Origin of the sequence: Sphingopyxis sp. PET50, assembly GCF_025244705.1 — a bacterium.
Lineage (GTDB): Bacteria > Pseudomonadota > Alphaproteobacteria > Sphingomonadales > Sphingomonadaceae > Sphingopyxis.
In genome coordinates this window covers 1805351-2026904 of sequence record NZ_CP104207.1, presented here as the reverse complement: position 1 = coordinate 2026904, position 221554 = coordinate 1805351, and the positions used below count along the sequence as shown (strand labels likewise).

211 protein-coding genes, 4 tRNA genes, 1 other RNA gene and 40 pseudogenes (2 of these 256 cut by a window edge) are annotated in these 221554 nt (G+C 66.8%); 132 read left to right on the top strand and 124 right to left on the bottom strand.

Translation table 11 applies throughout. The features are described 5' to 3' along the window. The 9 genes and pseudogenes from N0A20_RS10700 to N0A20_RS10665 all read left to right on the top strand — a co-directional run. On the top strand, positions 1-110 hold the 3' end of the coding sequence (locus N0A20_RS10700) for a flagellar basal body L-ring protein FlgH (protein ID WP_260580411.1). The gene continues 436 nt to the left of window position 1, outside the view; 110 of the gene's 546 nt are visible here — the last part of the coding sequence; its start codon lies beyond the left edge, outside the window; the stop codon is at positions 108-110. 28 nt (positions 111-138) lie between these two features. Then, on the top strand, positions 139-1242 hold the full coding sequence (locus tag N0A20_RS10695) for a flagellar basal body P-ring protein FlgI (protein WP_260580410.1): 1104 nt from the start codon (positions 139-141) through the stop codon (positions 1240-1242). A gap of 96 nt (positions 1243-1338) precedes the next feature. Next, complete coding sequence (locus tag N0A20_RS10690) at positions 1339-1557, top strand: rod-binding protein (RefSeq protein ID WP_260580409.1); 219 nt, start codon at positions 1339-1341, stop codon at positions 1555-1557. Next, a complete protein-coding gene (flgK, locus tag N0A20_RS10685) occupies positions 1554-2879 on the top strand; it encodes a flagellar hook-associated protein FlgK (protein ID WP_260580408.1) in 1326 nt (441 codons plus the stop codon). Before N0A20_RS10690 ends, flgK begins: the two co-directional genes overlap by 4 nt. 13 nt (positions 2880-2892) lie before the next feature. After that, positions 2893-3720, top strand: a complete 828-nt coding sequence (locus N0A20_RS10680; RefSeq protein ID WP_260580407.1) for a flagellin — start codon at positions 2893-2895, stop codon at positions 3718-3720. Between the two features lie 303 nt (positions 3721-4023). After that, positions 4024-4889 (top strand): annotated as a pseudogene (gene motA, locus N0A20_RS10675) (flagellar motor stator protein MotA). Further along, positions 4889-5398, top strand: a complete 510-nt coding sequence (locus N0A20_RS20140) for a flagellar motor protein MotB (protein ID WP_312846522.1) — start codon at positions 4889-4891, stop codon at positions 5396-5398. Before motA ends, N0A20_RS20140 begins: the two are co-directional and overlap by 1 nt. Next, positions 5331-5747 (top strand): flagellar motor protein MotB, encoded by a 417-nt coding sequence (locus tag N0A20_RS20135; protein ID WP_312846521.1) that lies wholly within the window; start codon positions 5331-5333, stop codon positions 5745-5747. Before N0A20_RS20140 ends, N0A20_RS20135 begins: the two co-directional genes overlap by 68 nt. Positions 5748-5942: 195 nt before the next feature. Further along, the gene (locus N0A20_RS10665; protein ID WP_260580406.1) at positions 5943-7007 is read left to right on the top strand and encodes a sigma-54 interaction domain-containing protein; all 1065 of its coding nucleotides are present in this window, start codon (positions 5943-5945) and stop codon (positions 7005-7007) included. 237 nt (positions 7008-7244) lie between these two features. Here N0A20_RS10665 and N0A20_RS10660 read toward each other — a convergent pair whose 3' ends face one another. The 20 genes and pseudogenes from N0A20_RS10660 to fliE form a co-directional block, all read right to left on the bottom strand. Beyond that, complete coding sequence (locus N0A20_RS10660; protein ID WP_260583897.1) at positions 7245-7427, bottom strand: flagellar protein FliS; 183 nt, start codon at positions 7425-7427, stop codon at positions 7245-7247. Between the two features lie 220 nt (positions 7428-7647). Continuing rightward, on the bottom strand, positions 7648-8169 hold the full coding sequence (fliD, locus tag N0A20_RS10655; protein ID WP_260583896.1) for a flagellar filament capping protein FliD: 522 nt from the start codon (positions 8167-8169) through the stop codon (positions 7648-7650). Further along, complete coding sequence (fliD, locus tag N0A20_RS10650) at positions 8078-9016, bottom strand: flagellar filament capping protein FliD (protein ID WP_260580405.1); 939 nt, start codon at positions 9014-9016, stop codon at positions 8078-8080. The genes fliD (N0A20_RS10655) and fliD (N0A20_RS10650) overlap by 92 nt, the downstream gene beginning before the upstream one ends. Positions 9017-9144: 128 nt before the next feature. Further along, positions 9145-10392 (bottom strand): flagellar type III secretion system protein FlhB, encoded by a 1248-nt coding sequence (locus tag N0A20_RS10645; RefSeq protein ID WP_312846520.1) that lies wholly within the window; start codon positions 10390-10392, stop codon positions 9145-9147. Positions 10393-10395: 3 nt separating this feature from the next. Further along, entirely contained in the window at positions 10396-11175 is a 780-nt protein-coding gene (fliR, locus tag N0A20_RS10640; RefSeq protein ID WP_260580404.1) for a flagellar biosynthetic protein FliR, read from the bottom strand. Positions 11176-11181: 6 nt separating this feature from the next. After that, the gene (locus N0A20_RS10635) at positions 11182-11451 is read right to left on the bottom strand and encodes a flagellar biosynthetic protein FliQ (protein WP_260580403.1); all 270 of its coding nucleotides are present in this window, start codon (positions 11449-11451) and stop codon (positions 11182-11184) included. 10 nt (positions 11452-11461) lie between these two features. Beyond that, positions 11462-12208 (bottom strand): flagellar type III secretion system pore protein FliP, encoded by a 747-nt coding sequence (gene fliP / locus N0A20_RS10630; RefSeq protein ID WP_409574790.1) that lies wholly within the window; start codon positions 12206-12208, stop codon positions 11462-11464. A gap of 172 nt (positions 12209-12380) precedes the next feature. Further along, on the bottom strand, positions 12381-12665 hold the full coding sequence (locus N0A20_RS10625; RefSeq protein ID WP_260580402.1) for a flagellar biosynthetic protein FliO: 285 nt from the start codon (positions 12663-12665) through the stop codon (positions 12381-12383). Continuing rightward, entirely contained in the window at positions 12665-12997 is a 333-nt protein-coding gene (gene fliN, locus N0A20_RS10620) for a flagellar motor switch protein FliN (protein WP_260580401.1), read from the bottom strand. The genes N0A20_RS10625 and fliN overlap by 1 nt, the downstream gene beginning before the upstream one ends. Continuing rightward, positions 12994-13938, bottom strand: a complete 945-nt coding sequence (locus N0A20_RS10615; RefSeq protein WP_260580400.1) for a flagellar motor switch protein FliM — start codon at positions 13936-13938, stop codon at positions 12994-12996. The genes fliN and N0A20_RS10615 overlap by 4 nt, the downstream gene beginning before the upstream one ends. Beyond that, complete coding sequence (gene fliL, locus N0A20_RS10610) at positions 13935-14546, bottom strand: flagellar basal body-associated protein FliL (protein WP_260580399.1); 612 nt, start codon at positions 14544-14546, stop codon at positions 13935-13937. Before fliL ends, N0A20_RS10615 begins: the two co-directional genes overlap by 4 nt. 14 nt (positions 14547-14560) lie before the next feature. Beyond that, positions 14561-15244 (bottom strand): flagellar hook-length control protein FliK, encoded by a 684-nt coding sequence (locus N0A20_RS10605; protein WP_260580398.1) that lies wholly within the window; start codon positions 15242-15244, stop codon positions 14561-14563. Positions 15245-15766: 522 nt separating this feature from the next. Further along, positions 15767-16213 (bottom strand): hypothetical protein, encoded by a 447-nt coding sequence (locus tag N0A20_RS10600; RefSeq protein WP_260580397.1) that lies wholly within the window; start codon positions 16211-16213, stop codon positions 15767-15769. Then, positions 16210-17541, bottom strand: a complete 1332-nt coding sequence (locus N0A20_RS10595; RefSeq protein ID WP_409574676.1) for a FliI/YscN family ATPase — start codon at positions 17539-17541, stop codon at positions 16210-16212. Before N0A20_RS10595 ends, N0A20_RS10600 begins: the two co-directional genes overlap by 4 nt. Then, entirely contained in the window at positions 17538-18131 is a 594-nt protein-coding gene (locus tag N0A20_RS10590) for a FliH/SctL family protein (protein WP_260580396.1), read from the bottom strand. Before N0A20_RS10590 ends, N0A20_RS10595 begins: the two co-directional genes overlap by 4 nt. Continuing rightward, positions 18124-19158 carry a flagellar motor switch protein FliG gene (fliG, locus tag N0A20_RS10585; RefSeq protein ID WP_260580395.1) on the bottom strand — a complete coding sequence of 345 codons (1035 nt, stop codon included), beginning with the start codon at positions 19156-19158 and terminating at the stop codon, positions 18124-18126. Before fliG ends, N0A20_RS10590 begins: the two co-directional genes overlap by 8 nt. Next, entirely contained in the window at positions 19151-19273 is a 123-nt protein-coding gene (locus tag N0A20_RS10580; protein WP_260580394.1) for a hypothetical protein, read from the bottom strand. Before N0A20_RS10580 ends, fliG begins: the two co-directional genes overlap by 8 nt. Further along, positions 19248-19751: pseudogene (locus N0A20_RS10575) on the bottom strand (flagellar M-ring protein FliF C-terminal domain-containing protein); the annotation flags it as partial. The pseudogene N0A20_RS10575 and the gene N0A20_RS10580, both read right to left, overlap by 26 nt. Next, positions 19717-20805: a flagellar basal-body MS-ring/collar protein FliF gene (gene fliF, locus N0A20_RS10570; protein ID WP_260580393.1), complete on the bottom strand. Its 1089-nt coding sequence runs from the start codon at positions 20803-20805 to the stop codon at positions 19717-19719. The pseudogene N0A20_RS10575 and the gene fliF, both read right to left, overlap by 35 nt. 3 nt (positions 20806-20808) lie before the next feature. Continuing rightward, on the bottom strand, positions 20809-21150 hold the full coding sequence (gene fliE, locus N0A20_RS10565) for a flagellar hook-basal body complex protein FliE (RefSeq protein WP_260580392.1): 342 nt from the start codon (positions 21148-21150) through the stop codon (positions 20809-20811). Between the two features lie 244 nt (positions 21151-21394). On the opposite strand from fliE, the gene N0A20_RS10560 reads away from it, so the two are divergent. Together N0A20_RS10560 and N0A20_RS10555 are read left to right on the top strand one after the other, a co-directional pair. After that, positions 21395-22207 carry a flagellin gene (locus N0A20_RS10560; protein WP_260580390.1) on the top strand — a complete coding sequence of 271 codons (813 nt, stop codon included), beginning with the start codon at positions 21395-21397 and terminating at the stop codon, positions 22205-22207. 175 nt (positions 22208-22382) lie between these two features. Then, a complete protein-coding gene (locus tag N0A20_RS10555) occupies positions 22383-23591 on the top strand; it encodes an acyl-CoA dehydrogenase family protein (protein WP_260580389.1) in 1209 nt (402 codons plus the stop codon). A 3-nt stretch (positions 23592-23594) separates the two neighbouring features. Here N0A20_RS10555 and N0A20_RS10550 read toward each other — a convergent pair whose 3' ends face one another. From N0A20_RS10550 to N0A20_RS10540, 3 genes are all read right to left on the bottom strand, one after another. After that, entirely contained in the window at positions 23595-24047 is a 453-nt protein-coding gene (locus tag N0A20_RS10550) for a DUF6010 family protein (protein ID WP_260580388.1), read from the bottom strand. A gap of 96 nt (positions 24048-24143) precedes the next feature. Then, on the bottom strand, positions 24144-25391 hold the full coding sequence (locus tag N0A20_RS10545; protein WP_260580387.1) for an MFS transporter: 1248 nt from the start codon (positions 25389-25391) through the stop codon (positions 24144-24146). Then, positions 25391-26983 carry an acyl-CoA dehydrogenase family protein gene (locus N0A20_RS10540; RefSeq protein WP_260580386.1) on the bottom strand — a complete coding sequence of 531 codons (1593 nt, stop codon included), beginning with the start codon at positions 26981-26983 and terminating at the stop codon, positions 25391-25393. Before N0A20_RS10540 ends, N0A20_RS10545 begins: the two co-directional genes overlap by 1 nt. Positions 26984-27329: 346 nt before the next feature. On the opposite strand from N0A20_RS10540, the gene guaB reads away from it, so the two are divergent. The 3 genes from guaB to N0A20_RS10525 all read left to right on the top strand — a co-directional run bounded on the left by guaB (position 27330) and on the right by N0A20_RS10525 (position 30679). After that, complete coding sequence (gene guaB / locus N0A20_RS10535; RefSeq protein ID WP_260580384.1) at positions 27330-28787, top strand: IMP dehydrogenase; 1458 nt, start codon at positions 27330-27332, stop codon at positions 28785-28787. A 153-nt stretch (positions 28788-28940) separates the two neighbouring features. Continuing rightward, positions 28941-30131, top strand: a complete 1191-nt coding sequence (locus N0A20_RS10530; RefSeq protein ID WP_260580383.1) for an RsmB/NOP family class I SAM-dependent RNA methyltransferase — start codon at positions 28941-28943, stop codon at positions 30129-30131. Between the two features lie 32 nt (positions 30132-30163). Next, positions 30164-30679, top strand: coding sequence for a tetratricopeptide repeat protein (locus N0A20_RS10525; RefSeq protein WP_260580382.1), 516 nt, complete (start codon positions 30164-30166; stop codon positions 30677-30679). A gap of 195 nt (positions 30680-30874) precedes the next feature. Here the strand turns inward: N0A20_RS10525 and rsmA are convergent, their stop codons facing one another. From rsmA to N0A20_RS10505, 4 genes are all read right to left on the bottom strand, one after another. After that, complete coding sequence (gene rsmA, locus N0A20_RS10520) at positions 30875-31702, bottom strand: 16S rRNA (adenine(1518)-N(6)/adenine(1519)-N(6))-dimethyltransferase RsmA (RefSeq protein WP_260580380.1); 828 nt, start codon at positions 31700-31702, stop codon at positions 30875-30877. Continuing rightward, the gene (gene pdxA / locus N0A20_RS10515) at positions 31699-32718 is read right to left on the bottom strand and encodes a 4-hydroxythreonine-4-phosphate dehydrogenase PdxA (protein ID WP_260580379.1); all 1020 of its coding nucleotides are present in this window, start codon (positions 32716-32718) and stop codon (positions 31699-31701) included. The genes rsmA and pdxA overlap by 4 nt, the downstream gene beginning before the upstream one ends. Continuing rightward, positions 32718-34058, bottom strand: coding sequence for a peptidylprolyl isomerase (locus N0A20_RS10510; RefSeq protein ID WP_260580378.1), 1341 nt, complete (start codon positions 34056-34058; stop codon positions 32718-32720). The genes pdxA and N0A20_RS10510 overlap by 1 nt, the downstream gene beginning before the upstream one ends. Positions 34059-34296: 238 nt before the next feature. Continuing rightward, positions 34297-36594 (bottom strand): LPS-assembly protein LptD, encoded by a 2298-nt coding sequence (locus tag N0A20_RS10505; RefSeq protein WP_260580376.1) that lies wholly within the window; start codon positions 36592-36594, stop codon positions 34297-34299. A gap of 130 nt (positions 36595-36724) precedes the next feature. Between N0A20_RS10505 and N0A20_RS10500 the strand changes: the two genes are divergently transcribed. The 4 genes from N0A20_RS10500 (at position 36725) to N0A20_RS10485 (ending at position 39998) form a co-directional block, all read left to right on the top strand. Then, complete coding sequence (locus tag N0A20_RS10500; RefSeq protein ID WP_260580375.1) at positions 36725-38167, top strand: leucyl aminopeptidase; 1443 nt, start codon at positions 36725-36727, stop codon at positions 38165-38167. A 130-nt stretch (positions 38168-38297) separates the two neighbouring features. Then, positions 38298-38747 carry a DNA polymerase III subunit chi gene (locus N0A20_RS10495; RefSeq protein WP_260580374.1) on the top strand — a complete coding sequence of 150 codons (450 nt, stop codon included), beginning with the start codon at positions 38298-38300 and terminating at the stop codon, positions 38745-38747. A 79-nt stretch (positions 38748-38826) separates the two neighbouring features. Next, positions 38827-39249, top strand: a complete 423-nt coding sequence (ndk, locus tag N0A20_RS10490; RefSeq protein WP_260580372.1) for a nucleoside-diphosphate kinase — start codon at positions 38827-38829, stop codon at positions 39247-39249. 71 nt (positions 39250-39320) lie between these two features. Further along, positions 39321-39998, top strand: coding sequence for a hypothetical protein (locus N0A20_RS10485; RefSeq protein WP_260580371.1), 678 nt, complete (start codon positions 39321-39323; stop codon positions 39996-39998). 103 nt (positions 39999-40101) lie between these two features. Here the strand turns inward: N0A20_RS10485 and N0A20_RS10480 are convergent, their stop codons facing one another. Beyond that, on the bottom strand, positions 40102-40740 hold the full coding sequence (locus N0A20_RS10480) for a hypothetical protein (protein ID WP_260580370.1): 639 nt from the start codon (positions 40738-40740) through the stop codon (positions 40102-40104). Positions 40741-40953: 213 nt separating this feature from the next. On the opposite strand from N0A20_RS10480, the gene N0A20_RS10475 reads away from it, so the two are divergent. Next, complete coding sequence (locus tag N0A20_RS10475; protein WP_260580369.1) at positions 40954-41958, top strand: hypothetical protein; 1005 nt, start codon at positions 40954-40956, stop codon at positions 41956-41958. Here N0A20_RS10475 and purN read toward each other — a convergent pair. Together purN and purM are read right to left on the bottom strand one after the other, a co-directional pair. Continuing rightward, positions 41955-42857 (bottom strand): phosphoribosylglycinamide formyltransferase, encoded by a 903-nt coding sequence (gene purN / locus N0A20_RS10470; protein ID WP_409574789.1) that lies wholly within the window; start codon positions 42855-42857, stop codon positions 41955-41957. The two genes, N0A20_RS10475 and purN, sit on opposite strands and share 4 nt — an antisense overlap. Positions 42858-43007: 150 nt before the next feature. Continuing rightward, positions 43008-44116, bottom strand: a pseudogene (purM, locus tag N0A20_RS10465) (phosphoribosylformylglycinamidine cyclo-ligase). 85 nt (positions 44117-44201) lie between these two features. On the opposite strand from purM, the gene N0A20_RS10460 reads away from it, so the two are divergent. From N0A20_RS10460 to N0A20_RS20730, 4 genes and pseudogenes are all read left to right on the top strand, one after another. Further along, positions 44202-45485 carry a heavy-metal-associated domain-containing protein gene (locus tag N0A20_RS10460; RefSeq protein ID WP_260580367.1) on the top strand — a complete coding sequence of 428 codons (1284 nt, stop codon included), beginning with the start codon at positions 44202-44204 and terminating at the stop codon, positions 45483-45485. Then, positions 45485-46141: an HdaA/DnaA family protein gene (locus N0A20_RS10455; RefSeq protein ID WP_260580366.1), complete on the top strand. Its 657-nt coding sequence runs from the start codon at positions 45485-45487 to the stop codon at positions 46139-46141. The genes N0A20_RS10460 and N0A20_RS10455 overlap by 1 nt, the downstream gene beginning before the upstream one ends. Continuing rightward, positions 46132-48300: an RNA degradosome polyphosphate kinase gene (locus tag N0A20_RS10450; protein WP_260580365.1), complete on the top strand. Its 2169-nt coding sequence runs from the start codon at positions 46132-46134 to the stop codon at positions 48298-48300. The genes N0A20_RS10455 and N0A20_RS10450 overlap by 10 nt, the downstream gene beginning before the upstream one ends. Positions 48301-48477: 177 nt before the next feature. Further along, positions 48478-49569: pseudogene (locus N0A20_RS20730) on the top strand (Ppx/GppA family phosphatase); the annotation flags it as partial. A 219-nt stretch (positions 49570-49788) separates the two neighbouring features. On the opposite strand, the gene rnd reads toward N0A20_RS20730, so the two are convergent. After that, positions 49789-50979 carry a ribonuclease D gene (gene rnd / locus N0A20_RS10435; protein ID WP_260580363.1) on the bottom strand — a complete coding sequence of 397 codons (1191 nt, stop codon included), beginning with the start codon at positions 50977-50979 and terminating at the stop codon, positions 49789-49791. Positions 50980-51089: 110 nt separating this feature from the next. Here rnd and N0A20_RS10430 point away from each other — a divergent pair, with 110 nt between their 5' ends. The 8 genes and pseudogenes from N0A20_RS10430 to N0A20_RS10395 all read left to right on the top strand — a co-directional run bounded on the left by N0A20_RS10430 (position 51090) and on the right by N0A20_RS10395 (position 58336). Beyond that, complete coding sequence (locus N0A20_RS10430; RefSeq protein ID WP_260580362.1) at positions 51090-51419, top strand: hypothetical protein; 330 nt, start codon at positions 51090-51092, stop codon at positions 51417-51419. Then, complete coding sequence (locus tag N0A20_RS10425) at positions 51419-52345, top strand: FAD-binding protein (RefSeq protein WP_260580360.1); 927 nt, start codon at positions 51419-51421, stop codon at positions 52343-52345. Before N0A20_RS10430 ends, N0A20_RS10425 begins: the two co-directional genes overlap by 1 nt. Next, the gene (locus N0A20_RS10420) at positions 52266-52931 is read left to right on the top strand and encodes a hypothetical protein (protein WP_260580359.1); all 666 of its coding nucleotides are present in this window, start codon (positions 52266-52268) and stop codon (positions 52929-52931) included. The genes N0A20_RS10425 and N0A20_RS10420 overlap by 80 nt, the downstream gene beginning before the upstream one ends. A 104-nt stretch (positions 52932-53035) precedes the next feature. Beyond that, positions 53036-54818 (top strand): annotated as a pseudogene (gene aspS / locus N0A20_RS10415) (aspartate--tRNA ligase). 5 nt (positions 54819-54823) lie between these two features. Further along, positions 54824-55693, top strand: a complete 870-nt coding sequence (locus tag N0A20_RS10410; RefSeq protein WP_260580358.1) for an alpha/beta hydrolase — start codon at positions 54824-54826, stop codon at positions 55691-55693. 51 nt (positions 55694-55744) lie between these two features. Next, positions 55745-56707 (top strand): tetratricopeptide repeat protein, encoded by a 963-nt coding sequence (locus tag N0A20_RS10405; RefSeq protein WP_260580357.1) that lies wholly within the window; start codon positions 55745-55747, stop codon positions 56705-56707. A gap of 84 nt (positions 56708-56791) precedes the next feature. Beyond that, the gene (locus N0A20_RS10400) at positions 56792-57577 is read left to right on the top strand and encodes a polyphosphate kinase 2 family protein (RefSeq protein WP_260580356.1); all 786 of its coding nucleotides are present in this window, start codon (positions 56792-56794) and stop codon (positions 57575-57577) included. A 222-nt stretch (positions 57578-57799) separates the two neighbouring features. After that, positions 57800-58336 (top strand): J domain-containing protein, encoded by a 537-nt coding sequence (locus N0A20_RS10395; RefSeq protein WP_260580355.1) that lies wholly within the window; start codon positions 57800-57802, stop codon positions 58334-58336. Between the two features lie 184 nt (positions 58337-58520). Here the strand turns inward: N0A20_RS10395 and mtgA are convergent, their stop codons facing one another. The 4 genes and pseudogenes from mtgA to N0A20_RS10375 all read right to left on the bottom strand — a co-directional run bounded on the left by mtgA (position 58521) and on the right by N0A20_RS10375 (position 61662). Next, positions 58521-59228, bottom strand: coding sequence for a monofunctional biosynthetic peptidoglycan transglycosylase (gene mtgA, locus N0A20_RS10390; protein ID WP_260580354.1), 708 nt, complete (start codon positions 59226-59228; stop codon positions 58521-58523). A 48-nt stretch (positions 59229-59276) separates the two neighbouring features. Next, positions 59277-59663, bottom strand: coding sequence for a cupredoxin domain-containing protein (locus N0A20_RS10385; RefSeq protein ID WP_260580353.1), 387 nt, complete (start codon positions 59661-59663; stop codon positions 59277-59279). A gap of 61 nt (positions 59664-59724) precedes the next feature. Next, a pseudogene (gene rpoH, locus N0A20_RS10380) lies at positions 59725-60629 on the bottom strand (RNA polymerase sigma factor RpoH). A gap of 79 nt (positions 60630-60708) precedes the next feature. Beyond that, a complete protein-coding gene (locus N0A20_RS10375; RefSeq protein WP_260580352.1) occupies positions 60709-61662 on the bottom strand; it encodes an RluA family pseudouridine synthase in 954 nt (317 codons plus the stop codon). Between the two features lie 319 nt (positions 61663-61981). Between N0A20_RS10375 and N0A20_RS10370 the strand changes: the two genes are divergently transcribed. From N0A20_RS10370 to N0A20_RS10325, 10 genes and pseudogenes are all read left to right on the top strand, one after another. Beyond that, positions 61982-62620, top strand: a complete 639-nt coding sequence (locus N0A20_RS10370) for a histidine phosphotransferase family protein (protein WP_260580351.1) — start codon at positions 61982-61984, stop codon at positions 62618-62620. Between the two features lie 86 nt (positions 62621-62706). Continuing rightward, entirely contained in the window at positions 62707-65088 is a 2382-nt protein-coding gene (locus N0A20_RS10365) for a chemotaxis protein CheA (RefSeq protein WP_312846648.1), read from the top strand. Positions 65089-65091: 3 nt separating this feature from the next. Next, positions 65092-65529, top strand: a complete 438-nt coding sequence (locus N0A20_RS10360; RefSeq protein WP_260580350.1) for a chemotaxis protein CheW — start codon at positions 65092-65094, stop codon at positions 65527-65529. Between the two features lie 65 nt (positions 65530-65594). Beyond that, positions 65595-65969, top strand: a complete 375-nt coding sequence (locus N0A20_RS10355) for a response regulator (protein WP_260580349.1) — start codon at positions 65595-65597, stop codon at positions 65967-65969. 85 nt (positions 65970-66054) lie between these two features. Further along, positions 66055-66801 (top strand): annotated as a pseudogene (locus N0A20_RS10350) (response regulator); the annotation flags it as partial. Between the two features lie 100 nt (positions 66802-66901). Next, positions 66902-67099: a chemotaxis protein CheB gene (locus N0A20_RS10345; RefSeq protein WP_260583892.1), complete on the top strand. Its 198-nt coding sequence runs from the start codon at positions 66902-66904 to the stop codon at positions 67097-67099. Further along, positions 67096-67953: a CheR family methyltransferase gene (locus N0A20_RS10340; protein ID WP_312846647.1), complete on the top strand. Its 858-nt coding sequence runs from the start codon at positions 67096-67098 to the stop codon at positions 67951-67953. Before N0A20_RS10345 ends, N0A20_RS10340 begins: the two co-directional genes overlap by 4 nt. 71 nt (positions 67954-68024) lie before the next feature. Further along, positions 68025-68714 (top strand): N-acetylmuramoyl-L-alanine amidase, encoded by a 690-nt coding sequence (locus N0A20_RS10335; protein WP_260580348.1) that lies wholly within the window; start codon positions 68025-68027, stop codon positions 68712-68714. 162 nt (positions 68715-68876) lie between these two features. Then, an RNA gene (gene rnpB / locus N0A20_RS10330) (RNase P RNA component class A) lies at positions 68877-69265 on the top strand. A 74-nt stretch (positions 69266-69339) separates the two neighbouring features. Then, the gene (locus N0A20_RS10325) at positions 69340-69492 is read left to right on the top strand and encodes a hypothetical protein (RefSeq protein ID WP_260580347.1); all 153 of its coding nucleotides are present in this window, start codon (positions 69340-69342) and stop codon (positions 69490-69492) included. Between the two features lie 6 nt (positions 69493-69498). On the opposite strand, the gene N0A20_RS10320 is transcribed toward N0A20_RS10325, so the two are convergent. The 4 genes from N0A20_RS10320 to N0A20_RS10310 form a co-directional block, all read right to left on the bottom strand. Further along, a complete protein-coding gene (locus N0A20_RS10320) occupies positions 69499-70152 on the bottom strand; it encodes a hypothetical protein (RefSeq protein ID WP_260580345.1) in 654 nt (217 codons plus the stop codon). 65 nt (positions 70153-70217) lie between these two features. Further along, positions 70218-70700: a transcription elongation factor GreB gene (greB, locus tag N0A20_RS10315; protein WP_260580344.1), complete on the bottom strand. Its 483-nt coding sequence runs from the start codon at positions 70698-70700 to the stop codon at positions 70218-70220. Positions 70701-70705: 5 nt separating this feature from the next. Next, positions 70706-71242: a lytic transglycosylase domain-containing protein gene (locus N0A20_RS20130; protein ID WP_312846519.1), complete on the bottom strand. Its 537-nt coding sequence runs from the start codon at positions 71240-71242 to the stop codon at positions 70706-70708. Then, entirely contained in the window at positions 71239-72735 is a 1497-nt protein-coding gene (locus tag N0A20_RS10310) for a hypothetical protein (RefSeq protein ID WP_312846518.1), read from the bottom strand. Before N0A20_RS10310 ends, N0A20_RS20130 begins: the two co-directional genes overlap by 4 nt. A 99-nt stretch (positions 72736-72834) precedes the next feature. On the opposite strand from N0A20_RS10310, the pseudogene dapA reads away from it, so the two are divergent. The 14 genes and pseudogenes from dapA to N0A20_RS10245 all read left to right on the top strand — a co-directional run bounded on the left by dapA (position 72835) and on the right by N0A20_RS10245 (position 87434). Further along, positions 72835-73712 (top strand): annotated as a pseudogene (dapA, locus tag N0A20_RS10305) (4-hydroxy-tetrahydrodipicolinate synthase). Between the two features lie 9 nt (positions 73713-73721). Next, positions 73722-74207, top strand: coding sequence for an SsrA-binding protein SmpB (gene smpB, locus N0A20_RS10300; RefSeq protein ID WP_260580343.1), 486 nt, complete (start codon positions 73722-73724; stop codon positions 74205-74207). Beyond that, positions 74204-74827, top strand: a complete 624-nt coding sequence (locus N0A20_RS10295) for a DUF2062 domain-containing protein (protein WP_260580342.1) — start codon at positions 74204-74206, stop codon at positions 74825-74827. The genes smpB and N0A20_RS10295 overlap by 4 nt, the downstream gene beginning before the upstream one ends. A gap of 82 nt (positions 74828-74909) precedes the next feature. Beyond that, the gene (locus N0A20_RS10290; RefSeq protein ID WP_260580341.1) at positions 74910-76973 is read left to right on the top strand and encodes a M13 family metallopeptidase; all 2064 of its coding nucleotides are present in this window, start codon (positions 74910-74912) and stop codon (positions 76971-76973) included. Between the two features lie 91 nt (positions 76974-77064). Next, positions 77065-79434, top strand: a complete 2370-nt coding sequence (locus N0A20_RS10285; RefSeq protein WP_260580340.1) for a response regulator — start codon at positions 77065-77067, stop codon at positions 79432-79434. Then, positions 79434-79787, top strand: coding sequence for a response regulator (locus tag N0A20_RS10280; RefSeq protein WP_260580338.1), 354 nt, complete (start codon positions 79434-79436; stop codon positions 79785-79787). The genes N0A20_RS10285 and N0A20_RS10280 overlap by 1 nt, the downstream gene beginning before the upstream one ends. Positions 79788-79909: 122 nt before the next feature. Continuing rightward, positions 79910-80986 carry a recombinase RecA gene (gene recA / locus N0A20_RS10275; protein ID WP_260580337.1) on the top strand — a complete coding sequence of 359 codons (1077 nt, stop codon included), beginning with the start codon at positions 79910-79912 and terminating at the stop codon, positions 80984-80986. 358 nt (positions 80987-81344) lie between these two features. Next, positions 81345-82160 carry an agmatinase family protein gene (locus tag N0A20_RS10270; RefSeq protein ID WP_260580336.1) on the top strand — a complete coding sequence of 272 codons (816 nt, stop codon included), beginning with the start codon at positions 81345-81347 and terminating at the stop codon, positions 82158-82160. 12 nt (positions 82161-82172) lie between these two features. Further along, positions 82173-82289: pseudogene (locus N0A20_RS20125) on the top strand (glutathione S-transferase); the annotation flags it as partial. Positions 82290-82383: 94 nt separating this feature from the next. Continuing rightward, positions 82384-82821 carry a glutathione S-transferase family protein gene (locus N0A20_RS10265; protein WP_312846517.1) on the top strand — a complete coding sequence of 146 codons (438 nt, stop codon included), beginning with the start codon at positions 82384-82386 and terminating at the stop codon, positions 82819-82821. Then, a complete protein-coding gene (locus tag N0A20_RS10260) occupies positions 82811-83401 on the top strand; it encodes a hypothetical protein (protein ID WP_260580335.1) in 591 nt (196 codons plus the stop codon). The genes N0A20_RS10265 and N0A20_RS10260 overlap by 11 nt, the downstream gene beginning before the upstream one ends. A 103-nt stretch (positions 83402-83504) precedes the next feature. Next, positions 83505-84269 (top strand): hypothetical protein, encoded by a 765-nt coding sequence (locus N0A20_RS10255; RefSeq protein ID WP_260580333.1) that lies wholly within the window; start codon positions 83505-83507, stop codon positions 84267-84269. Positions 84270-84300: 31 nt separating this feature from the next. Beyond that, the gene (gene alaS / locus N0A20_RS10250) at positions 84301-86946 is read left to right on the top strand and encodes an alanine--tRNA ligase (protein WP_260580332.1); all 2646 of its coding nucleotides are present in this window, start codon (positions 84301-84303) and stop codon (positions 86944-86946) included. Between the two features lie 11 nt (positions 86947-86957). Next, positions 86958-87434: an SRPBCC domain-containing protein gene (locus N0A20_RS10245; protein ID WP_260580331.1), complete on the top strand. Its 477-nt coding sequence runs from the start codon at positions 86958-86960 to the stop codon at positions 87432-87434. A gap of 304 nt (positions 87435-87738) precedes the next feature. Here N0A20_RS10245 and N0A20_RS10240 read toward each other — a convergent pair whose 3' ends face one another. Together N0A20_RS10240 and N0A20_RS10235 are read right to left on the bottom strand one after the other, a co-directional pair. Next, on the bottom strand, positions 87739-88152 hold the full coding sequence (locus tag N0A20_RS10240) for a holin family protein (RefSeq protein ID WP_260580330.1): 414 nt from the start codon (positions 88150-88152) through the stop codon (positions 87739-87741). Between the two features lie 53 nt (positions 88153-88205). Next, a complete protein-coding gene (locus tag N0A20_RS10235; protein ID WP_260580329.1) occupies positions 88206-88781 on the bottom strand; it encodes a glycoside hydrolase family 108 protein in 576 nt (191 codons plus the stop codon). A 71-nt stretch (positions 88782-88852) separates the two neighbouring features. On the opposite strand from N0A20_RS10235, the pseudogene N0A20_RS10230 reads away from it, so the two are divergent. The 3 genes and pseudogenes from N0A20_RS10230 to N0A20_RS20725 all read left to right on the top strand — a co-directional run. Continuing rightward, a pseudogene (locus N0A20_RS10230) lies at positions 88853-89593 on the top strand (NADPH:quinone oxidoreductase family protein); the annotation flags it as partial. Next, positions 89533-89832: a zinc-binding dehydrogenase gene (locus N0A20_RS20120; protein WP_312846646.1), complete on the top strand. Its 300-nt coding sequence runs from the start codon at positions 89533-89535 to the stop codon at positions 89830-89832. The pseudogene N0A20_RS10230 and the gene N0A20_RS20120, both read left to right, overlap by 61 nt. A gap of 99 nt (positions 89833-89931) precedes the next feature. After that, a pseudogene (locus N0A20_RS20725) lies at positions 89932-90180 on the top strand (EF-hand domain-containing protein); the annotation flags it as partial. A 113-nt stretch (positions 90181-90293) separates the two neighbouring features. Here N0A20_RS20725 and N0A20_RS10225 read toward each other — a convergent pair. Beyond that, entirely contained in the window at positions 90294-91037 is a 744-nt protein-coding gene (locus N0A20_RS10225; RefSeq protein ID WP_260580327.1) for a sulfite exporter TauE/SafE family protein, read from the bottom strand. A gap of 48 nt (positions 91038-91085) precedes the next feature. Then, positions 91086-91162: transfer RNA gene (locus N0A20_RS10220), tRNA-Pro, on the bottom strand. A gap of 333 nt (positions 91163-91495) precedes the next feature. Here N0A20_RS10220 and yajC point away from each other — a divergent pair. From yajC to secF, 3 genes and pseudogenes are all read left to right on the top strand, one after another. Next, positions 91496-91762 carry a preprotein translocase subunit YajC gene (gene yajC / locus N0A20_RS10215; RefSeq protein WP_409574788.1) on the top strand — a complete coding sequence of 89 codons (267 nt, stop codon included), beginning with the start codon at positions 91496-91498 and terminating at the stop codon, positions 91760-91762. Positions 91763-91813: 51 nt separating this feature from the next. Continuing rightward, positions 91814-93426, top strand: a pseudogene (gene secD / locus N0A20_RS10210) (protein translocase subunit SecD). Between the two features lie 12 nt (positions 93427-93438). Further along, a pseudogene (secF, locus tag N0A20_RS10205) lies at positions 93439-94420 on the top strand (protein translocase subunit SecF). Between the two features lie 45 nt (positions 94421-94465). Here secF and N0A20_RS10200 read toward each other — a convergent pair. Then, positions 94466-95632 carry a glycosyltransferase gene (locus N0A20_RS10200; protein ID WP_260580324.1) on the bottom strand — a complete coding sequence of 389 codons (1167 nt, stop codon included), beginning with the start codon at positions 95630-95632 and terminating at the stop codon, positions 94466-94468. A 112-nt stretch (positions 95633-95744) separates the two neighbouring features. Continuing rightward, a pseudogene (locus N0A20_RS10195) lies at positions 95745-96307 on the bottom strand (helix-turn-helix domain-containing protein). A 172-nt stretch (positions 96308-96479) separates the two neighbouring features. Between N0A20_RS10195 and N0A20_RS10190 the strand changes: the two are divergent. Then, a pseudogene (locus tag N0A20_RS10190) lies at positions 96480-96888 on the top strand (DUF6456 domain-containing protein). A 229-nt stretch (positions 96889-97117) separates the two neighbouring features. On the opposite strand, the gene N0A20_RS10185 reads toward N0A20_RS10190, so the two are convergent. Beyond that, positions 97118-98896 carry an ABC-F family ATP-binding cassette domain-containing protein gene (locus N0A20_RS10185; RefSeq protein WP_260580323.1) on the bottom strand — a complete coding sequence of 593 codons (1779 nt, stop codon included), beginning with the start codon at positions 98894-98896 and terminating at the stop codon, positions 97118-97120. Between the two features lie 133 nt (positions 98897-99029). Between N0A20_RS10185 and N0A20_RS10180 the strand changes: the two genes are divergently transcribed. Continuing rightward, positions 99030-99779 (top strand): SIMPL domain-containing protein, encoded by a 750-nt coding sequence (locus tag N0A20_RS10180; protein ID WP_260580322.1) that lies wholly within the window; start codon positions 99030-99032, stop codon positions 99777-99779. A gap of 132 nt (positions 99780-99911) precedes the next feature. Here N0A20_RS10180 and N0A20_RS10175 read toward each other — a convergent pair whose 3' ends face one another. Continuing rightward, the gene (locus tag N0A20_RS10175) at positions 99912-100589 is read right to left on the bottom strand and encodes a prolyl hydroxylase family protein (RefSeq protein ID WP_260580321.1); all 678 of its coding nucleotides are present in this window, start codon (positions 100587-100589) and stop codon (positions 99912-99914) included. Positions 100590-100693: 104 nt separating this feature from the next. On the opposite strand from N0A20_RS10175, the gene N0A20_RS10170 reads away from it, so the two are divergent. From N0A20_RS10170 to N0A20_RS10110, 13 genes and pseudogenes are all read left to right on the top strand, one after another. Continuing rightward, positions 100694-100770, top strand: a tRNA-His gene (locus N0A20_RS10170). A 99-nt stretch (positions 100771-100869) separates the two neighbouring features. Continuing rightward, on the top strand, positions 100870-101919 hold the full coding sequence (locus N0A20_RS10165; RefSeq protein WP_260580320.1) for a Glu/Leu/Phe/Val dehydrogenase: 1050 nt from the start codon (positions 100870-100872) through the stop codon (positions 101917-101919). Between the two features lie 142 nt (positions 101920-102061). Further along, complete coding sequence (locus N0A20_RS10160; protein ID WP_260580318.1) at positions 102062-102415, top strand: YbaN family protein; 354 nt, start codon at positions 102062-102064, stop codon at positions 102413-102415. Positions 102416-102744: 329 nt separating this feature from the next. After that, a complete protein-coding gene (gene ccmC, locus N0A20_RS10155; RefSeq protein ID WP_260580316.1) occupies positions 102745-103476 on the top strand; it encodes a heme ABC transporter permease CcmC in 732 nt (243 codons plus the stop codon). A gap of 21 nt (positions 103477-103497) precedes the next feature. Then, positions 103498-103653 (top strand): hypothetical protein, encoded by a 156-nt coding sequence (locus N0A20_RS10150; protein ID WP_260580315.1) that lies wholly within the window; start codon positions 103498-103500, stop codon positions 103651-103653. Then, positions 103650-104090 carry a cytochrome c maturation protein CcmE gene (gene ccmE / locus N0A20_RS10145; RefSeq protein ID WP_260580313.1) on the top strand — a complete coding sequence of 147 codons (441 nt, stop codon included), beginning with the start codon at positions 103650-103652 and terminating at the stop codon, positions 104088-104090. Before N0A20_RS10150 ends, ccmE begins: the two co-directional genes overlap by 4 nt. A 127-nt stretch (positions 104091-104217) precedes the next feature. After that, complete coding sequence (locus tag N0A20_RS10140; RefSeq protein WP_260580312.1) at positions 104218-106179, top strand: heme lyase CcmF/NrfE family subunit; 1962 nt, start codon at positions 104218-104220, stop codon at positions 106177-106179. Positions 106180-106325: 146 nt separating this feature from the next. Beyond that, positions 106326-106817, top strand: coding sequence for a DsbE family thiol:disulfide interchange protein (locus N0A20_RS10135; RefSeq protein WP_260583890.1), 492 nt, complete (start codon positions 106326-106328; stop codon positions 106815-106817). Beyond that, a pseudogene (locus N0A20_RS10130) lies at positions 106814-107248 on the top strand (cytochrome c-type biogenesis protein). The gene N0A20_RS10135 and the pseudogene N0A20_RS10130 overlap by 4 nt, the downstream one beginning before the upstream one ends. Further along, on the top strand, positions 107245-107964 hold the full coding sequence (locus N0A20_RS10125; protein ID WP_260580310.1) for a tetratricopeptide repeat protein: 720 nt from the start codon (positions 107245-107247) through the stop codon (positions 107962-107964). The pseudogene N0A20_RS10130 and the gene N0A20_RS10125 overlap by 4 nt, the downstream one beginning before the upstream one ends. After that, positions 107961-109920 (top strand): annotated as a pseudogene (locus N0A20_RS10120) (potassium transporter Kup). Before N0A20_RS10125 ends, N0A20_RS10120 begins: the two are co-directional and overlap by 4 nt. A gap of 94 nt (positions 109921-110014) precedes the next feature. Beyond that, a complete protein-coding gene (locus N0A20_RS10115; RefSeq protein WP_260580307.1) occupies positions 110015-110803 on the top strand; it encodes a hypothetical protein in 789 nt (262 codons plus the stop codon). Further along, on the top strand, positions 110803-111333 hold the full coding sequence (locus tag N0A20_RS10110; RefSeq protein ID WP_260580306.1) for an AHH domain-containing protein: 531 nt from the start codon (positions 110803-110805) through the stop codon (positions 111331-111333). The genes N0A20_RS10115 and N0A20_RS10110 overlap by 1 nt, the downstream gene beginning before the upstream one ends. Positions 111334-111513: 180 nt before the next feature. Here the strand turns inward: N0A20_RS10110 and N0A20_RS10105 are convergent, their stop codons facing one another. Together N0A20_RS10105 and N0A20_RS10100 are read right to left on the bottom strand one after the other, a co-directional pair. Next, entirely contained in the window at positions 111514-112122 is a 609-nt protein-coding gene (locus N0A20_RS10105) for a DUF2846 domain-containing protein (RefSeq protein WP_260580305.1), read from the bottom strand. Positions 112123-112145: 23 nt separating this feature from the next. After that, positions 112146-112785 (bottom strand): annotated as a pseudogene (locus tag N0A20_RS10100) (carbonic anhydrase). A gap of 62 nt (positions 112786-112847) precedes the next feature. Here N0A20_RS10100 and lipA point away from each other — a divergent pair. Both lipA and N0A20_RS10090 read left to right on the top strand, forming a co-directional pair. Continuing rightward, on the top strand, positions 112848-113774 hold the full coding sequence (gene lipA, locus N0A20_RS10095; RefSeq protein WP_409574675.1) for a lipoyl synthase: 927 nt from the start codon (positions 112848-112850) through the stop codon (positions 113772-113774). After that, entirely contained in the window at positions 113775-114215 is a 441-nt protein-coding gene (locus N0A20_RS10090; RefSeq protein ID WP_260580303.1) for a type II toxin-antitoxin system RatA family toxin, read from the top strand. A gap of 75 nt (positions 114216-114290) precedes the next feature. Here N0A20_RS10090 and N0A20_RS10085 read toward each other — a convergent pair whose 3' ends face one another. From N0A20_RS10085 to N0A20_RS10075, 3 genes are all read right to left on the bottom strand, one after another. Continuing rightward, a complete protein-coding gene (locus tag N0A20_RS10085) occupies positions 114291-115262 on the bottom strand; it encodes an NAD(P)H-dependent flavin oxidoreductase (RefSeq protein WP_260580302.1) in 972 nt (323 codons plus the stop codon). Positions 115263-115344: 82 nt separating this feature from the next. Beyond that, positions 115345-115659 (bottom strand): helix-turn-helix domain-containing protein, encoded by a 315-nt coding sequence (locus N0A20_RS10080; RefSeq protein WP_260580301.1) that lies wholly within the window; start codon positions 115657-115659, stop codon positions 115345-115347. Then, positions 115656-116234 carry an AraC family transcriptional regulator gene (locus tag N0A20_RS10075; protein ID WP_260580300.1) on the bottom strand — a complete coding sequence of 193 codons (579 nt, stop codon included), beginning with the start codon at positions 116232-116234 and terminating at the stop codon, positions 115656-115658. The genes N0A20_RS10080 and N0A20_RS10075 overlap by 4 nt, the downstream gene beginning before the upstream one ends. Before the next feature lie 135 nt (positions 116235-116369). On the opposite strand from N0A20_RS10075, the gene N0A20_RS10070 reads away from it, so the two are divergent. Next, a complete protein-coding gene (locus tag N0A20_RS10070) occupies positions 116370-117125 on the top strand; it encodes an SDR family oxidoreductase (RefSeq protein WP_260580298.1) in 756 nt (251 codons plus the stop codon). A gap of 53 nt (positions 117126-117178) precedes the next feature. On the opposite strand, the gene N0A20_RS10065 is transcribed toward N0A20_RS10070, so the two are convergent. Further along, positions 117179-118756 carry a carbon-nitrogen hydrolase family protein gene (locus N0A20_RS10065; protein ID WP_260580297.1) on the bottom strand — a complete coding sequence of 526 codons (1578 nt, stop codon included), beginning with the start codon at positions 118754-118756 and terminating at the stop codon, positions 117179-117181. Positions 118757-118851: 95 nt separating this feature from the next. Here N0A20_RS10065 and N0A20_RS10060 point away from each other — a divergent pair, with 95 nt between their 5' ends. Next, positions 118852-119232 (top strand): DUF427 domain-containing protein, encoded by a 381-nt coding sequence (locus N0A20_RS10060; RefSeq protein ID WP_260580296.1) that lies wholly within the window; start codon positions 118852-118854, stop codon positions 119230-119232. 149 nt (positions 119233-119381) lie between these two features. Here the strand turns inward: N0A20_RS10060 and N0A20_RS10055 are convergent, their stop codons facing one another. Then, entirely contained in the window at positions 119382-120317 is a 936-nt protein-coding gene (locus tag N0A20_RS10055) for a GGDEF domain-containing protein (protein ID WP_260580294.1), read from the bottom strand. A gap of 418 nt (positions 120318-120735) precedes the next feature. On the opposite strand from N0A20_RS10055, the pseudogene N0A20_RS10050 reads away from it, so the two are divergent. From N0A20_RS10050 to N0A20_RS10010, 9 genes and pseudogenes are all read left to right on the top strand, one after another. After that, positions 120736-121095: pseudogene (locus N0A20_RS10050) on the top strand (YciI family protein); the annotation flags it as partial. A 129-nt stretch (positions 121096-121224) separates the two neighbouring features. Continuing rightward, complete coding sequence (locus tag N0A20_RS10045) at positions 121225-122508, top strand: RNA polymerase sigma factor (RefSeq protein ID WP_260580292.1); 1284 nt, start codon at positions 121225-121227, stop codon at positions 122506-122508. Then, a pseudogene (locus N0A20_RS10040) lies at positions 122505-122915 on the top strand (DUF6445 family protein); the annotation flags it as partial. The gene N0A20_RS10045 and the pseudogene N0A20_RS10040, both read left to right, overlap by 4 nt. A gap of 98 nt (positions 122916-123013) precedes the next feature. After that, entirely contained in the window at positions 123014-123175 is a 162-nt protein-coding gene (locus tag N0A20_RS10035; RefSeq protein ID WP_260583889.1) for a DUF6445 family protein, read from the top strand. A gap of 88 nt (positions 123176-123263) precedes the next feature. Next, positions 123264-123587: a helix-turn-helix transcriptional regulator gene (locus N0A20_RS10030; protein WP_260580291.1), complete on the top strand. Its 324-nt coding sequence runs from the start codon at positions 123264-123266 to the stop codon at positions 123585-123587. After that, positions 123584-124021 (top strand): SRPBCC family protein, encoded by a 438-nt coding sequence (locus N0A20_RS10025; protein WP_260580289.1) that lies wholly within the window; start codon positions 123584-123586, stop codon positions 124019-124021. The genes N0A20_RS10030 and N0A20_RS10025 overlap by 4 nt, the downstream gene beginning before the upstream one ends. Continuing rightward, positions 124021-124230, top strand: coding sequence for an alkaline shock response membrane anchor protein AmaP (locus N0A20_RS10020; protein ID WP_260580288.1), 210 nt, complete (start codon positions 124021-124023; stop codon positions 124228-124230). The genes N0A20_RS10025 and N0A20_RS10020 overlap by 1 nt, the downstream gene beginning before the upstream one ends. A gap of 3 nt (positions 124231-124233) precedes the next feature. Beyond that, positions 124234-124668 carry a DUF1801 domain-containing protein gene (locus N0A20_RS10015; RefSeq protein ID WP_260580287.1) on the top strand — a complete coding sequence of 145 codons (435 nt, stop codon included), beginning with the start codon at positions 124234-124236 and terminating at the stop codon, positions 124666-124668. 120 nt (positions 124669-124788) lie between these two features. Continuing rightward, positions 124789-125049 carry a DUF1801 domain-containing protein gene (locus N0A20_RS10010; protein ID WP_260580285.1) on the top strand — a complete coding sequence of 87 codons (261 nt, stop codon included), beginning with the start codon at positions 124789-124791 and terminating at the stop codon, positions 125047-125049. 29 nt (positions 125050-125078) lie between these two features. Here the strand turns inward: N0A20_RS10010 and N0A20_RS10005 are convergent, their stop codons facing one another. After that, positions 125079-125480, bottom strand: a complete 402-nt coding sequence (locus N0A20_RS10005) for a hypothetical protein (RefSeq protein WP_260580284.1) — start codon at positions 125478-125480, stop codon at positions 125079-125081. Positions 125481-125712: 232 nt separating this feature from the next. Between N0A20_RS10005 and N0A20_RS10000 the strand changes: the two are divergent. Next, positions 125713-126550 (top strand): annotated as a pseudogene (locus tag N0A20_RS10000) (DNA-methyltransferase). Here N0A20_RS10000 and N0A20_RS20720 read toward each other — a convergent pair. After that, positions 126533-126748 (bottom strand): hypothetical protein, encoded by a 216-nt coding sequence (locus tag N0A20_RS20720; RefSeq protein WP_409574674.1) that lies wholly within the window; start codon positions 126746-126748, stop codon positions 126533-126535. The pseudogene N0A20_RS10000 and the gene N0A20_RS20720 sit on opposite strands and share 18 nt — an antisense overlap. A gap of 147 nt (positions 126749-126895) precedes the next feature. On the opposite strand from N0A20_RS20720, the gene N0A20_RS09995 reads away from it, so the two are divergent. After that, the gene (locus N0A20_RS09995; RefSeq protein ID WP_260580282.1) at positions 126896-127837 is read left to right on the top strand and encodes an IS630 family transposase; all 942 of its coding nucleotides are present in this window, start codon (positions 126896-126898) and stop codon (positions 127835-127837) included. Here the strand turns inward: N0A20_RS09995 and N0A20_RS09990 are convergent. From N0A20_RS09990 to N0A20_RS09950, 10 genes and pseudogenes are all read right to left on the bottom strand, one after another. Continuing rightward, positions 127809-128345, bottom strand: coding sequence for a hypothetical protein (locus tag N0A20_RS09990; RefSeq protein ID WP_260580281.1), 537 nt, complete (start codon positions 128343-128345; stop codon positions 127809-127811). The two genes, N0A20_RS09995 and N0A20_RS09990, sit on opposite strands and share 29 nt — an antisense overlap. A gap of 57 nt (positions 128346-128402) precedes the next feature. After that, positions 128403-130068 (bottom strand): annotated as a pseudogene (gene leuA / locus N0A20_RS09985) (2-isopropylmalate synthase). Between the two features lie 247 nt (positions 130069-130315). After that, the gene (locus N0A20_RS09980) at positions 130316-130714 is read right to left on the bottom strand and encodes a hypothetical protein (protein WP_260583777.1); all 399 of its coding nucleotides are present in this window, start codon (positions 130712-130714) and stop codon (positions 130316-130318) included. Positions 130715-130796: 82 nt separating this feature from the next. Further along, positions 130797-131153 carry a rhodanese-like domain-containing protein gene (locus N0A20_RS09975; RefSeq protein ID WP_260583888.1) on the bottom strand — a complete coding sequence of 119 codons (357 nt, stop codon included), beginning with the start codon at positions 131151-131153 and terminating at the stop codon, positions 130797-130799. A 7-nt stretch (positions 131154-131160) separates the two neighbouring features. Then, positions 131161-131301, bottom strand: coding sequence for a hypothetical protein (locus tag N0A20_RS09970; RefSeq protein ID WP_260583775.1), 141 nt, complete (start codon positions 131299-131301; stop codon positions 131161-131163). Positions 131302-131614: 313 nt separating this feature from the next. Further along, on the bottom strand, positions 131615-131686 hold the full coding sequence (locus tag N0A20_RS20110; protein WP_409574787.1) for a hypothetical protein: 72 nt from the start codon (positions 131684-131686) through the stop codon (positions 131615-131617). A 139-nt stretch (positions 131687-131825) separates the two neighbouring features. Further along, positions 131826-132251 (bottom strand): annotated as a pseudogene (locus N0A20_RS09965) (YceI family protein); the annotation flags it as partial. Between the two features lie 93 nt (positions 132252-132344). Next, complete coding sequence (locus N0A20_RS09960) at positions 132345-132755, bottom strand: hypothetical protein (protein WP_260583773.1); 411 nt, start codon at positions 132753-132755, stop codon at positions 132345-132347. Between the two features lie 244 nt (positions 132756-132999). Further along, on the bottom strand, positions 133000-134964 hold the full coding sequence (locus N0A20_RS09955) for a CHAT domain-containing protein (protein WP_260583770.1): 1965 nt from the start codon (positions 134962-134964) through the stop codon (positions 133000-133002). A gap of 140 nt (positions 134965-135104) precedes the next feature. Then, positions 135105-136247 carry a hypothetical protein gene (locus N0A20_RS09950; protein ID WP_260583769.1) on the bottom strand — a complete coding sequence of 381 codons (1143 nt, stop codon included), beginning with the start codon at positions 136245-136247 and terminating at the stop codon, positions 135105-135107. On the opposite strand from N0A20_RS09950, the gene N0A20_RS09945 reads away from it, so the two are divergent. Further along, positions 136225-136497 carry a hypothetical protein gene (locus tag N0A20_RS09945; protein ID WP_260583768.1) on the top strand — a complete coding sequence of 91 codons (273 nt, stop codon included), beginning with the start codon at positions 136225-136227 and terminating at the stop codon, positions 136495-136497. The two genes, N0A20_RS09950 and N0A20_RS09945, sit on opposite strands and share 23 nt — an antisense overlap. Before the next feature lie 212 nt (positions 136498-136709). Here the strand turns inward: N0A20_RS09945 and N0A20_RS09940 are convergent, their stop codons facing one another. The 11 genes and pseudogenes from N0A20_RS09940 to miaA all read right to left on the bottom strand — a co-directional run bounded on the left by N0A20_RS09940 (position 136710) and on the right by miaA (position 145534). Further along, the gene (locus N0A20_RS09940) at positions 136710-137333 is read right to left on the bottom strand and encodes an NYN domain-containing protein (RefSeq protein ID WP_260581171.1); all 624 of its coding nucleotides are present in this window, start codon (positions 137331-137333) and stop codon (positions 136710-136712) included. Between the two features lie 110 nt (positions 137334-137443). Beyond that, the gene (locus N0A20_RS09935) at positions 137444-138325 is read right to left on the bottom strand and encodes an IS1 family transposase (RefSeq protein WP_260581172.1); all 882 of its coding nucleotides are present in this window, start codon (positions 138323-138325) and stop codon (positions 137444-137446) included. A gap of 109 nt (positions 138326-138434) precedes the next feature. Further along, a complete protein-coding gene (locus N0A20_RS09930) occupies positions 138435-139007 on the bottom strand; it encodes a helix-turn-helix domain-containing protein (RefSeq protein ID WP_260581173.1) in 573 nt (190 codons plus the stop codon). A gap of 6 nt (positions 139008-139013) precedes the next feature. After that, positions 139014-139328: a hypothetical protein gene (locus tag N0A20_RS09925; protein ID WP_260581174.1), complete on the bottom strand. Its 315-nt coding sequence runs from the start codon at positions 139326-139328 to the stop codon at positions 139014-139016. Positions 139329-139408: 80 nt separating this feature from the next. Continuing rightward, positions 139409-139576 carry a hypothetical protein gene (locus N0A20_RS09920; protein WP_260581175.1) on the bottom strand — a complete coding sequence of 56 codons (168 nt, stop codon included), beginning with the start codon at positions 139574-139576 and terminating at the stop codon, positions 139409-139411. Positions 139577-139632: 56 nt separating this feature from the next. Continuing rightward, the gene (locus N0A20_RS09915; protein WP_260581176.1) at positions 139633-139893 is read right to left on the bottom strand and encodes a hypothetical protein; all 261 of its coding nucleotides are present in this window, start codon (positions 139891-139893) and stop codon (positions 139633-139635) included. 183 nt (positions 139894-140076) lie between these two features. Next, positions 140077-140553 carry a DUF6151 family protein gene (locus N0A20_RS09910; protein WP_260583887.1) on the bottom strand — a complete coding sequence of 159 codons (477 nt, stop codon included), beginning with the start codon at positions 140551-140553 and terminating at the stop codon, positions 140077-140079. Positions 140554-140842: 289 nt separating this feature from the next. Then, positions 140843-141884: pseudogene (ilvC, locus tag N0A20_RS09905) on the bottom strand (ketol-acid reductoisomerase). Positions 141885-142008: 124 nt separating this feature from the next. Further along, positions 142009-142524 (bottom strand): acetolactate synthase small subunit, encoded by a 516-nt coding sequence (gene ilvN, locus N0A20_RS09900; RefSeq protein ID WP_260583767.1) that lies wholly within the window; start codon positions 142522-142524, stop codon positions 142009-142011. 208 nt (positions 142525-142732) lie between these two features. Beyond that, a pseudogene (ilvB, locus tag N0A20_RS09895) lies at positions 142733-144488 on the bottom strand (biosynthetic-type acetolactate synthase large subunit). A gap of 86 nt (positions 144489-144574) precedes the next feature. Next, positions 144575-145534 carry a tRNA (adenosine(37)-N6)-dimethylallyltransferase MiaA gene (gene miaA, locus N0A20_RS09890; RefSeq protein WP_260583766.1) on the bottom strand — a complete coding sequence of 320 codons (960 nt, stop codon included), beginning with the start codon at positions 145532-145534 and terminating at the stop codon, positions 144575-144577. Here miaA and serB point away from each other — a divergent pair. Together serB and N0A20_RS09880 are read left to right on the top strand one after the other, a co-directional pair. Continuing rightward, on the top strand, positions 145533-146417 hold the full coding sequence (serB, locus tag N0A20_RS09885; protein WP_260583765.1) for a phosphoserine phosphatase SerB: 885 nt from the start codon (positions 145533-145535) through the stop codon (positions 146415-146417). The genes miaA and serB overlap by 2 nt on opposite strands. Before the next feature lie 221 nt (positions 146418-146638). After that, positions 146639-146989: a DUF2200 domain-containing protein gene (locus N0A20_RS09880; RefSeq protein WP_260583764.1), complete on the top strand. Its 351-nt coding sequence runs from the start codon at positions 146639-146641 to the stop codon at positions 146987-146989. 44 nt (positions 146990-147033) lie between these two features. On the opposite strand, the gene N0A20_RS09875 is transcribed toward N0A20_RS09880, so the two are convergent. Together N0A20_RS09875 and N0A20_RS20105 are read right to left on the bottom strand one after the other, a co-directional pair. Beyond that, on the bottom strand, positions 147034-147489 hold the full coding sequence (locus N0A20_RS09875) for a nuclear transport factor 2 family protein (RefSeq protein ID WP_260583763.1): 456 nt from the start codon (positions 147487-147489) through the stop codon (positions 147034-147036). 263 nt (positions 147490-147752) lie between these two features. Next, positions 147753-149021: an SPOR domain-containing protein gene (locus N0A20_RS20105; RefSeq protein WP_312846627.1), complete on the bottom strand. Its 1269-nt coding sequence runs from the start codon at positions 149019-149021 to the stop codon at positions 147753-147755. Positions 149022-149291: 270 nt separating this feature from the next. On the opposite strand from N0A20_RS20105, the gene N0A20_RS09855 reads away from it, so the two are divergent. From N0A20_RS09855 to N0A20_RS09840, 4 genes are read left to right on the top strand one after another with little or no spacing between them, the layout of a single operon-like run. Then, on the top strand, positions 149292-150014 hold the full coding sequence (locus N0A20_RS09855; RefSeq protein ID WP_260583762.1) for a ParA family protein: 723 nt from the start codon (positions 149292-149294) through the stop codon (positions 150012-150014). Between the two features lie 14 nt (positions 150015-150028). Next, entirely contained in the window at positions 150029-150694 is a 666-nt protein-coding gene (locus tag N0A20_RS09850; RefSeq protein WP_260583761.1) for a hypothetical protein, read from the top strand. Positions 150695-150707: 13 nt separating this feature from the next. Further along, positions 150708-151820, top strand: coding sequence for an SPOR domain-containing protein (locus N0A20_RS09845; RefSeq protein ID WP_260583760.1), 1113 nt, complete (start codon positions 150708-150710; stop codon positions 151818-151820). Further along, positions 151801-152091, top strand: a complete 291-nt coding sequence (locus N0A20_RS09840) for an SPOR domain-containing protein (protein WP_260583759.1) — start codon at positions 151801-151803, stop codon at positions 152089-152091. Before N0A20_RS09845 ends, N0A20_RS09840 begins: the two co-directional genes overlap by 20 nt. 103 nt (positions 152092-152194) lie before the next feature. On the opposite strand, the gene N0A20_RS09835 is transcribed toward N0A20_RS09840, so the two are convergent. The 6 genes and pseudogenes from N0A20_RS09835 to N0A20_RS09810 form a co-directional block, all read right to left on the bottom strand. Continuing rightward, positions 152195-152992, bottom strand: coding sequence for a hypothetical protein (locus N0A20_RS09835; protein ID WP_260583757.1), 798 nt, complete (start codon positions 152990-152992; stop codon positions 152195-152197). 179 nt (positions 152993-153171) lie between these two features. Further along, positions 153172-154335 carry a helix-turn-helix transcriptional regulator gene (locus N0A20_RS09830; RefSeq protein ID WP_260583756.1) on the bottom strand — a complete coding sequence of 388 codons (1164 nt, stop codon included), beginning with the start codon at positions 154333-154335 and terminating at the stop codon, positions 153172-153174. Between the two features lie 443 nt (positions 154336-154778). After that, positions 154779-155994 (bottom strand): annotated as a pseudogene (locus tag N0A20_RS09825) (dihydroorotase). Then, positions 155985-156981 (bottom strand): annotated as a pseudogene (locus N0A20_RS09820) (aspartate carbamoyltransferase catalytic subunit). The pseudogenes N0A20_RS09825 and N0A20_RS09820 overlap by 10 nt, the downstream one beginning before the upstream one ends. Positions 156982-157167: 186 nt before the next feature. Next, the gene (gene ruvX / locus N0A20_RS09815) at positions 157168-157626 is read right to left on the bottom strand and encodes a Holliday junction resolvase RuvX (protein ID WP_260583755.1); all 459 of its coding nucleotides are present in this window, start codon (positions 157624-157626) and stop codon (positions 157168-157170) included. Between the two features lie 146 nt (positions 157627-157772). Then, positions 157773-159032: a DUF3089 domain-containing protein gene (locus tag N0A20_RS09810; protein ID WP_260583753.1), complete on the bottom strand. Its 1260-nt coding sequence runs from the start codon at positions 159030-159032 to the stop codon at positions 157773-157775. Positions 159033-159243: 211 nt separating this feature from the next. Between N0A20_RS09810 and gatC the strand changes: the two genes are divergently transcribed. The 6 genes and pseudogenes from gatC to N0A20_RS09780 all read left to right on the top strand — a co-directional run bounded on the left by gatC (position 159244) and on the right by N0A20_RS09780 (position 165601). After that, the gene (gene gatC / locus N0A20_RS09805; protein ID WP_260583751.1) at positions 159244-159546 is read left to right on the top strand and encodes an Asp-tRNA(Asn)/Glu-tRNA(Gln) amidotransferase subunit GatC; all 303 of its coding nucleotides are present in this window, start codon (positions 159244-159246) and stop codon (positions 159544-159546) included. A 128-nt stretch (positions 159547-159674) separates the two neighbouring features. After that, a complete protein-coding gene (gene gatA / locus N0A20_RS09800) occupies positions 159675-161156 on the top strand; it encodes an Asp-tRNA(Asn)/Glu-tRNA(Gln) amidotransferase subunit GatA (protein WP_260583750.1) in 1482 nt (493 codons plus the stop codon). 107 nt (positions 161157-161263) lie between these two features. After that, positions 161264-162731: pseudogene (gene gatB / locus N0A20_RS09795) on the top strand (Asp-tRNA(Asn)/Glu-tRNA(Gln) amidotransferase subunit GatB). 244 nt (positions 162732-162975) lie between these two features. Continuing rightward, a complete protein-coding gene (locus tag N0A20_RS09790) occupies positions 162976-163875 on the top strand; it encodes a hypothetical protein (RefSeq protein ID WP_260583749.1) in 900 nt (299 codons plus the stop codon). Beyond that, on the top strand, positions 163875-165008 hold the full coding sequence (locus tag N0A20_RS09785) for a M48 family metallopeptidase (protein ID WP_260583748.1): 1134 nt from the start codon (positions 163875-163877) through the stop codon (positions 165006-165008). Before N0A20_RS09790 ends, N0A20_RS09785 begins: the two co-directional genes overlap by 1 nt. After that, positions 165005-165601 carry a hypothetical protein gene (locus tag N0A20_RS09780; RefSeq protein WP_260583747.1) on the top strand — a complete coding sequence of 199 codons (597 nt, stop codon included), beginning with the start codon at positions 165005-165007 and terminating at the stop codon, positions 165599-165601. Before N0A20_RS09785 ends, N0A20_RS09780 begins: the two co-directional genes overlap by 4 nt. A gap of 14 nt (positions 165602-165615) precedes the next feature. Here the strand turns inward: N0A20_RS09780 and N0A20_RS09775 are convergent, their stop codons facing one another. Further along, complete coding sequence (locus N0A20_RS09775) at positions 165616-165837, bottom strand: hypothetical protein (RefSeq protein WP_260583746.1); 222 nt, start codon at positions 165835-165837, stop codon at positions 165616-165618. A 147-nt stretch (positions 165838-165984) separates the two neighbouring features. Here N0A20_RS09775 and N0A20_RS09770 point away from each other — a divergent pair. Both N0A20_RS09770 and tig read left to right on the top strand, forming a co-directional pair. After that, positions 165985-166069, top strand: a tRNA-Leu gene (locus N0A20_RS09770). A 60-nt stretch (positions 166070-166129) separates the two neighbouring features. After that, a complete protein-coding gene (tig, locus tag N0A20_RS09765; RefSeq protein WP_260583744.1) occupies positions 166130-167707 on the top strand; it encodes a trigger factor in 1578 nt (525 codons plus the stop codon). Between the two features lie 228 nt (positions 167708-167935). Here the strand turns inward: tig and N0A20_RS20100 are convergent, their stop codons facing one another. Next, positions 167936-168922: a GNAT family N-acetyltransferase gene (locus N0A20_RS20100; protein ID WP_312846626.1), complete on the bottom strand. Its 987-nt coding sequence runs from the start codon at positions 168920-168922 to the stop codon at positions 167936-167938. Positions 168923-169126: 204 nt separating this feature from the next. Beyond that, a complete protein-coding gene (locus N0A20_RS09750; RefSeq protein ID WP_260583741.1) occupies positions 169127-169744 on the bottom strand; it encodes a DNA-3-methyladenine glycosylase family protein in 618 nt (205 codons plus the stop codon). A gap of 102 nt (positions 169745-169846) precedes the next feature. Between N0A20_RS09750 and N0A20_RS09745 the strand changes: the two are divergent. Further along, positions 169847-170162: pseudogene (locus N0A20_RS09745) on the top strand (2Fe-2S iron-sulfur cluster-binding protein). Between the two features lie 404 nt (positions 170163-170566). Here the strand turns inward: N0A20_RS09745 and N0A20_RS09740 are convergent. Then, a complete protein-coding gene (locus tag N0A20_RS09740) occupies positions 170567-171367 on the bottom strand; it encodes a TrmH family RNA methyltransferase (protein WP_260583740.1) in 801 nt (266 codons plus the stop codon). 52 nt (positions 171368-171419) lie between these two features. Here N0A20_RS09740 and N0A20_RS09735 point away from each other — a divergent pair. Then, positions 171420-171505: transfer RNA gene (locus tag N0A20_RS09735), tRNA-Tyr, on the top strand. 155 nt (positions 171506-171660) lie between these two features. Continuing rightward, on the top strand, positions 171661-172278 hold the full coding sequence (locus tag N0A20_RS09730; RefSeq protein ID WP_260583739.1) for a response regulator: 618 nt from the start codon (positions 171661-171663) through the stop codon (positions 172276-172278). Here N0A20_RS09730 and N0A20_RS09725 read toward each other — a convergent pair. Beyond that, on the bottom strand, positions 172264-173658 hold the full coding sequence (locus N0A20_RS09725; protein ID WP_260583738.1) for a sensor histidine kinase: 1395 nt from the start codon (positions 173656-173658) through the stop codon (positions 172264-172266). The two genes, N0A20_RS09730 and N0A20_RS09725, sit on opposite strands and share 15 nt — an antisense overlap. Between N0A20_RS09725 and N0A20_RS09720 the strand changes: the two genes are divergently transcribed. Next, complete coding sequence (locus N0A20_RS09720) at positions 173624-174817, top strand: hypothetical protein (RefSeq protein ID WP_260583737.1); 1194 nt, start codon at positions 173624-173626, stop codon at positions 174815-174817. The two genes, N0A20_RS09725 and N0A20_RS09720, sit on opposite strands and share 35 nt — an antisense overlap. Positions 174818-174983: 166 nt before the next feature. Here N0A20_RS09720 and N0A20_RS20095 read toward each other — a convergent pair whose 3' ends face one another. Further along, entirely contained in the window at positions 174984-176000 is a 1017-nt protein-coding gene (locus N0A20_RS20095) for an amidohydrolase family protein (protein ID WP_312846625.1), read from the bottom strand. Between the two features lie 16 nt (positions 176001-176016). Next, positions 176017-176655 (bottom strand): annotated as a pseudogene (locus N0A20_RS20090) (amidohydrolase family protein); the annotation flags it as partial. A gap of 100 nt (positions 176656-176755) precedes the next feature. Here N0A20_RS20090 and N0A20_RS09710 point away from each other — a divergent pair. Both N0A20_RS09710 and N0A20_RS09705 read left to right on the top strand, forming a co-directional pair. Beyond that, positions 176756-177433 carry a Crp/Fnr family transcriptional regulator gene (locus N0A20_RS09710; protein ID WP_260583736.1) on the top strand — a complete coding sequence of 226 codons (678 nt, stop codon included), beginning with the start codon at positions 176756-176758 and terminating at the stop codon, positions 177431-177433. A gap of 372 nt (positions 177434-177805) precedes the next feature. Continuing rightward, a complete protein-coding gene (locus N0A20_RS09705) occupies positions 177806-178966 on the top strand; it encodes a Gfo/Idh/MocA family protein (protein WP_260583735.1) in 1161 nt (386 codons plus the stop codon). Here N0A20_RS09705 and N0A20_RS09700 read toward each other — a convergent pair. From N0A20_RS09700 to N0A20_RS09670, 7 genes and pseudogenes are all read right to left on the bottom strand, one after another. Further along, positions 178963-180369, bottom strand: coding sequence for a DUF1214 domain-containing protein (locus tag N0A20_RS09700; protein WP_260583734.1), 1407 nt, complete (start codon positions 180367-180369; stop codon positions 178963-178965). The genes N0A20_RS09705 and N0A20_RS09700 overlap by 4 nt on opposite strands. A 13-nt stretch (positions 180370-180382) precedes the next feature. Next, entirely contained in the window at positions 180383-180862 is a 480-nt protein-coding gene (locus N0A20_RS09695) for a VOC family protein (protein ID WP_260583733.1), read from the bottom strand. 2 nt (positions 180863-180864) lie between these two features. After that, positions 180865-181143, bottom strand: a complete 279-nt coding sequence (locus tag N0A20_RS09690) for a hypothetical protein (protein WP_409574786.1) — start codon at positions 181141-181143, stop codon at positions 180865-180867. A 154-nt stretch (positions 181144-181297) separates the two neighbouring features. Continuing rightward, positions 181298-181709: pseudogene (locus N0A20_RS20715) on the bottom strand (sulfotransferase); the annotation flags it as partial. Between the two features lie 311 nt (positions 181710-182020). Further along, positions 182021-182842, bottom strand: coding sequence for a zinc-binding dehydrogenase (locus N0A20_RS09680; protein WP_260583731.1), 822 nt, complete (start codon positions 182840-182842; stop codon positions 182021-182023). Continuing rightward, positions 182839-183039, bottom strand: a complete 201-nt coding sequence (locus N0A20_RS09675) for an alcohol dehydrogenase catalytic domain-containing protein (protein WP_260583730.1) — start codon at positions 183037-183039, stop codon at positions 182839-182841. Before N0A20_RS09675 ends, N0A20_RS09680 begins: the two co-directional genes overlap by 4 nt. Before the next feature lie 42 nt (positions 183040-183081). Next, positions 183082-183480, bottom strand: a complete 399-nt coding sequence (locus N0A20_RS09670; RefSeq protein WP_260583729.1) for a hypothetical protein — start codon at positions 183478-183480, stop codon at positions 183082-183084. A gap of 101 nt (positions 183481-183581) precedes the next feature. Here N0A20_RS09670 and N0A20_RS09665 point away from each other — a divergent pair, with 101 nt between their 5' ends. Continuing rightward, entirely contained in the window at positions 183582-184220 is a 639-nt protein-coding gene (locus N0A20_RS09665) for a helix-turn-helix transcriptional regulator (RefSeq protein ID WP_260583727.1), read from the top strand. 68 nt (positions 184221-184288) lie between these two features. Beyond that, positions 184289-185037 (top strand): IS5 family transposase gene (locus N0A20_RS09660; protein WP_260581376.1). Its coding sequence is split into 2 segments (ribosomal slippage): positions 184289-184616 and positions 184616-185037, totalling 750 coding nucleotides; the frame shifts between segments, so codons are not numbered across the junction. A gap of 627 nt (positions 185038-185664) precedes the next feature. Here N0A20_RS09660 and N0A20_RS09655 read toward each other — a convergent pair. Together N0A20_RS09655 and N0A20_RS09650 are read right to left on the bottom strand one after the other, a co-directional pair. Next, positions 185665-186435, bottom strand: coding sequence for an enoyl-CoA hydratase/isomerase family protein (locus tag N0A20_RS09655; protein WP_260583726.1), 771 nt, complete (start codon positions 186433-186435; stop codon positions 185665-185667). Continuing rightward, positions 186435-187148, bottom strand: a complete 714-nt coding sequence (locus tag N0A20_RS09650; protein ID WP_260583725.1) for a 2-oxo acid dehydrogenase subunit E2 — start codon at positions 187146-187148, stop codon at positions 186435-186437. Before N0A20_RS09650 ends, N0A20_RS09655 begins: the two co-directional genes overlap by 1 nt. A gap of 143 nt (positions 187149-187291) precedes the next feature. On the opposite strand from N0A20_RS09650, the gene N0A20_RS09645 reads away from it, so the two are divergent. The 7 genes and pseudogenes from N0A20_RS09645 (at position 187292) to N0A20_RS09615 (ending at position 194954) form a co-directional block, all read left to right on the top strand. Continuing rightward, positions 187292-188902, top strand: coding sequence for a class I adenylate-forming enzyme family protein (locus N0A20_RS09645; protein ID WP_260583724.1), 1611 nt, complete (start codon positions 187292-187294; stop codon positions 188900-188902). A 41-nt stretch (positions 188903-188943) separates the two neighbouring features. Then, complete coding sequence (locus N0A20_RS09640; RefSeq protein WP_260583723.1) at positions 188944-189765, top strand: SDR family NAD(P)-dependent oxidoreductase; 822 nt, start codon at positions 188944-188946, stop codon at positions 189763-189765. A gap of 168 nt (positions 189766-189933) precedes the next feature. Next, complete coding sequence (locus N0A20_RS09635) at positions 189934-190959, top strand: sulfotransferase (protein WP_260583722.1); 1026 nt, start codon at positions 189934-189936, stop codon at positions 190957-190959. Beyond that, on the top strand, positions 190956-192194 hold the full coding sequence (locus N0A20_RS09630; protein ID WP_260583721.1) for a hypothetical protein: 1239 nt from the start codon (positions 190956-190958) through the stop codon (positions 192192-192194). Before N0A20_RS09635 ends, N0A20_RS09630 begins: the two co-directional genes overlap by 4 nt. Positions 192195-192198: 4 nt before the next feature. Then, positions 192199-193017 (top strand): acyl-CoA thioesterase, encoded by an 819-nt coding sequence (locus tag N0A20_RS09625; protein WP_260583720.1) that lies wholly within the window; start codon positions 192199-192201, stop codon positions 193015-193017. 77 nt (positions 193018-193094) lie between these two features. After that, entirely contained in the window at positions 193095-194165 is a 1071-nt protein-coding gene (locus N0A20_RS09620; protein ID WP_260583719.1) for a phosphotransferase, read from the top strand. Positions 194166-194261: 96 nt separating this feature from the next. Further along, positions 194262-194954: pseudogene (locus N0A20_RS09615) on the top strand (tyrosine-protein phosphatase). 3 nt (positions 194955-194957) lie between these two features. Here the strand turns inward: N0A20_RS09615 and N0A20_RS09610 are convergent. The 4 genes and pseudogenes from N0A20_RS09610 to N0A20_RS09595 form a co-directional block, all read right to left on the bottom strand. Next, on the bottom strand, positions 194958-195512 hold the full coding sequence (locus N0A20_RS09610) for a TetR/AcrR family transcriptional regulator (RefSeq protein ID WP_260583718.1): 555 nt from the start codon (positions 195510-195512) through the stop codon (positions 194958-194960). A 105-nt stretch (positions 195513-195617) separates the two neighbouring features. Then, positions 195618-195938: an enoyl-CoA hydratase/isomerase family protein gene (locus N0A20_RS09605; RefSeq protein WP_260583717.1), complete on the bottom strand. Its 321-nt coding sequence runs from the start codon at positions 195936-195938 to the stop codon at positions 195618-195620. An 82-nt stretch (positions 195939-196020) separates the two neighbouring features. Then, positions 196021-196326, bottom strand: a pseudogene (locus N0A20_RS20710) (enoyl-CoA hydratase/isomerase family protein); the annotation flags it as partial. Positions 196327-196481: 155 nt separating this feature from the next. Then, on the bottom strand, positions 196482-197054 hold the full coding sequence (locus N0A20_RS09595) for a carboxymuconolactone decarboxylase family protein (RefSeq protein WP_260583715.1): 573 nt from the start codon (positions 197052-197054) through the stop codon (positions 196482-196484). Between the two features lie 371 nt (positions 197055-197425). On the opposite strand from N0A20_RS09595, the gene N0A20_RS09590 reads away from it, so the two are divergent. The 7 genes and pseudogenes from N0A20_RS09590 to N0A20_RS09560 all read left to right on the top strand — a co-directional run bounded on the left by N0A20_RS09590 (position 197426) and on the right by N0A20_RS09560 (position 203742). Beyond that, positions 197426-198889 carry a TonB-dependent receptor gene (locus tag N0A20_RS09590; protein ID WP_260583714.1) on the top strand — a complete coding sequence of 488 codons (1464 nt, stop codon included), beginning with the start codon at positions 197426-197428 and terminating at the stop codon, positions 198887-198889. Then, on the top strand, positions 198781-199833 hold the full coding sequence (locus tag N0A20_RS09585) for a TonB-dependent receptor (protein WP_260583884.1): 1053 nt from the start codon (positions 198781-198783) through the stop codon (positions 199831-199833). Before N0A20_RS09590 ends, N0A20_RS09585 begins: the two co-directional genes overlap by 109 nt. A gap of 13 nt (positions 199834-199846) precedes the next feature. Beyond that, positions 199847-200251: pseudogene (locus tag N0A20_RS20705) on the top strand (MFS transporter); the annotation flags it as partial. Between the two features lie 115 nt (positions 200252-200366). Beyond that, positions 200367-201053 carry an MFS transporter gene (locus N0A20_RS09575; protein WP_260583710.1) on the top strand — a complete coding sequence of 229 codons (687 nt, stop codon included), beginning with the start codon at positions 200367-200369 and terminating at the stop codon, positions 201051-201053. Positions 201054-201242: 189 nt separating this feature from the next. Continuing rightward, positions 201243-202604, top strand: coding sequence for a TonB-dependent receptor plug domain-containing protein (locus N0A20_RS09570; protein ID WP_260583709.1), 1362 nt, complete (start codon positions 201243-201245; stop codon positions 202602-202604). Positions 202605-202757: 153 nt separating this feature from the next. Continuing rightward, a complete protein-coding gene (locus N0A20_RS09565; protein ID WP_260583708.1) occupies positions 202758-202910 on the top strand; it encodes a hypothetical protein in 153 nt (50 codons plus the stop codon). Between the two features lie 28 nt (positions 202911-202938). Beyond that, positions 202939-203742, top strand: coding sequence for a TonB-dependent receptor domain-containing protein (locus tag N0A20_RS09560; RefSeq protein WP_409574758.1), 804 nt, complete (start codon positions 202939-202941; stop codon positions 203740-203742). Positions 203743-204295: 553 nt separating this feature from the next. Here the strand turns inward: N0A20_RS09560 and N0A20_RS09555 are convergent. The 4 genes and pseudogenes from N0A20_RS09555 to N0A20_RS09545 form a co-directional block, all read right to left on the bottom strand. After that, on the bottom strand, positions 204296-204751 hold the full coding sequence (locus N0A20_RS09555; RefSeq protein WP_409574785.1) for an enoyl-CoA hydratase-related protein: 456 nt from the start codon (positions 204749-204751) through the stop codon (positions 204296-204298). Positions 204752-204875: 124 nt separating this feature from the next. Then, positions 204876-205061, bottom strand: a pseudogene (locus tag N0A20_RS20700) (enoyl-CoA hydratase-related protein); the annotation flags it as partial. Between the two features lie 7 nt (positions 205062-205068). After that, on the bottom strand, positions 205069-206325 hold the full coding sequence (locus N0A20_RS09550; RefSeq protein WP_260583705.1) for a MaoC family dehydratase N-terminal domain-containing protein: 1257 nt from the start codon (positions 206323-206325) through the stop codon (positions 205069-205071). An 84-nt stretch (positions 206326-206409) separates the two neighbouring features. Continuing rightward, entirely contained in the window at positions 206410-208083 is a 1674-nt protein-coding gene (locus N0A20_RS09545) for a class I adenylate-forming enzyme family protein (RefSeq protein WP_260583704.1), read from the bottom strand. Positions 208084-208265: 182 nt separating this feature from the next. Here N0A20_RS09545 and N0A20_RS09540 point away from each other — a divergent pair, with 182 nt between their 5' ends. Further along, on the top strand, positions 208266-209474 hold the full coding sequence (locus N0A20_RS09540) for a cytochrome P450 (protein WP_260583702.1): 1209 nt from the start codon (positions 208266-208268) through the stop codon (positions 209472-209474). A gap of 604 nt (positions 209475-210078) precedes the next feature. Here N0A20_RS09540 and N0A20_RS09535 read toward each other — a convergent pair. The 14 genes and pseudogenes from N0A20_RS09535 to N0A20_RS09480 form a co-directional block, all read right to left on the bottom strand. Next, a pseudogene (locus N0A20_RS09535) lies at positions 210079-211308 on the bottom strand (AMP-binding protein); the annotation flags it as partial. Between the two features lie 28 nt (positions 211309-211336). Next, positions 211337-211486, bottom strand: a complete 150-nt coding sequence (locus tag N0A20_RS09530) for a hypothetical protein (RefSeq protein WP_260583701.1) — start codon at positions 211484-211486, stop codon at positions 211337-211339. Between the two features lie 14 nt (positions 211487-211500). After that, positions 211501-212835: an AMP-binding protein gene (locus N0A20_RS20695; protein WP_409574757.1), complete on the bottom strand. Its 1335-nt coding sequence runs from the start codon at positions 212833-212835 to the stop codon at positions 211501-211503. Positions 212836-212915: 80 nt separating this feature from the next. Then, on the bottom strand, positions 212916-213026 hold the full coding sequence (locus N0A20_RS20690; protein ID WP_409574784.1) for an SDR family oxidoreductase: 111 nt from the start codon (positions 213024-213026) through the stop codon (positions 212916-212918). A gap of 136 nt (positions 213027-213162) precedes the next feature. Continuing rightward, positions 213163-213606: pseudogene (locus N0A20_RS20685) on the bottom strand (SDR family NAD(P)-dependent oxidoreductase); the annotation flags it as partial. Next, positions 213603-215045: a GMC family oxidoreductase gene (locus N0A20_RS09510; protein WP_260583698.1), complete on the bottom strand. Its 1443-nt coding sequence runs from the start codon at positions 215043-215045 to the stop codon at positions 213603-213605. The gene N0A20_RS09510 and the pseudogene N0A20_RS20685, both read right to left, overlap by 4 nt. 91 nt (positions 215046-215136) lie before the next feature. After that, positions 215137-215208: pseudogene (locus N0A20_RS20680) on the bottom strand (hypothetical protein); the annotation flags it as partial. Between the two features lie 11 nt (positions 215209-215219). Beyond that, on the bottom strand, positions 215220-216155 hold the full coding sequence (locus N0A20_RS09505; RefSeq protein WP_260583697.1) for an aldehyde dehydrogenase family protein: 936 nt from the start codon (positions 216153-216155) through the stop codon (positions 215220-215222). A gap of 70 nt (positions 216156-216225) precedes the next feature. Continuing rightward, positions 216226-216279, bottom strand: a pseudogene (locus N0A20_RS20675) (hypothetical protein); the annotation flags it as partial. Between the two features lie 115 nt (positions 216280-216394). Further along, positions 216395-216670 (bottom strand): annotated as a pseudogene (locus tag N0A20_RS20670) (aldehyde dehydrogenase family protein); the annotation flags it as partial. A 4-nt stretch (positions 216671-216674) separates the two neighbouring features. Then, positions 216675-217484: an SDR family NAD(P)-dependent oxidoreductase gene (locus tag N0A20_RS09495; RefSeq protein ID WP_260583693.1), complete on the bottom strand. Its 810-nt coding sequence runs from the start codon at positions 217482-217484 to the stop codon at positions 216675-216677. A 10-nt stretch (positions 217485-217494) separates the two neighbouring features. Beyond that, the gene (locus N0A20_RS09490) at positions 217495-217947 is read right to left on the bottom strand and encodes a hypothetical protein (protein ID WP_260583691.1); all 453 of its coding nucleotides are present in this window, start codon (positions 217945-217947) and stop codon (positions 217495-217497) included. Positions 217948-217951: 4 nt separating this feature from the next. Next, on the bottom strand, positions 217952-218980 hold the full coding sequence (locus tag N0A20_RS09485) for a phosphotransferase family protein (protein WP_260583689.1): 1029 nt from the start codon (positions 218978-218980) through the stop codon (positions 217952-217954). 3 nt (positions 218981-218983) lie between these two features. Beyond that, positions 218984-219154, bottom strand: coding sequence for a hypothetical protein (locus N0A20_RS09480; RefSeq protein WP_260583687.1), 171 nt, complete (start codon positions 219152-219154; stop codon positions 218984-218986). Between the two features lie 341 nt (positions 219155-219495). On the opposite strand from N0A20_RS09480, the gene N0A20_RS09475 reads away from it, so the two are divergent. From N0A20_RS09475 to N0A20_RS09465, 3 genes are all read left to right on the top strand, one after another. After that, complete coding sequence (locus N0A20_RS09475) at positions 219496-219660, top strand: hypothetical protein (protein WP_260583686.1); 165 nt, start codon at positions 219496-219498, stop codon at positions 219658-219660. Between the two features lie 50 nt (positions 219661-219710). Beyond that, positions 219711-220187, top strand: coding sequence for a hypothetical protein (locus N0A20_RS09470; protein WP_260583685.1), 477 nt, complete (start codon positions 219711-219713; stop codon positions 220185-220187). Positions 220188-220248: 61 nt separating this feature from the next. Beyond that, on the top strand, positions 220249-221172 hold the full coding sequence (locus N0A20_RS09465) for an SDR family oxidoreductase (protein WP_260583683.1): 924 nt from the start codon (positions 220249-220251) through the stop codon (positions 221170-221172). 22 nt (positions 221173-221194) lie between these two features. Here the strand turns inward: N0A20_RS09465 and N0A20_RS09460 are convergent, their stop codons facing one another. Beyond that, a protein-coding gene (locus tag N0A20_RS09460) for a zinc-dependent alcohol dehydrogenase family protein (protein WP_260583681.1) crosses the window boundary here: on the bottom strand, positions 221195-221554 show its 3' end. It continues 648 nt past the right edge of the window; the window shows 360 of its 1008 coding nt (coding positions 649-1008); the start codon falls outside the window, past its right edge; it ends in the stop codon at positions 221195-221197.

Sequence of the window (221554 nt, the reverse complement as noted above, 5' to 3'; positions counted from 1 at the left end):
CCACCCGCGTCGCCAACGCCCACATCCGCTACACCGGCAAGGGCGAGATCGCCCGCGCCAGCCAGCAGGGCTGGCTGCAACGCTTCTTCTCGATCATCAGCCCGTTCTGACAGACACGAAGGGACCAACTCCGTGCCCATGCGAAACGCCATCCTCACCCTCTTTGCCCTGCTCGCCGCGAGCTTCGCCTTCGCCGCGCCGGCGCAGGCCGAGCGGATCAAGGACATGGGCCAGTTCCAGGGCCTGCGCGCCAACCAGCTCACCGGCTACGGCATCGTCGTCGGCCTTGCTGGCACCGGCGACGACAGCCTCGATTATTCGACGCTCGGCATGAAGGGCGCGGTGCAGCGTTTCGGCCTGACCCTGCCGCCGGGCGTCAATCCGGCGCTCAAGAACGCCGCCGCGGTGATGATCACCGCGGAACTGCCGCCCTTCGCCAAGCCCGGCCAGCGCCTCGACGTCACCGTCTCGGCGATCGGCAAGGCCAAGAGCCTGCGCGGCGGCACGCTCGTGCTCGCGCCGCTCTATGGCGCTGACGGCCAGATTTACGCGATGGTGCAGGGCAATCTCGTCATCGGCGGGCTGGGCGTCGATGCCGCCGACGGGTCGAAGCTGACGGTGAATGTCCCGTCGAGCGGCCGCATCGCGGGCGGCGCGACGGTCGAGCGCGCGGTCGATACCGGCTTCGCCAGCAGCGAGATGCTCACCTTCAACCTCCACCAGTTCGACGCCACCAATGCGAAGAGCGTGACCGACGCGATCAACGCCGCCATGCCCGGCACCGCGACGATGATCGACGGCGCCAGCATCGCGATCCGCGCCACCGGCGGCGGCGACGAACGGATGAGGCTGATGTCGCGGATCGAGAATCTGGGCGTCCAGCGTACCGATCCGCCCGCCAGGGTGATCGTCAACGCGCGTACCGGCACGGTGGTGATCAACGGCGCGGTGCGTGTCGGTACCGCCGCGGTGGCGCAGGGCAAGCTGACCGTCGCGATCAAGGAATCGCCACGCGTCGTCCAGCCCGAACCCTTCAGCCGCGGCCAGACCGCGGTCGAGCAGTCGAGCGACATCGACGTGAGCGAGGAATATCGCCCGGTGATGATGGTCAAGCCGACCGCATCGCTGTCCGAACTGGTCGATGCGATCAACCGCATGGGCGTTCCCCCCGGCGACCTTGTCGCCATCCTCGAGGCGCTGAGCCAGGCCGGCGCGCTCACAGCCGAGCTGGTGATCATATGACGACGCCCATCTCCTTCTCGCCGGCGACAGCCGGCGCCCGCGGCGGTCGGCGGCGGCGGCGACGGACTGCGCAAGGCGGCCGAGGCTTTCGAGGCGGTGATCCTGCGCCAGCTGCTGGCCTCGATGCGGCAGGCGAAGCTCGGCGACGATATCTTCGGGTCGAGCGCCACCGACAATTTCCGCGAAATGGCCGACGCCAAGACCGCCGACAGCATCGCCGCGATGCGCCAGTTCGGCATCGCCGATATGGTCGAGCGCCAGTTCCGCGGCGTCGCGGGCAGCGGTCCCAGCGGCCTCGGCGGAGGCGTGCAATGACCGATCTTCTCAGCATCGGCGCCAGCGGCCTCAAGGCTTATTCGCGTGCGATGTCGACCGTCGGCGACAATATCGCCAACGCCCAGACCCCGGGCTATGCCCGCCGCACGCTGGCGCTGAAGGAAATGGCGAGCGGCACCGAATCGGCGCTGGTCGGCCGCAACGTCAGCCCCGGCGGGGTGACGATCCGGGGGATCACCCGCTCGGTCGACAAATGGCTGATCGAGGATGCGCGGACCTCGGCGGGCGAGGCGCAGCGTGCGGCGACGCGCGCCGACTGGATGACCAAGGTCGAAAGCGCGCTGAGCGACGACGCCAACGGCATTTCGACCAACCTGACCAAATTGTTCACGACCGCCGACCAGCTCACCGCCGATCCCAACAACGTCACCCTGCGGGCGCAATTCCTGCAATCGGCCGCCGATGTCGCAACGGGTTTTCGCACCAGCGCTGCCCAGCTCGATTCGATGTCGCAGGGCGTTTCGGACGCGGCGCAGGCGTCGGTCGCCGACCTCAACACCGATCTCGACGCGCTCGAAAGCGTCAACGCCGGGTTGCGCAAGGCGCGCGCGGGCTCGACCAACGAAGCGAGCCTGCTCGACGAACGCGACCGGCTGATCGACCAGATCGCGTCGCAGATGCCGGTGACGGCCAGTTTCGACGACAAGGGCGCGGTGACGCTGCGCGCCGCCGGATCGGGCGACATGCTGGTCGGCAATGCCACGGTCACCCATGTTGCGGTTACTGTGGCGGCGGACGGCCAGCTGGGCTTCTCCGCCGGCGGCGCTGCGATCGATCCGGCTTCGGGCAATCTGGCGGGGCTCGGTCAGGCGGCCGATCATATCGCCGATCAGCGGGCCGGGCTCGACGCCGCGGCGGCGCAATTCGCCGGCCAGCTCAATGCCGCGCACCAGGCGGGGACCGATGCCAACGGCAATGCCGGCCAGCCGCTTTTCACCGGCGCGACCGCGGCAACGTTGACCGCGACATCGCTTTCGGCTGCCCAGGTCGCCGCCGCGAACGGCAGCGGGACCAACGGCAATATGCTCGCGATCGGTGCGATGCGCGGCGCCGACGATCCCGAGGCGGCGTGGACCGCGCGGCTTGCGTCGCAGGCGCAGGCGACCGCCTCGGCGCGCGCGCAGGACGCCGCGGCGACGACACGCGCCGACGGGGCGATCGCGGCGCGCGACAACGTCAGCGGGGTCGATCTCGATCAGGAAGCCGCCGACCTGCTGCGTTTTCAGCAGGCTTATTCCGCCGCCGCGCGCACCATTCAGGTCGCACGCGAAACGATGCAGGCGCTGCTGAGCGCGATCTGAAGGGACGGGAACGATGATCAACGCCGTCGGAAACCGCATGACGCGCGAAATCGCGCGCCAGTCGAAGCTGTCGGACCAGCTCGACCGCATTCAGCAACAGATTTCGGGCGGCAAGAAATTGCTCCGCGCCTCCGACGACCCCGTCGCCTCCCGCCGCATCGCGACGATCGGCAGGGCACAGGCGAGCGCGACGACCTGGGCGGCGAACATCAAGACCGCGAGTGCGCAGGTGTCGCAGGCCGACACCGCGCTCGCCTCGGTCGGCAACCTGCTCACCCGCGCGCGCGAACTGACGCTGTCGGCGTCGAGCGCGACGACCAATCCCGCCGACCGCGCGAGCATCGCCGCCGAATTGTCGGCGATCGCCGACGAGATCGACGGGCTCGCCGCGACGCGCGATTCGAACGGCGAGCCGCTGTTCGCCGCCACCGCCAAACAGGTGCGCTTCGACGCCGATAACAGCTTCGCGCCGGTGCCGTCGGCGGGCGACGTCTTTGTCGTCGGCGGCAACAGCCTGTCGACCGGTCTGCGCGATGCCGCCGCGGCGATCGCCGCCGGCGATGCGACGGCCATGGGGGCAGCGCTGACCGCGCTCGACGCCAGCATCGGCCATGTCGCCGACCAGCGCGCCGCGATGGGTCTGTCGGCCGTGCGGCTCGAACGCATCGGCGACAGCCTTGAAGCCCGCGGCATCACGCTGGCCGACGAGAGGTCGGCGGTCGAGGACACCGACTTGTCGGTCGCCATCGCGCAGCTCAATGCACAGAATCTGACGCTCGAAGCCGCGCAGGCGGCCTTCGCGCGGATCAACCGGCAGACCTTGTTCGATATTCTGGGCTGATCATTCGGTTGGAGGCACGCTTTCCGCTCTCTCCCCTTCAGGGGAGAGATACGAAGGCTTGCCAGCATCTGGCTAGCCGGAGTTGAGAGGAGTTCCCTGTGCTTGAGCGGTCAGACCCCTCTCCAAGCTTCGCCAGCTCCTGACGGAGCAAGCTGCGCTATCCTCTCCCCTGAAGGGGAGAGGGCATGGAGTTCGCAAAGGCGATTTGGCGCGAGGCCCTAAATCTTTCGCCGCCGCTGCCGTTAAGCATCAAGACGTCCCGTTTTTGCCGGGGGTAGAAACCCCCGACTGGAGTTGTTCAGCATGTTTCCCGTCGTCGGCATCGTCGTTCTGCTGTTGCTGGTGTTCGGGGGCTTCGCGCTGACCGGGGGCAATCTCGGCCCCGTCATGCACGCGCTGCCGCACGAGATGCTGATCATCGGCGGCGCCGCAATCGGATCGCTGATCATCGGCAATTCGGGCAAGGAGCTGAAGGCGCTGGGCGGTGGTTTCGCCAAGGTGTTCAAGGGACCGACATACAAGAAGGCCGACTATCTCGACTGCATCCTGCTCGTTTCGACGCTGATGAAGATGATGCGTACCGAAGGGCCGGTCGCGGTCGAGCCGCATATCGAGGATCCGGCGAGCTCGCCGATCTTTCAGCAATATCCCAAGCTCGCCAAGGACCAGACGCTCGTCCACCTGATCTGCGACACGCTGCGCCTCGTCGTCGTGTCGTCGGGCACGCTCGACCCGCACGCGGTCGAGGAGGTGATGGACAGCGCGATCAAGAACCATCATCATCATGCGATCAAGCCCGCCGACGGACTGCAGAGCCTGGCCGATGCGCTGCCGGCGCTCGGCATCGTCGCGGCGGTGCTTGGCGTGGTGAAGACGATGGGCTCGATCGACAAGCCGCTGCGGCGATCCTCGGCGGCATGATCGGCTCGGCGCTCGTCGGCACCTTCCTCGGCGTGCTTCTGGCATACGGCCTCGTCGGCCCCTTCGCGACCCGCGCCCGCGCGGTGATCGAAAGCGACGCCGCCATCTATCACACCGTGAAACAGCTCATCATTGCCTCGCTCCACGGCCACCCGCAGCCGCTGGTGATCGAGGCGGCGCGTTCGGGCGTCGACCATGACAACCAGCCGAGCTTTGCCGAGGTGTTCGACGGCATGCGGGGTCGCTGATGGCCGCGCGTCCGAATACGCCGCTGCGGCCCATCATCGTCAAGAAGGTCATCGAGGCGCCGCACGGCGGCCATCATGGCGGTGCGTGGAAGGTCGCCTATGCCGATTTCGTGACCGCGATGATGGCCTTCTTCCTGCTCATGTGGCTGCTCGGCGCGACGACCGAAAAGCAGCGCAAGGCGCTGGCCGACTATTTCGCGCCGACGATCGTCCAGTCGAAACAGGATACGGCCGGCGCCACCGGGCTGTTCGGCGGCGACTCGCTCGTCGCCGCCGACAATTATCCGCACGGCGCGGCGCAGACGGGCACCAAGTCGATGACGATCCCGCGCGACGCGACGGGCGGACCGCGCGAGGCGTCGGGCCGCGAGCGCCAGCGCTCCGAGTTTCAGCGCCTCGCCCGGTCGCTGCTCCGCGAGGTGCAGGCCAAGGCCGAGATCCATGCGGCTGGCGCCCAATATCCGCTTCACCGAAACGCGCGAGGGGCTGCGCATCGACGTCGTCGATGACGCCGACTTCTCGATGTTCGTCGTCGGCACCAACCAGCTGACGCCCGAGGCGACCAAATTGTTCGCGCAGATCGCGGCGATCGTCGCCGAGGTTCCGAACCAGGTGATGATCCGCGGCCACACCGACGCCAGCCCCTGGTCGGCGAAGGCGGGCACCAACAACTGGCGCCTGTCGGTCGAACGGGCGGAGGTGACACGGCAGTATCTCGCCTTCCGCGGCATCAATTCGAATCGCTTCGCGCGCATCGAAGGCGTGGCCGACACCGAACCTTATGTCCCCTCCGACCGATTCGATCCGCGCAACCGCCGCATCTCGATCACGCTGGGGTGGGACGCGGACGACCGCTAGACGGCAACAATTGGTGCCAATCTGGCACCATTCAAATCCTTAACGACGCGGTTCGGCCTCCGTTACTGCCAGATTGGCAATAACTGTTTGTTTTGAAGGGGTTATGTAAATCCGGTTAGTCTTTTGTTTACCAGATTCCGTAATCACTCGGGTCATCGAGAAAGCGCCGAATTGGGGGGCGCGGTGGAGATCGAAATGACCAAGGTGGGGACTCGCGGCGACCAGGCCGCGCTTGAAACGCTGATCATCGGAAACAGCCCGGCGGCTGCGCGACTGCGCGAAATGATCCGCCGCGTCGCCCGCTCGAACGCCTCGGTGATGCTTTGCGGCCCGTCGGGTTCGGGCAAGGAACTGGTGGCCCGCGCGATCCACGACGAGGGCGCCCGCTCGGGCCAGGCCTTCTCCGCCATCAACTGCGGCGCGATCCCCGGCGACCTCATCGAATCCGAATTATTCGGTCATGAAAAGGGCAGCTTCACCGGCGCCCACGCCCGCCGCATCGGCCATTTCGAAGCCAGCGAGGGCGGCACGCTCTTCCTCGACGAAATCGGCGACATGCGCTTCGACATGCAGGTCAAACTGCTCCGCGTGCTCGAGGAACGGACGATCGTCCGCGTCGGCAGCAGCGAGGTGAAGCGCGTCGATGTCCGCGTCATCTCGGCCACCCACCAGGATCTCGGCGCCGCGATCGCCGACGGCAAGTTCCGCGAAGACCTGTTCTTCCGGCTCGGCGTGGTGGTGCTCCAGGTTCCGAGCCTCGCCGACCGCGTCGAGGATATTCCGGCGCTGATCCGCCATTTCCAGCGCAAGATGCCCGCCGACGTGAAATGCCGCTACGATGACGACGCGATGCACCTGCTGATGCGGCACCGCTGGCCGGGCAACGTCCGCGAACTGCGCAACTTCGTCGAGCGCGCCAGCGTCCTGCACGGCGGCGAGACGCTCGGCGTCGAGGATGTCGCGATCCTTTTGAACCCCACCGCGGCGCTTCAGCCACGACAGGCCATCCCCACCGGCCCTGTCGCGGCTGAAGCCAGCGCGGATGGTCAAGCACCCGCCATGCCCTTCGCCAAGGCGCCGGCGCCGGGCCGCCCGATCGACCTGAAGCGCGAGATCGAGACGATCGAGCTCGAACAGATCCACGTCGCGCTCGACCTCGCCGACGGCATCATTTCGGAAGCCGCGCGTCTTTTGACGCTCAAGCGCACCACGCTCATCGAAAAGATGCGCAAATATGGAGTTCAGCAACAGGCAGCCTGACGCATCCCCACCTGCGTCCGTGCCGCTGAATCGGCACCGGTTCGTTCCTTCTCGCCGCCAGTCCCCACCCTGGCGACGGAACGGGGAACGGGCCGGTGCCGAAATTTTATGTTCGCTGTCGTGTCCGGGGCGGCGGTTTTGGGGTGGAAGGCGGACGGTCGGATAAACGCCACGCCCTCCCCTTCAGGGGAGGGGCTTTACTTCCGCCACCGCCCCAAACCCGCCCCCCGCCGGGCTCTACCTCAGCTGCCGCCAAGCCCCGCTGACGGTCTTCACGCCTTCCAGCAGCTCGTCGAGGTCGTCGGCGCTGTTCGCGGCCACCGCCTTGTCGAGCTTGCGGCGCATGCTGCCATAGACGCGCGACAGCGCCCCCGCGACGTCGCCGCCGGCCTGATGGTCGAGCCCGGCGTCGAGCCCGATCAGGATAGCGCGCGCGCGATGCGCTTAGCTCGGTGGCGGAGATTTGCTGACCCTGCCGCACCATCGCGGCGAGCACGCCGATCGCGGTCTCCAGCTCGTCGTAGAGCATGGTGACGAGCTCGACGGGATCGGCCCCGGCGGCGCGGCTTTCGCTTTGCATGCGCCGGTAATGGCCGGTCGCGCGGACTGTCGATGCGGTGGCTGCCACGGTCGGTCGGCCTTAATTCTTGTTCTGGTTGGTCCACATCTCGATCTGTTGCTCGAGATAGGTCTGGGTCGCCTTGAGCGCGGCGAGCTTGGCGTCGAGGCCGCCGAACTGCTTTTCGAGCCGCGCGGCATAGGCGTCCTCGCGCTCCTCGATCTTTTCGAGCTGCTCGACGAGCGCCTCGGTCTTGGCCGCCAGCGACTTCGACACGCGGTCGATCACCCCGTCGGTCGCGATCGCCTTGTCGCGGATCGCGTCGAGCGCAAAGGCGATGCCGGGGTCGGTCGCCTCGGTGTGCGTCGCGTCGCGGCGCGGGTTGAAGATCGCCTCGACGGCACCGGCGTCGGTCGCCAGCGCCTTTTCGAGCTTCGCCATGTCGAGCGACAACAGGCCGTCGCGGGTGGAGCCGATGCCGATGTCGCTCAGCTTGTTGATGCTGCCGTGGCTAGTCAGCACCTTGCCGACCAGCGCCTGCAATTCGCGTTCGAGTTCGCGCAGGCCCGTCGTCGCGCCCGACATGCTCGACGCCGACTGCAGGCTTTTCTTGAGCTGGTTGTAGACATCGACGAAATCGCCGACGGTCTGTTTGATCATGTCGAGCGGTGCAGCTGGCGCCGATATCGACCGGCTGGCCCGGCGCCGCTTTCTTCAGCGTCAGCGACATGCCGGGCACGACGTCGTCGACGATGTTCGTGGCGCGGCTGAAGGCGATGCCGTCGATCGTGAAGGTGGCGTTGGCGGCGCTCTGCCCGAGCGTCATGCCGCCGCCCGGGCCATTGGAAAAGGCGGTAAGGGCAGGAGTGGCGGTTTCGAGCGTGAAGGCATTGGCTTCGCCGGTCGGACCTTTCAGGATCATGCGGTGGCCGCCATCGTCCGCGACGATCGACGCGGTGACGCCGGCGCCGCTGGCGTTGATCGCATTGGCGAGCCCGTCGAGGCTGTCGTTCGCCGCGCCGACGGTGATCGTCCGGGCGACGCCGCCGACGGTCAGCGTCATCGTGCCCTGGCCGATCGCGGCGCTCTTGTCGGCGACGATGCCTGAATAGACGGTCTGCGCGCGCGCCAACTGCGTCACCTCGACCGTCGCGGCGAAGCTGTCGGCCGACAGGCCGGCGCGCGTCGTGGCGCCGAGCACGCTCTCGTCCGAAACGGTCGGCGTGCTGCGCAGCGTGCCGTCCGACACCATCAGGCTGAGCGAGTCGGCGAAACCGTCGAGATTCGACCGCGCTTGCGCCAGCGCGCTAATCCGCGTCTGGTTCTGCTGGACCAATTTGCTGACGCGCTCGACCTTGGGCTCGCGCGATGCGGCGGCCAGGTCCTTGACCAGTTGCTGGGTGTCGATCCCCGATCCGAAACCGAGGCTGTTGGCGATTGAGCTGACCATGCGCGATATCCTTCGAAGCTCTTAACGGCGGTCTGCGGGAGAGATTAAGCCGCGTTTATTCTCCCCCTCCCGCTTGCGGGAGGGGTTGGGGGTGGGCAGCGACGTCGCGGATGCCCACCCCGCTGCGACTAACGAGCAAGCTCGTAAGTCTCGCTGCCCCTCCCGCTTGCGGGAGGGGAAACCGGTTCATTCCTCAAATGTCCGCTCCGGCGCCCGCCAGCGATCGGACCGCCCCTTATCCCTGCTTCCGTCCCTCCGCATCGAAGCGGTGCGATGCCGGCGACCTCGATGTCGGGCTGCGCCAACCCATCGGCGACGGCCTGTTCGAGGCGGAAGACGAAGGCGAGGACCGTCGCGACGGCGACGAACAATTCCTCCGGTATCGTGCGTCCGGCGCGCGCGGTGAAATAGATGGCGCGGGCGAGCTGCGGATATTCGAGGATCGGAACCTGCGTCCCGCGCGCCAGCTCGCGGATCGCCAGCGCGACGTTGCCGCGCCCGCGCGCGACGACGACCGGCGCCGCGTCGATGCCGGGGCGATAGCGTAGCGCGACCGAGAAATGCGTCGGGTTGGTCAGGATAACGGTCGCCTCCGACACCGCCTTGCGCGCCGACCCGCTCAGCATCTCGTGTGCGCGCTGGCGCTGCGCCTGCTTGAGTTCGGGCGCGCCGTCGGACTGGCGCAGCTCGTCCTTGATCTCCTGCTTGCTCATCATCAGCCGCTTGCGCCGCTGCAGCCATTGCACCGGCACGTCGATCAGCGCGATGACGACCAGCCCGCCCGCCATCGTCAGCACCGCATGACCCACCGCCTGTCCCGCCAGCCCGATCGCGCCGCGCAGGTCGGCCGAGGCGAGGTGGAGGATCGCGGGCAGGTTCTTCGCCACGAGCCAGGTGCCGATGGTCCCGAGCAACAGCACTTTCGCCAGCGCCTTGCCGAGTTCGGTCGCGCCCTGCAGGCCGAACATGCGCTTGAGGCCGTTCAGCGGGTTGATGCGATTGCCCTTGAAGCCGAGCGCCTTGCCGCGCCACCCCATCGAGCCGAGCAGCGCGGGCCCGGCGAAGGCCGCGAGCAGCGCCGCGCCGAACAGGCTGGCGAGCGGCAGCAGGATATCGGCGCCATTGCGCAGCAGCGCCTCGCCGGGCGCGAAATCGGTGATATCGCCGCGATCGAGCGTCAGCCCGCGCGCGAGCAGGTCGCCCGCGGCCTGGACGAACCAGCCGCCCGCCGCGATCAGCCATCCCGCCGCGACCAGCATCATCAGCGCCGTCGCGAGCTCGCGCGACTGCAATATATCGCCTTCGCGCGCCGAATCGGCGAGCTTCTTCGGCGTCGGCAATTCGGTTTTCTGGTCCTTGTCGGTCGTCCCGGCCATGTCTCAGATCCCCGCGACCATGCGCGCCGCATCGAGCGCGTCGGAGAGGATCAGCGCCAGCCCCTCGGCCATCACCGGCGTCGCGACTCCGAGCAGCAGGACGCCCGCGAGCAAGGTGGCCGGAATGCCGACCGCGAACAGGTTGAGCGCCGGGGCCGAGCGCCCGATCACGCCCATGATGATCTGGACGAGGATCAGCACGAAGCCGACGGGCAGGGCAATCGTCAGCCCCGCGGCGAACATCAGGCTGCCGAAGCGGACGATGCCGCCGATCGCCTGCCAGGAGGGAAAGGCGTTGCCGGGGGGCAGCGCGTTATAGCTGTCGACGATGATCGAGATCAGCACCAGATGCCCGTCGGCGGCGAGGAAGATCGCGGTCGCGAGCATCGACAGGAATTGTCCGATCGCCGAACTGGACGCGCCGCTCAGCGGATCGACCATCGACGCGAAGCCGAGCCCCATCGCGTTGCTGATCGTCTCGCCGGCGAGCAGCGCGGCGGCGAGTCCCATCTGGAGCACGAACCCCATGGCAAGGCCGATCACGACCTCGCCGATAATCAGGAAGAAGCCCGGAACCGAGACGATCCCCTCGGGCGGCAGCGCCATGCCCGATGCCGCGACCGCGGGCACCCCGACCGCGAGCGCGATGACGAGGCGAAGCTGGATCGGGATGTTGGTCGCGCCGAACACGGGCGCCGCGAGGAAGCAGGCGCCCGGGCGGATCATGCCGAGCATCCACAGCTGCAGCATCGCCTCCACATTCGGGATGTCGGCGGGGTTCATCGTGCCTTATCGGACGAGCGTCGGGATCTGTGCGAATATCTCGCGGGTGAAATCGGTGAGCAGCACCAGGATGCTGCCGCCGAAGATCGCGAGGCAGAGCGCGGCGACGATCAGCTTGGGGATGAAAGTCAGCGTCTGTTCGTTGATCGAGGTCGCCGCCTGCACCATGCCGAGCAGCACGCCGACGACGAGCACCGGAATGAGCAAGGGCGCGGTCGCGAGCGCGAGGATCCACAGCGACTGCTGCGCCACTCCGACGAAATAATCGGCTTCCACGTCAGGCTCCCTATGTCCCGAAGGAGGCGGCGAGCGAGCCCATCGTCAGCGCCCATCCGTCGACAAGGACGAAGAGCAACAGCTTGAAAGGCATAGAAATGATCGTCGGCGACAGCATCATCATGCCGAGCGACATCAGCGCCGATGCAACGATCAGGTCGATGATGAGGAAGGGCAGGAAGATCAGGAAGCCGATCTGGAACGCCGTCTTCAATTCGCTGGTGACGAAGGCGGGGAGCAGGATCGAGAAGGGGACATCCTTTGGACTCGCGTAATTCGGCGCCTTGGCGATCTTGGCGAACATCATCAGGTCGGACTTGCGCGTCTGGGTCAGCATGAAGCCGTGCAGCGCATCGCCCGAGCGGACCACCGCCGTGCCGATGTCGATCTGTTCCTGTCCATAGGGTTCGATCGCGACGCGGTTCACCTCGCTGATCACCGGCGCCATCACGAACAGCGACAGGAAGAGGCTGAGCCCGACCAGCACCTGGTTCGGCGGCGTCTGTTGCAGCCCCAGCGCGTGGCGCAGGATGGACAGCACGATGATGATGCGCGTGAAGCTGGTCATCATGAGCAGCAGCGACGGCAGCACCGTCAGCAGGCTCATTAGGACGAGGATCTGGAGCGACAGCGACAGCGGGCGGCCATCGCCGCCGAGTTCGTTCACCGCGCGGCTGAGCCCGCTGGCTTCCTGCGCATAGGCCGCGGGCGCCGCGACGAGCAGCGCGAGGCCGCCAGCGATCGCCGCGGCGCGCAGCCAGTTGCGCTTGGAGGGGTATGCATTTCCCGTTGTCCGATTCCCCGAGCGAAGACGAGGGGCTATGCCGAGCGAAGTCGAGGCTGCGACGTCGCTGGTTCTCGCTTCGCTCGAACGAGCCCCTCGTCTTCGCTCGGGAAATCGGATTGGAGAGAATCGCGGGCGGTTTGCCTCAATCGACATGGAAATCGCCCTGGCTGTTGTCGGCAAGCCGGGTGACGGCGCCGCGCGAGACCGACAGCAGGATGCGCTGCCCAGCGAATTCGACGACCGTCAGCTTGGTCCCGGGGCCGAGCGGCAGCACGTCGATCATCTCGATCGCACGCGCGCGCTTCGCGCCCTGGCCGGGCAGTTGGAGCGTGCCCATCTGGACCTTTTTCCACAGCCACAGGCTGCCCCACGCCATGCCGCCGACGAGCGGCAGCAGGATCAGCAGGCGCAGGATATATTCAAACATCAGGCCCTCCGGTCGAAGCCGGCAAGGCCGCGGTCGGGGGCGACCACTTCGGCGACCTGGATACCATAGCGGCCGTCGACATTGACGATCTCGCCGCGCGCGATCAGCGTGCCGTTGGCATAGATGTCGAGCAGCTCGTTCGCGGCGCGGTCGAGCTCGACGACGCTGCCCTCGGTCATCGACAGCAGGTCGGCGAGCGTCATGCTCGTCGACCCGACCTCGACCGAGACGCGCAGCGACACGCCGGCGAGCAGGTCGAAATTGGGCGCCATCGCCACATCCTTGCCGTCGCGGCGATCGCGGCGGCCGGCGCCTTCGCTCATGTCACTCATGATCCGATCCTTTTTCGATATGCTCGATCATTATGGCTGCATTTCCATTGGCTTCGCCGATGCTGCCGACCGCGAAACTGCGGCTGAGCGACGGTTACCGGAACATTGCGCGGAATGGTTAACGGAATGATATCGCCGACCTCCAAACCGAGCAGTTTGACCAAAGAAATTTCGGGACGGGCCAATACCGAGCGGACGGGAAGGCGAACTTCCTTCAGCGCTCCGCTCAACGTGGCTTTCCACGCGGCATCGGCGGGGCTGGTGTCGCGCGCGTCGGGGGTGGGTTCGGCGCCCGCGATGCCGCGCAGCGCGGCGACCGGATAGGCGCAGGCGATCGAGCGGCCATCGAGCGGCCCGCCGCGCAGCACGAAACGCTGGACGAGCAGTTCGTCGTCGGCGCGCACCGCCGCGAGCTTGGCGGGATCGCCGGTGACGCAGTCGAGTTCGGGCGCGATCGCGAACTTGTCGCCCCAGGCGGTGGCGATCTGTAGCCCCATGTCGCGACCGAGCCGAGCGGCAAAGCGGTCCTCGGCATCGGTCAGCTCGTCGCGTTCGGCCGCGAGCTGGCCCTTGCCGCCGTAAAAGATATCGACAAGCTGGAGGATAAGCGGCCGCGCGCCGGCGAGCAGCACCGGCCCCTTCATCGGCGGCGCGTGATAGCGCCAGAAGATCGCGGGGGCCGCGGCCGCGGTCCAGTCGGCGAAGCGCACCACCTCGGCGGCCTGCCGTTCGACCTGCACCGTCGGGGCGCCGAGCGCGCGGACCAGCTCGCGCAAGGATCGCGCGAACTGGTTCGCGACGCCGTCGAGCAGCGGAAAGGCATAACCGCTCTCGGCCTTGCGCAGCAGCAGCGAGGCCTTGGCGTCATCGCCGGCGGCGCCGGACGCGACCTTGGCGGCGGGCGCCTTGGGCGCCTTGAAGGGGTTGGTCTTGGCGGTCACTGGATCACCAGGCTCGTGAAATAGACATTGTCGATGCCGCCGAAGCCTTCCTTGTCGCGCAGCACCTGGTTGATCGCGCCGGTCAGCTGGCGCTGCAGCTGCTGCTTGCCGTGCGAGGTGGAGAGCAGCGCGGGATCCTGTTCGGCGAGCACCATCAGCACCGCCGAGCGGATCGGCACGTCCTGCCGCTCGATATTGGCGATGACCTTGCCGTCATAATAGGTCGACAGGCTGATCCCGATCTGCAGGAAACCCGACCCGTCGGCGAGGTTCGTCGTGAAGGCCTGGCTGATCGGATAGTAGGTGATCTCATATTTGCGCGGATCGACCTTGAACCGGTCGTTGGGGACCGAAACCGTGCCGACCTTCGGGGCCGGGGCCTCGTCGCCTTCGCCCTTGGTGGCGGGTTTGGCGCCGGGGTCGCGAACGACCAGCTTGGGGAAATGATCCTCGGGCTTGGCCGCATGAGCCGCCATGCCGACGCCGAAATAGATGCCGGCGCCAGCGCTGGCGCCGATCAGCACGACGGCGCCGATGCCGATCATCAGCAGCTTCTTCATCTTGCCCTTCTTCCTGGGCTCGGGGGCTTCGGTCTTGTCCTTGCTCATCGGTCTGCTCCTCGTCAGGCGAAGCGGCCGCGGCGGTCGCCGGCGCGCTCTTGGTCATCGGTTTCGCGTAGCTCGGTACGCGCGGTTGCGGTTTCGATCAGATGTGCGGCGTCCTGCGCCGGGCTGCGGCCCTGGCCCTGCTGCGACTGGCGTCCGGCCTGGTCGGGGGTGTGGGTCACCTGGGTTTCGGTGACGCGCACGCCCTGCTGGCGCAGGTCGTCGACAAGCCGGACCTGCGCGGCGGTGACGATCGTCGCGGTCGCCTCATGCTGCGTGTCGAGCTTCAGCGACACGCCTTCGTCGCCCGCCAGCATCGACACGTCGAGGCGGCCGAGATGACGCGGCATCAGGCGAAAGCTGACCTCGTTGGTCGCCGATTTGGTGGCGGCGATGTCCGACGCCAGCTGTTCTATCCAGGCATCGTCGCTGGTCAGGTCGAGCACGCGTTCGGCGATTGCGACGGGCTTGGCCGCTTCGGCGATGGCCGCGGTCTGCGTGGCGGGTTGGGCGAAGAGTATCGTCATCGAGGCTTCGTCGGCGGGTTTCGCGACTGGGGCTTCGGCGGAAGCGAATGTTGCGGCGGGCAGCGAGGCCGCGGCGTCGCGAACCCTGGGCGCCGCCATCGGGGGCGCGGGCTGCTCGTCCCGGCGCGGCGCGGCTTCGGCGGCCAGCTTGGCGGCGGCGCGGGGTTCGATCATGCGGCTGGACCAGCGCCATCGCGGCGACCGGTGCTGCTCCGTTGGCGGATTCGCCTTCTTTGCCGCTTTCGCCTTCGGCTTCGCGCGCCGTTGCGCCGGGCTTGGCGGTCGCCGGCTTGGCCGCAGGGGTGGTGAAATGTGCCAGCGTCGCGAGCAATTCGTTCGCCGCAACCACCGCCTTGCTGACCTCGGTTTCCGCGGTCGGCGCGGGCATTTCGGCTTTGGCCTTGCCGGTGTCGGCCAGTCCGGGCTCGACCGCGATCGGGCGCACCGGCTTGCCCGGGGCGGCAGGCGCGATGGTCGGCTGGACGGTCGGCGTTTCGGTCGCCGAAGGCGGGGCCGGGTTCTCGGCGACCGGCGTGGCCACGCCGACCGGCGCCGTCGGGGCGGCAGCACCCGGCGCCCGCTGCGCGACAAGCTGGTCGAACAGGCCTTCCTGCCCGGCCTCGCCTGCCTGCGCGGGGGGCAGCACCGCGAGCAGTGCGTTCATGCCCTGGGTGGCGGTCTGCGGCAGCGCGCCCATCATGCGACGCCCCCGTCGATCAGGCGGAGGCGCATGCCGCCGCGCACGCGGTGCGGGCGGTTGGCGTCGGCGCGGCGCTCCATGTCCTTCTCCGCCGACTTGCGGCTGTTTTCATAGAGGCGGACGGCGGATTCTTCCTTGACCATCGCGCGCTGCGCCAGCGCGCCCATCTGGTCGCGGCGCGCGCTGGCGTTGCTCATCGGCGCGACCAGATTTTCCTTCGCCATGTCGAGCCGCATGCCGAGCTCGCCGATCGTGTTGAGCGCCCGGCCCGCGACCGCGCCCTTCGCGACGGCGAGGTCGGTGCGCAGCGTTTCGAGCCGCTTCGACAACTCGACCAGATTGGCGAGTTCGCTGTTGGCGCGCGCGAAATTGGCCTCCGCCATCTGATGTTCGACGCCGCGAACGCGGATGATCCGTTTGCGGCGCGCGGTGCGAGAGGTCATGCACTATATCCTTCGACGAGAGACTGGCGGGAGGTGGCGAAATCGACCTGGGCCTTGGCGGCCTGCGCCACATAGGCGAGCTGGTCGGCGCGGCGCGCGATGGCGGTGTCGAGCACCGGATCGGCGCCGGCGACGTAAGCGCCCATCAGCATCAGGTCGCGATTTTCCTCATAAGCCGACCACAGCTGGCGAAAGCGCGCGGCGGCGGCGGCATGTTCAGGATCGACCGAATCGGCCATGGTGCGCGACAGCGAGCGGGCGACGTCGATCGCGGGATAGACGCCCTGTTCGGCCATGGTGCGCGACAGGATGATATGGCCGTCGACGATCGCGCGGGCGCTGTCGACGACCGGATCGTCGATGTCGCCGCCGTCGGCGAGCACGGTGTAGAGTGCGGTGACCGAACCGCCGGTCGCCTTGTCGATGCCCGCGCGTTCGCACAGCGAGGGGATCAGCGCGAAGACCGACGGCGGGTAACCCTTCATCGTCGGCGGCTCGCCGAGCGTCAGCCCGATCTCGCGCTGCGCATGGGCGACGCGGGTCAGGCTGTCGATGAGGAGCAACACCTTCTTGCCCTCGTCGCGGAAGGCTTCGGCGATCGCGGTCGCGCGCATCGCGGCGCGCAGGCGGAGCAGCGGCGGGTGGTCGGCGGGAACCGCGACGACGACCGCTTTCTTGCGCACCTCGGGGGGCAGCTTGGTCTCGACGAAGTCGCTGACTTCGCGGCTGCGCTCGCCGATCAGGCCGACGACGATGACGTCGCATTCGGTACCCGCGATCATCTGGCCCATCAGCACCGACTTGCCGACGCCCGAGCCCGCGATGATCGCGACGCGCTGGCCTTCGCCGACGGTGAGCAGGCCGTTGATCGCGCGCACGCCCATGTTGAGCGCATGCGTGACGCGGCCACGGCGCAGCGGATTGACCTTGCGCCCGGCGAGCGGCCACAGGAACTGCGACTTGACCGGCGGGCGGCCGTCGAGCGGGTTACCCTGCGCGTCCATGATGCGGCCGAGCAAAGCCTTGCCGACCGGAACCATCGAGCTGGCGCCATGCGGTTCGACCGGCGCGCCGGTGACGAGCGGCTTGTTCATGTCGAAGGGCAGGACGAGGCTGCGGTGGCCGCGAAAGCCGACGACCTCGCCATAGACATAGTCGTTGTCGGCCGATTTGATGCGGACGTTGCTGCCCAACGGCTGCGGGAAACCCGACACCTCCAGCATGATGCCTTCGTGCGCGACGAGCGTGCCGATGCGGCGCGGACTCGCCTTGGCGATGTCGATGGGGGCGAGCAACTGCTGCGCGCTCATGGCGAGACGGCGGGTCACGCGGCCTCCTCGCGGCCGAGCGCCGCGCGCAGTTCATTGAGGTAGACGGCGCGGCCATGCTCGATCCAGCCGGCCGACGTCTCGATCCGCACCGTGCCGCGCATCATCGTCGCATCGGCCTCGACGGGCAGGCGGATGTCGGCATCCATCAGCAGCGCCGCGTCCTGCGGGTGGACCCACAGGGTGCGCGCCTTGTCGGCTTCGGCGACCAGTGCAGCGGCGGTCTCGGCCTGTTCCTTCAGCCAGTCGGCGTCGATCGGTGCGCTGACGACAATCTGGCGGACCAGCCGCTCGACCGTCTCGGCGATCAACTGCGCCAGTTCCTCGCTCGGTTCGTCCTGCAGCGCCTCGGCGCCGGCGACGAGTGCGAGCAACTGGCCGCGCTCGACCGCGAAACCGGCTTCGGCGAGGCGCTGGCCTTCGGCCAGCCCCCTGGCGAACGGATCCTCGGCCGGTTCGGCCTCGACCGGCGCCTCGGCCGCGACGGCCTCGTGCGCGCGCACTGCGGGGTCGAACGACCTCGGCCGAAAGCCGGTGTCGTGCGCCATGACGAGCGCCAGCGGGGTCGGGGCGAAGCTCTGGTCAGACATAATCGTCGCCCGCGCCGGCGATCATGATCTCGCCCGATGCCGCCATCTGGCGCACGATCTGCATGATGCTCTTCTGCGCATCCTCGACGTCGGTCCGCTTGACCATCGTCATCTCCGCCATTTCGTCGCGGATCGTTTCCGCGGCGCGCTTCGACATCGTCGACAGGCACAGGTCGGCCATCTCGTCGTCGGCGCCCTTGAGCGCGACGGCGAGCTGCGCCGCATCGACGCCGCGCAGGATCGTGCCGAGGCTGCGCAGGTCGAGGTCGCGCAGATTCTCGAAGATGAACATTTCCTCCTCGATCGTCTGGGCGAGCTGGCGGTCGGCCTTCTTCAGGTTGCGGATCGTCCGTTCCGACAGCGACTTCGGCATTTTCTTCATGATCTTGGCGACATCGCTCGGGCCGCCGATCGCCTGTTTGGCGACACGCTGGCCGCCGACATTGGCGGAGGCGAGGACCGATTCCAGATCCTCGATCGCCGCCGCGGGGACCGCGGTCAGTTGCGCCGCGCGCAGTACCAGATCGGCCTGCAACCCTTCGTCGAGCGTCTCGATCGCGCGCGCTGCGATATCGGGCACCAGCACCGACAGGATCAGCGCACCGACCTGCGGATGTTCGCTGGCGAGCAAACCACTAATGGCGTCAATGTCCATCCAGCGCAGCATTTCGAGCGAGGCGGCGCTGCGCTGCGGGGCGATGGCGGCCAGGATATTGTCGGCGCGGACATTGCCCACCGCCTGGTTCATCACGGTGCGGATGCGGGTGTCGGCGCCGATGGCGAGCGCGCTGACGGTCCGGCTGCGCGCCACGAAGCGGTCGAGCGCCTGCTCGACCTGCGTCTCATTGGCATTGGCCGCGTCGAACATGCCCTTGGCGAGCAGGCGAACCTCGTCGGGGTCGAGATGCTTCAGGATCGTCGCGGCTTCGCTTTCGTCAAGCAGCATCAACAGGATCGCGGCGGCGGCCGACCCTTCGACGGCGGGCGTCGCGGGCGCGGTTCCGATGGCGGTGTCGAGGTCAGGCACGGGCGCCCTCCTGCATCAGCTGGCGCACGACCAGCGCGGCGCGGGCCGAATCCTGGCGCACGAATTCGCGGACGAGATTGGCGCGCGCCTCATAGCTCGGCGCCGCCTCGATCATTTCGAGCGTGATTTCGCGGCCGAGCGCGCGGTGCGGACGCAGCCGGCGAACCGGTGCTCGCCATCAGCGATTCCTCCAGCGCGGCATTGTGCTCGGCGCGCGCCGCCGCCCTGGCCTTGGCCGAACGGATCAGCGGACGGCCGATGAAGAAGAAGGCTAGAATGGCGGCGATCACCGCGCCGATCTGCTTGATCAGCGGCAGGAACCAGCCCTGTTCGTAAAAGGCGGGGCTGACATCCTCGATCTTGGCGAAGGGGCGCTGGCCGATCGCGACCTGGTCGCCGCGCGCTTCATCGAAGCCAACCGCGCCCTTGACCAGCCGGTCGATCTTGGCGAGGTCGCCCTGGCTCAGCGCCTTGCTGCCCTGGTTGATCGCGACCGCGACCGAGACGCGGCGCAACTGGCCCTGCGGGCGGTGCGTCACCGAAATTTCCCGGCCGACCTCATAGGCGCGCGCCGCATTCTCGTTGCTGCTCGTGCCGGCCGCGCCACCGCCCTGCGGCGTACCGGCCGGCGTCTGGCTGAGTTCGGTGGCCGCGCGGCGGCTGGTTCGACAGTGCGCCGGGGATGCCGACGGCGGGGGCCGGGCCCTGGCCGCTCACCGAGCGGGTGACCTGTTCGCTGCGCAGCGCGCGGTCGTTTTCGGGAAAGCTTTCGCGCGTTGCCTGGCTTTCCGACATGTCGACGTCGGCGTGGACCTCGACGCTGTAATTGCCTGCGCCGAGCATCGGGCCGAGCAGGCTGTCGAGCGCGCGGCGGAAGCGATCCTCCATCTGCGTCTGCAACTGGAACGCCTGCATGTCGCTCGATGTCGCCGAGTCCGACAGCAACGCGCCACGCTGGTCGATCACCGACACCTGATCGGCGTTCATGCCCGGCACCGAAGAGGCAACGAGGAAACGGATCGCCTGCACCTGGCCATCGCTCAAGCTGCGGCCGTTCTGCAGCGTCAGCATCACCGACGCGGTGGCGGGCTTGTCGTCGCGGACGAACAGGCTGGGTTCGGCGGCGGCGATATGGACGCGCGCGGCCCTGACCGCGTCGATCGCCTCGATCGTGCGCGCGAGGTCGGCCTCGCGCGCGCCGCGCAGCGTCTCGCCTTCGATCGCGCGGCTCGCGCCCATCGGCAGCGCGCCGATCATCTCGCTGCCGTCGGCCGATGCCTTGGGCAGGCCCTGGCCCGCGAGCGCGATGCGCGCCTGGTGGAGCTTGTCGGCGTCGACGGTCAGCGCGCCGGTAACGGGGTCGATGCTGTGCGCGATGCCCTGCGCGGTCAGCGCGTCGGCGACCGCGGCCTTGTCGGCATCGGCGAGCCCGGCGAACAACTGCGTCTGCGGAGCCGCGGCGGTGGCAAAATAGGCGAGGGCGGCGATGCCGATCGCCGCCGTGGTCGCGATCGCGGGCAAGGCGCGCTGGACGGCGGGCTGGCGAATGAACTGCTGTACGGGGGCCAGGCGGCCGCCCAAGGCGGGGACGGGCAGGCGGTTCGCGCTGCCGGTGTCGACGGGGGTCAGTATCTGTGCGTCGGCCATGGATTACACCGGCATGTTCATGATGTCGCGATAGGCGGACAGCAGCTTGTTGCGGACCTGCAGGGTCGTTTCGAAACCGAGCGAGGCCTTCTGCCGCTCGATCATCACGCTGACGATGTCGTGCGTGTCGCCGCGTTCATAGGCTTCGCTTATCTCGCTGGCCTTGGCCTGCTGGGCGTTGACCTGTTGCAGTGCGGTCGAGATCGCCGATCCGAAATCGGCCATCCCCGTGCTGTCCGGCGCGGGCTCGGTGCCGCCGCGGCCCGCCGCGCGCTGCAGCGCCTGGTTCTGATTGAGGATCGAACTGCGCATCTGCAACAGCCGACTCGGGTCAATCGTGCTCATAGTTTCATCCGTCTCGAGACGCGGCATCGCGCCGCACGCAGAGAGTGATGCAAAGCGCGTGCCAAGAATTTTATTCGTCGGAAATCAGAGTGATAAATCTGCATACCGGCAGCCGTTAACCGATTTCGGCATTTTTTTGACGCGCCGCCCTTAAGCGCCGCTCAGCCCGCGCCGTTACTGCAATCGTGAAGCTCGCCGAGCCGCACACCAAGGGAATGGCCCTGGGGGCCGGAAAGGGAACGAAATGACTGTTATCAACACCAATGTGAGCGCGCTCCGCGCCCAGAACAGCTCGCGTGTTGCCGAACGCATGCAGTCGCAGGCGATGGAACGCCTGTCGAGCGGCAAGCGCATCAACAGCGCGAAGGACGATGCCGCCGGCCTCGCCATCGCGACCCGCATGGACGCCAATGTCCGCGGCCTGAACCAGGCCGTTCGCAACGCCAACGACGGCATCTCGCTGTCGCAGACCGCCGAAGGCGCGATGGGCAACATCTCGAACATCCTCGTTCGTATGCGTGAACTGGCCGTGCAGGCTTCGACCGGCACGCTGGGCGATGACGATCGTGAAGCGATCCAGACCGAAGTCACGGCGCTGATCGCGCAGATCGGCGACATCGCGACCCGCACGACCTTCAACGGCACCGCGCTGCTCGACGGCACCGCCGATCTCAACATCCAGACCGGCATCAACGACGGCGAAGTCGTCAACATCGTCATCGGCGACCTCTCGGCCGAAGGGCTGGAGGTCGAAGACGTCGATCTGTCGAGCGACACCGGTGCTTCGGCCGCGCTCGAAGTGCTCGACACGGCGATCCAGACGGTTGCCACCGAGCGCGCCAACCTGGGTGCCCAGCAGAACCGCCTCGAAGCTACTGTCGACAATTTGACGTCGACCGTCGTCAATCTGGCGGACGCCAAGTCGCGCATCGAAGACACCGACTTTTCGGCCGAATCGACGAAGCTCGCGGCCGCCGGCATCCTGGCCCAGGCATCGACCGCGATGCTCGCCCAGGCGAACCAGAGCCAGCAGGGCGTGATGAACCTGCTGCGCTAAGCACAAGAGCAACCGAGACTCAGGCTATATTTGGTTGGTCCCTTAATTAGCCTGATCGAATGCCCCGGCCCCCCACGGCCGGGGCATTCCCTGTTTTCGATCAAGGACGGCGAAACGCTTGCCCCCGATGGGCAAATGAGCCAACGCCTCCCCGACAAATCGGGGAGCTTAGCAAATGAACCATCCGCCAGCCGCCGCAGCCGTGTCGCAGCGCGCGCTCGACATCGGCGAACGCGTCGAGCATTTCGTCCGCACCGTCGTCGCACCCTATGAAAGCGACCCGCGCCGCGATCACCACGGCGCCCCGACCGACGATCTGGTCGCCGAGCTCAAGGAAAAGGCGCGCGCCGCCGGCGTGCTCACCCCGCATATATTGGCGGACGGCGACCATCTGACGCAGGTCGAGTCCGCCTATGTCCTTCAGAAGACCGGCCTGTCGCCGCTCGGCCCGCTGGCATGCAACACCGCGGCGCCCGACGAAGGCAATATGTATCTGCTCGGCAAGGTCGGCAGCCCCGAACTGAAGGCGCGCTTCCTCGACCAGCTGGTGCAGGGTCATGCGCGCTCGGCTTTCTTCATGACCGAACCCGCCGAAGACGGCGGAGCGGGCTCTGACCCCTCGATGATGAAGACGGTCTGCCGCATGGACGGCAACCACTGGGTCATCAACGGCCGCAAATGCTTCATCACCGGCGCCGACGGCGCAAAGGTCGGCATCGTCATGGCGAAGGCCGAGGATGTCGCGGCCGGCGGCGGCGCCTGCATGTTCCTCGTCGACCTGCCCGACCCCGCGATCCGCATCGAGCATGTGCCCAATACGATCGACAGCTCGATGCCCGGCGGCCATGCGACCGTCGTCATCGAAAACCTGCGCGTCCCCGCCGACCAGATGCTCGGCGAGGCGGGCGAGGGGTTCAAATATGCGCAGGTCCGCCTGTCCCCCGCGCGCCTGTCGCACTGCATGCGCTGGCACGGCGCCTGCCAGCGCGCGCACGAGATTGCGAGCGATTACGCGAACCGCCGCCACGCCTTCGGCAAGCCGCTGATCGACCATGAGGGCGTCGGTTTCATGCTGGCCGAGAATCTGATCGACCTGAAACAGGCCGAACTGATGATCCGCTGGTGCGCCGAAGTGCTCGACACCGGCGATCTCGGCACCGTCGAAAGCTCGATGGCCAAGGTCGCGGTGTCGGAGGCGCTGATGCGTATCGCCGACCGCTGCGTGCAGGTGATGGGCGGCACCGGCGTCACCGACAAGACGATCGTCGAACAGGTCTTCCGCGAGGTCCGCGCGTTCCGCATTTACGACGGCCCGACCGAGGTCCACAAATGGAGCCTCGCCAAGAAGATCAAGCGCGACTGGAAAAACGCGCAGGCGGGCTGAGGCTCAGATCAGCCCGTCGACGCGCCAGATGACCAGCAGGCCCGCGCCGACTATGACGTCGATGACGACGCACCAGGGCACATACCATTGCGGGATCGCGACGAGCGGCAACCGCCACCGGACGTGGTGCGCAAAATCCCACGCCGCATGGCCGAAATAGGCGAGCGGCAACAGGATCGGCCAATAGAGCAGGCCGAGCAGCCCGGCGACGGCGAAGGCGCCGCTCATGTTGAATTCGACGAACTGGTCGCGCGGCGATCCGTTGACCACCGCGAAGCCGAAATAAATGCCGCCGATCAGCGCGATCAGCACCGCGGCGAAGCCAAGCGAGGCCTCGGGTAGCAGAAAGGCGTGGGGCAACAGCGATCCGACGCCGACGGCGATGCCGGTCAGCACCGGCCGCCGTTCGAACGGTGACAGGCCGCGCGCGTGGCTATGCAAGGCTTCGTTCGACATCGGACCCCTCCGTCTGGCTGTATCGCTCCGCTCCGTCGCCGCGACCTATATCATGACGGCCCCATAGGGCGGAAGATTTGTCGCGCCGGCCTGCCGCTAGGGCGCGACCCGCCCTTCGTCGCGCCCCGGCATCGGGGCGACGGCGTGGAGGACCGGCACCGACAGCGCCAGCCAGCCGCCGCCGGCCAGGACGGCGGCGGGCAGCGTCCACAGGTCGGCGACCAGCCCGAAAGACCAGGCGCCGAGCGCCAGGGCGCCGAACGTCACGGCCTGATAGATCGACAGGCAGCGCCCGAGGATCGCGTCGGGCGAGCGGAGCTGCATTGCGACGTTGAGCGTCGTCAGCGTCCCCACCCACGCCATGCCCGCCGTGAAGGCCGCTACGAGCACGGCACCCACCATCTGCGTCAGTGCGACGGGAAGCATCGCCGCGGCGAATGCCAGCGTCGCGACGCTGACCACCCGCTCGCTCCCCCAGCGCCGCCGCGCCGCGCCGACCCACAGGGCGCAGAGGATCGACCCGAGGCCGAAGGCGCCGAGGCACAGGCCATAGACAAGCTCGGTCCCCTTGAGCTGGTCGCGGACCAGCGAGGGCAGCAGCGCCTGAAAGGCCGCGGCGCCGAAACCGAAGGAAAAGCCGCGCATCAGCACGCGGCGTACCGGGTCCGACTGCGCGCAGAAGCGGATGCCCGTCGCGATGGCGGCGAGCATCGGCGATTTGGCGGGCGGTTCGGTCGCGGGTTTCCAGCGCAGCAGCACGACGATCAGCGCGAGGTAGCTCAAAGTGTTGAGCGCGAAGGCGGTCGCCGGCCCGGTGAGCGAGATCAGCAGTCCGCCGAGCGCCGGCCCGACGCTGCGCGCGAGGTTGAAGGCGATGCTGTTGAGCGCGATCGCCTGCGGCAGGTGCGCGTGCCCGACCTGCTGGCGCACCGACGCCTGCCAGGCGGGCGAATTGACGGCGGTGCCGCAGCCGACCGCAAGCGTGAAAAACAGCAGCGACAAGGGCCCGATCGCCCCCGCCCAGGTGACGACCGCCAGCGCGGCCGACGCGGCGAGCATCGCGGCCTGCGCCGCCAGCATCACGCGCCGCCGGTCGTAATTGTCGGCGATCGCCCCCGCGAACACGCCGAGCAGCAGGATCGGGATCGTCGCCCCCGCATTGACCAGCGCGATCAGCAGGTGCGACTGCGTCAGTTCGGTCATCAGCCAGGCGGCGCCGACCGACTGGATCATCGACCCCATGTTCGAGGCGAGGTTGGCGATCCAGATCGCGCGGAAAGCGGGGAACTGGAACGGGGCGAGCGGCGAAACGGGGGCGGGACGCGGGTCGCTCCCGTCCGCCATCAGTTGCGGCCTCCGGCCAGCCCGCGGGCGATCACCTGCGCCTGGATTTCGGCTGCGCCCTCGAAGATGTTGAGGATGCGCGCATCGCACAGCACCCGGCTGATCTCATATTCCATCGCATAGCCGTTGCCGCCGTGGATCTGCAGGCTGGCGTCGGCGTTCGACCAGGCCGCGCGCGCGCCGAGCAATTTCGCCATGCCCGCCTCTATGTCGCAGCGCTTGCCGCCATCCTTGGCGCGTGCCGCGGCATAGCTGAGCTCGCGCGCGGTGACGAAATCGACGAGGCTCATCGCCAGCTTGTCCGACACGCGCGGAAAATAGAGGATCGCCTTGCCGAACTGCTTGCGCGTCATCGCATAATCGAGCCCGAGTTCGAGCGCGCGCCGCGCGACGCCGACCGCGCGCGCGGCGGTCTGGATGCGCGCGCCCTCGAAGGTCCGCATGAGTTGCTTGAACCCCTGACCCTCCTCGCCGCCGAGCAAAGCGTCGGCGGGCGCGGGCATCGCGTCGAACTGCAGCGCATATTCGCGCATCCCGCGATAGCCGAGCACTTCGATCTCGCTGCCGCTCATGCCGTCGGCGGGGAACGGCACCTCATCGCTGCCGCGCGGCTTGGGCACCAGCAGCATCGACAGCCCGGCATAGCCCTTTGCATCGGGCAAGGTCCGCGCGAGCAGGGTCATCAGGTCCGAGCGTGCGGCATGGGTGATCCAGTTCTTCGCCCCGTCGATCACCCATTCGCCGTCGCTGTTCCGCCGCGCGCGCGTCTGGAGCGAGCCGAGGTCGGAACCGACGTCGGGCTCGGTAAACACCGCGGTCGGCAATATCTCGCCGCTCGCGATCCTGGGTAGCCAGTGCGCCTTCTGTTCGTCGGTGCCGCCGAGTACGATCAGCTCGCCCGCGATCTCGGACCTTGTGCCGAGCGACCCGGTGCCGATCCAGCCGCGCGACAATTCCTCGGTGACGATGCACATCACCAGCTTGCCGAGTCCGAGCCCGCCATATTCCTCGGGAATGCAGACGCCGAAGGTGCCGAGTTCGGCCATCGCGGCGACGGTCGTGTCGGGGATCAGCGCATTGGCGAGGTGCCAGCCATGCGCGTGCGGGATAATCTCCGCGTCGGTGAAGCGCCGATACTGCTCGCGGATCGCGTCGAGATCGGCGTCGTGCAGCGTCTCGCTCGGCCATTGACCGCCCGCCAGCAGCGCGGCCAGTTCGGCACGCGCCGCCGCCTGGTCGGTGCCGAGCAATGCGGCGCACTCCGCCGCCAGCTTCGCCGCCGCGTTTCCCAGCCCGAGGTCGGCGGGTCGGAATATCTCGTTCTGCCCCATCGGCAGCCCGCCGGCGAGCTGCGCGATCCCTTCGGCAAAGGCGAGGGCGGTTACCAGCGCATCGACGCGCGGCCGCTCGCCCGCCTCGTACCAGCCCAGCGTCGCTTCCAGCGCCGCGACGGTGGTCGCGACCCAGGCGAAACCATGGGCGGCGCGTTGCTCGGTGTCGATCGGCGCCTTTTCGAGCCGTGCCGCCAGTGCGGCCTGTGCCGCGGTTCGATAGTCCTGCGCGGCGGTCAGCGCCTGCCTCAACTCGCTCATTCGATCATCCCGTCTGTCGCGGCGGCGATGCACCGAAGTGCGGTCCTCCGCAACCCTCAGTTAGTATACCATGTGTGGATTTCTAAACCCGTTCGCCCCGAGCTTGTCGAAGCACCATTCTTCCCCTTTTGAGGCGTCGAAGGAAGGACGGTGCTTCGACAAGCTCAGCACGAACGGGGATGGATTTTTGACCTGAACTCACGAGGCTGGAATGCCCCCGAAATAATCCCGCATCCCCCACTGGCGCGCGTGGCGCCGACTGGTTACATGGGCCGCCACCAATCGACTCGTGCGTGCCGCCCCGACAGCGGGAGCAGGCGCCGCCAAAAGCAGAAAGTGGCACCCCATGGAAATCATCACCGGCCTGACCTTCGACGACGTGCTGCTGGTGCCCGGCGCCTCCGATATCCTGCCGTCGGACGCCAATCTGCAGACTCAACTCACCAGCGAGATCACGCTCAACATCCCGATCCTGTCGTCGGCGATGGACACGGTGACCGAGGCCGACATGGCGATACTGATGGCGCAGATCGGCGGGATCGGCGTGCTCCACCGCAACATGACGATCGAGGAACAGGCGGCGGCGGTGCGGCAGGTCAAGCGTTTCGAAAGCGGGATGATCGTCAACCCGATCACCATCACCCCCGACGCGCCGCTCTCCTATGCCACCGCGCTGATGGACCAGCACCGGATTTCGGGGATTCCGGTGGTCGAGCCCGGCGGCAAGCTCGTCGGCATCCTGACCCACCGCGACGTGCGTTTCGCCGAAAATCCGGGCCAGCCGGTGCGCGAACTGATGACCGCCGAAAATCTCGCCACCGTCCGTCCCGGCGTCGGGCAGGATGAGGCACGCAAATTGCTCCATCAGCGCCGCATCGAAAAATTGCTCGTCGTCGATGACGATTATCACTGTATCGGACTGATCACCGTCAAGGATATGGAAAAGGCGGTCAATTATCCCGAAGCGACCAAGGACGACGGCGGCCGTCTGCGCGTCGCGGCGGCGACCAACACCGGCGATTCGGGGATCGAGCGCGTCGAGGCGCTGCTCGACGCCGAATGCGACCTGATCGTTGTCGATACCGCGCACGGCCACAGCAAGGGCGTCGGCGCGACGGTCGAGCGTATCAAGAAATTGTCGAACCGCGTTCAGGTGATGGCGGGCAATGTCGCGACCGGCGATGCGACGCGGGCGCTGATCGACGCGGGCGCCGATGCGGTGAAGGTCGGCATCGGTCCCGGCTCGATCTGCACCACGCGCGTCGTCGCGGGTGTCGGCGTGCCGCAGCTTACCGCGATCCTCGACAGCGTCGAGGCGGCGTCGAAGCTCGGCGTGCCGGTGATCGCCGATGGCGGCCTGCGCACTTCGGGCGACATCGCCAAGGCGCTGGCGGCGGGCGCATCGAGCGTGATGGTCGGCTCGCTGCTTGCTGGCACTGCCGAGGCGCCGGGCGAGACCTTCCTGTTCCAGGGGCGTACCTACAAGAGCTATCGCGGCATGGGCAGCGTCGGGGCGATGGCGCGCGGTTCGGCCGACCGCTATTTCCAGCAGGACATCAAGGATCAGATGAAGCTGGTTCCCGAGGGTATCGAGGGGCAGGTGCCGTTCAAGGGCCCGGCGAAGGACGTCATCCACCAGCTCGTCGGCGGCGTGAAGGCGGCGATGGGCTATACCGGCAGCCGCACGCTCAAGGATCTGCGCGAGCGTGCGAAATTCGTGCGCATCACCAATGCGGGGCTGCGCGAAAGCCATGTCCACGACGTCGCGATCACCCGCGAGGCGCCGAATTATCCGGCGGGCTGAGGTGCGCATGCGCGCGCCTGCTCCTTACCCCCTCCCGCAAGCGGGAGGGGCAGCGAGACTTGCGAACTGGTTCGCTAGTCGCAGCGGGGTGGGCAATCGCCACGTTGCTGGCCCACCCCAAACCCCTCTCGCTTGCGGGAGGGGCTTAATGCCATGACCCCCGCCGCGCGCGTCCAGACCGCGATCGAAATTCTCGACGCCATCGCAGCCGCCGCGCGCGAGGGCGGCGCGCCCGCAGACGCGATCTTCGCCGAGGCGATGCGCGCGCGCCGCTATGCGGGGTCGAAGGACCGCCGCGCGATCCGCGCGCATGTCTACGACGCGATCCGCGCGGTGCGCTCGGCGCCGGTGTTGGGCCGCGCCGCGATGCTCGTCCTCGCCGACGCAGACCCCGCGCTCGCGGCGCTGTTCGACGGCAGCGCCTATGGCCCCGCCGCGATCGCCGCCGACGAGCCGCGCGGCGAAGCGGGCCTCGCGCCGCAGGCACTGGTCGACCTGTTCGACCCGCTGATCGGCGAGGGCGAGGGCGAAGCGATGCTCGCCCGCGCGCCGCTCGACCTGCGCGCCAACCGCCTGAAATCGAGCCGCGACGATCTCGCGGCGCTCTTTCCCGAAGGCGAGGCGATCGCGCACGCCCCCGACGGCTGGCGCCTGCCGCCCGAAACCGCCGCCGCGCAGCACGCCGCCTATGCCGACGGCGTGTTCGAGGTGCAGGACGCGGCGAGCCAATATGCCTCGGCCACGCTCGCCGCCGAACCCGGTCAGACAATCATCGACCTCTGCGCCGGTGCCGGCGGCAAGACGCTGGCGATTGCCTCGCTCACCGGCAATGCGGCCGATATCCTCGCCTGCGACACCAACCGCGCCCGCCTCCGGCAACTCAAGCCCCGCGCCGAACGCGCCGGCGCGATCCGCATCGAGACGCGGCTGCTCAATCCGGGGCAGGAGGCGGCGATGCTCGCCGACCGGATGGGCAAAGCCGACCGCGTTTTCGTCGACGCCCCCTGCTCGGGCAGCGGCACCTGGCGCCGCAGTCCCGAACTGCGCTGGCGCCTGTCTCCCGCGCGGCTCGACCGCCATGTCGCCGATCAGGCGAAGCTGCTCGCGCTCGGAGCCGATCTGGTGGCGCCGGGGGGCAAGTTGCTCTATGCGACCTGCTCGATCATCGCACGCGAGGGGCGCGACCAGGTGGACGAATTTCTGACCCGTCATCCCGGCTGGACCGCCGACCGCGACATCCCGCCGCAAGGTGTCGGACGCGCCGCGGGCGGCGGTTTTCTGCTGACTCCGGGGCATGACGGCTGCGACGGATTTTTCCTCGCCCGATTGTCCGCACCATGTTAGCATCGCCTGCAATGAAGCGATGGGAGAATGCGATGCGCATCAGTTTCCTGGCCATCAGCGCCGGTCTTGTCCTTGCCAGCCTGCCGACCGCATCGGATGCGCAGCGCGCCGACAATGATATTTCGCCGGTCTCGGTCGCGCTGCTGGAAGAGGGGCTGAAGGCGCAAGGCACGGGCGATCTGATCGCCGCCACCGACTATTATGAATCGGCGCTCGCCGCCGATCCGCGCAACCGCAGCGCGATCATCGCGCTGGCGCAGGTCGCGCGCGCGCAGGGCCTGCCGGGCAAGGCGATCGGCCTCTATCGCGAGGCGCTGCTGCTCGAACCCACCGACATCGCCGCGCTGACCGGGCAGGGCGAAGCGCTCGCCGACAAGGGCGCGCTCGAACTCGCGCGCGAAAAGCTCGCCGAGGCGAAACGCATCTGCGCCGACAAATGCCCGCAGGTCGCCGCGCTCGAAAGGGCGATCGGCGCCAGCGCCGAAAAGCGCGTGGTCGCGGCGGAGGCCTTGGTGCCGAAGACGGTGGTGACGACCAGCCAGAATTGATCGGGCGCGTCCGGTCGGGTTTCGCCTGCTTTTGGGTGGATATAAGACATTCCCCTCCCTTTTAGGGAGGGGTTAGGGGTGGGTAGCGAGCGTAGCGAGCAAGAGGAAGAGCGCCGCCTTCGGCGGCCACCCACCCCCAGCCCCTCCCTTGCAGGGAGGGGAGAACGAACGTCCGCTCCCGCCCGAAAGCAGCCGCTATTTACTCATCACCCGCGCCAGTTCGACCCATTCCGCTACCGTCACCGTCTCGGCGCGCCGCGTCGGGTCGATTTCGCAAACCTCCAGCGCCTCGATCGCGCCCGCCATGCCCTTCAGGCTCTGGCGCAGCATCTTGCGCCGCTGGCCGAAACCCTTTTCGGTGAGCTTCGACAGGATCCTGGGATCGACCCCCGCGGGCTGCTCCGCCGGGGTGACATGGACGATCGCCGACATCACCTTGGGCGGCGGGGTGAAGGCCGAGCGGTGGACCTTCATCGCGATCTTCGCGTTCGCCCGCCACTGTGCCAGCACCGCGAGCCGGCCGTAGGCCGAGGTATCGACCTTGGCGACGATCCGCTCGGCCACTTCGAGCTGGAACATCAAGGTCAGCGACAGCCATAGCGGCGGCCATTGTGCCGGCTCCAGCCAGCGCGTGAACAGCGCGGTGCCGACATTATAGGGCAGGTTGGCGACGATATGGTACGGCCCGCCCGCCAACGCATCGGCGTCGATCGCCATCGCGTCGTCGGCGACCACCGTCAGCCTGCCGTCGAAGGCTTCGGAAAGCTCGCCGAGCAACGGCAGGCAGCGGTCGTCGCGCTCGACCGCGATCACTTTCGCGCCGGCGCGGAGGAGCGCGCGCGTCAGCCCGCCTGGTCCCGGCCCCACCTCGAACACCGCCCGGCCCTCCAGATCGCCGGGCAGCGCCGCGATCCGGTCGAGCAATTGCTCGTCGAACAGGAAATTCTGCCCCAGCGCCTTGCTGGCCTGCAATCCGTGCGCGCGCACCGTCTCGCGCAGCGGGGGCAGGGCGGGATGGGTCACGCCGCTGCGGCGCAGCTGCGTTCGCGGGCCGCCGCCAGCTGTGCCGCCATGCGGATCGCCGCGATCGTCGGCCCCGGATCGGCGGCGCCGGTCCCTGCGATGTTGAACGCGGTGCCATGGTCGGGCGAGGTGCGGATTATCGGCAGGCCGAGCGTCAGATTGACCCCGTCGTGGAAATGCAGCGCCTTGAATGGCGCGAGCGCCTGGTCGTGATAGGCGCAGAGCAAGGCGTCGTAACGCGTGCGGACATGCGGCGCGAACAGGCTGTCGGCCGCGAGCGGCCCCTCGATCGCAATCCCCTCGGCCAGCAATTGCTCGACCGCCGGGCGAATGACCCGCAACTCCTCGTCACCTATCTCGCCGCTCTCGCCCGCATGGGGGTTGAGGCCTGCGATCGCGATCAGCGGCTTTTCAATCCCGAAATCGCGCTTCAGCGCGCGCGCGACGATGCGGCCTTTGGCGACGATCAACTCGCTTGTCAGCCGCTCCGGCACCTCGGCCAGCGGGATATGCACGGTCAGCGGCACGACGCGCAATTGCGGTCCGGCGAGCATCATCACCGCATTGGTCGCGGTCACGCCGCAGCGCTCGGCGATGAATTCGGTCTGGCCGGGGTGCGTATAGCCGACGCCATAGAGCTGCGACTTCGACACCGGCCCGGTGACCAGCCCGCCCGTCGCCTGCGTGCGCGAAAGGCCGATCCCGGTTTCCAGCGCATGCAGCGCACAGGTCGCCCCCGCCTTGCTCGGCGATCCCGGAACGACCGGCCCGCTGTCTTCCAGGTGCCACACCGGCAGCGCATCGGCAAAGGCGAGTGCGACCTCGGCAATGTCGCCGACGCGGCGTATCGGGCCGTCCCATACCACGGCGATCGACGCGATATCGCCGATCGCCACAAAGGGCGGCAGGTCATGATCGCCGCGCAGCGCCCAGGCGCGCGCGGCGACTTCGGGCCCGACGCCGGCCGGGTCACCCAAGGTGACCGCGATCGGGCGCGGGTTTCGGTTGTCCGGCATCAGCTGAAGTCGATCACCGCGTCCCGGCGCAAGTCGCGCAGATAGCGCTGGGCGCGCTTGTTCACCTTTTCCTCGAGTATGCGGTTCTCGATCTCTTCGCGGTTCGGCTCGGCCACCGTATTCGGCAAGTCGCGACCGCACAGCACAAGGACGCTGACACCCTCGTTCGCGGCGCCGAAGGGCTGGGTGGTCTGACCGACCTGCAGGTTGATCAGCGTCGCCTGCAGTGGCGGCGGCAACTGGCGCATCGCGATATTGTCGCGCGCGACGACCTGCGCGCCCAAGCTCTGCGCGACGCCTTCGGCGGCGCCGCAACCCGCGATGCCTCGCGTCGCTTCGGCAAACTGTCCCGCCAGTTCGGACGCCTTTGCCTCGCTTGTGCCCGCCGGAAATTCGAGCGAAATCTGTTTGAGGCTGAGCACCGCGTCGCGCGGATCGGCGGTCAGCACCTGGCGTCTATCGACCATCAGCATGATCGAGACCCCACCCGGCACCTCGATCGGTCCGACAAGCTGGCCGGGTTGCATCTGGCGCGCCGCATCGGCCATGGTGTCGGGCAACTGGCCCGCGCGGACCCAGCCCAGGTCGCCGCCGACGACCGCGGTCGATGCTTCCGAAAATTGCCGCGCGTAAGCGGCGAAGCTGCCGCCGGCCTGCAGTGCCTGGACGATCTTCCGCGCATTTTCGGCGACCGATTCGATATTTTCAGGGGTCGCGGTCAGATAGATTTCGGCGATGTGGAACTCGTCCTGCCCCTTCGACTGCATCATGCGGTCAAAGATGACGTCGACCTCTTCCTTCGAGACGTTGGTCGTCGACTGAATGTTGCGCTGGAGCAGCCGGTCCCACGCATATTCGCCGCGAATCTGTTGCTTGACGGCTGCGGCCGACGACCCCTTCGACGCCAGATAGGCGGAGAATTGTTCGGGAGTCTGCTTGTAGCGCGCGGCAAGCCGGGCGAACTGGTCGTTGATCAGATTCTCGTCGATCGTGATATCGGCCGCCTTGGCTTCCTGAATCTGCAATTTCTCGTCGATCAGGTTGCTGAACACCTGCTGGCGCAGCCTTTGTTCTTCCTCGGGCGGCAGTTCCAGATTGTTGTTCGCGACGCGGATCAGGCCCATGCGCTGCTCGATGTCGGTCGCGGTGATGATTTCGCCGTTAACCGTCGCGGAGGGGCGATAGACATTCGCCTTGGCATCGCCATAAATCTGGACGTTGCCGGGAATGTTCAGGCTGGTCGTCGGCACGTCGCTGTCGGCAACGGTCTGCGCCAGCACCGGCGAAACGCACAGCGAAGCCGCCGCCGCAAGGCCGATCAAGGTCGAAAATTTGGTCATTTTTACCCTATAAAGAAGGTTCCGGCCCGCTCCGTATCAGCGGATACGCCCGATGGTCCAGCGCAAAGCGCGTCGATGGCTGTCATAACAGCCCAATTGCTAGGCGCCAAACGCTGAACGCAAGCTGAGCGAAACGGGGAGAGCGGCGGTATTGGCGTGGGGAGTGGACGTTAAGGACACATAATGATCTCCCCTCCCGCAAGCGGGAGGGAGCGAAACGCCCGCTCCGACCCGAAACCTAGAACCCCAGATTCCGGAACGCCACGCGGAACGAGAAGCTGTTGCCGCGCCGCGCGTCGCCGGTGTCGATATAGTCCCGGCGCCAGGTCAGCGCGATCGACAGGCAGTCGTCGTCATAGGCGATGCCCAGCCGGTGACGGATCGGCTCGAACCCGTCGGACAGGCTCAGCGGATCGTCATTCTTGCTGGTCAGGTCGATGATCGCCGATCCGAACATCGACCAGTTGCGGGCAAAGGCGACGCGGCCGCCGACGCGCGCCTCTTCGCGATCCTGCAGATCCTCGGCGACCGTGGTGATGTCGCGGTTGAGGCGCGAATAGCCCAGCACAGCATAGGTCGAGCGGCTGCCGATCGTCGCGTCGAACTCGTTGCGGCGGATCGCCAGATTGTCCTTGTCGAGCCGGAAGCGGTGCGTCAGCCGCAGGAAATCCTTGTAGGCGACCGTGGTGCGCCCGACGACGTCGGACGTCCTGTCGGTCAGGCCGGTGCCGTCGGGGAACAGGCTGGGCTTGTCCGACAGGCGATAGCTCTGCCCGACGATGCTGTTGATGTTGAAGCCGGGGCGGCTGTAATTCCATTCGGCGCCATAGGTGACGCGCGCACCGTCCTCGAACCGGTCGTAGCCGCTGAAGCGGTTGATCGCGAAAAGATTGCTGTCATCGAGGTCGAAGGCGCGCGAATCCTCGTTCGGAATGTCGAGATTCTTGAGCTGCGGCGTCGCGACGAACTGGATGCGCGGGGTCAGCGTCTGGGTGCCGCCCAGGAATTCGCCGACGAACGGCCAGCGCATATCGATCGCGGTGGCGGCGATTCCGCGGCCTTCCCAGCCCGATTTGCCGCGATAGCCGGGGATGGCGGTCAGCAGATTCTCGTCGCTGTGATAGATGTCGCCGCGGACCATCGCGGTGAAGGTGACTTCCTGCCCCAGCGAGGTCAGCCGCCGCAGATCCCACCGCACGCCGGCAAAGGCACGCTGCGTATCCTGACCCGACGTGCGGCCGATCGCCAGCGTGTTGACCTGCAACTCGAACTGGCCGCCGAACACCGGGTCGGTCAGCCGCTGGCGATAGTCGAGGATCGGCAGGGCGATCGGCTGTTGCCCCTGCTTGTCGCCGGCGCGCAGCGTCTGCGTCGCCCAGCCGGCGATCGACAGATAGCTTTGCCCGCCGATGCGTTCGATCTCGAAGGTCGAGCGCAGCCGGTCGTCGCGGGTGATGTCGTAACGGCGCAGGAAGGTGCGGTCGCTGGCGATCCGGCCCGAATAGGTGATGCTCCAGCGCGGGCTCAGCTGAAAGCGTCCGGCGCTCTCCAGATAGCCGCGAAACTCGTTGTTGCCGGTGCTCGGCGCGCCGTTGAGCGGGACGACCGAACTGTACGTGCCATAGCCATTGATGCGGAACGATCCGATGTCGGTCAGCGCGCGGAACTCGCCCTCGATCATCGGCGCGGCACCGGTGTAGAGGTGCGGGGTGATCGTAACGTCGCGGTCGGGCGCGATCCGCAGATAATAAGGGACGGCGATCTCGAAGCCGTTGGTGCGATCGAGCCGGATTTCGGGAACCAGCAAACCGCTGCTCGCTTCGCTGTTGAGCGGGTGGCTGAGTCCCGGAAGCGGGATCAGCGGCAGGCCGAAAATCTCGATCCGCGCGCCCTTGTAGCGGACCTTGTTCTTTGCCTTGTCGTACATCACCTTGACGGCGCGCACCTGCCAGCTCGGATTCTTCGCGCAGCCCGCGTCATCCTCGACGGGGCAGGGGGTGTAGGCGGCGTTTTCCAGCTCGATATTGCCGTTCTCGAACCGCGTGCCCTTGACCGCGGCAAGCCGCGATCCGTTGTCGAGCACGACCAGCATATTTTCGACCACCCCGTCGCGCAGGCTGTCGGTCAGGACGATGCGGTCGCCATAGGCGGTGTCGCCCTCGGGATTGGTGATCGCGACGTCGCCCTCGGCGACGACTTCGCCGGTCTTGCGGTTCCAGGTCACCTTGTCGGCGCGCATCTGGATCGCCTCGCGGTTCATCTGGACATTGCCGTCGGCGACGACGATTTCACTATCGCTGTCATAATTGAGGTTGTCGGCGGCGAAGCCGACCTGCTGCTCGCTCGCGACATCGGGGGCGTCGATGGTGGCGGTCGACACATCGGGGGTCTGGAGATCGGGCTCGTCCTGCGGCGCGAGTACGATCGGTGGCTCTGCGCTCTCCTGCGCCGCTGCGGGCGCCGCCAGCAGCGCCAGCGCGCTGGCGTTGACAAGCCACAGCGGCCGGTTGCTCCCCTGGAACAAAGTCCCCTTCATCTACTTGCTTTGTCCCATACCCTTGGCGCCGGGGGCCGATTGGACCCGCAGCTTTGTTTTTGCAACTCGCAAGCGAAACCCCTATCGGTCCGGCACGTTCCAATCAATCACCGCATAAGAAAGTCAAAAGATGGACATTCAGTTTGTCGCGCAAATCGATGCGTCTGCCGACGTCGTCGCCTTTCCGGTCCGCAAGGGCGGTGCCGGGGCCCTCGACGCGCTGCTCGGCGCGGCGGCGGCACAGGCGCGGTTCGACGGGGCGGCGGGCGCGGTCGCCGAAACCGCGGCGATAGACGGCGGCACCGCGAAGCGGCTGCTGCTCGTCGGCATCGGTGAAGGCAGCGTCCACGATCTCGAACGCGGCGGCTCCGCGCTGACCGCGAAGTTGCAGACGAGCGGCGCCGCCACCGTCCATGTCGATTTCTCCAGCGCGGTGACGAGCGACGCCGACGATGTGCTCGCCTTTGCGACCGGCGCGCTGCTCCGCAACTGGCGCATCGACACCTATCGTACCCGCCTCGCGGACAATGCCAAGCCCAGCCTTCAGACCATCGTTATCGCCTCGGCGCACGGCACCCCCGCCGGCTGGGCGGAGGCGCAGGCGATCGCGGACGGCGTCGCGCTGACCCAGACCCTCGTCGCCGAGCCGCCGAATATCCTTTATCCCGAAACCTTCGTCGAACGTTGCCAGCATCTCGCCGACCTCGGCGTCGAGATCGAGGTGCTCGACGAGCGCCAGATGAAGGCGCTCGGCATGGGCGCGCTGCTCGGCGTCGCGCAGGGCTCGACGCGCCCGCCGCGGCTGCTCGCGATGCGCTGGAACGGCGGCGAGCCGGGCGCGAAGCCCGTCGCCTTCGTCGGCAAGGGCGTGACCTTCGACACCGGCGGCATCAGCCTGAAGCCCGGACCGGGCATGGACATGATGAAATGGGACATGGGCGGCGCGGGCGCGGTCGCGGGCGCGATGAAGGCGATCGCGGGGCGCAAGGCCAAGGCCAATGTCGTCGGCATCGTCGGGCTTGTCGAGAACATGCCCGACGGCAATGCGATGCGCCCCGGCGACGTCGTCACCACCATGTCGGGCCAGACGGTCGAGGTGCTCAACACCGACGCCGAAGGGCGGCTGGTGCTGTGCGACGCGATCAGCTGGGCGCAGAAGATCTACGAGCCCGCGGTCATTGTCGATCTCGCGACGCTGACCGGCGCGATGGTGATCTCGCTCGGCCATGAATATGCCGGCATCTTCGCCAATGACGACGGTCTCGCGGACCAGCTGATCGCGGCGGGCGAGACGAGCAACAACAAGCTGTGGCGCTTCCCGCTCTCGCCCGCCTACGACAAGCTGATCGACAGCCCCATCGCCGACATGAAGAATATCGGCCCGCGCGAGGGCGGCTCGATCACCGCGGCGCAGTTCCTGAAGCGGTTCGTCGACGAGGGCGTCAAATGGGCGCATCTCGATATCGCCGGCATGGCGTGGCACGACAAGGACGGCCCGGTCTATGCCAAGGGCGCGACCGGCTATGGCGTGCGCCTGCTCGACCGTTTCGTGGCGGAAAATTTCGAGGGGTGATGTTTCGGACCTCGTCATTGCGAAACCACCACGTCGCCCCCGCGCAGGCGGGGGCCGCCGACGGTTTACGCGGCGACAAAGGATCGAGGCCTCCAACGGCCCCCGCCTGCGCGGGGGCGACGTAACGGACATGTCCCGCGTCGACTTCTACCGCCTCACGCGCGACCCGGTCGAGCGCGTGCTCCCCGCCATCGCGATGCGTATCCTCGACAATGGCGACCGGCTGCTGATCGTCGCGGGCCCGGCAATGCAGCGGCAGGCCATCGACGAGGCGCTGTGGACGGTCCAGCCCGCCGGCTTCCTGCCGCACGGTGCCGCGGGCTCGCCCGACGAGGCGATCGAGCCGATCCTCATCGCGGGCACGCTCGACTCCTCGCCGCCCAATCGCGCGACGCACCTCGCGCTGGCCGACGGCGAGTGGCGCGACGCGGCGCTGGGTTTCGATCGCGTCTTCCTGCTTTTCGACAACAGCCGCATCGACGACGCCCGTGCGACCTGGCGCGGCCTCGCGGCGCGCGACGATGTCGACAACCGCTTCTGGAAGCAGGACGATCGCGGCCGCTGGAGCGAAGGGCCTTAGCCAAGCTTTCCTTGCGGCGCTGCAAAAGCGCCGCTAAGGGCGCGCGCATCACAGAACACAGCAACGCAGGAGCTTTCCCATGGCGGTCACCCGCACCTTTTCGATCATCAAGCCCGACGCGACGCGCCGCAACATCACGGGTGCCGTCACCAAGATGCTGGAAGATGCGGGCCTGCGCGTCGTCGCGTCGAAGCGCATCCACATGACCAGGGAACAGGCCGAGGGCTTCTACGCGGTTCACAAGGAACGCCCCTTCTTCGGCGAGCTCGTCGAATTCATGACCTCGGGCCCCGTCGTCGTGCAGGTTCTCGAAGGCGAGGACGCGATGCAGCGCAACCGCGACATCATGGGCGCAACCAACCCCAAGGACGCCGCCCCCGGCACGATCCGCAAGGAACTGGCCGAGAGCATCGAGGCGAACACGGTTCACGGCAGCGACAGCGACGAAAATGCCGCGATCGAAATCGCCTATTTCTTCAAGCCCGAAGAAATCGTCGGCTGACATTCGCCCACGCAGATGGCAGACAGGGGGCCGCAACGATGTTGCGGCCCCTTTTCGTTGGAGTGCCGGTGATGGCCGTCTTGCCCGTTCGTTCCCTGATCGCGGCTGCCGCCTTGCTGGGCGTTGGCGTTACGGCGGCCGCATCGTTCGCGCAAACGGGCGCCGGGCAATGCGCGGTGCTCCAAAGGGTTGATGGCGGTACGCTAACCCTGACCCAGGAATATGGCCGGGCGGGTGCTCCGACGCGATACAGGCTGGACTTCGAGGCCGACGAGCCGGTCGAGCTGGCCGATGGCAGCCGCTTCCAGATCCGTCTGTGGTTGCTGGGAGATGCAGCCTTTGCCGACAGCGCGGCCCAACGTCTGGACGAACATGCCGTGGTCGAATTCCACCTGGAGACCAAAGCACAGCCGGAACGTCCTGCAGCCCTTTTTTTCTCGCGTGGCAAATATATCAACATCGACCTCGGGCTCGGCAAAATATTCCAGCCGGAACGAATCGAATCCGATGGCGTGCTCGAAACGATGGATGCCTATGATCGCTGGATCGCCTTTGCCGAGGGGCAGCATATTCTGACATGGACATTGCAGGATATCGGCAAGCGGCTCGAATTGATCGATTCGGGGACCATCGACCTTAATCCGATGCGCGACATACGAAATGCCGCTCTCGCGCTTTTGGGCCGAATTGGGAAGCAAGATCTCCGCACGGCGGATATGATCGAGGGCGTCAGTATCACCTGTGCCTGACCATCCGGCTCGACCGATAGGCAATCCTTCCTCGTCGCGCGTACGCTCCCGCACGGGCAGAGCGGGCTTGCTGTCACTCCCTTTCCCAATCGGATTTCCGGCCTCAGTCCAGCGTCGCCCGAGCCCAATGGAAATCGGGCAGTTCGGTCGACGCCGACGGGCGGCTCGCTGCCGCGGCATCACGCAGGACCTGTGTCGACGCTGGCCGGCATTTCTCATCGAAGCCGGGAAAGCGCACCAGTATTTCGGCGTCGCCGTCGGGCGTGTCCGCATCGTTCCTTTCATATCTGCCGCACATCACGATCCAGAAGCGGACCGACCGCAGCTTCGCCGTCGCCGCCGGTTTGTTGTCGAATGCGGCAAAGGAATAGGGCAGCGGGTCGACCGTCCCGTCGCCGACCGGCGGTTTGTCCGATTCGAGCTGGACGATGGCGATGTTTCCATTCGATACCGTCACGGCGGAGCGCGGCATCGCCTTGGTCGCGATCCCGCTGTTGCCCTCGCGCGCGAACCACTGCCCTTCGCGGTGCACCACCCAGGTCGCGCAGTCGGGCCATTTCGAGACCGGCTGGCTGGTGTCGACGGGGCAAGGCGTTTCCTCGTCGAGTTCGGACATCAGCCACACGCCGTCCTCGAACCGCGGCGCGCCCGCCGTATCGGCATGTTCGAGCATATTTTTGTCGGAAACGGCTATGTCGCAGCCGCCAAGCATGAGGACCAACAGCGCCGCGAAAAACCGCATCGTCCAACTCCCCCTCGGCTGCTTCCATCAGGCGTGCTGGCGGTTTCGGCTCCGCCGCCAGCCGGCTTTTGCGCAGCCATCCGCCGGTCGCACCTCATTTGGTATCGCGCAGATCGAGCCGGATGCCAACCCTGCGTCGCCGAACCCGGGCGCGGTTGGTCGCCGGTTCCGGCCATCCTTGTCGAGGGGGCGGCCGGGCTGTAAAATGCGGCCATGACGACGGGGCTTCCGGTCGGCCGGCGCGAGGCGCTGGCGATGATCGCCACTTTCGCGGTGGCGGGCTGCGGACGTGCGGTTGCGGATGCGAAGCAGGGCGAAAGCGGCGCCTATCGCTGGACGCGTATCCTCGACGCCGCGCCCTATCCCAAATCCTATAATTATCCCGTCCATATCGCCGCCGACGGCCGCTTCGTGGCGCTCCATCCGCAAGGGACATGGTCGTCGCGCGACGCGGTGGCATGGACAAGGGAAGCATTGCCGCCGATCCCGAACAATACCGCCTATCTCGCCGCGGTCTCGCACCGCGGCGCCACCGTGGCGCTCGGCCGCCACAGCGGCAATTATCAGGGCTTCGCGATCGAGCCGCGCGTCTGGCGCACCGCCGACTATGCGGCGTGGGCGGCGGCCGATGCGCCGGACCTGCCGCCGCTGATCTTCTATGCCGCCGCCAGTTTCGACAGCCATATCTGGATGCTCGGCGGCCATGACGGGCGCGCGCCGGTCAATCAGGTGTGGCGCTCGCCCGACGGCATCGCGTGGGAAGCGATGCCGGCGCCGCCCTGGTCGCCGCGTGCGCGGGGCAATGCGGCGGTGTTCGGCGACCGGCTGCTTTTGCTCGGCGGCGGTGCGATCGACGGCGAGCCGGGCAGCAAGATAGTGACGGGCGAGGTCTGGGCGACCCGCGACGGCCGGGCCTGGGAGAAACTCGCCGACCATGTCGGTAGCCCCGATCCGGCCGGCTTCGTGCCGCAGGTCTATGACGGCAAGCTGTGGCTCGTCGGCGCCAACCGCTCGGGCGCCTTCACCAGCGCGATGATCGTTTCCGCCGACGGCAGCGACTGGACGCCCGTCTCGGCGCCGTGGAGCGCGCGCGGCGCGATGGCGACCTGGACCGACGGGCGCCGCCTCCTGATGACCGGCGGCAAGAGCTCGCACGTCGAAAATGGCGAGACGGTGTTCGAATATTCGAACGACGTCTGGGCGATGGAGCGCGCCTAGAACGCCTCCGCAACCCCCATCAGCCCCGCCAGCTTCTTCGGCGCCACCGCCAGCCAGCTTTTGCGCAGCCACTCGCCGATCGCATCCCAGTCGGTATCGCCGAGGTCGAGCCGGATGCCGATCCAGCCGTCGCCGAAATAGGCGGGCCGGTAATAGCGCGCCGCGTCCATTTCGATCAACGCCGCCTGCTCGTCCGCCCCGCTGATCTTCACCAATATGGCGGTCTTGCCGTCGCCATGATGATCCTCGGTGAAATAGGCAAATTTCTTGCCCTTCACGATCCCGAAGCAGGGCATGCCGTGCGAGGTCACCTCGTCGGCCTCGGGCAGCGCCATCGCCAGCTCGCGCACCCGGCCGAGCAGCCAGCCGGGCGACCGCTCGCGCATCACGAAGGCGGCGAGCGTCGGCGGATAGAGCTGATGCTCGGCGATCCGCACCCGCGCCGCGAGCGTTTCGACCGTATCGCCGGCCATGATCGCCACCGGCGTCTGTGCCAGCACCGGCCCGTCGTCGACCCCGGGGGTCACGATATGGATGCTGCACCCGCCGAAGCGGTCGCCCGCGTCGATCGCCCGCTGGTGGGTGTCGAGCCCCTTGTAGAGCGGCAGCAGGCTGGGATGGATATTGATCATCCGCCCCGCCCAGCGCTCCACGAAATCGTCGCTCAAAATCCGCATATAGCCCGCGAGCGCGACGAACTCGGCGCCCGCGTCGCGCAACCGCTCATCGACCAGCGCGTCGAAGGCGTCGCGGTTCAGGCCCTTGTGCGAGAGGCTCCAGGTCGCGATGCCCTCCGCCTCGGCGATCGCCAGCCCCGGCGCGTCGGGATCGTTGCTGGCCACCAGCACCAGCTCATAGGGGCAATCGGCCGCCTTCGCCGCATAGAGCAGCGCCGCCATATTGGTCCCGGCGCCCGAGATCAGGACGGCGACACGGGCTTTCACCGCTCCCCTCCCGCTTGCAGGAGGGGTTGGGGGAGGGCATGTCGAATGGGGAAGCGCCTAAACAGGCCCAACCCCTCCCGCAAGCGGGAGGGGGACTTGGCCGCCTCAGGCATGATGCGTCGCGCTCCACGCGCCCATCGCGCTCCATGTTCCGGCACTGCCGCGCACCGTACAGCCCTTAGCACCTTCGCCGATATGACCGATCCGCAACACCGTCTCGCCCACCTCGGTCAGGGCGGCGGTAACGCTGTCCACATCACCCTCGGCGACCACGACCGCCATGCCGATCCCGCAGTTGAAGGTCCGCGCCATTTCCTCGGGTTCGATATTCCCCTGCGCCTGCAGGAACGCCATCAGCCGCGGCTGCGCCCAGGCGTCTGCATCGACGAAGGCGTGCAGGCCGAGCGGCCAGAATCCGCGGGATATTCTCGAGCAATCCGCCGCCGGTGATATGCGCCAGTGCATGGACCTTGCCGCTTTTCACCAGTGGCAGCAGGCTCTTCACATAGATGCGGGTCGGCGCCATCAGCGCGTCGATCAGCAGTATCTCCTGGTCGAACAGGGCGGGGCGGTCGAGCTTCCATCCCTTGTCCGCCGCCGAGCTGGCGCACGAGCGAAAAGCCGTTCGAATGCAACCCCGAAGAGGCGAGGCCCAATATGACGTCGCCCGCCGCGACCTTGTCGGCGGTCAGCACCTCGTGCCGCTCGACCGCGCCGACGCAGAAGCCCGCGAGGTCGTAATCGCCCGCGCCGTACATGCCCGGCATTTCGGCGGTCTCGCCGCCGATCAGCGCGCATCCGGCCTGCTTGCACCCCTCGGCGATGCTCGCGACCACCGCCGTCGCGACGTCATTGTCGAGCTTGGCGGTCGCATAATAATCGAGGAAGAACAGCGGCTCGGCGCCCTGCACGATCAGGTCGTTGACGCACATCGCGACCAGGTCGATCCCGACCCCGTCGTGGCGCCCCGATTCGATCGCGAGCTTCAGCTTGGTGCCCACCCCGTCGTTCGCCGCGACGAGCAACGGATCGTTGAACCCCGCCGCCTTCAGGTCGAAGAAACCGCCGAATCCGCCGAGGTTGGCGTCGGCCCCCGGCCGCCGCGTCGCGCGGGCGAGCGGGGCGATGGCACGGACCAGCGCATTGCCGGCGTCGATCGACACCCCGGCCTGGGCATAAGTGTAGGCGGGGGGTTGGTTGTGCTTGGAATCCATGGCACGCGCGACTAACGGTTCCGGCCGACAATTGCCATGATTTCCTTGTCCCGGACGCAGGTTCGGGGCAGAGCATAGAGAAGTGATGATTTCGGCCGCTTTCCCTTCGCACGCCCCGCGCTTCGCCCCGCTTCTCCGCTGGCCGTCCGCGTTGTGCCGCGACTGGCGTTTCGCCCCGCTGTTCGGCTTTCTCGCGCTGATTCTGATCGCCGGCGTCGTCGACGGACAGATCACGCGCGGCAACCGCGGCATCACGCCGATCAACAGCAGCGGCGATTTCCTGGCGAGCGGCATCCTCGTCGATGTGACCGGCGACAATGCCGACGATGCGCGGAGCAAAGGCTGGCGCGAGGCGCAGCGGCAGGGCTGGAAACAGCTGTACCGCCAGATCAACGGCAGCGACGGGCCGACGCTCGGCGATTCGGTGCTCGACGGCATCGTCACCGCGATCGTCGTCGAGGAGGAACAGATCGGCCCGCGCCGCTATGTGGCCAGGCTCGGCGTCCAGTTCGACCGCGTCCGCGCGGGCCAGATTCTCGGCGTCAGCGGCCGGACGCTGCGCTCGCCGCCGCTGCTCGTGATTCCGGTCTATTCGATCGACGGCCTGCAGCAGGTGTTCGAACAGCGCAGCGCCTGGCAACGCGCCTGGGCCGAATATAATACGGGGCAGAGCGCGATCGACTATGTCCGCACGGCGGGCACCGGGCCCGATACCCTGCTGCTCAATTCGGGGCAGATCGGCCGCCGCGGCCGCGTCTGGTGGCGCGTGATTCTCGACCAATATGGCGCCGCCGACGTGCTCGTGCCGATCGCGCGGGTCGAATACAGCTATCCGGGCGGACCGATCACCGGCCACTTCACCGCGCGCTTCGGCCCCGACAACAAGCTGATCGGCAGCTTCACCATGACCGGCCCCAGCCCCGCCGCGCTGCCCGACATGATGCAAAAGGCGGTCGCACGGATGGACCGCATCTACACCGACGCGCTCGCCGCCGGGGTGCTGCGTACCGACACCTATCTGGTCCTCGAAAAGCCGGTGGCGGTCGAGGAACTGCCCGAAGCGACCGAAGCCGACGCCAACGCGCTGCCCGCCGAAACCGACAGCAGCGTGCCGACGACGCCCGTCGCCGGGGCGCAGAGCTTCTCGGTTCAATATAGCTCGCCCGACGTCGAATCGGTGTCGGCGACCGAGCGAGCGGTCGGTGCCGTCCCCGGCGTTCAGTCGGCCGCGACGAGCAGCCTCGCGCTCGGCGGCACGTCGGTGATGCGGGTGAACTTCCGCGGCGACCTTGCGGCGCTCAAGGCCGCGCTCGAGGCGCGCGGCTACAAGGTGCAGGCGAGCGGGAGCACGCTCCGGATCAGCCGCTGATGGCGCGCGCGCCAGGACAGATCGCGCTCCCGCTCGACTGGAGCGCGGGCGGCAGCAACGACGGCCCGCTGATCGTCGGCACCAGCAATGCCGATGCGGTGCGCTATCTGCGTCATGTCGCGACCTGGCCGGTGCGTACCGCGGTGCTGACCGGTCCGCGCGGTTCGGGACGCAGCCTGATCGGGCGCCTCTTCGCACGCGATACGGGGGGGCGGGTGATCGACGGGCACGGCAGCGTCTCCGAAGAGGAGATGTTCCACGCCTGGAACGCCGCGCAGATGAGCGGCGTCCCGCTGCTGATCATCGCTGACGCGCCGCCGGCCGAATGGAACATCCGGCTTCCCGACCTCCGCTCGCGGCTGGCCGCGGTGCCGGTGCTGGCGATCGGCGAGCCCGACGACTGCCTTGCCCGCGACCTGATCGAGGCCTTGTTCGCGCAGCGCGGCATCGCGCTCGCGCCGGAGGTCGCCTCCTACATCGTGCCGCGCATGGAGCGCAGCTATGCGATGATCCACCGCATCGTCGCCGCGCTCGACGCCGCGTCGCTGGAGACCGGGCGCAGCATCGGCGTCCGTCTCACGCGTGAAACATTACTGTCACAGGGGCTGATCGATCCCGATCTCCTCGAACGACAGGAAAGCGATATATGTCGATAGCCGGTGGACCTCTTCGCGCTGATAACGACGCCGACACGGCGGGCCCCAGTTTCGGCCCCGAACGTTTCTTCAACCGCGAACTCAGCTGGCTGGCCTTCAACCGGCGGGTGATGGAGGAGGCGCGCAATCCCGCGCATCCCCTGCTCGAACGGCTGCGCTTCCTGTCGATCTCGGGCAGCAACCTCGACGAATTCTTCATGGTCCGCGTCGCGGGGCTGAAGGGCCAGCAGCTTCAGGGCATCGACGACCCCAGCGCCGACGGCCGCTCGCCGGGGCAGCAGCTTGCCGAGATCGAGGCCGAGGTGAACCGCCTCGTCGACCAGCAGCAGAGCGAATGGCAATTGCTCCACCGCCTGCTCGGCGAACAGGGCATCACGGTCCACGGCGAAGGGTCGGACCCCGAAAAATTGCGCCCGGCGCTGCGCCAATATTTCATCGACCAGATTTTCCCGATCCTCACCCCCCAGGTGCTCGATCCGGCGCACCCCTTTCCCTTCATTCCGAACCGCGGCCTCGGCGTCATCTTCGACCTCGAACGCAAGGCCGGCGGCGAACATATCCGCGAACTGGTGATGATCCCGCCGTCGCTGTCACGCTTCGTCTCGGTGCCCGGCGATCCGGCCAGCTTCGTGCCGATCGAATATCTGATCGAATTGTTCGGCGACACCCTGTTCCCCGGCTACCGCATCCGCTCGCGCGGGGTGTTCCGCATCATCCGCGACAGCGATATCGAGTTGGAAGAAGAGGCCGAGGATCTCGTCCGCCTGTTCCGCACCGCGATCCGCCGCCGCCGCCGCGGCCGCGTCATCCTGCTCGAACTCGAAGCCGACATGCCCGGCGAACTCGCCGCGGTGCTCAACGCCGATATTCAGGGGCACGAGGCGATCGTGGCGAAGATCGACGGTTTCGTGGGCCTCGCTGCGCTGTCGGCGCTCGTCGACGTCGATCGCCCCGACCTCAAATTCCCGGCCTTTTCGGCGCGTTTCCCCGAACGCATCCGCGAACATGGCGGCGACTGCTTCGCGGCGATCCGCAGCAAGGATATCCTCGTCCACCATCCCTATGAGAGCTTCGACGTCGTGCTCTCCTTCCTGCGCCAGGCGGCGGCCGATCCCGACGTCGTCGCGATCAAGCAGACGCTCTATCGCGCGGGCAATCAGTCGCCGGTGATCCGCGCGCTGATCGAGGCGGCAGAGGCGGGCAAGTCGGTGACCGCGGTGGTCGAGCTCAAGGCGCGCTTCGACGAGGAACAGAATCTGCTCTGGGCGAACCAGCTTGAACGCGCCGGGGTGCAGGTCGTCTATGGCTTCATCGAGTGGAAGACCCACGCCAAGATCTCGATGGTCGTGCGGCGCGAAGGGCAGGGGTACAAGACCTATTGCCACTTCGGCACCGGCAATTATCACCCGATCACCGCGCGCATCTATACCGACCTCAGTTTCTTCACCGCCGATCCGCGCGCGGGCCGCGATGCCGCGCAATTGTTCAACTACATCACCGGCTATGTCGAACCCGAGCGGCTGGAGCTGCTGACCATGTCGCCGCTCAACATGCGCGCGCATCTTTGCCAGCTGATCGACGCCGAGATCGCCGCCGCGCGGTCCGGCCTGCCCTCGGGCGTCTGGGCCAAGATGAACAGCCTCGTCGATCCCGACATCATCGACAAATTGTACGAGGCGAGCGGGGCGGGGGTGCCGGTCGAACTGGTGGTGCGCGGCATCTGCTGCCTGCGCCCCGGCGTGCCGGGCCTCTCCGAAACGATCCGCGTCAAATCGGTCGTCGGCCGCTTCCTCGAGCATAGCCGCATCTGGGCCTTCGCGAACGGTGCGGCGCTGCCGCACCAGAAGGCGAAACTCTACATCTCCAGCGCCGACTGGATGCCGCGCAACTTCGACCGCCGCGTCGAATATATGATCCCGATCGAAAATCCGACCGTGCACGACCAGATATTGGACCAGGTGCTCGTCGCGAACCTGATCGACAATGAACAGAGCTGGGTGCTGCAGCCCGACGGCACTTACGCTCGCTTAACTCCGGGCGACAAGCCGTTTAACTTGCACCATTATTTCATGACCAACCCGTCGCTCTCGGGCCGCGGCACCGCGCTCCACCAACGCCAGGACGTCCCGACGCTGCTCCTCAATATGCGTGAAGATTGACACAATTGCCGAACCGCCGAACCCCCGCCCCCAAACTTCACCGCTCGGCGGTCATCGACATCGGCTCCAACTCGGTCCGCCTCGTGGTCTATGAAGGCCCGCCGCGCGCGCCCGCGGTGATCTTCAACGAAAAGGTCGCCATGCGGCCTCGGCCGCGGGCTTTCGGTCGATGGCCGGATCGCTCCCGAAGATGCCGAGCGCGGTCTCTATGCGCTCCGCCGCTACGCGCTGCTGTCGCGGCTCATGGAGGTGCAGGACCTGCAATGCGTCGCCACCGCTGCGGTACGCGATGCACCCAACGGACCCGACTTCATTGCGGGCGCCGCCGATGCCGGCCTGACGATTCGCCTCCTGTCCGGACAGGAAGAAGCCGAAGCTGCGGGCTTTGGCGTGATCGCGGCGATTCCCGATGCGAACGGCATCGCGGTCGACCTCGGCGGTGGCAGCCTCGAACTTGCGCAGGTGTCGAATGGCGAAGTCGGGCGCCGCAACAGCTTCCCGCTCGGCGTGCTGCGCCTCCCCGCGCTGCGCAAGGACGGCCCGCAGGCGTTCGAGCGCACGATCCGCAAGATGCTGCGCGCCAAGGGCTGGCCGGGCGATTGCGCGGGCCTGCCGCTCTATCTGGTCGGCGGATCGTGGCGCGCGCTGTCGCGTCTTGATCTTGAAATCACCAAGGATCCGCTCGCGGTACTCGACCAGCATACGCTGCCGCGTACGGCGATTCGTCGCCTGATTCGGGCGACGAGGAGGCTGAGTTTCGAGGAATTGAAGGCGATCCCCGGCATGGCGTCGAACCGCGCGGCGTCGCTGCCCGATGCGGCGGCCTTGCTGGCGGCGCTCGTCAACATCATCGACGTTCCCGAGATGACGGTTTCATCGTCGGGCCTTCGCGAAGGCCTGCTCTATCAGGCGCTCGACCCCGCGACGCGCGCGCAGGATCCCCTGATCGTCGCCGCCGAATTCGAGGGCCGTCGCCTCGCGCGCTTCGCTCCGCATGGTCCGGCGCTCGCCGACTGGATCGCACCGCTGTTCGCCAGCGAGGATACCGCCGACAGCCGCATCCGTCTTGCCGCGAGCCTGCTCAGCGATGTCGCCTGGTCGGCGAACCCCGATTTCCGCGCCGACCGCGGCACCGAGATCGGCCTGCACGGCAACTGGCGCGGTATCGACATTCCGGGCCGCATCCTGCTGGCGCGGGCGCTCCACGCGGGCTTCGGCGGCGCTGACGGCGATTTTCCGCCGATGGGATCGCTCGTGTCGGGTGAGCGGCTGGCCCGCGCGCGACAATGGGGTCTCGCGATCCGCCTCGCGCAACGCCTGACCGGCGGGGTCGAAGCGCCGCTCAAGGCCAGCCGCATCGCGCTCGACAAGGGCAAGCTGACGCTTTGCCTCGACCCGGGCTGGCATCATCTCGCCGAGCGAGTCGGTCGATCGCCGACTGCGCTCGCTGGCGCAGGCGCTCGACACCAAGCCCGACATGATTTTGCTTTAGGCGGTCTCGACCGGGGTCGGCGCCTCGATCTTGCTCATCACCAGCTTGCCGTTCTGCACGGCGAAGCCCATCCGCCCCTCGACCAGGTCGAGCGCGGCCTGCCCGAACACCTCGTAGCGCCAGCCCTGCAGCATCGCGATATCGTCGCGGCGGCCGGCGGCGAGTGCTTCCAGATCGTCGCTGCGCGCGATCAGCCGCGCCGCGACATTGAGTTCGCGCCCGCGAATTTTGAGCAGCAGCTTGAGCAGATCGGCGACCAGCGCGCCTTCCTTGCCGAGTCCTGGCCCGCGCGGCGCGCGGTCGGGCATATCGTCACGGCCGAGGGGTTTCGCGTTGGCGAGGGCATCCATCAACCGCCCGCCGATGTCGTTCGACTTCCACGTCGCCGAAAGCCCGCGCACGCGGCCGAGGCCGTCCTGATCCTTCGGCGGATGCGCGGCGAGGTCGGCGAGCGTCTCGTCCTTGACGATGCGGCCGCGCGGCAGATTCTTGGACCGCGCTTCGCGCTCGCGCCAGGCAGCCAGTGCCTGCAGCCGGCCGAGCACATCGGGCTTGCGCGACGGTATCTTGATCCGGTGCCACGCCTGATCGGGATCGACGCTGTAGTTCGACGGATCGGCGAGCTTTTCCATTTCCTCGTCGAGCCAGTGGCCTCGCCCGGTCTTGACGAGCTTTTTCAGCATCATCGGGAAAATCTTGGCGAGATGGGTAACGTCGCCGATCGCATAGTCGATCTGGCGCTTGTCGAGCGGACGCTGGCTCCAGTCGGTGAAGCGCGCGCCCTTGTCGAGCTGGACGCCGACCCACGCCTCGACCAGATTCGAATAGCCGACCTGTTCGGCCTGACCGAGCGCCATCTGGCCGATCTGCGTATCGAAGATCGGGTGCGGGGTCTTGCCGGTCAGGTTGAAGATGATCTCGACATCCTGCCCGCCGGCATGGAAAACCTTCAGCATATCCTCATTGCCGACCAGCAGGTCGAGCAGGGGCGCAAGGTCCATGTCCTTCGCCATCGGGTCGATCGCCGCGGCATGCTCGCTGTTGGCGACCTGGATCAGGCAGAGCTCGGGCCAGAAGGTGTTCTCGCGCATGAACTCGGTATCGACCGCGATGAAGTCGCTGGCCTTGATGAGGTTGCAGAATTCGACGAGCGCGGCGCTGGTTTCGATGAGCGGATGGACTTGCATGCGGCGCCTATACAGCTAGTTGATGCGGACGGGCAGGAAAAATTGCCCACGCTCTTCGGGGTCGCAGAGCCGGAACGCTTAGCCGCCAATGCACGAAGGGATTTTGGGGCATGATGTGGGTCGGATGGGGGCTGGCGGCATTGTTTCTGCTGCTGCTCGTCGGGCAATATATGGCGGGGCAGGGCGATCTCTTCGTCTCGATCGCCAATCCGCGGCCGCTCGACGAAGAATCGATGGTCGTAACGCTGAAATATTGGGGTCTGGCCGCCGAAGCGCGGCAGCCGTTCGTGACGCCCGAGGCCGATCACGGCCTGTGCGACCTGCGCGTCTATACGACGCGGCGGCAGATATTGACCGCCATCTTCACGCTCGGCCTGAAGCGCCCCGTCACCGTTGCCTGGCGCGCCCATGCCGGCATCCAGCCGCTGGGAGACGCCTGATGCCGCTTATTCCTATCGGCGAAGCGGGGCGCTGGACCAATTATCACGGGACCGGCGTGTGCGAGAATGCGGCCCGATTCGCGCTGCGCAGCGGCGACGCCGCGCGGGGCCGCGACGAACTCGCGATCGCGGCGGCGGCGGTGCGGGACTGGCTGGCGGCGGCGCAGCGCGAAGGCAAGCGCGTGCGCCCGCTGGGAGCGGGCTGGTCGCCGTCGAACGTCAACATCTGCTCGGACGCCTGGTTGCTCCACACGCGCCGCTTCAACCGCTGTTTCCGGGTCGCGTCCGGCGATGTGCGCCCAGGCGTCGATGCCGCCGGGCTGATGCTCGTCGAGGCGGGCGCGCTCGTCGACGAGGTGTCGGACAAGCTCGAGGAACAGCAGCGCTCCTTGTGGACGAGCGGGGCGGGCAACGGGCAGACGTTCGCGGGCGCCGCGGCGACCGGCACGCACGGGTCGATGGTGGTGCGCGGCGGCATTCAGGACCATATCCGCGCAGTGCAACTGGTGACGCCGGGTGGCGTTCACTGGATCGAACCGGCGGCGGGTGTGATGAGCGACGCCTTCATCGCAGCAACCGGTTCGGTGCCGCTTCGCGACGACGATGTCTTCGCGGCCGCCCAGCTTCCGATCGGCGCGCTCGGGATCATTACCGCGCTGGTCGTCGACAGCGTCCCCAAATTCCTCGTCCGCCCGATCCAGAATCTGCGGAAAGTGGATCGCGTGGCGATCGATTGGCTGGCGGCGGGGGATTTCCGGCGCTTCTCGGCGGCGTATGCGCTCGATCGCGATCCCGATTTCGTCCAGATGATCGTCAATCCGTACAAGCCGTTCAAACGGCCGAGCGATGCTGCGTTTCCTCTATGCCGAACCATGGCGCGCCGATTACGACCGGGCGACGCCGGGCCAGCTCGGCGCGGGTTATGACGCACTCAGCCTGCTCGGTCGCCTGCTCGACGATTATCCCTGGGCGCGCGGCGCCCTGCTCCAGTTCGCGATGAAGATGGGCTATGCGGCGGGCCCCGATGTCGATCACCCGCCGGTGCACGGCACGTGGGGCGAGGGGCTCGATACCCATCGGCCGCTCGCCGACCTGTTCAACGCCTCGGTGACGATCGACCGCAGCGATCTGTCGCATGTGTTCGAACTGATCTGCGGCATCTATACGCGGCACGGCGGTTCCACCGCGGTGACGTTGCGCTTCATGGAGCGCGCCCAAGGGCTGCTCGCCCCGGCGCGTTTCACCCATAATGCGGTGATCGACTTCGATGGCCCGCGCAGTCCGCGCACCGAAGACGCTTATGCCCGTGTCGTCGAACTGCTCGACCGGGAGAAGGTGGCCTTCACCCGCCATTGGGCCAAAAGCTGCCGGCTCGATGGGACGCGCGTCGCGGCCGATTACGGGGAAGATTTGCAGCGATGGCGCAGGGCGCGCGACCGGCTGATCCCCGATCCGGCGCATCGCGCGATGTTTCGCAGCGAGGTGCTCGACAGGCTGGGCCTGACCGGCTGAAACGGCCCTTCACCCTTGACAAATGGCGCGTCGCCCTGCCTTAGGCGCGGCCATGTCGGCGCGGCTTTTCGCCCGCGCTCCCCCGGATATTGAAAGATGAAAAAATGCACGCCTATCGCACGCACACCTGCGGTCAGCTTCGCGCCGAGCATGTCGGCCAGAATGTCCGCCTCTCGGGCTGGGTGCATCGCAAGCGCGACCATGGCGGGCTGCTGTTCGTCGATCTGCGCGACCATTATGGCCTGACCCAGATCGTCGCGGACTCGAGCGATCCGGCCTTCGCGATCCTCGACGGCCTGCGCGCCGAAAGCGTCGTGACGGTGACCGGCGACGTCGTCGCGCGCTCGGCGGAGACGGTCAACGCCAACCTGCCGACGGGCGAGATCGAAGTGCGTGCGCGCGAGGTCGCGGTGCAGTCGGCGGCGGTCGAGCTGCCGATGCCGGTTGCGGGCGAACAGGAATATCCCGAGGATATCCGCCTGAAATACCGCTTCCTCGACCTGCGCCGCGACCGCCTGCACCAGAATATCCTGCTGCGCTCGAACGTCATCGCCAGCCTGCGCCGCCGTATGGTCGAACAGGGCTTTACCGAATATCAGACGCCGATCCTGACCGCCTCGTCGCCCGAGGGCGCGCGCGACTATCTGGTGCCGAGCCGCGTCCACCCCGGCAAATTCTACGCGCTGCCGCAGGCGCCGCAGATGTTCAAGCAGTTGCTGATGGTCGCGGGCTTCGACCGCTATTTCCAGATCGCGCCCTGCTTCCGCGACGAGGACGCGCGCGCCGACCGCTCGCCGGGCGAGTTCTATCAGCTCGACTTCGAGATGAGCTTTGTCACGCAGGACGATGTGTTCAATGCGATCGAGCCCGTGCTCGCGGGCGTATTCGAGGAATATGCGAACGGCAGGTCGGTGACGCCGGCCGGTTCGTTCCCGCGCATTCCGTACCGCGAGTCGATGCTCAAATATGGCAACGACAAGCCCGACCTGCGCAACCCGCTCATCATCACCGATGTCTCGTCGCACTTCGTGGGGTCGGGTTTCGGCCGCTTCGCCGATATCGTCGCGGCGGGCGACGTGGTGCGCGCGATTCCGGCAGCCGGCGACCGCCGAGAAGAGCCGCAAATTCTTCGACGACATGAACAGCTGGGCGCAGGGCGAGGGCTTCGCGGGCCTCGGCTATGCGACGCGCAAGGGCGGCGAGTGGGGCGGTCCGATCGCCAAGAACCATGGGTCCGACAAGATGGACGTGCTGGCCGCCGAGCTCGGCATCGGCCCCGACGACGGGCTGTTCTTTGCCGCGGGCAAGGAAGCGACCGCCGCCAAGCTCGCCGGCTTTGCCCGCACCCGCGTTGCCGAACAGCTGGAACTGATCGACCCGAACAGGTTCGAAATGTGCTGGATCGTCGACTTCCCGATGTTCGAAGCCGACGAAGAGACGGGCAAGATCGACTTCAGCCACAACCCCTTCTCGATGCCGCAGGGCGAGCTCGAAGCGCTGGAGACCAAGGACCCGCTCGACATTCTTGCCTGGCAATATGACATCGTCTGCAACGGCGTCGAACTGTCGTCGGGCGCGATCCGCAACCATCGCCCCGACATCATGTATAAGACGTTCGAGATCGCGGGCTACAGCCAGGCCGATGTCGATGCGAACTTCAGCGGCATGATCAATGCCTTCAAATATGGCGCGCCGCCGCACGGCGGTTCGGCGCCGGGCGTCGACCGCATCGTGATGCTGCTCGCCGACGAGCCGAATATCCGCGAGGTCGTCGTCTTCCCGATGAACCAGAAGGCCGAGGACCTGATGATGGGCGCCCCGGCGCCGGTCAGCGAGAAGCAGCTCAAGGAACTCGGCATCCGTATCGTGGACGGGCCGAAGGGCTGAGCCGCATGAGCGGGCCGCGCGAACACCGGCTCGCCGCGCCGGACGGCGATATATGCTGGTTCGAATGGGGGGAACGGTCGGATCGGCCATCGGTGCTGCTGCTCCATGCCACGGGTTTTCACGCCCGGCTCTGGGACCAGGTCGTGGCGTCGCTTCCTGCCGGAACGCACGTTGTCGCGCCCGATCACCGCGGGCATGGGCGGAGCGCCAGGCCCGCGTCGCTGTCCGACTGGGGGGCGACGTCGGATTTTCTGCTGCCGCTGGTCGACCGGTTCGCGGGGACGCCGATTGTCGGATGCGGACACAGCATGGGCGGCTATGTGCTGACCCGGCTGGGGGCCGCCCGGCCCGCCGCTTTCCGGCATTTGTTCCTGATCGACCCGGTCATTATGCCGCCCGAATTCTACCCCGGCGAGGCGCAGCCGATCCCCGATCCCGCCGAGCATCCCGTGGTGCGGCGGCGGAACCGCTGGCAGGGCTGGGAGGGGATGGCGGCGCATTTCGCGACGCGCGCGCCCTATGCGCATTGGCGGCCCGAAGTGCTCGCCGACTATTGTCGCTATGGCCTGCTGCCGACGACGGAAGGCGAGGAGTGGGAACTGGCATGCCCGCCCGCGCTGGAAGCGTCGGTCTATCTCAGCGCGCTACGCACGAGCCCCTATGCCTGGTTCGACCGCATCGCGGCGCCGGTCAGCGTGATCCGTGCCCGGACGGGCGAGCGCGAGGGCGCGCTCGATTTTTCGGTCAGCCCGACCTGGCCCGGTCTCGGCGCCGCGCTGGGGGCGGTGCGCGACGAGCAATGGGGCGACCTCAGCCACTTCATCCCGATGGAAGCGCCGCAGCGCCTCGCCGACCTCATCGCCACCGCGCTTTGACAGCAGCACCGGGCTGGGATAGCCCGGCGGCGGGGGCGATCGGTCGGGCGCATGGCGCTCAATGGGGGGCAGATGGGCAAGGTCCGGGCGATGATTGCGGTTGTCCTGCTGGCGGGCGCTTCGCCCGCCGCGGCGGAGGTGCTGACGATCAGCGGCAGCAATCCGCCCGGCCGTGCGGTCGCGAACGATCTCGCCAGCATCGCGGTGCAGCGGTTCGAGGGCCCCGATGGTCCTGCGCTGTCCGACATGGTCGAGAGCGAACTCGGCGCGGCGCAGTTCGGTGGACGCCCCTGGTTCCGCATCGTCGCGCCCGAATCGGGGGTGCCCGTCGACGGGCTGATCACCGGCAATGTGCGGGTCGCTGTCGATGAAACGCCGGTGACCGAAAAGCGGACACGCTGCGAGGAGAAGGACCCTGCCGACGACAAGAAGTGTCTGAAGGAGGTCGAAGTCGATATCAGGTGCCGGCGCCGCGTCGCGACGGTGAACAGCAATATCCGGCTTGTCGCCATGGGCGACGGGACGATCCGCCATAGCTGGCCGCAATCGGTACGCGACGAACAGACATGGTGCCCCGACCGCAAGGCGAGCCGCAGCGTCGAGGAATTCGTCGCGACGGTGCTGCGCAACGAGGCGGCGCGCCTGCGCGGCGATCTGGCGCCCAGCGGCTACCGGATCGAGGTGCGCGTCGACGAGAATCGCAAGGGCCTGCCCAAGGATGCGGCGGAGGCGTTCAAGGCGGCGATCCGCCAGACCAAGAGCGACGAAGCGGGGGCGTGCGACAGCTGGGCGGCGATCGGCCGCAGCGCCGAGCCGACCGCGGCACTCGCCTTCAACCTGGGCCTGTGCGCCGAAGCGCGGCGCGATTTCGATGCGGCGGTCGACTGGTTCGGGCAGGCGCAGCGGCTGGGATCGAAAAGCCGCGAGATTCCTGCCGCGCTCGCGCGCATCGGCGGTCATCGCCGCGCGCTGGCCGCGTGGCAGGCGCGCAAGGTGCTGATGGGCTACGAGTAAGGCACCGACGCGCCGCTGTGCCAAAGCGCGACAGCGCAAAGCCGGGCTTGGTATCGCACGCCGGCCTGCGCTAGGGCATGCGGCATGACCATAGACCTGTCCGACTTCGAATCCGGCGCCAAATATGGCGGCAACTATAGCGACGATCTGTACGCGCTCCAGCAGCGGCTCGAACGCATCCAGGCGGCGCATATCACGCACGGCCAGCGCAGCGTCATCATGTTCGAAGGCTGGGACGCGGCGGGAAAGGGCGGGGTCATCACCCGGCTGACCGCGATGCTCGACCCGCGCTATTTCGAAGTGTGGCCGATCGCGGCCCCGAATGAAGAGGAAAAGGCGCGGCATTTCCTGTGGCGCTTCTGGAAGCGGCTGCCCGGCAACCGCGAAATCGCGGTCTTCGACCGCAGCTGGTACGGCCGCGTCCTTGTCGAGCGCGTCGAAGGCTATGCGAGCGAGGGCGAGTGGCGCAAGGGCTATGACGAGATCAACGAGTTCGAGGCACAACTCACCGGCAGCGGGACGAATCTGGTCAAGCTGTTCATCCACATCACGCAGGCCGAACAGGACAAGCGCTTCGCCGACCGGCTCGACGATCCGTGGAAACGCTGGAAGACCGGCGCCGAGGATTATCGGAACCGCGCCAAGCGTGCCGATTATCTGGCCGCGATGCACGACATGTTCGCGCAGACCAATACGCGCTGGGCGCCGTGGAAAGTGATCGACGGCAACAACAAGAAGGCGGGGCGCATCGCGGCGCTGACGCATATCGCCGACACGTTGGAGGCGGCGGTGCCGATGACGCCGCCCGAACGCGACCCCGCGACGGTCAAGCTGGCGCAGAAGGCGTTCGGTTACGCGCCGAAAGATTGATGGCTTAAAGCGACAAAATATACGGTCGCACGCGCCGAAATTGTCTCCTTTGTCGCTTTAAGGCCTTCGAGCGAGCGGGCGGAATCGTTCGGGAATATCGACGATCGCAAAGAGCCGAAGCACAAGGCTGGCATGGCCGGATATTTTAGGAAAGCGCTTTTTTCGGCGGTATTCGGCTAAGCTCGGCTAGCCATCTCCGCCCCCAATCGCTACATGGGATGGATGAGCCGCGCGAAGCGATCCGACGACTGGGGTTTCCCCCGCTGGCGACCCTATGGGTCGTCGCGCGAAGCGCAGCAGGTGCGGCTCTGCGACCGCCACGGCTGCACCGAGCCGGGCAACTGCCCCGCGCCCAAATCGCCGAACAGCCCCGACCGCTGGTATTTCTGCGAGGCGCACGCCGCCGAATATAATCGCGGCTGGGACTATTTCGAAGGCCTGTCCGCCGAGGACGCCGCCGCCCGCGCCGCGGAGGAAGCACGCGGCGCGCGCAGCTATGCCCGCGCGCAGCATTATGCCTGGGGCGGCTCGGGCGACGGCAGCCGCAGCGCCGACGAGATGCGCGCGCTCGAGGTGCTGGGGCTGGACCCCGACGCCGATTTCGACGCGACGAAAAAGGCGTGGCGTGCCTATGCGAAGGAATGCCATCCCGATGTGAAGCCGGGCGACGCCGAGGCGGCCAAGCGCTTCACCGCTGGGCAGGCGGCGTTCGAGGTGCTGAAACAGGCCGAAGACCGGAAGAGCTGGAAGCCGGCGTAGGGCGGCGGCGGACCTTTGTTCTCCCCTCCCGCAGGCGGGAGGGGTTGGGGGTGGGCAGCGACATTGCCATGGCCCACCCCGCTGCGACTAACGAACAAGTTCGTAAGTCTCACTGCCCCTCCCGCTTGCGGGAGGGGAGACCAGCCTATTCCTCGAACCTCCGCTCTCCACCCCAAAGCGGCCCCTATTTATAAATACACGCATCCAGCCCATCGCGCCCGACGACCCCTATCCGCGCGCGGATCGTGTTGCCGTAACGCCGGGTGAAGCCCGATGGGCTGATCGCTTCGCGCTTCTTGGGCAAGGGCAGGATCGCGGCGATACGCGCGGCCTCGATCGGGGTCAGTAGGCTTGCGCCGTGCTTGAAATAGCGCTGCGCCCCCGCCTCGACGCCATAGGTGCCGAGCCCGGTCTCGGCGACGTTGAGATAGACCTCCATGATCCGCCGCTTGCCCCAGATTTTTTCGATCAGGAAGGTAAACCAGATTTCGGGGACTTTGCGGACGTAGCGTGTCCAGCCGCTGCCCTGCCACAGGAAGACGTTCTTCGCGGTTTGCTGGCTGATCGTCGAGCCGCCGCGCAGGCGCTTGCCCCTGGCGTTGCGCTCGATCGCATCCTCGATCGCGTCGCGGTCGAAACCGTCGTGGCTGCAGAATTTGCCGTCCTCGGCCGCGATCGCGGCGCGCACCATGTTGCGGTCGATGTTCGACAGGCTCTCCCAATCCTTGGTAATGCCGTTGCCGTCGGTCAGCATCGTGACCGTCACCGGCGGCGGCACCACCGCATAGATCAGCACCCAGACGACCGAGACGATCACGAACCACAGCAGCCATTTGAACGGCCGCAGATACCAGGGGAGCTTGCGCTTCGTCGCGCGGGACTTGGTTGCCATGCGGGCAAATTAGTCGCTCACCCCGGTGAGGCAAGCAGCTGTTTGACCTCAATCGACGATGATCTTGCCCGTCATCCCGAGCGCGGTGTGGCCGAAATGCGAGCAATGGACCTTGTAGGTTCCGGCTTTCGGGACCAGCGTTACATCGGCGCTTTCGCCCTTGGTGAGCGAGACGCGGCCCTTGGTGCCGCCGACATGGGCGCGGTTCGCGGCGTCCATCGTCGCGGCGGCGAAAAACTCGGCGGCGGTAAAGTCATGGCCGCCGGATCCTTCGTTGACGAAATGGATCGTCACGCTGTGGCCGGCATGAAGATGAAGGTCGGCCGGCGTGTAGCTGAAATTGGCCAGCGTCACCGTTACCTTCGCCGGATTTTCGGCGGCGGTGACGGGCAGGGCGATGGCGAGAGCCGCTGTTGCGAGAATCGGAATACGCATGGCACACACTCCTTCGGCCGGAAAATCCGGCGGGTGTCGCCCCATCGGCCCCCGTGTGTCGTCAGGCCCCGACCAGCCGCCGGTCGCCCGCCAGCTTCAGCATCGCCTTTTGCAGCTTCTCGAACGCGCGCACCTCGATCTGGCGGACGCGTTCGCGGCTGACGTCATAGACCTGGCTCAGATCCTCGAGCGTCTTGGGATCGTCGGTCAGGCGGCGTTCGGTCAGGATGTGGCGTTCGCGCTCGTTGAGCGTCGCCAGCGCTTCGGTCAGCAGTTCGTGCCGCACGTCGCGCTCCTGCGCTTCGGCGACGCGCTCGTCCTGCAGCGGGCCTTCGTCGCCGAGCAGATCCTGCCACTGGCTGTCGCCATCCTCGCCCATCGGCACGTTGAGCGAGGTGTCGCCGCCCATCGCCATGCGGCGGTTCATGCTGACCACCTCGTCCTCGGTCACGCCGAGGTCGGTCGCGATCTTGGCGACATGTTCGGGCGACAGGTCGCCGTCCTCGAACGCCTCGAGGTTGTTCTTCATCCGGCGGAGGTTGAAGAACAGCTTCTTCTGCGCCGCGGTGGTACCCATCTTCACGAGGCTCCACGAGCGGAGGATGAATTCCTGGATCGAGGCGCAGAATCCACCACATCGCATAGGTGGCGAGGCGGAAGCCGCGATCGGGGTCGAATTTCTTCACCCCCTGCATCAGGCCGATATTGCCTTCGCTGATCAGCTCGCTGACCGGCAGGCCATAGCCGCGATAGCCCATGGCGATCTTGGCCACGAGCCGCAGGTGGCTGGTGACGAGCTGCGCCGCGGCTTCATTGTCGCCATGTTCCTGGAAACGCTTGGCGAGCATGAACTCCTGCTCGGGCGTGAGCAGCGGGAATTTGCGAATTTCGGACAGGTAGCGGTTGAGGCTGGCTTCGCCGCCTAGCGCCAAGCACCGTCGCGGGAACATTGCTTTTGTTGGTCATTGGAGAGCGTCTTCCCTAAATCCTTGAACCATGATGCCGCGGTTGGATCGCGCGGTCAAAATAGATTTTTATTCGAAACCTAAACGCGCAATTTGTCGATCAGTTCCCGCATATCCGTAGGGAGTTCGCTGTCGAGCGCGATGACGTTACCGGTCACCGGATGAATAAAGCCCAAATGGGCGGCGTGCAATGCCTGGCGCACGAAATTCCGGCCTTTCAGCACGTCCGACAGCGGCTTTTTGGCGCGGCCATAGACCGGATCGCCGACGAGCGGGTGGCCGATATGCGCCATATGGACGCGGACCTGATGCGTGCGGCCGGTCTCCAGCCGGCATTCGATCAGCGTCGCGCCCTGCAGCGGTTCGACCGTGCGGTAGTGCGTCACCGCATGTTTCCCGCGGCCTGTCGCGACCACCGCCATCTTCTTGCGGTTGGTCGCCGAGCGGCCGAGCGCGGCGTTGATCGTGCCGTTCGCGGGGATCGGGCGCCCGGTGGCGAGCGCCAGATAGCGGCGGTCGATGCTGTGCGCGGCGAATTGCTTCGCAAGGCCCTCGTGCGCCTTGTCGTGCTTGGCGGCGACGATCAGCCCGCTGGTGTCCTTGTCGATGCGGTGGACGATGCCCGGACGCGCGACGCCGCCGACGCCCGAAAGCTGGCCGGCGCAATGGTGGAGCAGGGCGTTCACCAGCGTGCCGTCGAGATTGCCGGCGGCCGGATGGACGACGAGGCCGTACGGCTTGTCGACGACGATCAGATGTTCGTCCTCATAGGCGATGACAAGGTCCAGGTCCTGCGCGACATTGTGCGCGGGAGCGGGCTTGGGCAGGCGCAGTTCCAGCGTTGCGGCCGGGGCCTTCGCCGACGGATCCCAAAGGGTCGTGCCCCTGGCGTCGCTGACGCGGCCGCCCTTGATCAGCGACTTCAGCCGTTCGCGCGACAGATCGGGCAAAGCCTCGGCCAGCGCCCGGTCGAGGCGCAGCCCGGCGGCACTGTCGCCAAGCGCCACGGTCAAGACTTCGTCATCCCCCTGCATTGGTTGGGATATGGGCTTGCGGCCTTGAAATTCAAGGTCGGCTATGGGGTGGATAGCCGTCATTCCCCTCCCTTTTAGGGAGGGGTTAGGGGTGGGTAGCGAGCGCAGCGAGCAAGAAGGAAGAGCGCCGCCTTCGGCGGCCACCCCCAGCCCCTCCCTTGCAGGGAGGGGAGATAAATGACCGCAACCGCCCGAAATCTGCCGACCAACCCACGCATGGCCCAAGAAGAGACCGGATCGCTCTTGCCCATCGGGGGGCGCCTGCCCTAACAGCGTCGCCGGCCGGAAACTGCCGGCTTCGCGGGGAGCTTTACCATCCATGTCCGACGATCGCGTCGATTTCGCCTCGATGCTGGCCTCGCGCCTGTGTCACGATCTGCTGAGCCCGGTGGGCGCCTTTGCCAACGGGCTCGAACTGCTCGCCGACGAGCGCGATCCCGAGATGCGCGCGCGGGTCACCGAACTGCTCGAACAGAGCGCGCGGACATCGGCGAACAAGCTCAAATTTTTCCGCCTCGCCTTCGGGTCGGCGGGCGGGTTCGGCGAAATGGTGCCGGCCGATGAGGCCAAGTCCGCGATCCAGGGGATCATCGGCGACCGCGCGATCGACCTCAACTGGATGATCGGCGCCGATCCTTTGCCCAAGCCCGCGGTGAAGATCATCCTCAACCTCGCGCTGCTGCTCGTCGATGCGCTGGTGCGCGGCGGGCGGCTCGATATCGGATGCGAGAGTCAGGGGAGCGGAATCGAGATCGCCCTGCATGTCGAGGCCGAGCGCATCTTTCTCGACGCCGATGTCGAACGCATATTGGCCGAGGGCGAGGGGGCCGCAGCCATGACATCGCGCACCGCGCCCGCGATCCTCGTCCAGGCGGTCGCGGCGCAAAATGGCGGCACGGTGATGCTGGCGCGCGAAACGCCGACTTCGCTGCTCGTCGGGGCCGTTTTGCGCGGCTGATTTCGGCGGCGGGCAAACGCTCCGTTAACCATTGTCCGTCATGGTGGCCGCCTGAATTCAGGGGCGCACCGGCAACGTGATGGACGATCTGCTCAACGATTTTCTGGCCGAAACGGCCGAAATATTGGCCGAGGCCGAGCGGTGCGCTCGTTGCGTGGGAGGCCGACCCGGCCGATCGCGCGCAACTCGACGCGATTTTCCGCCTTGTCCACACGATCAAAGGCAGCTCGGGTTTCCTCTCTCTGCCGCGCGTGACCGCCTTGTCGCATGCGGCCGAGGACGCGCTCGATCAGGTGCGGCGCGGCAATCGCCCCGCCAATGCCGCACTCGTTACCGCGGTGCTGGCGATCATCGACCGGCTGTCGAGCCTGTGCGCCGCGCTCGGCAGCATGGGACAGGAGCCGCAGGGCGACGACAGCGATGTGATCGGCGCGCTCGCCATGGCCGATGACCGCCCGGCCGCCGAACCCGCTTCCGCTGAGTCTGTCCCGGCGCCGGCCGACGAAGAGGTCAACGCCGAACTGCAGAGCTGGCGCTCGATCCGCGTGCCCTTGCCGTTGCTCGACAGCGTGATGACCGGGGTCACCGACATCGTGCTCGCGCGCAACGAATTCGCCCGGCTGCTCCGTGAATCGGGCGCCGACGCATCGGTGATCGCCTCCTTCGACCGATTGTCCGATTCGATCGCGGGCATGCGCCAGTCGGTCAGCCAGATGCGGATGCAGCGCATCGACAAGCTCTTCTCGCCGCTGCCGCGCATCGTCCGCGATCTGGCGCAGGATTTCGGCAAGAAAGTGCGCTTTTCAAGCAGTGGGGGCGAGGTCGAACTCGACCGCGAGATGATGGAGAATATCCGCGACCCGCTGATCCACATCGTCCGCAACGCGATCGACCATGGCATCGAGCCGCTCGACGAGCGCGTCGCGGCGGGCAAGGGCGTCACCGCGCATATCGACGTGTCGGCGCGCCAGTCGGGCAACCAGATCGAGATCATGGTGCGCGACGACGGGCGCGGGCTGTCGCCGGAGGCGCTGGTCGCCAAGGCGATTTCGGCGCGGGTGGTCACGGCGTCGGAGGCCAAGGCGCTGACCCCGCGCGAAAAGCTCGAACTCATCTTCCGTCCCGGCTTTTCGACCGCCGCCAAGGTCACCGCGGTGTCGGGGCGCGGCGTCGGCATGGATATCGTCAAGGCGAACCTCGAAAAGATCGGCGGCGTCGTCGAACTGCGCAACGAGGAGGGCCGCGGCCTGACGATCGTGCTGCGCGTGCCGATGACGCTGACGATCATCTCGGGCCTGATGGTCCGCGCGGCCGGTCAATATTTTGCGATTCCGCGCGGGTCGGTGCGCGAAATCCTGTTGGAAATGAGCGATTCGGTGCGGATCGACCGCGTCGGCGGCGGCGAACTGGTCACCGTTCGCGGCGAGCAATTTCCGCTGCTGCGGCTCGAACATGCGCTGGGATCGGCGATCGACGCGAGCGAGGATCAGGACGACCGCGCCATCATCCTCATCCGGCCGGGGCAGGGGCATAGCTATGCGCTGAGCGTCGCCGCGATCCATGATCATGAGGAACTGGTGATCAAGCCCGCCGCGCCGATCATCATGGCGACCGGACTTTATGCCGGTACGACGCTGCCCGACAATGGCCGCCCGGTGCTGCTGCTCGACGTGCAGGGACTGCTCGCCGCCGCGGGAGTCGACGCGTCGGAGGCGGGGCGCAGCCATGACGCCGATGCGGAGGCCGAGGCCGAAGTCGCCGCGGCGCGCGATGCCGCGCAACTGCTGCTGTTCTGCGATGTCGGGGGCCGGATGCGCGGCGTTCGCCTGTCGGTGATCGAGCGCGTCGAGGAGGTTCCCGCCGCGGCGCTGTTCGAAAGCGCGGGCAGGGTGCAGGCCAAGATCGGCACCGACATCTTCCCGGTCCACGCCGCCGCCGCGCCGGGCGGGCGCGATGCGGTGAAGCTGCTGCGCCTGCACGACGGCCGGTCGGTGCTCTGCTATCCGATCGAGGCGGTGATCGACATCGTGCGGCTGCCCGATGCGGTCCAGCCGGCGCAGGCGCCCGGCCTGATCGCCGGGGTGGTGCTGATCGGCGGCCAGCCGGTCGAACTGATCGATCCCTTCTGGCTGATGGCGCAATATGGCGCGGGCCAGACCGCGCCGCTGCGGCGCCAGCCGCTGTGCCGCCTGGCCGACGATCCCGATGGCTGGGCAGGCAATTTCCTCGCGCCGATCCTGCGCAGCGCCGGATATCGCGTGATCGGCGGCGACGAGGTCGTCGAGGGCGAGCGGCCCGACGTCCAGCTGTGCCTGGTCGATGGACCCGCGGCGCCCGTCGCGGCCGATATCCCGCTCGTCCGCCTGCGCGCCTCGGTCGCCGCGAGCGGACCCGACGACGACAGCATCTATCGGTACGACCGCGGCGCGCTGCTCGAAGCGCTGCGCGTCCGCGTGGCAGGAGCCTAGCTCATGATGGAAAAACTCTATTTGATCGCGCGCATCGCCGATACGCGCGTCGCGCTTCGCAGCCGCGCGATCAACTCGGTCGTGACGGTGGGCACACCGGTCAATGTCCCCGCCGCGCCGCCGCACGTCGCGGGGCTGTTCGCGCTGCGCAGCCGGGTCTTCACCCTGATCGACCCGCATGTCGTGATCGGACTGCCCGCGGTCGCCGTCGCGCCCGGCCAGCGGGTGATCGTCGTCGATGTCGCCGACCATGGCTATGCGCTGCTCGCCGATGCGATCGAGGACGTCTGCTTCATCGAAGCGCCCGAGACGCGTGTGACCGGCTGGCTGCTGCCCGGGTGGGCGCGTGTCGCGGACGCGATGATCGAGCATGAGGGCGCCTCGCTGCTCGTCGTTGACCCTTCGCATTTCGTTACCCTGCCGGTTGCGAAGGCGGCCTGATATTAACGGGCTGAATACCCCTTTTGGTTATCCCACCGAAATTCCCCGGGGGCTGGAGTGAAATGATGTCGAAATCCTGTCTGGTCGTCGATGACAGCAAGGTGATTCGCAAGGTCGCGCGTCACATCCTGGAAAGCATGGCCTTTTCGGTCGACGAGGCCGCCGACGGGCAGGAGGCGCTGACCTTTTGCCGTGTCAACCGCCCCGACGTGATCCTGCTCGACTGGAACATGCCGGTGATGAGCGGGATGGAGTTCCTCGGCGCGTTCAACGATCTCGACTATGGGCATGAAGAGCGTCCGCGTGTCGTTTTCTGCACCACCGAGAACAGCATCGACCATATCCGCGCCGCGATCGAGGCGGGGGCCGACGAATATGTGATGAAGCCGTTCGATCGCGAAACGCTCGAAGGAAAATTGCAGCTCGTCGGCGTCGCCTGAGGCGGCGCGGGTGGCGGCTTCCCAGCCCCTGGCACGCGAAAGCGCCGCGGATGTGCCGCTGCCCGGCGCGCGCGACGTCCGCGTCATGCTCGTCGACGACAGCCTCGTCGTGCGCAGCATCCTCGAACGGATCATCGACCAGACCGAGGGCCTGACTGTCTGCGCTTCGATCGCCTCGGCGCAGGATGCCCTGGCGTTCCTCGCCCGCGAACCCGTCGATGTCGTCGTGCTCGACATCGAGATGCCGGGCATGAACGGCATCACCGCGCTGCCCCTGATCCTCGAACGCGCCGAGAAGGCGCGCGTGCTGATCCTGTCGTCGAACTGCATCGAGGGCGGCCCCGCGGCGATCGAGGCGCTGGCGCTGGGCGCCAGCGACACGCTCGCCAAGCCGGGACGCGGCAGTTTTTCGGGGCGCTTCGCCGAAATCCTCACCGAGCGTATCCGCACGCTTGGACAGCAGCAGCCGCACGGACCGACCGCCGTCCGCCCCGCCGCGCGGCCCATGGCGACTCCGGCGCCGGTCGCGATCGACACCGACCAGCCCCTCGAATGCATCGCCGTCGCTGCCTCGACGGGCGGCATCCCGGCTTTCGCCAGCTTCGTGACCCATCTCGACCGGCGCATCGCCGCGCCGATCCTGCTCACCCAGCATCTGCCCGACGCCTTCATGGAGTTTTATGCCAGGCAGATCGCGACGATGACGACGCGCAAGGTCGTCGTCGCGGCGGCGGGCATGACGATCGAGAAGAACCATATCTATCTTGCGCCCGGCGACGCGCATCTGGTCGTCGTCGCGAACGGGCGTCGCCGCGAAATCGCGCTCGACCGGCGCCCGGTCGCCAACGGCTGCTGCCCCTCGGCCGACCCGATGTTCGATTCTGCTCGCCGAGGTCTATGGCGCGCGGGCGGCGGCAGTGGTGCTCAGCGGCATGGGCCGCGACGGCGCCGACGGCGCGGCGCGGCTCCGCCAGGCGGGCGGCACGGTCTTTGCGCAGGCGCCCGAAAGCTGCGTGATCTGGGGCATGCCCGGCGCGGTGGCGAAGGCGGGAATCGCGGCGGCGACGCTCAATCCCGACGCGATCGCGCTGATGCTCGGCAGTTTCCTCAAGGGGCGGACCAAATCATGATGGGCGGGACGGCCAGCGAATCGGCCTATCGCGTGTTGATGGGCGTGCTCGAATCGCGGACCGGCCAGACGCTGTCGCCGAGCCGTATCTGGCGCATCGAAATGTCGCTGAAGCCGGTGATGCAGCGCCACGGCATCGCCGATCTCGACGCGCTCGTGGCGGCGCTGGTAACATCGACCAGCCGTCAGCTGCTCGACGACACGATCGACGCGATGCTCAACAACGAGACATTTTTCTATCGCGAACATAGTGTATTCGACGACATTGCGAAGACCGCGCTTGAACAGCTCCGCCTCATCAATGCCGACAAGCGGCGGTTGACCATCTGGCATTGCGGCGTGTCGACGGGGCAGGAAGCCTATTCGATGGCGATGCTGCTCGCCGAACAGCCCGAAAAATGGGCGGGGTGGCAGGTCGATATCGTCGGCACCGACGTCAGCTATCACGCGATCAGCCGCGCCCGCGTCGGCCTGTACAGCCAGTTCGAGATCCAGCGCGGGCTGCCGGTGCAGCGCATGGTCCGCTGGTTCGACCAGACCGAGGCGGGTTGGCTGGCGAAGGCCGACCTGCGCCGCCGGATCGATTTTTCGGTGCAGAACATGCTGACCGACCGGCCGCCGCTCGCCAGCCCCGCCGACCTGATCTTCTGCCGCAACCTGCTCCTCTATTTCGCGCTGCCGATGCGGCAGAAGGCGTTTGCGCGGCTGCGCATGGTCGCCGCGCCGCAATGCTTCCTCGTGCTCGGCGCGGGCGAGACGGTGCTCGGCCAGACCGACCAGTTCGTCGCCAGTCCGAGATTGCGCGGCCTGTACGAGCCCGCCGACCAGCAGGTCCGCCGCATGGCGGCCGCCTGAACCCGCCTTGCAATTTGCGCGTCGCTGGCGCAGGTGAAGGCTGGTTTTTGCAGGATCGGGCCGCGACACGCATGAGCGATTTTATCGAACGCTGGTCACCCAATTTCGACGAGCGCGCGCTGCCCATCTCGATGATCGTGCTTCACTATACCGGCATGAAGACCGGTGCCGAAGCCATTGATCGGCTTGCCGATCCCCAGGCCAAGGTGTCGGCCCACTATGTCGTCAGCGAGGATGGGCAGATCACCCATATGGTGCCCGAGGAGAAGCGCGCCTGGCATGCGGGCAAGTCCCACTGGCGCGGGGTCAGCGACATCAATTCGGCGAGCGTCGGGATCGAGATCGTCAATCCGGGCCACGAGTTCGGCTATGTCCCATTCCCCGACCCGCAGGTCGCCTCGGTGGTGCGGCTCGTCCATCTGATCAAGGATCGCCACGCGATCACGCGCGGCAATGTCGTCGGCCATTCGGACATCGCGCCAACGCGCAAGCAGGACCCGGGAGAGCTTTTCCCGTGGGAAGAACTGGCGCGCCGCCGCCTCGCGCTGCCGCGACCGACGAAGAAGCTGACCGATCCCCTGTGGACCGACGCGGGGTTCCTGCTGGCGCTGGAGCGGTTCGGTTACGACGTGACCGACGGGTTCGCGGCAACCGTTGCGTTCCAGCGGCGCTTCCGTCCCGAACTGATCGACGGGACGATCGACGGCGAATGCCGGGCGATCCTGCTGGCCTTGCTGTTGCCGCAGCCCGAGGGGGATTGAAGACCAGCCTCTGTTCCGTTTGTCCTGAGCTTGTCGAAGGACCGTCCTTCCTTTCGACCTCGCCCAGAAAGAACGGCCCTTCGACAAGCTCAGGGCGAACGGATATAGATATTGGCGACCGACACTCGCCAACTCCGAGCAACATTGCTATACCTTCACTCGCCAGAGGGTCGGGCGATCGCCGCTTCGCGCAAGCGAGGGGGAGGAAAGTCCGGGCTCCACGGAAACCACGGTGCCGGATAATGTCCGGCGGCTCCGGGAAGCCGGAGCAAGGGAAAGTGCCACAGAGAGCAGACCGCCAAAGGCTTCGGCCCGGCGAAAGGTGAAAGGGTGCGGTAAGAGCGCACCGCGCGGACGGTAACGGACGCGGCACGGCAAACCCCACCGGGAGCAAGGTCGAATAGGGATGGCACGGGTTAAGTCCCAGGGCTGGTTCCGGCCCCGCCGTCCGGGTTGACTGCTTGAGCGTCCGGGCAACCGGCCGCCTAGAGGAATGATCGCCTATCCCCTTCGGGGGTGGACAGAACCCGGCTTACAGACCCTCTGGCGATTCTCTCCCCGCACGCCGCGGGAACCGCGCGGCACGGGCCCGCGTTCCTGTTCGGAGCGGAAAAGGAGACGAACCATGAAAGTCGTCGATGAGCATGTCGAAGTGACCGAGACCGAGGCGAGCAGCGGGGTCAAGGGGCACAATGTCCGCTATGTGCTCGCCGTTTCGCTGATCGCGGCGATCGTCGTCCTGTCCGCGGTTTGGATCATTCCGGCGCTGATCCGATAGGGCGGATCATTTGCCTTCCATCGCCATCCACAGCGCCTCGCCGATGTCGGGCGTCTCTTCCATATAATAGGTTCGCACGAGCCGCTTGAAGCGCAGCGACTCGCGCTTGTCATAGGCCGTGCCGTCGTCGGCGCCGGTGAGCTTCAGCTTCGTCGCGGTCACGTCGCCGGTCAGCAGGTTCCAGCTCATCTCGCTGCCGTCGTGAGAGAAGGTGCGGCTGTAGACGGTGACGTCGAGGCCGATCAGTTTCATCCTCGGCTGCCCTTTTTCGCCGCGATAGCGATAGGTTGCCATCGTCGCGGTGGTGCCGCCCGTCAGATCCTTCACCACCAGCACGCCCTTGACGACCGACAGTTCGGCGGCGCCCATCGGATAGGGGTCGAGTTCGACGCGGCCCGCGAGCCGGTGATCGGGATCGACGCCGCGTGCGGCGAACCGGACGTTGAGTGTGCGGAGGTCGTCGCTGCGGACGATATAGGCGGTGTCGATATTGCCATCGCCGTTGAGGTCGCCGTCGACCCGGCTCTCGATCTCCTCGCCATCCTTCAGATCGGCGCGGATTTCCTCATCACCGAGGCGGGGGGCCGCGGGGCGCTGTGCGGCGCAAGCCGGACCAGCCGCCAGCAACATCGCGATCAGGAACCCGCCTCGCATCGTCATTCCCCTTCCATCCCGTCAGCACGGGATTGCCGATAGCCCTTCGGGACGCAGTGATCGCGCGCACTTCAGGGATATTCGATCGCCACGACTTCCCACTCCTTGGGCCCGGCGGGCAATTGTACCGTGCGCAGATCGCCGACCGCCGCGCCGCGCAGCGCGCGGGCGAGGGGGCTGTTCCAGCCGATGCGGCCGTCGCCCGCCTCGGCCTCGTCGTCGCCGACCAGGGTCACGATGCGGCGCACGTCTTCCTCGTCGGCGAGTTCGACCGTCGCGCCGAACCAGATGCGGCTCTTGTCGGGCTGTTCGGCGGGATCGACGACGCGCGCCGCCTTCATCCGGCGCGCGAGGAAGCCCAGGCGCCGGTCGATCTCGCGCAGCCGCTTGCGCCCGTAGATATAGTCGCCATTCTCGCTGCGGTCGCCGTTGCCCGCCGCCCAGCTGATCACTTCGACCAGCCTGGGGCGCTCATCCCCGAGCAGCGCGTCATATTCGGCGCGCAGCGCGGCGAAGCCCGCCGGGCTGATGATGTTGCTGCGTTCCCCCGCCACGGCGGTCAGCCGGGCGTGCGCTTGCCGAGATAGAAGCTCAGCGGCGCGGCGGGCAGCGGCCGGTCGCGCAGCGTGTCGTAGACGACGGCGTTTTCGAGCACGCGCTGCACATAGTTGCGCGTCTCGAAGATCGGGATCGCCTCGATCCAGTCGACCATTTCGATGCCGCCGCCGCGCGGATCGCCATTGGCGCGCAGCCATTTGTTCACATTGCCCGGCCCGGCGTTATACGCCGCGACCGCCAGCGGATAGCTGCCGCCGAAATAGCTCAGCATCTGCTGGAAATAGGTCGATCCCAGCGTCATGTTGTAATTGGTGTCGCTGGTCAGCGATCCGGCGTCATAGGACAGGCCAAGCTTGCCCGCGACCTCGCGCGCGGTGCCGGGCATCAGCTGCATCATGCCGCGCGCCCCCGCATGGCTGATCGCCTGGCGGTCGAACTGGCTTTCCTGGCGTGTGATGGCGTGGATGAAGGTCCAGTTGCCTTCGTGGTCGAGCGGGCACGCGGACGGTCGGGAAACCCGACACCTCGACCGCGTCAAGGCTGTTTGCCTGCGCGCTGCGGCCGATCATCACGCCAAGGTCGGGGCGGCCGATTTGCGAGGCAAGCTGGCCCGCGAGGACATGGTCGGAGGGCGAGCGGGCACGATTGGCGAGCGCGCGCAGGAACAGCGACTGTTCGCGCCATGCCCCGATCTCGCCGAGCGCGCGCGCGGCGCGGACGAGCCGGTCGTCCTCGAAATTCGTCTTTTCGGCCTGGCTGACCTGGATGGTCGGAACCGGGGTCGGCTTCGGCTGCGGCTAGGCCGAGGCGTTCGAGCGAGAGCTGGCCATAATATTGGTCGTAATGCTGGGCGGCATCGGCAAAATGAGCGTTGGCGGTGGCGCTGTCGCCCGCTGCCAGCGCGGCGCGGCCGGCCCAATAGAAACCCTTGGTGCGCGTCTGCGCCGAGCGGGCGGCTTCGCCATAGAGGCGATAGAGTTGGGCCGCCTCGGCGGGGCGCCGCAGGTCGCGATAGGCCAGCTGGCCCGCCAGCCAGGCGAGCGAGGTATAATCGTCGCGCACGCCAAGCGGGGTTTCGCGGATGACGGTTCCGGCAGGGAAGGTGTCACCGAGCTGGCGCGCGATATTGTACGCGGTCAGCTTGTCGCCCGCGCTGTCGGCGGCGCGCGCGTTGGTGAGAAGGGTTTCGAGCCATTCCTCGGCATCGGTCGGCGCGCTGGCGAGGTTGCGCGGCGCGGCGAGCAGCGCGCGCGCCTCGCCGGTGCGGTTGGCCTTGCGCAGCCAGGTCGCCTTGTCGGTGATATAGCCCGCGTCGGTGCGGGTCAGCGACGGGTTGGCGGCCTCGACCGCATTGGCTTGCAGCGCGGCGTCGACGGCGCCGCTGCGCATGGCGAGGCGCGCCGCGAAAACGGCCCGCTTTTCGGGCGAGGTGAGGCCGAGCTGGCGGCTGGCGGCACCGGTGGCACCCGACCAGAGCAGCCGGTCCATGCGCGCGTCATGATCGGCCAGCGACAGCGCCCCGGGGAAGAAGGAGAGCGCGCGGTTGGTCTCCATCTCGTCGAGCGTGCCGATGGTCCAGGCGCGGCGCACCGCGGCATTGGCCTCGTCGCGGCGCCCGGTCGCGTTGAGCGCAAGCGCGAGGCGGAGGTGTCCGCTTGCGGTCTGCGGCGGATAGGCCTGGAAATAGGCGAGGGTGCGCGCCGGATCATAGCTGTCGAGGGCGATCGCCTTTTCGGCGCGGGTGCGCAGCTTGTCGGCATCGGGCCAGTCGCGGTTGGCGAGCAGGAAGCGCGAGAGCTGGTCGAAGGAGGCGCCGCTGTTCGCGGTCAGCCGCCGCCATTCCATTACCGCGTCGCCGACCGAATTGGTGCTGGCCGACGGCGATGCCGACGCGGTCGCCAGCCCCATCTGCGCCCGATACCAAGCCATCTGGTCGGGCGTGAGTTCACTGGCATGCGCGATGGAGGGAAGAAACAGGGCCGCGGCGAGCGCGAGGCGGGAAACGGAAGGCAGCGAATTCATGAAAGCCATATTAGTGGCAAACTCCTTGCGGGGCGCTGAATAGGCGTCCAATAGCGGCGCGCCCGCCATGTCTATCGGCCGGGTGGAGTCTTTGTAAAGGAGCCGAGCATGTTTTCCGGGTCGATTCCCGCCTTGGTGACGCCATTTCGCGACGGTGCGTTCGACGCCCCGGCGTTCAAACGGCTGATCGACTGGCAGATCGACGAGGGGACGAGCGCGCTGGTACCCTGCGGCACGACAGGCGAGAGCCCGACGCTGGGTTTCGATGAACATTATCGCGTCATCGACACCTGCATCGAGGCGGCGGCGGGGCGCGTGCCCGTGATCGCGGGCTGCGGGTCGAACGACACCGCGACCGCGGTCCGCCACATGCTCCACGCGCAAAAGGCGGGCGCCGCCGCGGCGCTGGTCGTCGCGCCCTATTACAACCGGCCGACGCAGGCGGGCCTGCTGGCCCATTTCAGCGCGCTCGCCGATGCCTGCGACCTGCCGATCGTCGTCTACAACGTCCCTGGCCGCACCGTCGCCGACATCAGCGCCGAAACGATGAACAGGCTGGCCGAACTGCCCTCCGTGGTCGCGATCAAGGATGCCAGCGGCGACCTCGCGCGCGTGACGATGCACCGCGCGGGGGCTGGCGAGGATTTCTGCCAGCTCAGCGGCAACGACGATCTGTGGCTGCCGCACGCGGTGCTGGGCGGCGCCGAGCTGTATTTCGGTCACCGCCAATGTCGCGCCGCGCCTGTGCGCCGATTTCGCCGCCGCCTGCGCGGCGGGCGACTGGACGGGGGCGCTTGTCCTGCACGACCGGCTGTTCGACCTGCACAAGGCGATGTTCTCCGACGCCTCGCCCGCGCCGAGCAAAATATGCGCTGTCGCGCCTCCATGACTGGTTTTCGCCCGAAGTGCGCCTACCTATCATCCCGGCGTCCGACGCATCGCGCGCGGCCGTCGATGCCGCATTGGTCGCGGCAGGAGTGATCTGAGCTTTCGCCATGGCCCGTCCGCAGTCCGCCGCCGAATTCGACAAGAAGAAGGTCGTCGCCGAGAACCGGCGCGCGCGTTTCGACTATAGCATCGAACAGGTGTTCGAGGCGGGCATCGCCTTGCAGGGGACCGAGGTGAAGTCGCTGCGCTTCGGCGAAGGGACGATCGCGGAGAGCTATGCCGAGGTGGCGGGCGGCGAGGTGTGGCTGATCAACGCCAACATCCCCGAATTCAGCCACGGCAACCGCTTCAACCACGAGCCGAAGCGGCCGCGCAAATTGCTGCTCAACTGGCGCGAAATCAACAAGATGCACGCCGGGGTGGCGCGGCAGGGCATGACGCTCGTGCCGCTGTCGGTCTATTTCAACAGCCGCGGCCGCGCCAAGGTCGAGCTCGCGCTCGCCAAGGGCAAGAAGGCGCACGACAAGCGCGAGTCGATCAAGGAACGCGACTGGAAGCGCGACAAGCAGCGGCTGATGAAGGAACGCGGATGAGCGGCGGCAAGCCCCGCGACAAGGCGGCCGTGATGAACTGGATCCGCCGCAACTCGCCGAGCCGCGAGGAACTGCTGGCGAGCCGCTTCATCAAGCCTTTCGCCCATAGGGTTGCGCACAGCCATTTGTGGCGCTTCACGCGCACCTCGGTGCGGCGCGGGACCGCGCTCGGCCTGTTCGTCGGCATCTTCTTCCTGATTCCGGGGGTGCAGATCCTGGGCGTCGCGCTGCTCGCGCTGCCGTTCCGCGCCAATATCCCGATCGGCGCGGCGATGACGTTTCTGTCGAATCCCGTCACGACTCCGCTGATCCTCGCGGCATCGGTGTGGCTGGGCAGCACCTTGTTCGGCCTGCACACCAATGTGTCGAACCTCTACATCCTTTATGACGAAGGCGCCTCGCTGGTCGAATGGTGGCACTGGTTCACCGCCAATGCGGGCACCGCGCTGCTCGGCGGCCTGGCGGGTCTGTTCGTGATTTCGGTCGTGTCGGCGGTGATCGGCTATGTCCTCGCGTCGGTCATCTGGGACAATTGGATTCGCTTGCGCTGGCGCCGCAAGATCCGTCGCGCGCGCGACCAACGACTTGAGGCATCGACGAGCGACACGGTCGCCGGTTGAACGCCCGCCGCGCGGGTCTATAGATTTCCCATCGCAGATCGCCCCGCGCCCGTCGCGGGGCCAGATACCACTGGGGAACATCATGACACGTCCGACATCGCAATCGCGCCTGCTGGCGACCGCCGCGCTTGGCGCCCTGCTCTTCGCGGCCACGCCCGCTCTTGCCAAGGAAAAGGCCGCGACGGCCGAAGCCGCAGCGAAGTCCGCCGCCAAGCCCGAGATCGGCGATTTCGGTTTCGACGCGACCGGCATGGACACGACGGTCCAGCCGGGCGACGATTTCTATGCCTATGCCAACGGAACCTGGGCGAAGAATACCCCGATCCCCGCCGACAAGTCGAACTACGGCATGTTCACCGCGCTCGCCGACCTGTCGCAGGAGCGCACGCGCGAGATCCTCGACGCGGCGAAGGGCAACCCGGACAGCATGATCGGCCGCGCCTATGCCTCCTATCTCGACGGCGCGGCGGTCGAAGCCAAGGGGCTGGCGCCGATCCAGCCCTGGCTCGCCAAGATCAAGGCCATCGACAAGCCGGGCCTCGCCAAGTTGCTCGCCGAGGCCGACCGCAGCGGCGTCCAGCATTTCTTCGGCGGCTATGTCGGGCAGGACGACAAGAATCCCGACGTCTATATCTACACCATGTTCCAGGGCGGCATCGGCATGCCCGACCGCGATTTCTATCTGAAGGATGGCGAACGCAACACCAAGCTGCAGGCCGCCTATCTCAAGCATCTCGAAAATGTCCTGACGCTGGCGGGCGAGGGCAATGCCGCGGCGCGCGCGCAGGCGATCTATGATTTCGAAAAGCAGGTCGCGGCCGTCCATTGGGACAAGAACGACAGCAGCGACGCGACCAAGGTCTATAACAAGATGACGATCGCCGAGCTGGCGCAGGCCGCGCCGGGTTTCGACTGGACGGGCTTCATCCGCGGCATCGGCGTCGATGAGGATTCGCTGCTCGTGTCGCAGCCGAGCGCCTTCACCGGCGAGGCCAAGCTGCTCGCCGACGCGCCGATCGAGGTCATTCGCGACGCGCTGATCGTCCGCAGCATCGACGGCTTCTCCGATGTGCTGCCCGACGCCGTCGCGCAGGAAGCCTTCTCCTTCTATGGCACCGCGCTGTCGGGCACGCCGCAGATGCAGGAACGCTGGAAGCGCGCGGTCGATTTCACGACGGGCAACCTCGGCGAAGCGGTCGGCCAGGATTATGTCGCGAAATATTTCCCGCCTGAAACCAAGGCGGCGATGGACGTGCTGGTCAAGAATGTGCTCGCCGCGCTCGACACCCGCATCGGCAATCTCGAATGGATGCAGCCCGAAACCAAGGTGAAGGCGAAAAAGAAGCTCGCCAATTTCACGACCAAGATCGGCTATCCCGACCGCTGGAAGGATTACAGCAAGCTCGAGATCAAGGCCGACGACCTGTTCGGCAACGCGCTGCGCTCTAACCAGTTCGCGCATGACGACAATGTCGGCCGTCTGGGCGGTCCGATCCGCCGCTGGGAATGGGGCATGACCCCGATGACGGTGAACGCCTATGCCAATTTCGGCATGAACGAGATCGTCTTCCCCGCCGCGATCCTGCAGCCGCCCTTCTTCGACCCCAATGCCGATCCGGCGGTCAACTATGGCGGCATCGGCGCGGTGATCGGTCATGAGATCAGCCACCATTTCGACGACCAGGGCGCGAAATATGACGAGACCGGCAAGCTGGCCGACTGGTGGACGCCCGAGGACGTCGCGGCGTTCGAGGCCGCGGGCAAGGCGCTGGTCGCGCAATATGACGCCTATGAAGTGCTGCCCGGCGAACATCTCGACGGCACCTTCACGCTCGGCGAGAATATCGGCGACCTCGCCGGCCTGACCATCGCCTACGACGCCTACAAGAAGTCGCTCGGCGGCAAGGAAGCGCCGGTGATCGACGGGCTGACCGGCGACCAGCGCTTCTTCCTCGGCTGGGCGCAGGTGTGGCGGCGCAACTATCGCGAGCAGAATCTGGCGCAGCGCATCACCACCGATCCGCATTCGCCCTCGATCCAGCGGACTTGGGTCTCGCGCAACCTTGACCCTTGGTATAAAGCCTATCAGGTGAAGGAAGGGCAGAAGCTGTTCCTGAAGCCCGAGGAACGCGTCCGCATCTGGTGACGCCTAGCGAGAGTCTCAGCCATTGACCGCGACGAGCCTGCCTTCCGCTGATTCCGATATCGGCAGGGGGGCGGGTTCCGGCGCGGTCGCGATGGTTCCCGCGGGCCTGTCGCGCGTCGACGCGGCGCTGCTCGGCGGACTCGCGATCCTGTCGGTCGGCCTCCTGTTCTGGGCGACTCGCGATGCGGTGCTCGCGGCGGGTTTTCTCGGCGGTTTGGCGATCGCCTGCGCGGCGGTGATCCTGCTGCGGCGGCTGTTCCCCGCGGCGGTCGCGGGCGAGGCGGCCTTGCCCGACTGGACGATGTTGCGCACGGCGGTCGATCATGACGATATCGCCGTCGCGGTGACCGACCGCGCCGGGCGCCTCGTCTGCGCCAATGACCTGTTCGCGACCTGGATGGGCGGCTTCGTCACCCCGCCGGGGCTGCCGCTCGAGGGGCGCGGGGCCGAGCTCCTGAAAAACGCCGGACGGACCGCGTGGCGCGACGGCGAGGGCAGTGTCCACGAACTGGCGGTCGGCGCGCTCCATCTGCGTGCGCAGGTGATCCGTTCGGGGCTGGCCGAAGATTATCTGGTGTGGCGCTTCTCGGCGGTCGAGCGGCTCGACCTCGTCGCGGAAATCAGCCGCCATCTGGACGGGCCCGCCGGGCGCACGCTGGGCCAGGCGGGGATCATGGCGGCGCTGGTCAATGCCGAGGGGCGGCTGCGCGTCGCCAACCAGGCGTTTCTGCTGCGCGCGCTGGGGGAGAGCGACCAGGCGCATTATGCGGGCCGCGACGTTGCGCCCCTGCTCCGGCTCGACGATGCGGGAACGCTCTATTTCGGGCGCGAGGGCGAGCGGGCGACGCCGGTCCGCCTGCTCCAGATTCCGCTGATCCCTGCCGACAGCCATGGCCCGATGCTGCTGGCCTTGATCGACGAGGAGATGGGCGCGGCCGACCGCGGCACCGCGCAGACCTATGTCGAGACCTTGCTGTCGCTGCTGCCCTTCGGGCTCGCGATGGTCGATCGCGACGGGCGCTTCCTCTACATGAACCGCGCCTTCGTTCGCGCCGCCGGTCTGTCGGAGGAGCGGATGCCGCGCTACCCCGGCGATATCGTGGTGAGCGAGGACAAGGGTCCGCTCGCCGACATGATCCGCCGCCACAGCAGCGGGCAGCAGGTCGGCGGCGACCTGTCGATCCGGCTGGCGGGGCAGGGCGACGAGCCGGTGTCGATGCGCGTCGTCGGGGTGCGCGGGCTGGGCGAGGCGGCGGTGCTGCTGAGCCTCAAGGATTCGAGCGAGGAATCGCGGTTGAAGCGCCAGGTCGCGCAGGCGTCGAAGATGCAGGCGGTCGGCCAGCTCGCGGGCGGCGTCGCGCACGACTTCAACAATATCCTGACCGCGGTGCTCGGCAGTTGCGACCTGATGCTCATGCGGCACACGCCGGGCGACAGCGATTATGACGATATCCAGCAGATTCGCAGCAACGCCAATCGCGCGGCCAGCCTGACCCGGCAGTTGCTGGCCTTCTCGCGTCAGCAGACTTTGCGCCCGCAGATATTGCAACTGCCCGACGTGATTTCGGAGGTGTCGCACCTGCTCAAGCGGCTGATCGGCGAATCGGTGCAATTGTCGGTGCGTCACGGGCGCGGGCTGGGCGCGGTGCGCGCCGACCCCGGCCAGCTCGAACAGGTCATCATCAACCTCGCGGTCAATGCGCGCGATGCGATGGGCGGGCACGGCACGCTGACGATGGAGACCTATCCGGTCAGCGCCGCCGAAGTCCGCGCAATGGGCAGCGATATCATGCCGCCCGCCGACTATAGCGCGCTCAAGGTCAGCGACACCGGCGGCGGCATTCCCGCCGAGGTGCTGCCCAAGATTTTCGAACCTTTCTTCACCACCAAGGATGTCGGCAAGGGCACCGGGCTCGGCCTCTCGACCGTCTACGGCATCATCAAGCAGTCGGCGGGCTTCATCTTCGCCGACAGCAAGCCGGGCGAGGGAGCCAGCTTCACCATCTATCTTCCCGTCCACCGCGCCGACAAGGACGCGCCCGCGGCGGCCGCGCCGCCGAAGCCGAAGAAGAGCCAGTGGGGCACCGGCACCATCCTGCTCGTCGAGGACGAGGACATGGTCCGCGCGGTCGCCGAGCGGGCGCTGACCCGCGCGGGCTATACCGTCGTCACCGCGTCGCAGGGCGAGGAGGGGGTCGAGCGCTTCGGCCAGATGGACAAGGTCGACCTGATCCTGACCGACGTGATGATGCCGACGATGGACGGCCCCGCGATGGTCCGCGTGCTGCGCGCCAAGCGGCCGGACCTGCCCGTCCTGTTCATGTCGGGATATGCCGAGGAACAATTGCGCCAGTCGATCGATATTGATCATGTGTCCTTTCTGCCCAAACCCTTTTCGGTCGCGCAGTTGACCGAGGCCGTGTCGGCGGCGCTCGACACCGCTGCCCAGCGGGCCTTGTGATGGCGGATGGTCGCCGTATCCTGCTCGTCGAGGACGATGTGCTGATCGGCATGATGCTCGCCGACATGTTCGACGCGCTCGGCTATCCCGAGCCCGCACAGGCAGCCAGCGTCGAGGATGCGCTGGCGATCATCGCGGCGGACCCGGTCGATGCCGCGCTCATCGACATCAACCTCGGCGAAGCCAAGGGCTGGCCGGTCGCCGACGCGCTCGCCGCGCGCGATATCCCTTTCGCCTTCACGTCGGGCGGCGGCGATGTGATTCCGCCGGCGCACGCGCATCGCACGCTGGTGTCGAAACCATTCCGGCTGAGCGAGATCGAGGCGGTACTGGGCGGGTTTTTCGGCGGTTAGCTCCGCGTCGCCGCGTTCCGGAATAATTTTTGTTCTACTCTTGTTCCAAAAGAACAAACACTGTACACAGGTCCGGCGTTGCGATGCTTCTGCCTTCGCGATAGAGCAGGAAAGGGACGGTCATGGCCGGTCAATTGTCACTCGTGGAATCGGGGAAATCAGTGAATAGCTCGGACAGGCAGAAGGCGCTCGACGCCGCGCTGGCGCAAATCGATCGTGCCTTCGGCAAAGGCTCGGTGATGAAATTGGGCTCGAAGGAAGCGATGCAGGTCGAGTCGATCTCGACCGGGTCGCTCGGGCTCGACATCGCGCTCGGCGTCGGCGGCCTGCCGCGCGGCCGCGTCATCGAAATCTATGGTCCCGAAAGCTCGGGCAAGACCACGCTGGCGCTGCACACGCTGGCCGAGGCACAGAAGGGCGGCGGCACCGTCGCCTTCGTCGACGCCGAACATGCGCTCGACCCGATCTATGCCAAGAAGCTCGGCGTCAATATCGACGAACTGATCGTGTCGCAGCCCGACACCGGCGAACAGGCGCTCGAAATCGTCGACACGCTGGTGCGCTCGAACGCGATCGACGTGCTCGTCGTCGACTCGGTCGCCGCGCTCGTCCCGCGCGCCGAAATCGAGGGCGAGATGGGCGACAGTCACGTCGGTCTCCAGGCGCGCCTGATGTCGCAGAGCCTGCGCAAGCTCACCGGCTCGATCAGCCGCTCGCGCTGCATGGTGATCTTCATCAACCAGCTGCGCATGAAGATCGGGGTGATGTACGGCAATCCCGAGACCACGACCGGCGGCAATGCGCTGAAATTCTACGCCTCGGTTCGCCTCGACATCCGCCGCACCGGCCAGATCAAGAATGGCGACGAGATCGTCGGCAACACCACCCGCGTCAAGGTCGTCAAGAACAAGGTCGCGCCGCCGTTCAAGCAGGTCGAGTTCGACATCATGTACGGCCAGGGCATTTCCAAGATCGGCGAGATCCTCGACATCGGCGTCAAGGCCGGGCTGGTCGAGAAATCGGGCGCCTGGTTCAGCTATGACTCGATCCGCATCGGGCAGGGCCGCGAAAACGCCAAGACTTTCCTGGCCGAGAATCCCGAACTGCGCGAACGGCTCGAGGCCGCGATCCGCAGCCGCACCGACGCGGTGGCCGAAGAAATGATGGCGGGCCCCGACGACGAGGGCGACGACGGCTGATAGCCTCCGGCTGCCCGGCCCGTGTGACCGGGGCGGCCCACCAACGGCGGCGGGTTCCTTGCCCCTCGGTCCGCGCCCTCTCGCGGACTGGCCCGCCCGCCGTTGGCCTTGTCGCTCCCGCCGGGCGCGACAGCTACAGGCAGCCCGTTCAGGTCGAATCGTTCATTCCCGCAGCCCTGAGCCTGTTGAAGGGCGCTTCTCTGTGAGGCGCCCTTCAACAGGCGCAGGGCTGCGGTTCAATTTGGACGGAGCATGGTCTGAGTCATTGTTTTAATTTCCTTTCAAGTGACAGGTCAGGCCGCGACCGGGCGCGATCGTTGATCCTTGCACCGCCCCTGCCAGCGGCTACAAGCAGCCGATGCCCGCGATCCGCCTCTTCGGCCTGCCCACCGACATCAACAGCAGCTTCGAACGCGGCGCGGCCGCTGGCCCGGCGGCGATCCGCGTCCAGTTGTGGAGCGACCGCGGCAATATGGCGAGCGAACTCGGCCCCGAACTCGGCACCGACATCGCCTTCACCGACGACGGCGACCTCGCGCTGACCGAGGACACGCGCCGCGACGACGCGATGATCCGCCGCCACGTCGCGCTTGTGCGCGAAGACGGTGAAATCCCACTCGCCCTCGGCGGCGACCATGCGGTCACCTTCCCGCTCGTCGAGGCCGCTGCCGCCTGTTTCGGACCGCTGAACATTCTCCACATCGACGCCCACCCCGATCTCTACGACGATTTCGGCGGCAATCCACGCAGCCACGCCTCGCCCTTCGCGCGTATTTGCGAGGCCGGCCATGCCGCGCGGCTGGTGCAGGTCGGCATCCGCACGCTCAACCGCCATTGCCGCGAACAGGCCGCGCGCTTCGGGGCCGAGATCGTGCCGATGGCGGGCTTCATCCCCGATGCCGTGCCGGTCCTCGACGGCCCGCTTTATATCTCGATCGACCTGGACGGGATCGACCCGTCGGCGGCACCCGGCGTCGCGCACCCCGAGCCCGGCGGGCTGACGGTACGCGAGTTGCTTGGCGTTCTGCACAAGCAGACCGCGCCGATCGTCGGCGCCGATATCGTCGAATATCATCCCGGCCGCGACGTCGGGGATGTTACCGCGATCCTCGGGGCCAAGCTGGTCCGCGAACTCGCGGCGCTGATCGACCGCAACGGGCACCTTGAAGGATAGAGGGAGAGAGACATGAGCCTGATCGTCCACCACCTCAACAACAGCCGCTCGCAGCGCATATTGTGGCTGCTCGAGGAACTTGGCGTGCCGTACGAGATCAGGCGTTATCAGCGCGATGCGACGACCAACCTCGCGCCGCCCGAATTGAAGGCGATCCACCGGCTCGGCAAGTCGCCGTTGCTGGAAGTGTCTCGACGATTCCGCCTCCGGCGGGAGGGGCCGCGTGATCCAGGAATCGGGCGCGATCGTCGAATATCTGTGCGAACATCATGGCGGCGAGGCGCTGGTTCCGGCGCGCGGCACCGACGACCATGTCCGCCACCTCGAACTGATCCATTTCGCCGAGGGTTCGGCGATGACGCCGGTGCTGCTCAATATCTATCTCGGCAGGCTCGGCGACGCGGCGGCGGCGGTCAGACCGCGGATCGACGAGCAACTCGACGCGCATTTCGCCTATCTCGAAGGCGAACTGACCGGTGCGGGCCATTTCATCGGCGACAGCCTGTCGGCGGCCGACATCATGCTGAGCTTTCCCGCCGAGGTCGCGGCGATGAGCGGGGCGGCGCGCTACCCGAAACTGGCGGCGTTCGTGACGGCGATGCACGCGCGTCCCGCCTGGCAGGCGGCGCGCGAGAAGGGCGGAGCCTATTTTGTTTTCTGAAGCTGTCCTGCGCATCGCCGCGTTCGCGCTGGCGGCCGGCATCACGGCGCCCGCTGCGGCCGAACCGGCGGCGCTCGACCCCGCGGTCGAACGAAGCGTCGAGACGTTCGGTGCGGCGCCCTTCGTGCCGACGACGGACGACGAAAAGGCGGCAATGGCGCGCCTCGTCGACTATACGCTGGCGCTTGAAAAGCGTGATTTCGCGGCCGCCTATGCGATGCTGAGCCTGACGCGGCAGGCGGTGACGCCGCGGCTCGAATGGGAGAGCAATCTGCGCAAGCAGGACGGGCTGTGGGCCGACGGCCGCATACGCATCCTGCGGCTGCAATGGTATCTCGATCCGCCGGCGCAGCCCGCCGGGCTCTATGCCGCGTTCGATTTTCGCGGTGACCGGTCCGACGGAACGATGGATTGCGGCTATGTCGTCGTTCACCGCGCCGCGCCCGACGCCGCCTTTGCCGTCGCGACCAGCAATGTGTCGATCGTGCCGCCCGACCTGATCGAGGACGGGGTGCCGAAGGCCGATGTGCTGCGCCAGCTGCCCTGCTATCTGGGCAAAGGGATCGCCACCGCTTTTTGATGCGGCGCGTCCGAAGCCCAAATAAGTTCGGCTTGCGGAGCGCGCCCGGCGGCGGCAAGGTTCTCGCGCCGCCAGCCGGCGGCTCTGCGTTGGGGGGAAGACGATGGCGATGATGGCACTCGCATTGCTGGCGGCGGCCGCCGGCCAGCCCGAAATCAAGGTCGCGCCTGTGCCCGGCAAGGGCTTTGTCGCGACGGTCGCGCTGATCGACGCCGATCAATACGACCCCACCATCGGCCGCATCAAGGTGCTGGCGGCCCAGCGTTGCGGCAGCCTGAAAGTCCGCTTCGGCCGCTATTATTTCGACAACCAGATCGACGTCGATCGCGGCGTGACGGTGATCAAGAATTTCCGCCAGAATTTTTCCTGTTTCGATCCCGCCACCGATCCGTACAAGCCGGTGCCCGCCGACTGGAAGGCGAGCCCCGCGGAGGTCGCGGCGGCGACGCAGTTCGCCGGGCGTTTTCTGGACAATCTCGACAAGGGCAACGGGGCCGCCCTGGCGGCGATGATGGACCCGGCGCTCGAAGCGACGGCCGAAGAAATGGTGCGATTCAGCCGCGAGGCGAAGATGCATCAGACCGGCGCGGGTAAATTCACGGCGCGGCTCGACGGCTGGCTCAACAACCCCGAGGATGCCGCCTATCCCGGCGCCTATGCCTATTTCGCGGTGCTGAGCTCGCATCCCGGGATCGCCGGAACCTGCGGCGGGCTGCTGCTCTATCGCGAGCGGACCGGGGTCTACAAGATTTCGCAATATGACGTGCGCTATGTGTCGCAGGCGCTGATCGACGAAGCCTGGCTACAGCGACGAGGAACTGAACCGGCTTTGTCAGCGATAGCCGCTTCAGCCAAGTATCGTGCTTGAGAAACGCGCCGCAGCGCACTAGATCGCGCGCATGACATCGACCAACGACATTCGCCGCTCGTTCCTCGACTATTTCGCGGGAACCGGCCACCATATCGAGCCGTCGGCGCCGCTGGTGCCGTACAACGACCCGACGCTGATGTTCGTCAACGCGGGCATGGTGCCGTTCAAGAATGTCTTCACCGGGCTGGAGAAGCGCCCCTACAGCACCGCGGCGTCGGCGCAGAAGTGCGTCCGCGCCGGGGGCAAGCACAATGATCTCGACAATGTCGGCTTCACTGCGCGCCACCATACCTTCTTCGAAATGCTGGGGAATTTTTCCTTCGGCGATTATTTCAAGGAACAGGCGATCCATCATGCCTGGACGCTGATCACCAAGAATTGGGGACTGCCGGCGGAGAAGCTGACCGCGACCGTCTATCACACCGATGACGAGGCGTTCGACCTGTGGCGCAAGATTTCGGGGCTGCCCGAAAGCCGCATCATCCGCATCCCGACCAGCGACAATTTCTGGTCGATGGGCGACACCGGGCCGTGCGGGCCGTGCAGCGAAATCTTCTATGACCATGGCGACCATATCTGGGGCGGCCCGCCGGGATCGCCCGAGGAGGACGGCGACCGCTTCGTCGAGATCTGGAACCTGGTGTTCATGCAGTATGAGCAATTGCCGGGTGGCGAGCGCGTCGACCTGCCGCGGCCGAGCATCGACACCGGCATGGGGCTGGAGCGCGTCGCGGCGGTGATGCAGGGCGTCACCGACAATTATGACACCGACACCTTCAAGGCGCTGATCGCGGCGTCGGTCGACCAGACGGGGGTGCCCGCCGACGAGGCGCACAAGGCAAGCCACCGCGTGATCGCCGATCACCTGCGCGCGTCGAGCTTCCTGATCGCCGACGGGGTGCTGCCGTCGAACGAGGGCCGCGGCTATGTGCTGCGCCGGATCATGCGGCGCGCGATGCGCCATGCGCATCTGCTCGGCGCCAAGGAGCCGCTGATGTACCGGCTGCTGCCGTCGCTGACCGCCGAGATGGGCGCCGCTTATCCCGAGCTGATCCGCGCCCAGCCGCTGATCGCCGAAACGCTGGAGCGCGAAGAGACCAAGTTCCGCCAGACGCTCGACAAGGGCCTGCGCCTGCTCGACGAGGCGACCGTCGGCATGGGGGCCGGCGCGACGCTGCCCGGCGATGTCGCATTCAAGCTCTACGACACCTATGGTTTCCCCTATGACCTGACCGAGGATGCGCTGCGGATGCAGGACATCGCGGTCGACCGCGCCGGCTTCGATGCGGCGATGGCGCAGCAGAAGGCGGCGGCGCGCGCGGCATGGAAGGGCAGCGGGCAAAAGGCGTCGGAGGAAATCTGGTTCGACCTCGCCGAAGCGAACGGCAGCACCGAATTCACCGGTTACGGCGCGACGGTCGGCGAGGGGCAGGTCATCGCGCTGGTCAAGGACGGCGTGCAGGTCGATGAGGCCCGGGCGGGCGACGAGCTGGTCGTGCTGACCAACCAGACGCCCTTCTATGGCGAGAGCGGCGGCCAGATGGGCGACAGCGGCACGATCGCGACGCTGGGCGGCGCTAAGGCGTCGGTGAGCGACACCGGCAAGCCGCTGGGGCGGCTGCACGCGCATCAGGCGAAGCTGGAGGCGGGGACGCTGAAGGTCGGCGACACGGTGCAGCTGACCGTCGATGCCGCGCGCCGCGACCGCATCCGCGCCAATCACAGCGCGACGCACCTGCTGCACGCCGCGTTGCGCAACCGGCTCGGCGGGCATGTGACGCAGAAGGGCAGCCTGGTCGCCGAGGATCGCTTTCGCTTCGACTTTTCGCACCCCAAGGCGCTGACCGCCGAAGAGATCGCCGATGTCGAGGCGGAGGTGAACGCGCAGATCCGCGGCAACGAGGCGGTGACGACGCGGCTGATGACGCCGGACGACGCGGTCGCGGCGGGCGCGCTGGCGCTGTTCGGCGAGAAATATGGCGACGAGGTGCGCGTGCTGTCGATGGGACATGCCGACGACCGCAGCTATTCGGTCGAGCTTTGCGGCGGGACGCATGTCCGGGCGCTCGGCGATATCGCGCTGTTCAAGATCGTGAGCGAAAGCGCCGTATCGTCGGGCGTGCGGCGGATCGAGGCGCTGACCGGCGAAGCCGCGCGGGCCTGGCTCAACAGCCGCGACGAGGCGCTGAAGGCGGCGGCGGCGGCGCTCAAGACCTCGCCCGACGAGGTGCCGGGGCGCGTCGCGGCGCTGACCGAGCAGCTCAGGAAGGCCGAGCGCGAACTCGCCGAGGCGAAGAAGGCGCTGGCGATGGGCGGCGGTGGCGGCGCGGCGGCCGGGCCCGCGGTCGAGCAGGTCGGCGACGTCGCGTTCCTGGCGCAGGTGGTCGACGGGCTCGATCCCAAGGAATTGCGCGGCACGGTCGACGGGCTGAAGAAGCAGGTCGGCAGCGGCGTCGCGATGCTCGTCGCGGTCAATGACGGCCGCGCCTCGGTCGCGGTCGGCGTGACCGACGACAAGGTCGCGGCGCTGAGCGCGGTCGACCTGGTCAAGGCGGCGGTCGCGGCGCTCGGCGGGCAGGGCGGCGGCGGCCGTCCCGACATGGCGCAGGGCGGCGGCCCGAACGGCGGCGCGGCCAATGACGCGGTGGCCGCGGTCAAAGCCGTGCTCGCCTGAAACCGGCCGATTTGAAACCGACGAAGAAGACGCGGCGCACCGATCATGCCGAACGGCTGATCGCGGCGCCGCTCGTCGACGTGTTCGCGGCCTTTGCCAGCGCCGACAAGCTGGCGCGCTGGCTGCCGCCCGAGGGCGCGACCGGCGTGTTCGAGCATGCCGATCTGTGCGCGGGTGGCGGGTTCCGCCTGCGGCTGACCTTCGATGATGCCGATGTCGAGACCAAGAGCGACGACGACAGCGACATCGTCGAGGTTGATATTCCGGTGCTCGACGATGGACGGTTGGTCGTCTGGGAGGTCGAATTCGTTTCCGACGATCCGCGCTTTTCGGGAACGATGGCGATGCACTGGTATCTGTCGCGGCAGCGCGGGGGGACGCTGGTGACGGTCGACGCGCATCAGGTGCCGCCGGGGATTTCGGCGAAGGATCATGTGGCGGGGTTGCAGTCGTCGCTCGCGAATTTGGCGGCGGTGGTGGAAGACTGACGCCGGTTTCGAGCTGGATTCGCGCAGAGAGCGCAGAGAGCGCAGAGAGCGCAGAGAGCGCAGAGAGCGCAGAGATTTTTTTCACGCGGAGACGCGGAGGAAAAGGGGATTGGCGGCTTTGCCGCCTTTTCTTTTTTCTCTGCGTGCTCTGCGATCTCTGCGCGAATATTCTCTTCTCCGCGTCTCCGCGTGAACATTCAAAGATCGTCGCCCCCGCAAAGGCGGGGGGCCGCAGCCGGTTTACGCAGCGATGCCGAGCAAACCCCCTACCGGCCCCCGCTTGCGCGGGGGCGACGTTTTGGGGTCAGGCCTCGACCCCCTTGGCTTTCCCCCATGCCCGCGCGGCGGTGTAGCCCAGATAGCCGGTGCCGAAGAGCGCGTAGAGCGATTCCGGGATGCCGGCGAGATAGGCGTTCATGCCTTCGGCGATGCCCTTGGCCATGTCGGGCCGGGCGGCGGCGATCAGGCCCATCGGGATCGCCCAGAGCAGCAGCGCATACATCACGTAGAGAAAGCTCGGCCGCGCGCGGCTGGTCCAGGGGTCGGCGCTGTTCGCCTCGGCGACGATCGCGGTCATCTGCGTCCGGATCGCCTCCATTTCCTGGCTGCCCTCCAGCTTGAGCAGTTCGAGTTTCGCGCGGTCGCGCGCTTCGGGGTCGGGGATGATCTTGTCGATCAGCTTGGCGATGGGGCCGATCAGGCCTTCGATGATGCTCATTGATATGCTCCATGATGTCAAAGTTCAGTAAATTTCAGCCCAATGACGGGCTTTCACGCGTCGCTCTGTCCGATGCGATTGGCGAGCCAGCCGTAGAGAAAGGCCTCCTGGCTCGGGCGGCGTTCGGCGAGCGCGATGTAGCGTTCGCCCTGCAGCGCCTCCATCGCGCGCAGCAGCACCGTCTCGCCGCCGGCGCCGCGAACGCGGAGAAGGGCGTCGAGCGCCGACAGGGTGCGCGGGCCGATCGCGCGGTCGACCGCGATGTCGGGATAGTCGCGCGCGGCGCGGTTGAGCGCGTTGAGCGCGCGCTGGAGAAAGCCGGTCGCGGTGCCGGTGCCCATGTTGACGCCGGTATCGAACAATTCGGCGGCGATCGCGGGGGCGCGGCGCGCGACCTGGTCATAGGCGGGGCGCTGCCAATAGAGGCGGCGGTAGATTGCTTCGGCCTCGCCGCGCGGCAGGTCGCGCATCGCGCCGCCATAGCCCTCGGCGCGCGCGACGGCTTCGGTGATCCCCCAGCGGGTCGGACCGCCGCGGTCGGCGGGATGGTTTACATAACCGCCTTCGCGGTCGATGACGGCGTCGATCAATGTGTCGGCGTCGAGTGATCGGTTGTTCGGTGTGGGCATGATTCGCGTCTCCGGTTGGTTGAACAGCTAAAACGAACCATATAGGAATAAAATAGGAAAGGATTTTCTCCATGAAGGCGCTTTTGGTCAGCGAACTGGCGGAGAATCATGGCGGCTGCGCGCTGACCGATCTGGCGATTCCGGCGCCGGGGCCGGGCGAGGTGCGGGTGCGCATCCGCGCCGCGGCGGTGAATTTCCCCGACCTGCTGATGACGCGCGGCGCCTATCAGTTGAAGCCCGACCTGCCGTTCGTGCCGGGGCTGGAGTTTGCGGGCGAGGTCGATGCGCTGGGCGAGGGCGTGTCGGGCTGGCGGCCCGGCGACCGGGTGATCGGCGGCAACCGGTTCGGCGCAATGGCCGAATATGCCGTGGTGCCCGCGGCGAGCCTGCGCGCGAAGCCTGAGCGCCTGTCGTGGGAAGAGGGCGCGGCCTATGGCGTCGCCTATCTCACCGCCTGGGTAGCGCTCGTCCGGCGCGGGCAGGTGCAGGCGGGGGAATGGGTGCTGGTGCATGGCGCGGCCGGCGGCGTCGGGCTGGCGACCGTCGATCTGGCGCGGGCGCTGGGCGCACGCGTGATCGCGGCGGCGAGCAGCGCCGAAAAGCGCGCGATGCTGACGGGTCTCTATGCGCCTGATGCGGTGATCGCGCCCGACCCGGGCTTTCGGGACGAGGTGAAGGCGCTGATGGGCGGACAGGGCGCCGACGTGATCTTCGATCCCGTCGGCGGGGATGTGTTCGACGAATCGACGCGGTGCATCGCCTTTGGCGGGCGCCTGCTGGTGATCGGCTTCGCGTCGGGCCGGATTCCCGAGCTGTCGGTCAACATACCGTTGATCAAGGGATTCTCGGTCGTTGGGGTGCGGGCGGGCGAATATGGCTACATCGGTTTCCCGAGCGGGGTGCCGAGAATATCGCGGCGATCGACGCGCTGGCGGCCGAGGGGCGGATCCGCCCGCATGTCCACGCCGCGCTCGACCTTGCCGACTGGCGCGAGGGCTTTGCGATGCTCGAACGGCGCGAGGTGGTGGGCAAGGTCGTGCTGAAACCGTGACGAACCGAGTCCGCCTGGCATAGTTTTGCGACATCAGGACTGGCATGTCCGCGCCGGGGCGTCCCGGCGAATTCGCCGAACACAACCGAAGGACAGACGATGAAGACAATGACAATGACGGTCGCGGCACTTGGCCTGGGCATATCGGTGACCGCGGCGGCGCAGCCCCCGCAGGACGGCGGCCGGATGTTCGCGATGATCGATACCAACGGTGACGGCAGGCTCGACAAGGCCGAGGTGACCAAGCTGGCCGAAATGCGGGCGCAGCGGCAGGGCGACCCGGCACTGGCCTCGCCCGAAAAGGTCGAGGCCTTCATCAAGCATCTCGACACCAACGGCGACGGCTTCATCGACAAGGCCGAGATGGAAGCGATGCGCAAGGCACGGGCTTCGGCGCCGCCGGCTCGAAGGCGAGTGAAGCGGGACGGGGCGGCCGGAAAGCTGGCCGCCCCGGACTCGGGTCAGGCCAGCGCGATGCGCGCCGCCTGGAACAGGAAGGCCGCGCCGATCAGCGTGACGAGCCAGCGGCGGACGAAGCGGAACTGCGCTTCGCTGATCCTCTCGAGGATCACCCCGCCGGCCATGATGCCGGCCATCGACACGGCAATCGCGGCGGCGGTGACCGGCAGCGGGACGGCCGCGCGGCCCGCCGCGCCGAGCAGCACGGCGCCGTAGACGAGAATCTTCGACGCATGGCCGATCGCCTGCATCAGCGCCTTGGTCGCGACCACCTGGTGCCGGGTGAGGCGGCTGTGGATGAAGAGGAGGTCGGTGACCGGCCCCGAGACGCCCGAGACCAGCGCGAGACCGGTCGAAACGAAGCCGCCGCCGAGCGCGTGGCCGCGGTTGGCGGCGTCGAGCCGGATCCAGCGTTCGGGCAGCCAGACCAGGACCGGCATCAGCCCGAGGCCGAGGAAAACCGCGAAGCGGGTGGGCTGGAAAAGGATGAGCGAGAAGAGGCCGATCGCCGCCGCCGATCCGAGACCGAACCACAGCAGCACGGGCCAGGCGACATGGCGGCGATGGAGGGTCGCGCGCCAGAGGTTCGAGGCGAACTGGACCACGCCGTGGAGCGCGAGCGCCATTGCCGCGGGGAGCATCCATGCGAGCACGCCCATGAAGACGAGGCCGCCCGCCATGCCGAAGATGCCCGAGAGGATCGCGGTCAGGAAGGCGGCGATGACGATCAGCACGCTTGCCTGCATCGGTTCCTGCCTCGGTCCGGGCTTGCCACCGCGGCTTCGGCGGTAAATTGGTCGGGACGAGAGGATTCGAACCTCCGACCCCCACACCCCCAGTGTGATGCGCTACCAGGCTGCGCTACGTCCCGACCGGCCCGATTGGGCAGGCGAGGCCCCTAGCGTGCCTTGGCGGGCGATGCAAGGCCCTCCTGAGCGGGGACGATGGGCGGGGCGGGCGCTATCGCTCGCGCCCGCCTTGACCTTCGCGCCGCGCACCCCATTTCGGGCGCGCCTGCCGTGGGGAGGGACGCGCAGCCGCCGGTTGCACGCCGCGCCCCCGCGTGATAGGCGCCGCGCCATTGATTGCGCGCCTAGCCCGGGTGGGGAGGGCGCCGCTGATAACGGAAAGTTTTTCATCCATGTCGACGTCTTTGCTTCTGACCCAGGCGGCCGGATCGGGCGGCGGGGCCGCCGGTTTCCTGATGCTGGTGCCTTATCTGCTGATCTTCGTCGTCTTCTGGTTCTTCCTGATCCGTCCGCAGCAGGTGCGGATGAAGGAGCATCGTGCCAAGATCGCGGCGGTGAAGCCGCGCGACCAGGTCGTGACGGGCGGCGGCATCGTCGGCAAGGTCACCCGCGTCGATGACGATTATGCCGATGTCGAAATTGCGCAGGGCGTGAAGATCAAGGTCGTCAAGGCGACCCTGTCCGACGTGCTGCAGCCCGGCGCCAAGCCCGCCAACGATTGATCCGGCGGCGCGCGTCCGCGCGCCCCGCACCCAGTTATCGGACCATAGACCATGCTCGATTTCCCGCGCTGGAAAACCATCGGCATCAGCATCATCCTGCTGCTCGGTATCCTCTTTGCCATCCCCACCTTTCTGCCGCAGAAGACGTTCGACAGCCTGCCGGGCCTTGCGCAGATCAAGGTCAATCTGGGCCTCGATCTGGCGGGCGGCAGTCATTTGCTGCTCGAAGCCGACCTTGCCGACCTTAACAAGACGCAGCTGACCAATATGGAAAAGACCGTGCGCGCCGCGATGCGGGGCGAGAGCGGTCCCGACGACGATATCGCGATCGGCGATTTCAAGGCGTCGGGCAACACGATCAGCTTTCTGATCCGCGACCAGGCGCAGCTCGACGACGCCCGCGACCGGCTGTTCAAGGAAACCCAGGGCGCGAGCATGACCGGGCAGCGCGACTGGCGCATCGATGTCGTCGACACCACGCGCATCGTCCTGACCCTGACCGCCGCTTCGACCGCGACCAGGCGACCGCGCGCGCGATGGATGCGGCACGCGACATCGTCGATACGCGCGTCAACAGCCTGGGCACGCGCGAACCGACGATCATCCGCGAAGGCAATGACCGCATCGTCGTGCAGGTCCCCGGTCTGCAGGACCCGGCGGCGCTGAAGGAACTGATCGGCAAGACCGCGCGGCTGGAATTCCGCATGGTCGATCCCAATGGCGACGTGAATGCCGCGCTGGCGGGCAATGTCCCGGTCGGCAGCGAGTTCGTGCCCTATGCCGAAGGCGAGGGCTATGGCGTGCCGGGCGAGGTGCTGCGCCGCCAGGTGATGATCAGCGGCGACCAGCTGATCGACGCGCGGCAGGATTTCAACCAGTCGAACCTGCCCGCGGTCAGCATCCGTTTCGACGCGGCGGGATCGAACACTTTCGCGCGCGTCACCGGCCAGAATGTCGGCAAGCGTTTCGCGATGGTGCTCGACGGCAAGGTGCTGTCGGCCCCGTCGATCAACGAGCCGATCCTGGGCGGCAGCGCCCAGATTTCGGGTAATTTCACGGTCCAGACCGCCAACGCACTGGCGATCGCGCTGCGTTCGGGTTCGCTGCCGGTGAAGATGGACGTCGTCGAGGAACGCACCGTCACCCCCGAACTCGGCGCCGATTCGATCCGCAAGGGCGTGATCGCCGGGATCATCGCCACCGCGTCGGTGCTGGCTCTGATGCTCGTCGTCTATGGCCGCTTCGGCGTCTATGCGAATATCGCGCTGGCGTTCAACGTGTTCCTGATCATCGCGATCATGGCGGCATTCAACGCGACGCTGACCCTGCCGGGCATCGCCGGCTTCGTGCTGACGATCGGCGCCGCCGTCGACGCCAACGTGCTGATCAACGAGCGAATACGCGAGGAATTGAAACGCGGCAGGCGCGTATTCCAGGCGGTCGAGCTGGGCTATAGCGAAGCGAGCCGCGCGATTTTCGACGCCAACGTCACCAATGTCATCGCCGCGGCGCTGATGTTCTGGTTCGGCACCGGACCGATCAAGGGCTTTGCGGTCGTGCTGACGATCGGCATCGTCACCAGCGTTTTCACCGCCGTCACCGTGACGCGCATGTTCGTGGCGCACTGGCTGCGGACCGCGCGTCCGACGTCGATCAATATTTAAGGGAGCGACAGGATGCGCTTGCTGAAATTCGTACCCGACAACACGAACATCGACTTTCTGCGCTGGCGGAAGGTCGCATCCTTCATGAGCTTTTTCCTCGTGGCGGTGTCGATCGCGCTCGTGGCCTACAAGGGGCTCAACCTTGGTGTCGATTTTGTCGGCGGCCAGTCGGTGCGGGTCGAATTCACCCAGGAAATGCCGCCGATCGACGAGATCTCGCGAGAAGGTCGCGGACATCGGGCTCGGCGAAGCGACGATCCAGCAATTCGGGTCCGACAAGGCGGTGTCGATCCGCACCGCGCTGCCCGAGGGCGGCAAGGCGACCGCCGACCGCGCGGGCGAACAGCTTGTCGCGGGGATCGCCAAGGCCTTTCCGACGGCCAGGACCGGGACGGTCGAAACCGTGTCGGGCAAGGTGTCGGGCGAATTGCTGCGCACCGGCGCGATCAGCCTGGCGCTCGCGATATTGGGCATTTCGATCTACATCTGGGTCCGCTTCGAATGGCAGTTCGGCGTCGGCGCGCTGGGGCGCCTGTTCCACGAGGTGTCGCTGACCTTCGGCCTGTTCGCGGTGACGCAGATGCAGTTCGATTTGAACAGCGTCGCGGCGCTGCTCACCATCGTCGGCTATTCGCTCAACGACACGATCGTCGTTTATGACCGCATCCGCGAAAATCTGAAGAAATACCGGAAGATGGAGATCATCCCGCTCCTCAACCTCAGCATCAACGAGACGCTGTCGCGGACGGTGATGACCACGCTCGCGATGCTGCTCGCGCTCGGCGTGCTGCTGATCTTCGGGCCGGATGTCATCTTCGGCTTCACCGCCGCAATGCTGTTCGGCGTGTTCATCGGCGGCTATTCGTCGGTGCTGATGTCGACGCCGGTGCTGGTGTGGCTGAAGGTCGGACCCGACAGCTTCGTGCCGCGTACGACGTCGGGCGTCGGCGGCGCCGAGCGCGTCGAACGCAAGGACGACGGTGCGGTCGTCTGATCGCGGGCGTCCGGACAGGGGATCGGAGGGGGGCTTCGGCCCCCCTTATTTTTGTGCGCAGCGGCGCAGATGCGCGGCGAGTTCGCGGCCGTTGCGGTCCCAGCCGAAACGGCCGGCGAGCGTGGCCGCGACCTCGGCGGGTGCGGGCGGGGCGGCAAGGAGCGCCTGTACGGCGTCGGCGATGGCCGCCGGAGTGCGCTCGACGATGCGGCCGGCGACGGGCGAGGTCACGAGTTCGGCGGCACCGCCGGCGCTGCTGATGACGATCGGGGTGCCGCACGCGAGCGCCTCGACCCAGGCATTGGCGAGCCCTTCGCTGGCGGAAGGCATGACGACGATATCGGCGGCGCGGTAAAGCTGCGGCAGCCCGGCGTTGGCGACGGGGCCGAGGAAGTGGACGCGGGTTTCGACACCGAGTTTTTCCGAAAGGGCGCGGTAGCGGGCCTGGTCTTCGCCCGCGCCCGCGAGCCAGTAATGGACGCCGGGAAGCGCGGGAAGCGCTTCGATCACGAGCGCCTGACCCTTGCGCGGGATCAAGGCGCCGACGGTCAGGATCGCGGGGGCGCCGCCCATGCCGAGCGCGGTCCGCGCGGCGGTGCGGTCGCCGGGGGTGAAGCGTGCGGTGTCGATGCCGGTATAGTGGACCGCGACCTTGCCCGCGTCGATGCCGATCGCGGCCATGTCGCGGCGCATCGCGCCGGAGACGGCGAGCAGGCCCGCGGCCTTGCGCGCGGCTTCGAGCAGTTGCGGGGCGGTGGCAGGGTCGTGGCCGAAATGGCTGATATCGGCGCCGCGCGCCTTGGCAGAGAAGGGCAGACCGAGTTTTTTCGCAACACGCATTGCCGCCGGGCCGTCGGGGTAGAAGAATTGGGCATCGACGACATCGAACCGGCGGTCGCCGATGGCGCGGAGGACCGCGCGAGCGATCTTCGCCGGGTTGAAGCGCGATCCGATCTTCGGGAGCAGGGCGAAGCGCGGGCGGTGGACGGCGAGGCCGTTCCAATCCTCGCGCAGAGGGAGGGCGCGTAACGCCCGGTAACGCGGGTGGAGCGACAGCGGGAAGGGAGGCAGACCGACCGGCGCGACGACGGTCAGGTCGATACCGGGCTGGGATGCGAGGGCGCGGAGGCTGCTTTCGACGAAGAGCCCGAAGTTCGGGCGCGCGGCGTCGGGAAAAAGGGTAGCGATGCTGAGGACGCGGAGCGGGGTCATGTCCGCTCTATCGTCCGTCTGTGCTGAGCTTGTCGAAGCACCGTTCTTCCTTTGTAACGCCGAAGAAGAAAAAGGACGGCCCTTCGACAAGCTCATGGCGAGCGGGATTTTCCTATAGGCTGCGGATCAGCCGCACGGCTACCGCGGCCCAGGGCGGGTTGCTGACGACCTGCTGCCGCTGGCTCGGCGCCGAGCGGGAGCAGGTGGAGCTTTTCGCCGTCGACGTTGAGCAGGCGCGCGAAAAAGAAGCGGCCGAGCGGGACGAGGGACGAGCAGGTCGCGGTTGAGCGCGCCGACCCAGTCGCCTTCAAGCTTGCGGCACCAGATTTCGTCGCCGGCGCGATAGTCGCCGATCGAGGCCGAGACGCGGACCGCGACCATATCCTCGCTCGGGCGGGCGGTGAGCGCCTGTTCGACGCGCGTCGGGGCGATGGCGCCTTCGGGGCCGAGCAGCGCGGTGATCGTGAGCTGGGTATCGTGCGGGAGTTGAACGAGTTCGGATGCCTCCACGCCGAGCGCCCTCGCGATGCGGTTCATCCAGCCGAGCGACAGCGTGCGGGTTCCGGTTTCGAGGCGGCCGATGGTCTGTGCGGTGGTCGGCGGGTCGCAGCGCTGCCCGACCTCTTCGAGCGTCAGTCCCTTGGCGCGGCGGACGGCGCGGATGCTGTTGATCATGGCGACCTCATCGTCAATTTGTGCAATAACCAAATCGGTTTCTTCTTTCCTAAAAAACATTCCATTGTCAAGCAAGGCTTTTGGCAGGGAGAATCGCATGACGGCACGCCGGCTCGAAACACAGCTTCACCCGGACGACCGGCTCGATCCGGACAAGGCGGGACCGCAGGTAATGCGGCACGTAACGGTCAATGTCGCTGAAAGCCCGATCGCCTGGCTTGCGGCGCGCGGGCATCTGAGCGCGGCGCAACTGGCCGCCGGTGAACGGCTGCGCGCCGATTATGAGCGCGCGGGGCTGGCGGCGCGGGTGACGATGCGCTGGGATGCCGCGGCGCCGGCGAAGTCGCTTGGCGGAGCAAGGGCGGCGGATGCGTCGCTGGCACGGATCGACGCGCACCGGCGCTTTCATGCGGCGCTCGACGCGGCGGGACCGGGGCTGGCGGACATCTGCTGGCGGGTGATCTGTGCGGGCGAGGGGATCGGTTGCGCGGAGAAAGGGCTGGGCTGGCTAGGCGCGGTCGGGGAAGCTGGTGCTGGGCCTGGCGCTGGATCGGCTGGCGCGGTTTTATGGGACGGGGTGAGGGGGGCGGCCGGTTTCGGGCGATAGCGGACGTTTGTCTCCCCTCCCGCAGGCGGGAGGGGTTGGGGGTGGGCAGCGACGTCGAAATAGCCCACCCCGCTGCGACTAGGGCGCAAGCGCCCAAGTCTCGCTGCCCCTCCCGCTTGCGGGAGGGGAATCCAGTTCATTCCTCAAATGTCCGCTTCCCACCCCCCAAAGCCGACATCTATCGGCTGGCACAGTGATGCAGCTTATCCCAACGCCTCAACAGCCTCCGCCAACTCGAGCCAGCGATCCTCCGCCGCCGCCTTCTCTTCGCGCAGCGCCTCGAGCTTGCCCGTCAGCGCGGCGAAGCGCGCATGGTCGCGCGTGAAGAGATTGCCGTCGGAAAGCTCGGCCTCGATGTCCGCCATCTCCGTCTCGATCGCCTCGATCTGCGCCGGGAGCAGATCGTAGTCGCGCTGGTCCTTGTAGCTCAGCTTCTTGCGTGCCTGCGGAGGGGGCGGAGCGGCTTCGGTCGAAGCCGACTTGGCCTTGGCGGCGTTCGGCTTCGCGCGCTTGGCTTCCCAGTCCGCATACCCCCCCGCGACGATGTCGACCTTGCCCGATCCGTCGAGGCCGAGCGTCACGGTCACGGTGCGGTCGAGGAAATCGCGGTCGTGGCTGACCAGCAGGACCGTGCCGGCATAGTCGGCGATGACCTCCTGGAGCAGATCGAGCGTTTCGAGGTCGAGGTCGTTGGTCGGCTCGTCGAGGACGAGCAGGTTCGATTCGCGGGCGAATTCGCGCGCCAGCAGCAGGCGCGAGCGCTCGCCGCCCGACAGCGCGCCGACGCTCGCCTCGACGACGCCGGGGTCGAAGAGAAATTCCTTCAGATAGCCCTGAATATGCTTCTTGACCCCGCGCACCTCCACCCAGTCGCCGCCGTCGGCGAGGATGTCGCGGACGCGCTTTTCGGGCGACAGCAGGCTGCGCTGCTGGTCGATGACGATGCCATCGAGCGTCGGGGCGAGGGTGACGCTGCCGCTGTCGGGGGCGATCTCGCCGGTGAGCAGCTTGAGCAGGGTCGACTTGCCCGCGCCATTGGCGCCGACGATGCCGATGCGGTCGCCGCGCTGGACGCGGAAATCGAAATTCCTGATGATCGTACGGTCGCCGAAGCTCTTCGAGATATTCTCCGCGACGATCACCGATTTCGAGCGGACATCGTCGTTCGCGAGCCCGAGTTTCGCGACGCCGGGGCCGCCGATCATCGCGGCGCGGGTCGCACGCATTTCCTTCAATTTTTCGAGCCGTCCCTGGTTGCGCTTACGCCGCGCGGTGACGCCGCGTTCGAGCCAGTGCGCCTCGAGCCGCAGTTTCGAATCGAGTTTCTGCGCGGCGCGGGCTTCCTCCGCAAAGACGGCCTCGGTCCATTCCTCGAACCCGCCGAAACCGATTTCCTTGCGGCGGATGCTGCCGCGGTCGAGCCACAGGGTCTGGCGGGTGAGGCGGGTGAGGAAGGTGCGGTCGTGGCTGATGACGACGAAGGCGCCGGTGTAGCGCGCGAGCCAGCTTTCGAGCCAGTCGATCGCCGCGAGGTCGAGATGGTTGGTCGGCTCGTCGAGCAGCAGCACGTCGGGGTTCTGCGCCAAGGCACGGGCGAGCGCGGCACGGCGGCGCTCGCCGCCCGAGGCGCTGGCGGCGGTGCGGTTCATGTCGATGCCGAGCTGGTCGGCGATCGCCGCGACCTCATGCTCGGGCGGGGCGTCGGTTCCCGCGACCGCGAAGTCCATCAGCGTCGCGAAAGGCCGGAAATCGGGTTCCTGTTCGAGCATCACGACCTGGGTGCCGGGAACGATCACGCGCTTGCCCTTGTCGGGCTCGATCCGGCCGACGAGCAATTTGAGCAGGGTCGTCTTGCCCGCGCCGTTGCGGCCGATCAGCGCGAGCCGGTCGCGCTCGCCGACATAGATGTCGAGGTCCCGGAACAGCCAGCCGCTGCCCTGGACCAGGCCGAGGCCTTCATAAGATAAGATCGGGGCTGCCATGATGAACGGCTCGCTACTGGCCTGTTCAGCGTCATGCAAGCGCCGTCGCCGCAAAGGCCGGAACGCACCGGCCCCGTCTGCGTTAGGGGGCGGGAATTCATCACGGCCGGGCTTCCGGCCACAGGAGAAAACAATGACGAAGCATATGCTCACCGCTATGGCCAGTGGACTCGCGCTGATGGCGGCCACGCCCGCGCTTGCACAGCAGCAGGGAGGCACGACGGTGACGACAGCGAATGTGCAGGGACCGATCCTGAGCTTCAGCGTCAACCAGGAGGTGCGCTCGCGCCCCGACCAGGCGACGGTCGGCGCGGGCGTGCAGACCACCGCGCCGACAGCGGTCGAGGCGATGCGCCTCAATGCGGCCGCGATGGACAAGCTGATCGCCGCCGCCAAGGCGCGCGGGATCAAGGCCGAGGATATCCAGACGAGCGGTATCAGCCTGTCGCCGCAATACGACTACAACAATAGCGGCAACGGCCAGTCCCCGCGCTTCGTCGGTTATCAGGTATCGAACACGGTCCGCGCCACGACGTCGAAGATCGACGAAATCGGCGCGCTGCTCGACGCGCTGGTCGCGGCGGGCGGGACCAATATCGACGGACCGTGGTTCGGGGTGAAGGATGCCGACGCGCAGCTCGTGGGCGCGCGCGGCGCGGCGATCAAGGAGGCCGAGGCGAAGGCGGCCGACTATGCGCGGCTTGCGGGCTATCGCGGCGCCGAACTGGTGTCGATCAGCGAGGGCAGCTTCGGCGGGCCGATGCCGCCGGTCCCGATGGTGCGCCTGCAGGCGATGGAAGCGGCGGGCAAGGCGACGCCGGTCGAGCCGGGGCAGGTGTCGAACACGCTGACGCTGAGCTTTCAATATCGGCTGGTGAGGTAGGCGGATCGGGGGGCGGTATGAACCGCCCCCGACTTCCGTTCGTGTCGAGCGAAGTCGAGACACCACGAAGGCAAGCGCGTCAAATAAGTGTCTCGACTACGCTCGACACGAACGGGTTTTTGAGGGTGGCGTTTAGTCCAGCTCCCCCTCCGCCCACGGCCAGGGCCGCTCACGGAACCATTTGGTGATGATGTACTTGCGTCCCTTGCGCACCTTCATCCCGTGGTGGAGCGTGTCGTCGTTGGTGGTGCCGTCGGGGCGGACATTGTTCCAGGCGAGCAATTTGCCCTCCTCGGGCTGGTGCATCTTGCCGGTGGCGAGGAAGCGCGTCGCGCCGCCCGCGGGCGGTTCGTTCAGATAGACCATCAATGTCCAGCTGCGCTGGCCGGGGATGGCGCAATAGGTGTCCCAGTCGGCGCCGCGCGGGTCGAAGAAATCGGTGTGCGCCTTGAATTCCTGCCCGACGTCGTAGCGCTGGCCCTGCAGCGGCTCGCCATATTCGGTCGGGATGCCGGTGAGCGCGTGAAGCCGGTCGTTTACCGCGCGGACGACGGGATCGCGGTGGTCGAGGTCGCAGGTCGTGCTCGTGCGAAAGCTGTCGTCGCCATTGGGGTCGGCGATCGTCGAGGGGCGGACGTCGCGGTCGATCCGCTCGATCAGCGCGGCGCAGGTTTCGGGATCGAGAAAGCCGGGCAGCATGAATTGCTGCAGCTTCGCGGTCGGCGCGCGGCGGACGCCGGGCACGGCGGCGAGCCGTTCGGCGGTGCGGTCGGCGCCCGAAGTCGCCATGTCCACGATCTTGTCGCTCATGCCGCGCTTTTAGGGGGCATGTACGACACGAACAATGCTTGACGAACGGGCCCTGCCGCGCCTATCGCCGCGCGCTGTCGCAGCGGCTTTGCGCGCGGCGTGTGGCGATCATAGCTCAGTTGGTCAGAGCGCCGGTTTGTGGTACCGGAGGTCACGGGTTCGAGCCCCGTTGGTCGCCCCATTTTCTTGATCGTTGCGCCTATGCGGGATTTGGGGTGACACCCAGCGCCTGTCGGATTATTACGTCTTGACGTAATTTTCTAACGCGAGGGAGTCGCGCATGTCTGCTGTCTGGGATTTCGCCGATTTCGACGATCATGAGCATGTCCATATGTTCCGTGATCGCGACAGCGGGCTGACCGCGGTCATCGCCGTCCACTCGACCCACCTCGGCCCCGGCGCGGGCGGGGTGCGTTACTGGCATTATCCGCAGCGCAAGGCCGCGATCACCGACGCGCTGCGCCTGTCGCGCGGGATGAGCTACAAGAATGCCATGGCGGGCCTGCCGATGGGCGGCGGCAAGGGCGTGATCCTGGCCGACGAGGGGGTGGAGAAGACGCCGGACTTGCTCGCAGCGTTCGGCCGTGCGGTCGAATCGCTGGGCGGTGCCTATGTCACCGCCGAGGATGTCGGCATGTCCGACGCCGACATGGTCGCGATCTCGCAGCATACCAAGCACGTCAGCGGCCTGCCGGTGGCGAGCGGCGAGGCGGGTGGTGACCCCGGCCCGCTGACCGCGCTCGGCGTCTATCTGGGTATTCGCGCCGCGATCAAGCAGGGACTGGGCGCGGACAGCGCCAGGGGCGTGCGCGTTGCGATCCAGGGCGTGGGCAGCGTCGGCGGCGGGGTCGCGCGGCGGCTGGCGGCCGACGGCGCGAAGCTGACGCTGGCCGACGTCAATCTGGCGCGCGCGAAGGCGCTCGCCGACGAACTCGGCGCCGAGCTCGCCGATTCGGCGGCGATCATGGAGATCGAGGCCGATGTCCTGAGCCCCAATGCGCTGGGCGCGATCCTGACCGAGCAGAGCATCGAAAAGCTCAACGTGCCGATCGTCGCGGGCGGCGCGAACAACCAGCTTGCGACCACGGCCGACGGCCAGCGCATCCACGACCGCGGTATCGTCTATGCCCCCGATTATGTGATCAACGCGGGCGGCATCATCAACGTCGCGCTCGAATATCTGGGGCAGGGGAGCCGCGAGGAGGTCGAGAGCCGCATCCGCCAGATCCCCGGCCGGCTGGCCGACATCTGGGCCGAGAGCAAGGCGAGCGGGACACCGGCGTCGGTGGTCGCGGACCGGATGGCGCAGAAGCTGATCGGGCGGGGATGATGCTGTTGCTGTTCCCCGGCGAAAGCCGGGGTCCAGCGCGGACGAGCGCGAAGCTGGCGTTAGGCATTCTGGGCCCCGGCTTTCGCCGGGGAACGGGGAAGAAGGCTGGCGCGGGTTCCGATTTCCGCTAAGCCCTCGAGCAATGAAGCGGCATTTCTACCTCGTCTGCGGCTGGCTGTCGCTCGCGCTCGGCGCGATCGGGGCGTTTCTGCCGTTGCTGCCGACGGTGCCGTTCGTGATCCTCGCCGCCTTCTGCTTCGCGCGCTCGTCGCCGCGGCTCGAGGCGTGGCTGCTGAACCATCCGACCTTTGGCCATCACATCGTCGCCTGGCGCGAGAAGGGTGCGATCAGCCGCAAGGGCAAGATCGCGGCGACGGTGGCATTCGCGGTGAGCATCGTGCTGGCGGCGATCTTTTCGCCATGGCCGTGGGTCATGGCGCCGGTGATCGCGGCGGGGGTGACGGGGAGTTGGATCTGGACGCGGCCGGAAGGGTGAGGGGGCGGGGAGGGCGAGTTTGGGGTGCGGAGCGGATGTCGATCTCCCCTCCCGCAGGCGGGAGGGGCTGGGGGTGGGCATCGACGGTGCGATGGCCCACCCCGCTGCGACTAACGAACAAGTTCGTAAGTCTCGCTGCCCCTCCCGCCTGCGGGAGGGGAGATCAGATCATCCCTGCACTGTCCGCCAACGTCCGCAACCCGCCGCGCCGGTCCCGCAAGCCCCGGACTTGACCTCGTCCGCGGCACGCGCGACAGAGGCGCCGCCGGGTCGCGCCAGGCAATTCACTGGACCGATAAATCGGCCTCACCTAAAGACGACGCGAACCGATGCACGCTTACGCCAATCCGACCCGCTTCCTCGCGATCGCGAAGCCGCTGACGCCGTGGCTGCTCGGCGTCGGGCTGTTGCTGCTGCTCGGCGGGGCGTGGGCGGGGCTGGCACTGGTGCCGGGCGATTACAAGCAGGGCGAAACCGCGCGCATCCTCTACGTTCATGTGCCGTCGGCGTGGCTGGGCATGGGCGGCTGGACGAGCCTGGCGGTCGCGGGACTCGTGCAACTCGTCTGGCGGCATCCGCTGGCGGGAATCGCCGCGCGCGCCATCGCGGTGCCGGGGATGCTGTTTACCGCGCTCTGTCTTGCCACCGGGTCGATCTGGGGCAAGCCGACCTGGGGGACCTGGTGGGAATGGGACGGGCGGATGACCTCGATGCTCGTCCTGCTCTTTCTCTATGCGGGCTTCATCGCGCTGACGGGCGGCGACGAGGGGCAGAAACAGGGCGGGACGCTGTCGCGCGGCGCCGCCGTCTATGCGCTGGTCGGCGCGATCAACATCCCGATCATCAACCGCAGCGTCGTGTGGTGGAACAGCCTGCACCAGGGGCCGAGCATCACCGTGCGCGGGTCGAGCATCGACGGCGCGCTGCTGTGGCCGCTGGGCTTGACCTTGCTGGGTTTTTCCTTGCTATTCGGCGCCATCGTGCTGATGCGGATGCGGCGGATCATCGCCGACAACCGCGTCGCGGCGCGGCTGCGGCGGCTCGCCGACGACGAGAATTGATATGGCCGGGGGCATTGACGCATGACCGGGGTGATCAGCGGGAGCGGGCAATGGGCCTATGTGGCCGCCGCCTATGGGCTGACCATGTTCTTGACCGGCGCGGTGCTGTGGACGAGCTGGCGCGCGATGACCAAGGCCGAAAAGCGCAGCGACGCGCTGCGCAGGAATCGCAAATGAAGGCGAAGCATCAAAGACTGATCCTGGCGCTGGTCGCGCTTGCCGGTGTCGCGGGGGCGGGGGTGCTCGGCGCGAGCGCGCTGCGCGACGAGGCCGCCTATTTCCGCACCCCGCAGGAGATCAGGGCGGGCAAGGCGGTCGTCGGCGAGCCGATGCGGCTGGGCGGCATGGTCGCGGCGGGGAGCATCGAACGGCAGGCCGACGGGGTGACGATCCGTTTCGTCGCAACCGACGGCAAGGCGTCGGTGCCGGTGCAGTTCACCGGCATCGTCCCCGACCTGTTCGCCGAGGAAAGCGGCATGGTCGCCGACGGGCGGATGCGCGCCGACGGGACCTTCGTCGCGGACCGCATATTGGCGAAGCACGACGAGCGGTACATGCCGCCGCAGATGGGCGAGATGCCCAAGGGCCTGGCCAAGGCGGCGCCGCAGGGATGAGCCTGCTTCATTCCCGTCGCCCCCGCGCAGGCGGGGGCCGCTGTCGGCCTGTTCCTGCGCCGCCGCGTAAACCGGATGCGGCCCCCGCCTGCGCGGGGGCGGCGTTCGAAATCAGGGCGACGATCGGATGATCGCCGAACTCGGCCTCGCGCTGCTCTGGATCGCGGCGGCGCTCGCGTGCCTGTCGCTGGTCGCGGGCACGATCTATCTGCGCGGCGGGCAGAAGGATCTGGCGGCGCTGGTGCGGCCGACGAGCGTGGCGCAGGGGGTGCTGACCGCACTCGCCTTTGCCCTGCTGATCGCGCTGTTCGTGCGGTCGGACATGTCGGTCGAGCTGGTCGCGCGCAACAGCAACAGTTTGAAACCGATGCTGTTCAAGGTCGCGGGGGCATGGGGCAATCATGAAGGGTCGATGCTGCTGTGGCTGACGATCCTGGGCATTTCAGGGGCGCTGGTCGCGATCTTCGAGAAAAGGTTGCGCGAGGATACGCTGATCGCGACGCTCGCGGCGCAGGCGGCGCTGAGCCTCGGTTTCTTCGCCTTCCTGATCTTTTCGTCGAACCCGTTCAAGCGCCTGCCGGTGGCGCCGCCCGACGGGCAGGGTCTCAATCCGCTGCTCCAGGACCCCGGCCTCGCCTTTCACCCGCCGACGCTCTACGTCGGTTATGTCGGGCTGTCGGTGGCGTTCAGCTTCGCGGTCGGCGCGCTGATCACGCGCGAGATCGGACCCGCCTTCGCCCGCGCGATGCGGCCGTGGGTGCTGGGGAGCTGGATCTTCCTGACGCTCGGCATCACCGCGGGCAGCTACTGGGCCTATTATGAACTGGGCTGGGGCGGCTGGTGGTTCTGGGATCCGGTCGAGAATGTCTCGCTGATCCCCTGGCTCGCGGGCGCGGCGTTGCTCCATTCGGTCGCGGTGACGGCGACGCGCAACGCGCTGCGCGCCTGGACGGTAATGCTGGCGGTGATCGGTTTCTCGATGTCGATGGTCGGCACCTTCATCGTGCGGTCGGGCCTCCTGACCAGCGTCCATAGCTTCGCGGTCGATCCCGAGCGCGGCACCTTCCTGCTCGCGCTGATGGCGATCTATATCGGCGGCGCGCTGACTTTGTTCGCGCTGCGCGCGGGGACGGTCGCCGAGGGCAAGAAGTTCGCGCTGCTGAGCCGCGAGGGATCGCTGGTCATCAACAACCTGCTCTTGACGACGATCCTCGCGCTGGTGCTGCTCGGCACCCTCTATCCGATCGTCGCCGAGGCGCTGGGCGAGAAGATTTCGGTCGGCCCGCCCTATTACAACAAGGTCGCGGGGCCGCTGGCGCTGATCCTGTGCCTCGTCATGGTCGCGGGGCCGCTGCTGGCCTGGCGCAAGGACGACGGCCAGAAACTGTGGGCACGGTTGCCGATGGCGGTGTTCGCGGGGGCGCTGGTGCTGGTGCTGCTCGTCATTTTCGGAGGCAGGATCGGGATATTGCCGCTGCTCGGCATGACGGTGGCGGGCGTCGTCGCGGTGGCGAGCCTCGCGCCGCTGTGGGGCCGCAATCTGCGCCGCACGCCGCTGCCGACCTGGGGCATGGTGATCGCGCATTTCGGGGTCGCGGTGGCGCTGGCGGGCATGGGGGCGGAGAGCGCCTTCATCAAGGAACGGCTGGTCGCGGCGGCGCCCGGCGACACGATCAAGGTCGCCGGCTATGAGGTATTGTTCAAGGGCGTGCGGCCGGTGGCGGGGCCGAACTATACCGCGATCGAAGGCACGCTGATCGCGACATCGGGCGGCGCCTCGCACGTGCTGAAGCCCGAATCGCGGATGTTCCCCGGCTTGATGGGCACCGCGCCGACCGAGACCAACGAGGCGGCGCTGCTGACGCGGCCGGGCGGGCAGCTCTATGTCGTGCTGGGGCAGCCGGTGGCCGGGGCCGATGGCGCGGACCGCTATCAGCTCCGCCTGTGGTGGAAGCCGCTGGTGTGGTGGATATGGCTGGGCGGCGCGCTGATCGCGCTCGGCGCGGCGCTGTCGATGCTCGGGCGGGCGCAGTTGCTCACCTTGTGGCGGGCGCGCAGGGCGCGCAAGGATCGGGATCGCTGGAAATGACGGATCGCGAGATCATGTTCTTCGTCAAGCTGGCGCTGTTCCTGTTGTCGGTCTGCGTCGTCGGATACCTCGCCTATCGCGTGCAATCGCGCCGCGACGGCGGACCGGCGAAGGGCAATCTCGTGCTTTTTGCGCCGCTGGCGATCATGGGGCTGCTGTTCGGTGCCTTCGTCTACCGGCTGACGGTGCCGGGCGAGACGCTGATCCAGTCGCAATGGATCAACAAGCCGATGCCGCTGTTCGACCTGCCCCCCGCGACCGCGGGGGTCGAGGGGCTGAAGAGCAGCCAGCTCGCCGACGGCAGGCCGCGGCTGGTCAACGTCTTCGCAAGCTGGTGCATCCCGTGCCGCGCCGAGGCGCCGCAGCTCGAGGCGCTGAAGGCGGCGGGAATCCCGATCGACGGCATCGCGATCCGCGACCGGCCCGACGATGTCGCGCAATTCCTGAACGAGGTCGGCAATCCGTTCGACCGCATCGGGTCCGACGTGCAGAGCAGCGTGCAGATCGCGCTGGGATCGTCCGGCGTGCCCGAAACCTTCCTGATCGACGGCAAGGGGATCATCCGCGAGCAGATCCAGGGCGTGATCCTGCAGGAGCAGGTCCCCGAAATCATCGCCAGGCTGGAGGCGATGAAATGAGGCGGGGCACCGCCCTGATCGCATGGCTGGCGATCGCGGCCGCGCCGGCCATCGCGCAGGATCGCCTGCCGCTCGGCTGCCCTATGCCTATCAGCAGCTCGCCGATCCGGCCAAGGAGGCGAAGGCGAAGGCGCTGATGGAAACGCTGCGCTGCCTGGTCTGCCAGGGCCAGTCGATCGCCGACAGCGACGCGCCGCTGGCCTAGCGACATGCGCAACGAGGTGCGGACCAAGATCGCGGCGGGCGAGAGCCCCGATGCGATCCGCGACTGGCTGATCGCGCGCTATGGCAATTGGGTGAGCTACGACCCTCCGTTCGACACGGCGACGGCGTTTCTGTGGATCGGCCCCTTGCTGTTCCTCGCGCTCGGCGGCTGGCTCGCCTTCGGGCGCTTCCGGCGCGGCGGCGGCGACAGCGGGGGCGAGGCATGATCTGGATCCTGATCATGCTCGCAGCGGCGCTGACCGTCGGCGGCATCATGTTTCTCGGCAAGCTGCCCGGCGGCGCGCGGCCGCTGGCCGCGGCGGCGGTAATGCTGGGCCTTGCCGGCTATGCGCTGCAGGGGAAGCCGTCGCTGCCGGGCAAGCCGGTCGCGGCCCCGGCCGAGCCCGAGGGCTTCGGCGAGGTAATCACCGACCGGCGGCAGGGTATGACCGATCGTTTCGGCCCGGCGGCGCCGTGGCTGGGAATCTCCGACGGATTTGCCCGCTCGAAGAAATATGGGCTCGCGGCGCAGACGCTCGAGAAGGGGCTCGAAAAATATCCCGACAATGTCGATCTGTGGGTCGGGCTGGGCAATGCGCTCGTCGCGCATGGCGGCGGTACGATGTCGCCCGCCGCGGCGCTGGCGTTCGAAGAGGCGGCGAAGCGCGATCCGTCGCATCCCGCGCCGCCCTTCTTCGCGGGGTTGGCGCTCGCGCAGGGCGGCGACCTGAAAGGCGCCGAGGCGGTGTGGGGACAGTTGCTCGAACGCAGCCCGGCCGACGCGCCGTGGCGGCCCGACCTCGAGGCGCGGCTCGCCGAGCTGCGGCAGGCGCTGGGGCCGGCCCTGCCGCCTAGCCGATTCTTCGCCCGAAACCGCCCCCGAAACCCCCGGCGCACGGTGACACTTCCCTTTTCCTGCGGCTGGTCTAAAGGCGCGCGATGACTGTTGAGTCGCCAATGGCGGCGGACGATACCGAAGGGGCCGCCGCAAGCGCCGCAGAGACCGCGCATGGCCATGGCCATCATGGCGATGGCCGAGCTGAAGCTCGCCGTCGGCGCGATCGGCGTCGTGTTCGGCGATATCGGAACCAGCCCGCTATACGCCTTCCGCGAAACCTTTTCCGGCCATTACGGCATCGAGACCGACAGCCTGCACATCTATGGCGTGCTGAGCCTCGTCTTCTGGTCGATGATGCTGGTGGTGACCTTCAAATATGTGATGACGATCACCAAGGCCGACAACAAGGGCGAGGGCGGCAGCATGGCGTTGCTGGCGCTGATCAGCCGCTCGTCGGAAGGCAAGCGCTGGAGCTGGCCGCTCGTGCTGCTGGGCGTATTCGCGACGGCGCTCTTCTATGGCGACAGCATGATCACGCCTGCCATGTCGGTGCTGTCGGCCACCGAGGGGCTGGGATACGTCAATACCGGATTCCAGCCCTATATCGTGCCCATCGCGCTTGCCATCCTGATCGGCCTGTTCGCGATCCAGTCGCGCGGGACGGCCAAGGTAGGGGCGCTTTTCGGGCCGGTCATGCTGCTGTATTTCGCGGTGCTTGCGATGCTTGGCGTCCTGCATATCGTCGATCATCCGCAGATCATCGTCGAGACGCTGAACCCGATCAACGCGCTGCGCTTTTTCTACAGCGACGGCTTTACGGCCTTTATCGCGCTGGGGGCCGTGGTGCTCGCGGTGACGGGGGCCGAGGCGCTCTATACCGACATGGGGCATTTCGGCCGCACGCCGATCGGGCTGAGCTGGATGTTCTTCGTCATGCCGGCGCTGATGCTGAACTATATGGGCCAGGGCGCGATGGTGCTGGCGGAGCAGGTGCGTCCCGCAAGCGAATTGCTGCAGGATCCCTTCTTCCTGATGGTGCCCGACGATTGGCGCATCCCGGTCGTGCTGCTGACGATCCTGGCGACGATCATCGCCAGCCAGGCGGTGATCACCGGCGCCTTTTCGCTGACCCAGCAGGCGATCCAGCTCGGTTTCATGCCGCGCCTGCGTGTCGACCACACCAGCGCGTCGGCGGCCGGGCAAATCTACATACCGCTCGTCAACTGGGGCCTGATGGTGATGGTGATCATCCTCGTCCTCGGCTTCGGCTCGTCGAGTAATCTCGCAGCAGCCTATGGCATCGCGGTGACCGGCGCGATGTTCATCGACACCTGCCTGATGAGCGTGGTGCTGTTCGCGCTGTGGAGATGGCCGGCGTGGAAGGCGTTGCCGGTCCTTGCCGTGTTCTTCATCGTCGACATCGCCTATTTCGGCGCCAATCTGATCAAGGTGCCCGATGGCGGCTGGGTGCCGCTGGCGATCGGCCTGACGATCTTCACGATGCTGACCACCTGGTCGCGCGGGCGCAAGCTGATGCAGCAGGAAATGGCCGAAGGCGCGATGCCGATCCCGATCTTCGTCAAATCGGCGGCGACCAGCGCGACCCGCGTGCCGGGGACCGCGGTGTTCATGACCTCGACCGCCGACGGCGTGCCGCACGCGCTGCTCCACAATCTGAAGCACAACAAGGTGCTGCACGAACGGATCATCCTGCTGACGATCAAGGTCGCCGACGTGCCCTTTGTCGATGAGGCGAAATTCTGTCAGCTCAACGATCTGGGGCAGGGGTTCCATCGCCTGATCCTGAATTACGGCTTCATGCAGCCGGTCGACGTGCCGGCGGCGCTGCACCGCGTCACAGGCTGCGGCGGCGCCTTCAAGATGCTCGAGACCAGCTTTTTCCTGTCGCGCCAGACTTTGATCGCCGCGGCCAAGCCGGGCATGCCGATCTGGCGGGAGAAATTGTTCGCGTGGATGCTGCGCAATTCGGAAAGCGCGATGGAATATTTCCGCCTGCCGACCAACCGCGTGGTCGAACTGGGCAGCCAGGTCGCGATCTGACGGTGCATCCGTTTCGGAGGCATCGCGGGCAGAGCGGCTTGCGCTCGCGGCGGGGTCTTGCGATGCTCTAGCCAATGGAAGCGGGACTGAACGCATGGATGCCGGTAGCCGCGACGCCGTGACCCCGCCGGAGGCTCCGTTCGTCCTGCTGGCAGGGTCGGGATTGCTGTCGGCATCATCCGACGCGCCGGAAACCGCGCTGCGCCATATGGGGCTTCGGCCCGAAGCCGTGGCGTCGACCGGCGCCGAAGCCGCGATGTTCCGCCTGTGCTTCGGTAATCTGCGGGTCCTTGCCGGTCGTGCCGGGCCGCTGAGGAAAGGAATCGCCGACCCGGACGACCGGGCGACAAGCTTGCTCGGCGTCTCCCTGCCCAGCGATTGGCGCGGCAACTGCTGGTTTTTTACTCCCGAGGTCGATCCGGGAGCGGAGCGGCCGTCCTTCGACCAATTCTACCGGATGCTGGTGCTGTTGATCGACCTCTTCGGGGCGCGGCAACTCTTCTGGTCTCCCGCGCGGCTTTGGACCGATGCCGGCCAGTTCCGCAGCGCTATCGCCGAGATGCAGACGAGCGGCATGCCACCGGTGCTGCATCTGGTGGCCTTTCGCCGCCGCGATGGGGCGGCGGGCGAGACGGTCGCGACGCGCGGGCTCGCCACCCTTTGCGGGCAGGAACTGGAGGCTCCGGTGCCGCCCGGATGGGACATGGCGGCGATGGTCAAGCGGCTCGCGCGGCTCGCGCTCGACATGATGCTCAACGGACCGGTCGAGCGGGCGCAGCGGACGCCGGGACTGGCCAGCGGCGAATGGGTCGGGTTGACGCCGCGCGCGCGACCGGACGGAGGGCCGGCGACGGTGCTGGTCGAATTCAGCCACGACCGCTGATGCGGCGGGACAAACCGGCCGTCCCGCGCTGCCGCTGGCTGGGCGCTGCTCCGGCGGAGGCGGGGTATCAGCGGCACCACCTGATCCCCATCGCCTTGCTGAAGCGGCCGCAGATGGCGGCGATGTTCGATCGTCTTGGCGACGAAGGCTTTGCGCTGCATCGCTTCGATCTCAACGGGCTGGTGCTGCCCGGCAACGAACGGCTGGCCTGGCTGTCGGGGCACGCGCTGCATCGCGGGCCGCACCAGGCGTATAGCGATGTCATCGCGGCGCGGGTCGAGCAGATCCGCGCGCATCACGCGCTACAGGCGTCGCGCGATCCGCGCGGAGCGCACCGGGTCGCGGCGATGCGCCTGCGGTTGCTGCAGACCACCCTGCGCCGCGCGCTGACCGACCGGCACGGCCTGACCTTCCGGCTCAACCGGCGCGATCCGATGCGCCTGTTCGCGGACCGGCCCTATCTGGACGGGGCGATCGAGCGGCTGTTTGGAGAGCCCGCGCCAGGTTTCGGGCGGGAGGGGACGGTGTAATAGATCAGGCCCTCCCCTTCAGGGGAGGGCAGCGAGACTTACGAACTTGTTCGTTAGTCGCAGCGGGTGGGGGCCATCGGCCTCGCGCAAGGCCGATGGCCCCCACCCCAACCCCTCCCCTGAAGGGGAGGGGCTTTATGTCCACTCCCCACCCCAAAAGCGGCTGCTCGCGGATACGGGTCACCTCGACCGGGCGAAAGGAAGAGCTAACCGGCTAGGCGGCACTTCCCACAGGATCAGCTTGGTCGCATGCACATCCTCGCGCGCCTTGGCGGTGTCGAGCCGGGTGAGCTTCACGCTGCCCTTGAGCGCCCCCATTTCGAGCATGGCGTCGATCACCACGACCCCGCCCGCGCCGATGTCGACCGCGATCTCGCCGGCATTCGCCAGTTTCGCCTTGGCGGTCGCGGCGCGGATATGGTGCGTGCCGGGCTCGACATCGGCCATCAGCATCTGGCCCGACTTGATCTGCCCGGTCGCCGCGCCGTCGAGCGTCACATTGACCCCCTGCAGCGCGCCCACGAACCCGCGGCGCGTGACATAGATGCGCGCCTTGCCCGCGGGCGCCTGCATCCGCCGCGCTTCGGCGAGGGCCGCCGGATCGGCCTTCGCGCCGCTCTTGTTGCTCGACAGCGCCCAGATGCAGAAAACGATGACGCCAATCAGGAAAATCGGAGCGAGGATGAGCATCGTGCCTTCGCCCACCACGCTGCCGAGCGAAGGGCCCAGCATCGCTCCGATGATCGCGGCGACGAAAATGACCGTCAGCCACATCGCATTCTTGCTCATCTCATCCTCCCTGTTTCGGGCCCTCAGGCCGGTGCAAAATCTCCCGTCGCGTCGTCCATCACATGCAGCACCCCGTCGCTGATCGCGAAGAAGGCGCCGCGCAGTTTCAGGGTTCCGCGCCGTTCCTTCTCCTGAATACAGGGGAAAGTGCGCAGATTCGCTATGCTCACGCGCACAGCCGCCATCTCCATCGCGCGGCTCAGCCTCGCGATTGTCGATATCGGCATGGTCCGCCCGTATCTGTCGGCTCGCATCGTCGAGCATCGCGATCCAGTCGGCGATAAAGCCGCCGCGTCCCGGCTCGGCACCCTCCATCGTCCGGTGCAAGGCGGCATGGCAACCGCCGCACAGGCCGTGGCCCATCACGACGATTTCCTCGACCCTCAGGAACTGCACCGCGAACTCCAGCGCTGCCGAGACGCCGTGGCGGCCCGGCGTCGTCTCGAACGGCGGCACCAGCGCCGCGACGTTGCGCACGACGAAGATTTCGCCCGGATTGGTGTCGAAGATCTGCGACGGTTCGGACCGGCTGTCGGAGCAGGCGATCACCATCACTTTCGGCGATTGCCCCTCGGCCAGTTGCTCCCAGCGCTCGCGCTGTTCCGCCCAGCCGCCGTTACGGAAACGCCGGTAGCCCTCGATCATGTCTGCAAAGCGAGTCATGGCGGCGCCTTAGCACAAGATGCATGGTTGAGAAGAACGGCGCGCGCGCCTATGTGGGCCGCATGACCGCTCCTCTGCCTCAGCCTTCGCAGCGCGCCCGCAAACCCGACTGGATCCGCGTCAAGGCGCCGACCAGCCCCGGCTATGCCGAGACGCGCAAGCTGATGCGCGAACTCAACCTGCACACCGTATGCGAGGAAGCGGCGTGCCCGAACATCGGCGAATGCTGGACGAAAAAGCATGCGACGGTGATGATCCTCGGCGACACCTGCACCCGCGCCTGCGCCTTCTGCAACGTCAAGACCGGCATGCCGCGCGCGGTCGATCCGTTCGAGCCCGAACATACCGCGATCGCCGCGGCGAAGATGGGGCTGAGCCACATCGTCATCACCTCGGTCGACCGCGACGACCTGCCCGACGGCGGCGCAAGCCAGTTCGTCAAGGTGATCGAGGCGCTGCGCCGCGAAACGCCGCAGACGACGATCGAGATCCTGACCCCCGATTTCCGCAACAAGCCCGAAAGCGCGGTCGCGGCGATCGTCGATGCGCGGCCCGACGTCTACAACCATAATCTCGAAACCGTGCCGCGGCTCTATCCGACGATCCGCCCCGGCGCGCGCTATTATGCGTCGCTGCGCCTGCTCGAAAGCGTCAAGCGCCGCGATCCGTCGATCTTCACCAAGTCGGGCATCATGATGGGCCTCGGCGAAGAGCGGATGGAGGTCCATCAGGTGATGGACGACATGCGCAGCGCCGACATCGATTTCATGACGATGGGCCAATATCTTCAGCCGACCCCGAAGCACGCCAGGGTCGTCGATTTCGTGACGCCACAGGCGTTCGACGCCTATGCGCAGATCGCGCGCGCCAAGGGTTTCCTGCAGGTCGCGGCCTCGCCGCTGACCCGGTCGTCCTACCACGCCGGCGACGATTTCGAGCGTATGCGCGCGGCGCGCGAGGCGCAGCTCGCCCGCGCAAAGGCGGACTGATTGCCGAGGCATCAGGAAAGCCGGGTCGTACCGTACAGCGCCGAGCAGATGTTCGCGCTGGTCGCGGACATCGCGCATTATCCCGAGTTTCTGCCCTGGGTCGTCGCGCTCCGCGTCCGCAGCGACAGCGAGCATGAGGCGGTCGCCGACATGATCGTCGGCTTCAAGGGGCTGCGCGAAAGCTTCTCCTGCCGCGTCCACAGGGACCGGCCGCACAGCGTGTCGGTCAGCTATATCGACGGTCCGATGCGCCACCTGACCAACGAATGGCATTTCGTACCGACGGAAGAGGGCGGCTGCCGCGTCGATTTCATGGTCGATTTTTCCTTTCGCAGCCGCATGTTCGAGGCGCTGGCGGGCCAGATGTTCGACAAGGCGCTCAGGAAAATGATCGCGGCGTTCGAGGCGCGGGCGGATGAATTATACGGGGTGGCGGCGTAAGGCTTCGCTCGCTCGACAACCGGTGCGAAGCCGCGGCGGCGGGCATGCGGACCGCGCCCCGCATGGCGCACCGCCTTACAGCCTGACTTTAGCCTCCAGCTCGCGCCGCGCCGCGAGATATTGCTCCTCAAGCTCGGCGACGAATTCGGCGACCGGGCGGACGCTGCGTACCGGGCTGATGCCCTGGCCCGATCCCCAGATGTCCTTCCACGCCTTGACCTTGGTGTTGCCGCCCGAGCCGAAGTTCATCGTCTTCAAATCGCCTTCGGGCAGATTGTCGGGGTCCATGCCCGCCGCGACGATCGAGCCGCGCAGATAATTGCCATGCACGCCGGTGAACAGGTTCGAATAGACGATGTCGGCGGCGCGGCCCTCGACGATGCCGTTCTTGTAGCCCGGATCGGCGTTTGCTTCCGCCGTCGCGATGAAGGCGCTGCCCATATAGGCGAGGTCGGCGCCGCAGGCCTGCGCGGCGAGGATCGAGCGGCCGTGGCCGATCGCCCCCGACAGCGCGACCGGACCGTCGAACCATTCGCGGATTTCCTGCACCAGCGCGAAGGGCGACTGCACCCCGGCATGGCCGCCCGCGCCCGCGGCGACGGGGATCAGCCCGTCGGCGCCCTTTTCGATCGCCTTGCGCGCGAAACGGTCGTCGATCACGTCGTGGAGGGTGATGCCGCCCCAGCCATGCACCGCCTGGTTGAGCTCCTCGCGGGCGCCGAGCGAGGTGATGGTGATCGGCACCTTCCACTTGGCACAGGTCGCGATGTCGGCCTCGAGCCGGTCGTTCGACTTATGGACGATCTGGTTGACGGCGTAGGGCGCCGACGGCCGGTCGGGGTTGGCGCGGTCCCATGCGGCCAGTTCCTCGGTGATCCGGTGCAGCCATTCGTCGAGCAGCGATTGCGGCCGCGCGTTGAGCGCCGGAAAGCTGCCGACGACGCCGACCTTGCACTGCGCGATGACGAGTTCGGGGCCCGAGACGATGAACAGGGGCGAGCCGATGACGGGCAGGCGCAGACGGTCGAAGATCGGGGGAAGGGCCATGGAATCACACTCTCCGGTTGCTGTTTGCAACTTACCTTAACGTAAAGGGAAGGTGTGACAAGAGGGATGGCGCGTGGGCCGGTCAGGCGGCGATGGCGGTGCCCCTTGCGACGCGGACATCCTGCACCGGGGGGCGGCCGAACATACGGCGATATTCGCGGGTGAACTGCGGCACGCTTTCGTAGCCGACCGCGAAGGCGGCGCTGCTCGCGCTGGCGCCTTCGGCCAGCATCAGGCGGCGCGCTTCGATCAGCCGCAGGTGCTTCTGGAACTGCAGCGGCGAGAGCGAGGTCACCGCCTTGAAATGCTGGTGGAAGGAGGAGAGCGACATGCCCGCGGCGGCGGCGAGCCGTTCGACGGGGAGCGGCTGCGCATAGTCCGTGCGCAGGATCGTCACCGCGCGGGCGATGCGCGGGACATGGCCGTCGGGCCAGCCGAGCCGCAGCGGATCGCGGTGCCGTGGCGCCCGGCGAGCAGCCAGTAATGAAGTTCGCGAACGAGTTGGTCCTTGAGCAAGGGTAGCGAGGCCGGGCGATCGAGCAGGCGGATCAGGCGTGCGGCGGCATCGGCGACCTCGGCATCGGTGGTGTCGGTGCGGACGGGGGCATCGTCGGCGGCCTGCACCGCCTTCATCCCGGCGGCGAGTTCGGCGATCACCGCGGGATCGAGTTCGAGCACGAAGCTGTAATAGGGCGCCGCCGGGCTGGCGCGGATGATCTGGCTGACCGTCGGCACGTCGGCGGTGATCAGCAGCGATTCCCCGGCGCCGAAGGCGAAGCCCTGCGTCCCCATCGTCACATGCTTTGCGCCCTGCACCACCAGTGCGACGAGCGGGCGCGAAATCGCGAAAGCGAGGTCGCTGGGGGCGAGCGCGCGGATCGTCGTCAGGCCGGGGATCGGGGTCGAGGCGATGCCGTAGAGATCGGCATGGGCGTCGGTGTAGCGGCGGACGGCGTGCAGCAGATCGGTCATGCGGGGCATTTACCCGATTCGGCGGGTCATCGCACGCGTTTTGGAGAAATAGGCAAGTTTTGGCGAGGGAGTGGCAACACGGGCGGGCGGCGGTCGGGCACACAGGATGGGCAATCCAGCCAAGGAGTGAAGACCATGACCAAGATCAGCCTTATCACCGGTGCCAGCCGCGGTCTCGGCCGCAATATGGCGCTCAGCATCGCCCGCCGCGGCGGCGACGTCGTCATCACCTATCTCGGCAATGCGGAGGCCGCCAAGGCCGTCGTTGCCGAAATCGAGGCGATGGGCCGCAAGGCCGCTGCGATCCAGCTCGACACGGGCGATGTCGCCGCCTTCGCGCCCTTCGCGGAGAATCTGGCAAAGTTGCTGCGCGAGCAGTGGGGCCGCGACAGCTTCGACCACCTCGTCAACAATGCCGGGCATGGCGACTATGCGCTGATCGGCGAAACGAGCGAGGCGCAGTTCGACCGGCTGGTCGATGTGCATTTCAAGGGTGTCTATTTCCTGACCCAGACGCTGCGGCCGATGATCGCCGACGGCGGACGGATCGTGAACCTGTCGTCGGGGCTGACCCGCGTCGCCTACCCCGGTTACGCCGCCTATGCCGCAGTCAAGGGCGCGATCGAGGTCGTCACCCGTTATCTGGCGAAGGAATTGGGCGGCCGCGGCATCGCGGTGAACACGGTGGCGCCGGGCGCGATCGAGACCGATTTCGGCGGCGGTGCGGTGCGCGACAATGAAGACCTCAACCGGCAGTTCGCCGCCATGACCGCGCTGGGCCGCGTCGGTCTGCCCGACGATATCGGGCCGATGGTCGCGAGCCTGTTGTCGGAGGACAACCGCTGGGTCACGGCGCAGCGGATCGAGGTGTCGGGCGGCCAGGGCATCTGACGCACGCCTGTCGAACGAGAGGCCGAGCGGAGCGATCCGCCGGCCTTTTCGCGTCAGCGCGACCCGATCCCTGGCGCCGGCGCGTCCTTCCAGTCCACGCGGTAGAGGTCGAAACGGCGGTCGCGCAGATTCTGCACCGCGCCGCTCTGGCGGCTGGTGAGCAGGTCGGCGAGGCTGAGGTCGGCGATGGCGATCGTCTCGGTGTTCGGGGCGGTGTCGGCGGCGACGCCGTCGCGGGCGAAGGCGAAGTCCGACGGGGTCAGGATCGCGCTTTCGGCGTAATGGACGTCCATATTCTCGACATTCGGGAGGTTGCCGACGACCCCCGAGGTGATGACATAGCATTGATTCTCGACCGCGCGCGCGTGGCAGCAATAGCGGACGCGGAGGTAGCCGCGGCGCTCGTCGGTGCAGAAGGGGACGAAGAGCATCATCGCGCCCTGGTTGACGAGGTGGCGCGCGAGTTCGGGAAATTCGCTGTCGTAGCAGATCATCACCCCGATCGGCCCGCAGTCGGTGTTGATCGCGTCGGCGCCATGGCCGCCCTTGATGTTCCACCAGCGGCGCTCGGACGGGGTGGGGTGCAGCTTCTGCTGCGTGTGGACCGACCCGTCGCGCAGGAAGACATAGGCGATGTTGCGGATGTCGCCATTGACCATGCGCGTCGGGTGCGAGCCGCCGATGATGTTGATGTTGTAGCCGACCGCGAGCTTTTCCATGAAGGCGACATAGCGGTCGGTGTAGTCGGCGATCTTCTCGATCGCTTCCTGCGGTTCGAGCTTCTTCTTTTCGATCGACAGCAATTCCAGCGTGTAGAGTTCGGGAAAGACGACGAAATCGGCGTGATAGTCGGCGGCGACGTCGACGAAATATTCGACCTGTTCCTCGAACTGCTCGATCTTCGATATGCCGCGCATCTGGAACTGCACCGTCGCGACGCGCACCGATTGCGGCAGCCGGTCGGGCACCGCGCCCCGCGCCCTGGGGCTGGCGGCATCCTGCGGTTCGAGCGGGTTTTCCCAATACATCAGCACCGCATGGCCGCCGCTGTCGAGGTCGCGGCGGTCATAGTGGTGGAGCACGGCGCGCGGCTCGAATCCTTGCGCGATCTGGAAATTGATGACGGGGTCGCGCAATTGTTTCTCGACGACGGCGTCGAGATAATCCTGCGGGTCGGGATATTTGCGGCGGCGGCGGGCGTAACCCGGCATGCGGCCGCCGAAGGCGATGCCCTTCAGCTCGTAGGACTGGCACAGTTCTTGGCGCTTGCGATAGAAGCGCTGGCCGATGCGCAGGCGGCGGTAGTCGGGGTCGACGCACACTTCCATGCCGTAGAGGATGTCGCCGTCGGGGTCGTGGCTGGTGCCGAAGCCGCCGCCGCTGATCGCCGACCAGCGGTGATCGGTGAACACCGCCTCCTGCGGCACGATCAGCGTCGCGCAGAGGCCGACGATCGCCCCCTCATATTCGGCGACGAACTGGCCTTCGGGGAAATTGTTGATCTGGCCGCGGATCTGCGCCGCCGAATAGCCTTCGCCGCGGCCATAGACCTTGGCCGTCAGGCGCGCGATCGCGGCGGCATCGCGGGGGACGGAGTTGCGGATGACGAGCTTGGCTTTGGTGGAGTCCATGGGGCCTGCATAGGGGGAGAGGAGACCGGCTGTCCATTGCGACTACTGGCGAAGCGCGGCCGGGGTTCCCATGTGGGCCGCGAAGGAGAGTCGCCGTGCCCGAACGCAAGATGCTCATTCCCGATAGCCGCCACCCGATCACCATCGCCCCGCACCCGGCGCGCGTCGAGGTGCGGATCGGCGACGCGGTGGTGGCCGACACCAAAGCGGCGCTGGCATTGCGCGAGGCGAGCTATCCGGTCGTGCTCTATATCCCGCGCGCCGATGTCGACATGGCGCAGCTGCGGCCCGGCAGTCATGCAAGCTATTGCCCTTACAAGGGCGAGGCGGGTTATTTCGACCTGCCCGCGCTCGGCGCGACCGGGGCGAATGCCGTGTGGACGTACAAGCGCCCCTATGACGCGGTCGCGGCCATCGCGGGCCATGTCGCTTTTTACCCGGACCGGGTGACGATGATCGAGCACCCGGCCGGATAAGGGGCTTAGGCTGTATCGACATTCAGCCCTGGCGGCCTGCAAATGGCGGCTTTCCGTGCTTCCGGTGCTCACGCACATGGAGTGCGCTGCGCTCCGGGTCACGGAAAACCACCATTTTCGGCTCGCCATCTTCTGAATGTCGATGCAGCCTAGTCGGCCCCGGCGACCTCGATCCGGTTCCGCCCATTCTGCTTGGCGCGATAAAGCGCATCGTCGGCGGCCTTCAGCGCCGCCCTTGCGTCGCCATGGCCGAAGATGTCGGCGACCCCGCCCGAGAAGGTGATCTGGCCGAAGGGCTCGTCGGTCTTGCGGTTGATCAGGCGGCGCGCGGCGAGATGCTCGCGCGCCTGGTCAAGCCGTTCGGCGGCGGCGGCGGGGGTGCGGCCGCGGAACAGCATGACGAATTCCTCGCCGCCGTGTCGCGCGACATGGCATTGGTCGTCGCTGATCTGCGACAGCGTGTCGGCGATCGCCTTCAGCACGCGGTCGCCGGCCTCATGGCCGTGCGCGTCGTTGATCGCCTTGAAATTGTCGATGTCGCAAAAGGCGACGCTGAGCGGTTCCATCGCCATCTGCGCGTCGCGATACTGGCGTTCGAGCAATTCCTCGAAGGCGCGGCGGTTGGGCAGGCCGGTGAGATAGTCGACCTCGGCATCGCGCTTGGCGCGTTCGAGGCTGCGGCGGAGCGATTTGGCTTCCTCCTCGCTCCGGCGCATCTCGTCCTCGGCCTTGCGCGTGCGTTCGAGCATCGTCTTGGCGAGGTCGGCGAGGTTCGAGACGATCTGGCCCGTCTTCTGCAATTGTTCGAGGTCGGTGACATGCTGTTCGAGTTCGCTGCCATAATCGGCGGCGTGCTTGTGCGCGGTCTTGCTCTGCGCCTGAAAGGCGTCGAGATTGGTTTCGAGCCGCGTCATCAGCCGTTCGAGCTCGGCCTGCGCCGAGCTGTCGGCGGCTTCCTCGGTCAGCTCGTCGAGCCATTTCTGGGTGACGCCGCCATTGCCGGTCCGCGCGGTGATCTGGCGCGCGAGGCGCGGATTGCTGCCCGAAAAGGCGCTGTGTGCGAAGATCAGATTCGCGGGCGTCACGTCCAGGTCGTTGTCGATCAGGAAGGCGCCGATCGCGTCGACCAGATCGCGCCGCGCGAGACGCGCGAGATCGCGTATCCCCCCGGGCCCGGCCGCCGGTGGGGATTCGCCGTTCCGGGGGGAGCGAAGCCCGAGCCAACCGAGGAGCCGCCCTACCGGCTCGCCTGATGAAGGTGCTATAGTGGTCATGCGACGTTTAACGGCGGCGCGCGAAGAGGATTAAGCGCGGTTTACCATGGCGACCGCCGACATATCTCAAATGACGGACAAGGGACGGATTTTCTGGACATGAAGCTGGCGGACCCTGGCGCGGTTTTGCGACATGCGGAAAGAAATTCGCGGCCCTGTCGATTTGAGCCGGGCTCGTTCGTCGTATAGACGGGAGGCCATGCCGGTCCCCGCGACGAGGAGAAGAAACATGCGTGTGATGGTGTTCGTGAAGGCGACCGAGGACAGCGAGAAGGGTCTGCCGCCGACCGAAGAGATGACCGCGATGTTCGAGGCGATGGGCAAGTTCAACGAGGAACTGGTGAATGCCGGCGTGATGGTCGACGGCGACGGGCTGAAACCGTCGTCGGCGGGCAAGCGCATCGCGTTCGACGGGCCGAACCGCGCGGTGATCGACGGGCCGTTCGCCGAGACGCGCGAACTGGTCGCGGGCTACTGGATCTGGGAGGTCAAGGATATGGACGAGGCGGTCGCCTGGGCGAAGCGCTGCCCGAACCCGATGCCGGGGCCGAGCGAGCTCGAAATCCGTCCCTTCTACGAGATGGAGGATTTCGGCGAGGCGGTGACCCCCGAGATCGCCGAACGCGACCAGCGGCTGCGCGACCAACTCGCGGGCGAATAAGCGCCTCCCGCCGCCGCCATGCTTGCCTCCCCCGGCGCTTTCGCCGAGAAGGCCGGCATGGCGGAAGCGGCGGCAAGCGAGACCAACCGCGCGATCGAGGCGGTGTTCCGGATCGAGCGGGCGCGGCTGATCGCGTCGCTGGCGCGGATGACGCGCGACGTCGACCGCGCCGAGGAACTGGCGCAGGAGGCGCTGCTGGTCGCGCTCGCCGAATGGCCGCGGTCGGGCGTGCCCGTCAATCCGGGCGCCTGGCTGACCGCGGCGGCGAAACGGCGGGCGGTCGACGGCTTTCGCCGCGCGGCGATGCGGGAGCGCAAACATGCCGAAATCGCCCGCGACCTGGACGGCGAAAGCGACATGAGCGTCGAGGCGATCGAAGCGGCGATCGACGACGAGCTGGGCGACGAACTGCTCGGGCTGATCTTCGCCGCCTGTCATCCGGTGATCGCGCCGGAAGCGCGCGCGGCGCTGACGCTGCGGCTCGTCGGCGGGCTGACGGTCGAGGAGATCGCCCGCGCCTTTCTGTCGAACGACGCGGCGATCGCGGCGCGGATCACGCGGGCCAAGAAGGCGATCGCCAGGGCCGGGGTGGGGTTCGAGGTGCCGCGCGGCACCGAACTGGCGGCGCGGCGGGCGTCGGTGCTCGAGGTGATCTACCTGATCTTCAACGAAGGCTATGCCGCGACCGCCGGGGAGTCGCTGACCAGGCCGCCGCTCTGTGCCGAGGCGCAGCGGCTGGGGCGCATATTGGCGGGGCTGATGCCGGCGGAGCCCGAGGTGCTGGGGCTGCTGGCGCTGATGGAGATTCAGGCGTCGCGGCTGGCGGCGCGCGCCGGACCCGGCGGGCGCTTCGTGCCGTTGCCCGAACAGGACCGGGCGCGCTGGGACCAGTTGCTGATCCGGCGCGGGCTGGATGCGCTGGCGAAGGCCGAGGCGCTCGGCGGCGCCGACGGACCCTATGTGCTGCAGGCGGCGCTCGCGGCGTGCCATGCCCGGGCACGGCGCGCCGAAGACACCGATTGGGCGAAGATCGCAGGGCTTTACGACCGGCTGCGCACCATAATGCCGTCGCCGGTGGTCGAACTGAACCGCGCGGTCGCGCACAGCATGGCGTTCGGCCCCGAGGCGGGCCTGCGGCTGGTCGACGAAATCGCCGACGCGGCGTTGCTGCGCAACTATGCGCCGCTCCCCGCGGCGCGCGGCGACTTCCTGTTCCGCGCCGGGCGGCTGGACGAGGCGAGGTCGGCGTTCGAGAATGCGGCGGCGCTGGCCGGCAACGAGGGCGAACGCGCGTTCCTGCTGGACCGCGCGGCGGCGTGCGGCGGCGGGAGCGGCCGATGACGGTCGCGGTCGAACGGATCGGGCAGGAGGCGCAGCCGCTTTGCGTGCTCGACGATTTCGCACCCGACCCCGACGCGCTGCGCGCCTTTGCCGCCGCGGCCGAATTCGGGCCGGGATTGCATTATTATCCGGGGGTGCGGGCGGCTTTGCCCGAGCGCTATCTGGCGGAGCAATTGCCCGTCATCGCTGCCGCGGGCGCGGCGCTCGGGCGGCGCGGCGCTATCGAAGTGATCGACGCCAGCTTTTCGATCGTGTCGACTCCGGCCGAGGCGCTGCAGGTCGCGCAGCGCCTGCCGCATGTCGATGCCTTCACCCCCGACCGGATCGCGCTGGTCCATTATCTGTCGCCGGAGGGCGGCGACGGGACCGCCTTTTTCCGCCACCGGGCGACGGGGTTCGAGACGGTGGGCGAGGATCGGCGCGCCCTCTATTTCGGCCAGCTCGACCGCGAGCTGCGCTATGGCGGGCCGCTGCGGCGCCGGGCTATGTCGCGGGCGATACGCCGCTGTTCGCCTGCACCCATATTGCCGAAGCGCGCTACAACCGCGCGCTTCTTTATCCGAGTGCGCTGCTGCACAGCGGGGCGATCGGCGCCGATGCGCCGTTGTCGCCCGACCCGCGCGTCGGGCGGCTGACCGTCACGGCCTTCCTGTCGATCGGCGAATAGCCGCGCGGTCACGGGGTAGAATCGTCTTGACCAATTCATAACCCTATGGTTATGGGAATAACCCCTAGCCGGAGAGTCATCGATTCCCATGCCCGACGCCCAGGACATGCTGTTCAGGACCCTGGCCGACCCGACGCGGCGCTCCTTGTTCGAGCGGCTGTGCCGCGAGGGCGAGCAGACGGTGGTCGCGCTGACCGCCGGTGCCGGGGTGTCGCAGCCCGCGGTGTCGAAGCATCTGGGGGTGCTGAAGGCGGCGGGGCTGGTGGCCGACCGGCCCGAGGGGCGGCTGACCCATTATCGCGCGCGGCGCGGCGCGCTGGCGCCGCTCGTCGACTGGACGAGCCGGATGGCGGGATTCTGGGAGAGCCGGTTCGACGAACTGGAGGATCTGCTGGCGAGGATGGATCAATGAGCGAAGGCGACAGGCAGAGCGTGGTCGTCGAGCGCGAGATCGCGCACCCGCCCGCCAAATTGTGGCGCGCGCTGACCCAGCCGCATCTGATTGCCGAATGGCTGATGGCGAACGATTTCGTTCCCGACGTCGGCCACCGCTTCCAGTTGCGCGGCGACTGGGGCGGGGTACTCGATTGCGAGGTGCTCGAAGTCGAGCCGGGCGAGACCTTGTCGTACAGCTGGAACCACAGACATGCCGATCCGGCGTTCGACCTGGAGAGCGTGGTGACCTTCACGCTGACGCCGACCGCCGCGGGCACCTTGCTGCGCATGGAGCAGGCCGGGTTCCGGCCGGGGCAGAAACAGGCGCTGGGCGGCGCGAAATATGGCTGGCAGCAGTTTTTCGGCAAGCTCGAGCAATTGCTCGGGCGCCTCGATGAAGGGAGGTCGTGATGACATTCGCACAATGGATGCGGCAGGGACACCGCTGGCTGTCGATCCTGTTCACGCTCGCCGTGATCGCCAATTTCGCCGCGATGGCGATCGGCACGCCGCCGATGTGGCTCGTCTATGCGCCGCTGCCGCCGCTGTTCCTGATGCTGGTGAGCGGCCTCTACCTCTTCGCCTTGCCCTATGCCGCGCGGCGGCGGGCGCGCGGCTGAGCGATGGCGGGCGGGAAAGAGGTGGTGCTGCTGTCGGGCGGCAATCCGCAGATCGCCAAGGGCGACGGCGACGGCCCGGTGCGGGATTATATCGCGGCGATGCCGGGATGGAAAAGCGCGGCGGGTGCGCGGCTCGATGCGCTGATCGTCGCGGCGGTGCCCGGCGTCGAGAAGGCGGTGCGCTGGAACTCGCCCTTTTACGGCGTGCCGGGGCAGGGATGGTTCCTGTCCTTTCATTGCTTCACCCGATACATCGAGGTCGCCTTTTTCCGGGGCGCGCGGCTCGACCCGCCGCCGCCGGTCGGGTCGAAGGACCCCGATGCGCGCTATCTGCATATTTTCGAGGACGAGCCGGTCGACGAGGCGCAGCTGACCGGCTGGATCGCCCAGGCCGCGGCATTGCCGGGGTGGATTTCGCATGGGAAGGACAGGGTATGAGCGCGAGCGGGAAGAGTCCGGGGGAACTGATCGACCAGAGGATCGCCGAGCTCGGCGACTGGCGCGGCGACGTGCTGGCGCAGGCGCGGGCGCTGATCCGGGCGGCGATCCCCGCCGTGGTTGAGGAATGGAAATGGCGCGGCGTGCCGACCTGGTACGCCGAGCGGCAAGATCGTCTGCACCGGCGAGACGTACAGGGACAAGGTCAAGCTGACCTTTGCGAAGGGCGCGGCGCTCGCCGACCCCAGGGGGCTGTTCAACGCCAGCCTCGACGGCAATGCCCGGCGGGCGATCGATTTCGGCCCCGGCGATATGGTCGACGAGGCGGGGCTGACGGCGCTGTTCGCCGAAGCGGCGGCGCTGAACGGCGGAAAGGCATAGCGCCCTTCAAAGCGGCTTGCCCATGCGGATCAGCGGCACCGTTGTCCCATTCGGCCCTGACGCTTCGACCCGCGCGAGCATCGCGAGGCCGAGCCGCGCGTCGCTGCGGCGGCGCTTGACGAAGCTCTGCCCTCTTCGCGCATGATGATGGTCGTCTCCTCGTGGCCGAAGATGGCGCGGTCGAGCAGTTCGTCAGCGAGGCGGCCGCGCGCGAGCAGCACCGCCGCCGCCCAGCCGAGCCGGAAGGCCGCGCCCTCCGCCCGCTGGCGAAGCTGATAGGCGGCGGATGGCGACATGCCGACGCGCGAAGCGGCGATCCGCACCGAGCCGGTGCCGGCGACATGTTCGAGGAAGTCGCGCTGGAGCGCGGGGGTCCAGTGATAGCTGGCGGGGGCGGGGATGGCGGCGGGGTCGTCCATGGCATCGGTCATCGAGTCGCTCCTGCGGTTGTCTGAAACGAACAGAATGAACCATATGGGTGTTTTTAGGAAAGGGGCGAATCTTCTGGGGTCCATTTTGGCGCAATTTGATGGGGAATGCAGTTCTCATGGTTGCCAGTGCCATTGTAGTGGGCTAACTTAGAACATAGGCGGAACGAAGCAGCGATTGAATATGGATCGAGATTCACCAATTCAGCACTTTTTGGACTATGATCTCACTGAAGTGACGTCTGCTCTCTCAGTTCCTAGCGACTGTCGGCTCGTAGTGGGGGATGCCCGGAAAGTTCTAAAGGATTTTCCTGATGATCATTTTCAATGCGTAGTAACATCACCTCCTTACTGGGGATTGCGGGATTACGGGATTGATGGGCAGATTGGCGCCGAGAATGACGTAAACATATATATTGAAGACTTAGTGGCATTGTTTGGTGAGGTTCGGCGTACTTTGCGGTCAGATGGAACCCTATGGCTCAACATTGGGGATAGTTACACGTCTGGTGGCCGAACTTGGCGTGATACTGACTCAAAGAACAAAGGGCGCGGCATGGACTATCGTGCCCCCACGCCAGAGGGTTTGAAACCGAAGGATCTCATAGGGGTTCCTTGGAAACTCGCGTTCGCACTGCAGGCTGACGGATGGTATCTGCGTACAGATATCGTGTGGAACAAGCCAAACTGCCAGCCGGAAAGCGTGAAAGATCGACCTACCCGCAGCCACGAGTATGTATTTTTGTTTTCGAAATCAGAGAAATATTATTACGATTGGGAGTCGGTAAAAGAGCTAAGCCGCTAATTCTAAATTAGGAAAGAAGAATAGGCGCACGGTTTGGAATATAAACACGGAGCCATACCCGGGATCGCATTTCGCAGTGTACCCGAGAGAGCTTGCTCGGCTTTGCATTAGAGCTGGTTCAAAACCGAGAGATCTTGTTTTGGACCCGTTTTTTGGTTCGGGCACAACCGGAGTCGTTTGCCACGAACTCGGTCGAGATTGCGTTGGCATCGAGTTGAAGGATGAATATGCCGAACTCGCGCGCGAACGATTAAGAAAGCTCCGCTGATTCAAATTTCCATCGCGCGTGAATGATGCAAAGCGATTTATCTAAGTTTTTGATTTGGAGTTTTCTTTCTGTACCGCCGTCAAAATAGAGAGCATATTTCAGGTTCCGTCCGGCATCTCGGACATAGCCATATCCCGGCTTGGGGGTCTGTCGGCTAGTTTCTCGAACCTCCAATTCCGCGTTTACAGCTTCGAGCATCAACGCTTTCGGTATTTCGACGAATTCATATTCATAGTGCTCGGGGCCTGCCTTTAGAGCGTGATCGTCTTAGATTGAATCGATTTGGGATTCACGCGGTACTGATTTTCTGATTCAACCTGTTGGCTGGTTAGGAGGCCAGCAGAGATGAGCCGAGCCTATTCGATTGATCTTCGGGAACGCGTGGTTGCAGCGATGGCATCGGGGTCGTCGGCGCGAACTGCGGCATCGCGCTTTGGTGTGAGTGTTGCGAGCGCGGTGCGCTGGTCGCAGCGACAACGCCGGACGGGCGGGGTGGCACCGGGCAAGCTGGGCGGGTACAGGAAGCCGGTGCTGCTGCCCGAGCGCGAGTGGCTGCTGGCGCGTGTCGCGGCCGAGCCGGACCTGACCCTGCGGGGTCTGCTGGGCGAACTGGCGGATCGCGGGGTGAAGGCGAGCTACGGCGCGCTGTGGCTGTTCCTCGACCGGGAAGGACTGTCGTTCAAAAAAAGCCTGTTCGCGACCGAACAGGATCGGCCGCAGATCGCCCGGCGACGGGCACAATGGCGCAAGTATCAGGGTCGGCTTGATCCTCGCCGCCTCGTCTTTATCGACGAGACTTGGGCCAAGACCAACATGACCCGCACCCATGGCCGTGCCCGGCGCGGTGAGCGGCTTCACGCCACCGCGCCCTTCGGCAAGTGGCGCACGCTGACCTTCCTCGCCGCGCTGCGCTACGACCGGATCGAAGCACCTTGCGTGCTCGACGGGCCGATCAATGGCCAACTCTTCACTGCCTATGTCGAGCAGTTCCTTGTACCCACTCTCGCACCGGGCGACATCGTCATCATGGACAACCTCGGTAGCCACAAAGGCCAGGCCGTGCGCAACGCGATCAGGGCCGCGGGTGCCAAGCTCCTGTTCCTGCCTCCCTACAGTCCAGACCTTAACCCGATCGAACAGGTCTTCGCCAAACTCAAAACACTCCTGCGAAAGGCGCAGGAGCGATCCGTCGAGGCAACATGGAAACGCATCGGCTCGCTGCTCGATGCCTTCCTTCCGGACGAGTGCGCAAACTACCTCAGAAATAGCGGATATGCTTCAATCTAAGACGATCACGCTCTAGCCGCCTCAAGGTGAAGATGCGGTCATAGCCCTTGAGGTGCTGCAGAAAGATATCCAAGAGAAGATCGAGTCGCCATTCTCCACGGCCCAGTTCCATCCACTTGCTGACGTGGATTGCATCCCGGCGAATGTCATTTGCGGCTTCGGTTTTGAGGCTGACGCGCGTTGACCCAATAGTGATGTCATGCCCTCTGTTTGTTCGGCTGGCAGCCAGTGCAGCAGGGATGCCGCATAATTTAAGAGCGCGCTCCAGCGCAAATTCGAAGCGATCCTTGCTTAGGGCTTGTCGGCTGAAGGCATGGTGAATTCGAAGCGCGTCACCGAGGCGCTCTAGCACATCATTCGAGACCAAGTCTGAGTTTTGATTGCGCTCATAGAGGTGAGGCAACTGGAATTGATCAATAACTCCTTTGACCCATTCCAGCTGCGATTGGGAAAGGTTCAACAACTTGGCCGCTAAGTTTGCCCTGCGTTGCGATTCGTTCTCTGACATTCGTTCGAGCTATCACGGGCCATACAGTGGGGCAATTGGAGTGCTTGTTGTCCTAGCCTACGCACCGTTCGCCGCCGACAAGATCGCCCGCACGCTCGCCGTCGCCACGTCGGTGTCCAGCCCGCAGCCGAACAGGCTTTTGCCGTCCGCGGTGCGGCATTCGACGTAGGCGGCGGCCTGGGCGTCGCTGCCGTGGCCGATCGCGTGTTCCGAATAGTCCACGATGTCCATCAGCGGACCTCCTGACTCGGCCAGCGCGGCGATGACGCTGCTCATCAGGCCGTTGCCGCGGCCGCTGACGCTGCGCTGCGCTCCGTCGATGGTGAGCTTGCCGGCGAAGATGCGGTCGGCGTCGGCATGGCTTTCGGACCAGTCGACGAGCTGGAAGCGCTTGCCGCCGGTCGCGAGATAGGTCGCCTCGAACGCCTGCCAGATGTCGTCGGCGGCGAGTTCGCGGCTTGTCTCGTCGGCGAGCGCCTGGACGACGTGGCTGAAGCTCGCCTGCATCTTCTTGGGCAGTTTCAGGCCCTTGTCCTGTTCGAGCACCCAGGCGACGCCGCCCTTGCCCGACTGGCTGTTGACGCGGATCACCGCTTCGTAGCTGCGCCCGAGGTCGGCGGGGTCGATGGGGAGGTAGGGGACTTCCCAGCGTTCGTCATTCTGGCGTTCGCGCGCGGCGAAGCCTTTCTTGATCGCGTCCTGATGGCTGCCCGAGAAGGCGGTGTAGACCAGCTCGCCGCCATAGGGGTGGCGCGGGTGGACGGGCAGGTTGTTGCAATATTCGACCGTCTGGATGACCTCGTCGATGTTCGAGAAGTCGAGTTCGGGGTCCACGCCCTGCGTGTACATGTTGAGCGCGATGGTGACGAGGCAGGTGTTGCCGGTGCGCTCGCCATTGCCGAACAGGCAGCCCTCGACGCGGTCGGCGCCCGCGAGCAGGCCCAATTCGGCCGCCGCGACGCCGGTGCCGCGGTCGTTGTGGGTGTGCAGCGATATGATCGCACAGTCGCGGTTCGGCAGGTTCTTCGCGAAATATTCGATCTGGTCGGCGTAGATGTTCGGCGTCGCCGCCTCGACCGTCGCGGGGAGGTTGAGGATGATCGGATTTTCGGCGGTGGGGGCGAGGATGTCCATCACCGCCTCGCACACCTCGATGCTGAAATCGAGCTCGGTCGTCGAGAAGCATTCGGGGCTGTACTGGAAGCGCCAGTCGGTGCCGGGCAGGCGCGCGGCGTTGTCGCGGAGCTGTTTCGCGCCGTCGATCGCGATCTGTTTGATCTCGTGCGGCTCCATGCCGAAGACGATCTTGCGCCACGCGGGCGCGACCGCGTTGTAGACGTGGACGATCGCACTCTTCGCGCTAGGCGAGGCTGTCGAAGCTGGTGCGGATCAGGTCGGCGCGGCTCTGCGTCAGCACCTGCGGGGTGACGTCGCCGGGGATGCGGCCGGTGCGGACGAGGTTCTGGATATAGTCGAAATCGGTCGCGCCGCTGGCGGGGAAGCCGACCTCGATCTCCTTGAGCCCGATGCGGACGAGCATGTCGAAGAAGCGCGTCTTCTTTTCGGCGTCCATCGGGTCGATCAGCGACTGGTTGCCGTCGCGCAGATCGGTCGAGAGCCAGATCGGGGCGCGGGTGATCGTGCGGCCGGGCCATTCGCGGTTCGCCAGGGGAACCTGCGGAAAGGCGTTATATTTGACCGAAGGGTCGCGGAGCATGGTCATGGGACTGGTTTCTTCTGCGAATGGTTGCGTTATGTGTCGATCGGACCCTTGGGCGGGTGGCCGCGATCAGGGCGCAGCCGAGGTCACGCCCAAGGGCGTGTAAGTCGCAGAAGAAGGAGGGCGTTGCCGCGCATGGGCGCCCCAATGATGCAAAATGTCGCGCTTGGCAAGAGGGCGATCAGAAAATGTCGCCGGACCGCGCAGGGGCTTTGCGGTCCGGCGCAGGGGGTATGAGGCGAACGGGGCGTCAGGCGGCCTCGCTGTCCGCATCATCCGCGGTTTCGGCGTCGTCATCGTCGTCGTCGTCGTCTTCGGCCTCGTCCTCGAGTTCGAAGACCTCTTCCTCGATCATATTGTCGATGGCGTGGACGCGCACGCCGATCAGCCAGTCCTCGAGCGGACCTTCCCACGCGGCCTCGACCGGCGTGAGGGCGTCGGCGGCGGCTTCTGCCGGCCGATCGCCGACGAGGTCGAAGTCCTGGAAACCATCCTCGGGCGGGTCGATGTAGATATGCGCCTCGAGCCGGACGTTGGTCCAGTCGGCGGTCGGGGCGAGGCCTTCGGCCTCGACGGTCAGTTGCGGATTCTCCTCGTCGTCGACGACAAAGGCGTTCACCTCGACGATTTCGCGTACCAGCTCGCTCATCACATAAGCTCCTGCGGGAAGGGGAGGGGCAAGCGGCCCCGCCCCGATTCCTACACGGCGCGTGTGACAGTTCGGGGGGCGGTCAGCCCTTGACCCAGCCGACCTTCGGATCGTTGAAATCGACGATATCGGCGAGCTCCCAGACATTGGGATAGCCGTAGCCGACGAGGTTGATGAAGGTCTGGATATTGAGCGCGAGCTGGCGCGACTTGACCGGCACCGGGCTGCGGTTGTTCGAGAAATTATTGTTGCAATAGATGAGGATGGGGCGGTTCGGATCGTCGCCGATCACCGCCGCGAGGCTTTCCGCGGTGAAGTCGGTGAGCGGCAGGTTGACCGCGCCCGCGATATGGCCGCGCTGGAAGGCGTCCTTCGAGCGGGCGTCGAGGAGCAGGGTGCCGGGCTTCGCGGCTTCGGCCTTGAAGGCGTCGAAGGTCAGCAGCGCCTCAGCGCGCTGCGGCGCGACGGCGGCGGTCAGTTTCTGGAAGCCGGGATAGTCGATCTGGGGGTTGGCAGGGGCCGGCTGTGGTCTGTGCCAGCGCGGGGGCGGCGAACAGGGCGGCGGCGAGCAGCAGGGTCTTGCGCATGATGATCCTCCCTCTGGACGCGAGGGAGGTTAGGCGCGGTGCGATGGACGGGGGATGAACCGCAAACCGTCGTCATTGCGAGCGGAGCGAAGCAATCCAGAGCAGCTGTAAACCGCTCTGGATTGCCGCGTCCCCCGGATCAAGTCGGTGGTTATTCCTTTCCGACAAGGGACCGCTCCCCGGCGAAAGCCGGGGTCCACGCGGCGCGGCGCTGGGCCATCTGGACCCCGGCTTTCGCCGGGGAACACACCGCTACTTGTCTCAACGATATAAACCCCGATCAAGTCCGGGGTCCTCGCAATGACGAGCGGGATTACTGCTTTTCGAACGCCGCGTGGATTTCGAGTTCGACCTCGTCGCTGACCGCGGGGATGCCGAAGGCGATGCCGAAATCGCTGCGCTTGATCGTCGCTTCGGCGTTGAAGCCGACGGTCGCCTTCTTGTTGAAGGGATTGTCGCCAGGCGCCGTGGAAATCGACGTCGAGGGTGACGGGCCGGGTCACGCCGTTCAGCGTCAGGTTGCCGGTGACCTTGGCCTCGTCGCCGTCCTCGTCGACGACGACGCTGGTCGAGACGAATTTGGCGTCGGCGGGGGCCGAGCCGAAGAAGTCGGGCTTGCCGCCGTCCTTGCCGTCGCGCAGCAGATGGCCGGTCAGGCCGGCGCTGGCGGTGGTGACCTTGGCGACGGGGATCGTCACCTCGACCTTCGACGCCGCGGGGTTGGCGGGGTCGAGTATGAGCGTGCCGGTGACGTCGCCGAAGATGCCCGAATATCGGCTGAAGCCGAAATGATCGACTTCCCACACGACCAGCGTGTGGCCGGGGTCGGCGGCATAGGTGCCGGCGGCGACGCGGCTCTTGTCGGGGGCGCCCGGAGGGCCGCTCTGCTGGGCGATGACGGGGACCGCGACGATGGCGGCGACGGCGACGAGGGGGAGGGCGTAGCGCATGGGGGACTCCGTGCTGGATGCGGGAGCGTCAGGCTAGGCCAGTGGCGGGGGCGGCGTCAATCGGCCGCGCGGAAACACAGCGTTTCCGTTGTCTTACCGCGTCGAGCGCCGCTCGGCGAACCACTGGCGGAGCATCGCGCCGGTGCAGCCGGTGTAGCCGTAGCTGCCGACCGCCGAGCAGCTGTTCGGGCGGTTCAGGCGTGCGATGTCGTCGTGCGCCTCGACCGTCGCGCCCCAGGCCGCGCCGCCGCCGGCATCGTCTTCGCGCAGTTCCTCGCGCAGTTCCTTGGGCACGCGGTAGCGGTCGGCCTCGGGCTCCTGCGCGCAGACGACGATCTCGTCGCCCTCGGCCTCGGGGCATTCGTCGTTGCCATAGGCGATGAGGAAGGAGAATTTTTCGGGCGGGGTCGAGGATTGCGCGAGGTCCGCGTCCTGCGCGCGCACGGGCGCGGCGAAGGCCAGCGCGGCGAGCAACGGGAGCAGGAGGCGGGTTGGTGTCTTCATCGCGTCATTCCCTCGAACGGTCACCATCCCCATTCGGTTGCTTATAGCATGAAGATGAACGGGAGCCGAACCTGTATGGGCGATCGGGGTGGATTGGCGGATGATTCCCGCGCCGTCGCCCCCGCGAAGGCGGGGGCCGTTGGCCGCCTTGCTCGGCCGTGCGGTGCAAACCGATGGCGGCCCCCGCCTTCGCGGGGGCGACGTCCTGTTGCGCCCGGAACCGGTCAACGGCTCGCCGAACCGCTCAGTTGATCCCGTCGCCGATCAGCGAGAAGGGCGCCCAGGCGCTGGGGTGCGACCAGCTGCGGACGATGTCGTCGGCGCGCGGGTCGTCGCGGATCGCCTTCTCGGCGGCCCGCAGCGCCTCGGCGCGCGACAATTCGGGGTTGGCGCGCATCAGTTCGAAGAGCTTGACCGTGAGCACCGCGGCGACATCGTCGCGCACCGGCCAGTGCGAGGCGAGCAGGCTTTCGGCACCGGCGAAGAAGAAGGCGCGCGCGAGCCCCGACAGGCCCGGCGCGCCCTGGCTGCCGTCGCCCGCGGCGGTGTTGCACGCCGACAGGATCACCCAGCGCGCGCCGAGGCGCAGCTTCGCGACCTCGCTGGCGGTGAGCAGGCCGTCGTCGGCGGCGCTGGCGCTGGCGGGCGGGGTAAAGACGAGGCCGGGTTCGGCAACGCCGCTGACCTCGCCCGCGACGAGGCCGTGGGTGGCGAGGAAGAGCACCGACAATCTGGCGAGATCGCGATGCTTGAAATTCTCCTCGGTCGCGGCGGCGGCGAGGAAGAGCTTCGCCTGTTTCGCGCCGAGCAATTGCTGCATCGCCTTGAGTTCGGTTTCGGTCCCCGGCAGGCGCGCGAGCTTGCGCAGCGCGGCGGGATCGGCGAGCGCGGGGGCGTCGCCATAGGCGGGCTGCAATCCGGCGCTGACCGAGAGGTAGGCGCCGCTGCGCGTGCCGCGCTTGCGCCCGCCGGGGCCGCCGCGCGTCCGCGCTTCGCCGTCGAGCAGCGGATCGCCGAAGCCGATCATGTCGGTGCCCGCGCCGGCGCGGTTGCGGCTGCCAACGGCGCGCAGTAGCTGGAGCGATTGCAGCGAGGGAAGCTGGAGCAGTGCCGCCTTGTCGGCGAACCAGGGCGTCGCGCGCAGCACCGCCGGGTCGCCGTCGGCGCCGGTGGGCGCGGCGGTGACGAGGATGCCGAGCGGCAGCGACGAGATCGCGCCGGTCGAGGCGGTGAACAAGTGCCGTTTTTGGGCCAGCATCGGTTCGAGCGGGGCGATCAGCGCCCGATAGACTTTCCACGCGGTGGTGCGGTCATAGGGGGTGTCGCCTTCGCCCTCCTGTTCCCAGCGCGTCTCTTCTTCGGGGGTGACGTCGATATCGGCGCCGACGTCCCACAGCAGGCGGCGGACATGCGCGCCCAATTGCGCCTCGGTCATGTCGCTGCGGTGCCAGTCGAGCCCGTCGTGGGTGACGACGACGCTGTGGGTGCCGAGCGGGGTCGGGACGATGAGCAGCACCGCCTCGTCGGGGGCGAGCAGCGCCTGCGCCTGCGCGAGGGTCAGCGCCTGCGGGCGGACGAGTTCGAAATAGCCGGGCGAGGCGGCGGCGATTTGCTGGTCGATGCCCGAACGGTCGAAATTCAGCCGCTGCCGGGCGTCGAAATTGAGGCGGAGCAGGCGCTGCCGTTCGCCCTCGTCGGCGGCGAAGATGGTGCGCGATTCCTCTTCGAGCCTGACGATCTCTGCGTCGATGGCGCGGCGCCGGTCGAGCAGCGGGGCGACGCCCGCCTGCGCGAGGGTGCGTTCGGCGGCGGCCTTGGCGACGGCGCGGCTGGTGGTGCCCATCTGCGCTTCCTGCAATGCGAGAAAGGCCTCTTCCTTCGCCGCGGCGTCGCGCTCGTTCGCGGCCCACAGCGCGTCGGAGAAGAGCAGGAAATAGCTGTCGTAGCGGCGGCCGAGGTTGAGCAGGAAAGTGTCGTCGATCGCCATCTCGTACCCCGCCTCGTCGAGGCGCGAGAAGCCGAAGGAGCGGCGCCAGGCGCGCTTGCCGGTCGCGGCATGGCGCGCGTCGGCGAGCGCGAGCGCGGGGTCGCCGCCGGTTTCGAGGCGAAGCTGGGCGAGGTCGGCCTTGAGCTCGTTGAGCTTGGCCGTGCGGATCGTTGAGCGCGCCGAGACCCGAGGCGAGCAGCCCGGCACGCACCGGATCGGCATAGATATCGCTCTTGTCGTTGGCGGGGGCGGCCAGAATCTCCGACAGGATCGCGATTGCGTCGGCCTTGCGGTCCTGCTTGATCAGCCAGTCGCTGAGATAGGAGAGGGTGCTGAGGGTGCGGAAATCGTCGTCGGGATGGCTAGGCGCGGACGGCGGCGAGCGCGCGGCGGAAATAATCTTCGGTCGCCGCCTTGTCGTCGGTATATTGGAGTTCGAGCGCGACCTCGCGCAGCGCGTCGGCATATTCGACCGACGTTTCGCCATGCCGGGTCCGTTCGAGTTCGGCCTTTTCCTTTCGCACCGCGGCACGCTGGTCGTAGTGGAAATAGGCGAGGTCCGAATAGCGTTTGTCGAGTTCGGCGAGCTTCGCCTCATAATCCTGGCCGCTTTCGAGATCGCCGACGAGGCGCGCGAGGCCGAGCGGTTCGAGCAATGCGATCGCGGCATCGCGTTCGCCCGCCGCGACGGCGGTCTTGGCGAAGTCGGCGGCGAGTTCGTCGAAGCTCTCGCGGTAATTGCGGTCGAAATAGCCGGCATTGTCGGCCTTGCCGCGCGCATAGACGGGTTCGGCGCCGAGGACCGGCAGCCATCGGGCGTCGAGCGCGCGGGCGGCGGCGGAATCGCTCTTCTTCAGCGCGCCGCGGTAGGCGAGATAGTCGCCGAGCAGCAGGCCGTCGGCGCGGCAATCCTCGTCGGCGCAGGCGGCGAGGGCTTCGAGCCGGGGAAGGATGCCCTGACGCAGGATCGCGAGCCCCTCGGCATCCTTGCCGAGCGCGAAGAGCAGCCGCGCGTAGCTGTCCATGAACTGGCGGCGCTTGTCGGCGGCGCGGTCGCATTTCGTACCCCAGGTCTCGGTCTCGCACCCCGCCCAGCGCGGCTCGAAGCGCGCGATGGTCGCGTCGAAGATCGCCAGCGCCTCGTCCTTTCGTCCAAGGTCGAGCAGCAGCTGGGTGTAGCCGAGCAGGTAATCGCCGAGGGCGGCCTCGTCGTTGGTGCAGCCGTGGACGAGCGTGCCCGCCGCTACCTTTTCGCGGCGGCCGCAGCCATAGGCCTCGTCGGCGGCGGCATCGATGAATTCGCGGTAGGGGACGAGCGCCTCTTCCTTGAAGCCGTTGATCGACAGCGCGATGGCATAGTCGCGTTTGGCGAAGCGCGTCGCATAGGCGGTGGGGCCATGGACGCGGGTGAGGATGGCGACCGCGCGTTCGAGTGCCGCCTGCGCTTCGGTCGAGCGGCCGAGCGAGATTGAGGTCGGTGGCGTGGACGCGGAGTTGCTCGGCATAGGGGCCGCTGTCCTCGCCATATTGTTTCGCGATCAGTTTCAACAACTCTTCGCCGAGCGCGGGGCGGCGGTCGAAGGGGGCCTTCAGGATTTCGTCGCGCTTGGCGGCGATCGCGGGATCTTCGGGCGGCGTCTGGGCGTGGAGCGGTACGGAGGACAGGAGCAGGGCCGCAAGCAGCAGCGCGAGCGCCATGATCCGGTTCCCGCGTATCGTTTTGCCCATCGCCAACCCCCCGTCGTCATTTCCTAACGGCGATCAGGGGCTTGGGCAATGCGCCGTCAGCGTTCCATGCGAAAGACGATCGACAGCCGCACCGTCTGGGTCACGTCGGTCGAGGGTGTCGGCGGCTTCGGCGGACCGAGGCGGGCATGGGGCGCGGGGAGGATATCTTCATAATCTCTCCCACGTCATTGCGAGGAGCCGAAGGCGAGGCGGCTCCGGGTAGTGTCTCAGTTTGAATTTTACGCCGGTTCTTCCAAATACAGCGATGGCATGAAGGCGACGGCCTTCCCGACACTGTTATAGACCGTTCGCGGAAGAGGGCACGTTAATAGCTGGCCTAGGGTGAGTTCCTTGCGATCCGGGATCAAATTGCCAAGGTCGCGGGCCTCACCAGCGCGACCGGGAGGGAATATGAGCGATAGCGGCACGCCAAGGCCGTTTATCATCTTCGCGGTGGGAACTTGATCGCTATCTGCGGTCACAAGGATCAGCCGTTCAGCATTGCCCGCTATCGCATCCCGCACCATCTCAATTCCGATGGCGACGTCGGTCTGCTTTTCTTCGCGAAAAGGGCAAGTGCGATCATGCTTATAGCATATGCGATTTGATCGCTTGAAATTGCCCTCGATTGGCGTGACGCCGACAGCTCGGAGAGCGGCTAGAAAATTCTTATGCCTCCGCTGCTTAGCTTGGTCGTAGGGCCAAATAGCAGTGAAGAAATTTACTTTCTCAAGAACTTCGCCCGGTCTAATATGCTGTTCGCACAACTTCCATATATTCAGCCACTTTAAAGCCGGTTGCTCCAGCTTTTCAATAGCGTGATACAAGTTGAACCCGTCTATGTAGACTATGACTCTGTTCATGTGGGCCTTGACATATCAGCAAGTTTTAGGTAAGAAAAGTGCATTCACCCGGTTGGCACCGGCCTTCCGGAAAGGGGGGCTAAGCCGTAAGGTTGGCCCCCCTACTCATTTCAGCTTTTGCGCTTTTTATAGGGTCCACGCTTTGCGGGAGGCGCCGCCATCGCGTCGATCTTCGCCACAATATCATCCAGCGACCAAAGGCGGTCGGTAATGCCAGCGGCCATCGCCGGGGTAACGCGAAGCGTCTTATGGATGCGGCAGAAGTTGTAGAACGCGAAATACAGCGCCAGCGCGTGAATGTGATTGTCGAGCTTCTTTGAGAAGGCGTTAGTCAGTCGCGTGAAGCGGCGGTTTTGCATCCGGATCGAAAGGTTCATGCGCTCGATGTGCGACGTGCTGACGTGGGCAATGTCGGGATTGCCTTCCACGCGCCGCTTCTTGATGCCGGTGCATTCTGCGGGGCTGTAGCGGACTTCGCTGCCCTTACCGCCTTCGCTGCCATAGAGCTTCACAAGCTGCGCATAATCGACGTCAGCGCCGAACGCGCCTTCGACCGCTTCAAGATATGCCTTGTGGCCGTCAGTCGTGAGCTGGACACGATTGGAGAGGCGGTCGCGAAGGTCGTCCATCAGGATCATCGCGCTTTCCGCGCCACGGTCGCCGACGAAATAGGACACCATCAGTTTTGTGTCGCTGTCGATAGCGGTCCACGTCCAGACGTCACCGGCGCCGGACGGCGCGGCCTTCGCGTCCGCGACATTCTTCTGCTTCGCGTAGCAGAACGACCAAATCTCGTCGCACTGGATGCGGGAAGCCTTCACATTGCGAACATGCTCATCGTGAAGGGCGAGGCACGCTTCGCCAGCCTCGATAAGCAGCTTCGACACCGTGTTGATCGACACATCAGCAATGCGGCTGATCGACCGCATCGACGAGCCTTCGCAGAGCATTGCGAGGATTTGGGTGCGCTTGGCGAGGGGCAGCTTGTTCATGCTCATTTTAATATGAACTTTTATGCTTAGTGTAAAGCAAAAAGTGCACACGAAAAGGCCCGCACACTCTTTGCGAGGCGCGGGCCAATGTCAGTCCGGCGATATGGGCTTAAATGGCGTCCATCAGCCTATATTCCGGTTCGTCATCGTCATTATCCGCGCGAGGCTTAGCAATGCCCCGCGAGAATCGCAGCACAATTTCATCGTCCACGTCATGGGCGCAAATTGGCTGGTCATCGAAAATCTTGTCCAAAAGATTTTCGATCTTCTTCTTAGCTTTGCTGCTCTCAATTTTGTGATGCTTGATCGCAGTCTTGAAAAACAAGAGACGCAGAAGCTTATCCCCGCCGCCAGACAGGGCAAGCTTGCCTGCTTCGCACTTCGACAAATGTTCGGGCGTTACATCAATTCCCTTAGCAACCTCCTTTTGCATCAGCCCGACAGCTTTACGCAGAAACTTAATATCTGCGCCAAAAAGCTTCCGCGGATGCATAATCCGAGAAAGGACAACCATCCGCAGCAACCCATCAGGGTCCGGGATGGTGTAGCTCAAAACTTCACCCGTCGCCTTGTCAGAAACGACCTTCACGCATTTATTCAGTATAACTTTAAACGGCGCTCCAAGGTCAGTTGCCTCAAACTGATCGACAACATGGGCGATACTTCCATGCGTGTTGATCATAATACTTCACCTCTTCTCCTTCACCACCAGAATTTCTAGCAGTTCAACGTCACATTCACAGGAAATGACCGCCACGGTCAGTTCGAGTTCGATCCCCTCGACCGTTTCGCCCCGAACGTCCCAAAGGCCGCGCCTGTCCAGCATATCGCTCCGCACCACGCGGCCGTTCATAAGAATGAAGGTCACGTCCGGAATCGTCACGCCCAAGGCGCGCATATCTGCCGCCCCCTTACGCGAGACGGTCAGGCTGTAGATGCCGGTGCCAAAGACACCGTTGATAAACTCGGTTTCAAACGCGTATTCGCTTTCGGCGGCAGCCATAGTTGGTCCTTCCTGGGAGACTGTCCCGCCCCGCTAGGCCAAACTTGTCAAAATGTCAAGTGCCTTGGCAAAATGACAAGTTACTTGCCCCATCGCTTTTCAGCGGCCTTGCGCGCAATCTCTGCTCGCCGCTCTGGCGTCATATTCGCCGCACGCGCCTTGCCGCCCTTACTTCCGAGCGCAGCGGCGGCGCTTTTCACGTCGTCGCGCTCGTCCTCAATCTCGCCGGTCGCGATCTTGCCGATCATCACGGCGAGGCCAATGGCGTCGGCGGGCCGCTTTTCTCCACGGGGTCCTTTAGGCATTACAGATCTATCTCTATTTTGGTCGCCAACTTGGCGATCGTCGCATCGAATGACTCTTGTATATCCACCAGCTCTATCTTGCTGGCGTCCGCGGCTCGGATGGCGTCTGCCGCTTCGCGGACAGATTTGGCACCCGAGACGCGGAAGATTGCGATACTGTCGAACTCGCCATCGTATGTCTGATGCCGGCCTTGGTTGAGCCGAGCTTGTGCTGCGGTCAGCGACTCAAAGATTTTGATATCGACCTTGCCATCGACCATAATGCGGACGCCATACATGCGCTGTCCTCCGTGCTTTCCGCTAAGCATATAGGCCCTTCGCGGCCGGATTGCCACCGGAGCGGGATTCAAAATTCAAACTGAGACACTACCCGGCTCCGGAATGGGCGTAAACTCGCTCTGGATTGCTCCGCCCGGCTTTCGCCGGGGTCGCAATGACGGAGTTTAGGGCCGCAAGGCCCGGCATTCCTCGGCGGTCAGGCGGTGCGGCGCCGCGATCGGTGCGAGCGTCGCGGCGTCGAACAGCACGCAGCGGCGGCGGTCGCCCGAGATCATGTCGCGGACCATGCGCGTGAAGAAGCGGCGCATCAGCCGGACCATGCTCATCTTCGGCAATGCGCTGGTGTCGCCGATGCCGTCCCCGGTGAACAGATGGCCGAGCGGCGGGCCGACCAGCGCCGCGCGCTTCGCCGGGTCGCAGGCGGCGAGCTGGGTCGTGATGTAGGGAATCCGGCCATTCGCATAAGTGTTGAACAGCGGCATGCCGCAGCAGGATGCATACCAGCGCAGCGTCGGCTTGTCGGTCAGATGGAGACAGGCGAGCCGGTCGCGGCCGGTGTCGATGCGCAGGCGCGCGCAGCGCGACTGGTAGAGCGCGCTGCCGCCGTGCGTGTCGAGTACCCGGCCGAGCGTGGCCGAGATGGCGTGTCAGCCGCTGGCAATCGGTGCAATGACATATGACATGGTCGCCCTGGCCGGGGCCGACGTCGAGCAGCGTTCCGGAAACGGCGCCGCATTGGCAGGCGAAGGCGAGGTCGGAGGATGCCATCGCCCGTTATTAGAGCATGGTCTTCAGGTAATGAAGGCCTGTGTCCCCGCGAAGGCGGGGACCCATCTCCTGCCGAGCTGGAAATGACGCCGACCGGAGATGGGCTCCCGCCTTCGCGGGAGCACGGCCTTTGGGTCGGGCACGGTGACCGTGCTGCCGCCGTCAGTTCTTCGACTTGTCGACGAGCTGGTTCTTGGCGATCCACGGCATCATCGCGCGCAGCCTGGCGCCCGTCTGTTCGATCGGGTGGGCGGCGGCGGCCTTGCGGCTCGCCTTCAGCTCGGGCTGGCTAGGCCTGGTTGTCGAGCACGAAGTCCTTCACGAAGCGGCCCGACTGGATGTCGGCAAGGACGCGCTTCATTTCCTTCTTGGTCTCGTCGGTGATGATGCGCGGACCCGTTTTGATATCGCCATATTCGGCGGTATTCGAGATCGAATAGCGCATGTTTGCGATGCCGCCTTCATAGAGGAGGTCGACGATCAGCTTGGTTTCGTGGAGGCATTCGAAATAGGCCATTTCGGGCGCATAGCCCGCCTCGACCAGCGTCTCGAACCCCGCCTGGATCAGGTGGGTGATGCCGCCGCACAGCACCGCCTGCTCGCCGAAGAGGTCGGTTTCGCACTCTTCCTTGAAGGTCGTTTCGATGATGCCGCTGCGGCCGCCGCCGACGGCGCTGGCGTAGGAGAGGGCGAGCGCCTTGGCATAGCCGTTGCCCGACGCGCCCGCGCCCTGCGCTTCCTGCGCGACCGCGATCAGGCAGGGGACGCCGCCGCCTTTCTGATATTCGCTGCGCACCGTGTGGCCGGGGCCCTTGGGCGCAACCATGAAAACGTCGATGTCGGGACGGGCGTCGATCAGGCCGAAATGGATGTTGAGGCCGTGCGCGAAGGCGAGCGCGGAGCCGGGTTTCATGTTCGGGCCGATGTCGTCGGCGTAGATCTTCGCCTGATGCTCGTCGGGGGCGGCGATCATGATCACGTCGGCCCATTCGGCGGCCTCCTTGTTGGACAGCACCTTGAAGCCCGCGGCCTCGGCCTTCTTCGCGGTGGCCGAGCCGGGGCGGAGCGCGATCGCGACCTCGCGCACGCCGCTGTCGCGCATGTTCTGCGCGTGGGCGTGGCCCTGGCTGCCGTAGCCGACGACGGCGACCTTCTTGCCCTTGATCAGATCCTGGTCGGCGTCGCGATCGTAATAAACCTGCATGTCATTCTTCCCTATTTCTCTTTCGTCACCCCGGACTTGATCCGGGGTCCCGCTTCTCATCGTTGCTGAGCGGGACCCCGGATCAAGTCCAGGGTGACGATCGTTGAAGCGCAATTCGTAAACTCTAGACCGCCTCCGCGCCCCGGGCGATGGCGACGACGCCGGTGCGGCCGACCTCGACCAGCCCGCATTCGCGCATCAGCGCGATGAAGCGGTCGACCTTGTCGCTCGTCCCGGTGATCTCGAAGATGAAGCTGGTCAGCGTCGTGTCGACGACCTTGGCGCGGAACACGTCGGCGAGGCGCAGCGCCTCGATGCGTTTCTCGCCGGTGCCCGCGACCTTGACCAGCGCGATCTCGCGCTCGACATGCGCCCCGGCGTCGGCGAGGTCGACGACATTGTGGACGGGCACGAGCCGGTCGAGCTGCGCGATGATCTGGTCGATCACGGCGGGCGGGCCGGAGGTGACGATGGTGATCCGCGACAGCGCATGGTCGGCGCTGATGTCGGCGACGGTCAGGCTCTCGATATTATAGCCGCGCGCCGAGAACAGCCCGGTGATCTTGGCGAGGATACCCGCCTCGTTATCGACGGTCACGGCGAGCACATGACGCTCGCCCGCTTCGGTGGTGATTTTCATTAAAGCATACTCCCCCTCTCCCTCGACGGGAGAGGGTTGCGGAGACTTGCGAGCTTGCTCGCTAGTCGAAGCTGGGAGAGGGTGATGCGAGCCGAAGGCTCGCCCCCCTCTCTAAGACTTGCTAGGCGGCCCTTCGACAAGCTCAGGACCGCCAAGCCAAGTCTTTTCTCCCCCGCAAGGGGGGAGAAGATGTTTCCGCGACGCCGCATCACACCAGCGCTTTCGCTTCGTCGTCCATCGTGCCGGTGACGTCGCTCGGCTGGAGGATCATGTCGGTGTGCGCGGCGCCGCTCGGGATCATCGGGAAGCAATTGGCGAGCTGGGCGACGCGGCAGTCGACGATCACCGGGCCCGGGGTCTCGATCATCGTGGCGATGCCGTCCTCCAGCTCGCCGAGCGTGTCGATGCGCAGCCCGGTCCAGCCATAGGCGCCCGCCAGCTTCACGAAATCGGGCAGGCTGTCCGAATAGCTGTTCGAATAACGGCTCTCGTAGGTCAGTTCCTGCCACTGGCGGACCATGCCCATCCACTGGTTGTTGAGGATGAAGATCTTCACCGGCAGGCGGTACTGGCTGACCGTCCCCATTTCCTGGATATTCATCTGGAGCGAGGCTTCGCCCGCGATGCAGATGACGAGCCGGTTCGGGTGCGCGATCTGCGCGCCGACCGCGGCGGGGAAGCCGTACCCCATGGTGCCGAGCCCGCCGCTGGTGAGCCAGCGGTTGGGGGCCGAGAAGCCGAAATGCTGCGCCGCCCACATCTGGTGCTGGCCGACCTCGGTGGTGATGATCGGATCGCGGCCGCGCGTCGCGTCGAACAGCGCCTTGACCGCGCGCTGCGGCATGATCTCCGCCTGCGGCTCTTTCTTTTCGGGGAAGTCGAGGCAGCGCGTCGCGCGCCAGCCGTCGATGCGGCGCCACCATTCGCCATAGTCGCGCGCCTTGTGCCCCGCCTCCTGCCAGGCGGCGATCAGCGCGTCGAGCGCGCGGCCGGCATCGCCGACCACCGCGACGTCCACCGGGACGATCTTGTTGATCGAGCTGCGGTCGATGTCGATGTGGATCTTCTTCGCCTCGGGCGCGAAGGCGTCGAGGCGGCCGGTCACGCGGTCGTCGAAGCGCGCGCCGACCGCGACGATCAGGTCGGCGCGGTTCATCGCCATATTGGCCTCGAAGGTGCCGTGCATGCCGAGCATGCCGAGCCACTTCGGATCGTCCGAGGGGAAGGCGCCGAGCCCCATCAGCGTCGAGGTGATCGGTGCGCCGGTCAGCGACACCAGCTGGCGCAGCGCGGCGCTGGCATCGGGGCCGGCGTTGATGACGCCGCCGCCGGTGTAGAAGATGGGGCGCTCGGCCGCCACGATCAGCGCCATGGCCTGTGCGATCGCGTCGGCGTCGGGTTCGACCTGAGGGCGATAGCTCTTGTGCGCGATCTTTTCGGGGATGACGTAGTTGCCCGTCGCGACCTGCACATTCTTGGGGATGTCGATCACGACGGGGCCGGGGCGGCCGTGGGTCGCGATATAGAAAGCCTCGTGCAGGATCGGGCCGAGGCGTTCGGGGTCCATCACGAGATAGTTGTGCTTCGTGCAGTGGCGCGTGATGCCGACGGTGTCGCATTCCTGGAACGCGTCGGTGCCGATCAGCGCGGTCGACACCTGGCCGGTGAGCACGACCATCGGGATCGAGATCCATCAGCGCGTCGGTGATGCCGGTGACGGCATTGGTCGCGCCGGGGCCGGAGGTGACGAGCACGACGCCGGGCTTTCCGGTCGAGCGCGCATAGCCCTCCGCCGCGTGGGTCGCCGCCTGTTCGTGGCGGACGAGGATGTGCTTGATCGTCGGATGCTTGAAGAGCGCGTCGTAGATCGGAAGCACCGCACCGCCCGGATAGCCGAACACCGTGTCGACCCCGAGGTCGACCAGCGCCTGAACCACCATGTCGGCACCACTCATTTCCGTCACGACTTTACTCCTTTCCTCGGCCCTGCCCGCGAACCGGCGCGCGCCTTGTGCGACGCAGCAGGTCGGCGGGCAATAGGTGCATGATTCTATCCTGTCAACAGCCTATGACGTAATATTATTGCTATTTTGTTGATATTATCATTGTTTAGTGACTCGGCGTGCCGCGGCCAGTCCGCAGGCGGCTGGTGGCGGAACCAGGTAAATTGGCGCTTCGCATATTGGCGGGTCGCGGCCTGGGCGAGCGCCAGCGCCTCGGTGCGGTCGATCCGTCCCCGCAGATATTGCGCGATCTGGGGCACGCCGATGGCGCGCATCACGGGAAGGCCGGGGTCGAGATCGCGGGCGAGCAGCGCCTGGGCCTCTTCGATCGCGCCGCCGTCGAACATGGCGGCGAGGCGGGTATCGCAGCGCTCGCGCAGCCAGTCGCGCGGCGGGAGCAGAAGGAAGGGGGTGAGGGCGATGGCGTCCGCGATGCCGCCCTCGCGTGCGGCCTGCCAGTCGGCGAGCGGGCGGCCGGTCGATCGCACCACTTCGAGCGCGCGGGCGACGCGCGTGGTGTCGGCGGGGTTCAGGCGCTGCGCGGCGGCGGGGTCGGCGGCGGCGAGCGCGGCATAAGCGTCGGCGACCGCCATCGCGCGCACGGACTTGCGGACTTGCGGATCGATTTCGGGCACCGGCGCGATGCCGAAGAGCAAAGTGCGCAGGTACAGGCCGGTGCCGCCGGTGAGGATGGGCACTTTCCCCGCCGCATGAGCGTCGCGGATCGCCGCGCGCGCTTCACCGGACCAGCGCGCGGCGTTATGCGCCTCGGCGCCGTCGACATGGCCGAAGAGGCGGTGCGGGATTCCCGCCATGTCCTCCGCGGCCGGACGCGCCGAGAGAATGGCGAGGTCGGCATAGACCTGGCTGGCGTCGGCGTTGACGACGATGCCGTTGCCGAGCGCCCCGGCGAGCGCCACCGCCAATGCGCTCTTGCCGCTGGCGGTAGGTCCGGCGATAAGCGCGACGGGCGGCTTCGCGGCCGGAGAGAGTGAAGGAGATGCCATGTTCGTAGCCACGCTGATAGCAGCCGGAAAGCTGACCGACGAGGTGGTTCGCGAGGGCATCGACCGGCTCGACGCGACGGGGCACGACGTCGGCGCGCCGCACTGGCTCGACGTCGGGGACGCCGCCGACATCGTGTTCCAGGGCAGCCTGGTCAGCGCGCGCGCCGAACTGGCGAAGATGGACCATGGCGCGCTCGACATCGTCGTGCAGCCGCTGGGCGACCGGACCAAGAAACTGATCGTCGCCGACATGGATTCGACGATGATCACGGTCGAATGCATCGACGAACTCGCCGACTATGCGGGGCTCAAGCCGCAGATCGCCGAGATCACCGCGCGCGCGATGCGCGGCGAGCTCGATTTCCGCGCGGCGCTGTTCGAGCGTGTCGGGCTGCTCGGCGGCATGGCCGAGAGCGTGCTCGCCGAATGCCGGATCGAGCGCGTGCGGCTGACCCGCGGCGCGCGCACGCTGGTGCAGACGATGAAGGCGCACGGGGCCTGGTCGGTGCTGGTGTCGGGGGGCTTCACCGCCTTTGCCGACCCGGTGGGCGAGGCGATCGGCTTCGACAGGGTGGTCGCCAATCATCTGGAGATTGCGGGCGGCAAATTGTCGGGCGGCGTGCGCGAGCCGATCGTCGACAGCGCCGGCAAGCTGGAGGCGCTGAAGGCCGAGGCGGCGAAACGCGGCCTGCCGCTCGCCGAGACGCTGGCGGTGGGCGACGGCGCGAACGACATCCCGATGCTGACCGCGGCGGGGCTGGGGATCGGCTATTATCCCCACGCGGCGGCCGGCGAGGCGGCCGATGCGGTGATCCGGCACCATGATCTGACCGCGCTCCTGTGGGCGCAGGGCTATCCGCGGCGGAGCTGGGTGCTGGGGTAGAGGATAGAACGCGACCTTGGTTCTCCCCTCCCTTCCAGGGAGGGGCTGGGGGTGGGTTGCCGCCGAAGGCGGCGTTCTGTCTTTCGGCTCGCTTCGCTCGCACCCACCCCTAACCCCTCCCTGGAAGGGAGGGGAATGACTGCAATCCACCCCGAACCAGCCATGAAAAGCGGATCAAGCCGGGAGTGACGAACGGGCGCGGTCGGCGTAGACACCGCGGCATGACCAAGCATCGCATCTATTCGATCAGCGTCGCGAGCGTGTACCCGCACTATATCACCAAGGCGGAAAAGAAGGGGCGGACCAAGGCCGAGGTCGACGAGATTTTCCGCTGGCTGACCGGATACAGCCAGAAGGCGCTGGAGGCCGAACTGGCGAAGGGCACCAATTTCGAGGATTTCTTCGCGAAGGCTCCGGCGCTCCATCCCGCGCGCTCGCTGATCACCGGGGTGATTTGCGGCATCCGGGTCGAAAATATCGAAGAGCCGCTGATGCGCGAACTGCGCTATCTCGACAAGCTGATCGACGAACTCGCCAGGGGCAGGAAGATGGAGAAGATATTGCGCGGCTGAGGGCGGATGCCGGGCGATACCGGCATCCGCCTCTTCCGAATGGCTCAATCCTCGATCGGCGCGGCGCCGACTGCGGCGAAGCCGGTGCCCGCGAGGCGTTTCAGCGCGGCGGCATATCGGGCGGTGTCGAGATAGGGGTGGAGGCTGACGATCTTGCCCCAGCGCAGGCGGATGATGTGGACGCCGTCGTTGACATAGCTGGTGTCGCCGTCGGCCATCACCGCGCGGTCGCGCCATTCGATCACCGCGGTCGTATCCCACGGCCAGCCGCTCGACGCGATATGCTTGATCTCGAACTTCAGCACCGGATGGACGCTGAACAGGCGCTGGAACCAGGCTCGCAGGCCTGCCTTGGTATGGCGCGTGCCGCCAAGCGCATGGTCGCCGGGAAAGATATGCTCGAAACGGTCGGCCATCCCGGCGAGCGCCGATTCCCAGTCGCCGCGGCTGAGGCCGACGAAGATCCTGCGGACATTGTGGCGGACGATGAAGTGGTACATGAGGGGGACTCCTGTTGGTGTTGACGATGTTAACATGGGATTTATGTTTACGATGTCAACTCCAAGGGAGAGGCTATTTTTGGCGAGGCATGCGGATGGTGGTTCCGGGCGAACATGATGTCGTCCCCGCGAAGGCGGGGGCGGCACCGGTTTACGCCGCGACGCCCGGATAGGTCGATGGCGGCCCCCGCCTTCGCGGGGGCGACGGATTGGCGAAATGTTGGTTCCCCGCTCCAGACCCGCCATGGGCGGCCGGGCGGTGCCTATCGGCTGCTCATCACCACGCAGGGCTGGCTTGCCGACCCGACGGTCGCGCAGAATTTGTCGGCGTCGGCCTTGCTCGCGAAATTGCCGGCCTGCAGGCGGGTGAGCTTGCCGCTCTTGACCAGATAGGGCTGACGGTTCGCGAGGCCGGGATATTTCCTTTCCAGCGCGAGCCACAGATTGCGGGCGTTGCCCTCCTGCGCGAAGGCGCCGAGCTGCGCGCGCCAATTGTCGGCGGCGGTCGGCGCGGCAGCAGCGGCGGGCGGCGCGGATTGCGGCTGGGGCGGCGCGGCCTTGACCGGCGCGAGTGCGGGCTTCGGCGGCGCGGCGGGGGACAGGTCGCCCTTTTCGGGTGGCGCGGCATAGCTGGTGCCGGGTTCGCCGGGCGCCGGGGCCGCAGCGGCGATTTCCACCGGCTTGACCGGCTGCGGCGCCGGGCGGAGCGGCTGCGAGACGATGGCGACGGCGGCGTCCTTGCTGGCTTCGGTCGCAGCGGCGGCGGCATCGGCGGCGCGGGGAGACGCGGGCGGGCTCTGGATCACCGGCGGCGGGGTGTAGCTGGTGCCGGGGACCGAGGCGGGCAGGCTGGCGGTCTTGACCGGCGAGGGCGCGGGCGCGGGCGGCGGAGGGGCGGCGGCGTTCACGGCGGCGAGGCGTTCGCGCTGCTCCGACTTCTCCATCTCGGGGATCAGTGCGAGCCCGGCCTGACGCTGTTCGAGGGGGATCAGGCTGTCGAGCTGGGCGAGGCGCGCCGAGGCGATGCCGAGCCCGGCATCGCTCGCGCGCTTGGTCAGCGCATAGGCGCGCGGCCAGTCCTGCGCCGCGAGGTCGCCGTTGAACATCGCGGTGCCGAGGACATATTGCGCGCGCGGTTCGCCGCGCGCCGCCGAACGGGTGATGAAGGGCATCGCCTCGTTGCGGCGGTTGGCGGTAAAGAGGACGAGGCCGAGATTATCCTCCGCCTGAAGATGGCCCTGCTTCGCGGCGCGGCGGTACCAGGTCTCCGCCTGCGCGAGATCGGCGGGCACGCCGCGGCCGAGCTTGTACGCCTGGCCGAGGTTGAACTGCGCATCGGGATCGCCGGCGAGCGCGAGCGGGCGCCAGATCGACACCGCCTGCTGCGGATTGCCCGCTTCCCATAGATCGACGCCGTCCTTGACGGTCGGCGCCGCGGCGGCGGCGGCCTTGCCGGCGGCGGGCGCCGCGATCGCGGGCGCGGCCGCCAGCAGCGGCAGGCTCAGCAACAGGGCGGTGCGATAAATGCGCATGACAATCTCCACTGACGTGCGGGCGTCCAGAGCCGCGAGGCCCGGGCGCTAGCAGTCCCCGGACCTTTGCTATGCGGTAATGGCTAACACGGCGTTAGCGACGCGTCGACCGATCCGATTCTGATCCGATATGGCACAAATTTGTCTTAAGCCCCGGTTTACCATGTCGTCCAACGAAGCGTTCACGCTCTTTTTCACATCGTTAACCCAATCTTAGGCCCCCGCGTGGTATCCCGCCCCCAATTCGTTGCCACATTCAGGGGGACAACTGTGCGCGTTTTGGCATTGGCTTCACAAAAGGGCGGATCGGGGAAGACCACCCTGTCGGGGCACCTCGCCGTGCAGGCCCAGCTTGCGGGCGCCGGCCCGGTCGTGCTGATCGACATCGACCCGCAGGGCTCGCTCGCCGACTGGTGGAACGAGCGCGAAACCGACCTGCCGGCCTTTGCCCAGACCACCGTCGCGCGGCTCGCCTCCGACCTCGAAATCCTGCGCCAGCAGGGCTTCAAGCTGGCCGTCATCGACACGCCGCCCGCGATCACCATGGCGATCCAGAGCGTGATTTCGGTCGCCGAACTGATCGTCGTGCCGACGCGTCCCAGCCCACACGACCTGCGCGCCGTCGGCGCCACCGTCGACCTGTGCGAACGCGCGGGCAAGCCGCTGGTGTTCGTCGTCAACGGCGCCACCCCGAAAGCCAAGATCACCAGCGAGGCCGCGGTCGCGCTGTCGCAGCACGGCACCGTCGCGCCGATCACGCTGCACCACCGCACCGACTATGCCGCGTCGATGATCGACGGCCGCACGGTGATGGAGGTCGACCCCAACGGCCGCTCGGCCGAGGAAATCCGTCAGCTGTGGACCTATATGAACGACCGGCTGGAAAAGAATTTCCGCCGCACCGTCTTTTCCGCCCCGATGCCCGCGCAGGCCGGTTACGGCGCCGTCCGCCCGATGGGCGGCGGTTTCGGCCGCCGCATCGCCGGTCAGTGAGGGAGGTGGTGGCCATGGGCGAACCCAAACCCCTCGCATCGTTGAGCGCCGGCCTGCTCGCCCGCAAGGGCGCCGCCCGCCCCGCGATGCGCCGCCAGCCGCTCGGCAGCGGCCCGGTCCCCGTCAACACGGTCGGCTACGACGACCTCGGCTGGAACGACATGGGCTATGACGTCGATCCGGTGCAGTCGAGCGAACCCGCGCATCTGGTCGATCTGAAGCCCTTGCTCAGCGGATCGGTGCCCGAGCATAATATCGAGGCCGAACAGGCGGTCGAAGAGAGCGCCGACCACGACGTCGTCGAGGATTGGCTGGGCGAGAGCGAAGCCGCCGAGGATTTCGCACCCGCGCCCGCGCCGGCCGTTCCCGAAATCGTGCGCCAGCAGGAATCGCTGAGCGACCGCGTCGCCGCCGTGGCGCGCAAGGTCGAGGCGCGTCCCGCCGAACCGAAGGCGCCGCGCGCGCCGCGGGCCCGCGAAAAGGCGGCGTTCACGCTCCGCCTCGACGCCGAACGGCATCTGCGGCTGCGGCTGGCGAGCGCGGTCACCAACCGCTCTTCGCAGGTCATCCTGACCGATTTGCTCGACGAATTTCTCGCGACGCTGCCCGAAATCGACGCGATGGCGAGCCGCCTGCCGGCGGCGCGCGCGCCGCGCCGGACGATGCAGTCCAAGGGATAAGGGGGGACCTGTCATGAAACGCAATCTGCTGATGAAGCTGGCCGTGTCGGGCTTCGTGCTCGGCCTCACGACCTCGGGGTGCAGCATGAGCAAGATGGCGAACGCGCCGTCGAACACGCTCGGCAAGCCCGAAACCGCGGTCAAATCGGCGAGCCTCGCGCGCACCGCGCTCGAAGCCGGCAAGACGAGCAAGGCGGTCGGCCTCGCCGAAGCCGCGGTCGCCGCCAGCCCGCGCGACGGCGCCTATCGCGCGCTGCTCGGCCAGGCCTATCTCAGCGACGGGCGCTTCGCCTCTGCCGCGGCGGCCTTGACCGAAGCGATGGAATTGGGGGTCACCGACACGAACACCGTGCTCGCGCTGACGCTGGCGCATATCGCGCAGAACAGGACGAGCGACGCGCTCGCGCTGCTCAACGCGCATCGCGACACGCTGCCTGCGCCCGACACCGGGCTCGCGCTGGCGCTGGCGGGCGATGTCGAATCGGCGATCTATGTGCTGACCGAAGCGGCGCGCGTCGAGGGTGCCTCGGCGCGGACGCGGCAGAATCTGGCGCTCGCCTATGCGCTGTCGGGCCGCTGGGCGCAGGCGCGCATCCTGGCGTCGCAGGACCTGTCGCTCGCCAAGCTCGAGGGGCGCATGGCCGAATGGTCGGCACTCGCCAATGAGGAAAATTCGGCGGTCCGGGTCGCGAGCCTGATCGGCGTCAAGGCGCAGGCCGATGCCGGCATGCCGGTGCGTCTGGCGCTCGCCAATTTCGCCGACACGCAAATGGCCGCGGCGGACGCGCCGATGGAACTCGCCAGCGCCGATCCGGCGCCGGTCGATGCCTTCGCGCCCGCGCCGCCGGCTGCTGGACGCCTCGGCGATCCGCGCGGTCGAACTGCCGATGCCGCAGCGCGACGCCAATGGCGTGGTGCCCGTCACCGAGCTGCCGGCGCCCGCCGCGCCGGTGATCCTGGCCGAAACCACGCCCTATCGCGCCGCGCCGCGCGTCGCGGGCGAGGCCGCCAAGCCCGCCGCGGTTCGCGAAGAGGCGCGCGCGCTGGCCGCGACATTCGCGCCGCAGGTCGCCGCCTTCGATCTGAAGAAGCCTTCGGGCTGGGCGGTGCAGCTCGGCGCCTATGACACGCTGGGCATCGCCAAGGAGAAGTGGGGCACGCTGAAGCGCGGAAACACGCTGCTGGCGAGCTTCCCCGCGTCGAGCCATTCGGCGACGGTGAAGGGCAAGACCTTCTATCGCCTGACCGTCAACGGCCTGAAGACGCGCGCCGATGCCGAGAAATTGTGCGGCCAGTTGCGCGCCAAGGGTCAGAGCTGCTTCACCCGCCAGATGGCGGGCAACGAGAGCATCCAGTGGGCGGCCAAGGGGACGCCGGTCCGGGTCGCATCGCGCTGACAGCATCGCCCGTTTCGGGAGAGAGAAACGAGGGGGCGTGGCCGCGAGGCCGCGCCCCTTTCGCATGGCCGGGGTGATTTCGCGCGGCGGCGGCGGAAGGAACCTAGCGGGGGCGGCGCGAGCGGTCGAAGGACCAGCTCTTCAACGCCAGGACCAGCCCGCCGATGGCGAGAATCGTCCCCGCGACGGCGAGAAACAGGGGAATGTTGTCGAGCTCGTCGTTCCGGTCGGCGAGCAGGAAACCCGTTCCGGCGAGCGCGGCGCAAATCGCCGCCCCGATCAGCCCGATGCGGATACGCAGCTTCCAGAAGCCCGGATTCACGATCACCTCGTTGCGCAGAACCGCCTGGAAGTGACCGGCCACCTTTTCGGCCTGTATCGCGGCATTCGACGCCACCGGCACACGCAACACCGAATGGATGCGGAAAACCCGGAAGACCGACAGATTGGTCGCTGTGGTCGTCACCATGGCGAATTCGAGCATCGGCGGTTCCGATCGGATGATCGCGGCGTCGCCGAAGCGATTGAGTCCGGTACTGGCGAGGCCGAAGTAGCGATCGCCGATCAACACCCCGTCGCGCGAAAAGAGCACCGCGACTCCCTCCGGCGGCACGGCTTTCAGGGCGCGATAGTCGTTGGCTTCTCCCCGTTTGGCAAAATTCCCGTCGATCTCGCGAAAGAGATCGTAATCGGCGGGCGTCACGGTCCAGCCGCTGAACCGCGTCCGGCCGCTGCGCAGATTTTCGACGATGCGATAGCCCCAGAAGAAGTTCAGCGAGAATATCGCGCTGATGATGAGCAGGAAAAGCCCGGCCCCGATCCGGAGCGCCGTGCTCCCCGTCTCATGGCCCAGCGCCGCCATGTCGCGCACGCCGGTCCAGATCGCGATCGCGCTTGCCACGGCAACGGCCAGGCAGACCAGCGCGTTGCGCCCCGGATTTCTCGCCCCTCGACTCTGCATACCGGCCCTCCATCGACGCCCGTGACGAATTGGACACCGATCGGACGGAAGCTGACAAGCGAAATTTCGGACAATGCCGCCTTTCGCCGGCGGGAGCGGACGCCGCCGATGCGGCCGCGCTACCCCTCCGCCGGGACGGGAAGCCGCGCGAGGAGGGCGATGAGCTGGGCCTGGCTGGCCGCGCCGGTCTTGCGGAAAACGCCCTTGAGCAGGAAGCGCACCGCGTTCAGGCTGATCGCGCGCTGTGCGGCATAATGCTGCAGCGTCGTGCCCGAATTGAGCGCCACCGCCAACTGCGCTTCGGCGGGGGTCAGGCCGAACCATTGCGCAACGCGGTCGATCTCGACCACCGGGGTTTCGCCCGGCGCGCTGCCGAGCGTCACGATCAGCGACGCGCCGAGCTGGATGCCGCCGATCTGCGGCGCGGTCTGACGCGGAATGCGCGCCGCGAGCACCGGGCATTCGACCCCTGCGTCGTTCACCGTCTGAAAGGCGAGGCTGGCCGGGGTCGCCCCGTGCGCAAGCTCCTGCAGCTTCCTGTGGCTCGCGGGGTGGGTAAAGGCCAGGCGGCCGTCCGCGAGCCGCACGAAGCCCGCCCGCTCATAGCGTTCGGCGCGCGTGTTGGCGGCGAGAATATTGAGTTGATCGTCGAGGCTGAAGATCGCGAAGGGGGCGGCGTCGGCGGCGCTGCGCGCGGCCCCCGCGGCGAGTTCGAGCGAGGCGATGCGGTCGCTGATCCGCATCGCGCGCTGGATATGCGGGGCGAGGACGCGCAGCCCGCGCTTCAGGCTTTCGGCGTCGCGGTCGCCGGGGCCGGGCATCATCATCCCCAGCCGCTCGCCGCCGCGGCGGTCGAGCAGCACCCCGATCAGGCGGTCGATGCCATAAGGTTTCAGGAAATTGCGGAAAAATTCGCTCTCGTAAAATTCCTCGCGCGTCATGATGTCATAGCTGTCGACGACGCTGCCGTTCGAATAGCGCATGAATTTTCGCGACCAGGGGTGGCTGCCGGCATAGACGGCGGTGTAGATTTCCTGAATGCCCGCGGCGAGGCCCGAGGCGGCGACGAAACGCGCGCGCGGCGGATGGTTGCTTTCCCAGAGGATGAAGGCCGATTCCCAGCGCAGCGGAGCGAGCGTGCCGGTGATCCGCGCCAGCGTTTCGTTCCAGCGTTCGGGGTGCAGCACCGAATCATAGATTTCTCCGATCAGCGCGTTGAGGATTTCCCATTCGGCGGCGGCATTGCGGCTGGACGGTGCAATCGGAACCTGATCGTTCGGCATCGGTGTCCCCGGACGGCGAGAGCGGTGGGCGCGGTCGTCTGACGGGGAATATCCCCTTTTTTCAATCTATAATGACATAGTGCAAAAAAGACATCGTTCCTACCCATATGGGTAGCGCGCGCGGGGGTCAAATCGGCCATGTCATGGGGGCGACCCAAGCACAGGATGGTCCGAAAGGGCCATCCTGTTTTTCTTGAAGCCCGCCGGTGTGCCGACGGGCTTCTTTTTTTGGGGCAGGGGTGAGGCCGGTTTCGGGCGGTGGCGGAAGTAAAGCCCCTCCCCTTCAGGGGAGGGGGTTGGGGTGGGGTCCATCGGCCTTGCGCAAGGCCGATGGACCCCACCCGCTGCGACTAGGCAGCAAGCTGCCAAGTCTCGCTGCCCTCCCCTGAAGGGGAGGGCGTGGCGTTTATCCGAACATCCGCTTTCCACCCCAAAGCCGCCGCTCACCGAATCCGCAGCCCGCCCTTCCACATTGCGGTGGCGCGGCCCTGGACCGGCATGCCGTCGAAGGGTGTGTTTCCGGCCCAGGCGGCCATTTTCTTGGCGTCGACCTGCCAGGGCGTGCCCTCGTCGATCAGGATGAGGTCGGCCTCCAGCCCCGCGTCGAGGCGGCCTAGCCGGAAGGCCGAGCAGCCGTGCCGGGGTCGCGGCGAGCAAATCGAACAGGCGCGCCGCGCTGACATGGCCGTCGCGGACGAGTTGCAGCCCCATCGCGAGCAAGGTCTCGGCGCCCGCCATGCCGGGCAGCGCCTCGGCAAAGGGCAGGCGCTTGTCCTCGGGGCCGCGCGGGTCGTGGCCCGAGGCGAGGACGTCGATCGTGCCGTCGGCGACGGCGGCAAGGCACGCCTTGCGGTCGTCCTCGCCGCGCAGCGGCGGCGACAGGCGCGCGAAAGTCCGGAAATCGCCGATCGCGTTGTCCGACAGGAACAGATGCGCGGGCGTGATGCCGCAGGTGACGGGCAGGCCCCTGGCCTTGGCGGCACGGATCAGATCGAGCCCGCGCGCGGTGGTCACCTGCCGGAAATGGATCGCGGCGCCGCTTTCCTCGACGAGCGCGAGGTCGCGCGCGATCGCCATCGCCTCGGCGATCGCAGGCGCTGACGCGAGGCCGAGCCGCGTCGCCATCTCGCCGTCGGTCGCGACCGCGCCGGCGGTGAGCCCCTCGTCCTCGGCGTGGACGATCGTCACGAGGCCGAGCGAGGCGGCGTAGGCCAGCACCCGGCGCATCACGCCCGCGTCGGCGATGCGCGACCGGCCGGTGGCGACGGCGCGCGCGCCCGCCTGTTTCATCAGGCCGATTTCGGCGAGCTCGCGGCCCGCAAGCCCCTTGGTCGCGGCGGCGAGCGGGTGGACCCACAGGTCGGGCTTGCCGCCCTTCGCGGCGCGCTCGACGAGACCGGGGTTATCGAGCGGGCCGCCGTCGGGCATCAATGCCGCGCGGGTGATGCCGCCGAAGTGGAACGCGGGCTTGTCGGTCGCGAAGACGCCGAGGTCGACGATGCCGGGGGCGAGCCACTGGCCGTGCGCGTCAACCGTTTCGGCGCCGTCGGGGATTTGCTGCGGGTTGAGCGCGGCGATGCGGCCCCCCGCGACGAGCAGGCTGGCGGTCTCGCCGCCGAGCAGGCGGGCATTGGCGATGAGGAGCGGGCTCAGTTCCATCCCGGTACTCCCCGCTTGCGGCGCGTCAGGATATCGAGGCACGCCATGCGCACCGCGACCCCCATTTCGACCTGCTCGGTGATCGTCGAGCGGGTGGGGTGGTCGGCGACGCTGCTGTCGATCTCGACCCCGCGGTTCATCGGTCCCGGATGCATGACGATCGCGCCGGGCTTGGCCCGTTCGAAGCGTTGCGGTGTGAGGCCGTAGAGGGCGTGATATTCGCGTGCGCTTGGCAGATAGGCGCCGTCCATGCGCTCGTTCTGGAGGCGGAGCATCATCACGACGTCGGCGTCCTTCAGCCCCTCGTCCATGTCGGTGAAGCTCGTGACATGCATCCGCTCGATCGCGGGCGGCGTGAGCGTCGGCGGCGCGACGACGCGCACCTCGTTGCCGAGCAGGGTGAGCGCGAGGATGTTCGAGCGCGCGACGCGGCTGTGCAGCACGTCGCCGCAGATCGCGATGGTCAGTCCCTCGACCTTGCCGAGGCGGCGGCGGATGGTCAGCGCGTCGAGCAAGGCTTGGGTCGGATGCTCGTGGCGGCCGTCGCCCGCGTTGAGCACGGGGCAGTCGACCTTGTCGGCGATGAGCCCCACCGCGCCCGAGCTGTGATGGCGGATGACGATCGCGTCGGCGCGCATCGCATTGAGCGTCATCGCGGTGTCGATCAGCGTCTCGCCCTTCTTCACGCTCGACTGGGCGGCGTGCATGTTGACGACGTCGGCGCCGAGGCGCTTGCCCGCGATCTCGAAGGAGAGAAGCGTGCGCGTCGAATTTTCGAAAAAGGCGTTGATGATCGTCAGGCTCGGCGAGCCGGTCGTCATGCTTGGTCGCGCCGCCGCGGTTGAGATCGACCCATTGCTCGGCGGCGTCGAGGACGTAGCTAATCTCCCACGGAGTGAGCTGGGCGATACCGATCAGGTGGCGATGGCGAAAGGCATCGCCGCCGGGCGGATAGTCGCTGGCGGGCCGGGTGGTTGCGCTTGTCATTAAAGCCGAGCGTTTAGGAGGGGGTCGCGATTCGGGCAAGCAGATCCTCCCCCAACGGGGGAGGGGGACCACCCGAAGGGTGGTGGAGGGGCACGGGCCGCCTCGCGCTACCGGTTCAGGACGGGAAACACCGCCTGTACCCCTCCACCATGCTTCGCATGGTCCCCCTCCCCGTGCCGGGGAGGATCAGCGCACCATCGCGTCGATCGCGCCCTGCAGGATGAAGGCGGCGGCGGCGCTGTCGACGCGTGTCGCGCGTTTGGCGCGGCTGACGTCGGCGGCGATCATCGCGCGTTCGACGGCGGCGGTCGACCAGCGTTCGTCCCACAGCAGCAGCGGCAGGCCGAGCGGGGCGAGGTTGCGGGCGAAGGCGCGGGTGCTCTGCGTGCGCGGGCTGTCGCTGCCGTCCATGTTGAGCGGCAGGCCGACGACGAGGCCGACGATCGACTGCGCGGCGACCAAGCTCTTCAAGGCTTCGAGATCGAGAGAGAATTTCTTGCGGACGATGGTCTTGTCGGGGGTGGCGAAGGACCAGCCGGCGTCGCAGACCGCAACGCCGATCGTTTTGGTGCCGACATCAAGCCCCATCAGGCGCCCGCCGTTCGGCAGCGCGGCGGCGAAGTCGGGGGCGGCGGTGGCGATCATCGTCCGTCCTGTAATTCCAAACCTTCGTCATTGCGAGCGAAGCGAAGCAATCCAGGGCGGTTTACGCTCACTCTGGATTGCTTCGCTTCGCTCGCAATGACGAGCTTAGGATTTCGCCTTTTCGGCCGGTGCAGGCGCCTTCGGCGTCACCGGCTCCGGCTCCGCCGCCGGCGGTACCGGCGAGGGCTTGCCTTCGTAGGTCGCCAGCCGCAGCGCAGCACGTCGGCGCGGAGATTGGCCCAGAAGAGGGTGATGTCGAAGACATGGTAATTATTGCCCGGCAGGACGTAGCTCGGCGCATAATCCTTCGCGATGTCGGCCTTGCCGATCATCAGCAGGCCGCGTGTGTCGTCGCATGTCGCGCCGATCTTGCCCGCGACCAGCGCGCCGCCCTTGAAGCCGTCGATCGGCTTGAGCGTGCCGATATTGGCCTTCGCCTTCGCCGCGGTGTCGGGAATGCCGGTCAGCGGATTGGTGCAGAGCATCCGCGTGCCCGCCCGCGGACGGCCGTCGAAGCCGACGGTGCCGTCATAGGCGTCGAGCACCATCGACGGGTCGGCGGGCTCGGCGAAGCTCGCCCAGCTGATGATGCAGCCTTTCTGCTCGGGCGTCGCGCACGCGGGGAGGCCGAGGCCGGCGAGGTCGGTATCGACGCTGATCGGCCAGCCGATGACATAGGCCCCGACGATGCGCTTCGCGAGCGGGGTGCCCGCGATGCGGTTCTTGAGCAGGGTGGTGAGGTGGAGCGCGCCCTGGCTGTGGCCCGCGAGGATGATCGGCTTGTTCGCCGGGATGCCCTCGACGAAGGCGTCGAACGCCTGTTCGACGTCGCGATAGGCGGCGTCGATCGCCTTGCCCGCGGTGACGCGGTCCTCGGCGAGGAAGGCTCCCAAGGTGGCCTGCCGGTAGCGCGGCGCCCAGACCTCGCCGGCATCCCCGAAGGCGCTCGCCATGCCCTGCATGAACAGCGTCGCGCGATGGTTGGCGTCGCGGTCGTCGAGCGGCGCGTTCCAGCTCGACCGGCTGTAATAGCTGGTGGGGTGGACGAAGAAGATCGCGGCGTCGCCCTTTGGCGCCGTCGCTGCGGACAATCCCGCGCCCGTCGTCGCGGCGTTGGCGGGCGGAATCAGCTTGTCGCTCGCCGCTTTTGCGCTGTCGGGGGCGCGGCCATCGCCGCCGGTTTCGGGGGGGCGCCAGCCCGACGGGTCGTTTTCGAGCCCCGGGCGCGCGAACCACATCTTCGGATCGTCATAGGCATTGGGCGCCGCCGCCGTCTGTTCGACGAATTGGGTGCTGGGCACCAGCGCGGTGCGCGCGAACCAGCCGGGGGCGAACTGATAGGCCAGGCCGACACCCAGGAAGAGGAAGATGACGATGGCGATGAGGTAGAGGAATTTGCGGGCCATTGGGGCTCCATGGGGGGCGGTTCGGTGCGCTGTTTGGCTTGCGAGCGCGGCATAGACAAGCCCGGATGTGGGGTACGGCTGGCGCCGCCGCAAGCGGGACCGGGCTCGATTCGCCGCGATGGCGAATGTTTCGGCGGTTTCGCCGGGCGCCACCTTGAAGCAATCGGGTGAGGGTGCTAGCGGCGCAGCTTCTCCCGCAAAGGCAAGATGAATGGCGATAGATCAGGCAACGGTAAGGAAAATCGCGTCGCTGGCGCGCATCGCGATCAGCGATGCGGAGGCCGCCGCGATGGAAGGCGAACTGAACGGCATATTGGGCTGGGTCGAACAGCTCGGCGAGGTCGACGTGACAGGGGTCGAGCCGATGACCGCTGTGATCCCGAACAAGCTGCGGCTGCGCGACGATGTGATCGACGCCGACCCGCTGACCGGCGGCAACCGCCGCGACGATATTCTCGCCAATGCACCCGCGCCGCAGCACGGTTTCTTTGGTGTGCCGAAGGTGATCGAATGAGGACGGAACGGCATCATTCGATCATCCCGGACAGCGGCGTAGCCGCGACCGATCCGGGATCGAGAAACGAAAAATTGGGCGCTTCGCCGCCCTGGACCCCGGCCTTCGCCGGGGAACGGTGAAAAGACATGACTGATCTTACCAATCTAACGGTCGCGCAGATCCGCGACGGCCACCGCGCGGGCGATTTTTCGGCCGTCGAGGTCGCCGAGGCGTTCAGCGCCAATGTCGCGGGCGCGAAGGCGCTCAACGCGTTCATCGTCGAGACCCCCGAGCATGCGCTCGCGGCGGCGAAGCAGGCCGACGCCGACCGCGCCGCGGGGACGCTCAAACCGCTGTCGGGCGTGCCGATCGGGATGAAGGACCTGTTCGCGACCAACGGCGTCCAGACGACCGCGGCGAGCCATATGCTCGAAGGTTTCGTGCCGCGCTATGAGTCGACGGTTTCGCAGAAATTGTGGGACGCGGGCGCGGGGATGCTCGGCAAGCTGAACCTCGACCAGTTCGCGATGGGGTCGTCGAACGAGACGAGCTATTTCGGCAATGTCATTTCGCCGTGGCGGCGCAAGGACGGCGGCAATGCCGCGCTCGCGCCGGGCGGTTCGTCGGGCGGGTCGTCGTCGGCGATCGCGGCGCGGCTGTGCCCCGCGGCGACGGGGACCGACACCGGCGGCTCGATCCGCCAGCCCGCGGCCTTCACCGGCATTTCGGGGATCAAGCCGACCTATGGCCGCTGCTCGCGCTGGGGCATCGTGGCGTTCGCAAGCTCGCTCGATCAGGCGGGGCCGATGGCGCGCGACGTGCGCGACTGCGCGATCATGCTCGAAAATATGGCGGGCTTCGATCCGAAGGACGCGACGAGCCTCGACCTGCCGGTGCCCGATTGGGAAGCGGCTTTGTCGAGCGATCTCAAGGGCAAGACGGTCGGTATTCCCAAGGAATATCGGCTGGAGGGCATCGACCCCGACATCGACGCGATGTGGGAAGCGGGGATCGCGATGCTGAAGGATGCGGGGGCCGAGGTCGTCGAGATCAGCCTGCCGCACACCAAATATGCGCTGCCGGCCTATTATATCATCGCGCCCGCCGAAGCCTCGTCGAACCTCGCGCGTTATGACGGCGTGCGTTACGGTCTGCGCGACCTGCCCGACGGGGCCGGTTTGCAGGATATGTATGCCGCGACGCGCGCCGACGGCTTCGGGCCCGAGGTCAAGCGGCGGATCATGATCGGCACCTATGTGCTGTCGGCCGGATTTTATGATGCGTACTACACCCAGGCGCAGAAGGTGCGGACGCTGATTTCGCGTGATTTTACCGCCGCCTTTGAAAGCTGCGACGTGATCCTCGCGCCGACCGCGCCGTCGGCGGCATTTGGCCTCGGCGAAAAGACCGCCGATCCGCTGGCGATGTACCTCAACGACGTGTTCGCGGTGCCCGCGAGCCTTGCGGGTCTTCCCGCGATGTCGGTCCCCGCGGCGCTGAACCGCGAAGGGCTGCCGCTGGGACTGCAGATCATCGGCAGGGCTTTCGACGAGCAGGGCGTGTTGAATGCCGGGTTGGCGATCGAGGAACGCGCGGGGTTTACGGCGCGGGTGGAGAAGTGGTGGTAGTTTTTCTATCCCGTTTGCCCTGAGCTTGTCGAAGGGCCGTACTTTCTATCCGACGCTTGAAGAAGGACGGTCCTTCGACAAGCTCAGGACGAACGGAATTTAGGGTAATGAGCAATTACACGATCAAGGGCGAAACCGGCGACTGGGAGGTTGTGATCGGCCTCGAGGTCCATGCGCAGGTCACCTCCAACGCCAAGCTGTTCTCGGGCGCCGCGACGGCGTTCGGGGCCGAGCCGAACACGCAGGTCTCGCTCGTCGACGCCGCGATGCCCGGCATGCTGCCGGTGCCGAACCGCGAGTGCATCCGCCAGGCGGTGCGCACCGGCATGGCGATCGACGCGCAGATCAACAAATGGTCGCGCTTCGACCGCAAGAATTATTTCTATGCCGACCTGCCGCAGGGTTACCAGATTTCACAGCTTTATCATCCGCTTGTCGGCGAAGGTTCGCTGACGATCGAGGCCGACGAAAAGGCGGGCATTCCCGAACCCAAGCGCATCGGGATCGAGCGTATCCATGTCGAGCAGGACGCGGGCAAGCTGATGCACGACCAGCATCCGACGATGTCGTATGTCGATCTCAACCGGTCGGGCGTCGCGCTGATGGAGATCGTCTCGCGTCCCGATATGCGCTCGCCCGCCGAGGCGGGCGCCTATGTCCGCAAGCTGCGCTCGATCCTGCGCTATGTCGGCTCGTGCGACGGCAATATGGAGGAAGGCTCGATGCGCGCCGACGTCAACGTCTCGGTCCGCAAGCCCGGCGACGAATTCGGCACGCGTACCGAGACGAAGAACGTCAATTCGGTGCGCTTCGTGATGGCGGTGATCGAGGGTGAGGCGAAGCGCCAGGTCGAACTGATCGAAAGGGGCGGCACGGTCGTGCAGGAAACACGCCTCTATGACCCCGACCGCAACGAGACGCGCTCGATGCGGTCGAAGGAGGATGCGCATGATTACCGCTACTTCCCCGATCCCGACCTGCTGCCGCTCGAACTCGACGATGCCTTCCTCGACGAATGCCGGGCGAGCCTGCCCGAACTGCCCGACGCCAAGCGCGCGCGCTATCTGGCCGAGGGGATTTCGGCCTATAATGCCGAAGTGCTGACCGCCGAGGTCGAGGCGGCGCGCTGGTTCGACGCGCTGCTGGAAGCGGGCGCGAAGCCGGTGGCTGCCGCGAACTGGGTGACGAGCGAATTGTTCGGGGCGCTCAACCGGCTGGGCCGCGACATTTCGGATTCTGCCGGTCAGCCCGGCGCAGGCCGCCGAACTGCTCGGGCTTGTCGCCGACGGCACGATTTCGGGCACGATCGCCAAGCAGGTGTTCGAAAAGATGCTCGAAACCGGCGACGGCGCCGCCGCGATCGTCGATCGTGAGGGGCTGAGGCAGACGAGCGACACCGGCGCCATCGAGGCCGAGATCGCCAGGGTGCTTGCCGCCAATGCCGACAAGGTCGAGCAGTACAAGGGCGGCAAGGAAGCCCTGTTCGGCTTCTTCGTCGGCCAGACGATGAAGGCGATGCAGGGCAAGGCGAACCCGCAGGTGGTCAACGAACTGCTGAAGAAGGCGCTGGGGTGACCGAAGGGCAAGGGGCGGCGGCCCGCGCGCGGGCCGCAATAGAACCGGACCAGCGCAAGATGATGTCTTGGCGCCAAATTTTCCCTCTTGCCGAATTGGGAAACTCGGTTAGCTAATCCCTGTCTGTTTTGGGGGAAGACGGGGGTCGCATTGCGTAAATTGCTGTTCACGGGTGCCGTTTTGGCATCCGTTTCGCTGTCGTCCGTGGCATGGGCCGGGACGAAGGACTTCGCGCTGCAGGGCTATGCGCTGCCGCACGGACAAGCCCGTCAGCATCACGCTGATGCGGCCCGACGTCGATGTCGGCGAGTTGCAGGGTGGCGGGCTGCCGCAGCCCAACGCCGACTGGACCGACGCGGCGCGCAAGGAGATCACCGCGGCGCTGCGCGCCAAGCTGCAGGCGCGGAATATCGACTTCGTGATGATGGAGGACCGGCTCGCCGAAACCGAGGCCGCCCGCGTCGCGGCGCTTGGCAAGGCACAGGAGGCGCTCGCGGCGTGCAGGGCGGCGCCGGTGCCGCTGCCCGCCGCAGCGGCAAGCGCCGGCGTCGAGACCGCGATGGTCGCCGAAGCGGCCGCGGCCGCCGAGGTTCCGGCACCGGTCGCGCCCGACTGTTCGGCCGAGCAAAACGCCCTGGCGACCGCCGAGGCGGCGCCCGACGGCAAGGTGCACGCCAATCTGGTGGCCGATTACGAGGGACTGCACTCGGCGGTCGTCGGCGCGATCATCGCGCACAAATACGGCCTGGCGGGCGGCAAGCTGCCGACCAAGAAGGAGGATTTCGCCTACACGCTGGGGCCGGGCACCGCCGATCTCGGCAAGCTGTCGGGCGCCAATTACGGGCTGTTCGTCATGACCTATGACCAGTTCGCCAGCGATTCGCGCAAGGCGATGCAGGTGATGGGCGCGCTCGGCTGCCTGATCGGCGCCTGTATCATCGTGTCGGGCGGGCAGCATGTCGCCTATGTCTCGCTGGTCGAACTCGACACCGGCAACATCGTCTGGTTCAACCTGCTGCGCGGATCGAAAGGCGATGTGCGCGAGGCCGAGGGCGCGGGGACGATGATCGACGCGATCATGGCCGGCATGCCGTCGCGGCCGGGGGAAAAGACCGCGCCGGCGACCGATCTCGCGGCGAAGTGATGCGCGGCTTTCGCCGTCTGTCGCTGGCTGCGGCCCTGTTGCTGCCACCCACCGCGGCGGCGGCGCCCCATACGCCGCAGGACCCCGTCGAGCGCGGGCTGTGGATGCAGGTCGACGAGGCCGAGCGCAAGCTGCAGACGTCCGACTTCGTGATCCGCGACAAGGCGCTTAACGACTATGTGCGCGGCGTGCTGTGCCGCGAAGTGGGCGAGGAGCAATGCGGCGAGGCGCGCATCTACATCATGCGCACGCCCTATTTCAACGCGTCGATGGCGCCCAACGGCATGATGCAGGTGTGGTCGGGACTGTTGCTGCGCATGGAGAATGAGGCGCAGCTGGCCGCCGTGCTGGGGCACGAGTTCGCGCATTACAGGGAGCAGCATTCGCTGCGCCTGTTCCATAACATCCGCGAAAAAACCAACGCGGCGGCCTGGCTGGGGTTCGTGCCCTTCGGCTTCGTCGCCCAGCTCGGCATCGGCATGTCGATGTTCAGCTTCAGCCGTGAAATGGAACGCGACGCCGACGCGAAGTCGATCGATTATCTGGTCAAGGGCGGTTACGATCCGGCGGCGGCGACGCGCGTGTGGAGCCGCCTGCGCGACGAGATGGACGCGGCCGCGATCGAGCGGAAGGCGAAGAGCCGCAAGGACAAGAATGGCGGGCTGCTCGCGACGCACCCGCCGACCGCCGAGCGGGTCGATACGCTGAAGACGCTCGCGGCGGAGCATCCCGCCGCCGCGCGCGACCTCGGCACCGACCGCTATCGCGCCGCGCTTGCCCCCTTCTGGGCCGATTTTTTCGACGACCAGGCGAAACTCAACGATTTCGGGGCATCCGAATATCTGCTGAAGCAGCTCGCCGAGGGCGGATGGACCGCCGAACTGCTCTTCGCGCGCGGCGAACTTTACCGGCGGCGTGCGCAAGCCGGCGATTTCGGGGCAGCCGCGGGCTTTTACCGCGATGCGGTCGCGGCGGGCGGTACCATGCCGCAAATCTGGCGCGGACTCGGCCTGTCGCTGATCAAGAATGGTGAGGCCGACGCCGACCGGAAGGAAATTCACGAATATCTGCGCCGCGCGCCCGATGCCGAGGATCGGGGGATGATGGTGATGCTTGCAGGGGAGCCGACATGATACGCAAAAGGATAGTCATCGCCGCGCTGATCGCAGCCGCGCTGCCGGTGGCGCCGGCGCTGGCCGGATGGAAGCTGGTGCCCGCGGGGCAGCCGGTCGCGGTCGCCAAAAGCGGCATGACGGTGACGCCCGGGGAGGACTGGAATCGCTGGACGGCGCGGCCGATCAAGACCAGCGAGGTCTGGACGCTCGACGGGACCTCGCTGAACGAGCTCTATTTCGTGGCCGGGCTGGCCGAGGGCAAGACGCTATTCCGCGACATTGCCAAGAAGGACCGGCCGCTGCCGAAGTTCAGCAAGGCGATGCTGCTGCCCGATGTGGTCGAATTTTTCGAATCCTCGACACGCACCGCGCTGCAGACCTCGCTGTTCGAGATCGACAAGGTCGAGCCCGACAAGATGAGCGGGCACGATGCGGTGCGTTTCGCCTTCACCTATGCGGTCGAAGGCGACCAGTTGCCGCGCAAGGGCATCGCCAAGGCGGCGGTGGTGAACGGCCAGCTCTATCTGGTCAGCTTCGTCGCCCCCTCGATCCATTATTTCGATCGCGACGCGGCGAAGGTGAACAAGCTGCTCGATACGGTGAAAATCTAAGCAGCGGGGGCACGCTATCCCGGCCCCGGCGGCACTTCGCTCGGCCCGCGGCCGGGCTGGTCGATGTCGCCGCCGCCCGGGCTTCCCGGGATTTCGACGGGCTGGCCTGCCGGGTCCTCGACCGGGGTCGGCTGGACCGGATTTTCGGGCGGCGCCATCGGTTCGATCGTGTCGGGCTTGGGCTTGGGCAGCGGGTCGGCGGCGTGGACGTGCAGGCTGGCGCTATAGGCGGTCATGGTTCGTCTCCTTATCCGACCAACGCGCGCCACGTCGCGGCGTTCCGGGCCTTGCCCTTGGGCGCGCGTCTGCTATAGCCCCGCGCGGCCCGCACGGGCGTGCGCGGCTTTGCGCGCGTTTTCGTGCATCCGGCCGAAGCTTCCCAAGCGGGCGTGGCGGAATTGGTAGACGCGCTGGTTTTAGGTACCAGTATCGCAAGATGTGGGGGTTCGAGTCCCTTCGCCCGCACCAGTTTCACCAGCAAGCCGGGCCGGAAAATCGAGAATTTTGAGCAAGGACAAGATCAAGGCAATGAACACCGTCGAAACGCTGAACGAAGGCCTGAAGCGCGAATATCGCGTCACCATCACCGCCAAGGACATCGACGAGCGCGTCGATGACGAGGTGAAGAGCATCGCCCCGACGGTGCGCATGCCCGGTTTCCGTCCCGGCAAGGTGCCGCCGAACCTGATCCGCAAGATGCACGGCGCCGCGCTGTCGGCCGACGCGCTGAACAAGGCGATCGAGGCGAGCGTGCGCGACCTGATGACGAGCGAAAAGCTGCGCCCCGCGCTGCAGCCCGCAGTCACGCTGGACGAAGGCTATGAAACGGGCAAGGACGCCGAAATCACCGTCGCGCTCGAGGTGCTGCCGGTCATCGAGGCCCCGTCGATCGAGGGGCTGAAGCTCGAGCGCCTGACCGTTCCCGCGGATGACGCCGCGGTCATGGCCAAGATCGAGGAATTCGCCGCGCAGATGAAGCGGTTCGAGGAAGCGCCGAAGACGAAGAAGGCCGCGGCCGACGATCAGGTCATCATCGACTTCGCAGGGAGCGTCGACGGCGTCGCCTTCGACGGCGGCACCGGCGAGGATATGGCGGTCGAAATCGGCGCGGGCCAGCTGATCCCCGGCTTCGAGGACCAGCTCGTCGGCGTGAAGGCCGGCGACGAAAAGACCGTCAAGGTGACCTTCTCCGAAGATTATCCGGTCGAGACCCTGAAGGGCGCCGCCGCCGAATTCGCCGTGACGGTGAAGGAAGTGAAGGTTCCCGCCGCGTCGAAGATCGACGACGACTTCGCCAAATCGCTGGGTCTCGAGAGCCTCGACAAGCTCAAGGAGATCATGAAGGACCAGGTCGAGCAGGAGCATAACGGCCTGACGCGCACCTATATGAAGCGCAAGCTGCTCGACCAGCTCGCCGCCGCGCACGATTTCGACGTGCCGCCGACGATGGTCGAGGCCGAATTCGGCCAGATCTGGCAGCAGCTCGAGCATGAAGCGAGCCATGAGGAGGATGTCGAGGCGGCGAAGGCCGAACTCGAGAAAGACCGCGACGAATATCATGCGATCGCGGTGCGCCGCGTCCGCCTGGGCCTGCTCCTGTCGGAAATCGGCCAAGCGCATGGCGTGCAGGTGTCGCAGCAGGAAATGCAGCGCCTCGTCGCGCAGGCCGCACAGCAATATCGCCCCGAAGACCGCCAGCGCTTCGTCGAATATGTGCAGCAGGACGCGCTCGCCGCGGCCCAGCTCCGCGCCCCGCTTTATGAGGACAAGGTCGTCGACTTCCTGTTCGAAAAGGCCGAGATCAGCGAGCGCGAGGTGACCCGCGAGGAAATCGAGGCGGCGATCGAAGCCGACGACGACAGCGGCCACGTCCACGGCCCGGGCTGCGGTCACGACCATGATCACGACCACAAGCCCGCCAAGAAGGCGGCGGCGAAGAAGCCCGCCGCCAAGAAGGACGCGGTGAAGGAAGAAGCCAAGGAAGAAAAGGGCGAGACCGAGCCCAAGAAGGCGCCGGCGAAGAAGGCCGCGGCTCCGAAGGCCGAGGCCGAGGAAAAGCCGGCCGCGAAGAAGGCTCCGGCCAAGAAGGCCGCGGCGAAGAAATAAGCTTCGCGCGTTAGAGACAGGAAAGGCCGGGTGGAGGATGCTCCGCCCGGCCTTTTTCGTTTTTGGACTCGCACAACGGCACGAAGGCACAAAGGCACCTCCACTCCGTTCGCCCTGAGCTTGTCGAAGGGCCGTTCTTTCTTTGTGACGCCGCAAGAAAAGAACGGTGCTTCGACAAGCTCAGCACAAACGGATTTTTTTTCGGCTTTGTGGCTTTGTGCGAGGCTTTTAAAGCGCCCGCGTCCAATACTGCAGCTGGTGCCGCTCCTCGCCGCTGCCGCCCACCGTTTTCCAGTCGAACCACGCTGTCACGCCGTTCAGCGGCGCATAGCCGCGCCCGCGCCAGAAGGCGTCGAGCGGGCGGTGCCCGTGCGGACGGGCGGGGTGGTCTTCGGCGCGGATGACGCTGCAGAAGGCGGCGTGCGATGCGTCATGCGCGCGCGCCTGCGCCTCGCGGTGGTCGAAGAAGGCATGGCCGATGCCCTGACCGCGATAGCGCTCCAACAGCACCGATTCGCCGAAATAAAAAGTCCGCGCGACGTTGAAGCCCGCAGCGGCGAGCGGGGCCTGCCAGGCCTCGTCCTGCGCGGCGAGCGGCGCGGCGGTGGCGGCGCCGACGATGGCGTCGCCGTCGCGCGCTATCACGACCACCGCGCCCTCGGCGGCGGCGAAGCCGGCGAGATAATCGGCCTCATAGGCGGCATCGCCATCGTAGAGATAGGGGAAGTCACGGAACACCGCGATGCGCAGCCGTGCGAGCGCGGGGAGCACGCCGGCGAGCGCGGCGCCCGTTACGGGCGCGATGCCGACCGTCATGCGCCGACCTGCCGCAGCCAGTCGGCGAGGTTGTAATAGGTGGTGATCCGGTCGATCAGCCCGTTGCCGTTCACCGACAGGAAGGCGCCGAGCGGGCAGGACATAGGTCTGGCCGGTGGCTTCGGGCAGGCCGTCGTCGGTCGCGAGATAGGTGCCGTTCACAATGAATTCGGCCGCGGCGCGGTTGCCCTCTGCGAAGATCGTCAGGTTGCCGAGCCGTTCGCGGTAGCAGCGCGTCATATGCGCGTTGAACTCGGCGAACAGCGCCTTGCCGTGGCGCGGTTCGCCCTGATTGACGTCATGACGCACATCGTCGGCGACGAGCGCGAGCATCGCGTCGGTGTCGCCCGCGTTGAAGGCGGCGTAATAGGCGGTGACGATGTCGCGGGTGGTGGTCATGATCAGGGCTCCGAATCCAATCCTGCCTTCCCTATCGTCATTCCCGCGAAAGCGGGAACCCGGCTCTTCTCTTCTTCGTGCCTTTGCGCCTTTGCGTGAAATCAGAAAAATCTCACGCAAAGGCGCAAAGGCACAAAGAAGAACGACAAGAAGGAAGCCGGATTCCCGCTTTCGCGGGAATGACGAGAGCAGGATGAGGCATTGCTAGATCACCGCCATATTATAGCAATGCCAGCTGAAGATCGCCGCGGCGCCGCGGTGGGGGCGCCAGGCTTCGGCGATCTCGCGGATCGCCTTTTCGCTCGGGCGGGCGTCGAGTCCCAGGATGCGGCCGACTGCCTCCTGCACCGCGAGGTCGCCCGCGGGCCAGACATCGGGGCGGCCTTCGGCGAAGAGCAGGTAGATTTCGGCCGACCAGCGGCCGATGCCCTTGACCCGCGTCAGCAGGGCGATCGCTTCCTCGTCATCGGCGGGGAGGGCGTCGAACCGCAATTCGCCGTCGATCACCAGTTGCGCGAGGCTCTTGGCATAGCCCTGTTTCTGCGCCGACAGGCCGCAGGCGCGCAGCGCATCGAACTCGGCCGCGGCCATGACCTCGGCGGGACACCCCTCGCCGAATCCCGCCTCCAGCTTGTTCCAGATCGAATTGGCGGCGGCGACGCTGACCTGCTGGCCGACGATGGTGCGCAGCAGCGTGGTATAGCCGGGCGCGCGGATGCGCGGTTCGGGATAGCCGGCATGGCCGAGCGCGCGCGCGAATCCGGGCTCGACCCCGGCAAGCGCGTCGATTCCGGCGTTCAGTTGTTCCTGCGTCAGGCCCATGCGATATTCCCTTTTTGTTCTTCACCTGTCTCACTAGCAGCGCTTGATTTGCCGCGCAACGCGCGACATAGGCCATGCGAATCAAACGATATGGGGACGAGCATGGCCAAGCTGATTGTGGTGACGCGCGACGGGACCGAACATGAGATCGAGGGCGACACCGGCCTGACCGTGATGGAAAATATCCGCGACGCGGGTTTCGACGAACTGCTCGCGCTGTGCGGCGGCTGCTGCAGCTGCGCCACCTGCCACGTCCATGTCGAGGTCGCGGCGGGCGACCTGCCCGCGATGAGCGAGGACGAGAACGATCTGCTCGATCTCGACCACCGACCGCGACGAGACCTCGCGCCTGTCGTGCCAGCTGCCCTTCACCGAGGCGATGGACGGGTTGAAGGTGCGGATCGCGGCGGAGGATTGAGCCAAAAGAAAGGCCATTTTGTCCTTTGCAAACTCGCTCGCTGACCGGCGGGTATCGGGCGGGAGCGTCCATAAAGCCCCTCCCCTTCAGGGGAGGGGTTGGGGTGGGGTCCATCGGCCTTGCGCGAGGCCGATGGACCCCACCCGCTGCGACTAACGAACAAGTTCGTAAGTCTCGCTGCCCTCCCCTGAAGGGGAGGGCGTGGCGTTTATCCGAACCTCCGCTCCTCACCCCGACCCCGACAGGCTGCTTCGGTTTGCAAAGGATATGATCGCAAAACGAAAGCCGATTCCCCCAGCAAAGACGAGGGGCTCTGCCGAGCGTAGTCGAGGCTGCAGCGGCGCTGGTTCTCGCTTCGCTCGAACGAGCCCCTCGTCTTCGCTCGGCGATACGGTCCTTTCCTGTTAGCGTGTTCCCGCCGTCGCGACCGCGTAGAGCGCGATCGCCGCGGCGTTCGAGATGTTCAGGCTCTCCATGCGCGGCGAGATCGGCAGCTTTGCCAGCACGTCGCAATGTTCCATGACATTGTAGCGCATCCCGTCGCCTTCGGAGCCGAGCACGAGCGCGACCTTGCTGCCGTCGAGCGTCGAGCCAAGCGTCGTTTCGGTGTCGCCCATCAGCCCGATGCGCCAATATTGCGCCTCGGCGATCTCTTCCAGCGCGCGCGACAGGTTGACGACGCGCACCCACGGCACGGTTTCGAGCGCGCCCGACGCCGAGCGCGCGATGACGCCGCTTTCGGGCGGGCTGTGGCGATCCTGCGTGACGATGCACGCGGCGTCGAAGGCGGCGGCCGAACGCAGCACCGCGCCGATATTGTGCGGGTCGGTGACCTGATCGAGGATGACAAGCGGGCGCTTGCGCTCATTGTCGACCTCGTCCTGCAATATGTCGCCGAGCCACGGGCTGTCGAGGGGGTCGACCTCGATCACCAGCCCCTGGTGCGGCGCGTCGCGGGGCACGAGGCGGGCGAGGTCGGTGACCTCCGCATAGCTGATCGGCACCACCGGCGGCAGGTCGAGCGATCCGAGCGCCTCGCGCGTGCCCCACACACGCTTGACGGTGCGTTCGGGATTGGCGAGCGCGGCGAGAACGGCGTGCTTGGCCCCCAGAAACGCGGGGCCTGGCCCCTGGGCGACGGGCCGGAAGGGCGGCGATGGCGGGAAAATTGACGCATAATGCGCGGCCTTTCCCACGACTGCCATTGACAGGCAAGTATCGTTTCGCCATTGGACCGCTTCCCAACGCGGACCCCATGGACAGGTGGCCGAGTGGTTAAAGGCAGCAGACTGTAAATCTGCCCGGGTTTCCGTACGCTGGTTCGAATCCAGCCCTGTCCACCATCACCAAGACAGCGACGACGAAGCGGCGAATCTCCGCTCAGCCCGCATCCGCGCGCCGTGGCGGCGGGCGGTGCCGCGGACCCGAATTTATTCAGGTTGATATGCGACGCGGTCGCGGGGCATCATCGGCCGACAGGGGCTGAGGGCGGATCGCGGTGACCGGCAAGCACAACATCCTGATCGTCGACGATCATGGCATCACGCAAAGCGGGCTGAAACTGCTGTTCGCGGCGCACGAGCGCTATGCCGTCGTCGGCGCGCTCGACCGCGGGGCGATGGTGGGCGCCTTCGTCCAGTCGCAGCCGGTCGATCTGGTGATCCTCGACCTCAACCTGCCCGACGTGCGCGGGATCAGCGTGCTCGCGGAGATCGTCGGGTCGCGCGACATGACGGTCATCATCCTGACCGGCGAGACGCTGCTCCATGAGATCGACTATGCGCTGAAGCTCGGCGCGCGGGCAGTGGTCAGCAAGTCCGACCCCACCGACCAGATCGTCGCCGCGTGCGACGCCGCGCTCGCCGGCGACATCTTCGTCTCGCCGTACATGGCGGAGGCGCTCGGCAAGTTCCAGGCGCCGCCGGTCGCGCTGTCGTCGCGGCAGATGGCGATCCTCCACTATCTGGCGGAGGGCGAGAGCAACAAGGAGATCGCCTACCGGCTGGCGATCGCCCAGCCGACCGTCTCTTTCCATATCGCCGAATTGCGCCGCAAGCTCGACGTCGCCAACAATCGCAAGATCGTCGAGCGGGCGCAGGAGCTAAGGCTGATCTGACGGCCCGAGCAGCGGGTGGCGGAGCAGTTCGCGGCACACCGGCTTGATGATCATCATGCCGACGATCTCGCCGAGCCGCCCGCGCGTGACGGTGGTGTCGTCGTAGGTCAGGGCGATGATCCGCTCGCGCGGGAGGACGGTTCCGGCCAGCGCCGCGTCGAAGGTCTGGCGCTGGTCGAAGTCGAGCAGCAGGCGCCGGTCGAGCCCGGCCCGAAGATCCTCGGCGGAGCAGGGCGTCACCGCGCCGCAGGCCAGCGGCAGGACAATGCGCACATCGGTTCCTTCGCGCGACGCGGCGGCGATGTCGAGCGTTCCGCCGAGCAGCGCGACGAGCCGCTTGGCCGACCGGAAGCCCGATCCCGTCCCGTCGCTGCCCTCGTCGGCGCGCAGCCGCGTCGCGGCGCCGCCGTTCAGCGCGGCGACGATGCCGGGCGCCATGCCGGGGCCGCTGTCGGCGACATGGATCACCGCCTGCCCGCCCTCGCGCGACAGGGTGACGCGCGCGCCGCCGGTCGCGGTATATTTGTAGCAGTTGCCGAGCAGGTTGGTGAGCGCGCGCATGAGCAAGGGCTTGTCGGAGAGGATCGTGACATCGCCCTCGACGCGCGTTTCCAGTGTCAGCCCCTTGTCGGCGAACGGGGTCCGGAACATCATCTGCAGCGGCTCGACGAGCGCGCGGCCCTCGAAGGCGCTGAGTGCGACGAAGGGGGTTTCGCTGCCGACGATGCTGGCGCCCGACATGGTGGTGGAGACGATCTGGCTGAGATAGGCCGACGAGCTTTGCAGCATGTCGGTGAGGTCGGCGTTCGCGCCCCGGTCGTCGCCGCGCTTCAGCACGTCGATCGCGGTATTGAGCGCAAGGATGACCTGCTTGCTGTCGTGCCCCGAGGCGTGGAGCAGGGCGTTCTGGCTGTTCACCGTTTCGAGCGCGAAGGCCTTTTCCTCGGCGAGCCGCGCCGCGCGTTCGCTGATCTCCAGCCGTTCGGTCATCGAGCGCGCATAATTGCGGTCGGCGACAAGCTTGTCGTTCTGGATCTTCTTGAGATTGAGCCCGAGCGCGAGCGTCACCATGATCGATTCGAACAGCCCGACGGGTCCGGCGAGATGCCAGTTGATCGGCAGCCAGGCGAAGATCCCCATCGACGCGATGGCGGAATAGACGATGAAGAGCGCAAGGCTGCCCCAGCCGACGAACAGCGGCCAGAGCTGGCGGCCGAGCTGCTGCATCGCCGCGAAACCGACGAAAGGAAGGAACAGCGCGACGCCGATCGCGACGAGCCAACCGCCGATGTGCAGCGCCTGCCGCATCGCCGGCGGATAGAGCGTCAGCGCGGGCTGCAGCAGCATGATCAGCAGCGCGGCGCCGATCAGGATGCGCAAGGACAGGTCGCTCCGCGGGAAATGCGCCGAGCGTGTCGATGAAGCTGCGGCCGAACTGCGCCATCGCGGCGGCGAAGCCGCATTTGAAGACATCCTCGATCGCGACCCCCACGAGCGGGTGGTCGGCAAGGAAGAAGATGGTGAAATAGCCTTCCGAATGGACCGTGTTGAGCGCGAAAAAGGCCTGCGCCACCGCCAGCCAGACGAATTCGCGGTGCCCGGTGATCGAGAAGAAGAGGAAGTTGAGCAGGATCAGCACGACGACCCCGAACACGACGCCCGACACCATCGCGATATTGGCGCGCCGTTCCTTGAAGAAGGTCCCGTAGCTGTTGATCTTGAGCGGAAGATAGGTCGAATTTTCCGACAGGAAGTCGATCAGCAGCAATTTCTCCTGACCGGCATCGAGGACGAATTCGGTGCTGAACGCCTGATAGGTCTGCAGATTGTCACCGGCGGCATCGGGGTCCGACCCGTCGACGAGCAGGTCGAGTTTGCCGTTCGCGACCTCGTAGAGCCGGAAATAGGCGAGCGACCCGCGCCCGGTGGTGAAGATCCAGCTGCCCTGCTTGTCGCCGGCATTGCGGACGCGCACCACGACCATGGTCTTGCGCCCCGGCGGGCCGAAATGGATCGTCGAGCCGGTGACGCGCTGCAGCGGGCTCGGCGAGCAGGTCGGCGGGTGCCGTCCCGGGCGGTTCGGCTCCGTCGATGCGATAGCGCAGATAGGATGCCAGCGGCGGCGCGTCGTGTCCGGCACGAAGTTCGACGATGGGAATATCGGCGGCGGCGGCATTCGACGGCAAAGCGCCCGCCAGCAGGACGGCCAGCAGGGCGAACCAGAATCGTATGGGCCGGTAAAGCTGCGACATCCCGCCGAATCTGTCGCGCGCACGCCCGGGAAAGTCAATTTTCATTGGGAAAGGAGGATCGCGGCCCGCAGGCCGGAAAGAGCTCGCGACGACGGACGGCCCCCACTCCGCCGCCGCCGCGTCCGGGCCCGCACGGGGTCTCACTGTGCGGTCGGGATAAGGATTGCTTAACCAAAGCGGGGGCTGAGCACCATCCCAAAAAACATTGGGTAGACGCCTGGCCCGGGCGGAAATTAGCAAGCGGGACAGGGCCGGGCGGAGTGATCGCGCGGCCGATGACCGGATAGCCGCCCGAACCGTTTTCCGATCTTGCGACCCGATCTGTTTCGGTTCCGGCGGTTGGAGGCCGGCACGACCCGTCGGGTCGTGCCGACCTCGTCCTGTCTGGACCGGGTCAGGCCGCCAAGGCGCGCGCGCCGCGCACCAGCTCGACCCGGAAGCGCGCCGGTATGCCTAGCCGTTGCGATAGGTCACGACCCCCGACACGATCGTCGCGTCATAACCGTCGGCGAGCTGGCGGAGCCGTTTGCCCCCCGCCGGCAAATCCCGAACGACCGACGGGATATGGAGGCCCAGCGCGTCGAAGTCGATGATGTTGACGTCGGCCTTGGCGCCGACCGTCAGCCGCCCGCGGTCGCCGAGTCCGACCATGTCGGCGGGTTCGCTGGTCAGCGCCGCGATCGCCCGTTCGATGGGGATGCGCTGTCCGTCCGCCGCATCGGTCACCCAGCGCTTGAGGAAGAAGGTCGGGAAGCTGGCATCGCAGATCATGCCGTAATGCGCGCCGCCATCGGCCAGGCCGACGACAGTGCCCGGATGTGCGAGCATGGTGTGCACCGCGTCCAGATTGCCGTCTCGATAATTGGCGCCGGGCTGATACAGCAGCGCCTTGCCGTCCTGCTCGAGCAGCAGGTCATAGGCATGTTCCTCGGGCGTGATGCCGAGCGCCTCGGCGCGCTTGTCGATGCGGTCGGCGACGTCGGGTTCGTAATCAGGCGTCGCGCCCATCGGATAGGCGAAACGGAACGCCTTGACCGTGGCGAGCGAGACGGGGTTGCTGTCCTCGGGCTGCTCCGACAGCAGCCTGGCGCGGAACGCCGGGTCGCGCATCGCGGCGACCTTTTCCGCGAGCGGCCGGTCGCTGAGCGGGCGGAAGCTGGGGTGCAGCGCGAAGGGGTGGAAGCTGAGGTCGAGCCCATAGAGCATGCCGACGGGGCGCGGCGCGACCTGCGCGCGCATCGGCAGGCCGTCGGCGCGCGCCTCCGCCAGCGCGTCGAGCGACACGCGCCACTCGCCGGGGTCGCCCGCCGGCATCTGGAGCAGCGAATAGGAGAGGGGACGGCCCGATGTTTCCGCGATCCGGCGCATCAAGGCGAATTCGTCGGCGGCTGGCCCCATCACGCGCGGGATGATCTGATAGACGCCGTCGCCGGCTGTCGCGCAGCCCGGCGGCGAGCGCCTTGAGTTCATCCTCTTCGGAGAAGAGGCTGGGCGCGAGTTCGCCCGCCTTGGTGCGGTGCATCAGGTTGCGCGACGTGCTGACGCCGAGCGCCCCCGCCCGGATCGCCTCGGTCGTGAGCGCGCGCATCGCGGCAAGATCCTTGGCGTTGGGCGGCTCGTGATCGGCGGCGCGTTCGCCCATCACGAAGACGCGGAGCGCCGAATGCGGCAGCTGTGCCGCGACGTCGATGTCGAGTTCGCGCGCGCCGAGCGCGTCGAGATATTCGGGAAAGGTCTCCCAGTTCCACGGCAGCCCCTCGGTCATCACGACTTCGGGAACATCCTCGACCCCCTCCATCACCGCGACGAGCATGTCGCGCTGATGCGGCTTGCAGGGCGCGAAGCCGACCCCGCAATTGCCCATCACGGCGGTGGTCACGCCATGGTTCGACGAGGGCGCGAGCCGGTTTTCCCACAGCGCCTGCCCGTCATAATGGGTGTGGACATCGACGAAGCCGGGGGTGACGATCCGGCCGCTCGCATCGATTTCCTCGCGCCCGCGCGCTTCGATGCGGCCGATCGCGGCGATCCGCCCGTCCTTGATCGCGAGGTCCGAAGCCTCGCCCCGATTGCCGAGGCCGTCGAAGATCGTGCCGCCGCGAATCACCAGGTCAAAATCGTCCATGTCCCGCTCCATCCTTGTTTGTTGCCCGGCGATAGCATCGCGGCAGGCCGTAAAATGTCATCTTGTTGACAATTGATGCGGCACGATCCAGCGTCGCGCGATGGCGCAAGATGCCGCTTCCATCCTCGCCGCCGACAACTGGTTCGGCGCGCTGGCTGCCCCGCTGCGGGGCGGGCTGCTCGACCGGGCGCACCTCCACGACGTCCGCGACGGCGCCCACCTCTATCGTATCGGCGATCCGCCGAACGGACTTCACGCCGTTGTCGCCGACCAGATGCGGCTCGTCAGCTATCCCGTGGCCGGGCAGGAACTGGTCAACATGATCGTGCGGCCCGGGCGCTGGTTCGGGGAGCTTTCGGTGATCGACGGAAGGGAACGGCCGCATGACGCGGTCGCGGCGGGGCTTGGCGCGAATCCTGACGGTGCCGATGGCGGCCATCGCCGGTCTCACCGCGGCGATGCCCGATTTGTGGCGGGCGTTGGCGCTGCTCAACTGCGCGCATCACCGGCTCGGCATGCGCGAGGCCGCGCGGGTGCGCTCGCTTCCGGCGCTCGCCCGGCTGGCGCTGTTCCTGGCCGGAGCCGCGGTGCGGGCGGCGGACGGCTGCGCGCGACGCAGGACGAACTCGCCCGCATCGTCGGCGTGTCGCGTCAGCATGTGAACGGCCTGCTCCGCCTGCTCGCCGGGCGCGGCTTCATCGCCGTCGGCTATAGCGAGATCGCGATCCGCGATGGCGCCGGATTACTGGCGCTTGCGCAGGACGAGGATCGCGCCTGAGCTCTTTTCCGTTGGCCATTATGCCCTTTGCAAACACGGCCGCTGAACGACGGGCTTTGGGCGGAAGGGGACGTTGGAATAGATCAGGCCCTCCCCTTCAGGGGAGGGCAGCGAGACTTACGAACTTGTTCGTTAGTCGCAGCGGGTGGGGTCCATCGGCCTCGCGCAAGGCCGATGGACCCCACCCCAACCCCCTCCCCTGAAGGGGAGGGGCTTTATGTCCGCTCCCCACCCCAAAACCGCCATCGGCTCGCCAAGTTTGCAGTTGATATAATCGTCTTTCCGTTACGGTTCGCTTGTAATTCAGTCCAGCTTCAGCCACGATTATCATCATAAGAAGATAGATGATTTTGAGTCGAGGGGAGGATGGACATGACCGGTCGGCAACCGCTGCGTGTCGGGATGATCGGCGCCAATTGGGGGATCGTCGGTCATCTACCGGCATGGAGGAACCTGCCCGGCGTCGAGGTGACGGCGATCTGCACCGCGCATGAGGAGACGGCGCGCGCCGCGGCAGATACGCACGGCATCCCTCACGCCTATCACGACTATCGCCGCATGATCGACGAGGCGCCGGTCGACATCATCGACGTCGGTACGCGTCCGATGCTGCGCTACGCCATGGTCATGCACGCGCTCACGGCGGGAAAGCATGTGATCAACGCCAATCCCTTCGCGCCCGACATCGCCGGGGCGAAGGCGATCCGCGCGGCGCAGCGGGCGGCCGGCGTCGTCGGCATGGTCGAGGCGCAGTTCCAGTGGCTGCCGCAATTCCGGCAGATGAAGGCGATGATCGAGGCCGGGGCGCTCGGCGAGCTGATCGGGGTCGAACTGCGCTGCCATTTCCCGCTCATCCGCGACGGCGAGGCGGTCTTTCCGTTCGTCACCCGGCCCGGCTATACCACCAATTACAACTGGCTCGGCATGGCGGGCGAGGGAGCGAGCGCGTTGCGCAACCTCGGCGGTCATTGCCTCCACGCGCTGCTCTACCTCTTCGGCGAGGTCGAGAGCGTGTCGGCGACGCTGGGCCGCGGGCTGAGCGAATGGCGCTTCGACGACGGCGGCGCCTTCACGCCCGAAACGGTCGATACGGCCTTTGCGACCTTGCGTTTCCGGCAGGGCGGGACGGCGCAGATGAATATCGGCTGGAGCGTCGCGGCGGCGCGGGGCTTTGCGATCGAGGCCTATGGTACCAACGGGCGGCTGCGGATCGAGGCGCCCTCGGGTTTTCCCGATGCGGGCAATGCGATTTTGTTCCACGCGCCCACCGTTCCGCGCGCGGATCTCGGCAAGCCGGAACAGCCGGTGACGCTGCCCCACGCGCTATCGCAATTGCGCGGCGCACCGATCGCCACGCCCGAGGACGCGCGGGTCATCATTCCGATGACGCTGATGCTCGACGAGATGGTGACGGCGGTGCGCGAAGGACGCGAGTGCAGCCCCGGCTTCGGGCAGGCACTGCAGGTGCAGGCGATCTGCGAGGCGGCGGAGGAATCGGACCGGGCGGGGCGGCGGGTTCCGGTGATGGTCTAGATCGGCGTCGTATCAAGCAACCGCGTGTCCCCGCGAAGGTGGGGACCCATCTCCTGCCGGTTCGAAATAGCGCCGACCGGAGATGGGCTCCCGCCTTCGCGGGAGCGCGCGACATAATCGGTATCCATCCGCTTCCAGCCGGTCAGCCCGAGCAGGCGGCTGTAATGATCCATCCCCGCGTCGAGGTCGGATACCACGACGCCGAGCTGACAGGCTGCGAGGCCGGACGAAAGCGCGGCGATCACCATTTGCGCCGGAACTGCGCGCCGCGAAAGCGCGCGAGCAGGCTTTCGCGGCGCGCCGCATGGTCGACATGCGGAGTGTCGGCGGGCAGATGGTCGCGCAGCTCGGCGAGCTTCACGCGTTTCAGCGTCGGCGTGGGCGCCGAGCTCGCCTGATACCAGCGGCCCTGCACCACGCCCTTGTAGCGGCCGCATGGTGTCGAGCCAGTTGGGCACGCCGGGGTCCGCGACCGAGATCACCGCGCGGAACTTGCCGTCGCCGTCGCGGCGCGCCTGGAAGCCGTTGAGGCTCGACTGGCATTTCTCCCAGTCGATCGTGTTGAAGAGCTGATCGGCGAGCAGCACCGCCCAATAGCGCACGGTGTCGGGGACGTCGGTTTCGAGGATCAGCGCCTCGCCCTCGGAAAATTCGAACAGGCCTTCATAATAGGTCTGCTCGGCGAGGCCGCCGATGTCCGACCAGGTGTTCAGGACGACGGTGTTGACGAAATGCACGAACAGTTGCGCGTAACGTTCGGGAAAGCCGGCAAGACGTTCCATCCGATACGCGATCTCGTCGATCGTCGGGCGGGTGAAGCCGCCGGTGTCGTCGAGCCGTTCGATCGCGATGCGGCTGTCGATTTCATTCTCCCAGTCGTAGCTCGCCTCGCGGATGCCGATCGTGCGGGCGTTGGCGGGAAGCGGATACCAGTCGCCGTCATGGCCGTCGGGGCGTTCGGCGCTGAGGATGACCGAGAAGCGGCCCGCGTCGTCGAGCGTCAGCGTGTCGGCGTCGATATGGCCGACCGACGGCCCCGGCTTGTCGTCGACGCCGATATAGCCCGACCCGATGCCGATGTGCAGGAACAGCGTCGTCCCGCGCCAGCCCGACAGGCGATAGGTGCCGCCGCCCTCGACGAAGGTCGAACGGTACATATAGTCGGGATTGGGCGCCGCCGATTTGATGACCGGATTGAGGAAGCTGTAGAAGCCCGGAACGCGGCTGTCCTGCGCCATGATCGGGGCATAGGCCTGCGACAGGCTCATCGCCATCTGCTGGATCGCCTCCTGCTTCAGCCAGGGGTCGGCGGGATCGATCACATGTTCGAGGCTGCGGTCGATGCCGGAGATCAGGTGAATGAAGCGTTCCCATTCCATCGGGACGGCGGGGCCGGTCGACATGGTATTGCTCCCCTCAGTTGCGCGGAATGCGGGCAAAGAATTGTTCGCCCGCGGGCTTCAGGTTGATGAGTTCGTAATAATGGCCGAGCAGCGCGGTGGTGTCGGCGTAATGATAGTCGAGATTGTCGCCGAAGCTGCCGCTGTGCGCGGTCGGATAGCCCGCCGCCTCGAGCTTGGCGATCGCCGCCCGATAATCGGCGTCGCTGTGGACGAGGAAGCCGAGATGGTGGAGGCGGACCCGGTCCTCCGCATCGGGAATCCAGTCGCGATAGATGGTCTCGCCTGCCGGATCGGGCTCGATCAGTTCGACCATCACGTCGCCGGCATAGGCGTTGCCGATGAAGCGCGTGCCGTGGCCGGGGCCAAGCAGCGCCGCCATGTCCATAATGTCCCATTCGGCGATGCCGAACTCGCGGGCGAAGCGCTGCGTCGCCGCCCGCATGTCTCGCACGACATAGGCGACCTGGAAATGTTTCTGGAACAGCACGGTCATGGTCAGGCTCCTGCGGGGGCGGGGCGTTTCAGGTCGAAACGCGCGATATAGTCGGAAAACAGCGGATCGACGGCCTCGGCCTCGACCGGCCGGTAGCGGTGCGTCGAGCGGGCGCCGGGCGGATTGGCGGCGGCCCAGTTGCGGAAGCGTGCCTCGGCCTCGGCGGACAGGGGAATGCCGAAATGCTCGTAGATGCGCGTCACGACACCCATCGGGTCGCGGCGAATATCCTCCTGCCGGACATGGACGAAGCGGCCGGGCTCGCGGTCGGCGGCGGCCATGCTCCGCCGCGCGCCCTCCGCCCAGAAGCTCGCTTCGCGCGCGAGCAGACGGTCGCGGTCGACCGGCGCGCCTAGCCATCAGGTCGCGGATGCCGCCGAGCAGGCTCATCAGCGAGGCGATCGACGCCGCTGGGTCGCGATGCGTCTGGACGATACAGGCATCGGGAAAGGCGGTCAGCAGCGCGTCGATGCCGAAGACATGGCTGGGATTCTTGAGCAGCCAGCGCCGCCGGTCGCCGAGGCCGACGAGTTTCAGCACTTTCTTGTAGCGCAGGAAGGACGGCGTTTCGTCGGCGGTGCGGAACCAGGCGTCATAGGCGGGCGCGTCGATGTTCGAGGCGAACCAGTTGCACACGAAGCTCTGCGCCATCGGCATCAGGCATTCGTCGACCTCGCCCGCCTCGGTCGAATGGGCGGCCATGATCTCGGGCGCGAGCCGGCTGCATCGCAGCGATGCGCTCGACGCTCGCGCGATAGACGGGGTGGGCGTCCCAGGTCTCGCGCGGCGGGCGCACCATCGGATTGGCGGTCAGCCAGCGTTCGAAGCCCTGGAACTGCGGGTCCATGCTGAGCAACTGGTGCAGCGCCGTGGTGCCGGTGCGCGGCAGGCCGATGACGATCAACGGGCGCTCGATCCGTTCGGTGGCATAGGCGGGATGGGCATTCCAGCCGGCCTGCGTCACCAGCCGTCCGGCGAGCGCGCCGGTGATCGTGCCGGTGGCCGACGCCTCGGCAGCTGGCCCCGCCGGCGGATTGGCATCGAGCGCGGCCAGCAGCACGCGCATCCCTTCGTGATAGGCGGTGTCGCCGAAATCATCGTGCCCGGCCGCGGCAGCCGCGTCCGCGTGCAGCGCATCGAAGCGGTCGCTCCAGCGTGTCATCGGCCGAGCCATGGATCGACGAGCAATTTGCCGCCGCCGCCCGTGCCGGCGCGGAAACGCTCGAAGGCGGCGGGGGCCTCGGCAAGCGACACGGTGTCGGTCACCATCGCCCGCGCGCGGTCGCCGTCGGCGTCGAGCGCGGCGGCGCATTCGGCATAATCGTCGCGCGTGTAGATCAGCGAGAAACGCAGGCTGACGTCCTTCATCAGCGCCATGCCCGGCACGAACTGGTCGGGCACCATGCAGAAGCCGAGCGAGACGACACGGCCCTGCGGCCGGACGAGCGCGATCGAGCGCGCGATGGTGCCGGGGACGCCCGCGCATTCGAAGACGATGTCGGGCGCGCCGCCGAGCGCGGCGACGACATCCTGTTGCGCCGTTTCGCCTTCGAGAATGAAGGTGTCGCCGCCCATCGCCTCGGCAAGCGCGCGCCGCCTGCCGCTGCTGGCGAGCAGCGCGACCGATTGCACGCCCTGTTGCCGCAGCCAGAAGAGCACGGCGAGGCCGATCGGGCCGGGACCGATGATCAGGACGCGATCGCCGGGTGAGGGGGCCGCGAGGCGCACCGCGCGGCGGCCGACCGCGAAGGGTTCGACGAGCGCGCCATCGGCCAGCGACATCGTCGCCGGAAGGATGGAGGCGCCGCGCTCGCTGATCCGCGCATAGTCGGCGAGCCCGCCGCCATAGCCGGTCCAGCGCGAACAGAGCACGTCGATGCCGGTGCGGCAGGCGTCGCATTCGCCGCAGCCGACGACGGGCAATGCCGCGACATGGTCGCCGACCTTGAGCCGCTCGACCCCGCGGCCGACCGCGATCACCTCGCCCGCATATTCATGGCCGAGCTGCGCGCCGGCATGGGCAGCGTATAGCCGTGGCCGCTGGTCGAATGGAGGTCGGTGCCGCACACGCCGCAGCGCGCAACGCGGATCACCGCCTCGCCCTCGCGGGGTTCGGGGTCGGGCAGATCCTCGATCGCCAGCGATTCGCCCACCGCCTTGAACAGCGCCGCCTTCATATCGCTCTCCCCTCTCGGTTTGTTCCTGTATATGAGTAGCCTTTATGGGAAAGCGATATTCCCAAATGGGAAGGCATGGAGAGGATATTGGACGACGCGCAGGAAGCCCTGTTGCTGGCAGTTCAGGCGGGGCCGCTCGAAGAGCCGCCTTGGACGGGATTCGTGCGGCTGCTCCGCGAGCAGGCCGACGGCAATTTCGCCAATCTGATCTTTCGCCGCGCTAGCGCCGATCCCGCGAGCGGTATCGAAGTGCGCGACGCGCTGGCGCCGCCCGACTGGTTGTGGACGCGCTATCGCGAACGCTTCGCCGACTGCGACCCGATCCCCTATTTCGCGATGCAGCCGGGGCGGGTCTATGCCTATGCCGAACTCGACGGCATCGCCGATCTGGCGCACGACGCCTTTCGCGAAGACTTTCTGCGCGCCGCCGATTTCGAGCATCTGCTGATCTTTCGTGTCGTCGAGCCCGGCGGGAGCAATATCTGGGTCACCGTCACGCGGGGTGGCGGGCAGCTGCGGCGTTCGGGGCGGGCGAGCGTGCCTTGTGCGAACGGCTGGCGCGCGCGCTCGTCCCGGCGCTGTCCTGCTATGCGGCGCTGCTCGACCGCGCGATCGAGACGCAAATGTATCGCCGCGCCGCCGATCTTCTGTCCTTCGGTGTCATCGCGCTCGATTCGGGCGGTATCGTCGTCGGGATCGACGATGCCGCGCGGCGCTGGATCGACGAGGCGGGGGTGCTCGCGATTCGCGGCGACCGGCCCCATGCCCTGCAGCGCGGGATCGACCTGCCGCAGCGCATCGCCGCGGCGATGGCAGCGGGCGAGGCCGAAGCCATCCATCTGGGCGATGCCGACGGCATCGACCTGCTGCTCGTTCCGCTCGACCCGCGTGCCGACGCCGGGCCGCGCGGGGTGCGCCTGATGCTCTATCTGTCGGGCCGCCGTCCGCTGCGGCGCGACATATCGGCGCATGTCGGGACGCTGTTCGGCCTCAGCGACACGCAGGCGCGGCTCGCGACCTTGCTCGCCAGCGGCCGTACGCTGGCCGAGGCGGCGGGCGATATCGGCATCACCGAACAGACGGCGCGGACCTATTCGAAGGACATTTACGCGCGCACCGGCACCACGCGGCAGGGCGAGCTGATCCAGCGCATCCTGACCAGCGTCGCCGTTCTCGACTAGGCTCAGGACCTATTAAAATGCTTGCGCGTTAGGTTCGGGTTTGATTCAAGGTGGCCGGAGGTGCTGCCATGAGTGACTTGTTGCTGTTGAGTGAGGCGCAGATGCGCCGGATCGAGGGATATTTTCCGCTGTCGCATGGAGTACCGCGGGTCGATGACCAGCGGATATTGAGCGGGATCTTGTTCGTGATCCGCAACGGTCTGCGCTGGCGCGACGCGCCGACGGGCTACGGGCCGCACAAGACGATCTACAACCGCTTCATTCGCTGGAGCCGACTGGGGGTGTTCAACCGCATCTTCGCCGAACTGGCCAGGGATGGCGACGGGGTTCTGATGATCGACGCGACCCACCTCAAGGCGCATCGCACCGCCGCCAGCCTGCTCAAAAAGGGGCTCTACCCCGATGTATCGGCCGCAGCCGGGGCGGGCTGACCACCAAGCTGCATGTGCTGTGCGATGGCCGGGGACGTCCCTTGCGGCTCCACCTCACCGAAGGCCAGCGCAGCGACCACAAAGGTGCGGAGGCTCTGGTCAAGATCATGCCCGAAGCCGAACGCCTCATCGGCGATCGAGCCTATGCTTCGCGCTGGTTCCGCAAAACTCTCGCCGACAGGGGCATCGCGGCCTGCATCCCGCCCCATCGCAGCCATAAGGTCCAGAACTGCTACGATAAAAGTCTCTATCGCCAGAGACATAAAATCGAAAACCTCTTCGCTCGCCTCAAGGACTGGCGCCGCATCCACACCCGCTACGACCGATGTGCCGACATCTTCCTCGCAGCCATCACCTTCGCCGCCATCTTCCTCTTTTGGATTTAATGAGTCCTGAGCCTAGGCTGTATCGACATTCAGCCCTGGCGGCCTGCAAATGGCGGCTTTCCGCGCTTCCGGTGCTCACGCACATCGAGTGCGCTGCGCTCCGGGTCACGGAAAACCACCATTTTCGGCTCGCCATCTTCTGAATGTCGATACAGCCTAGGGCGCGCCGCAAACGGGTTGCAATGCCGATAAAGATATATTAGTTAGATGATTGTTGGTTCATCTGAACCTCCCACAGGGCAACTCCAATCGAGCCGGTCTTTCGGGACCGGCTCGTTTTTTATGGCGATTATGTCCCTTGCAAACCCAAGCTGCTTGTCGGGATCGGGGTGGATTACCGACATTCAACCCCCTCCTCTTCAGAGGAGGGGCAGTGAGACTTGGTCCGGCGCAGCCGGGCCTTTAGTCGAACGGGGTGGTGGCCGAAGACGTCGGCCTATCCCTCGAGCACCACCCCGCTGCGACTAACGAACAAGTTCGTAAGTCTCGCTACCCCTCCTCTGAAGAGGAGGGGCTGGGTATGCCCCCTCCCGCTTGCGGGAGGGGTGATCGACGTGTGCCTGCAACGTCCGCTTCCCACCAGAACCGGTATCGAAACGCGGATTTGCAATCGATAAAATTGCCTTTTTACGCCCCGCCGCGCGGGCGGTCGTGGAAGGTCTGGCGCCGCGCGGCGGCATCGCGGTCGAAACCCGCGTTGCGCATGATCTCATGATCGAGCCCTTCGGACAGGCGCATGCCGTCGGTGTTGTAGATCAGCCGCTTGTTCTCGGCATTGCTGTGCCAGCTGTTGGCGAGGATCATTTCGGCGAACTCGCCGACCGCGCCGTCGAGACCGCCCGCCGTCACGCACCGGTTTGCCAGCCCCATCGCCGCCGCTTCGCCGGCATCATAGGACCGGCAGGTGATCATCATCTCCAGCGCCCTGGCGTGGCCGACGCGGCGCGGCAGCCGCTGCGACATGCCCCAGCCGGGGACGAGACCCCATTTGCCATGCGTGTCGGCGAAGCGGGCGGTCTCGTCGCAGACGATGAAATCGGCCGAAAGCGCCAATTCGAGCCCGCCGGTGAAGCAGGTGCCCTGCACCGCCGCGACGACCGGCTGGCGCAGCTTGCTGAGCAGTTCGAGCGTCTGCACCTCGCGCCGCAGCCAGCCGAGGGCGTCGGCGTGCGGCTTTTCGGAGAGGTCGTGGTAGGCGCAGAAATCGGTGCCGGCGCCGCGCAGCACGACGAGGCCGATCGTGCGGTCGTCGCGCAGCGCCAGCAGGTGCGCGCGCAGGGCGCGGAACAGTTCGCGGTTGATCGCATTGCGCTTTTCGGGGCGGTTGAGGGTCAGCGTTGCGACGCCTTCGGCGTCCCGACGCAGGACCAGGCCGGCGGCTTGGGTCGCTTCGGTCATCACAATGTCTCCGGTTGGGCGAGAGCCTGCCCGATCGCGCGGACGAAGCGGGCGGCGTCGGCGCCGTTGATGACGCGGTGGTCATAGCTGAGCGACAGCGGCATCATCAGCCGCGGCTGGAAGGCGGCGCCGTCCCACACGGGCCGCATACGCGACGGCGTGACGCCGAGGATCGCGACTTCGGGCTGGTTGACGATCGGCGTGAAGCCGGTCCCGCCGATGCCGCCGAGCGAGGTGATCGTCATGCAGCCGCCGGACATGGCGCTCATCGGCAGTCCCTTGTCGCGCGCCCGGGCGCTATAATCGGCGAGTTCGGCGGCGAGCGTCGCGACATCCTTCTGGTCGGCGTCGCGCAGCACTGGCACGAGCAACCCCAGCGGTCCGTCGACCGCGATGCCGATGTGGCAATATTTCTTGAGGATCAGTGCCTTGCCGTCCTCGGACAGCGAAGCGTTGACCTGCGGGAATTCGGCCATCGCCTTGGCCAGTGCCTTGACCAGAAAGATCAGCGGCGAAATCCTGACCGGACCGGTCAGCGTCCCGCGATGCGCGTCGAGCGCGGTGACGTCGATATCGTCATGATGGGTGACGTGCGGAATCTGCGTCCAGCTCTCCGTCAGGCGGCGCGCGACGACGCGCTGGAAACTGCTCGTCGCTATTGTCTCGACGGCGCCGAAAGGCGCGAACCGGGCTTCGGGGGACGGGTCGGTCATCATATCCTCTCACTGACATGCTTCTTGATCGCGGCATCCTCCGCGCCCACGAAGGGCGGGTGGAGCGGACTCTGCTCTTGCACGAATATATCATAATCATATAGACCTTAATGCAAGAGAGATACGCTGATATGGCGAGGACCATGACGGAAGAGGATTATGCGGCGCTCGGCCTTCGGGCGCCCGCCGCCCGAATCGATCCACCCGGCGCGCCGCGCGACGTCGCAAGCCTGATCGCGCGCGCCGCGGCGCAATGCCCCGACGAGGAAGCGCTGGTCGATGCGGCGGGCGCCTACAGCTTTCGCGGGCTGGCGGATGCGGTGACCGCGGCGGCGGCGCTGTTCGACGCGGCGGGCATCCGGGCGGGAGACCGCGTCGCGGCGTCGCTGGGGAACGAGAATGGTCTCGTCATCGCCTTCTTCGCGGCGATGCGGCTCGGCGCGGTGTGGGTCGGGATCAACAGGATCCTGCCCGCCGACGACAAGCGCTACATCCTCGCGCACAGCGGCGCGAAACTGCTGCTGACCGATGCCAGCCTTGCCGGGCAGGTCGCGGCCTTGCGCGCCGATACGCCCGACCTTGGGCATGTCTGGATCCTCGACGATGACGCTCGCGACGGCGGCTGGAACGCGGCGCTCGCCGATGCGGCGGCCGCGATCGCCCCGGCTCCGGACATCGACCCCTTCGCCCCCGCCGCGATCATGTACACCAGCGGTACGACGGGTGTGCCCAAGGGTGTCGTCCACAGCCAGCACAATATGATCGTGGTTCCCGCCGCCGCCTTCGCCCACGGCCTGATGACGCCCGAGGCGCGGCGCGGGTCGGCCTTGCCGCTGACGATCACCAATGTGATGATCCTGGGGCCGGTGTCGGCCTTTCTCGCCTGCAAACCCTTTCTCTTCGCGCCGTCGATCAAGATCGAGCCGCTGATCGAGTGGATCGCCGCGCAGCGGATCGGGCAGCTCGCCTTCGTGCCGACGATGATCTACGATCTGCTCCAGGCCGATCTCGACCTGCCCGGCCATTTCCGCATGGCGTCGGGCGGCGCGCCGCTGCCGCAGGCGATCCGCGAGACCTTCTTCAGGCGCTACGGCTATCATGTCTCGCCCTCCTATGGCCTGACCGAGGCGCCGACCGTCGTCGCGCACAGCTTCGACACCGTGCCGCCCGAGGGCGCGAGCGGCCATGCGCTGCCGCATCTGGAAATCTCGATCCGCGACGCCGACGGGAACGCGGTTCCCGCCGGCACCGTGGGCGAAGTCTGCTTTCGGGCAACGCAGACCGGCGACTGGGCGAATGTCTATACCCCGCCGCTCGGCTATTGGCGCGAGGCAGAGAAGACAGCGGCGCTGCTGCGCGGCGGGGTCGTTCATTCGGGTGACCATGGCAGCCTCGATGCCGACGGCTGGCTGACGATCGCCGACCGCAGTTCGGAGCTGATCCTGCGCGGCGGGTCGAACGTCTATCCGGCTGAGGTCGAACGCATTCTTCACTCGCATGACGGCGTCGCCGACTGCGCCGTCGTCGGCAAGCCCGACCTGCGCATGGGGATGCTGACCGTCGCCTGCATCCTGCCGGCGCGGCCCGATGCCGATCCGGCGGTGCTGGAGGCCGATCTGCGCGCGCTCTGCCTCGACAAGCTGACGCGGTACAAGGTGCCCGACGAGTGGCGCTTTCTCGACCAGTTCCCGCGCAACGCGATGGGCAAGGTGGTCAAGCCGAAGCTGCGCGAGATCGTCGTCGGCGCCGTCTGAGCGCCGCTCCACCGAACCCGGCCCGACAGGAAGGATACCCGATGCCCCGGCCCACCCAATTTCATCGACGGCTGGACGGCTGGCGCGCGATCGTGACCGGTGCGGGCACGCTGGGCGACGGGGTCGGCACCGGCAAGGCGATCGCGGCGCTGTTCGGGGCCGAGGGCGCGCGCGTCGCGCTGCTCGATCTCGAAGCCGACCGCGCGGCGGCGACGCTCGATCTGGTGCGCGAACTGGGCGGCGAGGGGCTGGTGGTCGCGGGCAATGTCGCCGACCCCGCCGAGGCGGCGCGGATGACGGCCGAGAGCCTGGAATGGCTCGGCGGGCTCGACGTGCTGGTCAACAATATCGGCATCGGCGCCGGATCGGGGCCGATGCACGAGGTCGCGGTGGCCGATATCGACCGGGTGATGTCGGTCAATCTGGGCACGATGTTCAACATGTGCCGCAGTGCCATTCCGGCGCTGCTCGAAGGGCAGGGCAGGGCGATCGTCAACATCGCCTCGGTCGCGGGCATGCGCGCGCACGGCAACGCCGCCTATGGCCCGAGCAAGGCGGCGGTCATCCAGTTCACCGCCGAGCTGGCAGTGATGTACGGGCGCGATGGCATCCGCGCCAATTGCGTCGCGCCGGGGCATATCGTCACGCCGATGGTCGAGGCGCATCTGCAGGGCGAGCGCCGCCGCGTGCGCAGCGCGATCGCGCCGCTGGGCGTCGAAGGCGACGCCTGGGATATCGCGCAGGCCGCGCTCTTTCTCGCCGGACCCGAAAGCCGCTTCATCACCGGGGTGACCCTGCCCGTCGATGGCGGGGTGACGCAGACCGGGCCGCTCGCCGCCTATGAACGGATGACCGGCCTGTGAGTTCGGCCTTCGCGGCGGCGCTCGCGGGCTTTGCCGGGCCGATCGCGGCCGAGGCGCTGCTGCGCGAGGCCGAGGTGCGGACGGGCCTGTCGGATTGGGGCGGCAAAAGGTGGGACGAGGAGCGGTTCCGCCGCGATCTGGGCATTCTTTGCTCGGGCATCGAGGCCGATGGCCAAGCTGACCGCGACCGGGCGCGGCCGCACCCACAGCCGCCTGATCACGATGCTGGTGGCGCGGCTGCGCTATCTCGATGTCCGCAAGGCGGCGACCGGCGTCGACGCCGAGCGGATCGTCGCGCCGCTGATCGGAACGGGAATGCCGCGCGCGGGCACGACCTTTCTTCACGGCCTGATCGCGCAGGACCCGGCCCACCGCGCGGTGCCGGCGTGGGAAGCCGCGATCCCGTCGCCGCTGGCGGACGGTGCGGATCGCGAGGCGCTGTACGCCCAAATCCTGGCCTTTCAGGGGATGACGGCTCCCGACGTGACCGCGATCCATCCCTTCGGATCGGCGCTGCCCGAGGAATGCATCTTCCTGCAGGAGGGCAATATGGGCAGCCTCTACGGTGTCTATTGGAACGTGCCCGACTATCAGGCCGCGATCGCCGGGAAGATGGCGAGCGCCTTCGCCTGGCAGACCGGCGTCCTGCAATATCTGCAGCGCGGCCGGCCGCCGCGGCGCTGGGCGCTGAAGGGGCCGGGGCATTTGTTCAACCTGCGCGAGCTGCTGATCGCCTTTCCCGACGCGCGCCTCTATGTGAACCACCGCGATCCGGGGAAGGTCATCCCTTCGATCGCCAGCCTGTTCGCCAAGCTGCGCTCGCTCTTTTCGGACGAAGCGGTCGATCCGCCGGTGATCGGGGCGCAGCAGCTGGCGGCGTGGCAGTTCGCGGTCGACGACTATGCGGCGTGGCGCGACCTCGAGGGCGCCGAGGCCCGCGTCAGCGACGTGGCGTTCACCGACCTCGTCACCGAACCGATCGAGACCGTCGCGCGCGTCTATGACGAACTCGGCATCGCCTATGGCGCCGCGGCGCGCGAGGCGATGGAGCGGCATCTGGATGCCGACCATCACGGATCGGCCCCGGCGCGCCGATATGGGCTCGCCGACTATGGCCTCGACGAGGCGGCGATCGAGCGCGCCTTTGCGCCCTATCTCGAACGCTTTTCCATCCAGCGGGAGACACGGTCATGAGCAATCCGATCGCCAATCCGGGGCAATTCGCGGCCGAGGCCGATGTGCGCGCGATGCTCGGCGACCCGCGCATCGCGGCGACGCTGGTGCAGGTCGAGGCGCTGTTCGCGCGCGGCTATGGCGACCGCATTCCGGAGGAATCGCGGCCCTTGCTCGGCGCCTTCTGCGCCGAATATCTGAACAACTGGCTGTTCAAGGCGGCGGCGTCGGATGCCCAGCATCCGCGCTTCGTGCGCGACTTCATGCCCGCCCATGCCTGGCACGGGCAGGAGGTGCCGGGTGCCCGGACCGGCGGCGACAACCCCGACAATTGTTACCGGCTGGCGGGAATCGAACATGGGTCGCGCTATCGCGTCACCGGGCGCATCGTCGACCGCAAGGCGGCGAATATCTCGTTCACGCTGACCGCCAATTACGGCACCTCGCAGACGGTCCAGACGATCGAGGATCATGACATGCATTTCGACGCCGACGGGCGTTTCGAACTGCTGATCGACGACGGGACCGGCGGCGCGGCGGGGAACCGGCTGGTTACGCGGCCCGGGGTCAAATTCCTGTTCGTCCGCGATTCGATGATGGACTGGGCGCACGAAACGCCGCTCGATCTGGCGATCAAACGGCTCGGTGACGCGAAGGCCGATCCGATCGGCATCGACGAGATGGCGACGCGCGCGACCACCCATGCGCTGGGCGACCTCTATCTCTATTTCTGGTTCCAGAATGTCTGGAGCGGGCTGAAACCGAACAGCATCACCCCGGCGCAGTCCTTTCGCGGTGCCGGGGGCGGGCTGGTGACGCAGGGGATTTCGAACGGCAGCTATATGCTCGGGCCCGACGATGCCGCGATCCTCGAATATGATCCGGCGGGCGCCTCCTATGCCGCCGTGCAGCTGACCGAATGGCTCTATCGCTCGCGCGACTATCATCGCATCCAGTCGAGCCTGACCGCGGCGCAGTCGGCGATCGACGGCGATGGCCGCATCCGGCTCGTGATCGCGCGGCGCGATCCGGGGGTGCATAACTGGCTCGATACCGGCGGGCAGGCGCACGTCTTTTCGATCCTGCGCTGGCAGCATATGCCGGCCGACGGTCCGCCGCTCATTTCGGATCTGCGCCTGACCACCATCGACCGGCTGAAAGGCGAATTGCCCGCCGACACGCGCTGGGTCGATGCCGACGAGCGCGCGGCGCAGCTCGAAGCACGGCTCGCGGCCTATCGGCGCCGGATCAGCTGACCCGATGACCGCGCCGCTGTCCGCCCTCCTCGAACTGGGGGCGGGGTCCGATGGATGCGCCTTCGCCGCGGCGGTGCCCGAGCGGCTGTGCGTCGGCCAAGCCGATCGCCGCTTCCTGTTCGGCGGGATCGCGCTTGCGGCGTGCATCGAGGCGATGGAACGGCGCACCGCGCTGCCGGCGATCTTCGCGTCGGTGCAATTCATCGCCGCCGCGCATGGGGGCGACGCGCTGCTTTTCGAGACCGACGTCGCCGCCGGAGGCAGGTCGGTGCGCCAGTGCGGCCTCACCGCGCGGCGCGAGGGCGAGATTTTCCTGCAGGGCCATGGCGCGTGCGGCCGCCGCGAGGGGGATCGCGGCTATCCAGAGCCTTGCGTGCCGCGCGTTCCGCCGCCCGGGCAATGTCCCGAACGGTCGGTCGCGCGCCTGCTGTCCTCGAATATGCAAGCGCTGCTGGAATTCCGCCTCGCTGCCGGCGAGCTGCCCGACCGGGCGGGATGGACGGGCGAGGGCGGGGCCGAACTCGCCTGCTGGGTCCGCCCGCGCGACGGGTCGCCGATCGACCGCCGCCTGCTCGCGGTTATCGCCGATTGCGCCGCGCTGGCGCTCCCCGGCGCGCTCGGCCGTCCGGCGAGCGGCAGCAGCCTCGACAACATGATCCGCTTCCTTGCCGAACCCGATGGCGATTGGGTCCTCGCGATGATGCGGGTCGAGGGGATCGGCGACGGGTTCGCGCATGTCGGCACCCGCATCTGTTCGCCCGCGGGCGTTCCGCTCGCGTTGGCGAGCCAGTCGATGGCACTTCGCTTGTGGGACGGCGGCTGACAAGGGGCTTGCCAATCGCTAAAACAGGATACTAAATAAGATATAGAGCCAAGATTCGACCGGAGAGAGAGACTCGCATGAGCGACGCCCCGAAAAGCCATCTGCCGCTGAGGATCGAGGAGATCACCGCCGACTGGCTGACCGCGATCCTTGCCGAACGCTATCCCGGCACGGTCGTCACCGAGGTTCATATCGGCACCGTGATCGCGGGCACCGCGACCAAGGTCCGGCTGTTGCTGTCCTACAATGCGGCGGGGCACGCGCACCGTCTGCCGCCGACGATGTGGCTGAAGGGCGGCTTCATCCGTCATGCCTATACGTTCGACGAATCCTTCGTGAACGAGGCGAAATTCTTCGCGACCTGGGCGCCCGAAATGAACATCCACATCCCCAGGGCCTATTGGGCGGGCTGGGACGAGGGGGTCCAGGGGCTGGTGCTGCTGGAGGATCTGGCGGCGCGCAACGTGACCTTCGGCGACGCGCGGCGGCTGATCAGCATCGACCAGCAGGCGCAGACGCTCGACCTGCTCGCGCGGATGCACGCGCGCTGGTGGCAATCGCCCGAGCTGAAGCAATTGCGGAACTTTTCGACGGTCTGGCAGGCGGCCGACCGGGTCGTGATGATGATGCTTGAGCCCGATTATTTCAACGCGTGCATCAACCACCGCCGCTGCGCCGCCTATGTCGGGCCCTATCGCGACCGCGACCGGATCATCGCGGGGCTCCGCACGCAATGGAAGCGGTCGATGGAAATTCCGCAATGCTTCTCGCACGGCGACGGCCATCTCGGGAACATGTTCTTCGAGGTTGACGGCCGCCCCGGCTTTCTCGACTGGCAGGCATGGCAGGAAGGGCCCTATATGCACGACGTCGCCTATTCGATCATCGGCAACCTGACCGTCGCCGACCGCCGCTCGGCGGAGAAGGATCTGCTCGCATCCTATCTCGAGGCGCTGAAAACCCATGGCGTCGCCCATCCGCCGAGCCGCGAGGAGGCGTGGGAGGCGTATCGCCGCCACGCGATGCACGGCTTCATGTGGCCCTTCACGCCGGTCGAGATGCAGCCGATCGAAATCGTCACGGCGGAGGGCGACTGCTTCGGCGCCGCAGTCTCCGATCTCGACACCTTCGGGGCGCTCGGCGTCTGATCGCGATGGCCGATACCCCCGCCCGATTGCTCGGCATCGCAGGGTCGCGCAACCTGCGCGATCTGGGCGGGTACAGGACCATCGACGGCCGCATGGGTGCGGCAGGGCCTGTTGCTGCGCGGCGGCCATCCGGGCGAGTTGACCGGGGAGGGCAGGGCGCAGTTCGCCCGGCTCGGCCTGGGGGCGATCATCGACCTGCGCACGACCGAGGAGCGGGCGGGCCAGCCCTATCCGGCGGGGCTGACCGACGGGCTTCATTACTGGACGCGCGACTATGACCTCAGCCGCGGCGACCTGGTCGTGATGCTGCGCGATCCCGCGACCGGGCCGGAGGCGATGCGCGCGCGGATGCTGCAAAGCTATCGGGTGATCGTCGACGAACAGCGGCAGGGAATCGGCGCGATGTTCGCGATGCTGCGCGTGGGTCGGACGCCCTTGCTGATCAACTGCACCGCGGGCAAGGACCGCACCGGGGCGGTCTGCGCGATCCTGCTGGCCGCGCTCGGCGTGCCGCTCGACGTGGTGCGCGAAGATTATGCGCTCACCGAACGGGTTTAGGATCCGCGCGCGCAATTGTTCCACGTCGACCCCGCGGGGCCGTTCGCCTATTTGCTCGAGGTCGATCCCGCGGTCTGGCGGGTGATGATGCGCTCGGCGCCCGAATATATCGACGCCGCCTTCGCCGCGCTGGCCGAAAACCACGGATCGGTCGAGGCTTATCTCGCCGTCGTGCACGGCATCGACGCCGCCGCTTTGGACGCGCTCAGGGAAAGGCTGCTCGAAGCCTGAGCGTCAGGAAGCGGGGTCGATCGCGCGGCACAATATGTCGACCTGCAACCGGGTCATCGTCCGGAAGGTTTCGACATCCTGCGCCGCCGCGCCCAATCCGCGCACCGAAAAGACCAGCCCGCGGGCGAGGTCCGCCGCGCTGGCGGGCAGGCCGGCCGGTGCAGCCTCCGCGATCAGGCGCGCGATGCGGGCTTCCAGTTCGCCATAGACGCGGCGGACGACGGGGATCGACAGATCGTCCATGTCGCGCGCGTCGGGCGTCGTGGTCTGAAGCTCGAACACCTGCACCAGCCACAGATTGCAGGCGGTGAAGATGCGGTCGGCGAGGGTGGTTGCATCCGACAGATGGTCTTCGATGTCCGCCATGCGAATATGGTTGAGGTGCAGGACGACGGCCTCGAACACCTCCTCCTTGCCGGGAAAGAGCAGGTAGAGCGCGGGGCGCGACATGTCGGCGGCGCGGGCGATGTCGCCCATCGTCGTGCGCGCGAATCCGTGGCGGATGAACAGGTCGGCGGCGGCGACAACCGCCCGGTCGATCTTTGCTGCCGTCGCCATCCCGCTCCCTCGATTGGCCCCCAAGGCGGTTCTGGCTAGAGTCATCGCGATGCCTTCGCAATGACATTTTCCGTCAGACTGTCATGCGAGCGGCGAACGCTCGGGTCATTCGCCCCGGAATTGCGGTTTGTCGCCCGACGCGAAGACCCGCACGGCGGCCAGATTGTCCTTCGTCCGCGCGGTGCGGCCGACCGCCTTCGCCTCGGCCTCGAAGCTGCTGTGGATGTCCTGGCGCAGCCCCTCGGCGATCAGGCCCTTGATCTCGCCGAGCGCGACCGTCGCGTCGTTCGCGAATTCGCGTGCGACCGCGCGGGCGCGGACGGGCAGGTCCGCCGTCGCGACGGTCTCCGCCGCAAGGCCCCATTCGCGGGCCGTCGCGGCGTCGATCCGTTCGGCGCGCATCAGCATGCGTTTGGCGCGCGGCACGCCGACCGCGCGCGGCAGCAGCCAGCTCAGCCCCGAGATCGGGCGCCGACGCCAGATTCTTGAACGGCGTCTGCATCCAGGCATCCTCGGCCATCACGACATAGTCGGCGGCCATCGCCAGCCCCAGCCCGATGCCGATCGCCAGGCCGTTGACCCCGGCGACGAGGGGGATGGGCAGTGCGTGCAAGCGGCGCAGCATCGGATGATAGAGCGTCTCGGCGCCGCCGAGCGGCGCGATCGTCGATTTGCCCTCGGCCAGCGCCTTGCGGTTCACCATCAGATTATAGCCGGCGCAAAAGGCGCGGCCTTCGCCGGTGAGCAGCACCGCGCGGCAGTGGCGGCGCGGCTTGGCGATCTCGGACAGTGCGGCGGCAAGCGACTGCGCCATCTCGTCGCCCATCGCATTCAGCCGGTCGGGATCGTTCAGGGTGACGATCGCCAGCGGCCCTTCGAACGCCAGCCGCACATGGGGAAGGTCGATGGTCTCGATATTTCCGGACGTCATGGCGCGATCCTCGAACGGTGCGGGAGCGGGGAAGGGGCTTATTCGATCAGGCCGGCCTGCTGGTTCGCCTTGCGCCAGAATTCGCCGCCGACGATGCCGTCGATCTCCAGTTCGGCGACCTCGGACACACGGACGAACAGCATATAGATGCCGATCACATGGATCAGTTCGACGATCTGGCGCGGCGAGTAGAAGGCGGCGACGGCACTGAACACGAAATCGTCGACGCGCACGGTCTTGACGACCTGGCGGGTGAAGGCGAGCAGCGCCTTTTCGCGATCGTCGAAGACCGGGTCGCCGAAGCGGTCGTCGGCGATCGCCGCGACCTTGGCATCGGGGATGCCCATCGTTTTCGACACCTCCAGATGCTGCGCCCATTCATAGGCGCCGCGATCGAGGTGCAGCACGGCGAGGACGCAGATCTGGCGTTCGAGCGGGGGAACCTCGATCCCCGTCATCATGCCCTGCACGGCGAGCCCGATGCCCGGCTGGATCGACACGGCGTGGGCAAGGACACGGCTGAGGTTCAGTTTGCCGCCCGGCTTGTTGTCATAGATGTCGCGTTGCTGCGGCGTCAGATCCTCGACCGCGACCGGCGGAATACGGCTCATCCCTGTTTCTCCTCTTCCCGGCGACGGAGAGTGGCGGCGATGCTCGCGCGATGCAAGTATCAAATAACTTAGATAGATGATTATCTGCGCTCCGGCGTGACGCTCATCGGGCCTCCATGGGGGCGATACGGCGCGAAGTGTGTTGACTCGCTAATCAGGGTCATTAATATAATCATATATACAACAATCACGGCAGCGAGCCGGGTGGGGAGCGGAAATGACCGGATCGGTGCGATCGGCCGCCTTGTCGGCACAAGCCTCTCCAGCATGAATATTGCCGTTCGGGCGGGTAGGCGGCGCGATCGCGCGGTGGCTGCCAGCCCGCACGGAAAGGGAAGATCAACAAGAACGAATCTTGGGAGGATTTAATAATGATGAGCTTCAAGCATCAGCTGCTTTCCGGGGTCATGGTCGGCGGAGCGATGCTGCTGTCAACGCCGGCGTTCGCGCAGGACGAGCCCGAGGGGTCGGCTGGTCAGGATAGCGTCGGTATCGAGGACATCGTCGTCACCGCCCGCAAGACGTCGGAAAACCTGCAATCGACTCCGGTGGCGGTGACGGTGCCGACGGGCGAAACGCTCGACAAGGCGCAGGTGACGAGCATCGAGGCCCTGCCGCGGCTGGTGCCCGGTATCGTCGTGCAGCCGTCGACCGGCCAGCCGGCCTCGGCCTTCATCGGCATCCGCGGCCAGTCCTCGTCCGACGCGCTGCTCGCGCTCGACCAAGCGGTGGGGCAATATTTCGACGGCGTCTATATCGCGCGGTCGTCGGGCGCGCTGTTCAACTTCGTCGATGTCGAGCGGGTCGAGGTGCTGCGCGGTGCGCAGGGGACGTTGTTCGGGCGCAACACCACGGGCGGTGCGGTCAGCATCATCTCGAACAAGCCCACCGGCGACTTCGGCGGCAGTCTGCGGCTGCGCTATGGCAATTTCGACACTTGGGAAACCACGGGCGTGTTGAACCTGCCGATCCAGGGCGACGAAATCGCGGTGCGCCTGGTCGGCCAGCATGTCCAGAATGACGGCTATGCCCGCAATCTCAGCTTCAACACGCCGCTCGGCGGCGACAATGTCGACTTCCTGCGCGGCACGCTGCTGATCGCGCCCGAGGGCAGCGGGCTGACCGTCACCGTGGTCGGCGACTATACCAGCCGCAAAGGCCAGGGTCAGATCGTCGGCCTCAAAAGCTATGACCGGAATCCCACCACCGGCGCCAATCTGAACGGCACGGCGCAGGCGGTTCTCGCCACCTGTTCGGGGCCGACCCCGAACCCGCTGTGCCCGGTGACGGGTCCGGCGGCGGGCGACAGTTATGGCAATTATTCGGTCAGCGTTCTGGGCAAGAGCAATTTCTACGACGTCGCGCTCAGCCTGATCCCGTTCAGCAAGGCCGAATCCTGGGGTGTCGGCATCACCACCGAATATGAAATCAGCGATGCGACCGCGATCAAGTCGATCACCGCGTGGCGGGGGGTCGATACCGAATCGCTGACCGACAACGACGGTACGCCCTATGTGCTGACGGGCGGGCTGCGCGTCGGCGACGGCAACATCATCAACCAGACGCAATTCTCGCAGGAATTGCAGCTGTCGACCAAGGCGTTCGACGACCGGCTGCAACTGATCCTCGGCGCCTTCTATTTCACCGAGCAGGGCACCGACCTGTCGAAAAGCTATTCGGCCTTTCCGCTGGGAACGCGCTACGGCTCGGCTATAACGACGGCGACATCCACAACAAGAGCTACGCCGGGTTCGGCCAGTTCAACTTCAACCTCACCGATGAACTGCGCTTCACCGGCGGCCTGCGCTATACCGAGGACAAAAGGTCGATCCTGAGCCGCAACCGGCAGGAGAACACCGACGCGGTCACCGGGCTCCCGGACGGCACCTTCGTCTGCAGCCTGATCGTCAATCCGGGCGATCCGTGCGAGAAGCTCACCAAGGCGACCTTCGATTACTGGTCCTACACGGCGGGTTTCGACTGGCGTCCGAACGAGAATGTCTTCCTGTACATCAAAACCAGCAAGGCGAGCCGCGCTAGCGGGTTCAACCCGCGCGCGACCGGAACGACCCCGCTGGTGTTCAACCCCGAAACGGTCGTCGACTATGAATTCGGCTTCAAGCTCGATCTTTTCGACCGCCGCCTGCGCCTGAACACGGCGATCTTCCAGACCAATTACGACGACATCCAGCGGACGGTGCCCGCGATCGTGAACGGCGTGCTGTCGAACTCGATCGTCAACGCGGCGACGGCGCGCATTCGCGGGCTGGAGACCGAACTGACGGTGCAGCCCACCGACGGCCTGCAACTCGGCGTATCGGCGACCTTCCTCGATCCGAAGTTCAAGGATTTCACCATCCCGCTGTCGCTGACGGTGTTCCAGGACGTGACCGACACGCCCTATTCCTTCGCGCCCAAGCAATCCTATTCGCTCTATGCCGATTACACGGTGCCGGTCGGTTCGGGCGAGCTCAACCTGCGCGCCGACTATTCGTGGCGCAGCAAGCAATATACGACGGGACCGCTCGTCGGTCCGGGCTATCAGGAAAAGTTCAAGGATACCGCCAAGATTCCGGCCTATGGCCTGCTCAACGGCCAGATCGCCTATCAGCTCGAGGACCCGAACGTCGAGGTCGCGCTCTATGCCCAGAACATCACGAAGAAGAAATATTTCCAGCGCCTGCTCGCGATCGAGAACAGCCTGGGTGTCACCGGCTATTCGCCCGGCATGCCGCGCACCTATGGCGTCCGCCTGACCTACAAGTTCGGCGGAGAATGATTACGAGCCGGTGATGGCGGCGCTCGAGTCCGGATCGCTTCGCAGTCTCGGCATATTGTTCGCCGCGACGATCGCGATCGCGATCGTCGGGGTCCATTTCCACGTCGTCGGCGCGATGGTGAAGCCGCTCGGCGACGCTTATGGCTGGAGCCGCGGCGACATCGCCTTTGCGCTCACCATTTCGAGCGTCGTCCATCCGTTCACCAACATCTTTCTGGGCACGCTCGTCGATCGTTACAGCGCGCGCGCCATAGCCTTGCCCGGCATCGCGGGCTGGGCGCTGGGTACCGCATTGCTCGGCCTCGCGGGCGGTCCGATCTGGACCTGGTATCTGGGATATATCCTGTTCAGCCTGCTCGGATTTGCCGCCAGTTCGATCGTTTTCACCAAGCTGATCGTCCAGAACTTCACCCGGCGGCGCGGGCTTGCGCTCGCGACCTCGCTCGCGGGCGCCGGGGTGCTGGTCAGCACCATTCCCTCGATCGTCCTCGCCTTCGAGCGCCATTTCGGGCTGGCTAGGCGTCTATCCGGCGATGGCGGCCTGCGCCTTTGTCCTGATGTTCCTGCCGTGCTGGCTGTTCCTGCCGCGCGAGGGGCCAGCCGCGCAGGCCGCGGAGCCGCCCAAGGCCGACTGGCGCGAGGTGATCGGGTCGACGATCCTCTGGCGCCTGCTTGTCGCCTTTCTGTTCATCGCGTCCTGCGTCGGCACCTTCATCGTCCACCTCCAGCCGATGCTCGCCGATGCCGGGCTCAGCCGCGATGTCGCGGCGACCGTGGCGCTGTTCATCGAGCCGGCGATGATCGCGGGGCGGCTCGGCACGGGCCTGTTGTTCGACCTGTTGCCGACGCGGCTGGTCGCGGCCTGCGCCTTCAGCCTGCCGGCGCTGGCGTGCCTGTGGCTGCTGCTCATCCCGCTCGACTATCGCAGCGCCGTCGCGCTCGCCGTTCTGATCGGCGTGGCGATGGGGAGCGAGGTCGACGTCGTTGCCTATATGTCGAGCCGCTATTTCGGACTTCGCCGCTACGGTCTCGTCTTCGCGATCCTGATCAGCACCTATGGCTTCGCGGTCGGCACCTCGTCCTGGGCGGCCGGCAAGGCGTTCGACGCGATGGGCAGCTACGATGCGACGCTGATGATGCTGATCGCGGGCGTCGCGGTGGCGGTCGGTCTGGTGCTGTCGCTCGGCCGCCCGCCCGAACTGGCGCGCGAGGCGTCCTGACGCGAATCGCGCGATATTCGTATTAATTCACCGAATTATATATACGATATTGACAGGCGAAGCGGCGGCGCTAGGATTTTCCGAACTCCGAAAACGGAGACTCAAAGAGGATGGGCCGCAGAGCCCGGATTGGGAGGGAGAACCCATGCGTCATTGGAAAGCCATGCTGTTTGCCTAAGCACTGCGAGCATGATGCTCGCGCAGCCGGCCTTTGCCTTTCAGGAAGCTCCGGCGGCAGCGCCCGAGGCCGAGGAAAGCGTCGGGCTGAACGACATCGTCGTCACCGCGCGCCGCCAGGAAGAGCGTCTGCAGGACGTGCCCGTCGCGGTGTCGGTGCTGTTGCCCGAAACGCTCGAGGCGAAGGGCACGTTCAACCCCGTCGACCTCGTCCAGAGCACGCCGGGCCTGAACGTCACCGCATCGGTTTCCGACCGTAACAACCTGACCTATACGATCCGCGGGCAGGGCTTTTCGTTCGGGACGGTGTTCCCGGCGGTCATCACCTATTTCAACGAAGTCCCGATCGCCCGGCTGACGCAGGGCCAGTTCTTCGACCTCGCCAATGTCCAGGTCCTGCGCGGCCCGCAGGGCGTCAACTTCGGCCGCGTCACCGACGGCGGCAACGTCATGGTGACGCCGCAATTGCCGAAGGAGGATTTCGGCGGCTATCTGACCGGCAAGCTGGGCAATTATGGCCTGCGTACCTTCAATGGCGCGATCAACGTGCCGATCGTCGAGGACAAGGTACTCGCGCGCGTCGCGTTCGAAACCGCCCGCCGGTCCGGCTTCACGACCAATGTCTTCAACGGGCAGAAGCTCGACGACGTCAAATATGAATCGTTTCGCGGCGGGCTGACCCTGCGGCCGGTCGAAGGGCTGGAGAATACGACCGTCGTGTCGTACCAGCGCACCCACGACAATGGCACGGCGGTGATCTTTGCCGGGTTGAACCCCGCGGCGTCGGGCCTGTTGCCCGCGATCGGACAATTTTCCTTCCTGTTCGCGGGGGGGTATGGAATCGACCAGAATGGCAGCGTGGTGCCGTTCCGCCCCGGGCTGACGCCGCTCAGCGCGCCGGACTATCTCGCCTCGCTGCAATCGCAGCTCGCCGCACAGAAGGCGCGGGGCATCCGCCAGATATCGCAGGTCGACCCGACGTATAGCGAGCGCAAGAATCTTTATATCGTCAACACCACGACCGCCGACATTTCGGACAATATCCAGGTCAAGAATGTCTTCGGTTATATCCGCGAGCGCGAGGACGAGGCGTCGAACTTCGCGGCGAGCAATGGGGCGGCGGTGCTGACCTGCCACTCGGCCTGCCCGGGCGGACTGCTGTTCACCAACCAGGAACAGTATAGCGAGGAGTTGCGGATTGCGGGCCAGTTGCTCGACGACAAGCTCAACTTCGCGCTCGGCTTCTACATGGACGAACAGCGCCCCGCGGGGCCGGCTGGAAAATGCGACGATCAACGTCGCGATCCTGAACCGCGTCGGCGTCAACGACATCACGACCAAGTCGCGCGCCATCTATGGCTCGCTGGAATATGATATCACCGACAACTTCAGTATCAACGGCGGGCTGCGCCACACTTGGGACAAGATCCATTCGGAACAGAACACCTATCTCAGCCCGATCGACGGCGGGCAGCAGGCGCTGTTCAACTTCCTGACCGGTCCCTTCGGCGGCAATCTGCCGCCGGCATGGTCGCGAACCAGGTCGTCGCCGCGACCTTCGCCCCGATCCCGCACGGCCAGTGCGTGACCTATGGCGCCGGATCGGTGCTCTATTCCAGCGGACCGGGCAATTGCATCGTCCGCGACGGCAAGTTCAACGCCACGACCTGGTCGGCCTAGCGCGACATACAAGACCGACGCGGGGCAGATGTTCTATGCCAAGGTCAGCAAGGGGTATCGTCCCGGCGGCGTGAACGGCACCGCCCCTCCGGGGGTCGATCCGGCCTATAATCCGGAAACCGACGTGTCGTTCGAAGTCGGTGTGAAGGCGGACTTCCGTTTCGACGACGTCTTTCTGCGCGCGAACCTTGCCGCCTACACCGACCGGTACAAGAATATTCAGAAGAATGTCGTGCTGCCGGGGCCGGTGCCGGTCTCGTCGGTGCAGAATGTGAACAATGCGCGGATCAAGGGTATCGAGGCAGAGGTGACGCTGATCCCGGTCGAGGGGCTGACGCTCGGCGGCACCTTTGCCTATACCGATGCGAAATTCGATCGGCAGACGCCGATCGCCATCGGCAATCCCTGCGACCCGACGCAGACTACCACCGTCGGCTTCTGTTCGGACAACCGCTTCAACTCGGTGCCGAAGACCCAATATTCGCTGACGTTCGACTATGAACTGCCGCTGGGCAATAATCTAGGCGAGATCAGTTTCGGCGGTCAGCTTTATCACCAGTCGAGCGTGTCCTACAGCGACACCAGCGTATTGAATCCGCAGTCAATCGAAGCTCCCTTCACGACGGTCGACCTCAATCTGAGCTGGAAGAACGTCGGCGGCCAGCCGGTCGATCTCGGCCTGTTCGTGACCAACGTCACCAAGGAGGTCTATCGCATCGGTACCAACAATCTGATGCAGAATTCGTCGCTGGGCATCCTCGGCGAAATCTACGCCGCGCCGCGGATGTGGGGCGCATCGCTCAAATACCGGTTCGGCGCCGACGCCGACTGACGGCGCACACGGCAAAGGGGGCAAGGCCGGGCGGCGCAAGCTGTCCGGCCTTTTTTTGGCGGTTATGCCTTTTGCGAACACGGCCGCTGAACGGCGGGTTGCGGGCGTAAGGAGACAAAAGATACGGACGGACGCGTCCGGAATGTCTCCTTTGTCGCTTTAAGCCAAGGATGCGCGCGGGACGCCGGAGAGGTGATCTGCGGAGCAAGCGACGCGGTCATCCGCAAGGGTAGATCATGGCGGGATTTATTAGGAAAGCCTTTTCTGGCGCGGGCGGTTCAATGGCAGTTAGCGGGCGGTGGCGGAAGTAAAGCCCCTCCCCTTCAGGGGAGGGGGTTGGGGTGGGGTCCATCGGCCTTGCGCAAGGCCGATGGACCCCACCCGCTGCGGCTAGGCAGCAAGCTGCCAAGTCTCGCTGCCCTCCCCTGAAGGGGAGGGCGTGGCGTTTATCCGAACGTCCGCCTTCCACCCCAAAGCCGCCCTCGGCACGCCGGTTTGCGGCGGATATAATCGCCCTATTTTACGGGATGGCAGATGCGCGCCTGCGGTTGCCCTATTCCTTCGCCGCCTCTCGGGCGCGCTTCGCGGCGCGGAGCATTTCGATGAAGGCGTCGGTTTCGCGCTGCAGATAGGCGTTGGTATCGGGTTCCAGGGCATTCGCCCGGAACAGATTGCGCGTCAGCCGCATCTGGAGCCGCGGTACGCTGGCCAGCTTTTCGGCGACCGCGACAGCTTCTTCGATCACCTTGTCGTCGGGGACGATGCGCGTGATGAGTCCGATCTCCTTCGCCTCGGCCGCGCTCAGCTGCTGCGAGGTGAGGCAGATGTCGAGCGCGCGGCCATAGCCGACGAGCCGCGGCAGCAGCGCGGTGCAGCCGAGTTCGGGCATGTAGCCCAATGACAGGAAGGGGAAGCTCCACGTCGAGCCTTCGCCGCCGATGCGGATGTCCATCGGCAGGAGCTGGGTGACGCCCAGCCCGATCGCGGCGCCGTGGACCGCGCCGACCATCGGTTTCGAGCGCGCGAGCAGGTGGATCCAGCCTATGTCCTGCATCATGCAGATCTGCGCGATGTTGAGTTTCCGGCCGGTGTCGGGATCGACCTCCGGCCCTGCCTTGAAATCGGTGCTCGGCACAAAAGATCGGGCCTTCGTGGGTCAGCACGATGGCGCCGACCGCGTCGTCGGCGTTCGCCGCTTCGATCGCCGCCTCGGTCTCGCGGTAGAGCGGCGGGCTCCAGGCGTTGCGGCGCTCCTGCTTGTCATAGGTGATGAGCGCGACGGCCCCGCGCTTTTCGTAGCGGATATGTTCGTATGTCATCCCGCCGTTATCTTTGCTGCAGCCGCTCGACTTCATAGGCGTACATTTCGTCGATATTCTCCTTCGTCGGCTTCGGCAGCTCGACGGGCGTGTCGCGCGTCGGCAGCAGGATCACCGCATGGCCCGGCGAAACCACCGTGCCGTGCTGGTTCTCGACCCAGATGTCGAGATGGACCTCGTTGCGGCCTCCTTCCTGCGCCTTCCGGCGGACCTTGCCTTTGATCCAATAGGTGTCGCCGGTGTAGACGAATTTGCGGTGCTGGCACGACATCTTCCACAGCCAGCCGTCGTCGCCCATCCAGTTGGTGCAGATATTGGTCAGGAAGGTCTCGCGCAGCCCGCCATAGTCGTAGGGGATAGGGATGCCGAGCTCGTTCGCCCACGCCTTTTCCCAGTGCAGGCGCTGTACCGTGTCGGGGACGTTCAATTCGTTCGGGGTATAGAGCCCGGGCACCTTGGCGCGGATTTTCCAGCTCTGGCGGAAGGCGCCCGGCGGGGTGAGCTGCATGCCCCAGCCGACGTGCCAGACGACGAGGTCGCTGGTGCGCAGCGGACCGCGGACGATCGTCTGCAATTCCTCGCCCTCGATCACATCTTCCCAATAACGCGTTTCGGCGCCGCGCAGCGTTTCGGCGGCATAGCAGGCGTCGATCTCGGCGAGCTGGGCGTCGGTATAGGGGATCGGAAGGTCGTATTCCTTCTTCTTTTCCTTCGACGCATGGCGCTCGGCGCGGATCCAGGTGCCACGCTGGATCGCGTGCAGTTCGTCATTCTGGTTGCGATAGATATAACCGTTGATCTCCGACACGGTGCGGCCCGCAAAGCCGCTCTTGTCGTTCACCTGGACGCCGATCAGCGCGAACCGCTGCTTGAGCTGGTCGCCGAGGCGCAGCGGGCGCCACCATTCGAATTCCATCTGCGCCTGATAGGAGCCGAGCCCGGCGAGCGGGTCGCCCTTCATCATCGCTTTCACCTCTGGCGTGATCGGCGGCGCGTCGGAGACGCCCATGGTGTAGAGGAAGTTCGGCGGCGCGATCAGCCCGCCCCAGCGGGTCTGCTCGCCATAATGCTTGTCGCACCAGAGCGGATTGTCGTCGCCGTAACCGAAGGCGAAATGGCGGGTGCCGTCCCACGTCACTTCATAATTGTGCGGCGGCGTGGGCTTGTTGACCTGGATGCCGATGCGCTCGCGCAGCTTCGCGATCCCTTCGTCGGTCAGGATGCCATAGGTGCTTGCCGGGTCTTTCGTCTTGGCTTCGGCCATCTGTCCTCTCGCTTCTCTGTTCGATCTTTGCCCGCGAATCCTTGCAGAGGTGGTGAAGGCGAATCAAGTAAATTCGTTATATGATTATCGCGAGGCCTGGTTCAGCCGATCGGCCATCAGGGCCGCCAGTTCGGCCTTCTTGATCTTGCCCGATCCGGTGGCGGGCAGGCTGGCCTCGTCGAGCGCTACGATGCGCTTCGGAACCTTGAAGGAGGAAAGCTTGCCCTTGAGGTCGGCGATCACCGCGGTCTCGTCGAGCTCGCGGCCGGGCGCCATCAGGACCGCGGCGACGAGGATCATGTCGCCGCCCTGCGGGACACCGACGACGCCAGCCTTCTCGATCCCCATCAGCCCGGTCATCGCAAGCTCGACCTCCATCGGCGCGACATTGGCGCCGTGGATCTTGACCATCTCGCCCAGCCGCGCCTCGAACTTCAGATAGCCGTCGGCGTCGAGCAGGCAGAGGTCGCCGGTCGCATAATAGCCCTCGGCGTCGAATGTCTCGTGCCGCTCGCGCCCGTTGAGGCCGAGCATCAGGCAATAGCCGCGCACCAGCAATTCGCCGATCTCGCCGGGGGGCAGGGCGCGCCGCGTCTCGGGATCGACGATCTTCAGCTCGACGCCGGGTACCGCGCGGCCCTGCCAGAAGGGGCGGTCTTCGGGCAGGAATTCGTTCCAGCGCGCCGACGTATGGCCGCCGAGCGCCTCGGTCATGCCGAAGGTCCGGGCGAAACGTTCGTTCGGATGCGCGACCGGTGCGCCGATCCGCGCGGTCAGATGATCGCTGAGAAAGCGGCCGTTGCGCACGACCCCGGCGCTGTCCATGTTGAGCCGCACCACGCCCAGCCCCGCGCCTTTCAGTTCGTCGGACTGGCCGAGCACATCGAACCAGCCCGAATCGCCGGCAAGCGCGTTGCCGCCCTCCTCCTCGATCAGCTTCAGGACATTGGCGGGCGACCCGTCGCTGGTCGTGATCAGGCAGGCGCCATTGTTCAGGCTGTAGAACAGGGTCGCGACGAAACCCGCGACCCAGAACATCGCGCGGGTGGTGACGACGCGGTCGCCATGGCCGAAGGGGGTGAACTCCATGCCCATCTGCCAGCTGTGGCGGACCAGCGGGCCGTGGCCGTGGACCACGCCCTTGGGCGTCGCGGTACTTCCCGACGTATGGATGATGCAGGCGGGATCGGCGGGCGTCACCATCGCTTCGACCTGTTCGAGCATCGCGTCGCTGATCGCGGCATGCCCCTCCAACAGCGTGTCGAACGACTGCGACCAGGGCCGCGCCCCGGCACCGATCACATGGATATGGCGCAGCCGCGGCGCCGCCTCGAGATAAAGCGGCGCGCCCGTGGATGTGACAAGGTCCGGCAGCGCCTCTTCGAGCCGCGCGAGATAATCGTGCCGCAGGAAGGTGTCGGCGACGATCAGATGGTCGAACTCGGCATTGGCGAGGACCCAGCGCAATTCGGGCGCCTGATAGAGGGTGCTGAGCGGGTCGGCGATCGCGCCGATCCGTCCGGCCGCGAGGACCGCGACGACGAATTCGGGGCAGGGCGGCGCCATGATCGCGATCCGCGATCCCTTGCCGACGCCGAGTGCGAGCAGCGCCTTGGCGGCGGCGGCCGATTGCCGGTCGAGATCGCGAAAACTGACCCGTCGGCCATCGCGCACGAGCGCATCGGCATCACCATATTTCCGGGCAAAATGGCCGATCAGGCCGGGAATGGTCGGATCGAAGTCGGGTTCGGGGGTCATGGCCTTTCTCCCGAGCCCGATCCGAACCAGCTCGGCCACTTCGCCATTCCGAAAACCCGGTATCATGCTGCCCTCTCCACACGCCTGCCTGTTTTCTTCCCGTCGCGTCTGTGCGCCACGGCTTGCATCGTCGATATAAACAGATAGATGATATATACAACAAAAGCCTAGCGGAGCAGGATATGAATAGCCCCATTCCACTTCTGACCCCCAAGCCCGACCATGTGCCCGACGAACTGGTCGTCGACTATGACTATATCCATCCGCCGGGGATGGAAGAGGTCGGGGTCTATCAGGCGGTCAAGCGCCTGCACGGCGGCCCCGACATCATCTGGTCGCCGCGCCACGGCGGACACTGGATGGTCACGCGCGCCGAGGATGTCCGTTTCGTCCAGGAGAATTACGAGATTTTCAGCCACGAGGAGTTCATGATCCCGCGCACGCTGATGCCGCTCAAGCCGCTGCCGCTCGCGGTCGACCCGCCCAATCACGCCCGCTATCGCGCCGTCATCAACCCCGGCTTCATGCCCGGCAAGGTCGCGAAGATGCGCGACGATGCGCGCGAGCTGACGATCGAGCTGACCGAGAAGATGAAGCCGAACGGACGCTGCGAATTCCTGAGCGAATTCGCACGGGTGATGCCGGTGACGATGTTCCTGCGGATCGTCGACCTGCCGCTCGACCGGCGCGAGGAGTTCGTCGAATGGGGGATCGCCATCATGTCCTCCTATGATCCCGCCGACCGGCTCGCGGCGCAGATCCGCGTGCGCGAATATCTGAAGACGATCCTCGACGAGCGCGACGGCGGCGAGGGCGACGACCTGCTCACGCGCGTCGCGGCGTGGCGGCGCAACCCGCGCTTCCAGTCGGAGGAGGAAGTGCTGTCGATGGCGACGCTGCTTTTCGCCGGCGGGCTCGATACGGTGGCGTCGGAGATGTCCTATATCGTCCACTATCTGGCGCAGCATCCCGCGCAGCAGCGCCGGCTGCGCGAGGAGCCCGGGATCATTCCCGCCGCGCGCGAGGAGTTCCTGCGCCGCTTTGGCCTGTCGAACACCGGGCGCATCCTGACCCGCGACTTCGAATATAAGGGCGTCCAGTTCAAGAAGGACGAGATGATCATGGTCCCCAACAATCTGTCGGGGATCGACGATCGTGCCTATGAGCGGCCGATGGAGGTCGATTTCGATCGCAATGCGCCGTCGCACAACACCTTCGGCAACGGCCCGCACAAATGCGTCGGCGCGCACCTCGCGCGCGCCGAGATCGACGTGTTCCTCGAGGAGTTCGTGACCCGCATCCCCGAATTCCGCCTCGATCCCGACCGGAAGAATGTCGAGCATTGCGGATCGGTGCCGGGCTTCGACGCGCTTTACCTGCGCTGGGACTGAGGCTCAGGCGGGAAAGATCGCGTCGCCGCGATAAAGCGCCTCGACCTCGTGCGCGCGCTGGCGCTGCACTTCGCGCTGGTTGATATAGCCCTTGTCGGCGATCTCGTCGCCGGTCGGCGGGCTGGCCAGCAGGCGTAGCGCCGCGACCCGGCGCGACTGGCCTGCCGGCTGCGGCATTGTGCGCAGCAAGACGTGCAGCAAGATGGCCGGTCACGGCGGGATGGGCCGCGAGCGCCGGTCCATCGAGCGCGGCGTCCGCCACACGCCGCGCGTCCGTGGCGCGCAGCCAGCCGAGCGCGCGCACGTCGCCGCGCCCCTCGCCCGCGATCACCACATCCTGCAACAGGCCGAGCGTGTCGAGCAACGCCATGCGCAGCGCGCCGACATGCACCCAGGTGCCCGACTCCAGCTTGAAATTCTCGGTCACCCTCCCGTCGAAGGCGAGGCCGAGTTCGGGGCGGCCGGGATCGACGAAGCGCGCGGCATCGCCGGTGCAATAAAAGCCTTCCTCGTCGAACGCTGCTGCGGTCGCCGCGTCATTGCCGAGATAGCCCGGCGTGACGGTCAGTCCCTTGACCCGGATTTCCAGCCGGTCGCCGACCGGCGCCAGTTTCACGACGTTGTAGGCGAAGGGCAGGCCGATGGCGCCGGTACTCTCGAGCGGGCGTGTGACGATGGTCGTGCCTTGCGTCTCGGTCGTGCCATATTTGGTGATCACGGGAATGCGCCGCCCGGTCGCGGCGATGGCGAGCGCCTGCAACCGCCGGAACACATCCTCGGACAGCCCCGCCGCGCCGTAGCTGAGGAATTTGAGGTCGCGGAAGAAATGGTCGCGCAGCCCGTCGTCGGCCTCCATCGCGCCGACCAGTTCGGAAAAGAAGATCGGCGTCGAATTATATTCGGTCAGATGGATTTCGCCGAGGTTGCGGATCGTCTCGGCGAACTGTCCCGGCAGCGGGCGGCCGTCGTCGATATAGAGGCAGGCCGCCTCGTTCAGCACGTCGGCGGGCAGGATATTATTGCCGCCGACATGGCTCCACGGCACCCACGACAGGAAAGCGCGGGCGTGCGCGTCATGGTCGGCCGCTTCGTACATCGCCTGATGCTGGGCGACGACGCCGGTCAGGATGCGCTGCGTCTGGATCACGCCCTTCGGCTTGCCGGTCGAGCCCGAGGTAAAGATGGTCTTGGCGTGGGTGTCGGGGGTGATTGCCGCGATCGAGGCGTCGACCGCATCGGTCGGCGCCGTCGCGAGCAGGCCGGCGAGCGCGACCGTCTCGCCGCCGGGCGCGGCCTCGTCGGTGACGAGAATGAGGTCGGCCTCTTCGCGCAGCGCGCGCATCGCGGGCAGGAAGCTGCGCCAGTCGTCGGCGTAGACCAGGCGCGGGCGGCAGACCGCGAAGCAATGGCGCAGCCGCGCATAATCGCCGCCCGCGAGCGCATAATTGACCGATACCGGCGCATAAGGCGCGCGGGCCATTTGCGCCGCGAGGTTGACGACCATATGGTCGGGACTCCCGCCCGACAGCACCATCACCGATGCATCGGGGCCGATTCCGCGGTCGAGGAACGCCTGCGCCAGCGCGCGCGATTGGCGCAGCGCGTCGCCGTAGCTCAGCCGCCGCCAGCCGCCGGGCGTTCCGTCCGCCAGCAGCTCGCGCCGCGCGACGAAGGAACGATCGGGAAAGCGCCCCGCGCGGTCGGCGAACAGGTGCGGTATCGACGGCCACGGGTCGGGCAGGTCGTACCCCGGCGTGATGAGCGCGGTTCCGTCGCCGCGGAATTCGAACCGGCAGCCGTGCGGCTTGAAGGGCAGGGCGGCATAATCCACCATCACCCGATGCTTTGCGCGGCAGCCCGAATCAAGCCGCTTCGAGCAGTTTCTTGAGTTCGGGTTGGCTCGGCTTCATCGACGGCGTGCGCGGGAAATCTTGCAATTCCAGAAGCTTGGTTGGAACCTGATAAGCGGTCAGCCGCTCGCGCAGGAAGGCGCGCAGCTCCTCTTCGCTCACCGCACGGCCCGTTTTCACGCGATAGCCGCACGGCGGGCACCTGGCCCAGCCGCGGGTCGGGCAGCGCGACGACGCAGGCTTCGAGCACCGCCGGATGGGCCTCGATCGCCTTGACCACATCGTCGGGGATGATCTTGAACCCGCCGCGGATGATCGCATTGTCGGCGCGGCCAAGAATCCACAGGAACTGCTCCTCGTCCATTCGCGCAAGGTCGGTGGTCCGGACCCAGTTCCTGCCGTCGCCCAGATGTCCGGCGCGCAATTCGAGCAGGCCTTTTTCGCCATAGGGCAGGGGCTCGCCCGTCTCGGGATCGACGATGCGGCCATCGATGCCGGGGTTCATCCTGCCGACGCTGCCGCGCCTTTGCGTGCCCGATTTCAGGAAGTCGGGAAGCGTCCAGCCCGCGACGCCGCTCGGCAAACTCCGTCGCGCCGTAATTCTGCAGCACCGGAATGCCGAAATGCTCGTAGAATTGATCGGCGAGCTCGGGATCGAGCGGTGCGGTCGAGGTACGAAAGGCGACGAGGCTCGACAGCGCTTCCTTCGGGACGCCGGCGTCGAGGATCATCCGTAGTGCGGAGGGCGGCGCGCCCGCCACCTTCGGTTTGTGCCGCTGCACCGCATCGACGAATTCGTCGACGCGGAAGCGGTCGAGCATGCACGCCCTGCGGCCCGCCGACAGCGTGACGAACAGGCTGAAGATTCCCCCGATGTGCGAGAAGGGGGTGTTGGAAATGCTCACCGCGCGCGACAGTTTCGGCGGCGCGTGGATATCGCGATTCTCGAAGACCGCGGCGTCGAGCACCATCTTCGAAAAATTCGCGGCCTTCAGCGGGACCCGCTTGGGCGCGCCGGTGGTGCCGCTGGTCAGCATCTCGATGCCGATCCCTTCGGCATCGCTGCGGAAATCGGACCCGGTCATGGGCATGACCAGACGCGCGGGCTCCGCCTTGTCGCCGGTGATCTCGATGCCCAGTGCGCCGCTCCGCTTCGCGGCTTCGCGCACTGGCGGGCGCTGCCAATCCTCGGTCTGCGCGACGATGACGGGTGTTTTCAGGGCGGTGATGTCGTTCGCGAGTTTTTCGTCGGGCAGGGCGGGGTTGAGCGTGACGACGCAGCGGTCCGAAATGATCGTGCCGATGATCACGGCGGCGATGTGCGGCGTGTTGCGCAATATGCCGCCGATGCGGGTGCCCGCCCGAACCCCGTTTTGCTGCAACAGCAACTCGACCGCATCGATCACCGACGCCAGTTCGCCCCAACTATACCATTGCTTTTGATATTCGAGCGCCGGAGCGGCGGGATCGATCGCCAGAACCTGGCGGACGATCGAATTGAGCGTGGGCATGAAGCCGCGATCCTCACCTGTCTATATTATTAACGTCTATCTGATTTAGACGAATCATGTAGAGGATTGCAAGCCCTTCATCAGCCGATCAGAAATCCGCCGTCGAGCGTCAGCGCCTGCCCCGTGATGAAGCGTCCGGCCGGGGACGCGAGGTAGACGATTGCGCTCGCGACGTCCTCCGCGCTCCCCATGCCCAGCATCAGCTCGGCCGGGCTGCATCGCGGGGCCGCCGAGCCGTTCCATGTCGGCGGGCGGGTCGCCCACCGGCACCGCGCCGGGCAGCACCGCATTGACGCGGATGCCGTCCTCGGCGTGATCGAGCGCGGCCGCGCGCACGAGGCCGTTCAGTCCCGCCTTCGACGCGCCATAGGCGCCATTGCCCTTCAGCACCGGATGAACCGAACCCATCGTCGATACCGCGACGATGGCGCCGCCGCCCTGCGTCCGCATCGCCGGGATCGTCGCCCGCATCGCCAGGAAAGCGCCGCGCAAATTGGCGTCGTGGAGCTGGTCCCACTGGTCGAGCGACATCGTCGGCAGCGCATAGGTGCCGATGCGCGTGACCGCATAGACCATGACGTCGATCCGGCCATGGCGCGCCACGAAAGCCGAAACGGCGTCCGCGATGGCGGCCTCGCCGGGGACGATGTCGGCGAGTTCGGCCTCCGCGCCCAACGCGTTGAACAGGGCGGTGGTGGCCTGTCCGACCGGCGTCGCGCCGATGACCAGCGCCTTGCGATCGGCCACGCCGAAAATGCGTTCGAGTGTCATGCTTCCCTTCCGATCCATTCTGCGGCGCGTTCGGCGATCATGATCGTCGGCGCATTGGTGTTCGCCGAGACGGGCCCGGGCATCACCGATGCATCGACCACGCGCAGCCCGGCGATCCCGCGCACGCGCAATTTCGGGTCGAGCACCGCCATCGCGTCGCCGTCCGCCCCCATGCGGCAGGTTCCCACCGCATGATAGCCGATACCGCCCGATGCGCGGACATAAGCCTCCCATTGCGCGTCACTTTCGGGCATCGGGTCGGGCCGCAAAGTCCCGGTGACGATCGCAGACAGGGCCGGGGTCCGGCACAGGCTTTCGACGATCTTCAATCCCGCCACCAGCTTGTCGACGTCGCTCTGGGCGCTTTGCAGGCGGTGGTCGATCACCGGCTTCGCGTCGGGATCGGCGCTGCGCAGGCGGATTTCGCCGCGGCTCTCCGGCCGCGCGACATGGAAGCCGAAGGAGAAGGACGGGCGCTTTTCGACGACCGCGTCGCCCTTGTCGTTGAAGGTCACCGCGACGGGCAGCATCGACAGGATGATGTCGGGGTCGGCGAGGGCCGGGTCCGTTCGGAACGCCGCCATCACCTGCACCGCCGGCGTGGTGAGCAGCCCGCGATGGAACAGCATATATTTCAGCATATGGCGCGCAAGGTGGAACGCGCCAAGCTCTGCGCTCATCGTCGGGATGTTCACGAATTTGGCGATGCTGATGCTGTTATGTTCGCGCAGATTCTGCCCGACGCCGGGCAGGTCGCGCTGCACCGCGATTCCATGCGCGCGGAGCTGTTCGCCGGGACCGATCCCCGACCGCATCAGCATCGTCGGCGACAGCAATGTCCCGGCGCAGAGCAGCACTTCGCGGCGCGCGCCGATCGTGCGCCGCTGCCCGTCGATGCGGACCTCGACCCCGGCCGCGCGCCCGTCGGCGATCAGAATGCGGTCGACGTGCGCGCCGGTCACGACGGTCAGGTTGGGGCGATGGCGCACCGGGTCGAGATAGGCGCGCGCGGCCGAGCAGCGTTGGCCGTCCTTCTGCGTCGCGAAAATGCGGTACACGCCGGTCTGGCTGCCGTTGCAATAATCCTCGTTGAGCGGGATGCCCGCCTGAACGAAGGCGTCGATGACATATTGGCCAATCGGCTGCGGGTCCCGGATCGGCGAGACGCTGAGCGGGCCGTGGCGGCCGTGCGACTGCATCGTCGGCGCATGAAACTGCTCGGCCTTCAGGAAATAGGGGAAGATGTCGTCATAGCCCCAGCCGGTGCATCCGGCCGCCGCCCAATTGTCGTAGTCGGAGCGTTCGCCGCGCATATAGACTTGGCCGTTGATCGCCGAACTGCCGCCGAGCGCCTTGCCCGCCGCCCATTGCATCGTGCGATCGCCGATCGTCGGGTCGGCTTCGGTCGGCAGGCACCAGTCGAACCGCTTGTGGCCCATCAGCTTGGCGGTTCCGGCTAAGCATTTTGACGAGGAAATCGTCGCCCTTGCCGCCGGCCTCCAGCAACAGGACATGGTGCCGCGGATTTTCGCTGAGCCGCGCGGCGAGGACGCAGCCCGCGCTGCCGCCGCCGACGATGATGAAATCCGCTTCCTCGTTCACGCTGGCGTCCTTCAACGCAGATGCAGCACCACCTGCTTGATCTGCATGAATTCCTCGAGGCCGGGCCGCCCGCCCTCGCGGCCGAAGCCGCTCTGCTTGACGCCGCCGAAGGGCTGGTTGGCGGCCATCGGCAGCATGCCGTTGACCGCGACGCAGCCGGCCTGAAGCTGCGCCGCGACCCTATGGGCGCGCGACAGGTCGCGGGTGTGGAGATAGGCGCCGAGCCCGAAGCGGCTGTCGTTCGCCATCGCGACGGCATCGGCATCGTCGTCGAAGCGGATGATCGACAGCACCGGCCCGAACACTTCCTCGCGCGCGAGGTGGCTGTCGTGCGCAACCCCGGCGAAAACGGTCGGTTCGACGAAGCTGCCCGCCGCAAGCCCGCCCTGGCCGCGGCGCCCGCCGGTGACCAGCTGCCCGCCGCTTTCCGCCTTGGCGCGGTCGATCACACCGATGATCCGCTGCGCCGCCGCTTCGCTGATCACCGGCCCGATCACCGTGCTGCGGTCGAGCGGGTCGCCGAGCTTGTAGCTTTCGGCATTAGTGCGCACGCGCTCGACGAACTCGTCGAAGATCGCGCCATGGGCATAGACGCGGGTCGGCAGGACGCAGCCCTGACCCGCCAACGGGATCAGGCTGCAACTGGCGGCCATCGCCGCCGCCAGATCGAGGTCGGCGTCGGCGAAGATCAGATTGGCCGATTTCCCACCGAGTTCGAGCGCGACGGGCTTCAGATGCTCGGCGGCGGTGCGCATCACCGCCTTCGCCACGATATCGCCGCCGGTGAAGCTGATCTTGCCCACCGCCGGATGCGCGATCAGCGCCTCGCCCGCCTCCGCATCGCCGGGAACGATGTTGAGTACGCCTGCGGGAATGCCCGCTTCGAGCGCCAGCTCGCCGAAGCGCAGCGCGACGAACGGTGTCTGCGTCGGCGGCTTGAGGATCACGGCGTTGCTCGGCGGCCATTGCGAGGATGGCGGTCATCGAAATGGCGACCAGCGGCGAGTTCCACGGGATGATAACGCCGATCACCCCGATGGGCTCGTGCCGCGAATAGGCGATGCCGGCGATGCCGAAGGGTTCGCTGTAGCTGCCCTCGATCTTGTCGGCCCAGCCGGCTGTAATAGCGGATCCACGACAGCGCGAGGCCGCTCGAATTGCTCGACAAGGGCGTGCCGCATTCGAGCGCCGCCATCGTCAGCAGCCGGGACGCGTCGGTTTCGATCAGGTCGGCGAGGCGAAGCAGGCAGTCGCGGCGTCGTTCGGGGCCAAGCGCCTGCCATGCCTTCTGGCCCGTGACCGCGGCTGTGGCCGCCGCGCCGATTTCCGCCGCGCCGCCGATCGGTACTGCCGCCTGAACCTTGCCCGTCGCCGGATTGACATGATCGCGCGTGCCGAGGCTCGTCGTCGCGGGGCGCGTATCGCCGATCAGCGGCCGGTTGCTCGCCAGAAAATCCGTCATCGGCTCACCCCTTGGTGAAACCGGCATCGACGAGCAGTTCGGCGCCGTTGACATAGCTGGCCGCGTCGCTGGCGAGGAACAGGATCGCGCGCGCCATTTCGATCGGGTCGGCGATGCGCCCCATCGGATTGCGCCCCGGAATTGTCGCGGGTCCGGCGATCACCGCGCCGCCCGCCGCCTGCGCCGCGCGCATCTTGTCGGGGCCGGGGGTCGCCATGCCGCCGGGCAGCACCGAATTGACCCGGATGCCGTCCTTCGCGAACTCGACCGCGGCGAGTCGCGTGATCGCGTCGACCCCGGCCTTGGCTGAATCATAATGCATGTTGGGAAAGATCGTCGGATGCTGCGCGCTCATCGACGAGACGTTGACGATCGCCCCGCCGCCGCGCCCGCGCATCTGTTTCACCGCCTCGCGCAGGCACAGGAAGCTGCCGCGCGCGCAGACCGCGTGCATGATGTCCCATTCGGCGACCGACATGTCCATCGTGTTCGCCTTGCCGCGATAGGCGGCGTTGTTGACGAGGATATCGACCCCGCCGAACGCGGCCGCCGCGGCGGCGAAGCCGGCCTGTACGGCGGCTTCGTCCGATACGTCCATGCCGACGCCCAGCGTCGGTCCCTTGCCCGCAAGCTCGGCGGCGGTCGCCCGCGCGCCGTCGGCGTCGAGGTCGGCGATGACGACCTTCGCCCCCACGTCGAGGAACAGCCCGGCGGTCGCCTTGCCGAGGCCCGATGCCGCGCCGGTGATCAGCGCCACCTTTCCGGTCAGGGTGAAGGGGGCGAGGGCGGTCGGCAGAGTCTGGTTGTCGGTCATCTCTTATCCCTCAGAACATCGGTCCATCGAGCGCCGGGGCGCAATAGCTGTTTTCCCTTCCGATCTGCGCGGCGAGCTGCGCACGCAGGCCGTCCCGGACGGCGGGGGAGAGCGGTTCGGCGAGCGCCTTTTCGAAAAGGCGTTTCCAGGCGTCGTCGCGCGCGGTGAGCACGGCGATCGCCGTGTGGTCTGGCTCGGGATCGGCGGCGAGGGTGCCGATTTCGGCGGCGAGCGAGGCGGGGAACTCGCCTGCGTCGGCCAGGGTGCAGAGCAGCTTGCGCTTTTCGCGGCAGTCGGCGGCGAGCGCCGCACCCTCCTGCTCGAGACGCAGGATGACATGGTTGATCAGCATTCGCGCGCACATCATCGCGCTTTTCGCATGCGGGCTGGTGAGTTCGGGCGCGACGAGTTCCTCGAGATTCTCGACGCAACCGCGAAGGATATCCTGTGCCGAAGGATTCATGGGATCAGGCCCTCCCGAACGCGGCTGCGGCCGACAGATTGGCCTGGACGATCACCGGATAGAGGCAGCCGAGGGTGAGCAGTTGCACGCGGCGGTCGCGGTGATCGTTATAGTTGCGGAGCGCCGAATGCAGCGCGCACGCGCCTTTGTAGCCCCAGAAGCGCCGGTACCAGGCGACCGCCTCCATCGTCACGGGGTGCGGTGCGACGCTGTTGTAATAGGCGAGCGCTTCCTCCTCGCCCCAATATCTGGCGGTGGTCCCCATCGCGACGGCAAGGTCGAGCGCCGGATCGCCGAGGCTTGCGCCTTCCCAGTCGCACATGCCGACGATCCGGCCGTCGCGCCAGATTTCCTCGCCGATCCCGTTATTCTCCTTGCGAAGCACGATGCGCGCGGGTGCGGGCGGCGGATTTTCCAGCAGCCAGCGGCCGATCTCGCGCAGCCCCGGCAGCGGTTCCTGCGCGTGGCGGTCGAGCATATCGAGATGGCGCACGACGTCCTCGCGCCCGCAGTTTTCGGGGTCGGAGGGGACGGTGAGGAAATGCCCGAACCCCATCGCGCGCCAGTCGAGCGCGTGGATCGCGGCGAGCTTGTCCATCTGTTCCTTGACGATGGCGATGCGCGCGGCGCGCCCCGCCTCGCTGTCGTCGCGGAGGCAGGCGGGCTCGATCTCGCCCTCGATCCATTCGCGGACGGTGAATTCGCGTCCCTCGAGCAGCCATTCGGGCCGGTCCTCGTGGACGATCAGCCGCGGCACCGGGACCGCGGTGCCGTGCAGCAGGCGATAGACTTCGCTTTCGTCCTTCAGCGGGCTGTCGGACATGCAGCCGCCCGGCGGGTCGAGGCGGACGACGAATTTCTCCTGCGCGGTGCCGCCGGCGGCGTCCCATGCGAGGGTGATCCACCAGGTCTCGCGCGACATGCCGGGATAGGAACGTTTGACGGTTTCGAGGCGCAGGCCGGGGCGGTCCGGAAAAAGCTGTCCGAAATAGGCCGTCATCTGCGGCTCGTTGAGCGGTTGATAGAGCGGCATGGCTTATCCTTGCGGCCGGTAGCGCGGGTGCGGGCCGGTGAAGCCGATCATCGAATCGGCCATGCCGGGCGCGCCGTTCAGGCTGATCGCGAGCGGATATTCGTGCGGCAATATGGCGGGAAAGCTCGCGTGACCGCTGAGGTCGCGGACCTTCGACGAGATCGCGCACGTCATAGGTTTCGCCTTCCAGCACCGCCTCGCCCCGCCAGGCGCCGAGCCCGCGCTGGTCGCGGTAGCCGTTGTAATAGCCATATCCCTGATAGACGAAGCCCTCTGACAGCGGCGTGCCGCGCAGTTCGTAGCTTTCGCCGTCGGCGGTGAAGTCGAAGTTGAGCGCGGTCGGCTTCAGCGTACCCGGCACCAGGCCGATGTCGACACTCGCCCCGTCGATGACCGCGTCGCGCCAGCCGTCGCCATCGCGGCGCACCAGTTTGCCGCCCGAATAGACGACACGGCCGGTGTCGTCCTCCTGGATCTGGATGCTGCCGTGTGTCCCGTCCTCGCAGGCGAAGGCCATGCCCGAGATGAGCGCGGTCGCGCGGCCATGCCGCGGCGGCGCAGGCGGAGTGGGCGGCGGCGGGCCGCCGACGCCCGGGCGCACGCCGAAGGAGCGGTCGCGGAAGCCGAACCAGTCGGCGATCTCGATCCGCTGCGGCCATGCGCCTCGGCCCAGCCGTTGACGCGGCCGAACTGATAGAAGCGCCGGTAGTCCTCGTGCAGCACGCCGTCGATGTGGCGCTTGTGGTGCGGCTCGTCGAACAGCCGGCAGGATCGCCTCCCAGCTGAGGTCGAACGACACGCCGAAATCATTGGGATCGAGCAGAAGGCGAAAGCTCTTGAGTCCCTCCTTGACGATATAATCGAGCGGTCCCGCGCCGATCCGGCCGATGTTCGGGCGCCAGCGGCGCGAGGTGCGGACATTGTGCTGCATTCCGTCGATCAGGATCGTTCCGAACCCGTCGAGGACGTTCATATTCTTGTAGACGCCGAGTCCCGAATTGACCTGCGCCCGGTTCTCGCGGTCATAGGCGACCCACCAGTAACGGTCGAAGAAGCGATGGTCGCCCGTGCCGCTCGCATCGAAATGATCGGCGATCTGGTGATAGGGATAGTCGTCGAACGCGCTCAGCATGCCTCTCTCCCGCGTGGTGGCCCGATTCATTCGCCGGGCATCCAGGCATTTTGCGCCGTTGAATTTGGCGCATAATCGTATAAACCTTTTATACCTTTAATCGGGAATCGATAGCAAAAGCAAGCGGGAGCAGGACATGGGACAATTTGACGGTCGCGTCGCGGCGATCACCGGCGCGGGGCGCGGGATCGGGCGCGAGACGGCGCTGCTGATGGCGCGCGAGGGCGCGAAGATCGTCGTCAACGATCTGGGCGGCGGGCCGCAGGGCGGCGGCGGCGATGCGAGCTTCGCGCAGCAGGTCGTCGACGAGATCAGGGCGGCGGGCGGCGAGGCGGTCGCCGAAACCTCCAGCGTCGCGTCGATGGCGGGCGGGCAGGCGGTGGTCGACTGTGCGATCGACACGTTCGGGCGCCTCGATTTCCTGATCAACAATGCGGGCATCATCCGTCCGCGCCGCATCACCGAAATGAGCGAGGAGGATTTCGATATCGTCCTGGCGGTCAATCTGAAGGGCTATTTCGCGACGATCCGCGCCGCCGCCGAGCATCTGAAGAAAGAGGGCGGGGCGATCGTCAACTTCGCCTCGCCGTCGGGTTTCGGCCATTACGGCATGGTCAACTACAGCGCCGCCAAGGAAGGGGTCGTCGGCATGACGCGCACCGTGGCGCGCGAGCTCGCCGAGTTCGGGGTGCGCGCCAATGTCGTGCGGCCGATCTCCGGGCCGAGCAACATGAACATTCCCGAGGTGTATGAGACGCTCGGCTATGCGATGAACACGCTGAAGATTCCGCCGCTGTCGAACCACTGGATCGGCAACAGCGGTCCCGACGGCCGCCCGTGGAATGTCGCGGCCGTCACGGCCTGGCTCTGTTCCGACCTGTCGGAAAATCTCAACGGGCGCGAGCTTTACATCAACGGCGGCCATGTCGCGCTGATCCAGGAACCGGAGTTCGTGCGCAGCCAGTTCGCGGTCGAGGGCTGGACCTTCGAGGGGCTGTGCAGCGAGGGGACGACGCGCGCGCTCACCTGGGACATCCGCAACCGGTTCACCGGGAAATAGGGGGAGGGTGATCCGGCGCCTATCAGACCCGGATCACCACCTTGCCGAAATGCCGCCGCGACGCGAGATGGGCGAAGGCGGCGGGGGCTTCGTCGAACGCGAAAACACGGTCGATCACGGGCGCGAAATGCGTGGCGGCGCAATCGACGAGCGCGGCGAGATCGGCGCGCGAACCGACCGAAATGCCGCGGATCACCCCCATCGTCCGCATCAGCGGCAACGGGCTGATCTGGTTCATCGGATCGGCGAGCAGGCCGATCAATGCGATTTCGCCCTCGGGCGCCAATGCCGCCATCGATTGCGGCAAGGTTCCCGCGCCGCCGACTTCGACGACGCGGTCGACGCCGCGTCCGTCTGTCAGTTCCAATATTCGCCTGCTCCA

Bases quoted from the DNA above. Each gene is read 5' to 3' on its own strand.
- N0A20_RS09690 (WP_409574786.1), bottom strand. From the start codon at position 181,143: ATGGCCGCCGCCGACCGCGAGCCCGGCCGCTTCGTCCATGTCCGGCAG.
- N0A20_RS10485 (WP_260580371.1), top strand. From the start codon at position 39,321: ATGGCCGTCTTGCCCGTTCGTTCCCTGATCGCGGCTGCCGCCTTGCTG.
- N0A20_RS10295 (WP_260580342.1), top strand. From the start codon at position 74,204: ATGAGCGGCGGCAAGCCCCGCGACAAGGCGGCCGTGATGAACTGGATC.
- N0A20_RS10025 (WP_260580289.1), top strand. From the start codon at position 123,584: ATGAGCGAAGGCGACAGGCAGAGCGTGGTCGTCGAGCGCGAGATCGCG.
- N0A20_RS20095 (WP_312846625.1), bottom strand. From the start codon at position 176,000: ATGAACTCAAGGCGCTCGCCGCCGGGCTGCGCGACAGCCGGCGACGGC.
- N0A20_RS10645 (WP_312846520.1), bottom strand. From the start codon at position 10,392: ATGGCCGGGACGACCGACAAGGACCAGAAAACCGAATTGCCGACGCCG.
- N0A20_RS09485 (WP_260583689.1), bottom strand. From the start codon at position 218,980: ATGCCGCTCTATCAACCGCTCAACGAGCCGCAGATGACGGCCTATTTC.
- N0A20_RS09850 (WP_260583761.1), top strand. From the start codon at position 150,029: ATGGGCGAACCCAAACCCCTCGCATCGTTGAGCGCCGGCCTGCTCGCC.
- N0A20_RS10600 (WP_260580397.1), bottom strand. From the start codon at position 16,213: ATGACCTCTCGCACCGCGCGCCGCAAACGGATCATCCGCGTTCGCGGC.
- N0A20_RS09670 (WP_260583729.1), bottom strand. From the start codon at position 183,480: ATGCTCGAAATCGGCGGCGCGCAGAAAGTCTTCGCGAAAGGCGTCGTG.
- N0A20_RS09480 (WP_260583687.1), bottom strand. From the start codon at position 219,154: ATGACGTGCGCGATCTCGTCGAAGGTCCGCGACCTCAGCGGTCACGCG.
- N0A20_RS10135 (WP_260583890.1), top strand. From the start codon at position 106,326: ATGGGGCTGCTGTTCGGTGCCTTCGTCTACCGGCTGACGGTGCCGGGC.
- N0A20_RS10505 (WP_260580376.1), bottom strand. From the start codon at position 36,594: ATGAAGGGGACTTTGTTCCAGGGGAGCAACCGGCCGCTGTGGCTTGTC.
- N0A20_RS09540 (WP_260583702.1), top strand. From the start codon at position 208,266: ATGAATAGCCCCATTCCACTTCTGACCCCCAAGCCCGACCATGTGCCC.
- N0A20_RS10110 (WP_260580306.1), top strand. From the start codon at position 110,803: ATGCGGCGGGACAAACCGGCCGTCCCGCGCTGCCGCTGGCTGGGCGCT.
- N0A20_RS10045 (WP_260580292.1), top strand. From the start codon at position 121,225: ATGGCGGAAGCGGCGGCAAGCGAGACCAACCGCGCGATCGAGGCGGTG.
- N0A20_RS09565 (WP_260583708.1), top strand. From the start codon at position 202,758: ATGGTCGCGAACCAGGTCGTCGCCGCGACCTTCGCCCCGATCCCGCAC.
- N0A20_RS09920 (WP_260581175.1), bottom strand. From the start codon at position 139,576: ATGATCGGCAAGATCGCGACCGGCGAGATTGAGGACGAGCGCGACGAC.
- N0A20_RS09720 (WP_260583737.1), top strand. From the start codon at position 173,624: ATGATCAGCAGCGCGGCGCCGATCAGGATGCGCAAGGACAGGTCGCTC.
- recA (WP_260580337.1), top strand. From the start codon at position 79,910: ATGGCCGGTCAATTGTCACTCGTGGAATCGGGGAAATCAGTGAATAGC.
- N0A20_RS09630 (WP_260583721.1), top strand. From the start codon at position 190,956: ATGAGCAATCCGATCGCCAATCCGGGGCAATTCGCGGCCGAGGCCGAT.
- N0A20_RS10105 (WP_260580305.1), bottom strand. From the start codon at position 112,122: ATGAGCAAGAATGCGATGTGGCTGACGGTCATTTTCGTCGCCGCGATC.
- N0A20_RS10695 (WP_260580410.1), top strand. From the start codon at position 139: ATGCGAAACGCCATCCTCACCCTCTTTGCCCTGCTCGCCGCGAGCTTC.
- yajC (WP_409574788.1), top strand. From the start codon at position 91,496: ATGCTGGTGCCTTATCTGCTGATCTTCGTCGTCTTCTGGTTCTTCCTG.
- N0A20_RS10125 (WP_260580310.1), top strand. From the start codon at position 107,245: ATGATCTGGATCCTGATCATGCTCGCAGCGGCGCTGACCGTCGGCGGC.
- N0A20_RS09555 (WP_409574785.1), bottom strand. From the start codon at position 204,751: ATGGTCGGCGCGGTCCACGGCGCCGCGATCGGGCTGGGCGTCACCCAG.
- N0A20_RS10075 (WP_260580300.1), bottom strand. From the start codon at position 116,234: ATGACCGATCTGCTGCACGCCGTCCGCCGCTACACCGACGCCCATGCC.
- N0A20_RS09710 (WP_260583736.1), top strand. From the start codon at position 176,756: ATGGCGCAAGATGCCGCTTCCATCCTCGCCGCCGACAACTGGTTCGGC.
- N0A20_RS10665 (WP_260580406.1), top strand. From the start codon at position 5,943: ATGACCAAGGTGGGGACTCGCGGCGACCAGGCCGCGCTTGAAACGCTG.
- N0A20_RS10340 (WP_312846647.1), top strand. From the start codon at position 67,096: ATGATGGGCGGGACGGCCAGCGAATCGGCCTATCGCGTGTTGATGGGC.
- N0A20_RS09590 (WP_260583714.1), top strand. From the start codon at position 197,426: ATGATGAGCTTCAAGCATCAGCTGCTTTCCGGGGTCATGGTCGGCGGA.
- fliL (WP_260580399.1), bottom strand. From the start codon at position 14,546: ATGAGCAAGGACAAGACCGAAGCCCCCGAGCCCAGGAAGAAGGGCAAG.
- N0A20_RS10550 (WP_260580388.1), bottom strand. From the start codon at position 24,047: ATGTCGAACGAAGCCTTGCATAGCCACGCGCGCGGCCTGTCACCGTTC.
- N0A20_RS09675 (WP_260583730.1), bottom strand. From the start codon at position 183,039: ATGAAGGCGGCGCTGTTCAAGGCGGTGGGCGAATCGCTGGCGATCGAG.
- N0A20_RS20690 (WP_409574784.1), bottom strand. From the start codon at position 213,026: ATGGGGAGCGCGGAGGACGTCGCGAGCGCAATCGTCTACCTCGCGTCC.
- N0A20_RS09925 (WP_260581174.1), bottom strand. From the start codon at position 139,328: ATGGCTGCCGCCGAAAGCGAATACGCGTTTGAAACCGAGTTTATCAAC.
- N0A20_RS10450 (WP_260580365.1), top strand. From the start codon at position 46,132: ATGTCGATAGCCGGTGGACCTCTTCGCGCTGATAACGACGCCGACACG.
- N0A20_RS10325 (WP_260580347.1), top strand. From the start codon at position 69,340: ATGAAAGTCGTCGATGAGCATGTCGAAGTGACCGAGACCGAGGCGAGC.
- N0A20_RS09995 (WP_260580282.1), top strand. From the start codon at position 126,896: ATGAGCCGAGCCTATTCGATTGATCTTCGGGAACGCGTGGTTGCAGCG.
- N0A20_RS10455 (WP_260580366.1), top strand. From the start codon at position 45,485: ATGGCGCGCGCGCCAGGACAGATCGCGCTCCCGCTCGACTGGAGCGCG.
- N0A20_RS09740 (WP_260583740.1), bottom strand. From the start codon at position 171,367: ATGGCAGTCGTGGGAAAGGCCGCGCATTATGCGTCAATTTTCCCGCCA.
- N0A20_RS10030 (WP_260580291.1), top strand. From the start codon at position 123,264: ATGCCCGACGCCCAGGACATGCTGTTCAGGACCCTGGCCGACCCGACG.
- N0A20_RS10540 (WP_260580386.1), bottom strand. From the start codon at position 26,983: ATGAGCGAGTTGAGGCAGGCGCTGACCGCCGCGCAGGACTATCGAACC.
- N0A20_RS10085 (WP_260580302.1), bottom strand. From the start codon at position 115,262: ATGGCCCTTCCCCCGATCTTCGACCGTCTGCGCCTGCCCGTCATCGGC.
- N0A20_RS10560 (WP_260580390.1), top strand. From the start codon at position 21,395: ATGACTGTTATCAACACCAATGTGAGCGCGCTCCGCGCCCAGAACAGC.
- N0A20_RS10495 (WP_260580374.1), top strand. From the start codon at position 38,298: ATGTCCCGCGTCGACTTCTACCGCCTCACGCGCGACCCGGTCGAGCGC.
- N0A20_RS20695 (WP_409574757.1), bottom strand. From the start codon at position 212,835: ATGCCCACGCTCAATTCGATCGTCCGCCAGGTTCTGGCGATCGATCCC.
- N0A20_RS09650 (WP_260583725.1), bottom strand. From the start codon at position 187,148: ATGACCGACCCGTCCCCCGAAGCCCGGTTCGCGCCTTTCGGCGCCGTC.
- N0A20_RS10530 (WP_260580383.1), top strand. From the start codon at position 28,941: ATGACCCCCGCCGCGCGCGTCCAGACCGCGATCGAAATTCTCGACGCC.
- N0A20_RS09935 (WP_260581172.1), bottom strand. From the start codon at position 138,325: ATGAACAAGCTGCCCCTCGCCAAGCGCACCCAAATCCTCGCAATGCTC.
- N0A20_RS09655 (WP_260583726.1), bottom strand. From the start codon at position 186,435: ATGACCGAAGCGACCCAAGCCGCCGGCCTGGTCCTGCGTCGGGACGCC.
- N0A20_RS10680 (WP_260580407.1), top strand. From the start codon at position 2,893: ATGATCAACGCCGTCGGAAACCGCATGACGCGCGAAATCGCGCGCCAG.
- smpB (WP_260580343.1), top strand. From the start codon at position 73,722: ATGGCCCGTCCGCAGTCCGCCGCCGAATTCGACAAGAAGAAGGTCGTC.
- N0A20_RS09990 (WP_260580281.1), bottom strand. From the start codon at position 128,345: ATGTCAGAGAACGAATCGCAACGCAGGGCAAACTTAGCGGCCAAGTTG.
- N0A20_RS10545 (WP_260580387.1), bottom strand. From the start codon at position 25,391: ATGGCGGACGGGAGCGACCCGCGTCCCGCCCCCGTTTCGCCGCTCGCC.
- N0A20_RS09875 (WP_260583763.1), bottom strand. From the start codon at position 147,489: ATGTACCACTTCATCGTCCGCCACAATGTCCGCAGGATCTTCGTCGGC.
- N0A20_RS10270 (WP_260580336.1), top strand. From the start codon at position 81,345: ATGCCCGCGATCCGCCTCTTCGGCCTGCCCACCGACATCAACAGCAGC.
- tig (WP_260583744.1), top strand. From the start codon at position 166,130: ATGAACACCGTCGAAACGCTGAACGAAGGCCTGAAGCGCGAATATCGC.
- N0A20_RS09950 (WP_260583769.1), bottom strand. From the start codon at position 136,247: ATGCCGAGCAACTCCGCGTCCACGCCACCGACCTCAATCTCGCTCGGC.
- N0A20_RS20100 (WP_312846626.1), bottom strand. From the start codon at position 168,922: ATGACCACCACCCGCGACATCGTCACCGCCTATTACGCCGCCTTCAAC.
- N0A20_RS10510 (WP_260580378.1), bottom strand. From the start codon at position 34,058: ATGACCAAATTTTCGACCTTGATCGGCCTTGCGGCGGCGGCTTCGCTG.
- N0A20_RS10020 (WP_260580288.1), top strand. From the start codon at position 124,021: ATGACATTCGCACAATGGATGCGGCAGGGACACCGCTGGCTGTCGATC.
- N0A20_RS09550 (WP_260583705.1), bottom strand. From the start codon at position 206,325: ATGGCCGAAGCCAAGACGAAAGACCCGGCAAGCACCTATGGCATCCTG.
- N0A20_RS09940 (WP_260581171.1), bottom strand. From the start codon at position 137,333: ATGAACAGAGTCATAGTCTACATAGACGGGTTCAACTTGTATCACGCT.
- N0A20_RS10405 (WP_260580357.1), top strand. From the start codon at position 55,745: ATGGCGCTCAATGGGGGGCAGATGGGCAAGGTCCGGGCGATGATTGCG.
- N0A20_RS09830 (WP_260583756.1), bottom strand. From the start codon at position 154,335: ATGCCGAACGATCAGGTTCCGATTGCACCGTCCAGCCGCAATGCCGCC.
- N0A20_RS09785 (WP_260583748.1), top strand. From the start codon at position 163,875: ATGCGCGGCTTTCGCCGTCTGTCGCTGGCTGCGGCCCTGTTGCTGCCA.
- N0A20_RS10175 (WP_260580321.1), bottom strand. From the start codon at position 100,589: ATGAGCGACAAGATCGTGGACATGGCGACTTCGGGCGCCGACCGCACC.
- N0A20_RS10375 (WP_260580352.1), bottom strand. From the start codon at position 61,662: ATGCAGGGGGATGACGAAGTCTTGACCGTGGCGCTTGGCGACAGTGCC.
- gatA (WP_260583750.1), top strand. From the start codon at position 159,675: ATGACTGATCTTACCAATCTAACGGTCGCGCAGATCCGCGACGGCCAC.
- N0A20_RS10285 (WP_260580340.1), top strand. From the start codon at position 77,065: ATGGTTCCCGCGGGCCTGTCGCGCGTCGACGCGGCGCTGCTCGGCGGA.
- alaS (WP_260580332.1), top strand. From the start codon at position 84,301: ATGACATCGACCAACGACATTCGCCGCTCGTTCCTCGACTATTTCGCG.
- N0A20_RS10280 (WP_260580338.1), top strand. From the start codon at position 79,434: ATGGCGGATGGTCGCCGTATCCTGCTCGTCGAGGACGATGTGCTGATC.
- N0A20_RS09960 (WP_260583773.1), bottom strand. From the start codon at position 132,755: ATGAAGACACCAACCCGCCTCCTGCTCCCGTTGCTCGCCGCGCTGGCC.
- N0A20_RS09790 (WP_260583749.1), top strand. From the start codon at position 162,976: ATGCGCTGCCGCACGGACAAGCCCGTCAGCATCACGCTGATGCGGCCC.
- N0A20_RS10310 (WP_312846518.1), bottom strand. From the start codon at position 72,735: ATGGCTTTCATGAATTCGCTGCCTTCCGTTTCCCGCCTCGCGCTCGCC.
- N0A20_RS20720 (WP_409574674.1), bottom strand. From the start codon at position 126,748: ATGCTCGAAGCTGTAAACGCGGAATTGGAGGTTCGAGAAACTAGCCGA.
- N0A20_RS10200 (WP_260580324.1), bottom strand. From the start codon at position 95,632: ATGACCCCGCTCCGCGTCCTCAGCATCGCTACCCTTTTTCCCGACGCC.
- N0A20_RS09575 (WP_260583710.1), top strand. From the start codon at position 200,367: ATGGCGGCCTGCGCCTTTGTCCTGATGTTCCTGCCGTGCTGGCTGTTC.
- N0A20_RS10555 (WP_260580389.1), top strand. From the start codon at position 22,383: ATGAACCATCCGCCAGCCGCCGCAGCCGTGTCGCAGCGCGCGCTCGAC.
- N0A20_RS10335 (WP_260580348.1), top strand. From the start codon at position 68,025: ATGAGCGATTTTATCGAACGCTGGTCACCCAATTTCGACGAGCGCGCG.
- N0A20_RS10015 (WP_260580287.1), top strand. From the start codon at position 124,234: ATGGCGGGCGGGAAAGAGGTGGTGCTGCTGTCGGGCGGCAATCCGCAG.
- N0A20_RS10385 (WP_260580353.1), bottom strand. From the start codon at position 59,663: ATGCGTATTCCGATTCTCGCAACAGCGGCTCTCGCCATCGCCCTGCCC.
- N0A20_RS09620 (WP_260583719.1), top strand. From the start codon at position 193,095: ATGAGCGACGCCCCGAAAAGCCATCTGCCGCTGAGGATCGAGGAGATC.
- N0A20_RS09915 (WP_260581176.1), bottom strand. From the start codon at position 139,893: ATGGTCGATGGCAAGGTCGATATCAAAATCTTTGAGTCGCTGACCGCA.
- N0A20_RS09695 (WP_260583733.1), bottom strand. From the start codon at position 180,862: ATGACCGTGCTGTTCCAGAAACATTTCCAGGTCGCCTATGTCGTGCGA.
- N0A20_RS10410 (WP_260580358.1), top strand. From the start codon at position 54,824: ATGAGCGGGCCGCGCGAACACCGGCTCGCCGCGCCGGACGGCGATATA.
- N0A20_RS09510 (WP_260583698.1), bottom strand. From the start codon at position 215,045: ATGGGCCACAAGCGGTTCGACTGGTGCCTGCCGACCGAAGCCGACCCG.
- N0A20_RS09775 (WP_260583746.1), bottom strand. From the start codon at position 165,837: ATGACCGCCTATAGCGCCAGCCTGCACGTCCACGCCGCCGACCCGCTG.
- N0A20_RS09645 (WP_260583724.1), top strand. From the start codon at position 187,292: ATGACGGAAGAGGATTATGCGGCGCTCGGCCTTCGGGCGCCCGCCGCC.
- N0A20_RS09465 (WP_260583683.1), top strand. From the start codon at position 220,249: ATGGGACAATTTGACGGTCGCGTCGCGGCGATCACCGGCGCGGGGCGC.
- N0A20_RS09595 (WP_260583715.1), bottom strand. From the start codon at position 197,054: ATGAGCCGTATTCCGCCGGTCGCGGTCGAGGATCTGACGCCGCAGCAA.
- N0A20_RS10400 (WP_260580356.1), top strand. From the start codon at position 56,792: ATGACCATAGACCTGTCCGACTTCGAATCCGGCGCCAAATATGGCGGC.
- N0A20_RS09930 (WP_260581173.1), bottom strand. From the start codon at position 139,007: ATGATCAACACGCATGGAAGTATCGCCCATGTTGTCGATCAGTTTGAG.
- N0A20_RS20105 (WP_312846627.1), bottom strand. From the start codon at position 149,021: ATGCGCATTTATCGCACCGCCCTGTTGCTGAGCCTGCCGCTGCTGGCG.
- N0A20_RS10420 (WP_260580359.1), top strand. From the start codon at position 52,266: ATGCTGCGTTTCCTCTATGCCGAACCATGGCGCGCCGATTACGACCGG.
- N0A20_RS10625 (WP_260580402.1), bottom strand. From the start codon at position 12,665: ATGTTTGAATATATCCTGCGCCTGCTGATCCTGCTGCCGCTCGTCGGC.
- N0A20_RS09640 (WP_260583723.1), top strand. From the start codon at position 188,944: ATGCCCCGGCCCACCCAATTTCATCGACGGCTGGACGGCTGGCGCGCG.
- N0A20_RS10185 (WP_260580323.1), bottom strand. From the start codon at position 98,896: ATGGCAGCCCCGATCTTATCTTATGAAGGCCTCGGCCTGGTCCAGGGC.
- N0A20_RS09570 (WP_260583709.1), top strand. From the start codon at position 201,243: ATGATGCTCGCGCAGCCGGCCTTTGCCTTTCAGGAAGCTCCGGCGGCA.
- N0A20_RS09635 (WP_260583722.1), top strand. From the start codon at position 189,934: ATGGCCAAGCTGACCGCGACCGGGCGCGGCCGCACCCACAGCCGCCTG.
- N0A20_RS10395 (WP_260580355.1), top strand. From the start codon at position 57,800: ATGAGCCGCGCGAAGCGATCCGACGACTGGGGTTTCCCCCGCTGGCGA.
- N0A20_RS10460 (WP_260580367.1), top strand. From the start codon at position 44,202: ATGATTTCGGCCGCTTTCCCTTCGCACGCCCCGCGCTTCGCCCCGCTT.
- N0A20_RS10345 (WP_260583892.1), top strand. From the start codon at position 66,902: ATGGGCCGCGACGGCGCCGACGGCGCGGCGCGGCTCCGCCAGGCGGGC.
- N0A20_RS09560 (WP_409574758.1), top strand. From the start codon at position 202,939: ATGTTCTATGCCAAGGTCAGCAAGGGGTATCGTCCCGGCGGCGTGAAC.
- N0A20_RS09705 (WP_260583735.1), top strand. From the start codon at position 177,806: ATGACCGGTCGGCAACCGCTGCGTGTCGGGATGATCGGCGCCAATTGG.
- N0A20_RS09880 (WP_260583764.1), top strand. From the start codon at position 146,639: ATGACCAAGCATCGCATCTATTCGATCAGCGTCGCGAGCGTGTACCCG.
- ruvX (WP_260583755.1), bottom strand. From the start codon at position 157,626: ATGATCGCCACCGCCGCCCCCGACTTCGCCGCCGCGCTGCCGAACGGC.
- N0A20_RS10255 (WP_260580333.1), top strand. From the start codon at position 83,505: ATGGCGATGATGGCACTCGCATTGCTGGCGGCGGCCGCCGGCCAGCCC.
- N0A20_RS10430 (WP_260580362.1), top strand. From the start codon at position 51,090: ATGATGTGGGTCGGATGGGGGCTGGCGGCATTGTTTCTGCTGCTGCTC.
- N0A20_RS10005 (WP_260580284.1), bottom strand. From the start codon at position 125,480: ATGACCGATGCCATGGACGACCCCGCCGCCATCCCCGCCCCCGCCAGC.
- N0A20_RS09750 (WP_260583741.1), bottom strand. From the start codon at position 169,744: ATGGGCCTGACGCAGGAACAACTGAACGCCGGAATCGACGCGCTTGCC.
- N0A20_RS09845 (WP_260583760.1), top strand. From the start codon at position 150,708: ATGAAACGCAATCTGCTGATGAAGCTGGCCGTGTCGGGCTTCGTGCTC.
- flgK (WP_260580408.1), top strand. From the start codon at position 1,554: ATGACCGATCTTCTCAGCATCGGCGCCAGCGGCCTCAAGGCTTATTCG.
- serB (WP_260583765.1), top strand. From the start codon at position 145,533: ATGTTCGTAGCCACGCTGATAGCAGCCGGAAAGCTGACCGACGAGGTG.
- N0A20_RS10065 (WP_260580297.1), bottom strand. From the start codon at position 118,756: ATGGACTCCACCAAAGCCAAGCTCGTCATCCGCAACTCCGTCCCCCGC.
- fliE (WP_260580392.1), bottom strand. From the start codon at position 21,150: ATGAGCACGATTGACCCGAGTCGGCTGTTGCAGATGCGCAGTTCGATC.
- N0A20_RS09490 (WP_260583691.1), bottom strand. From the start codon at position 217,947: ATGAATCCTTCGGCACAGGATATCCTTCGCGGTTGCGTCGAGAATCTC.
- N0A20_RS09970 (WP_260583775.1), bottom strand. From the start codon at position 131,301: ATGCGCAAGACCCTGCTGCTCGCCGCCGCCCTGTTCGCCGCCCCCGCG.
- lipA (WP_409574675.1), top strand. From the start codon at position 112,848: ATGACCGCTCCTCTGCCTCAGCCTTCGCAGCGCGCCCGCAAACCCGAC.
- fliD (WP_260580405.1), bottom strand. From the start codon at position 9,016: ATGGTCAGCTCAATCGCCAACAGCCTCGGTTTCGGATCGGGGATCGAC.
- guaB (WP_260580384.1), top strand. From the start codon at position 27,330: ATGGAAATCATCACCGGCCTGACCTTCGACGACGTGCTGCTGGTGCCC.
- N0A20_RS10160 (WP_260580318.1), top strand. From the start codon at position 102,062: ATGAAGCGGCATTTCTACCTCGTCTGCGGCTGGCTGTCGCTCGCGCTC.
- N0A20_RS10355 (WP_260580349.1), top strand. From the start codon at position 65,595: ATGTCGAAATCCTGTCTGGTCGTCGATGACAGCAAGGTGATTCGCAAG.
- N0A20_RS10320 (WP_260580345.1), bottom strand. From the start codon at position 70,152: ATGACGATGCGAGGCGGGTTCCTGATCGCGATGTTGCTGGCGGCTGGT.
- N0A20_RS09955 (WP_260583770.1), bottom strand. From the start codon at position 134,964: ATGCCGATCCGGTGCGTGCCGGGCTGCTCGCCTCGGGTCTCGGCGCGC.
- N0A20_RS10475 (WP_260580369.1), top strand. From the start codon at position 40,954: ATGACGACGGGGCTTCCGGTCGGCCGGCGCGAGGCGCTGGCGATGATC.
- N0A20_RS09780 (WP_260583747.1), top strand. From the start codon at position 165,005: ATGATACGCAAAAGGATAGTCATCGCCGCGCTGATCGCAGCCGCGCTG.
- ndk (WP_260580372.1), top strand. From the start codon at position 38,827: ATGGCGGTCACCCGCACCTTTTCGATCATCAAGCCCGACGCGACGCGC.
- N0A20_RS10070 (WP_260580298.1), top strand. From the start codon at position 116,370: ATGACCAAGATCAGCCTTATCACCGGTGCCAGCCGCGGTCTCGGCCGC.
- N0A20_RS09610 (WP_260583718.1), bottom strand. From the start codon at position 195,512: ATGGCGACGGCAGCAAAGATCGACCGGGCGGTTGTCGCCGCCGCCGAC.
- N0A20_RS09810 (WP_260583753.1), bottom strand. From the start codon at position 159,032: ATGGCCCGCAAATTCCTCTACCTCATCGCCATCGTCATCTTCCTCTTC.
- N0A20_RS10115 (WP_260580307.1), top strand. From the start codon at position 110,015: ATGGATGCCGGTAGCCGCGACGCCGTGACCCCGCCGGAGGCTCCGTTC.
- N0A20_RS10590 (WP_260580396.1), bottom strand. From the start codon at position 18,131: ATGTCTGACCAGAGCTTCGCCCCGACCCCGCTGGCGCTCGTCATGGCG.
- ccmE (WP_260580313.1), top strand. From the start codon at position 103,650: ATGAAGGCGAAGCATCAAAGACTGATCCTGGCGCTGGTCGCGCTTGCC.
- N0A20_RS10235 (WP_260580329.1), bottom strand. From the start codon at position 88,781: ATGCCCACACCGAACAACCGATCACTCGACGCCGACACATTGATCGAC.
- N0A20_RS09470 (WP_260583685.1), top strand. From the start codon at position 219,711: ATGTGGCGCTTGTGGTGCGGCTCGTCGAACAGCCGGCAGGATCGCCTC.
- N0A20_RS10225 (WP_260580327.1), bottom strand. From the start codon at position 91,037: ATGCAGGCAAGCGTGCTGATCGTCATCGCCGCCTTCCTGACCGCGATC.
- N0A20_RS09625 (WP_260583720.1), top strand. From the start codon at position 192,199: ATGACCGCGCCGCTGTCCGCCCTCCTCGAACTGGGGGCGGGGTCCGAT.
- purN (WP_409574789.1), bottom strand. From the start codon at position 42,857: ATGGCGGCGCTGCTCTATGCGGCGAAGGCGGCCGATTGCCCCTATGAG.
- N0A20_RS20135 (WP_312846521.1), top strand. From the start codon at position 5,331: ATGCGGCTGGCGCCCAATATCCGCTTCACCGAAACGCGCGAGGGGCTG.
- N0A20_RS10500 (WP_260580375.1), top strand. From the start codon at position 36,725: ATGGACATTCAGTTTGTCGCGCAAATCGATGCGTCTGCCGACGTCGTC.
- rnd (WP_260580363.1), bottom strand. From the start codon at position 50,979: ATGCAAGTCCATCCGCTCATCGAAACCAGCGCCGCGCTCGTCGAATTC.
- fliR (WP_260580404.1), bottom strand. From the start codon at position 11,175: ATGAACCCCGCCGACATCCCGAATGTGGAGGCGATGCTGCAGCTGTGG.
- fliN (WP_260580401.1), bottom strand. From the start codon at position 12,997: ATGAGTGACATGAGCGAAGGCGCCGGCCGCCGCGATCGCCGCGACGGC.
- fliF (WP_260580393.1), bottom strand. From the start codon at position 20,805: ATGGCCGACGCACAGATACTGACCCCCGTCGACACCGGCAGCGCGAAC.
- N0A20_RS10425 (WP_260580360.1), top strand. From the start codon at position 51,419: ATGCCGCTTATTCCTATCGGCGAAGCGGGGCGCTGGACCAATTATCAC.
- N0A20_RS09475 (WP_260583686.1), top strand. From the start codon at position 219,496: ATGCCCGAGATGAGCGCGGTCGCGCGGCCATGCCGCGGCGGCGCAGGC.
- N0A20_RS10605 (WP_260580398.1), bottom strand. From the start codon at position 15,244: ATGATCGAACCCCGCGCCGCCGCCAAGCTGGCCGCCGAAGCCGCGCCG.
- mtgA (WP_260580354.1), bottom strand. From the start codon at position 59,228: ATGGCAACCAAGTCCCGCGCGACGAAGCGCAAGCTCCCCTGGTATCTG.
- N0A20_RS10360 (WP_260580350.1), top strand. From the start codon at position 65,092: ATGATGGAAAAACTCTATTTGATCGCGCGCATCGCCGATACGCGCGTC.
- pdxA (WP_260580379.1), bottom strand. From the start codon at position 32,718: ATGCCGGACAACCGAAACCCGCGCCCGATCGCGGTCACCTTGGGTGAC.
- N0A20_RS10370 (WP_260580351.1), top strand. From the start codon at position 61,982: ATGTCCGACGATCGCGTCGATTTCGCCTCGATGCTGGCCTCGCGCCTG.
- ccmC (WP_260580316.1), top strand. From the start codon at position 102,745: ATGCACGCTTACGCCAATCCGACCCGCTTCCTCGCGATCGCGAAGCCG.
- N0A20_RS10240 (WP_260580330.1), bottom strand. From the start codon at position 88,152: ATGAGCATCATCGAAGGCCTGATCGGCCCCATCGCCAAGCTGATCGAC.
- ilvN (WP_260583767.1), bottom strand. From the start codon at position 142,524: ATGAAAATCACCACCGAAGCGGGCGAGCGTCATGTGCTCGCCGTGACC.
- miaA (WP_260583766.1), bottom strand. From the start codon at position 145,534: ATGGCATCTCCTTCACTCTCTCCGGCCGCGAAGCCGCCCGTCGCGCTT.
- N0A20_RS10290 (WP_260580341.1), top strand. From the start codon at position 74,910: ATGACACGTCCGACATCGCAATCGCGCCTGCTGGCGACCGCCGCGCTT.
- N0A20_RS10180 (WP_260580322.1), top strand. From the start codon at position 99,030: ATGACGAAGCATATGCTCACCGCTATGGCCAGTGGACTCGCGCTGATG.
- N0A20_RS10580 (WP_260580394.1), bottom strand. From the start codon at position 19,273: ATGATCGAGGCGGCGCCGAGCTATGAGGCGCGCGCCAATCTCGTCCGC.
- N0A20_RS20140 (WP_312846522.1), top strand. From the start codon at position 4,889: ATGGCCGCGCGTCCGAATACGCCGCTGCGGCCCATCATCGTCAAGAAG.
- N0A20_RS09980 (WP_260583777.1), bottom strand. From the start codon at position 130,714: ATGAGCGAGCTGGTACGCGAAATCGTCGAGGTGAACGCCTTTGTCGTC.
- N0A20_RS10150 (WP_260580315.1), top strand. From the start codon at position 103,498: ATGACCGGGGTGATCAGCGGGAGCGGGCAATGGGCCTATGTGGCCGCC.
- N0A20_RS10480 (WP_260580370.1), bottom strand. From the start codon at position 40,740: ATGCGGTTTTTCGCGGCGCTGTTGGTCCTCATGCTTGGCGGCTGCGAC.
- N0A20_RS10165 (WP_260580320.1), top strand. From the start codon at position 100,870: ATGTCTGCTGTCTGGGATTTCGCCGATTTCGACGATCATGAGCATGTC.
- gatC (WP_260583751.1), top strand. From the start codon at position 159,244: ATGGCGATAGATCAGGCAACGGTAAGGAAAATCGCGTCGCTGGCGCGC.
- N0A20_RS10525 (WP_260580382.1), top strand. From the start codon at position 30,164: ATGCGCATCAGTTTCCTGGCCATCAGCGCCGGTCTTGTCCTTGCCAGC.
- N0A20_RS09495 (WP_260583693.1), bottom strand. From the start codon at position 217,484: ATGACCGACAACCAGACTCTGCCGACCGCCCTCGCCCCCTTCACCCTG.
- N0A20_RS09545 (WP_260583704.1), bottom strand. From the start codon at position 208,083: ATGACCCCCGAACCCGACTTCGATCCGACCATTCCCGGCCTGATCGGC.
- N0A20_RS10140 (WP_260580312.1), top strand. From the start codon at position 104,218: ATGATCGCCGAACTCGGCCTCGCGCTGCTCTGGATCGCGGCGGCGCTC.
- N0A20_RS09700 (WP_260583734.1), bottom strand. From the start codon at position 180,369: ATGTCGACCGGCCCCGCCGTCCCGATGGAATGGGAACGCTTCATTCAC.